This window comes from Micromonospora sp. CNZ303 (genome assembly GCF_004345505.1).
Genome location: NZ_SLVT01000001.1, coordinates 280,184 through 506,490 on the forward strand (window position 1 = coordinate 280,184; position 226,307 = coordinate 506,490).

The 226,307-nt window shown below is 73.6% G+C and carries 212 protein-coding genes, 2 tRNA genes and 5 pseudogenes (2 of these 219 running past the window's edge); 124 read left to right on the plus strand and 95 right to left on the minus strand.

The features are described from left to right. The 13 genes from EV374_RS01415 to EV374_RS01475 form a co-directional block, all read left to right on the plus strand. On the plus strand, positions 1–488 hold the 3' portion of the coding sequence (locus tag EV374_RS01415; RefSeq protein ID WP_132230943.1) for an NAD(P)H-hydrate dehydratase. 982 nt of this gene lie to the left of the window's left edge; the window shows 488 of its 1,470 coding nt (coding positions 983–1,470); its start codon lies off the left edge, out of view; it ends in the stop codon at positions 486–488. Positions 489–613: 125 nt separating this feature from the next. Next, positions 614–1,732, plus strand: coding sequence for an alanine racemase (gene alr, locus EV374_RS01420; protein ID WP_132230944.1), 1,119 nt, complete (start codon positions 614–616; stop codon positions 1,730–1,732). After that, positions 1,729–2,820 (plus strand): alpha/beta fold hydrolase, encoded by a 1,092-nt coding sequence (locus tag EV374_RS01425; protein ID WP_207913794.1) that lies wholly within the window; start codon positions 1,729–1,731, stop codon positions 2,818–2,820. Before alr ends, EV374_RS01425 begins: the two co-directional genes overlap by 4 nt. Continuing rightward, complete coding sequence (tsaE, locus tag EV374_RS01430) at positions 2,817–3,299, plus strand: tRNA (adenosine(37)-N6)-threonylcarbamoyltransferase complex ATPase subunit type 1 TsaE (RefSeq protein ID WP_132230945.1); 483 nt, start codon at positions 2,817–2,819, stop codon at positions 3,297–3,299. Before EV374_RS01425 ends, tsaE begins: the two co-directional genes overlap by 4 nt. A 60-nt stretch (positions 3,300–3,359) precedes the next feature. Beyond that, positions 3,360–4,061 carry a uracil-DNA glycosylase gene (gene ung, locus EV374_RS01435; RefSeq protein WP_132230946.1) on the plus strand — a complete coding sequence of 234 codons (702 nt, stop codon included), beginning with the start codon at positions 3,360–3,362 and terminating at the stop codon, positions 4,059–4,061. Between the two features lie 29 nt (positions 4,062–4,090). Next, the gene (locus tag EV374_RS01440; protein WP_486485523.1) at positions 4,091–5,041 is read left to right on the plus strand and encodes a maleylpyruvate isomerase family mycothiol-dependent enzyme; all 951 of its coding nucleotides are present in this window, start codon (positions 4,091–4,093) and stop codon (positions 5,039–5,041) included. Between the two features lie 93 nt (positions 5,042–5,134). Beyond that, a complete protein-coding gene (tsaB, locus tag EV374_RS01445) occupies positions 5,135–5,812 on the plus strand; it encodes a tRNA (adenosine(37)-N6)-threonylcarbamoyltransferase complex dimerization subunit type 1 TsaB (RefSeq protein ID WP_132230947.1) in 678 nt (225 codons plus the stop codon). Between the two features lie 120 nt (positions 5,813–5,932). Continuing rightward, positions 5,933–6,388, plus strand: a complete 456-nt coding sequence (gene rimI, locus EV374_RS01450; RefSeq protein WP_132231335.1) for a ribosomal protein S18-alanine N-acetyltransferase — start codon at positions 5,933–5,935, stop codon at positions 6,386–6,388. Continuing rightward, on the plus strand, positions 6,381–7,427 hold the full coding sequence (gene tsaD, locus EV374_RS01455) for a tRNA (adenosine(37)-N6)-threonylcarbamoyltransferase complex transferase subunit TsaD (protein WP_132230948.1): 1,047 nt from the start codon (positions 6,381–6,383) through the stop codon (positions 7,425–7,427). The genes rimI and tsaD overlap by 8 nt, the downstream gene beginning before the upstream one ends. Positions 7,428–7,445: 18 nt before the next feature. Continuing rightward, positions 7,446–7,700 carry a hypothetical protein gene (locus tag EV374_RS01460; protein ID WP_091627865.1) on the plus strand — a complete coding sequence of 85 codons (255 nt, stop codon included), beginning with the start codon at positions 7,446–7,448 and terminating at the stop codon, positions 7,698–7,700. 103 nt (positions 7,701–7,803) lie between these two features. Beyond that, a complete protein-coding gene (locus EV374_RS01465; RefSeq protein WP_132230949.1) occupies positions 7,804–9,504 on the plus strand; it encodes an ABC transporter ATP-binding protein in 1,701 nt (566 codons plus the stop codon). Then, the gene (locus EV374_RS01470) at positions 9,504–11,285 is read left to right on the plus strand and encodes an ABC transporter ATP-binding protein (protein ID WP_132230950.1); all 1,782 of its coding nucleotides are present in this window, start codon (positions 9,504–9,506) and stop codon (positions 11,283–11,285) included. The genes EV374_RS01465 and EV374_RS01470 overlap by 1 nt, the downstream gene beginning before the upstream one ends. Positions 11,286–11,459: 174 nt before the next feature. After that, complete coding sequence (locus EV374_RS01475) at positions 11,460–13,040, plus strand: Na+/H+ antiporter (RefSeq protein WP_132230951.1); 1,581 nt, start codon at positions 11,460–11,462, stop codon at positions 13,038–13,040. Positions 13,041–13,707: 667 nt separating this feature from the next. Here the strand turns inward: EV374_RS01475 and EV374_RS01480 are convergent. The 7 genes from EV374_RS01480 to EV374_RS01510 form a co-directional block, all read right to left on the minus strand. Then, complete coding sequence (locus tag EV374_RS01480; protein WP_132230952.1) at positions 13,708–14,445, minus strand: DUF4142 domain-containing protein; 738 nt, start codon at positions 14,443–14,445, stop codon at positions 13,708–13,710. Between the two features lie 268 nt (positions 14,446–14,713). After that, positions 14,714–15,895, minus strand: coding sequence for an ROK family protein (locus EV374_RS01485; RefSeq protein ID WP_132230953.1), 1,182 nt, complete (start codon positions 15,893–15,895; stop codon positions 14,714–14,716). A 28-nt stretch (positions 15,896–15,923) separates the two neighbouring features. Then, a complete protein-coding gene (locus EV374_RS01490) occupies positions 15,924–17,183 on the minus strand; it encodes an ABC transporter permease subunit (RefSeq protein WP_132230954.1) in 1,260 nt (419 codons plus the stop codon). Then, a complete protein-coding gene (locus EV374_RS01495; RefSeq protein WP_132230955.1) occupies positions 17,180–18,004 on the minus strand; it encodes an ATP-binding cassette domain-containing protein in 825 nt (274 codons plus the stop codon). Before EV374_RS01495 ends, EV374_RS01490 begins: the two co-directional genes overlap by 4 nt. 107 nt (positions 18,005–18,111) lie before the next feature. After that, a complete protein-coding gene (locus EV374_RS01500; RefSeq protein WP_132230956.1) occupies positions 18,112–19,209 on the minus strand; it encodes an ABC transporter substrate-binding protein in 1,098 nt (365 codons plus the stop codon). Between the two features lie 193 nt (positions 19,210–19,402). Continuing rightward, the gene (ybaK, locus tag EV374_RS01505; protein WP_132230957.1) at positions 19,403–19,882 is read right to left on the minus strand and encodes a Cys-tRNA(Pro) deacylase; all 480 of its coding nucleotides are present in this window, start codon (positions 19,880–19,882) and stop codon (positions 19,403–19,405) included. A gap of 63 nt (positions 19,883–19,945) precedes the next feature. Beyond that, positions 19,946–21,169: a THUMP-like domain-containing protein gene (locus EV374_RS01510; protein ID WP_132230958.1), complete on the minus strand. Its 1,224-nt coding sequence runs from the start codon at positions 21,167–21,169 to the stop codon at positions 19,946–19,948. Positions 21,170–21,418: 249 nt separating this feature from the next. On the opposite strand from EV374_RS01510, the gene groES reads away from it, so the two are divergent. Both groES and groL read left to right on the plus strand, forming a co-directional pair. After that, positions 21,419–21,733, plus strand: a complete 315-nt coding sequence (gene groES / locus EV374_RS01515; protein ID WP_121399825.1) for a co-chaperone GroES — start codon at positions 21,419–21,421, stop codon at positions 21,731–21,733. Positions 21,734–21,803: 70 nt separating this feature from the next. Next, complete coding sequence (gene groL / locus EV374_RS01520; RefSeq protein ID WP_132230959.1) at positions 21,804–23,450, plus strand: chaperonin GroEL; 1,647 nt, start codon at positions 21,804–21,806, stop codon at positions 23,448–23,450. 183 nt (positions 23,451–23,633) lie between these two features. Here the strand turns inward: groL and EV374_RS01525 are convergent, their stop codons facing one another. Further along, complete coding sequence (locus EV374_RS01525) at positions 23,634–24,017, minus strand: WhiB family transcriptional regulator (RefSeq protein ID WP_089003203.1); 384 nt, start codon at positions 24,015–24,017, stop codon at positions 23,634–23,636. A gap of 252 nt (positions 24,018–24,269) precedes the next feature. Here EV374_RS01525 and EV374_RS01530 point away from each other — a divergent pair, with 252 nt between their 5' ends. Continuing rightward, complete coding sequence (locus EV374_RS01530; RefSeq protein ID WP_132230960.1) at positions 24,270–25,094, plus strand: LuxR C-terminal-related transcriptional regulator; 825 nt, start codon at positions 24,270–24,272, stop codon at positions 25,092–25,094. A 148-nt stretch (positions 25,095–25,242) separates the two neighbouring features. On the opposite strand, the gene EV374_RS01535 is transcribed toward EV374_RS01530, so the two are convergent. Beyond that, complete coding sequence (locus tag EV374_RS01535; protein ID WP_132230961.1) at positions 25,243–25,653, minus strand: DUF5319 domain-containing protein; 411 nt, start codon at positions 25,651–25,653, stop codon at positions 25,243–25,245. Positions 25,654–25,838: 185 nt separating this feature from the next. On the opposite strand from EV374_RS01535, the gene guaB reads away from it, so the two are divergent. The 4 genes from guaB to EV374_RS01555 all read left to right on the plus strand — a co-directional run bounded on the left by guaB (position 25,839) and on the right by EV374_RS01555 (position 31,624). Then, entirely contained in the window at positions 25,839–27,401 is a 1,563-nt protein-coding gene (guaB, locus tag EV374_RS01540) for an IMP dehydrogenase (protein ID WP_132230962.1), read from the plus strand. A gap of 29 nt (positions 27,402–27,430) precedes the next feature. After that, positions 27,431–28,549 carry a GuaB3 family IMP dehydrogenase-related protein gene (locus tag EV374_RS01545; protein ID WP_132230963.1) on the plus strand — a complete coding sequence of 373 codons (1,119 nt, stop codon included), beginning with the start codon at positions 27,431–27,433 and terminating at the stop codon, positions 28,547–28,549. 49 nt (positions 28,550–28,598) lie between these two features. Next, the gene (locus tag EV374_RS01550) at positions 28,599–30,011 is read left to right on the plus strand and encodes a M1 family metallopeptidase (protein ID WP_132230964.1); all 1,413 of its coding nucleotides are present in this window, start codon (positions 28,599–28,601) and stop codon (positions 30,009–30,011) included. Between the two features lie 155 nt (positions 30,012–30,166). Then, positions 30,167–31,624, plus strand: a complete 1,458-nt coding sequence (locus EV374_RS01555) for a M1 family metallopeptidase (protein WP_132230965.1) — start codon at positions 30,167–30,169, stop codon at positions 31,622–31,624. Positions 31,625–31,630: 6 nt separating this feature from the next. Here the strand turns inward: EV374_RS01555 and EV374_RS01560 are convergent, their stop codons facing one another. Then, positions 31,631–32,761, minus strand: a complete 1,131-nt coding sequence (locus tag EV374_RS01560; protein ID WP_132230966.1) for an LCP family glycopolymer transferase — start codon at positions 32,759–32,761, stop codon at positions 31,631–31,633. Positions 32,762–32,898: 137 nt separating this feature from the next. Between EV374_RS01560 and EV374_RS01565 the strand changes: the two genes are divergently transcribed. After that, positions 32,899–34,596, plus strand: a complete 1,698-nt coding sequence (locus EV374_RS01565; RefSeq protein WP_132230967.1) for a GMC family oxidoreductase — start codon at positions 32,899–32,901, stop codon at positions 34,594–34,596. Between the two features lie 14 nt (positions 34,597–34,610). On the opposite strand, the gene EV374_RS01570 is transcribed toward EV374_RS01565, so the two are convergent. After that, complete coding sequence (locus EV374_RS01570) at positions 34,611–35,495, minus strand: Brp/Blh family beta-carotene 15,15'-dioxygenase (protein WP_132230968.1); 885 nt, start codon at positions 35,493–35,495, stop codon at positions 34,611–34,613. A 172-nt stretch (positions 35,496–35,667) separates the two neighbouring features. Further along, complete coding sequence (locus EV374_RS01575; protein ID WP_132230969.1) at positions 35,668–36,366, minus strand: bacteriorhodopsin; 699 nt, start codon at positions 36,364–36,366, stop codon at positions 35,668–35,670. Between the two features lie 281 nt (positions 36,367–36,647). Here EV374_RS01575 and guaA point away from each other — a divergent pair, with 281 nt between their 5' ends. Continuing rightward, the gene (gene guaA / locus EV374_RS01580; RefSeq protein ID WP_132230970.1) at positions 36,648–38,204 is read left to right on the plus strand and encodes a glutamine-hydrolyzing GMP synthase; all 1,557 of its coding nucleotides are present in this window, start codon (positions 36,648–36,650) and stop codon (positions 38,202–38,204) included. A gap of 7 nt (positions 38,205–38,211) precedes the next feature. Here guaA and EV374_RS01585 read toward each other — a convergent pair whose 3' ends face one another. Continuing rightward, complete coding sequence (locus EV374_RS01585) at positions 38,212–38,529, minus strand: PspC domain-containing protein (protein ID WP_132230971.1); 318 nt, start codon at positions 38,527–38,529, stop codon at positions 38,212–38,214. A 144-nt stretch (positions 38,530–38,673) separates the two neighbouring features. On the opposite strand from EV374_RS01585, the gene EV374_RS01590 reads away from it, so the two are divergent. The 3 genes from EV374_RS01590 (at position 38,674) to EV374_RS01600 (ending at position 41,946) form a co-directional block, all read left to right on the plus strand. Then, entirely contained in the window at positions 38,674–39,621 is a 948-nt protein-coding gene (locus EV374_RS01590; RefSeq protein WP_132230972.1) for an NUDIX hydrolase, read from the plus strand. A gap of 115 nt (positions 39,622–39,736) precedes the next feature. Then, a complete protein-coding gene (locus EV374_RS01595) occupies positions 39,737–40,663 on the plus strand; it encodes an NUDIX domain-containing protein (protein WP_132230973.1) in 927 nt (308 codons plus the stop codon). A gap of 362 nt (positions 40,664–41,025) precedes the next feature. Further along, positions 41,026–41,946 (plus strand): CDP-alcohol phosphatidyltransferase family protein, encoded by a 921-nt coding sequence (locus EV374_RS01600; protein WP_132230974.1) that lies wholly within the window; start codon positions 41,026–41,028, stop codon positions 41,944–41,946. 66 nt (positions 41,947–42,012) lie between these two features. On the opposite strand, the gene EV374_RS01605 is transcribed toward EV374_RS01600, so the two are convergent. From EV374_RS01605 to EV374_RS01615, 3 genes and pseudogenes are all read right to left on the minus strand, one after another. After that, on the minus strand, positions 42,013–43,266 hold the full coding sequence (locus EV374_RS01605; protein ID WP_132230975.1) for a phosphatidylserine decarboxylase: 1,254 nt from the start codon (positions 43,264–43,266) through the stop codon (positions 42,013–42,015). Positions 43,267–44,069: 803 nt separating this feature from the next. Next, positions 44,070–44,255 (minus strand): annotated as a pseudogene (locus tag EV374_RS01610) (hypothetical protein); the annotation flags it as partial. Beyond that, positions 44,252–45,916: a PspC domain-containing protein gene (locus EV374_RS01615; protein WP_132230976.1), complete on the minus strand. Its 1,665-nt coding sequence runs from the start codon at positions 45,914–45,916 to the stop codon at positions 44,252–44,254. The pseudogene EV374_RS01610 and the gene EV374_RS01615, both read right to left, overlap by 4 nt. A 170-nt stretch (positions 45,917–46,086) precedes the next feature. On the opposite strand from EV374_RS01615, the gene EV374_RS01620 reads away from it, so the two are divergent. The 3 genes from EV374_RS01620 (at position 46,087) to EV374_RS01630 (ending at position 49,389) form a co-directional block, all read left to right on the plus strand. After that, a complete protein-coding gene (locus EV374_RS01620; protein ID WP_132231337.1) occupies positions 46,087–47,352 on the plus strand; it encodes an ATP-binding protein in 1,266 nt (421 codons plus the stop codon). Next, complete coding sequence (locus EV374_RS01625) at positions 47,352–48,038, plus strand: response regulator (protein WP_132230977.1); 687 nt, start codon at positions 47,352–47,354, stop codon at positions 48,036–48,038. The genes EV374_RS01620 and EV374_RS01625 overlap by 1 nt, the downstream gene beginning before the upstream one ends. Before the next feature lie 190 nt (positions 48,039–48,228). Beyond that, on the plus strand, positions 48,229–49,389 hold the full coding sequence (locus EV374_RS01630) for a Cys-Gln thioester bond-forming surface protein (RefSeq protein WP_165947698.1): 1,161 nt from the start codon (positions 48,229–48,231) through the stop codon (positions 49,387–49,389). Here the strand turns inward: EV374_RS01630 and EV374_RS01635 are convergent. Continuing rightward, on the minus strand, positions 49,379–49,714 hold the full coding sequence (locus EV374_RS01635) for a PIG-L family deacetylase (protein ID WP_132230978.1): 336 nt from the start codon (positions 49,712–49,714) through the stop codon (positions 49,379–49,381). The genes EV374_RS01630 and EV374_RS01635 overlap by 11 nt on opposite strands. 431 nt (positions 49,715–50,145) lie before the next feature. On the opposite strand from EV374_RS01635, the gene EV374_RS01640 reads away from it, so the two are divergent. From EV374_RS01640 to EV374_RS01660, 5 genes are all read left to right on the plus strand, one after another. Further along, positions 50,146–51,789, plus strand: a complete 1,644-nt coding sequence (locus EV374_RS01640; RefSeq protein WP_132230979.1) for a peptide ABC transporter substrate-binding protein — start codon at positions 50,146–50,148, stop codon at positions 51,787–51,789. A gap of 148 nt (positions 51,790–51,937) precedes the next feature. Next, a complete protein-coding gene (locus EV374_RS01645) occupies positions 51,938–52,864 on the plus strand; it encodes an ABC transporter permease (protein WP_132230980.1) in 927 nt (308 codons plus the stop codon). 72 nt (positions 52,865–52,936) lie between these two features. After that, a complete protein-coding gene (locus EV374_RS01650) occupies positions 52,937–53,914 on the plus strand; it encodes an ABC transporter permease (protein WP_132230981.1) in 978 nt (325 codons plus the stop codon). 26 nt (positions 53,915–53,940) lie between these two features. Beyond that, entirely contained in the window at positions 53,941–54,963 is a 1,023-nt protein-coding gene (locus tag EV374_RS01655; protein ID WP_132231341.1) for an ABC transporter ATP-binding protein, read from the plus strand. Continuing rightward, a complete protein-coding gene (locus EV374_RS01660; RefSeq protein ID WP_132230982.1) occupies positions 54,956–55,969 on the plus strand; it encodes an ABC transporter ATP-binding protein in 1,014 nt (337 codons plus the stop codon). Before EV374_RS01655 ends, EV374_RS01660 begins: the two co-directional genes overlap by 8 nt. A gap of 128 nt (positions 55,970–56,097) precedes the next feature. Here EV374_RS01660 and EV374_RS01665 read toward each other — a convergent pair whose 3' ends face one another. Both EV374_RS01665 and EV374_RS01670 read right to left on the minus strand, forming a co-directional pair. After that, positions 56,098–56,490, minus strand: coding sequence for a chorismate mutase (locus EV374_RS01665; RefSeq protein WP_132230983.1), 393 nt, complete (start codon positions 56,488–56,490; stop codon positions 56,098–56,100). Positions 56,491–56,760: 270 nt separating this feature from the next. After that, positions 56,761–58,608, minus strand: a complete 1,848-nt coding sequence (locus tag EV374_RS01670; protein WP_132230984.1) for a bifunctional metallophosphatase/5'-nucleotidase — start codon at positions 58,606–58,608, stop codon at positions 56,761–56,763. A 223-nt stretch (positions 58,609–58,831) separates the two neighbouring features. Here EV374_RS01670 and pcrA point away from each other — a divergent pair, with 223 nt between their 5' ends. Continuing rightward, positions 58,832–61,237: a DNA helicase PcrA gene (gene pcrA, locus EV374_RS01675; RefSeq protein WP_132230985.1), complete on the plus strand. Its 2,406-nt coding sequence runs from the start codon at positions 58,832–58,834 to the stop codon at positions 61,235–61,237. Between the two features lie 58 nt (positions 61,238–61,295). Here the strand turns inward: pcrA and EV374_RS01680 are convergent, their stop codons facing one another. Both EV374_RS01680 and EV374_RS01685 read right to left on the minus strand, forming a co-directional pair. Beyond that, entirely contained in the window at positions 61,296–62,054 is a 759-nt protein-coding gene (locus tag EV374_RS01680; protein WP_132230986.1) for a peptidoglycan DD-metalloendopeptidase family protein, read from the minus strand. Between the two features lie 274 nt (positions 62,055–62,328). Beyond that, a complete protein-coding gene (locus tag EV374_RS01685) occupies positions 62,329–63,045 on the minus strand; it encodes a M23 family metallopeptidase (protein WP_132230987.1) in 717 nt (238 codons plus the stop codon). Between the two features lie 431 nt (positions 63,046–63,476). Here EV374_RS01685 and icmB point away from each other — a divergent pair, with 431 nt between their 5' ends. The 3 genes from icmB (at position 63,477) to sucD (ending at position 66,386) form a co-directional block, all read left to right on the plus strand. Beyond that, on the plus strand, positions 63,477–63,881 hold the full coding sequence (gene icmB / locus EV374_RS01690; protein ID WP_132230988.1) for a coenzyme B12-dependent isobutyryl CoA mutase small subunit: 405 nt from the start codon (positions 63,477–63,479) through the stop codon (positions 63,879–63,881). A gap of 436 nt (positions 63,882–64,317) precedes the next feature. Next, on the plus strand, positions 64,318–65,496 hold the full coding sequence (sucC, locus tag EV374_RS01695; RefSeq protein ID WP_132230989.1) for an ADP-forming succinate--CoA ligase subunit beta: 1,179 nt from the start codon (positions 64,318–64,320) through the stop codon (positions 65,494–65,496). A 2-nt stretch (positions 65,497–65,498) separates the two neighbouring features. Beyond that, a complete protein-coding gene (gene sucD / locus EV374_RS01700; protein WP_132230990.1) occupies positions 65,499–66,386 on the plus strand; it encodes a succinate--CoA ligase subunit alpha in 888 nt (295 codons plus the stop codon). Positions 66,387–66,479: 93 nt separating this feature from the next. Here sucD and EV374_RS01705 read toward each other — a convergent pair whose 3' ends face one another. After that, positions 66,480–66,746: a DUF4190 domain-containing protein gene (locus tag EV374_RS01705; RefSeq protein WP_132230991.1), complete on the minus strand. Its 267-nt coding sequence runs from the start codon at positions 66,744–66,746 to the stop codon at positions 66,480–66,482. A gap of 159 nt (positions 66,747–66,905) precedes the next feature. Between EV374_RS01705 and EV374_RS01710 the strand changes: the two genes are divergently transcribed. After that, on the plus strand, positions 66,906–68,180 hold the full coding sequence (locus EV374_RS01710; protein WP_132230992.1) for a cell division protein PerM: 1,275 nt from the start codon (positions 66,906–66,908) through the stop codon (positions 68,178–68,180). A gap of 61 nt (positions 68,181–68,241) precedes the next feature. On the opposite strand, the gene EV374_RS01715 is transcribed toward EV374_RS01710, so the two are convergent. Together EV374_RS01715 and EV374_RS01720 are read right to left on the minus strand one after the other, a co-directional pair. Further along, the gene (locus tag EV374_RS01715) at positions 68,242–68,862 is read right to left on the minus strand and encodes a DUF4190 domain-containing protein (protein ID WP_132230993.1); all 621 of its coding nucleotides are present in this window, start codon (positions 68,860–68,862) and stop codon (positions 68,242–68,244) included. A gap of 20 nt (positions 68,863–68,882) precedes the next feature. Continuing rightward, positions 68,883–69,182 (minus strand): CD225/dispanin family protein, encoded by a 300-nt coding sequence (locus EV374_RS01720; protein ID WP_132230994.1) that lies wholly within the window; start codon positions 69,180–69,182, stop codon positions 68,883–68,885. 181 nt (positions 69,183–69,363) lie between these two features. Here EV374_RS01720 and purN point away from each other — a divergent pair, with 181 nt between their 5' ends. Continuing rightward, positions 69,364–69,984 carry a phosphoribosylglycinamide formyltransferase gene (gene purN, locus EV374_RS01725; protein ID WP_132230995.1) on the plus strand — a complete coding sequence of 207 codons (621 nt, stop codon included), beginning with the start codon at positions 69,364–69,366 and terminating at the stop codon, positions 69,982–69,984. After that, positions 69,981–71,552, plus strand: coding sequence for a bifunctional phosphoribosylaminoimidazolecarboxamide formyltransferase/IMP cyclohydrolase (gene purH / locus EV374_RS01730; RefSeq protein WP_132230996.1), 1,572 nt, complete (start codon positions 69,981–69,983; stop codon positions 71,550–71,552). The genes purN and purH overlap by 4 nt, the downstream gene beginning before the upstream one ends. 151 nt (positions 71,553–71,703) lie before the next feature. Here the strand turns inward: purH and EV374_RS01735 are convergent, their stop codons facing one another. The 5 genes from EV374_RS01735 to EV374_RS01755 all read right to left on the minus strand — a co-directional run bounded on the left by EV374_RS01735 (position 71,704) and on the right by EV374_RS01755 (position 77,468). Beyond that, on the minus strand, positions 71,704–72,732 hold the full coding sequence (locus EV374_RS01735) for a dipeptide ABC transporter ATP-binding protein (RefSeq protein WP_132230997.1): 1,029 nt from the start codon (positions 72,730–72,732) through the stop codon (positions 71,704–71,706). Beyond that, on the minus strand, positions 72,716–73,753 hold the full coding sequence (locus EV374_RS01740; protein ID WP_132230998.1) for an ABC transporter ATP-binding protein: 1,038 nt from the start codon (positions 73,751–73,753) through the stop codon (positions 72,716–72,718). The genes EV374_RS01735 and EV374_RS01740 overlap by 17 nt, the downstream gene beginning before the upstream one ends. A 43-nt stretch (positions 73,754–73,796) precedes the next feature. Then, a complete protein-coding gene (locus EV374_RS01745; protein WP_132230999.1) occupies positions 73,797–74,753 on the minus strand; it encodes an ABC transporter permease in 957 nt (318 codons plus the stop codon). Positions 74,754–74,842: 89 nt separating this feature from the next. Next, positions 74,843–75,781, minus strand: a complete 939-nt coding sequence (locus EV374_RS01750; protein ID WP_132231000.1) for an ABC transporter permease — start codon at positions 75,779–75,781, stop codon at positions 74,843–74,845. An 82-nt stretch (positions 75,782–75,863) separates the two neighbouring features. Further along, positions 75,864–77,468 carry an ABC transporter substrate-binding protein gene (locus EV374_RS01755; RefSeq protein WP_132231001.1) on the minus strand — a complete coding sequence of 535 codons (1,605 nt, stop codon included), beginning with the start codon at positions 77,466–77,468 and terminating at the stop codon, positions 75,864–75,866. Between the two features lie 430 nt (positions 77,469–77,898). Between EV374_RS01755 and EV374_RS01760 the strand changes: the two genes are divergently transcribed. Next, positions 77,899–78,759, plus strand: a complete 861-nt coding sequence (locus EV374_RS01760) for a bifunctional methylenetetrahydrofolate dehydrogenase/methenyltetrahydrofolate cyclohydrolase (RefSeq protein ID WP_132231002.1) — start codon at positions 77,899–77,901, stop codon at positions 78,757–78,759. Between the two features lie 178 nt (positions 78,760–78,937). Further along, entirely contained in the window at positions 78,938–79,888 is a 951-nt protein-coding gene (mdh, locus tag EV374_RS01765; protein WP_088998471.1) for a malate dehydrogenase, read from the plus strand. A 90-nt stretch (positions 79,889–79,978) separates the two neighbouring features. Here mdh and EV374_RS01770 read toward each other — a convergent pair whose 3' ends face one another. Then, on the minus strand, positions 79,979–80,785 hold the full coding sequence (locus tag EV374_RS01770) for an MBL fold metallo-hydrolase (RefSeq protein WP_132231003.1): 807 nt from the start codon (positions 80,783–80,785) through the stop codon (positions 79,979–79,981). A 138-nt stretch (positions 80,786–80,923) separates the two neighbouring features. On the opposite strand from EV374_RS01770, the gene EV374_RS01775 reads away from it, so the two are divergent. Next, positions 80,924–82,141, plus strand: a complete 1,218-nt coding sequence (locus EV374_RS01775) for an NADP-dependent isocitrate dehydrogenase (protein ID WP_132231004.1) — start codon at positions 80,924–80,926, stop codon at positions 82,139–82,141. Between the two features lie 607 nt (positions 82,142–82,748). Here EV374_RS01775 and galT read toward each other — a convergent pair. The 4 genes from galT to EV374_RS01795 form a co-directional block, all read right to left on the minus strand. Then, on the minus strand, positions 82,749–83,825 hold the full coding sequence (gene galT / locus EV374_RS01780; protein WP_132231005.1) for a galactose-1-phosphate uridylyltransferase: 1,077 nt from the start codon (positions 83,823–83,825) through the stop codon (positions 82,749–82,751). Continuing rightward, positions 83,822–84,646, minus strand: a complete 825-nt coding sequence (locus EV374_RS01785) for a DeoR/GlpR family DNA-binding transcription regulator (RefSeq protein WP_132231006.1) — start codon at positions 84,644–84,646, stop codon at positions 83,822–83,824. Before EV374_RS01785 ends, galT begins: the two co-directional genes overlap by 4 nt. 106 nt (positions 84,647–84,752) lie before the next feature. Further along, positions 84,753–86,282, minus strand: coding sequence for an adenylyl-sulfate kinase (gene cysC / locus EV374_RS01790; protein ID WP_132231007.1), 1,530 nt, complete (start codon positions 86,280–86,282; stop codon positions 84,753–84,755). Between the two features lie 109 nt (positions 86,283–86,391). Further along, the gene (locus EV374_RS01795; protein WP_132231008.1) at positions 86,392–86,943 is read right to left on the minus strand and encodes a DM13 domain-containing protein; all 552 of its coding nucleotides are present in this window, start codon (positions 86,941–86,943) and stop codon (positions 86,392–86,394) included. A 198-nt stretch (positions 86,944–87,141) separates the two neighbouring features. Here EV374_RS01795 and EV374_RS01800 point away from each other — a divergent pair, with 198 nt between their 5' ends. The 5 genes from EV374_RS01800 to EV374_RS01820 all read left to right on the plus strand — a co-directional run bounded on the left by EV374_RS01800 (position 87,142) and on the right by EV374_RS01820 (position 91,375). Then, positions 87,142–88,056 carry an ABC transporter ATP-binding protein gene (locus tag EV374_RS01800; protein WP_132231009.1) on the plus strand — a complete coding sequence of 305 codons (915 nt, stop codon included), beginning with the start codon at positions 87,142–87,144 and terminating at the stop codon, positions 88,054–88,056. After that, a complete protein-coding gene (locus EV374_RS01805; protein ID WP_132231010.1) occupies positions 88,049–88,930 on the plus strand; it encodes an ABC transporter permease in 882 nt (293 codons plus the stop codon). Before EV374_RS01800 ends, EV374_RS01805 begins: the two co-directional genes overlap by 8 nt. Beyond that, positions 88,927–89,883, plus strand: a complete 957-nt coding sequence (locus EV374_RS01810; protein ID WP_132231011.1) for an ABC transporter ATP-binding protein — start codon at positions 88,927–88,929, stop codon at positions 89,881–89,883. The genes EV374_RS01805 and EV374_RS01810 overlap by 4 nt, the downstream gene beginning before the upstream one ends. A 4-nt stretch (positions 89,884–89,887) precedes the next feature. Beyond that, positions 89,888–90,598, plus strand: coding sequence for an ABC transporter permease (locus EV374_RS01815; protein ID WP_132231012.1), 711 nt, complete (start codon positions 89,888–89,890; stop codon positions 90,596–90,598). A gap of 126 nt (positions 90,599–90,724) precedes the next feature. After that, complete coding sequence (locus EV374_RS01820) at positions 90,725–91,375, plus strand: hypothetical protein (RefSeq protein WP_486485524.1); 651 nt, start codon at positions 90,725–90,727, stop codon at positions 91,373–91,375. A gap of 40 nt (positions 91,376–91,415) precedes the next feature. On the opposite strand, the gene valS is transcribed toward EV374_RS01820, so the two are convergent. The 6 genes and pseudogenes from valS to EV374_RS01845 all read right to left on the minus strand — a co-directional run. Beyond that, positions 91,416–94,031, minus strand: coding sequence for a valine--tRNA ligase (gene valS, locus EV374_RS01825; protein ID WP_132231013.1), 2,616 nt, complete (start codon positions 94,029–94,031; stop codon positions 91,416–91,418). 71 nt (positions 94,032–94,102) lie between these two features. Then, positions 94,103–95,974: an ABC transporter ATP-binding protein gene (locus EV374_RS01830; RefSeq protein ID WP_132231014.1), complete on the minus strand. Its 1,872-nt coding sequence runs from the start codon at positions 95,972–95,974 to the stop codon at positions 94,103–94,105. Continuing rightward, complete coding sequence (locus tag EV374_RS01835) at positions 95,971–97,785, minus strand: ABC transporter ATP-binding protein (RefSeq protein ID WP_132231015.1); 1,815 nt, start codon at positions 97,783–97,785, stop codon at positions 95,971–95,973. The genes EV374_RS01830 and EV374_RS01835 overlap by 4 nt, the downstream gene beginning before the upstream one ends. Before the next feature lie 47 nt (positions 97,786–97,832). Beyond that, the gene (locus tag EV374_RS01840) at positions 97,833–98,333 is read right to left on the minus strand and encodes a methylated-DNA--[protein]-cysteine S-methyltransferase (protein WP_132231016.1); all 501 of its coding nucleotides are present in this window, start codon (positions 98,331–98,333) and stop codon (positions 97,833–97,835) included. Beyond that, a pseudogene (locus EV374_RS33175) lies at positions 98,330–98,707 on the minus strand (DNA-3-methyladenine glycosylase family protein); the annotation flags it as partial. The gene EV374_RS01840 and the pseudogene EV374_RS33175, both read right to left, overlap by 4 nt. 144 nt (positions 98,708–98,851) lie before the next feature. Then, a pseudogene (locus tag EV374_RS01845) lies at positions 98,852–99,886 on the minus strand (bifunctional transcriptional activator/DNA repair enzyme AdaA); the annotation flags it as partial. 141 nt (positions 99,887–100,027) lie between these two features. Here EV374_RS01845 and EV374_RS33180 point away from each other — a divergent pair. Then, complete coding sequence (locus EV374_RS33180) at positions 100,028–100,510, plus strand: hypothetical protein (RefSeq protein ID WP_486485525.1); 483 nt, start codon at positions 100,028–100,030, stop codon at positions 100,508–100,510. Positions 100,511–100,671: 161 nt separating this feature from the next. Here the strand turns inward: EV374_RS33180 and EV374_RS01850 are convergent. Then, positions 100,672–101,442 (minus strand): annotated as a pseudogene (locus EV374_RS01850) (EamA family transporter); the annotation flags it as partial. A 93-nt stretch (positions 101,443–101,535) separates the two neighbouring features. On the opposite strand from EV374_RS01850, the gene EV374_RS01855 reads away from it, so the two are divergent. From EV374_RS01855 to ychF, 3 genes are all read left to right on the plus strand, one after another. Beyond that, positions 101,536–102,039 carry a MarR family winged helix-turn-helix transcriptional regulator gene (locus tag EV374_RS01855; RefSeq protein WP_311410725.1) on the plus strand — a complete coding sequence of 168 codons (504 nt, stop codon included), beginning with the start codon at positions 101,536–101,538 and terminating at the stop codon, positions 102,037–102,039. 101 nt (positions 102,040–102,140) lie between these two features. Further along, on the plus strand, positions 102,141–102,875 hold the full coding sequence (locus tag EV374_RS01860; protein ID WP_132231019.1) for a peptidase E: 735 nt from the start codon (positions 102,141–102,143) through the stop codon (positions 102,873–102,875). 145 nt (positions 102,876–103,020) lie between these two features. Next, positions 103,021–104,106, plus strand: a complete 1,086-nt coding sequence (gene ychF, locus EV374_RS01865; RefSeq protein ID WP_132231020.1) for a redox-regulated ATPase YchF — start codon at positions 103,021–103,023, stop codon at positions 104,104–104,106. 67 nt (positions 104,107–104,173) lie between these two features. On the opposite strand, the gene EV374_RS01870 is transcribed toward ychF, so the two are convergent. The 7 genes from EV374_RS01870 to EV374_RS01900 form a co-directional block, all read right to left on the minus strand. After that, positions 104,174–104,584, minus strand: coding sequence for a tyrosine-type recombinase/integrase (locus tag EV374_RS01870; protein ID WP_207913802.1), 411 nt, complete (start codon positions 104,582–104,584; stop codon positions 104,174–104,176). 59 nt (positions 104,585–104,643) lie between these two features. Continuing rightward, complete coding sequence (locus tag EV374_RS01875) at positions 104,644–105,081, minus strand: hypothetical protein (protein WP_132231021.1); 438 nt, start codon at positions 105,079–105,081, stop codon at positions 104,644–104,646. Positions 105,082–106,067: 986 nt separating this feature from the next. Next, the gene (locus EV374_RS01880; protein ID WP_132231022.1) at positions 106,068–106,562 is read right to left on the minus strand and encodes a GNAT family N-acetyltransferase; all 495 of its coding nucleotides are present in this window, start codon (positions 106,560–106,562) and stop codon (positions 106,068–106,070) included. A gap of 203 nt (positions 106,563–106,765) precedes the next feature. Beyond that, complete coding sequence (locus EV374_RS01885; RefSeq protein WP_121399763.1) at positions 106,766–107,101, minus strand: YnfA family protein; 336 nt, start codon at positions 107,099–107,101, stop codon at positions 106,766–106,768. 30 nt (positions 107,102–107,131) lie between these two features. After that, the gene (locus EV374_RS01890; protein WP_132231023.1) at positions 107,132–107,395 is read right to left on the minus strand and encodes a superoxide dismutase; all 264 of its coding nucleotides are present in this window, start codon (positions 107,393–107,395) and stop codon (positions 107,132–107,134) included. Next, positions 107,395–108,021, minus strand: a complete 627-nt coding sequence (locus tag EV374_RS01895; RefSeq protein WP_132231024.1) for a superoxide dismutase — start codon at positions 108,019–108,021, stop codon at positions 107,395–107,397. The genes EV374_RS01890 and EV374_RS01895 overlap by 1 nt, the downstream gene beginning before the upstream one ends. 248 nt (positions 108,022–108,269) lie before the next feature. After that, entirely contained in the window at positions 108,270–108,626 is a 357-nt protein-coding gene (locus EV374_RS01900; RefSeq protein ID WP_132231025.1) for a hypothetical protein, read from the minus strand. Between the two features lie 156 nt (positions 108,627–108,782). On the opposite strand from EV374_RS01900, the gene EV374_RS01905 reads away from it, so the two are divergent. From EV374_RS01905 to EV374_RS01920, 4 genes are all read left to right on the plus strand, one after another. After that, positions 108,783–109,244 carry a hypothetical protein gene (locus EV374_RS01905; protein WP_132231026.1) on the plus strand — a complete coding sequence of 154 codons (462 nt, stop codon included), beginning with the start codon at positions 108,783–108,785 and terminating at the stop codon, positions 109,242–109,244. A 10-nt stretch (positions 109,245–109,254) separates the two neighbouring features. After that, a complete protein-coding gene (locus EV374_RS01910; RefSeq protein ID WP_207913804.1) occupies positions 109,255–109,737 on the plus strand; it encodes a DUF3995 domain-containing protein in 483 nt (160 codons plus the stop codon). Positions 109,738–109,799: 62 nt separating this feature from the next. Beyond that, positions 109,800–110,213, plus strand: coding sequence for a polysaccharide biosynthesis C-terminal domain-containing protein (locus tag EV374_RS01915; protein WP_165947699.1), 414 nt, complete (start codon positions 109,800–109,802; stop codon positions 110,211–110,213). A gap of 32 nt (positions 110,214–110,245) precedes the next feature. After that, positions 110,246–111,268, plus strand: coding sequence for a hypothetical protein (locus EV374_RS01920; protein WP_132231028.1), 1,023 nt, complete (start codon positions 110,246–110,248; stop codon positions 111,266–111,268). A gap of 273 nt (positions 111,269–111,541) precedes the next feature. Here the strand turns inward: EV374_RS01920 and EV374_RS01925 are convergent, their stop codons facing one another. Then, positions 111,542–111,955, minus strand: a complete 414-nt coding sequence (locus EV374_RS01925; protein WP_132231029.1) for a GntR family transcriptional regulator — start codon at positions 111,953–111,955, stop codon at positions 111,542–111,544. Between the two features lie 155 nt (positions 111,956–112,110). Here EV374_RS01925 and EV374_RS01930 point away from each other — a divergent pair, with 155 nt between their 5' ends. The 3 genes from EV374_RS01930 to EV374_RS01940 all read left to right on the plus strand — a co-directional run bounded on the left by EV374_RS01930 (position 112,111) and on the right by EV374_RS01940 (position 114,014). Further along, positions 112,111–112,374, plus strand: coding sequence for a hypothetical protein (locus EV374_RS01930; RefSeq protein ID WP_132231030.1), 264 nt, complete (start codon positions 112,111–112,113; stop codon positions 112,372–112,374). A gap of 76 nt (positions 112,375–112,450) precedes the next feature. After that, positions 112,451–112,786 (plus strand): YciI family protein, encoded by a 336-nt coding sequence (locus tag EV374_RS01935; protein WP_132231031.1) that lies wholly within the window; start codon positions 112,451–112,453, stop codon positions 112,784–112,786. Continuing rightward, complete coding sequence (locus tag EV374_RS01940; protein WP_132231032.1) at positions 112,779–114,014, plus strand: DUF6596 domain-containing protein; 1,236 nt, start codon at positions 112,779–112,781, stop codon at positions 114,012–114,014. Before EV374_RS01935 ends, EV374_RS01940 begins: the two co-directional genes overlap by 8 nt. On the opposite strand, the gene EV374_RS01945 is transcribed toward EV374_RS01940, so the two are convergent. Genes EV374_RS01945 through EV374_RS01955 form a run of 3 tightly spaced genes read right to left on the minus strand, consistent with a single transcriptional unit; the run spans position 114,007 to position 116,058 of the window. Beyond that, positions 114,007–114,369 carry a PH domain-containing protein gene (locus EV374_RS01945; RefSeq protein ID WP_088998502.1) on the minus strand — a complete coding sequence of 121 codons (363 nt, stop codon included), beginning with the start codon at positions 114,367–114,369 and terminating at the stop codon, positions 114,007–114,009. The two genes, EV374_RS01940 and EV374_RS01945, sit on opposite strands and share 8 nt — an antisense overlap. Before the next feature lie 33 nt (positions 114,370–114,402). Next, the gene (locus EV374_RS01950) at positions 114,403–115,140 is read right to left on the minus strand and encodes a class I SAM-dependent methyltransferase (RefSeq protein WP_132231033.1); all 738 of its coding nucleotides are present in this window, start codon (positions 115,138–115,140) and stop codon (positions 114,403–114,405) included. Between the two features lie 33 nt (positions 115,141–115,173). Continuing rightward, positions 115,174–116,058, minus strand: a complete 885-nt coding sequence (locus EV374_RS01955; protein WP_132231034.1) for a LysR family transcriptional regulator — start codon at positions 116,056–116,058, stop codon at positions 115,174–115,176. Between the two features lie 298 nt (positions 116,059–116,356). Here EV374_RS01955 and EV374_RS33185 point away from each other — a divergent pair, with 298 nt between their 5' ends. Then, entirely contained in the window at positions 116,357–116,506 is a 150-nt protein-coding gene (locus EV374_RS33185; protein WP_486485526.1) for a hypothetical protein, read from the plus strand. Then, the gene (locus EV374_RS01965; protein ID WP_207913806.1) at positions 116,503–116,895 is read left to right on the plus strand and encodes a VOC family protein; all 393 of its coding nucleotides are present in this window, start codon (positions 116,503–116,505) and stop codon (positions 116,893–116,895) included. Before EV374_RS33185 ends, EV374_RS01965 begins: the two co-directional genes overlap by 4 nt. Positions 116,896–116,935: 40 nt before the next feature. On the opposite strand, the gene EV374_RS01970 is transcribed toward EV374_RS01965, so the two are convergent. Next, complete coding sequence (locus EV374_RS01970) at positions 116,936–117,241, minus strand: 4a-hydroxytetrahydrobiopterin dehydratase (protein ID WP_132231035.1); 306 nt, start codon at positions 117,239–117,241, stop codon at positions 116,936–116,938. 183 nt (positions 117,242–117,424) lie between these two features. On the opposite strand from EV374_RS01970, the gene EV374_RS01975 reads away from it, so the two are divergent. Further along, positions 117,425–117,862 carry a (deoxy)nucleoside triphosphate pyrophosphohydrolase gene (locus EV374_RS01975; protein ID WP_132231036.1) on the plus strand — a complete coding sequence of 146 codons (438 nt, stop codon included), beginning with the start codon at positions 117,425–117,427 and terminating at the stop codon, positions 117,860–117,862. Positions 117,863–117,939: 77 nt separating this feature from the next. Here the strand turns inward: EV374_RS01975 and EV374_RS01980 are convergent, their stop codons facing one another. From EV374_RS01980 to EV374_RS01995, 4 genes are all read right to left on the minus strand, one after another. After that, positions 117,940–119,037, minus strand: coding sequence for a succinate dehydrogenase/fumarate reductase iron-sulfur subunit (locus EV374_RS01980; protein ID WP_132231037.1), 1,098 nt, complete (start codon positions 119,035–119,037; stop codon positions 117,940–117,942). A 3-nt stretch (positions 119,038–119,040) separates the two neighbouring features. Further along, a complete protein-coding gene (locus EV374_RS01985; RefSeq protein ID WP_132231038.1) occupies positions 119,041–120,969 on the minus strand; it encodes a fumarate reductase/succinate dehydrogenase flavoprotein subunit in 1,929 nt (642 codons plus the stop codon). 12 nt (positions 120,970–120,981) lie between these two features. Continuing rightward, positions 120,982–121,788, minus strand: coding sequence for a hypothetical protein (locus EV374_RS01990; RefSeq protein WP_132231039.1), 807 nt, complete (start codon positions 121,786–121,788; stop codon positions 120,982–120,984). Positions 121,789–122,094: 306 nt separating this feature from the next. Continuing rightward, entirely contained in the window at positions 122,095–122,643 is a 549-nt protein-coding gene (locus EV374_RS01995) for a Uma2 family endonuclease (protein ID WP_132231040.1), read from the minus strand. A gap of 276 nt (positions 122,644–122,919) precedes the next feature. Between EV374_RS01995 and EV374_RS02000 the strand changes: the two genes are divergently transcribed. From EV374_RS02000 to EV374_RS02020, 5 genes are all read left to right on the plus strand, one after another. Further along, positions 122,920–123,975, plus strand: coding sequence for an ABC transporter ATP-binding protein (locus tag EV374_RS02000; protein ID WP_486485544.1), 1,056 nt, complete (start codon positions 122,920–122,922; stop codon positions 123,973–123,975). Continuing rightward, on the plus strand, positions 123,972–125,081 hold the full coding sequence (locus EV374_RS02005; RefSeq protein WP_486485527.1) for an ABC transporter ATP-binding protein: 1,110 nt from the start codon (positions 123,972–123,974) through the stop codon (positions 125,079–125,081). Before EV374_RS02000 ends, EV374_RS02005 begins: the two co-directional genes overlap by 4 nt. Continuing rightward, positions 125,078–126,079: an ABC transporter permease gene (locus tag EV374_RS02010; RefSeq protein WP_132231042.1), complete on the plus strand. Its 1,002-nt coding sequence runs from the start codon at positions 125,078–125,080 to the stop codon at positions 126,077–126,079. The genes EV374_RS02005 and EV374_RS02010 overlap by 4 nt, the downstream gene beginning before the upstream one ends. 12 nt (positions 126,080–126,091) lie before the next feature. Beyond that, on the plus strand, positions 126,092–127,078 hold the full coding sequence (locus tag EV374_RS02015; protein WP_132231043.1) for an ABC transporter permease: 987 nt from the start codon (positions 126,092–126,094) through the stop codon (positions 127,076–127,078). A 109-nt stretch (positions 127,079–127,187) separates the two neighbouring features. Then, on the plus strand, positions 127,188–128,933 hold the full coding sequence (locus EV374_RS02020) for an ABC transporter substrate-binding protein (RefSeq protein WP_132231044.1): 1,746 nt from the start codon (positions 127,188–127,190) through the stop codon (positions 128,931–128,933). 238 nt (positions 128,934–129,171) lie between these two features. On the opposite strand, the gene EV374_RS02025 is transcribed toward EV374_RS02020, so the two are convergent. Next, positions 129,172–131,313, minus strand: a complete 2,142-nt coding sequence (locus EV374_RS02025; RefSeq protein WP_132231045.1) for a prolyl oligopeptidase family serine peptidase — start codon at positions 131,311–131,313, stop codon at positions 129,172–129,174. Between the two features lie 87 nt (positions 131,314–131,400). On the opposite strand from EV374_RS02025, the gene mshB reads away from it, so the two are divergent. The 3 genes from mshB (at position 131,401) to EV374_RS02040 (ending at position 133,328) form a co-directional block, all read left to right on the plus strand. Beyond that, entirely contained in the window at positions 131,401–132,327 is a 927-nt protein-coding gene (gene mshB / locus EV374_RS02030; protein WP_132231046.1) for an N-acetyl-1-D-myo-inositol-2-amino-2-deoxy-alpha-D-glucopyranoside deacetylase, read from the plus strand. A 17-nt stretch (positions 132,328–132,344) separates the two neighbouring features. After that, positions 132,345–132,782, plus strand: a complete 438-nt coding sequence (locus tag EV374_RS02035) for a hypothetical protein (protein ID WP_132231352.1) — start codon at positions 132,345–132,347, stop codon at positions 132,780–132,782. A gap of 78 nt (positions 132,783–132,860) precedes the next feature. Then, positions 132,861–133,328, plus strand: a complete 468-nt coding sequence (locus tag EV374_RS02040; protein ID WP_132231047.1) for a hypothetical protein — start codon at positions 132,861–132,863, stop codon at positions 133,326–133,328. Positions 133,329–133,483: 155 nt separating this feature from the next. Here the strand turns inward: EV374_RS02040 and EV374_RS02045 are convergent, their stop codons facing one another. Next, positions 133,484–134,443, minus strand: a complete 960-nt coding sequence (locus EV374_RS02045; protein WP_132231048.1) for a GNAT family N-acetyltransferase — start codon at positions 134,441–134,443, stop codon at positions 133,484–133,486. 79 nt (positions 134,444–134,522) lie between these two features. Between EV374_RS02045 and fdxA the strand changes: the two genes are divergently transcribed. From fdxA to EV374_RS02070, 5 genes are all read left to right on the plus strand, one after another. Next, positions 134,523–134,849 (plus strand): ferredoxin, encoded by a 327-nt coding sequence (gene fdxA, locus EV374_RS33190; RefSeq protein ID WP_091422126.1) that lies wholly within the window; start codon positions 134,523–134,525, stop codon positions 134,847–134,849. Continuing rightward, positions 134,846–135,952, plus strand: a complete 1,107-nt coding sequence (dapC, locus tag EV374_RS02055; RefSeq protein WP_132231354.1) for a succinyldiaminopimelate transaminase — start codon at positions 134,846–134,848, stop codon at positions 135,950–135,952. Before fdxA ends, dapC begins: the two co-directional genes overlap by 4 nt. A 19-nt stretch (positions 135,953–135,971) precedes the next feature. After that, a complete protein-coding gene (locus EV374_RS02060) occupies positions 135,972–136,997 on the plus strand; it encodes a prephenate dehydrogenase/arogenate dehydrogenase family protein (RefSeq protein WP_132231049.1) in 1,026 nt (341 codons plus the stop codon). Positions 136,998–137,099: 102 nt separating this feature from the next. After that, positions 137,100–137,744: an SIMPL domain-containing protein gene (locus EV374_RS02065; RefSeq protein ID WP_132231050.1), complete on the plus strand. Its 645-nt coding sequence runs from the start codon at positions 137,100–137,102 to the stop codon at positions 137,742–137,744. Next, the gene (locus tag EV374_RS02070) at positions 137,744–138,397 is read left to right on the plus strand and encodes a nucleoside/nucleotide kinase family protein (RefSeq protein ID WP_132231051.1); all 654 of its coding nucleotides are present in this window, start codon (positions 137,744–137,746) and stop codon (positions 138,395–138,397) included. The genes EV374_RS02065 and EV374_RS02070 overlap by 1 nt, the downstream gene beginning before the upstream one ends. A 36-nt stretch (positions 138,398–138,433) precedes the next feature. On the opposite strand, the gene EV374_RS02075 is transcribed toward EV374_RS02070, so the two are convergent. Together EV374_RS02075 and EV374_RS02080 are read right to left on the minus strand one after the other, a co-directional pair. Beyond that, positions 138,434–141,076 carry a hypothetical protein gene (locus tag EV374_RS02075; RefSeq protein WP_132231052.1) on the minus strand — a complete coding sequence of 881 codons (2,643 nt, stop codon included), beginning with the start codon at positions 141,074–141,076 and terminating at the stop codon, positions 138,434–138,436. Between the two features lie 101 nt (positions 141,077–141,177). Then, entirely contained in the window at positions 141,178–141,735 is a 558-nt protein-coding gene (locus EV374_RS02080) for a sugar O-acetyltransferase (RefSeq protein WP_132231053.1), read from the minus strand. 98 nt (positions 141,736–141,833) lie between these two features. Here EV374_RS02080 and EV374_RS02085 point away from each other — a divergent pair, with 98 nt between their 5' ends. Further along, positions 141,834–145,199, plus strand: coding sequence for a S8 family serine peptidase (locus EV374_RS02085; protein ID WP_486485528.1), 3,366 nt, complete (start codon positions 141,834–141,836; stop codon positions 145,197–145,199). 51 nt (positions 145,200–145,250) lie between these two features. On the opposite strand, the gene dapD is transcribed toward EV374_RS02085, so the two are convergent. Beyond that, positions 145,251–146,207, minus strand: a complete 957-nt coding sequence (gene dapD / locus EV374_RS02090; protein WP_132231054.1) for a 2,3,4,5-tetrahydropyridine-2,6-dicarboxylate N-succinyltransferase — start codon at positions 146,205–146,207, stop codon at positions 145,251–145,253. Positions 146,208–146,325: 118 nt separating this feature from the next. Here dapD and dapE point away from each other — a divergent pair, with 118 nt between their 5' ends. Next, positions 146,326–147,399 (plus strand): succinyl-diaminopimelate desuccinylase, encoded by a 1,074-nt coding sequence (gene dapE, locus EV374_RS02095; protein WP_132231055.1) that lies wholly within the window; start codon positions 146,326–146,328, stop codon positions 147,397–147,399. A gap of 85 nt (positions 147,400–147,484) precedes the next feature. Here dapE and EV374_RS32375 read toward each other — a convergent pair whose 3' ends face one another. Then, positions 147,485–147,646 carry a hypothetical protein gene (locus EV374_RS32375; protein ID WP_165947700.1) on the minus strand — a complete coding sequence of 54 codons (162 nt, stop codon included), beginning with the start codon at positions 147,644–147,646 and terminating at the stop codon, positions 147,485–147,487. A 288-nt stretch (positions 147,647–147,934) separates the two neighbouring features. On the opposite strand from EV374_RS32375, the gene EV374_RS02100 reads away from it, so the two are divergent. From EV374_RS02100 to EV374_RS02130, 7 genes are all read left to right on the plus strand, one after another. Next, complete coding sequence (locus EV374_RS02100) at positions 147,935–148,795, plus strand: LOG family protein (protein WP_132231056.1); 861 nt, start codon at positions 147,935–147,937, stop codon at positions 148,793–148,795. A 1-nt stretch (position 148,796) separates the two neighbouring features. After that, on the plus strand, positions 148,797–149,342 hold the full coding sequence (locus EV374_RS02105; protein ID WP_132231057.1) for an LOG family protein: 546 nt from the start codon (positions 148,797–148,799) through the stop codon (positions 149,340–149,342). 72 nt (positions 149,343–149,414) lie between these two features. After that, on the plus strand, positions 149,415–152,921 hold the full coding sequence (locus EV374_RS02110) for an ATP-dependent DNA helicase (protein WP_132231058.1): 3,507 nt from the start codon (positions 149,415–149,417) through the stop codon (positions 152,919–152,921). A 50-nt stretch (positions 152,922–152,971) separates the two neighbouring features. After that, positions 152,972–156,478, plus strand: coding sequence for a UvrD-helicase domain-containing protein (locus tag EV374_RS02115; RefSeq protein WP_132231059.1), 3,507 nt, complete (start codon positions 152,972–152,974; stop codon positions 156,476–156,478). Between the two features lie 205 nt (positions 156,479–156,683). Continuing rightward, the gene (cspE, locus tag EV374_RS02120; RefSeq protein ID WP_007464836.1) at positions 156,684–156,887 is read left to right on the plus strand and encodes a transcription antiterminator/RNA stability regulator CspE; all 204 of its coding nucleotides are present in this window, start codon (positions 156,684–156,686) and stop codon (positions 156,885–156,887) included. Between the two features lie 223 nt (positions 156,888–157,110). Next, positions 157,111–158,442: a DEAD/DEAH box helicase gene (locus EV374_RS02125; RefSeq protein WP_132231060.1), complete on the plus strand. Its 1,332-nt coding sequence runs from the start codon at positions 157,111–157,113 to the stop codon at positions 158,440–158,442. Positions 158,443–158,620: 178 nt separating this feature from the next. Beyond that, entirely contained in the window at positions 158,621–158,809 is a 189-nt protein-coding gene (locus EV374_RS02130; protein ID WP_132231061.1) for a hypothetical protein, read from the plus strand. Between the two features lie 47 nt (positions 158,810–158,856). On the opposite strand, the gene EV374_RS02135 is transcribed toward EV374_RS02130, so the two are convergent. The 4 genes from EV374_RS02135 to EV374_RS02150 are packed head-to-tail and all read right to left on the minus strand — an operon-like array spanning position 158,857 to position 162,022. Further along, entirely contained in the window at positions 158,857–159,306 is a 450-nt protein-coding gene (locus tag EV374_RS02135) for an Rrf2 family transcriptional regulator (RefSeq protein ID WP_132231062.1), read from the minus strand. Position 159,307: 1 nt separating this feature from the next. Continuing rightward, the gene (locus EV374_RS02140) at positions 159,308–160,192 is read right to left on the minus strand and encodes an ABC transporter permease (protein WP_132231063.1); all 885 of its coding nucleotides are present in this window, start codon (positions 160,190–160,192) and stop codon (positions 159,308–159,310) included. After that, positions 160,182–160,961 (minus strand): ABC transporter ATP-binding protein, encoded by a 780-nt coding sequence (locus tag EV374_RS02145; RefSeq protein ID WP_132231064.1) that lies wholly within the window; start codon positions 160,959–160,961, stop codon positions 160,182–160,184. The genes EV374_RS02140 and EV374_RS02145 overlap by 11 nt, the downstream gene beginning before the upstream one ends. Next, positions 160,958–162,022, minus strand: coding sequence for an ABC transporter substrate-binding protein (locus EV374_RS02150; RefSeq protein ID WP_132231065.1), 1,065 nt, complete (start codon positions 162,020–162,022; stop codon positions 160,958–160,960). Before EV374_RS02150 ends, EV374_RS02145 begins: the two co-directional genes overlap by 4 nt. 263 nt (positions 162,023–162,285) lie before the next feature. Here EV374_RS02150 and EV374_RS02155 point away from each other — a divergent pair, with 263 nt between their 5' ends. From EV374_RS02155 to nudC, 3 genes are read left to right on the plus strand one after another with little or no spacing between them, the layout of a single operon-like run. Next, complete coding sequence (locus EV374_RS02155; protein ID WP_132231066.1) at positions 162,286–163,596, plus strand: M16 family metallopeptidase; 1,311 nt, start codon at positions 162,286–162,288, stop codon at positions 163,594–163,596. Further along, positions 163,593–164,936 (plus strand): M16 family metallopeptidase, encoded by a 1,344-nt coding sequence (locus EV374_RS02160; protein WP_132231067.1) that lies wholly within the window; start codon positions 163,593–163,595, stop codon positions 164,934–164,936. Before EV374_RS02155 ends, EV374_RS02160 begins: the two co-directional genes overlap by 4 nt. Continuing rightward, positions 164,933–165,871, plus strand: coding sequence for an NAD(+) diphosphatase (gene nudC / locus EV374_RS02165; RefSeq protein ID WP_132231068.1), 939 nt, complete (start codon positions 164,933–164,935; stop codon positions 165,869–165,871). The genes EV374_RS02160 and nudC overlap by 4 nt, the downstream gene beginning before the upstream one ends. A gap of 171 nt (positions 165,872–166,042) precedes the next feature. Here the strand turns inward: nudC and EV374_RS02170 are convergent, their stop codons facing one another. The 3 genes from EV374_RS02170 to EV374_RS02180 form a co-directional block, all read right to left on the minus strand. Then, positions 166,043–166,318 (minus strand): hypothetical protein, encoded by a 276-nt coding sequence (locus tag EV374_RS02170; protein WP_132231358.1) that lies wholly within the window; start codon positions 166,316–166,318, stop codon positions 166,043–166,045. 214 nt (positions 166,319–166,532) lie between these two features. After that, positions 166,533–166,769, minus strand: a complete 237-nt coding sequence (locus EV374_RS02175; protein WP_132231069.1) for a DUF397 domain-containing protein — start codon at positions 166,767–166,769, stop codon at positions 166,533–166,535. A gap of 72 nt (positions 166,770–166,841) precedes the next feature. After that, positions 166,842–167,822: a Scr1 family TA system antitoxin-like transcriptional regulator gene (locus tag EV374_RS02180; RefSeq protein ID WP_132231070.1), complete on the minus strand. Its 981-nt coding sequence runs from the start codon at positions 167,820–167,822 to the stop codon at positions 166,842–166,844. A gap of 225 nt (positions 167,823–168,047) precedes the next feature. Between EV374_RS02180 and EV374_RS02185 the strand changes: the two genes are divergently transcribed. Continuing rightward, entirely contained in the window at positions 168,048–169,337 is a 1,290-nt protein-coding gene (locus EV374_RS02185) for an MFS transporter (RefSeq protein ID WP_486485529.1), read from the plus strand. 133 nt (positions 169,338–169,470) lie between these two features. Here the strand turns inward: EV374_RS02185 and EV374_RS02190 are convergent, their stop codons facing one another. Continuing rightward, the gene (locus tag EV374_RS02190) at positions 169,471–169,713 is read right to left on the minus strand and encodes a mycoredoxin (protein WP_089003216.1); all 243 of its coding nucleotides are present in this window, start codon (positions 169,711–169,713) and stop codon (positions 169,471–169,473) included. 92 nt (positions 169,714–169,805) lie between these two features. Here EV374_RS02190 and EV374_RS02195 point away from each other — a divergent pair, with 92 nt between their 5' ends. The 3 genes from EV374_RS02195 to EV374_RS02205 all read left to right on the plus strand — a co-directional run bounded on the left by EV374_RS02195 (position 169,806) and on the right by EV374_RS02205 (position 172,847). Beyond that, a complete protein-coding gene (locus EV374_RS02195; protein ID WP_132231072.1) occupies positions 169,806–171,968 on the plus strand; it encodes an ATP-dependent DNA helicase UvrD2 in 2,163 nt (720 codons plus the stop codon). Positions 171,969–172,095: 127 nt separating this feature from the next. Next, positions 172,096–172,353 (plus strand): hypothetical protein, encoded by a 258-nt coding sequence (locus tag EV374_RS02200; RefSeq protein ID WP_132231073.1) that lies wholly within the window; start codon positions 172,096–172,098, stop codon positions 172,351–172,353. A 128-nt stretch (positions 172,354–172,481) separates the two neighbouring features. Further along, entirely contained in the window at positions 172,482–172,847 is a 366-nt protein-coding gene (locus tag EV374_RS02205) for a WhiB family transcriptional regulator (RefSeq protein WP_088998544.1), read from the plus strand. A 382-nt stretch (positions 172,848–173,229) separates the two neighbouring features. Here EV374_RS02205 and EV374_RS02215 read toward each other — a convergent pair whose 3' ends face one another. The 3 genes from EV374_RS02215 to EV374_RS32380 form a co-directional block, all read right to left on the minus strand. After that, positions 173,230–174,597, minus strand: coding sequence for an ABC1 kinase family protein (locus tag EV374_RS02215; protein WP_132231074.1), 1,368 nt, complete (start codon positions 174,595–174,597; stop codon positions 173,230–173,232). Between the two features lie 78 nt (positions 174,598–174,675). Next, positions 174,676–175,728 carry a TOMM precursor leader peptide-binding protein gene (locus EV374_RS02220; RefSeq protein WP_132231075.1) on the minus strand — a complete coding sequence of 351 codons (1,053 nt, stop codon included), beginning with the start codon at positions 175,726–175,728 and terminating at the stop codon, positions 174,676–174,678. Positions 175,729–175,947: 219 nt separating this feature from the next. After that, positions 175,948–176,115 carry a DUF5679 domain-containing protein gene (locus tag EV374_RS32380; protein ID WP_012014940.1) on the minus strand — a complete coding sequence of 56 codons (168 nt, stop codon included), beginning with the start codon at positions 176,113–176,115 and terminating at the stop codon, positions 175,948–175,950. Positions 176,116–176,664: 549 nt separating this feature from the next. Between EV374_RS32380 and EV374_RS02225 the strand changes: the two genes are divergently transcribed. Together EV374_RS02225 and EV374_RS02230 are read left to right on the plus strand one after the other, a co-directional pair. After that, positions 176,665–177,195: a M48 metallopeptidase family protein gene (locus EV374_RS02225; protein ID WP_132231076.1), complete on the plus strand. Its 531-nt coding sequence runs from the start codon at positions 176,665–176,667 to the stop codon at positions 177,193–177,195. 257 nt (positions 177,196–177,452) lie between these two features. Beyond that, positions 177,453–178,067, plus strand: coding sequence for a hypothetical protein (locus EV374_RS02230; RefSeq protein ID WP_132231077.1), 615 nt, complete (start codon positions 177,453–177,455; stop codon positions 178,065–178,067). Between the two features lie 67 nt (positions 178,068–178,134). Here EV374_RS02230 and EV374_RS02235 read toward each other — a convergent pair whose 3' ends face one another. After that, entirely contained in the window at positions 178,135–179,442 is a 1,308-nt protein-coding gene (locus EV374_RS02235) for a zinc-dependent metalloprotease (RefSeq protein WP_165947701.1), read from the minus strand. A 113-nt stretch (positions 179,443–179,555) separates the two neighbouring features. Here EV374_RS02235 and EV374_RS02240 point away from each other — a divergent pair, with 113 nt between their 5' ends. The 5 genes from EV374_RS02240 (at position 179,556) to EV374_RS02260 (ending at position 185,153) form a co-directional block, all read left to right on the plus strand. Beyond that, on the plus strand, positions 179,556–180,569 hold the full coding sequence (locus EV374_RS02240) for a YlbL family protein (RefSeq protein ID WP_132231078.1): 1,014 nt from the start codon (positions 179,556–179,558) through the stop codon (positions 180,567–180,569). Positions 180,570–180,748: 179 nt separating this feature from the next. Next, the gene (locus EV374_RS02245) at positions 180,749–183,796 is read left to right on the plus strand and encodes a UPF0182 family protein (RefSeq protein ID WP_132231079.1); all 3,048 of its coding nucleotides are present in this window, start codon (positions 180,749–180,751) and stop codon (positions 183,794–183,796) included. 323 nt (positions 183,797–184,119) lie between these two features. After that, positions 184,120–184,196: transfer RNA gene (locus EV374_RS02250), tRNA-Met, on the plus strand. A 301-nt stretch (positions 184,197–184,497) separates the two neighbouring features. Next, positions 184,498–184,574: transfer RNA gene (locus tag EV374_RS02255), tRNA-Met, on the plus strand. Between the two features lie 330 nt (positions 184,575–184,904). Continuing rightward, positions 184,905–185,153 (plus strand): hypothetical protein, encoded by a 249-nt coding sequence (locus tag EV374_RS02260; protein WP_132231080.1) that lies wholly within the window; start codon positions 184,905–184,907, stop codon positions 185,151–185,153. Positions 185,154–185,285: 132 nt separating this feature from the next. On the opposite strand, the gene EV374_RS02265 is transcribed toward EV374_RS02260, so the two are convergent. Continuing rightward, positions 185,286–186,617 (minus strand): ABC transporter substrate-binding protein, encoded by a 1,332-nt coding sequence (locus EV374_RS02265; RefSeq protein ID WP_486485530.1) that lies wholly within the window; start codon positions 186,615–186,617, stop codon positions 185,286–185,288. 166 nt (positions 186,618–186,783) lie between these two features. On the opposite strand from EV374_RS02265, the gene EV374_RS02270 reads away from it, so the two are divergent. The 3 genes from EV374_RS02270 (at position 186,784) to EV374_RS02280 (ending at position 189,366) form a co-directional block, all read left to right on the plus strand. Beyond that, entirely contained in the window at positions 186,784–187,617 is an 834-nt protein-coding gene (locus tag EV374_RS02270; RefSeq protein WP_132231082.1) for a phosphoribosylaminoimidazolesuccinocarboxamide synthase, read from the plus strand. A 70-nt stretch (positions 187,618–187,687) separates the two neighbouring features. Then, on the plus strand, positions 187,688–188,185 hold the full coding sequence (locus tag EV374_RS02275; RefSeq protein WP_132231083.1) for a SigE family RNA polymerase sigma factor: 498 nt from the start codon (positions 187,688–187,690) through the stop codon (positions 188,183–188,185). After that, positions 188,182–189,366: a hypothetical protein gene (locus EV374_RS02280; RefSeq protein ID WP_132231084.1), complete on the plus strand. Its 1,185-nt coding sequence runs from the start codon at positions 188,182–188,184 to the stop codon at positions 189,364–189,366. The genes EV374_RS02275 and EV374_RS02280 overlap by 4 nt, the downstream gene beginning before the upstream one ends. Before the next feature lie 22 nt (positions 189,367–189,388). Here EV374_RS02280 and glpK read toward each other — a convergent pair whose 3' ends face one another. Beyond that, positions 189,389–190,873 (minus strand): glycerol kinase GlpK, encoded by a 1,485-nt coding sequence (glpK, locus tag EV374_RS02285; protein WP_132231085.1) that lies wholly within the window; start codon positions 190,871–190,873, stop codon positions 189,389–189,391. Between the two features lie 93 nt (positions 190,874–190,966). Between glpK and EV374_RS02290 the strand changes: the two genes are divergently transcribed. After that, positions 190,967–191,905: a ribose-phosphate diphosphokinase gene (locus tag EV374_RS02290; RefSeq protein ID WP_132231086.1), complete on the plus strand. Its 939-nt coding sequence runs from the start codon at positions 190,967–190,969 to the stop codon at positions 191,903–191,905. Positions 191,906–191,932: 27 nt separating this feature from the next. Here EV374_RS02290 and EV374_RS02295 read toward each other — a convergent pair whose 3' ends face one another. Then, positions 191,933–192,400, minus strand: a complete 468-nt coding sequence (locus tag EV374_RS02295; protein ID WP_132231087.1) for an ATP-binding protein — start codon at positions 192,398–192,400, stop codon at positions 191,933–191,935. Positions 192,401–192,520: 120 nt separating this feature from the next. On the opposite strand from EV374_RS02295, the gene macS reads away from it, so the two are divergent. Then, positions 192,521–193,651 (plus strand): MacS family sensor histidine kinase, encoded by a 1,131-nt coding sequence (gene macS / locus EV374_RS02300; protein ID WP_486485531.1) that lies wholly within the window; start codon positions 192,521–192,523, stop codon positions 193,649–193,651. Between the two features lie 14 nt (positions 193,652–193,665). Beyond that, complete coding sequence (locus EV374_RS02305) at positions 193,666–194,328, plus strand: response regulator transcription factor (protein WP_132231362.1); 663 nt, start codon at positions 193,666–193,668, stop codon at positions 194,326–194,328. Between the two features lie 51 nt (positions 194,329–194,379). On the opposite strand, the gene EV374_RS02310 is transcribed toward EV374_RS02305, so the two are convergent. From EV374_RS02310 to EV374_RS02320, 3 genes are all read right to left on the minus strand, one after another. Further along, complete coding sequence (locus EV374_RS02310; RefSeq protein WP_132231088.1) at positions 194,380–194,952, minus strand: DUF5709 domain-containing protein; 573 nt, start codon at positions 194,950–194,952, stop codon at positions 194,380–194,382. Between the two features lie 105 nt (positions 194,953–195,057). Then, on the minus strand, positions 195,058–195,786 hold the full coding sequence (locus tag EV374_RS02315; protein ID WP_486485532.1) for an ATP-binding protein: 729 nt from the start codon (positions 195,784–195,786) through the stop codon (positions 195,058–195,060). Positions 195,787–195,872: 86 nt separating this feature from the next. Further along, positions 195,873–196,871, minus strand: coding sequence for an SDR family oxidoreductase (locus tag EV374_RS02320; protein WP_132231090.1), 999 nt, complete (start codon positions 196,869–196,871; stop codon positions 195,873–195,875). A 216-nt stretch (positions 196,872–197,087) separates the two neighbouring features. On the opposite strand from EV374_RS02320, the gene EV374_RS02325 reads away from it, so the two are divergent. Beyond that, complete coding sequence (locus tag EV374_RS02325; protein WP_132231091.1) at positions 197,088–198,290, plus strand: glycosyltransferase; 1,203 nt, start codon at positions 197,088–197,090, stop codon at positions 198,288–198,290. On the opposite strand, the pseudogene EV374_RS02330 reads toward EV374_RS02325, so the two are convergent. The 4 genes and pseudogenes from EV374_RS02330 to aroA all read right to left on the minus strand — a co-directional run bounded on the left by EV374_RS02330 (position 198,245) and on the right by aroA (position 202,532). After that, positions 198,245–199,209 (minus strand): annotated as a pseudogene (locus tag EV374_RS02330) (hypothetical protein). The gene EV374_RS02325 and the pseudogene EV374_RS02330 sit on opposite strands and share 46 nt — an antisense overlap. A gap of 59 nt (positions 199,210–199,268) precedes the next feature. After that, positions 199,269–200,087, minus strand: coding sequence for a histidinol-phosphatase (gene hisN, locus EV374_RS02335; protein ID WP_132231093.1), 819 nt, complete (start codon positions 200,085–200,087; stop codon positions 199,269–199,271). Positions 200,088–200,111: 24 nt separating this feature from the next. Then, the gene (gene rsgA, locus EV374_RS02340; protein ID WP_132231366.1) at positions 200,112–201,065 is read right to left on the minus strand and encodes a ribosome small subunit-dependent GTPase A; all 954 of its coding nucleotides are present in this window, start codon (positions 201,063–201,065) and stop codon (positions 200,112–200,114) included. 165 nt (positions 201,066–201,230) lie between these two features. Next, positions 201,231–202,532 (minus strand): 3-phosphoshikimate 1-carboxyvinyltransferase, encoded by a 1,302-nt coding sequence (gene aroA / locus EV374_RS02345; RefSeq protein ID WP_132231094.1) that lies wholly within the window; start codon positions 202,530–202,532, stop codon positions 201,231–201,233. A 102-nt stretch (positions 202,533–202,634) separates the two neighbouring features. Here aroA and EV374_RS02350 point away from each other — a divergent pair, with 102 nt between their 5' ends. The 5 genes from EV374_RS02350 to rsrA all read left to right on the plus strand — a co-directional run bounded on the left by EV374_RS02350 (position 202,635) and on the right by rsrA (position 205,943). Continuing rightward, positions 202,635–203,342, plus strand: a complete 708-nt coding sequence (locus tag EV374_RS02350; protein ID WP_132231095.1) for an SOS response-associated peptidase — start codon at positions 202,635–202,637, stop codon at positions 203,340–203,342. A 194-nt stretch (positions 203,343–203,536) separates the two neighbouring features. Then, positions 203,537–203,929 (plus strand): WhiB family transcriptional regulator, encoded by a 393-nt coding sequence (locus tag EV374_RS02355; RefSeq protein WP_132231096.1) that lies wholly within the window; start codon positions 203,537–203,539, stop codon positions 203,927–203,929. Between the two features lie 83 nt (positions 203,930–204,012). Then, entirely contained in the window at positions 204,013–204,627 is a 615-nt protein-coding gene (locus EV374_RS02360; protein ID WP_132231097.1) for an alpha/beta hydrolase family protein, read from the plus strand. A 214-nt stretch (positions 204,628–204,841) separates the two neighbouring features. Then, positions 204,842–205,654 carry a sigma-70 family RNA polymerase sigma factor gene (locus EV374_RS02365; RefSeq protein WP_132231098.1) on the plus strand — a complete coding sequence of 271 codons (813 nt, stop codon included), beginning with the start codon at positions 204,842–204,844 and terminating at the stop codon, positions 205,652–205,654. A 1-nt stretch (position 205,655) separates the two neighbouring features. Beyond that, complete coding sequence (gene rsrA / locus EV374_RS02370; protein ID WP_132231099.1) at positions 205,656–205,943, plus strand: mycothiol system anti-sigma-R factor; 288 nt, start codon at positions 205,656–205,658, stop codon at positions 205,941–205,943. Between the two features lie 137 nt (positions 205,944–206,080). Here the strand turns inward: rsrA and EV374_RS33195 are convergent, their stop codons facing one another. Then, on the minus strand, positions 206,081–206,155 hold the full coding sequence (locus tag EV374_RS33195) for a 50S ribosomal protein bL37 (RefSeq protein WP_369700219.1): 75 nt from the start codon (positions 206,153–206,155) through the stop codon (positions 206,081–206,083). 276 nt (positions 206,156–206,431) lie between these two features. Between EV374_RS33195 and EV374_RS02375 the strand changes: the two genes are divergently transcribed. Together EV374_RS02375 and EV374_RS02380 are read left to right on the plus strand one after the other, a co-directional pair. Further along, the gene (locus tag EV374_RS02375; RefSeq protein WP_088973021.1) at positions 206,432–206,647 is read left to right on the plus strand and encodes a biotin/lipoyl-binding carrier protein; all 216 of its coding nucleotides are present in this window, start codon (positions 206,432–206,434) and stop codon (positions 206,645–206,647) included. After that, positions 206,644–207,153, plus strand: coding sequence for a GNAT family N-acetyltransferase (locus tag EV374_RS02380; protein ID WP_132231100.1), 510 nt, complete (start codon positions 206,644–206,646; stop codon positions 207,151–207,153). Before EV374_RS02375 ends, EV374_RS02380 begins: the two co-directional genes overlap by 4 nt. Positions 207,154–207,171: 18 nt before the next feature. On the opposite strand, the gene EV374_RS02385 is transcribed toward EV374_RS02380, so the two are convergent. After that, complete coding sequence (locus EV374_RS02385; RefSeq protein WP_132231101.1) at positions 207,172–208,983, minus strand: tetratricopeptide repeat protein; 1,812 nt, start codon at positions 208,981–208,983, stop codon at positions 207,172–207,174. Between the two features lie 185 nt (positions 208,984–209,168). Between EV374_RS02385 and EV374_RS02390 the strand changes: the two genes are divergently transcribed. Together EV374_RS02390 and EV374_RS02395 are read left to right on the plus strand one after the other, a co-directional pair. Then, positions 209,169–210,200 carry an SIS domain-containing protein gene (locus EV374_RS02390; protein WP_132231368.1) on the plus strand — a complete coding sequence of 344 codons (1,032 nt, stop codon included), beginning with the start codon at positions 209,169–209,171 and terminating at the stop codon, positions 210,198–210,200. Between the two features lie 25 nt (positions 210,201–210,225). After that, positions 210,226–211,836, plus strand: coding sequence for a PAS domain-containing sensor histidine kinase (locus EV374_RS02395; protein ID WP_132231102.1), 1,611 nt, complete (start codon positions 210,226–210,228; stop codon positions 211,834–211,836). Between the two features lie 36 nt (positions 211,837–211,872). Here EV374_RS02395 and EV374_RS02400 read toward each other — a convergent pair whose 3' ends face one another. Beyond that, on the minus strand, positions 211,873–213,270 hold the full coding sequence (locus tag EV374_RS02400) for a glycosyltransferase family protein (RefSeq protein ID WP_486485545.1): 1,398 nt from the start codon (positions 213,268–213,270) through the stop codon (positions 211,873–211,875). A 165-nt stretch (positions 213,271–213,435) separates the two neighbouring features. Then, complete coding sequence (locus tag EV374_RS33200; protein ID WP_486485533.1) at positions 213,436–213,564, minus strand: hypothetical protein; 129 nt, start codon at positions 213,562–213,564, stop codon at positions 213,436–213,438. Between the two features lie 322 nt (positions 213,565–213,886). On the opposite strand from EV374_RS33200, the gene EV374_RS02405 reads away from it, so the two are divergent. The 4 genes from EV374_RS02405 (at position 213,887) to EV374_RS02420 (ending at position 217,470) form a co-directional block, all read left to right on the plus strand. Next, a complete protein-coding gene (locus EV374_RS02405; protein WP_132231103.1) occupies positions 213,887–215,602 on the plus strand; it encodes a nitrite/sulfite reductase in 1,716 nt (571 codons plus the stop codon). A gap of 70 nt (positions 215,603–215,672) precedes the next feature. Continuing rightward, positions 215,673–215,831: an IS1 family transposase gene (locus tag EV374_RS02410; protein WP_121399684.1), complete on the plus strand. Its 159-nt coding sequence runs from the start codon at positions 215,673–215,675 to the stop codon at positions 215,829–215,831. Then, positions 215,828–216,613 (plus strand): phosphoadenylyl-sulfate reductase, encoded by a 786-nt coding sequence (locus EV374_RS02415; RefSeq protein WP_132231104.1) that lies wholly within the window; start codon positions 215,828–215,830, stop codon positions 216,611–216,613. The genes EV374_RS02410 and EV374_RS02415 overlap by 4 nt, the downstream gene beginning before the upstream one ends. A 116-nt stretch (positions 216,614–216,729) precedes the next feature. Beyond that, the gene (locus EV374_RS02420; protein WP_207913811.1) at positions 216,730–217,470 is read left to right on the plus strand and encodes a CbiX/SirB N-terminal domain-containing protein; all 741 of its coding nucleotides are present in this window, start codon (positions 216,730–216,732) and stop codon (positions 217,468–217,470) included. Between the two features lie 89 nt (positions 217,471–217,559). Here EV374_RS02420 and EV374_RS02425 read toward each other — a convergent pair whose 3' ends face one another. Together EV374_RS02425 and EV374_RS02430 are read right to left on the minus strand one after the other, a co-directional pair. Continuing rightward, the gene (locus EV374_RS02425; RefSeq protein WP_007072794.1) at positions 217,560–217,817 is read right to left on the minus strand and encodes a WhiB family transcriptional regulator; all 258 of its coding nucleotides are present in this window, start codon (positions 217,815–217,817) and stop codon (positions 217,560–217,562) included. 450 nt (positions 217,818–218,267) lie between these two features. Then, a complete protein-coding gene (locus EV374_RS02430; RefSeq protein ID WP_132231106.1) occupies positions 218,268–219,218 on the minus strand; it encodes a diacylglycerol/lipid kinase family protein in 951 nt (316 codons plus the stop codon). Between the two features lie 43 nt (positions 219,219–219,261). Between EV374_RS02430 and EV374_RS02435 the strand changes: the two genes are divergently transcribed. Further along, positions 219,262–219,651 (plus strand): hypothetical protein, encoded by a 390-nt coding sequence (locus tag EV374_RS02435; protein WP_132231107.1) that lies wholly within the window; start codon positions 219,262–219,264, stop codon positions 219,649–219,651. A 43-nt stretch (positions 219,652–219,694) separates the two neighbouring features. Here the strand turns inward: EV374_RS02435 and EV374_RS02440 are convergent, their stop codons facing one another. Together EV374_RS02440 and sodN are read right to left on the minus strand one after the other, a co-directional pair. Beyond that, positions 219,695–220,102 carry an ATP-binding protein gene (locus EV374_RS02440; RefSeq protein WP_132231108.1) on the minus strand — a complete coding sequence of 136 codons (408 nt, stop codon included), beginning with the start codon at positions 220,100–220,102 and terminating at the stop codon, positions 219,695–219,697. Positions 220,103–220,305: 203 nt separating this feature from the next. Beyond that, the gene (gene sodN, locus EV374_RS02445) at positions 220,306–220,710 is read right to left on the minus strand and encodes a superoxide dismutase, Ni (protein WP_088998581.1); all 405 of its coding nucleotides are present in this window, start codon (positions 220,708–220,710) and stop codon (positions 220,306–220,308) included. A gap of 86 nt (positions 220,711–220,796) precedes the next feature. On the opposite strand from sodN, the gene EV374_RS02450 reads away from it, so the two are divergent. From EV374_RS02450 to EV374_RS02460, 3 genes are all read left to right on the plus strand, one after another. Next, on the plus strand, positions 220,797–221,147 hold the full coding sequence (locus EV374_RS02450; RefSeq protein WP_132231109.1) for a S24 family peptidase: 351 nt from the start codon (positions 220,797–220,799) through the stop codon (positions 221,145–221,147). A gap of 140 nt (positions 221,148–221,287) precedes the next feature. Then, complete coding sequence (locus tag EV374_RS02455; protein WP_132231110.1) at positions 221,288–222,463, plus strand: NAD(P)-dependent malic enzyme; 1,176 nt, start codon at positions 221,288–221,290, stop codon at positions 222,461–222,463. A gap of 95 nt (positions 222,464–222,558) precedes the next feature. Then, positions 222,559–223,521, plus strand: coding sequence for a zinc-binding dehydrogenase (locus EV374_RS02460; RefSeq protein WP_207913812.1), 963 nt, complete (start codon positions 222,559–222,561; stop codon positions 223,519–223,521). 110 nt (positions 223,522–223,631) lie between these two features. Here EV374_RS02460 and EV374_RS02465 read toward each other — a convergent pair whose 3' ends face one another. Together EV374_RS02465 and EV374_RS02470 are read right to left on the minus strand one after the other, a co-directional pair. Then, positions 223,632–224,627: an alpha/beta hydrolase gene (locus EV374_RS02465; protein ID WP_132231112.1), complete on the minus strand. Its 996-nt coding sequence runs from the start codon at positions 224,625–224,627 to the stop codon at positions 223,632–223,634. A gap of 191 nt (positions 224,628–224,818) precedes the next feature. Further along, complete coding sequence (locus EV374_RS02470; RefSeq protein ID WP_486485546.1) at positions 224,819–225,679, minus strand: alpha/beta hydrolase family protein; 861 nt, start codon at positions 225,677–225,679, stop codon at positions 224,819–224,821. A 188-nt stretch (positions 225,680–225,867) separates the two neighbouring features. Here EV374_RS02470 and EV374_RS32385 point away from each other — a divergent pair, with 188 nt between their 5' ends. Both EV374_RS32385 and EV374_RS02475 read left to right on the plus strand, forming a co-directional pair. Further along, on the plus strand, positions 225,868–226,038 hold the full coding sequence (locus tag EV374_RS32385; RefSeq protein ID WP_165947702.1) for a hypothetical protein: 171 nt from the start codon (positions 225,868–225,870) through the stop codon (positions 226,036–226,038). Between the two features lie 74 nt (positions 226,039–226,112). After that, positions 226,113–226,307, plus strand: the 5' end (the start) of a protein-coding gene (locus EV374_RS02475) for a DUF3592 domain-containing protein (RefSeq protein WP_132231114.1). Its footprint extends 441 nt past the window's final position; only the first 195 of its 636 coding nucleotides appear in the window; its start codon is at positions 226,113–226,115; its stop codon lies beyond the right edge, outside the window.

Below are 226,307 nucleotides of genomic sequence, written 5' to 3' on the forward strand. Positions count from 1 at the left end.
GGGCGGTGCTCGCCGCCCCGGTGCCGGTGGTGCTCGACGCCGACGCGCTGACGCTGCTGGTCGACGGCTCGCTCGCCGGCCGGCTGCGCACGCGGGACGCCCCGATCGTGGTCACCCCGCACGACCGCGAGTTCACCCGGCTCTGCGGGGAGGAGCCGGGCGCCGACCGGGTGGCCGCCACCCTGCGGCTGGCCGCCTGGATGAACGCGGTGGTGCTGCTCAAGGGCGACCGCACGGTGATCGGCACGCCGGACGGCCGGGCGTACGTCAACCCGACCGGCACCCCGGCGCTGGCCACCGGCGGCACCGGCGACGTGCTGGCCGGGCTGCTCGGCTCGCTGCTCGCCGCCGGGCTGCCCCCGGAGCGGGCGGCGGCCGCCGCCGCGTACCTGCACGGGCTGGCCGGCCGGGAGGCGGCCCGGGGCGGGCCGGTGACGGCGCCCGACGTGGCCGACGCCCTCCGCCCGGTCCTCGCCCGCCTCACCTGACCCGACGGCACCGACCGCACCGACGGCACCGGCGGCACCGGCGGCACCGGCCGCGCCGGCGGTGGCTCCGTGCCGGCTGCGCCGGCCTCGGCCGGGGGGATCGGCGCGGAAAGTAGGCTGGGGGCATGTGGCAGGCCGAGGTACGCGTGGACCTGGACGCGATCCGCGAGAACGTGAGCCGGCTGAGGTCCGGCACCGCCGCCGAGCTGATGGCGGTGGTGAAGGCCGACGGCTACGGCCACGGCATGGTCCCGGCCGCCCGCGCCGCCCTCGACGCCGGAGCCGACTGGCTGGGGGTCTGCACGCTCGACGAGGCGCTCACGCTGCGCCGGGCCGGGATCACCGTGCCGGTGCTGGCCTGGCTCCTCGCGCCCGGGCTGCCGCTGCACGAGGGCGTCGCCGCCGGGGTCGACCTCGGCGTCGCCAGCCTGCCCCAGCTCGACGAGATGGTCGCGGCGGGCCGCGCCGCCGGTCGGCCGGCCCGGCTGCACCTCAAGATCGACACCGGGCTGGCCCGGGGCGGCGCGACCGTCGCAGACTGGCCGGCCCTGCTCGACGCCGCCGCCAAGGCGCAGGCCGACGGCCTGGTCGAGGTGGTCGGGGTGTGGAGCCACTTCGTGTACGCGGACTCGCCCGGCCACCCGACCATCGACCGCCAGATCGCCGTCTTCCACGAGGGGCTGGGCATGGCCGAACAGGCCGGCCTGCGCCCGCGCTACCGGCACCTGGCCAACTCGGCGGCCACCCTGACCCGGCCCGACACCCACTTCGACCTGGTCCGCCCCGGGCTGGCCGTCTACGGTCTCTCCCCGGTGGCCGGCGAGCGCTACGGGCTGCGCCCGGCCATGACCGCCCGCGCCCGGGTGATGCTCGCCAAGCGCGTCCCCGCCGGCTCCGGCGTCTCGTACGGGCACACCTACACCACCGAGCGGGCGGCGAACCTCGCGGTGGTGCCGCTCGGCTACGCCGACGGGGTGCCCCGGCAGGCCTCGAACAGCGGCCCGGTGCAGCTCGGCGGCAAGCGCCGGACGATCTCGGGCCGCGTCTGCATGGACCAGTTCGTGCTCGACTGCGGCGACGACCCGGTGGCCGCCGGCGACGAGGTCACCCTCTTCGGCAGCGGCGCCGACGGCGGGCCCACCGCCGACGACTGGGCCGAGGCGGTCGGCACCATCAACTACGAGATCGTCACACGGTTCGGCAGCACCCGGGTGCCCCGCGTCTACGACGGCGAGCGCCCGTGACGACCCGTTCCCGCATCCCGCTGCCGCGTACCGGACACGCCAAGGCGGCCATCGGCGCGTTGGCCGCCGTCGGGGTCGCCGCCGCCGGGCTCGCGGCCGGCGTCGCCACCGAACGCGCCCTGGTCCGCAAGCTCAAGGCCGACCCCACCGACCGGTACGCCGGGGAGGTCTTCGGCGAGCAGCGGTACGACGACTCCTTCCGGCTGGAGATGCCCGACGGCACCGACATCCACGTCGAGGTGGTGGAGCCGACCCGGCCCGTGCCCGGCAACCCGACCGTGGTGCTGGTGCACGGCTTCTGCCTGGACATGGGCACCTTCCACTTCCAGCGCAAGCTGCTCGCCGAGCGGGGTGAGCACCGGATCGTCGCCTACGACCAGCCCGGGCACGGCCGGTCGGGGCGGCTGGAGACCGGCGAGTACGACCTCACCGCGCTCGGCCGGACGCTGCGCGAGGTGATCGACCGGACCGCCCCGGAGGGGCCGCTGGTGCTGGTCGGCCACTCGATGGGCGGAATGACCATCATGGCGTTCGCCGAGCTGTTTCCGGAGCTGTTCGGCGACCGGGTCGTGGGCACCGTGCTGATGGCCACCTCGGGCGGCCTGATCGCCGAGACCAAACTGGTCGCGCCCGCCCTGCTCGGCCGGGTCGGCGCGCCGGTGCTGCACATGGTCGGCAACGTCACCCGCTACGGCGGCCCGGTGATCGACCGGGCGCGCAGATCCACCACCAACGTGGCCTGGCTGCTCACCCGCAGGTACGGCTTCGGCACCCGCCAGCCCAGTCCGGCCCTGGTGTCGTACGTCGAGACGATGAACTCCCGCACCTCCGCCGACACGGTGACGCGCTACCTGCGGACGCTGGCCACGCACTCCCGGTTCCCGGCGCTCGCCGCGCTGGCGGACACCCCCGTGCTGGTGGTCGTCGGCGACAAGGACATGATCACCCCCGTGACGCACTCCGAGGAGATCGTCCGGCGACTGCCGCACGCCGAGTTCGTCAAGATCTCCGACAGCGGGCACGTGGTGATGCTGGAGCACGCCGACGAGGTCAACGCGGCGCTGGTCCGGTTCCTGGAGGCGCTGTGAGCCACGTCGTGAAGCTGCCGACCGTCGACGACACCCACGAGTTCGGGCGGCGGCTGGCCGGGCTGCTGCGCGCCGGCGACCTGCTGCTGCTGACCGGGCCGCTCGGCGCCGGCAAGACCGCGCTGACCCGGGGCGTCGGGGCCGGGCTCGGGGTGCTCGGGGACGTCACCTCGCCCACCTTCGTGATCGCCCGGGTGCACCGGCCCGACCCGGCCCGGGGCGGCAGGGTGGCGCTGGTGCACGCCGACGCGTACCGGCTGGGGGACGCCGCCGACCCGCGCGCCGAGATCGACGACCTCGACCTGGACGCCTCGGTGGACGAGTCGGTGACCGTTGTCGAGTGGGGCGAGGGTCTGGTCGAGCAGCTCGTCGACGCCCACCTGCGGGTACGCGTCGACCGGCGCGACGACGACACCCGGGTGGTCGAGCTGGAGCCGGTCGGCGGCGACTGGGCGCAGCGCCTGACCGCCCTCGGGTGAGCGCTGTCGTACCGGCTGCCTAGAGTGCGCGGGACGGACCCGACAGGCGAAAGGTTGCCGATGCCCGACGACGCCCCCACCCTGGACCTGCTGGCGCTGCTGCCGGAGGACTGGCGTGCCGTGCTCACCCCGCACCTCGACCCGGCCCGCACCGCCGCGCTGGCCGAGTTCGTCGCGGGCGAGTACGCGACCCGCACCGTCTTCCCGCCGGTCGAGGACCTCTTCTCGGCCTACCGGCTCTGCGCCCCGGCCGACTGCCGGGTGCTGATCCTCGGGCAGGATCCCTACCACAAGGCGGGGCAGGCCCACGGGCTCAGCTTCAGCGTGCGGGAGGGCGTGAGCGTGCCGCCGTCGCTGCGCAACGTCTTCAAGGAGTTGGGCGAGGACCTCGGCGTGCCGAAGCCGCGCGGCGGCAACCTCAGCGGCTGGGCGGCGCAGGGCGTACTGCTGCTCAACGCCGTGCTCACCGTCCGCGAGGCGACGCCCGGCTCGCACGCCAACCGTGGCTGGGAGGAGTTCACCGACGCCACCATCCGGGCGCTCGACGCCATGGACTCGCGGGTGGTCTTCCTGCTCTGGGGCGGCTACGCGCGCAAGAAGGCGGCCCTGGTGACCAACCCGCGGCACGTGGTGCTGGAGGCCGGGCACCCCAGCCCGATGAACCCGCGCGGCTTCCTGGGCAGCCGCCCGTTCAGCGCGGCCAACAAGGCGCTCGCCGACGCCGGCCTGCCCACGGTCGACTGGGAGCGTTCCGCCGGCTGACAGCTGCGCACTTTCGCGGTCACCGCGCGGTGACCGTCCGTTGTAGCCTGTGCTGCGAGCGGTCGGTCGGCGCGTACGCCGTGGCGGTGCCGACCTCGCCGAGCAGCGACGCGAGCCGGGAGGCGGCGATGGCGGCGACGGTCAGCGAACAGCGGTGGCGGGTGGCGCGGACGGCGCTGGCGGAGCAGACCGACCGCTTCCTCGACCTGGTCCGCGCCACCCCACCCGAGGCCATGGCCACCGCCCACTGGTCGGTGGCCGACACGCTGGCCCACGTGGGCTCCCTGGCGTGGTACTACGCGTGCCTCGTGGACCCGGACCACCCGCCCCTGCCGGTGCCGGGTCTGCACCGTCAGCTCCCGGACGTCACCGTCGACACGGTGGCGGACTTCAACGACGTGCTGCTGCGGCACCTCACCGAGCGCGAGCCGCAGGCCCTGGCCGACCGGTTGCGGGCCGACGTCGGGCGGCTCCTGGCCGTCTGCGAGGGGCAGCGCCCCGACGAGACGGTGCCCTGGCTCGGCGGGGCCCGGGTGCCCCTCGCCGGCCTCTGCGCGCACCTGGTCAACGAGCTGCTCATCCACGGTCACGACGTCGCCCGCGTCGCCGGGCGGCCGTGGTCGCTCCCCGGCCGGGACGCCGCGCTGTTCATGGAGCTGTTCGTGGCCGGGGTGGTCCGGCACGGCTACGGGCGGCTCATCGACGGCGGCGCGCCGCCGAGCGAACGGCCCGTCGTGGTCGAGTTCCGCTCGGCGTACGCGGCCCCGGTCCGGCTCCTGCTGCACCGGGGGCGGATGACGTTCGCCGACCCGGCAGCCCGGGCCGACGCCCGGATCGACCACGATCCCGGCACGCTCAACCTGATGATGTTCGGCCGGGTCAGCCGCGCCCGGGCGGTGCTCACCGGCAAGGTGCGCGTCAGCGGGCGGCGCCCCTGGCTGCTGCCGGCCTTCCTGCGTAAGTTCCGCACCCCGAGCTGACGCCCGGCCGCCCGCGCCACCGGCCCCGCCGCTCGTCCCACCCGGCCGGGGCGTGACCCGGGGTGACCACGGGGGCGACTAGGCTGGCTCACCGTGCTCGTACTGGTGGTGGACAGCTCGACCCCCGCGGTGACCGCGGCGCTGGTGGAGGTCGCGGCGGACGGTGTCGCGGCCCGCGCGCACCGCTGCACGGTCGACGCCCGCGCCCACGGTGAACTGCTCGCGCCGCAGGTCGACGCCGTGCTCACCGAGGCCGGCGCCCGCCCGGCCGACCTGGGGGCGATCGTCGCCGGCCTCGGCCCCGGCCCGTTCACCGGGCTGCGGGTGGGGCTGGTCACCGCCGCCACCATCGGCCAGGTGCTGGGCGTCCCGACGTACGGTGTCTGCTCGCTGGACGCCATCGGACACCCGGCGGCCGCCGGCGAGCCGGTGCTGGCGGCGAGCGACGCGCGCCGCCGGGAGATCTACTGGGCGGTCTACGACGGCGCGGGCCAGCGGATCGTCGGCCCGGAGGTGTCCGTGCCGGCGGTCGCCGCCGAGCGCGCCCGCGGCCTGGCCGTCACGGCCGCGGTCGGCGACGGCGCACACCGGTACGCGGACGCGCTCGGCCTGCCCGTGCGGGACGAGCCCCGCTACCCGGACGCGGCCGTGCTGGCGACCCTGGCCGCCGAGCGCATCCGGGCCGGCGCCCCCTCGGAGGCGCTCACCCCGCTCTACCTGCGCCGCCCGGACGCCGTCGCGGCGACGGCCCGAAAGCCGGTGCTGCCGTGAGCGCGAGGAGTGAGCCGGGCCTGCGAGCCCCGCAGTCGCGAGCCGAGGTGCTGCCGTGAGCGCGAGGAGTGAGCCGGGTTTGCGAGCCCCGCAGTCGCGAGCCGAGGCGGCACCGTGAGCGTGCGGCTGGAGCGGTTCCGGTGGTGGCACGTCGACGAGGTGCTGCCGATCGAGGCGGACCTGTTCGGCGCCGAGCAGTGGTCGGCGGCGATGTTCTGGAACGAGCTGGCCAACGGGCACTTCTACCTGGTCGCCACCGGCGACGACGGCGACCTGCTCGGCTACGCCGGGCTCGCCGTGGCCCCGCCCGACGAGGCGTGGGTGCAGAACGTCGCGGTGCGCCGGGACGCCCAGCGGCGCGGCGTCGGGCGGCTCCTGCTGGAGGCGCTGCTCGCCGAGGCCGCCCGGCTCGGCCTCCGCAGCGTCCTGCTGGAGGTCGCGGCCGACAACGCCCCCGCACAGAAGCTCTACGCGACGTACGGCTTCGAGCCGATCGGCGTACGGCGCGGCTACTACCAACCGAGCAACACCGACGCGCTGGTCATGCAGCGCACGCAGGATGTGAGCGATGACTGACGAACCCCTGGTCCTCGGCATCGAGACCTCCTGCGACGAGACCGGGGTCGGCATCGTACGCGGGCACACCCTGCTGGCCGACGCGCTCGCCTCCAGCGTCGAGCAGCACGCCCGCTTCGGCGGCGTCGTGCCCGAGGTGGCCAGCCGGGCCCACCTGGAGGCCATCGTGCCGACCATGGACCGGGCGTTGAAGGAGGCGGGGGTGACCCTCGCCGACATCGACGCGATCGCGGTCACCTCCGGCCCGGGGCTGGCCGGCGCGCTGCTGGTGGGGGTGGCCGCCGCGAAGGGCTACGCGCTCGCCGCCGAGAAGCCGGTCTACGGCGTCAACCACCTGGCCGCGCACGTCGCCGTGGACACCCTGGAACACGGTCCGCTGCCCGAGCCGGCGATCGCCCTGCTGGTCTCCGGCGGGCACTCCTCGCTGCTGCTCGTCGACGACCTGGCCCGGGGCGTCACCCCGCTCGGCGCCACCATCGACGACGCGGCCGGCGAGGCGTTCGACAAGGTGGCCCGGCTGCTCGGGCTGCCGTTCCCCGGCGGCCCGTACATCGACCGGGAGGCCCGGGCCGGCGACCCGGCCGCCATCGGCTTCCCGCGCGGCCTGACCGCCCCCAAGGACCTCGCCGCCCACCGCTACGACTTCTCCTTCTCCGGGCTGAAGACGGCGGTGGCCCGGTGGGTCGAGGCGCGGCAGCGCGCGGGTGAGGCGGTGCCCGTCGCCGACGTGGCCGCGTCCTTCCAGGAGGCGGTCTGCGACGTGCTGGTACGCAAGGCGCTGGACGCCTGCCGGTCCACCGGCGTCGAGACGCTGGTGATCGGCGGGGGCGTGGCGGCCAACTCCCGGCTGCGGGCAATGGCCGAGGACCGCGCCGCCGCGTACGGCATCCGGGTCCGGGTGCCCCGACCCGGGCTCTGCACGGACAACGGCGCGATGGTCGCCGCCCTCGGCTCGCACCTGGTCGCCTCGGGTGTCGCGCCGAGCCGGCTGGACCTGCCCGCCGACTCCGCCATGCCGCTGACGACAGTCAGCGTCTGAACCCCGAGGATGGCTGACGTGATCGTGCGGATGTGGGAGGCGCGGGCGGAGCCGTACGGCGCCGCGGACCTGATCACCTGGGTGTGCGACACCGCGCTGCCGGAGTTCGAGCACGACCCGATGCACCTGTCCAGCGAGGTGTTCTCCTCCACCGACCACCGGGTGGTGGTCATCTCCAAGTGGCGCAGCAACCCGCGTCCGCTGCCGGAGCCCCCGGCGACGCTGCTGGCCCGCCCGCCGCACTCCTGGGACTTCACGCAGGTCGACCGCTGAGGCCGGGCCGGCCGGCCGACGGCGGGAGACACGTGAGTTGCGGCACGCCGGGGCGGTAATTGGTTGGCGGGGTGACCGGCCCGCCACCTAGCGTCGGTGGGCCATGCGCTTCTCACCGGCCGGTGACCCCGGCGTACCCGACATCCGCTCGGCGACCCGCTATCTCGTGTGGCTGGCCGGGCGGCACAAGGCGCTGCTCACCGTCGGCATCCTGCTGGGCGTCGTCTGGATGGTCGCCCAGGCGCTGGTGCCGGCGGCCGTCGGCCGGGCGGTCGACGGGCTCACCCGCCGCGACGAGGAGGCGCTGCTCACCTGGGGGCTGGTGCTGCTCGGGCTGGGCGTGTTCCAGGCCGTCGCGGGGATCCTGCGGCACTACTGCGCGGTGCACAACTTCCTCGCCGGGGCGTACCGGACGGTGCAGTTGACCGTGGGCGCCGCGAACCGGCTCGGCGCCGCGCTGCCCCGCCGGGTCTCCGCCGGCGAGGTGGTGAGCATCGGTACGGCCGACATCAGCCAGATCGGTGCGGCCATCGACATCACCGCCCGGGGCGCCGGCGCGATCGTGGCGATCGTGACCGTCGGGGTGCTCCTGCTCAGCGCCTCCGTGCCGCTCGGGCTGGTCGTGGTGCTCGGCGTGCCGTTGCTGATGGCGGTCGTCGGGCTGCTCATCCGGCCGCTGCACCGGCAGCAGCAGGCGTACCGGGACTCGGAGGGGGCGCTGACCGCCCGGGCCGGCGACATCGTCTCCGGGCTGCGGGTGCTGCGCGGCGTCGGCGGCGAGCCGGTGCTCTCCGCCCGCTACCGATCGCGGTCGCAGGCGCTGCGCGCCGACGGCCTGCGGGTGGCCCGCGTCGAGTCGCTGCTGGAGGCGGCCCAGGTGCTGCTCCCGGGGGCGTTCCTGGTGCTGGTCACCTGGCTGGGCGCCCGGTTCGCGCTGCGCGGCGAGATCAGCGCCGGTGAGCTGGTGGCGTTCTACGGCTACACGGCGTTCCTGGTCAGCCCGCTGCGGCAGCTCACCGAGGCGGTGGACAAGCTGACCCGGGGGCACGTCGCCGCCCGGCGGGTGGTGCGGCTGCTGCGGCTCACCCCGGAACTGCTCGACCCGGCCCGCCCGGCCGCCCTGCCGGACGGCCCCGGCGAGCTGGTCGACGTGGCCTCCGGCGTGACGGTACGGCCGGGCCGGTTCACCGCGCTCGCCGCCACCGCCCCCGAGGACGCGGCGGCGGTCGTGGACCGCCTCGGCCGGTACGTCGACTCGGACGCGACGCTGCACGGCGTACCGCTGCGGGAGGTGGCGCTGGCGACGGTGCGGGAGCGGATCCTGGTGGCCGACAACGACGCGCACCTGTTCACCGGCCCGCTCCGCGCGGAGCTGGACCCGCACGACCGGGCCGACGACGCGACGCTCGAAGCGGCGCTGGCGGCGGCGAGCGCCACCGACATCGTCGAGGCCCTGCCGGCGGGGCTGGACAGCGCGGTCGCCGAGCGCGGCCGGGAGTTCTCCGGCGGCCAGCAGCAGCGGCTGCGGCTGGCCCGGGCGCTGGTCGCCGACCCGGAGATCCTGCTGCTGGTCGAGCCGACCAGCGCCGTCGACGCGCACACCGAGGCCCGCATCGCGGACCGGCTCGGCGCCGCCCGGGCGGGCCGGACCACCCTGGTCTGCACCACCAGCCCGCTCGTGCTGCACCGCGCCGACCACGTGATCTTCGTGGAGGACGGCAAGGCGGTGGCCGAGGGGTCGCACATCGCACTGCTCGACGGCGAGCCGCGCTACCGGGCGACGGTCAGCCGGGGGGAGGACTGATGGCCACCGCACTGCCGGTCGCCGACGGGCGCCAGGTGCGCCGCTACGCCCGCACGCTGGCCCGCCGGCATCCGAGGGCGCTCGGGGTCGCGCTCGGCCTGCACGCGCTGGCCGCCGCCGCCGGCCTGGTCGCGCCGTGGCTGCTCGGCGACCTGGTCGAGGGGATCTCCCGGGGTACGTCCGGCGTCACCGTGGACCGGATCGCCCTGCTGATCGCCGGGTTCGTGCTGGTGCAGTCGGTGCTCGTCCGCTTCGCCCATCTGGCGTCGGCCCGGCTCGGCGAGCGGGTGCTGGCCGAGCTGCGCGAGGAGTTCGTCGACCGGATCCTGGCGCTGCCGCTGGCCACCGTGGAACGGGCCGGCACGGGCGACCTGCTCACCCGGACGTCCCGGGACGTCTCCGCGCTGTCGCGGACGGTCCGGTTCGCGGTGCCGGAGACGCTGATCGCGATCGTCACCGGCTGCTTCATCGTCGGCGCGCTGCTCCTGGTCGACCCGCTGTTCGCGCTGCCCTGCCTGCTCGCGGTGCCGCTGCTGTGGGCCGGCACCCGCTGGTACCTGCGCCGCGCGCCTGCCGGCTACCTGCGGGAGAACGCCGCCTACTCCGACATCACCGACGGCATCAGCGAGACCGTCGAGGGTTCGCGGACCACGGAGGCGCTGCGGCAGCAGGCGCGCCGCCGGGCCCGCACCGACGCCGACATCCACCGGTCGTACGCGGCCGAGCGCTACACCCTGCGGCTGCGTACGGTGTTCTTCCCGATCGCCGAGATCGGCTACGTGCTGCCGGTGGTGGCCACGTTGATCATCGGCGGCTGGTTCTACCTGAAGGGCTGGGTGAGCCTCGGCGAGGTCACCGCCGCCACGCTGTACGTGCAGGCGTTGATCGACCCGGTCGACCGGCTGCTCTCCTGGCTGGACGAGTTGCAGGTCGGCGGCGCCTCCATGGCACGCCTGCTCGGGGTGGCCGACGCCGACCCGCCGGCCGGCTCTCCGACCAGGCCCGCCGCGGGCTCTGCGGGCCCGCCCGATCCTCCGCCACCGGGGGAGCGGCGGCTCGCCGCCCGGGACGTCCGGTACGCGTACCGGGAGGGCCGGGACGTGCTGCACGGCGTGACCCTGCTGCCGGAGCCGGGGGAGAAGCTGGCCATGGTGGGTCCCTCGGGCGCCGGCAAGTCCACGCTCGGTCGGCTGCTCGCCGGGGTGCACGCGCCCCGTACCGGCTCGGTCACGGTGGCCGGCCGACGGCTCGACGAGCTGCCCCTGTCCGAGCTGCGTACGCACGTCGCCCTGGTCACCCAGGAGCACCACGTCTTCATCGGCACGCTGCGGGAGAACGTGGCGATGGTGCGACCGGGCGCCGACGAGGCGGCCGTGCGGTCGGCGCTGGCCGCCGTCGACGCGTCGGAGTGGGCCGACGGGCTGCCGGACGGGCTGGACACCGTGGTCGGTGCCGGCGGGCACCCGCTGTCGCCCGCGCAGGCGCAGCAGCTCGCGCTGGCGAGGCTGGTGCTGGCCGACCCGCACACCCTGGTGCTGGACGAGGCCACCTCGCTGATCGACCCCCGCGCCGCCCGGCACCTGGAGCGGTCCCTCGCGGCCGTCCTCCATGGCCGTACGGTCGTGGCCATCGCGCACCGCCTCTTCTCGGCGCACGACGCCGACCGGGTGGCGGTGGTGGAGGACGGCCGGATCGCCGAGATCGGCTCGCACGACGAACTGGTGGCGGCCGACGGCTCCTACGCGGCCCTCTGGCGCTCCTGGCACGGCACCGGCTCCTGACGCGCCGCGCCGCGCGGCGTGCCGTGTCCGAGGCCGTCGCCGTCGACACCGGCGGACGGGGCGCCTGTTTCCGGGTTCGAGGGTGCCACGCCGGAGCGCCGTACCACGATGGTGGAGCGGCAGGCGACCGGCGCGTACCCGTCACCGTGCCGTCGGTGGTGACGGGGGTGCGACGTGGGCGGTCTCGAACTGATCGTGGTGCTGGGCGTCACGGTGCTGGTCGGCACGACCCTCGGCGGACGGTACAGCGTGGCGCCCCCGGTCCTGCTCATCACGATGGGCGCGCTGCTCGCGCTCCTGCCGCCGCTGTCCCACGTGGTGCTGGAGCCCGACGTGGTGCTGCTGCTGTTCCTGCCGGCGATCCTCTACAAGGAGAGCATCACCACCAGCCTGCGCGAGATCCGCACGAACCTGCTCGCGATCGCGCTGCTCGCGGTGGGGCTGGTGGTGGCGACGATGGTCGCGGTGTCGCTCGTCGTGCAGCGGTTCGGCGTGGAACCGGCCGCCGCCTGGGTGCTCGGCGCGGTGCTCGCGCCGACCGACGCGGCGGCGGTCGCCGGCCTGGCCAAGCGGATGCCGCGCCGGATTCTGACCACCCTGCACGCGGAGAGCCTGATCAACGACGGCACCGCGCTGGTGCTCTTCTCCGTCGGGCTGGGCCTGATCGTGGGCGGCACCGAGCCGGGGCTGCTCGGGCTGACCGAGCGGTTCGTCCTCGCGTCGACCGGTGGCGTCGCCGCCGGCCTGCTGGTCGGCTGGGCGGTGATCCTGCTCCGGCGGCGGCTCGACGATCCGCTGCGCGAGGGCGCGCTGAGCGTCCTCACGCCGTTCGTCGCGTTCCTCCTCGCCGAGCTCGTGCACGCCAGTGGCGTCCTGGCGGTGGTGGTCGCGGGCCTCGTGCTGGCCTACGCGGCCCCCCGGGTCATCCGGGCCCGCTCCCGGGTGCTGGCGTACGGCTTCTGGGACCTCGCCACGTTCCTGATCAACGGCGGGCTGTTCGTGCTCCTGGGGATGCAGATCCCGCGCGCCCTGCGCGACGTGACCAGTCTGTCGGTGATGCGGGCGCTGGTCATCGCGGTGGTGGTGACCGTCGTGGTCGTGCTGACCCGGATGGCGTGGGTCCACCTGGCGGCGTTCGCCTTCCTGGTCGTCGACCGCCGGGCGGCGGAGCAGGACGAGCGGGTCGACTGGCGGGTGCGGACGGCGGCCGGGTGGGCGGGGTTCCGGGGCGCGGTTTCCCTCGCGGCCGCCCTCGCGGTGCCGGTGACCACGCCCACCGGCACACGTGTGCACGAACGTGACCTGATCATCTTCGCCACCGCCGTGGTCATCCTGCTGACGATGCTGATCCAGGGCACCACGCTGCCCGCCGTCGTCGGGTGGGCGGGCCTGGTCGGCGACACCCGGCGGGTCGGCGAGCTGCGGCTGGCACGGACGCGGGCCACCGAGGCCGCGCTGGCGGTGCTGCCCGAGGTCGCGGACCGGCTCGGCGCGACACCGGACGCGGTCGACCGGATCCGGGCGGACTACGAGCAGCACCTCGACGACGTCCGCTCCACCGACGAGGAGAGCCGGTCGGCGGAGCAGGCCCGGGACCTCGACCGGCGGCTGCGGCTGGCCGTGCTCGAACACAAGCGGCGCGAGATCACCAGGCTGCGGGACACGAACGAGATCGACGACATCGTCCTGCGGGAGCTGCAGGCCGTCCTCGACATCGAGGAGATCCGCCTGCTGGGCCCGGAGGTCAACGAGTAGCCGTGGCCGCCCATCGCGCCGGGCGTGCGTGCGTGCCGGCGTGCGGGCGTGCCGGGGCGCACGGGCCTGCCGGTGTGCGGGTCGCGCCGGAGTGCCGGGCGTGTGGGCCCCGCAGGCCGCGCCGACGTGCCGGCACGCAGCCGATCGCTGAGCGGATCCCGTCGCCGGTAACTCATAGTGACGATGCTCGCGAGAGTCCGCTAATGTCACGCACGGTAGTCGAATTTGCCTGGCTTTGGAGCGCGAGCGGCCTCTTTTCAGCGCTTAGCCCTCTGACCAGCGGTTCCTTCTCGCGATCGCCGAGCCGGCCGAATGCCCTCACGCCCCCTTTGCTCTGCAGCCGCCGACGCACCAGCCACCGTCCGTAGCTGGTGCGTGGATGGCTGCAGAGCAAAGGGGGCGAGGTGGGTGCCCGGTGGCGACGGCGTGACACCCCTGGCGATTACCGAAAGTGACATCGGCGGCCGGGCTGCGAACAGGGGGACGTAAAGCAGGGCCGCGAGCAGCCAGGCAGCCACACCGCCAGGCCGCCGCACCGCCGCACCGCTAGGCCGCCGCACCGCTAGGCCGCCAGGCCGCCAGGGCGCCAGGGCGCCAGGCGTCAGCGGCAGAATGCCCTGCGGTTCGACGGCCTCCCGGTCCGTGGCCGGCGGGAGGACCGCCGTGGTCAGGTGCGGCGCAGGATGCGGTACGTGGCGACGCCCCCCGTGCCGAGCGCGGCGAGGAAGACCAGCCAGACGACCGTGCTGCTGACCCCGATCGGTGGGCCGGAGTTGGCGGAGGCGGCGGCGAGCAGGCCGTCGTCGCCGGGGGCGGGTAGGGCGGCCGGCGGCAGTTCCGGCCAGCGCACCAGCCCGGTGCTCTCCAGCATCTGCATGTGGTGCAGGACGAACCGGTTGGCGTCGTCGGCGAGCTTGCGGATCACCGGGTCACGGGTGCTGGCGCGGACCGCCCCGATGACCGGGAAGATCTTGCCGTGGGCGACCCGGAGCCGGGTGACGAAGATCTGGTCGAAGCGGGCGCCGGAGGCGTTCTGCATCTCCGTCAGCCAGCCCTTCTGCTCGGCCGTCGGGTCGCTCGGGATGCTCGCCCCGAGCTTGTTGGCCGCCTCGACCGTGAGCCGGTCCAGTTCCTCGTGCTCGGTGGCGATGCCGGCGCCGATCTCGCGTACCTTCGCGCTCTGCCCCTTGTCGGCAGCCAGTTGCCCGGCTGGCATCTCCCAGAGCCCCGCCAGGCGTACCCCGTTGAGCAGGGCGGCGTCGGCCGCGTTGAGCTGTTGACCGCCCGGCGCGGCGACGGCCACGCCGGGCAGCACCCCGAGCCCGGCGGCGATCGTGACGAGCAGCGCCGCCAGGCGACTGCTGCGGTGTCCCTGTCGGCGACGGGCGGATCTGAGCGGTGTCATGTCCGTGGTGTCTCCTCGGTCCGGTCCGAAACGAGTCCGGGCCGGGCGACGCCTCCGCCTTCGCCCGTCCGCGCACTGGTACGGACGGACCGACCGATCGGTTCACCGGCCCGGCCCGCCGGCGCGGCACCTGTCCACCATTCGTCGGCACGGCACGGCACGGCACGGCACGGCACGCACGGCACGGCACGGGAGGGGACAGGTGGGACGGCCGCCGCACGGGACAGGGCAGGTGGCGGGGCGGGCGGGACAGGTGGGGCGGGGCCGGTCAGCCGACGTCGAGGGGGTCCGCCAGCAGGCGTTCGAAGGCCAGTTCGGCGGCGCCGATCAACGCCGCGTCGTCCCCGAGCTTCGGGGTGCGCAGCCGGACGTGCTCCAGGCAGGCGGGCAGGGCCATCGAGTTGAGCCGGCTGCGGACCTGGGCCGCCGCCGCGAGGTAGAGGTCGCGCATACCGCCGCCGAAGATGACCATCTCCGGGTTGAAGATGTTCACCAGGTTGGCCACCCCGAAGCCGAGCCAGTCGCCGGCCTGGCGTACCGCCGTCTGCGCCCGCAGGTCGCCCCGGTCGGCGGCGTCGAAGACGGCCAGCAACGCGTCGCGGCCCCGCGCGTCGGAGTGGCCGGCCGCGCGCAGCAGCGCGTGCTCGCCGATCTCGGTCTCCCAGCAGCCCCGGGAGCCGCACTCGCAGGGCGCGCCGTCGCGGACGACCACCATGTGGCCGACCTCGCCGCCGTAGCCGCCGTGCCCGGTCAGCCGGCGCCCACCGGCGATGATGCCGGCGCCGACGCCCACGTCCCCGTACAGGTAGATGACGTTGTCGCAGCCGGCCGCCGCGCCCCGGGCGTGCTCGGCGAAGGCCGCCACGTCGGCCACGTTGCCGACCGTGACCGGCACGTCGCAGCCCAGCTCGGCGCCGAGCGCCGCGCCGATCGGCTCGTCCACCCATCCGGTGGTCGGGCCCAGCCGGACCAGCCCGTCGTCGCGGCGGACCATGCCGCAGACCGCAACGCCCGCGCCGACGCAGACGGCGTCCGCCGGCGCGCTCTGCTGCATGTCCTTGACCGCCCCGGCCAGCAGCGGGGCGGCCTCCGCGGCGGTCAGACCCCGGGGGCGGTCCAGCTCCCGGCGGTCGAGCACCGCGCCGCCGAGACCGATCCGCGCGGCGCGCAGCCGGTCCACCTCGATGCTGTACGCGTACGCGTGCACCCGGTCCGACTCGGGCCGGACGACCAGCGACGGTCGCCCGGCCCGGCCGGTCTCCTTCGGCGTCCCCTCGCTGACCAGCCCGGCGCCGGCCAGGTCGGCGGTCAGCGCGCCGATGGTGCTGCGGTTGAGCCCCAGCGTGGTGGTGAGCTCGGCACGGGTGGTGGCCCCGTGCACGTGCACGTACCGCAGCAACGCGCCCAGGTTCTGCCGACGGATCTCGTCCTGGCTCGGTCCTGCGCGCATCGCCGTCGTCACTTCCGGTGCCGGCTGTTCAGCGGTTGCCCGTGGCGGTGGAACGCCGACGGGAGAACGCGTCCACGCTCGCGGCGAGCAACAGCACCACGCCGGTGACCACGTACTTCACCCCCGAGCTGTATTCCATCAGACCCATCCCGTTGTCGATGACCGCGACGACCGCGCCACCGAGGACGGCGTCGAACACCCGACCCTTGCCGCCGAAGAGGCTGGTCCCACCGATGACCGCCGCGCCGACCGCGTAGAGCAGTACGTCACTGCCCCCCGTGTTGGGGTCCACCGAGTTGGCCCGGCTGGCGGCGACGATACCGCCGACGGCCGCCATCGAGGAGCAGATGACGAAGACCGAGATGCGGATGCGGTCCACGTTGATGCCGGCCCGGCGTGCCGCCTCCCTGTTGCCGCCCACAGCGTAGACGTGCCGGCCGTAGCTGGTGCGCTGGAGCACGAAGGTCCAGAAGACCAGCAGCGCCGCGATGATCGGCACCACGATCGGCACGCCCTTGAGCGAGCTGATCACGACGTTGCGGCTGCGCTCCAGGTTGAGGATGAAGACCGCGAGGCCGAGGATGAGAGCCAGCCCGCCGATCCGGGCGAGGACCACCGCGATCGGATCGGTCACCAGGCCCCGGGCGGCCCGCGTACGGTGGCGGAGCAGTTGCACGGCCGCGTAGCCGGCGACCGCCACGGCGGCCAGCAGCCAGCCCAGGACGGGCGGGAGGTTGCGGTTGGCGATGGCCACCAGCACGTCGTCGCGGACGGAGATGTTGGCGCCCTCCTCCATCAGCATCAGCACGATGCCCTGGAAGGCGAGGAACCCGGCGAGGGTCACCACGAAGGACGGGATGCCGATCTTCGCGACCAGGAAGCCGAGGGTGGTGCCGATCACCGCGCCGGTGACGATCGCGGCGAGCACGGCCACGTACCACGGGTAGCCGAGCACGGTGACCACGTTGGCGAGGATGGCGGCGCAGACACCGCTGGCGAAGCCGGCGGAGAGGTCGATCTCGCCGAGCAGCAGGACGAAGACCAGCCCCATCGCGATCAGCGTGACCGCGGCGCCCTGCGTGAACAGGTTGGCGAAGTTGCCGGCGCTGAGGAACGTCGGCTGCATGATCGAGAAGACTGTGCAGAGCACGACCAGGCCGAGTACGGCGGGCAGCGCACCGATGTCGCCGCCGCGGACCCGGCCCACGTAGTTGCGGAGGTGGCTGCCGAACGTGGGCGGCGGTGTGACGGCTGCCGGGCCGTCCTTGTGCACGACGGTGGTGGTCATCGGACGCCTCCTGGGTTGCTGTCGGCCGGCTCCGCGCCGCGCCCGTTGCCGCCGTTGGCCGGCTCGGTGGCGAGCCCGAGCCCGCCGGAGCGGCCGGCGGTGATCAGCTCGACCACCTGCGAGTGGGTGATGTCGGTGGTCTTCACCTGCGCGACCATCTGGCCGAGGTAGAGCGCGGCGACCCGGTCGGAGACGGCGAAGACGTCGTTCATGTTGTGCGAGATGAGCACCACGGCCAGGCCGTTGTCGGCGAGCCGGCGGACCAGTTCGAGCACCTGGGCGGTCTGCGCGACGCCGAGCGCGGCGGTGGGCTCGTCGAGGATGACGAGCCGGCTGTTCCAGAGCACGGCCTTGGCGATCGCCACGGTCTGCCGCTGGCCGCCGGAGAGGCTGGAGACGTGCTGCCGCAGCGACTTCACGGTCCGCACGCTGAGCCCGGCGAGGGTGTCGGCGGCCATCTGCTCCATGGTCGGCTCGTCGAGCACGATGCCGCTGCGCTTCTCCCGGCCGAGGAACATGTTCTGCACGATGTCGAGGTTGTCGCAGAGCGCAAGGTCCTGGTAGACGACCTCGATGCCGAGGGCGGCGGCGTCGCGGGGGCTGTTGATGGTCACCGGCCGGCCGTCGAAGCGGAACTCGCCGGCGTCGGTGGGGTAGATGCCGCTGATGCACTTGACGAGGGTCGACTTGCCGGCGCCGTTGTCGCCTACCAGCGCTGTCACCTCGCCCGCGTGGGCGGAGAAGGCGACGTCGCGCAGGACCTGGACGGGACCGAAGCTCTTGTCGATCCCGTGTAGTTCCAGCAGGGGGGTTGCGGACACGGGGGGTCTCCTTCAGGTGGAGGGGAGGTCTCGGATCCCGTCCGGCGCGAACCGCCGCCCGGCACAGGGTCCGTGCCGGGCGGCGTGCGCGGGGAATCGGGTACGGGTCAGCTGATGCCGGCGTCGGCGCAGAGCTTGGCGTACGCCCCGGCGCAGACCTCGTCCTTGGTGACGAAGCCGTCGGCGATGACGTCCTTGACGTTCTCCTTGAAGATCAACTTCGGGGTCAGCAGGACCGACGGGACGTCCCGGCCGCCCTCCGGGTCCTTGACCGTCTGGCCGGTCTCCTTCTTCTCACCCTTGGCGACCGCGATGGCCAGGTCCGAGGCGGCCTTCGCCTCCTCCCTGATCGCCTTGTAGACGGTCATGCACTGGTCGCCGGAGAGGATGTTCTGCAGGCCCTGCGGGGTGGCGTCCTGGCCGGTCACTGGGACCTTGCCGTTGAGCTTGTTCTTCTTCAGCACCGAGATGGCCGCGTTGCCGAGGCCGTCGTTGGCGGCGAGTACGCCGTCGATCTTGCCGCGCTGCTGGGTGAGCATCTGCTCGAAGATGGTGGCCGCCTGGGCGTTGTCCCATTCCGGCACGTTCTGGTCCGGGCCCTTGGTGTACTCCTTCGAGTCGAACTTCGGCTTGAGCACCGAGTCGTACCCGTTCTTGAACAGGGTGGCGTTGTTGTCGGTGGGGGAGCCGTTGAGATAGGCCACGACCGGGTTCTTGGCGCCCTTGTCGGTCAGGCACTTGCTCAGGCCCTCGCCCTGGAGCTTGCCGACGACCTCGTTGTCGAAGCTGACGTAGTAGGTGGCCGAGCCGCCCAGCGTGAGCCGGTCGTAGTCGATGGTCGCCACGCCCTGGGACTTGGCCTTGTCGAGCACGGCCTTGCCGGTGCCGGAGTCCAGGTTGACGATCATCAGGGCGGTGACGCCCTTGGTGATCATCTGGTCGGCGATGGTCTGGAACGCCGTCTTGTCGCCCTGGGCGTTCTGGATGTCGTAGTCGACGCCGGCGGCCTTGAACGCCTCCTCCAGGAACTTGCGGTCCGCGCCCTCCCAGCGGGCGGAGGATTTGCTGTCCGGCAGGATCACGCCGATCTTCGGCTTCTTCTCGGTGGAGCCGCCGGCATCGGAACCGGAGTCGTCGCCGCAAGCGGTCAGGCCGCCGGCGGCCAGCAGGCCCACGGCGGCGAAGGTGAGGAAGCCCTTGCGCATCAGCAGGGTCCTTTCGGGGGTGGGGGATGATGTTGGTTTGTTGTGTCCGGCAACGTATTCCGGTTCGCGCCGTGGGCACAAGAGCACCGAGGTGGCGAGTTTGTTGTCGGCAGTAACAATTCAGCAACGTCCCTGACACCCGGCTGTCGTGCGCCGGGGAGCGCTCTCTCCCGACCGAGGGGAGCGGCGCAGCTCAGCGGGCCGACAGCGGGGCCATGACCGCCCCGGTGAGGGCGACGAGGTCCTGCGGGGCGAGCTGGAGCTGGAGCCCGCGCCGGCCCGCCGAGACGTAGACGGTGGGATGGTCGAGCGCCGACGAGTCGAGCACCGTGGGCAGCCGCCGGCGCTGGCCGAGCGGGCTGATCCCGCCGCGCACGTAGCCGGTGGCCCGTTCGGCGACCGCCCGGTCGGCCATGGCGGCCCGCTTCCCGCCGACCGCCGCGGCGAGCGCCTTGAGGTCCAGCTCGCCGGTGACCGGCACGACCGCCACCGTCAGCGCACCGTCGACCTCGGCGACCAGCGACTTGAAGACCCGCTCCGGCGGCACCCCCAGGGCCGCCGCGACCAGCGCGCCGTAGTGGGGCGCGTCCGGGGAGACGTCGTACGGATGGGTGCTGTGGGCGATCTTCCGCTTCGTCAGCAGCGCGGTCGCCGGAGTGCCCTGTCCCGCCATGACGGTCAAGCTAACCCGACCCCGTACGACCCGCGAGCCGAAAAGGCCGGCCGCCCCCGCGCGCTACCCGACCGGCCGGCAGACCAGCGCCGTCGGCGCCCCGGCGACCCGGGTCAGCACCAGGCTGGCCGCCTCGTCCCCGGTCAGCCGCAGGTCCCGGCGGAGCTTCTCCGGCTCCAGGGCGGACCCGCGCTTGAGGATCTCCACCCGCCCGACCCGGCGCTCCCGCAGCAGCGCGCGCAGCCGCTTGAGCGAGAACGGCAGCACGTCGGTGACCTCCAGGCAGCGGGCGAACGGCGTCGGCGTCGGCGTGTCCGCGTAGAGGTAGGCGATGCTCGGGTCCGCCAGCGTCGCGCCCAGCGTCTCGGCCAGCTCCGCGACCAGGTGCGCGCGGACCACCGCCGGGTCGGGGTCGTACAGGAAGCGGCGCGCCGGGCCGACCGGTGCCTCGGCGTCCCCGGAGCCCGTCAGCTGATTGCAGGGGACCCTTCCTCTACCGGAAGCGTTAACAGGGGACCCTTCCTTACCGCGCAGCAGGGTGGCGCGGCGGGGGACCTGCGCCAGCTCGCCGCACCACAGGGCCGCCTCGACCAGGTCGCCGTCGACGCTCACCCACTCCGCCTCGGCGCCCGCCGGGACCAGCGCGTGGTCGATGCCGGGCGCCACCTTCACGACGGTGTGCGGCACCCGCTCCGCCAGCCCGACGACGAAGTCCCAGGGCGGCGAGTAGGCGTTCGGGTCGAAGATCCGCCGCCCGGTGCCCGCCTTCCGGCGCGCCGGGTCGCAGAACACCCCGTCGACCCGGTCCACGTCGAACGCCGTGGCGTCGCCGCACTCCACCGTGAACAGCTCGGCCAGCCCGGCCGCCTCGGCGTTCGCGGCGGCCATCGCGGCGGTCAGCGGGTCGGCCTCCACGCCGTACACCCGGATGCCGGCGCGGGCGGCGGCGAGCGCGTCCGCGCCGAGGCCGCAGCCGAGGTCGGCGAGGACGCGCACCCCGGCGGCCCGCAGCCGCTCGGCCCGCCGTGCCGCGACGACGCCCCGCGTGGCCTGCTCCAACCCGGCCCGGGTGAGGAACATCCCGGCCGCCGCCGGCCCGAACTTGCCGACCGCCCGGCGGCGCAGCTCGGCCTGGGTGAGGGCGGCCGACGCCAGGCCGGCCGGCAGCCCCGTCGAGCGGAGCGCGGCCGCCGCGGCCAGCGGATCGCCGCCGGCCACCCGCGCGGCGGCGGCGAGTGCGGCCGACCCCTCGGGCGTACGCAGGGCGGCGAGTTGGTCGAGATCCACCCGGTCATTGTGGTCGGCGGACCCGACGCGCCGGCCGGCGGGTTGGCACTCTCCTTGACGGAGTGCTAGCCGAGGAATAACCTGCGATTAGCACTCTCACCCCGAGGGTGCCAGCTTCCGGGCCTCGTGGCCCGGGCGCTGAACGCCAGGCGGACCGGCACCCGCGACGACGGCCCCGCCCGGTGGCATGTGGCAGATTGACGCCGGTCGGCTCGCCGACCGGTAACGAAACCAGTACCCCAGGAGGGTATGCCCGTGACTACCGCGACCAAGGTTGCGATCAAGCCGCTCGAGGACCGGATCCTGGTCCAGGCGAACGAGGCTGAGACCACCACGGCGTCGGGCATCGTGATCCCCGACACCGCCAAGGAGAAGCCGCAGGAGGGCACCGTCCTCGCTGTCGGCCCGGGCCGGATCGACGACAAGGGCAACCGGATCCCGGTTGACGTCTCCGTCGGCGACACCGTCATCTACTCGAAGTACGGCGGCACCGAGGTCAAGTACGCCGGCGAGGAGTACCTGGTGCTCTCCGCCCGCGACGTCCTCGCGGTCATCGAGAAGTAAGCAACCGATCAGTGTCGTCGCCCCGGTCCGGCTCGCCGGGCCGGGGCGACGACGCTTCGAAGGGACATTCATGGCGAAGATCCTGAGCTTCTCGGACGACGCCCGGCACCTGCTCGAGCACGGTGTCAACGCCCTCGCGGACGCGGTCAAGGTCACCCTCGGCCCGCGCGGGCGCAACGTCGTCCTGGACAAGAAGTTCGGTGTGCCCACGATCACCAACGACGGCGTGACCATCGCCAAGGAGATCGAGCTCACCAACCCCTACGAGAACCTCGGTGCGCAGCTGGTCAAGGAGGTGGCGACCAAGACCAACGACGTCGCCGGCGACGGGACCACCACCGCCACCGTGCTGGCCCAGGCCATGGTCCGCGAGGGCCTGCGCAACGTCACGGCCGGCGCCAACCCGGCCGGCCTCAAGCGGGGCATCGACGCGGCGGCCACCAAGGTCTCCGAGGCGCTGCTCGGCCGCGCCGTCGAGGTCGCCGACAAGAAGTCGATCGCGCACGTCGCGACGATCTCCGCGCAGGACGCCACGATCGGCGAGCTGATCGCCGAGGCGATGGAGAGGGTCGGCCGCGACGGTGTCATCACCGTCGAGGAGGGCTCCGCCCTGCACACCGAGCTGGACGTGACCGAGGGTCTCCAGTTCGACAAGGGCTTCATCTCGCCGAACTTCGTCACCGACATGGAGTCGCAGGAGTCGGTCCTGGAGGACCCGTACATCCTGATCACGACCCAGAAGATCTCGGCGATCGAGGAGCTGCTGCCGCTGCTGGAGAAGGTCCTCCAGAACAGCAAGCCGCTGCTGATCATCGCCGAGGACGTCGACGGCCAGGCGCTGTCGACGCTGGTGGTCAACTCGATCCGCAAGACCCTTAAGGTCTGCGCGGTCAAGGCCCCCGGCTTCGGTGACCGGCGCAAGGCGATGCTCCAGGACATGGCGATCCTCACCGGCGCCGAGCTGGTCGCGCCCGAGCTGGGCTACAAGCTCGACCAGGTGGGCCTGGAGGTGCTCGGCACCGCCCGGCGCGTCGTGGTCGACAAGGAGAACACCACGGTCGTCGACGGCGGCGGCAAGTCGAGCGAGGTCGCCGACCGGGTCGCGCAGATCCGCAAGGAGATCGAGGCCTCGGACTCCGACTGGGACCGGGAGAAGCTCGCCGAGCGGCTGGCCAAGCTGTCCGGCGGCATCGCGGTCATCAAGGTCGGCGCCGCGACCGAGGTCGAGATGAAGGAGCGCAAGCACCGCATCGAGGACGCGATCGCCGCGACCAAGGCCGCGGTCGAGGAGGGCACCGTCCCCGGCGGCGGCGCCGCCCTGGTGCAGATCCTGCCGGCGCTCGACGACGATCTCGGCTTCACCGGTGACGAGAAGGTCGGCGTCTCGATCGTGCGCAAGGCGCTGGTCGAGCCGCTGCGCTGGATCGCCCAGAACGCCGGCCACGACGGCTACGTCGTCGTGAACAAGGTGGCCGGCAAGGAGTGGGGCCACGGCCTCGACGCCGCCACCGGCGAGTACGTCGACCTGGCGAAGTCCGGCATCGTCGACCCGGTGAAGGTGACCCGTAACGCGGTCACCAACGCGGCGTCGATCGCCGGCCTGCTGCTCACCACGGAGAGCCTCGTGGTGGAGAAGCCGGAGAAGGCCGAGCCGGCCGCCGCCGGTGGGCACGGCCACAGCCACGGCCACGGCCACCAGCACGGCCCGGGCTTCTGACCCTCGCCGTACGCCCAGTCGGGGCGCACCGTCCGTGTGACGGTGCGCCCCGACGCCTTTCGGCGGGCCGGGGGCGTGACCGTCGGCTGGCCGGTGCGTCGCGAACCCGGGCGGGAACGCCGCGACGCCGCGTCCCCGGGCGGGGACGCGGCGTCGGTGTGGTCTCTCGAGGAGGTCGCCGGCTCAGGCGATCTTGCGCTGGGCGGGGACGGTCGACCGGTGCGGCTGGCCCAGGCGGGCCTCCAGTCGGGCCACGTCGACCCGGCTCTGGCGGCGGTCGGCCAGGTCCTCCCAGCCGACGGCGAGCAGCCGCAGCCGCTCCGACTCGCTGAAGCCGCCCCAGACGCCGTACGGCTCGCGCACGGCGAGGGCGTGGGCGGCGCACTCGGCCCGCACCGGGCAGGCGCGGCAGACGGCCTTCGCGCCGGACTCCCGGCGCAGGCGGGACGAGCCACGCTCGCCGTCCGGGTGGAAGAACTGCGCGCTGTCCCGGCCCCGGCAGGCACCGAGCCGCTGCCAGTCCCAGAGGTCGACGATGGGTCCGGGCAGTCTGCGTACGTTCGACATCAGCACCCCTCCTCCCGCGCGGCACCGCGCAGATCCTGGTGAATCGGCGTCCGGGCGACGGTCCGCGCAGGCGCGCCGTTTCCGGCCTGGGACCTCCGTACCCGGGCCGTTGCCGGCTCACACACCTGTGATCGAAAACTTCCGGCAACTAGCGGCATATGCCCCACTTGTCGGAAAAGTTCGGAGGATTACCCGAACCCCCTCGCGACCCGACCCGGTCATGGTCTGCTCTTGGACGGAGAGGAGACCACTGTGCGTACGGTTCTCGTGTGCGTTCGGACACCGCTCGCGGCGCAGCATCTGGCGTCCGCGGCGGCACGGCTCGGGCTGTCCGCCGTGGTGCGGACGGCTGTCTCCGATCCCGAGGTGATGTTGCGGCTGGCCGAGCGCCCGGCCGACGTGGTGCTCGCGGACACGGCCCTCACCCGGCCGGACAGCGCGGGCTTCGTCCGACGGGTGCTCGCCCGCGCGCCGCAGGCCTCCGTGCTGCTGCTCGGCACGGAGGAGTCGGAGGCCGCCGCGGCCACCATCAGCGCGGGTGCCCGGGGCCTCATCCAGGGCGTCGACCAGGACCTGACCAGCGCGGTGGCCAAGGCCCTGCTGCTGCTCTCCTCGCCCGGCCGGGCGGCCCGACGCCCAGCCACCGACCCGGCCCGGGACACCGCTGCGGTCGGCGGTCCCGCCCGTACCGGCCCGGCCGGCCGGCCGCCGGCCGAACCGGGGTCCGGCTGGCCGGCGACGGGCCCCGACGGCCCGGGCGGCACCCCGACGGTGGTGCCGGCGCAGCGCGGCGACGACCCGGCTGAGCCCGCCGACGAGCCGGCCGAGGCCACGCCCCCCGGGCGGCGTTCCGGGCCCGGCCCGCGCGGCGGCCGGTCCCAGGCCGGGCTCACCGAACGCGAACTCCAGGTGCTGCTGGGCATGGCGGAGGGCAAGAGCAACGCCGAGATCGGCCGGGAGCTGTTCGTCTCGGAGGACACCGTGAAGACCCACGCCCGGCGGCTGTTCCGCAAGCTCGGCGCGCGGGACCGCGCGCACGCGGTGGCGGCCGGCTTCCGCGCCGGCCTGGTGGCCTGAACCGCACCCCGGCCGTACGGCCGCCCGGGACGCCTCGGGGCGCGGAGCGGGCCGGGACGCCTCGGCGCGCGGTACGGCCGGCCGGAAGGCCTCGGCGCGCGGAGCCGGGGCGGGTGGCCCGGGCCTGCCGGTGCGGCCCCGGCCCGCCTCAGCGTTCGGCGTCGGGTTCCTCGTCGGCGCCCTCGGTCAGGGTGTCGTGCACCCCGTCGGCGTAGCCACGGGCGTAGTCCCAGGTGACGTAGTGGTCCGGGTCCGGGTCGTAGGCCGGCTCGTGCACCCGGGGGCGCCCCGAGCTGAGCAGGTGGCGCAGGTTGCCCCGCAGCAGGTCCCAGTCGAAGTAGTGCGGCTCCCGGCAGTCCTCGCACTCGATGACCAGCCCGCGCACCCCGATCGGCGCCAGCAGCGCCTGGTAGATCTCCAGGTCGGCGAGATCCTCCAGCACGTCCTGACGCTCGACGTCGGTCAGCGGGTCGAGCGGGGCGTCGTCGCCCGGATCGTGCAGGCCGGCGGCCGGATCGGCCGGGTCGCCGTTGAAGGGGTCGATGGGCTCGTCGTGCACCCCCTCACCGTAGACCCAACGCCAGGGCCGCGTCCGCCCCCGCCACCGGTGAGCTGGGCTGCCACCGCCCGGGGACGGCCCGTGCCGGTGGGTACGATGGGACGACGCGCCCGTCACCCGGCGTGTGCCGGTGCCCGCCCGCGCCACCTCGCTGAAGCCCGTCCGAGCAGCTCAGGGGAGCAATCGTGGAATTTTCGCCCAGCACCGATCTACCGGCCGGCGCCGACAGCGGCGAGCTGGGCGGCCACCTGCCGGAGCTGCCTGCCGGCTCCGCCCGGGTGGTTCCACTCGGGTTGACCTTCGACGACGTGCTGCTCCAGCCGGGCGAGTCGGACGTCGTGCCCAGCCGGGTCAACACGGTGACGAAGCTGACCCGCAACATCAGCCTGAGCATCCCGCTGCTCTCCAGCGCGATGGACACGGTGACCGAGGCCCGGATGGCGATCGCCATGGCCCGCCAGGGCGGCATCGGCGTGCTGCACCGCAACCTCTCCCTGGAGGACCAGGCGCTCCAGGTCGACCTGGTGAAGCGCTCCGAGTCCGGCATGATCACCAACCCGGTGACCGCCAGCCCCGACGACACCCTGCGCGACGTCGACGCCCTCTGCGGGCGTTACCGCATCTCCGGGGTGCCCGTCGTGGACGGCGAGGGCCAGCTCGTCGGCATCGTCACCAACCGCGACATGCGCTTCGTCTCCGACCCGGCCACCCCGGTCCACCAGATCATGACCCGCACCCCGCTGGTCACCGCCCCGGTCGGGGTGCGCAAGGAGGACGCGCTCGACCTGCTGCGCCAGCACAAGGTCGAGAAGCTGCCGATCGTCGACGACTCGGGCCGGCTGCGCGGCCTGATCACGGTCAAGGACTTCACCAAGAGCGAGCAGTACCCGAACGCCACCAAGGACGACGCCGGCCGGCTGCGGGTCGCCGCCGCCATCGGGGTGGGCGACGACGCCTACAAGCGGGCGCGGGCACTGGTGGACGCGGGCGTCGACGTGCTGATCGTGGACACCGCGCACGGCCACCAGCGGGCGGTGCTGGAGATGGTCGCCCAGCTCAAGAAGGACGTCACCATCGACATCGTCGGCGGCAACGTCGCCACCTACGCCGGCGCCCGGGCGCTGGTCGAGGCGGGCGCCGACGGCGTGAAGGTCGGCGTCGGGCCGGGCGCGATCTGCACCACCCGGATCGTCGCCGGGGTGGGCGTACCGCAGATCACCGCGATCATGGAGGCCGCGCGGGCCGCGCGGCCGGCCGGCGTCCCGGTCATCGGCGACGGCGGCATCCAATACTCGGGCGACATCGCCAAGGCGCTCGTCGCGGGCGCCGACACGGTGATGCTCGGCAGCCTGCTGGCCGGCTGCGAGGAGAGCCCCGGCGAGCTGATCTTCATCAACGGCAAGCAGTACAAGGCCTACCGGGGCATGGGCTCGCTCGGCGCGATGCAGTCCCGGGGCCAGGCCAAGTCCTACTCCAAGGACCGCTACTTCCAGCAGGACGTGCTCGCCGAGGACAAGCTGGTCCCCGAGGGCGTGGAGGGCCAGGTGCCCTACCGGGGCCCGCTGTCCGCGGTCGCCCACCAGCTCACCGGTGGGCTGCGCGCGGCGATGGGGTACGTCGGCGCGGAGAGCATCCCCGAGCTGCACCGCCGCGGTCAGCTCATCCGGATCACGGCGGCGGGGCTCAAGGAGAGCCACCCGCACGACATCCAGATGACGGTCGAGGCTCCCAACTACCACTCCCGCTGACCATCCCCCTGCGACAACTGGAGTCCCCCATGCGTGACGTGGTCGAGATCGGGCTGGGCAAGACCGCGCAGCGCGGTTACCACCTGGACGACATCGCCATCGTGCCGAGCCGCCGGACCCGGGACGTCGACGACGTCTCCACCGCCTGGCAGCTCGACGCGTACCAGTTCGGCATCCCCTGCGTCGGGCACCCGTCGGACGCGACGATGAGCCCGGCCTCCGCCGTCCGGCTCGGCCAGCTCGGCGGCCTCGGCGTGCTCAACGTCGAGGGCCTGTGGACCCGCTACGAGAACCCGACCAAGGTCCTGGAGGAGCTGGCCGGGCTCGACGAGGACGCCCGCGCCACCAAGCGGCTCCAGGAGGTCTACGCGGAGCCGATCCGCCCCGACCTGATCGCCGAGCGGGTCCGCGAGCTGCGCGCCGGCGGCGGCACGGTGGCGGTGCGGGTCTCCCCGCAGCACACCCTGGCCCTGGCCCCGGTGATCCTCGACGCCGGCGTCGACATCCTCGTCATCCAGGGCACCATCGTCTCCGCCGAGCACGTCTCGACCACCGACGAGCCGCTCAACCTCAAGGAGTTCATCGCCGACCTGGACCTCCCGGTCGTCGTCGGCGGCTGCACCGACTACAAGACCGCGCTGCACCTGATGCGTACGGGGGCGGCCGGCGTCATCGTCGGCATCGGCGGCGACGAGTGGTCCACCACCGAGTCGGTGCTGGGCATCCGGGTGCCGATGGCGACCGCGATCGCCGACGCGGCGGCGGCCCGCCGGGACTACCTCGACGAGACCGGCGGCCGGTACGTGCACCTGATCGCCGACGGCGACATCCAGACCTCGGGCGACATCGCCAAGGCGCTCGGCTGCGGCGCCGACGCGGTGATGCTCGGCGAGCCGCTGTCGCTCTGCGCCGAGGCGCCGGCCGGTGGCGCCTGGTGGCACTCCGCCGCCAGCCACCCGTCGCTGCCCCGGGGCGCGTTCGAGACCGCCGGCGAGCCGCTCGGCTCGATGGAGCAGCTGCTCTTCGGCCCGGCCGACGAGCCGGACGGCCAGCTCAACCTCTTCGGTGGCCTGCGCCGTGCGATGGCCAAGTGCGGCTACCGCGACCTGAAGGAGTTCCAGAAGGTCGGCCTGGTCCTCGACCGCTGACCTGCGCAAGCAGCACCACCCGCACCGGCCGCGCCGATAGGCTCGGCCGGTGCGTCGTACCCGCCGTCGGATCCGCCCCGCGCTCGCCGTCGCCGTCGTCGCGGCCCTGGTGTTCGCGGCCTGCACCGACGGCGGCGACGAGCGGGGCGGCTTCCGGCCCGCGGCGGCCGACCTTGGCGACCCGTACGTCCCGGGGGCCGGCAACGGCGGCTACGACGTCGCGGGCTACCGGCTCGCGGTCCGCTACGACCCGGCGACCGACCGGCTCGCCGGGCGGGCCGCGCTGACGGCCACCGCGACCAGCGGGCTGTCCCGGTTCAACCTGGACCTTGCCGGGCTGGACGTGTCGCGGGTGGCCGTCGACGGCCGACCGGCCGGATCCGCCCGCGACGGCGACGAACTGGTGGTCACCCCGCGCGACGGCCTTCCCCGGGGCGCCCGGTTCGTCGTCGAGGTGGACTACTCCGGCGTGCCGGCGGCCAGGGCCGACGGGCAGCTCGGTAGCGGCGGCTTCCTGCACACCGACGACGGCGCGATCGCCCTCGGCCAGCCCTGGTCGGCGGCCACCTGGTTCCCGGTCAACGACCACCCGTCCGACAAGGCCACGTACGACATCGAGGTGACCGTCCCGGACGGGCTGGCCGCGCTGAGCAACGGGGTGCCGGGGGAGCGGACCAGCGCCGGCGGCTGGACCACCTGGCGCTGGGCCGAGCGGTCACCGATGGCCAGCTACCTGACGACCCTGGTGATCGGCGACTACCGGGTGCGTAGCGGCACGCACGCCGGTAGACCGATGGTCACGGCGGTGCCGGCGAGCCTGCCGGAGAACGGGCCGGAGGCCGCCTCGCTGGCCCGCACCGGCGAGATCGCCGACTTCCTGGCCAGCCGCTTCGGGCCGTACCCGTTCGACTCCTACGGGGGCGTCGTGGTCACCGACGCCCGGATCGGCTACGCGCTGGAGACCCAGTCCCGGCCGGTCTACGGGCCGGGCTTCTTCCGTGGCGGGCGACCCAACCCGGGGGTGGTCGCGCACGAGCTGGCCCACCAGTGGTTCGGCAACAGCGTGGCGCTGAGCCGGTGGAGCGACATCTGGCTCAACGAGGGCTTCGCCAGCTACGCGGAGTGGCTGTGGGAGGAGCACGACGGCGGTCGCACCGCGCAGCGCAACTTCGAGCTGGAGTACGCCGCGACCGACTGGTCCCGGCCGTCCGTCGACCCCGGACGGTCCCGGTTGTTCGGCGCGGCCGTCTACAAGCGCGGCGCGCTCGCCGTGCACGCGCTGCGCCGCACGGTCGGCGACGAGACGTTCTTCCGCGTCCTGCGGACCTGGACGGCCGAGCGGCGCGACGGCAACGCCACCACCGACGACCTGATCGCCCTGGCCGAGCGGGTCGCCGGCAGGCCCCTGCGCCCGTTCTTCGACGCCTGGCTCGTCGGCGGGAGCGCCCCCGCCCTGCCCTGACGCGGCTCCCCGTCGGCGCTCGGTAGGCTGCGGCCGGACCCGGCGCGGCACCGCCTGCCCGGCCGCCCCGTGCGGCGGGGCCGGCGGCACCGGCCGGCGCGGGTCCACCACGCTCGCCGGTGGGGCAGCCGGCGACGCAGGGAGGAGAAAGAGCGATGACGCTGTCGCGGCGGACGCTGTGCGCGGGCACCGGCCTGCTGCTGGCCGGGATGCTGGGGCTGGCCGGCTGCGGGTCGGCCGAGGAACCGGTTCCGGCCCCGAGCTCCGCCGCGCCGGCCGCGCCGCGCCAGTTCCTCCTCGGCGCGGCCGGCGTCGGCGACGCCTACTTCCCGACCTACGGCAACGGCGGGTACGACGTCAGCCGCTACACGGTCAAGGTGCGCTACGACCCGGTGGAGGACCGGTTGACCGGAACCACCACCGTGCAGGCGGCGGCGACCGGCGACCTGTCCGCGTTCAACCTGGACCTGGCCGGGCTGACCGTGCGGTCCGTGACGGTGGACGGGGCCCCGGCGAAGCACGGCCGCAAGGGCGACGAGCTGGTGGTCACTCCGGCCCGTGGCCTGATCGCGGGCAACGGCTTCGTCGTCGAGATCGCGTACGACGGTAAGCCGGAGCCGCTGCGCAACGAGGTCCTCGGCAGCGGCGGCTTCCTGCACACCGACGAGGGGGCGATCGCGCTCGGTCAGCCCGAGTCGGCGAGCACGTGGTTCCCCGTCAACGACCATCCCTCGGACAAGGCCACCTACGACTTCGAGATCACCGTGCCGAAGGGGCTGACGGCGGTCAGCAACGGTGTGCCGGCGGGAAAGAGCACGACCGGCGACTGGACCACCTGGAAGTGGGCCGAGCGCAGCCCGATGGCGAGCTACCTGAGCACCGTGGTCATCGGGAAGTTCCGGATCACCGAGGGCGAGCACAAGGGACGGCCGGTGTTCCACGCGGTCACCACCGACCTGCCCCCGGGCGCGGCGGACCGGTCGATCGCCGACACGGTCAAGGTGACCGACTACCTGGAGAGCGTCTTCGGGCCGTACCCGTTCGAGGCGTACGGCGGCGTGGTGATCTCCGACGCCCGGATCCGGTACGCCCTGGAGACGCAGAGCCGCCCGGTCTACTCCGCGAGCTTCTTCTCCCGCGGCGAGAACACCGCCGTGGTCGCCCACGAGATGGCACACCAGTGGTTCGGCAACAGCGTGTCGCTGGCGAGGTGGCAGGACATCTGGCTCAACGAGGGCCTGGCCACGTACGCCGAGTGGCTGTGGGCCGAGCACGACGGCGGGCGCACCGCCCAGCAGGAGTTCGACGCCCGGTACGCGGGCTCCTCGGGCCAGGTGTGGCGGACGCCGCCGGGCGAGCCGGGGGTGCCGAACCTGTTCAGCGAGTCGGTCTACCAGCGCGGCGGGATGACCGTGCACGCGCTGCGGGTGGCCGTCGGCGACAAGGCGTTCTTCGAGATCCTGAAGACCTGGGCGGCGCAGAAGCGCGACGCGAACGCGACCACGGCCGAGTTCGTCGCGCTGGCCGAGCGGGTCTCGGGCAAGCAGCTCGACGACCTCTTCGAGGCGTGGCTGTACGGCAAGCAGCGGCCGGAGCGTCCCGAGCGGGTGTGACGGCGCTCAGCGCGTGACGCGCAGTTTCGGGTTGGCGGCGAGGTAGGCGTCGGCCCGGCCGGCGCGCAGCTCGGTGAGGAACCTCCGTCCGGTCTGCGTGAGCTCCTCGCCCCGGTAGGCGCTGCCCCTGCCGACGCCCGCGCCGGGCAGGTCGACCAGCACGAACCTCTCCGGCGTGAGCCCGCCGAGGGCGTACGCGACGTCCACGACGCGCGGCCCGCCGGCGTAGACCAGGGTGTCGCCGAGCGCGTCGACCACCTGCTGGACGCGCTCCGGCTGCCGGGCCAGGTCCTCGCCGAGGATCTTCGTGGCCAGCGCCTTGATCAGCTGCTGCTGGTGGCGCTGCCGGGCGTAGCCGCCGCCGGTGACGTAGCGCTGCCGGGCGTAGTCCAGCGCCTGCCAGCCGGTGAGGTGCCGCTCGCCCTTCTCGTAGACCATCTGTGGCCCGGTGTAGCCGCCACCGCCGGGCGCGGGCTCCCGGTGCCGGCCGTCGGGGCGGCGGTGCAGCGAGACCACCCGCTGGTCGACGTAGAGGTCCACCCCGCCGAGGCTGTCCACGAGCCGGTCGAAGCCGTTGAAGGTGAGCACCGCGCCGGCGTCGAAGCGCAGCCCCGTGTAGCCGCTGACCGTGCTGCGCAGCAGCTCGTACCCCTGGGCGGTGCTCGGCTGCTTCGGTTTGCCGGGCACCCGGCTGCCGTAGCTCATCGCGTGGGTGAGCTTGGTCCTGCCGCCGCGGTAGCCGGCCTTCGGGAAGGCCGGGATGTCGACCAGCAGGTCGCGGGGGAGGGCGAAGAGGTACGCCCGGTCGAGTCCCTTCGGCACGTGCAGCACCAGCACGGCGTCGCCGTGCGGCTCCCAGCCCGGCACGCTGACCCGGGTGTCCACCCCGACGAGCAGGAGGTTGAGCGGGCCGGTGATGCCGGCGCCCGGCGTCGCGGTCGGGCTCGGGCTCGGGCTCGGGGTGGGGCTGGCCTGCGGCGTCCCGGTGGCGCCCGTCGGCCCGATCGCGCGCCGTGGCCCGTCGTCGCGGACGAGCCGGGTGACGACGAGGGCGCCCACGGCAACCAGGATCACGGTCGCCAGGGCGGCCAGCCCCAGCACCCATCGTGGGCGTGGCGCCCCTGTCCGCTGAGTCATGCGACACCCCCCGGTGATGACAACGCCCCGACGGGGGCGCCGAGTTGCGGGCGGGCGCCTCCGGGATCGTGGACCGGAGCATGATCCCGCGAAATCGGACGCTGGCGCGATGGCTACCGAGCGGTAATGATGCGGTCATGCGGTACGACGTGCTCGTCATCGGGTCCGGCTTCGGCGGCAGCGTCACCGCGCTCCGGCTGGCCGAGAAGGGCTACTCGGTCGGGGTGCTGGAGGCTGGGCGTCGCTTCGCCGACGACGAGTTCCCGCAGACCTCCTGGCGGCTGCGGCGCTTCCTGTGGGCGCCCCGCCTCGGCTGCTACGGCCTCCAGCGGCTCACCCTGCTGCGCCCGGCCGACCGGAAGGCCGGCGGCGGCGTGCTGGTGCTCTCCGGCGCCGGGGTCGGCGGCGGCTCACTGGTCTACGCCAACACCCTCTACGAGCCGCTGGACGCCTTCTACACCGACCCGCAGTGGCGGGACGTCACCGACTGGCGCGACGAGCTGGCCGGCCACTACGACCAGGCGAAGCGGATGCTCGGCGCCACCACGTACCCGCTCGTCACCCGCGCGGACCGGGCGATGCGGGCGGTGGCCGACCGGATGGGGGTGGGGCACACCCACCACGCCACCCCGGTCGGCGTGTTCATCGGCCGCCCCGGCCAGCGGGCCACCGACCCCTACTTCGGTGGCGCCGGGCCGGAGCGCACCGGCTGCACGCACTGCGGCGCGTGCATGACCGGTTGCCGGCAGGGCGCGAAGAACACGCTGGTCAAGAACTACCTCTGGCTGGCCGAGCGACTCGGCGCGCGGGTGCACCCGCTGACGACGGTCACGGCCGTCCGCCCGGCCGGCGACGGCGGATACGCGGTGCACACGGTGCGCACGGGGGCCTGGCTGCGCGCGCGGCGGCAGGTGATCCACGCCGACCAGGTGGTCTTCGCGGCCGGCGCGCTCGGCACCCAGCGGCTGCTGCACGCGATGAAGGCGGAGGGTGCCCTGCCCGCGCTCTCGCCCCGCCTCGGCGAGCTGACCCGGACCAACTCGGAGGCGATCCTCGGCGCCTCGGTGCCCCGCCGGCAGGCCCGTGCCCAGGGGCTCGACTTCACCGAGGGGGTGGCGATCACCAGCTCGTTCCACCCCGACCCGCAGACCCACGTCGAGCCGGTCCGCTACGGCCGGGGCTCGAACGCGATGGGCCTGCTCCAGTCGCTGCTGGTCGACGGCGGGCCGCGCCGGGTCCGCCGTTGGCTGGGAGTCCTGCTGCGCCAGCCCGGCACGGCGGCCCGGCTGCTGTCGGTGCGCGGCTGGTCGGAGCGGACGGTGATCGCCCTGGTCATGCAGTCGGTGGACAACTCGCTGACCACCCGGCTGCGGCGCGGCCCGTTCGGCCGGCGGCTGGTCTCCGGGCCGGGTCACGGCGCGCCCAACCCGACCTGGATCCCGGCCGGCAACCAGGCGGCCCGCCTGCTGGCCGAGGAGATCGGCGGTACGCCCGGCGGCGCCCTGACCGAGCCGTTCGACATCCCGATGACCGCCCACATCCTCGGCGGAGCGGTGATCGGCGCCACCCCGGCCGACGGCGTGATCGACCCGTGGCACCGGGTGTTCGGCCACCCGGGGCTGCACGTGGTCGACGGCGCGGCGGTCTCGGCGAACCTCGGGGTGAACCCGTCGCTGACCATCACCGCCCAGGCGGAACGCGCGATGTCCTTCTGGCCCAACAGGGGCGACGCGGACCCGAGGCCGCCGCTCGGTGAGCCGTACCGCCGGCTGGAGCCGGTGCCACCGCGTCGCCCGGCGGTGCCGGCCGACGCCCCCGGCGCCCTGCGCAGGTGACCAGGACCGGGCGGTCAACCTGTCCGGCCTGAGGGCTCCGGCCCGCGTCGGTCCGTCCAGGCGACCAGCACCGCGTGCGGGAGGGTCAGCGCGGCCAGCACGGCGAACGTGGCGGGCAGCGGGTCCGACCGGTGGCCGGGCCAGGCGACCAGGGCGATCAGCGCGGCGAGGGCCACCGCCGTGGGAGCTGCCGCCTGCCGGGCGAAGCGCCGCAGCGGCGGTCCGACCCGTCCGGCCGCCAGGTCGGCCGTGTTGCGCGGGTCGTGCCGCAGCAGCCGGGCCACGTGACGGCAGGAGTGCCAGGCCGCGAAGTACGCCCCCACGGCCAGGGCCGGCGGCACGGTGCCGAACAGCCCGGCGAGGAGGACGGGTTCGACGGCGTCGCGGGCGCGTCCGGCGCGGGCGTACCGGATCGCGGTGACCGCGACCGCGCCCAGCACGGCGGCCAGCGCCAGCGCCCGCACCTCGGCGGTGAGCAGCGCCGGTGCCCGGGGTGCCACCGCCGCCAGCAGCGGGTCGACCTGGTCGCGCCACAGCGCCAACGGGACGACCACCGGCGGCCCCCCGTACGCGAGCACGGCCGTCACCCCCGTCCGGACCGGCCGGCGGTCCCGCTCGGCGTGGAACGCCACGTCGGCGGTGCCGAAGTGGACGACCGACACGAGGAGGAACCCGACCAGCGCCAGGTCCGGCGCGGCCCGGACAGCCGCCAGCCCGGCACCGGCCACGGCGGTGTAGACCACCAGCAGCGCCACGCGCGCCGCCAGCGGCCGGGCACGCGCCGACAGCCGGGCGGGCACGAGATGGTCGACCGCGCCGTGCGGCAGCCCGAGGAGCAGCCCCGCGACCAGGAAGGCGGGCGAGCCGCCCGGCCCGGCGGCGTCGATCAGCGGCGACATCGCCAGCAGCCCGCCGAGCGCGAGTCGCGAGGCGGTCCCGGCACGCCGCAGCAGCCGGTCCGGCCGCCCCGGGCCTTCCGTCGCGCCGGTCGTACGCTCCGACGGCCGTCGGGTCCGGGCGGGTGCGCGGCCGTCCGCCGCCGGGACTCCGGGGCCGGCGCCGGTGGCCGGGTCAGACGACGGTGAGGTGACCACGGTTGGACAGGGCGCGTAGCCGGCCGAGATCGAGGATGCTCCAGCCCACCTTCGTCAGGATGGACAGCAGGACGAAGAGCAGGCTGGTGGTGGCGGAACTGACCAGGCCGACACCGGCTGGGCCGATCATCCAGAACACGGGGTAGCCCACCCAGAGCACGCTGAGCAGCAGGGCCGCCTCTGTGTACACCGCCGCGATCCCTTCCGGCTGCCGGTGCGCGTGGGCGCGTAGCGGTCCCCAGATCAGGCCGTAGAGCCCGAGGAGGGCCAGGACCCCGATCGTGAAGAGGGTGTAGCGGATCGTGTCGTTCGCCGCGAGTTCGGCGGCCAGCCCGCAGAGGAAGACCGTCAGGTTCGCCCCGACGAGGGCGCCCGTCAATCCCCAACAGCGCCCGGGCAGCGAGTGCGTCGCGGTCAGCATCAGCGCCACCAGCAACAGGGGCGAGGAGACCGCCCAGTCGACGTACCGCGCCCAGTAGAGCGTGTGGCCGGCCACCTCCGCAGTGCCGGCGCCCAGCGCCAGGACCAGGTACCAGAAGCCGGACCAGAGTGGGATGGCGATCGCCACCCGGTACTCGCTGGGCGGGACGCCCCGCGGGTCCGCGCGCCACCGGCTGAACAGCACGACCCCGCCCGCCATGGCGGCGACGTACATCCACAGCCACCACTCGGTCATGCCCACCCCCGGCCGGCTCCCGGCGCCGCGCGCCCGCTGCTGCGATCCGGGCGTACGGCCGGACAGCCGCCCGAACCCGTCGAGTCCCGTGCGTGCCCCGTCGGCAGGCGGTACGAACACCGTATACGGAGCAAAAGCCGCACACAGGTCTAACGGCTCCCGCCGGAAGGGCGGTGGTGCGCCCGACCGCCCGTACGGTGGTCGACGTCACCTCCGCCGCGACGGCGGCGTGGGGCGGACCGGCGGGGGACGCGGCGGCGTCGTCGGTAGGATTTGCTGCCATGAGCACGCCTCGCCCCGTCCTCGTGGTGGACTTCGGAGCCCAGTACGCCCAGCTCATCGCGCGTCGGGTGCGTGAGGCCAACGTCTATTCCGAGATCGTGCCGCACTCGATGCCGGTCGCCGAGATGCTGGCGAAGGACCCGGCGGCGATCATCCTCTCCGGCGGCCCGTCCAGCGTCTACGCGCCGGGCGCCCCGCAGATCGACGCCGGCATGTTCGAGGCCGGCGTGCCGGTCTTCGGTATCTGCTACGGCTTCCAGGCGATGGCCCAGGCGCTCGGCGGCACGGTGGCCCGCACCGGCAACCGCGAGTACGGCGGCACCCCGCTGCGCCCCCGCCTGCTCGACCCGGGCATGCTGCTCCGCGACCTGCCGGCCGACCTGCCGGTCTGGATGAGCCACGGCGACTGCGTGACCGAGGCCCCCGAGGGCTTCACGGTGACGGCCGAGTCGGCGGGCGCGCCGGTCGCCGCCTTCGAGGACGTGGCCGGCCGCCGGGCCGGCGTGCAGTTCCACCCGGAGGTCGGGCACACCGCGCACGGCCAGGAGATGCTGCGCCGCTTCCTGCACGACATCGCCGGCATCGCGCCGACCTGGACGCCCGAGAACATCATCGACGAGCAGGTCGCCCGGATCCGCGAGCAGGTCGGCGACAAGGAGGTCATCTGTGGCCTGAGCGGCGGGGTCGACTCGGCCGTCGCCGCCGCGCTGGTGCACAAGGCCGTCGGCGACCAGCTCACCTGCGTCTTCGTCGACCACGGCCTGCTGCGCGCCGGCGAGGCCGAGCAGGTGGAGAAGGACTACGTCGCCGCCACCGGCATCAAGCTCAAGGTGGTCGACGCGGCCGACCGGTTCCTCGGCGCCCTGGCCGGGGTGACCGACCCCGAGCAGAAGCGCAAGATCATCGGTCGCGAGTTCATCCGGGTCTTCGAGGCCGCCGCGCGGGAGGTCGCCGCTCACGGCGACGTCGAGTTTCTCGTCCAGGGCACCCTCTATCCGGACGTGGTGGAGTCCGGCGGCGGCACCGGCACCGCCAACATCAAGAGCCACCACAACGTCGGCGGCCTGCCGGAGGACCTGAAGTTCGCTCTGGTCGAGCCGCTGCGCACACTGTTCAAGGACGAGGTCCGGGCGCTCGGCCTCCAGCTCGGCCTGCCCGAGGCGATGGTCTGGCGGCACCCGTTCCCGGGCCCGGGCCTGGCCATCCGGATCATCGGCGCGGTCGACCGGGAGCGGCTCGACCTGCTCCGGCGGGCCGACCTGATCGCCCGCGAGGAGCTGACCGCCGCCGGCCTGGACCGGGGCGTCTGGCAGTTCCCCGTCGTGCTCCTGGCCGACGTGCGCAGCGTCGGCGTGCAGGGCGACGGCCGCAGCTACGGGCACCCCGTGGTGCTGCGGCCCGTCTCCAGCGAGGACGCCATGACCGCCGACTGGTCCCGGCTGCCCTACGAGGTCGTCGCCCGGATCTCCACCCGGATCACCAACGAGGTCGCCGAGGTCAACCGCGTGGTGCTGGACGTCACGAGCAAGCCGCCGGGCACGATCGAGTGGGAGTGATCCCGCCTCACGCCGCCGGCGGGTAGGTCGGCGGCGCGGGCTGCGCCACGGTCGGCTGCGCCGCCGTGGGCGGCGCGGCCTGCGCCGGGTGCGGCCAGGCGGGCGCGTCGGCCGGCTCCTCGGGCATCAGGAACCACATGATCGGGTACGCGAGCAGCGCGAGCCCGCCGGTGAGCAGGCCGGCGACCGCGAAGACCACCCGGACCAGGGTGGGGTCGACGGCGAAGTACCGGCCGAGGCCGCTGGCCACTCCGGCGATCATCCGGTCCGTGGCGGGGCGACGGAGCTGCTTGTACGGGGGCTGGGGAGGGGCGGTGTAGGTCATGTCTCCACGGTCCGCGCCGGTCGTCGGGCCGTCCTCGGTGACCGCCCGGATCCCTACCCTGACCCGCCCCTGAGGCGCGAGCATTCAGTCAGGAATCTGACTCTTTTCGATGGACGCAACCCGGGCCGGGGAGAATTTGGCCCCGTGACCACCATGCTGGAGCCGCTCCGCAGGATCGCGGCATACGCAGTTTGTGCTGATTCAGTCGGCCGGGTGTTGCTGGTCCGCGCATCGGAGCGCTCCGGCACCCCCGGCACGTGGTCGCTGCCCGGCGGGGCGGTCGACCACGGTGAGGACCCGCACCACACCGTCGTCCGGGAGACCGCCGCCGAGACCGGCCTCTCCGTCACCGTCGCCGGCCTGCACGACGTGCTCGCCGACATGCGGGCGCTGCCGGAGCGGGGCATCACCATCCACACCGACCGCCTGATCTACCAGGTCTCCGTGCGCGGTGGGACGCTCGCCGACCGGGTCGACCGGCCGACCGACCTGGCCCGCTGGTTCACCCCGGCGGAGGCCCGCGAGCTGCCGCTGCGCTCGTTCACCGCCCGGGCGCTGGGCCTGCCCGCCTCGTCCGCCGACATCGTTCCGGACGAGGCGCCGGAGTTCCCCTCGTTCTACGCCGTGCCCGGCCCCGACGGGCTGCACCGGGCCCAGCGCTTCGCCGCGTACGCCGTGGTGACCGACCCGGACGACCGGGTGCTGCTCACCCGGGTCTCCGACGGCTACCCGGGCGCGGGCTGCTGGCACCTGCCCGGCGGCGGCACCGACTACGGCGAGCAGCCCGGCGCCGCCCTGATCCGGGAGCTGGTCGAGGAGACCGGGCAGACCGGGCGTCTCGTCGAGCTGCTCGGGGTGGCCAGCCACCGGGACGCGGCCTCCCTCGGCCCCGAGGGCTACCCGATCGACTGGCACGGCGTCCGCGCCTTCTACCGGGTCGTGGTCGACAAGCCGGCCCCGCCCACCGTCGCCGACGTCGGCGGCTCCACCTGCGAGGCCCGCTGGTTCGGCCGCGACGAACTGGGCGCCCTCCCCACCGACCGCCTGACCGAGGTGACGGCGGAAGCCGTCCAGGCCGCCCGCCTGGCCTGACCGCCCCCGCCCCCTGTTCCTTGATCACGAGGTCGACCGGCCGGCACGCCGGATCCGCTGCGGCTAGCCTCATGATCGACGGAACGGGTCGGCGCGGGCGGGGGAGTGCGGGCGGGTGGAACAGCGGCGGCGGGTCGGCGCGTACGGGATGTGTCGGGGCTCGGACGGGCGGGTGCTGCTGGCCCGGGGCTCCGGCTCGTGCCCGTTCCCGGGCGTCTGGCAGCTCCCCGGGGGCGGGATCGAGCACGCCGAGCATCCGGCGCACGCGGTGGTCCGCGAGTTCGCCGAGGAGACCGGCCTCACGGTCGAGGTGACGGGGCTGCGGACGGTGTCCGCCGACGTGACGACCTTCCGTGACGTCGGCGTCGCGGTGCACACCGACCGCGTGGTCTTCGACGTCGTCGCGCGCGGCGGCGAACTGCGGCCGGAGCAGGCCGGCGGCACCGACGAGCTGGGCTGGTTCACGACCGACGAGGCGGCGGCGGTGCCGCTCATGCCGTTCACCGGCGAGCTGCTCGGCGTGCCCGTGTCGCCCCTGCCGTCCGATCTGCCCCGTTCGTCGGCGACCGAGCCCGCCGCCGCGCTCCCGTCCGACCGGAGACAGCGCTTCGGGGCGTACGGCCTGGTCACCGACCCGGCCGGCCGGGTGCTGCTCACCATGATCGCCGACGGTTACCCGGGCGCCGGCCGGTGGCACCTGCCCGGCGGCGGGACCGACCACGGCGAGCAGCCCGTCGCCGCGCTGCTGCGCGAGCTGGTCGAGGAGTCCGGCCAGCTCGGCCGGGTGGTCGAGCTGATCGGCGTCGACAACCTGCACAACCCGGCCGCGCTGGGCCCGGAGGGGCGTCCGCTCGACTGGCACGGCATCCGGGTGCTCTACCGGGTGGCGGTGGACGCGCCCACGGAGCCGCGGGTGACCGAGCTCGCCGGCGGCTCCACCGCCCGCGCGGGCTGGTTCACCCCGGAGAAACTCGCCGGGCTGCCGCTGAGCGGGATCGCCGCACTGGCGCTGGCCAATGCGCCTGCCGACGAGCGTCCGTAACCGGACATCGGTGCCCCCGGCACCCGCTCACCGAGCCGGCGGAGACGGGGTCCGGTACATTCGATGTGGGGTTGGTGGAGGAAACGGGCGATGGAGCCCGAGATGGGAATAAGAGAGCGGTACGCGCGGTTAGAGCAGTTATAAGTACCGCCGGCAGCTATCGCCAACCCCCGTTCCCCTATGCGATGGTGTACTCCGCAAAACGGCTGCCGGGCCAGAAAGGTCCGGCACGAGACAGCCGGACGGCCGCCCTCGCGACGGTAAACCGATCCGGTGATGGAGGAAACGTGCCGAGAGCCCCATGGCGCCGGCGTCGTACCACTGACAGTCCGCGTCCCGCAGGGCGTCGTTGGGCGGGCCCGTTGCGCCGCAGCAGCACGCTCGCCCGGCAGGTGTTGCTGGTCCGGGTGGGGCGCCGCGACGGCGACCTGCACGCGACCAGCGACCTCTCGATGCCCGAGCACCGCTACGCCGACCGGCCGCGACGCCGCTACGGACTCACCCGCGTCGAGCGCGCCGACGTCGCCTCGATCGTTCCGGTCAGCCCTGCGCTCGGCCCCACGACCCCGGTCGACGACGAGTCGGCGATGTCGATCCCGCTGCTTCCGGGCGAGCGGACGGTCGCCCGCCGGATGAAGTTCGCGGTGGTCAACGCCTGCACACTCAGCAGCCTGATGCTCGGCATGCTGGCCATCTTCCTGGCCATGCAGGGCGAGGTGCGCGTCGCCGCGCTCTGCCTGATCGCCTGCGTGGTCTTCGACGGCCTCGACGGCGCGCTCGCCCGCAAGTTCGGCGTGGCCAGCCCGTTCGGGGCGCAGATGGACTCGCTGGCCGACATGTGCTCGTTCGGCCTCGCCGCCCCCGTGGTGGTCTACGCCTCGCTGGCCGGTTCGGTCTCCACGCCGGCCGCCGCGGTGGCCTGCGCCCTCGTCGCGGCGTGCGCGGCGATCCGGCTCGCCCGCTTCAACGTCTCGCCGAAGGACGGCAGGTTCTTCTGCGGCGTGCCCACCACCATGGCCGCCGCCGTGCTCGCCCTGACCGTCGCCATCGGGCTGCCCGTGCCGGGCATCGTCCTGGTCGCCGGCGTGGCGCTGCTCGCCTTCGCCATGGTCTCCAGCTTCCCCTACGCGAAGCTCGCCCGGCTGCTGAAGCTGCCGCCGTGGCTGTGGCTGGCCCCGGTGATCGGCGCGCTGATCGACATCCGGCTCACCTTCGCCCTGATCGTGGTCGGTTACCTGGTCAGCGGCCCCGTGCTTTGGCTGCGTCAGCGCCGCACCGCCTGACACACGTACGCGAGAAGGGGCGCCGCGATTGCGCGGCGCCCCTTCTTCGTGTCGTCCGGCCGGGCCTCAGCGCCAGCGGGCGATGACGGTCGAGCCCCCGACGACCTTGTCCCCGGGGCCGACCAGCGGCTCCGCCGCGTCCGCCGGCAGGTAGACGTCGGTGCGCGAGCCGAACCGGATCAGGCCGAAGCGCTCGCCCCGGGCCAGCAGCGCGCCGATCGGCGCCCGCTGCACGATCCGCCGGGCGATCAGGCCCGTGCGCTGCGCCACGACCACCGTGCCGCGCGCGGTGTCCAGCACCGTGTACGCGGCCACGTTGTGCTCCGCCGCCGGCTTCATGGCGTTGGCGAAGCCGCCGTCGGCGACGAAGTAGTCGACCACCTTGCCGGCCACCGGGGCACGGTTGACGTGCACGTCCAGCACCGACAGGAAGACCGCGATGCGCAGCCACTCGCCCTCGCCGAAGCGCTCGTCGTGCAGCCGCTGCACGGACAGCACCCGACCGTCGGCCGAGGCGACCACCGCCGAGGAGTCCTCCGGCACGTCGCGCTCCGGGTCCCGGAAGAAGGCGGCCACCGGGGCGGCGGCCAGGGCCGGGAGCAGCCAGAGCTTCGACTTCGGCCGGGTCGCCCGGGCCACCGCGGCCAGGCCCAGCGCGATGCCGGCCGCGGCCACCCCGTTGGAGTCGATGTGCATGCCACGGGTGAGCGGGACGCTGGACGGCCGGTACGCCGGTGCCAGCCGGGCCGCCGACGCGGCGTCGGCCGGGGTGTAGCGGAGCCGGTACACCCGCAGCGGCGGCGTGTTGCGCAGCACCAGGTCGACCCCGACGCCGTACAGCGCGCCCTGCCGGTCCAGTTCGGCGGCGGCGCCCGCGGTACGCCCCGGCGTCGCGGTCGTGGCCACGCTCAGCACCGCGCCGTCGGCGAGGTACTTCGTCAGGCCCTCGACGGCGGCGCGGGTCTCGTCTGCCGTGCCGGTCAGCGCCTCCCCGGCGACGACCACCGCGGCCGGCTCGGCCTCGGCGAGGGTGTCGACCACGCGGACCCGGTCGGCCACCCAGCGACCCTGGGCGGTGACGTGCTCCCGGAGGGCCGCCGGGGAGGTCGACCCGGCGGGCACCAGGGTGAGGGTGTCGCCGGGCAGCAGCGCGTCGATCGCCGCGGTCAGCACCGCGGACTCGGGCGTCGCGCCGACCAGCAGCGCGGCCTTCGGATCGTTGATCCGGGCGAGCTCGGAGACGAGCGTACGGGCGGCTCGCTCGCCGATGCGGACCGGACCGGACCGGCCGGAGGTGCGCACGGCGGGGGACTGCGTCATGTCGGACGGACTCCTGACGGGTAGAGACGGGAATCGCGGCGGGACCGCCACGGCGGCGCGTCCGGCCGGCGCGGCGGCAGGTCGGTGCGGCGGCCAGGTCGGCGCGGGCCGGCCGGCGGAGGCGAGTTCTCCACGGCCAGCATAGGCCGCCGCCGACGACGGCCGCACCGCTGTGGTCAGCCGCGCGGGCGCTCCCCACCGGCCGGCGGCCCGTCGGTCCGCCGGGACAGGGCGTCCTCGTCGGCGGCGCGGTCCTCGACCGCCTCGGGCCGGACGTCGGTGACGGCCTCCGTAGGCCACTCGTCGGCCTCGTCCCCGGCCCGCAGGCCGCCCGTGGCCGGGCCGCCCGTCGTCTGACTGTCTGTCGTCAACCCATCCGTCGTCGCCCCGGCGGTCGTCGGCTCCTCCGCCGTCTGTCCGCTCGTCGGTCGTCCGGCCGTCGTCGGTGCACCGGTCGTCGGCTCCTCCGCCGTCTGTCCGCTCGGCGGCAGCCCGGCCGTCGTCGGTGCGCCGGTCGTCGGCGCGGCGACGTCCCACTCGGACCGCGCGCCCCAGTCGGTCGGCTCGCCCCAGTCGGAGCGCCGGCCGCCCCACGCCGTCGGCTCGTCGGCCGGCGCGGGCCGGTCGGGGTCCCAGCGGGTCGGGTCGATCCCGGTGGCGTGCCGGTCCGTCGCCCGGCCCGCCGGATCCGCACCCGGCGGGGTGGAGACGGGCGCGACGGTGTCCGGAACGACCGCGTCGGAGGCGGTGGCGTCGGCGCGGGCGGTGTCGGACGGGGCGTCGCCGGGCGTGGGCGCGCCGCCGGACCGCCCGGAGCGCAGCGCGCCCAGCAGGCCCAGCAGGCCGATCAGGATCAGCGCGCCGGCCAGGAACCAGCCGACGGGCGGGAGGGCGAGCCCGAGCAACTGGGCGAGCAGCCACCACGCGGCGAGGCCGAGGAAGATCAGCCCGAAGGCGAAGGACACGATGTCGGTGCGGTGGGCCTTCACCGGGTCACCTCCAGGTTGCCGGCGTTGACGTGGATGTAGAGGCGCAGCGTGCCGCCGCCGGGGCCGTCCGGACCCAGGTCGGTCGTCTCCCGCAGCTCGCCCGCCAGCCCGCCGGAGTGCTTGCCGAAGACGACCGCGTCGCCGGCGTTGACGTCGGCCACCGTGGTGACGTCGACGTTCGGCGGCACCACCACCGTGCACTCGCCGAAGTTGACGGAGACGGTGATCTCGGTGTTCTTCTTGTCGAAGTCGACCGCGCGCAGGTCCAGGACCGTGTCGCCGAAGCTGTTCTCGTACCGCAGGGCGAGGTCGCGGTGGTCGGTGGGCGCCCAGGTGACGTTGCCGTCGACGCCCCGGATCCGGTCGTAGGACTCGGCCACGGTGGCCACCCCGAGCGCGGCGGCGGCCACCACGCCGAGCGCGATGAGCCAGCGGGCCCGTCCGAACCAGGTGCCGACCAGCAGGCCGAGCCCGATGGTGGCCAGCGTGGCCGCGAAGTAGGCCGACGCGCCGATGTCGTAGACGTCCAGCAGGTCGACGACGGCGACCACGCCCAGGGCGAGGAAGATCAGCGAGAACGTCACCGCGCCGAGCGGGGAGCGCTCCTTCGGTCGCTTCGGCGGCTTCGGCGGCTTGCGCGGTGCGGGCGGCACGACGGTCTGCCCGGCGTACGGGCCGTGCGGGGCGAACGGGGGCCGGTAGCCCGGAGGGCGGGGCGGGGGCACCGGGTGACCCGGTCCCGGTGCGCCCGAGGTCGCGGCGGGCCAGCCGGACGTGGGCGGTGCCGGGGGCCAGCCGACGGTCGGCGTACCCGCGGGTGGACGGGCGGGCGGGGCCGGCGGCCAGGCGGGCAGCTCGGCGGTCGGTGGGGAGACCGGGGCGCTCCAGGCGGGCTGGGCGACGGTCGCCGGCGGGGCCGGGACCGGGCCCGCCCCGGGGGCCATGGCCACGGTCGGCGGGGCCGCGTACGCGACCGGGGCGGGATGGGTCACCGGTGGCACCGGCCCGGGTGGGGCGGTGGGCGGTACGGGTGGGGCGGTGGGCGGTACGGGCGGGACGGGGCCGGCCGGGGCGCCCTGGGCGGCCCTGTTGTCTCGGTTCAGCAGCAGCGCGCCGCCGATCAGGATCGTGGCGCCGAGCAGCACCGCCCGGAACGCGTCCGTGACGATGTAACCGAAACTGATCGCGACCAGGATGCTCAGCACGATCACCGTGACCGGGGACATGCTGGACCGGCCCCGGCCCAGCATGGACTCGACGGGAGAGGCGCTGTCCCCCTCGCCCGGGATGATCAGCCAGGCGGTGACGTAGACCAGGATGCCGATGCCGCCGAAGAAGCCGAGCACCGCCAGCAGGACCCGCCAGAGGACCGGGTCGGTGTTGGTGGCCCGGCCGATGGCGGCGCAGACGCCGGCCAGGTAGCGGCCGTCGCGGGGGCGCACCAGCCCGTACCGCGAGGTGAAGCCGGCGCCGCCGAACGACGGCTGCGGCCCGGGGCCCGGCCCGGCGCCGGGCGGCGGCATCCCGCCCGCGTCCCCGGCGGGGGGCGGCGCGGCCATGGGGGGCGGCGCCGCGGAGCCGGTGGGCGGTGTCGCGGTCGGCGGTGGCCCGCCCGGCTGAGCGGCCCCGGGGTCGGCGGGCTGGGCAGCTTCCTCGGTCATGCCTCGATCCTGCTGCCCCGACCCGCCGGGCGGCCTCAGGACCCGACCCTGACCCCACCCTGAGATCCCGGCGGCCCGAATGTCGGGGGCGTCCCCGTGGTCGGGCCCCGGTGCGTCGTGTGACGATCGATCCGACGCCGGAAACGGCCGTCGCCCGCTCCGCGCCCGCCGTGACCAGGGAGTCTCCGATCAGCGCCGTGACCCAGCCACCCCGTCTCTACCGCGCCCCCGAGCACCGGATGGCCGCGGGGGTGGCCGCCGGCATCGCCGACCACCTCGGCATCTCGGTGCTGCGGGTACGGGTCGCCTTCATGGTGCTGCTGGGGCTGAGCGGGCTCGGCCTGCTGCTCTACGCGGCCTTCTGGGCGGTCGTGCCGCTGCGCCCTGGCGACACCGCCGTGCCGGCCCGCAGGGACGTCGCCCAGCTGCTGCCGTTCGTGGCGATCGGCCTCGGCGTGCTGCTGGTGCAGGTGATGGTCTTCGACTCGGTCGGGGCGGCGGGCACCGCCGGCTGGCTGGTCGCGATCATCGCGGTCGGCGCCGGGGTGATCTGGCACCAGTCGGCCCCGGAACGGCGGCGGCAGTGGGGCGACTCCATGCCGGTGCCCTGGCTGGGCGCGGTGGTGGAGGAGAGCGACCGGCGGGCCTTCGTGCTCCGGTTCATCGGCGGCGGGGTGCTGGTCGCGGTGGGCATCATCGGCGTCGCCGCGGTGTACTCCCCGGCGCAGAACTTCGACGCCGTGCTCAACGGCGTGATCTTCGCCCTGGTCGGGCTCGCCGGGGTCGGCGTGGTGGCCGCGCCGGTGCTGTGGCGGACGTACAACCAGCTCCGGTCGGAGCGCGAGGGGCGCATCCGGGAGCAGGAACGGGCCGAGCTGGCCGCCATGGTGCACGACCAGGTGCTGCACACCCTGGCCCTGATCCAGCGCAACGCGAGCGACGTGAAGACCGTCCAGCGGCTCGCCCGGGGGCAGGAACGCTCGCTGCGCAACTGGCTCTACAAGCCCACCGGCTCGCCCACCGAGCGGCTCGCCGCCGCCCTGGAGCAGGCCGCCGCCGAGGTCGAGGACACGTTCGCGATCACGGTGGAGGCGGTGGTGGTCGGCGACCGGGAGACCGACGAGCGGATCGGCGCGCTGGTGGCGGCCGCCCGCGAGGCGCTGGTGAACGCCGCCCGGCACGCCGGGGTGCAGACCGTCTCGCTCTACGCCGAGGTCGAGCCGGATCAGGTCAGCGTCTTCGTCCGGGACCGGGGGAAGGGCTTCGACCCGGATACGGTGGAGGATCACCGGCACGGGGTCCGGGGCTCGATCATCGGGCGGATGAAGCGGCACGGCGGCCGGGCGGAGATCCGCTCCGAGCCGGGGGAAGGGACCGAGGTCCGGTTGATCCTGCCGATCACCCGCGACCCGGCAACGGCGGAGAGGGACAAGTGATGACCGAGCAGTCGATGGAACCGGTCGAGGGGGCGGCTGCCCGCGCCGAGCGGCTGCGGGTCTTCCTCGTCGACGACCACGCCATGTTCCGCGCGGGGGTCCGCGCCGAGCTGGGCGCGCACGTCGAGGTGGTGGGCGAGGCGAGCACCGTCGCCGAGGCGGTCACCCGGATCGCCGCCACGCTGCCCGACGTGGTGCTGCTCGACGTGCACATGCCCGACGGCGGCGGCCGGGCGGTGCTGGAGGCGATGCGGCGTACCCACCCGCAGGTCAGGTTCCTGGCGTTGAGCGTCTCGGACGCGGCGGAGGACGTGATCGGGCTGATCCGGGCCGGCGCGCGGGGCTACGTCACGAAGACGATCTCCCCGGAGGAGCTGGCCGCCGCGGTCCGCCGGGTGGCCGACGGCGACGCCGTGTTCAGCCCCCGGTTGGCGGGGTTCGTGCTGGACGCGTTCGCGGCCCGTCCCGACGCCCCGGTGGCCGACCCGGAGCTGGACCAGCTCACCAACCGCGAGCGCGAGGTGCTGCGGCTGCTCGCCCGGGGGTACGCCTACAAGGAGATCGCCAAGGAGCTCTACATCTCCATCAAGACGGTCGAGACGCACGTGTCCAACGTGCTTCGCAAGCTCCAGATGTCCAACAGGTACGAGTTGTCCCGCTGGGCGGCCGACCGCCGGCTCGTGTGATCCAATTCTTTTCCCCGTCATATGGGACGGAACCGACGAATGCGGCCCACAGGGGCTGACAAGCGATCAACTCCCGTCACATAATGCCCCGTCGCGTTCTCGCGCGCGGGTGGTGCACATCCCGCGGGAACGGCGGCTTCACGCAACCCGCCGTGCGCGGGTCACCCCTGGGGAGAGGTGCACGAATCTGATGTTCGGACAACGAGGACGGCGCTGGGCGCGGATCGCCCTGGCGACCGTCGCCGGCGGCGCGCTGGCACTCGGCGCGGTGGCGCCGGCCGCCGCCGCCGACAAGATCGGCGTCGCCAAGTCGGTCAAGGGCAGCAACGTCACGCTCATGCTCAACGGGAAGCCGAAGAGCACCGGTGCCCTGGCACTCAAGATCGACGGAAAGCTCGTCCCCGCCTTCTGCATCGACTACCACACCAACGTGGCGATCGACGGCAAGTACAAGGAGGGCACCTGGGACGAGTCCCAGGTGAAGAACCTCGGCAAGGTGCAGTGGGTGCTCACCCACGGCTACCCGAACGCCGACGCCGCCAAGCTGCTGGCCGCCGCCGGCGCCACCGCCCCGGCGCAGGCCGACGCCGACAAGCTGCTCTACTTCGGCACCCAGACCGCCATCTGGAACTTCAGCGACGGCGTCAAGCTGGGTGACTGGGTCGACAACTCGAAGCTGCTCGGCAAGAAGCAGTACGACGTGGTCAAGAAGGTCCACGACTACCTGGTCGCCAACGCCACCGACCAGCCCGAGCCGAAGGCCGAGCTGAGCGTCGACCCGGCCAGCGCCAAGGCCACCGTCGGCGAGAAGGCCGGCCCCTTCACCGTCAAGGGCCCGGCGGGCGAGATCACCGTCGCGGTCGACGGCGGCTCGGCGGTCGACGCCGAGGGCAAGCCGGTCACCAAGACCACCAACGGCGGCCAGTTCTGGCTGGTCGCCGACGGCGCCGGCGAGGTGAAGGTGACCGTTTCCGCCCAGGACTCGGTCTCCTTCGGCCGGGTGTTCCTCTTCACCGGCGAGCGTGCCGCGCAGAAGCTGATCCTCGGTGGCAGCACCGGCGCCACCGTGAGCGCCAAGGCCGAGGCCGCGTTCGCCGCCGCCCCGGCCGAGTCGCCGTCGCCGAGCGCGCCGGCGGAGTCGCCGTCGCCCAGCGCCCCGGCGGAGTCCCCGTCGCCGAGCGCCCCGGTCGACAGCCCGGCCCCGTCGACCTCGCCCGCGAGCAGCGGCGGTGACCTGCCGCTGACCGGCTCCCCGATCGCCGCCGCGATCGCCGCCGGTGTGGCGCTGCTGGCCGCCGGCGCGGTCGCCGTGCTGCTGTTCCGCCGTCGCAAGCTGCGCTTCACGGCCTGATCGACGCCCGCTTCAACGGCCCCGGCCCCGGTACCGCCCCGCGCGGTGCCGGGGCCGGAGTCGTTGACCCCCGGGCTCCAGCCGGCGCACGCCTCGGGCGTGGGACGGGAGCACCCGTCGCGGAAACCGACAGGCCTCGGCGCGCGGGTGTCGCCGCACTCTCCGGAGTCGCCTGGGTGACGAGCAGGTACGAGACGTCGGCACCCTCCGCCGCCCAGGTGGGGATGGTGCCCGCACAGCCGAAGCCGGCATCGTCCGGATGGGCAAAAACGGCCAGCGCTCGGCCGACCTCGGACAACGCCGGAGGGGACGCGGGGAAGCTCATAGCCGATGACCCCACGCCGGGGGGCAGACCCCCTCCGAACCGTGTCTTTCCTGCTCAGAGCGGTACGACCCGCGTACATCATGATCTTTTTTCGGGTATCGGCAACGTGGCGACCAACTAACGGCTTGATAACGGCACCTTCACGGAACGGGCCGGTGGGTGTCACAGTGGCAGCACCTCACCCCTCATGTGAGGCACTCCGTACGGCCTGACGACCATGGGACCCGCCTGTTGACGGTGCTCCGTGGTGGTCTCGTGTGCGCGGTGCCGAGCGCGACGGGCGAGGTGGCCCGGCGGATCGGTACATCATTCTTGTCCCGAATTCACTGCGGTGAAACCGGCTCCCGCACTGCGGGCGCCGGACGTGTCACCCCCCATACGTGCGTGAAACCCACGACGGATCCAGGTTCAGAAAGAGGAGGCCCCTCGGAATGAGAGTCTCGAAGCGGGCAAGTAGCGCGGTCGCGCTGGGCGCGGCGTTCGCGCTCGTCGCGTCCGGCTGCTCGAGCAGCGACAGCGACGGTGGCGACGCCGGCGCCAGCAGCGACGGCGCGATCACCATCGACGGCACTCAGCCGGAGGTCGGCCTGGTCCCGTCGAACACCACCGAGACCGGTGGTGGGGCGATCATCGACTGGATCTGGACCGGTCTGGTCGAGTACCCGAACGACGGCAGCGCGCCGCGCAACGCGGTCGCGGAGTCGATCGAGACGTCCGACTCCAAGGTCTACACGATCAAGATCAAGAAGGACACGAAGTTCCACGACGGCACCGTCGTCAAGGCCAAGAACTTCGTGGACGCCTGGAACTGGGGCGCCTACTCGCCCAACGGCGCGCAGAACGGCAGCTTCTTCGCCGACATCCAGGGCTTCGACCAGGTCCACACCGAGGACCCGGACGGCGCCGAGGGCCCGAAGAAGGCTCCCGAGCCCGCCGCCAAGGAGATGTCCGGCCTGAAGGTCGTCGACGACTGGACCTTCGAGGTCACCCTGGCCGCGCCGACCGCGGTGTTCCCGACCAAGCTCGGCTACAGCACCTTCATGCCGCTGCCGGACGCGTTCTTCACCCAGGGCGCCGAGGCGTTCGGCAAGAAGCCGATCGGCAACGGCCCGATCAAGTTCGTGTCGTGGGAAGACGACGTCCAGATCAAGCTGACGCGCTTCGATGACTACTCCTTGAACGACAAGATGAAGATCAAGGACGTCAACATCAAGCTGTACCAGGACGACACGGCGGCCTACAACGACCTGCTCGCCGGCAACCTGGACTTCCAGCAGCAGGTTCCGGTCTCCGCCATCGCGGGCGACAAGTGGAAGAACGACCTGGGCGAGCGGGCGATCTCCTCCACCACCCCGTCGACCGGCATCATCGCCTTCCCGATCTACGACAAGCGCTTCCAGAACCCGAAGCTGCGTCGCGCGATCTCGATGTCGATCAACCGCCAGGAGATCAGCGACAAGATCTTCTTCGGTTCGCGTAAGCCGGCCGACAGCTGGGCCAACCCGCTGACCCCGGGCGCCAAGGCCGGCAACTGCACCGCCTGCCAGTTCAACGTCGACGAGGCCAAGAAGCTCCTCGCCGAGGCCGGTGGCTTCACCGGTGAGCTGGTCATGTTCTACAACGCCGACGCCAGCCACAAGGAGTGGATGGAGGCCGTCGCGCAGCAGGTCAAGACGAACCTCGGCATCAACGCTCGCGCCGAGGGCGTGCCGACCTTCGCGGTGTTCCGCCAGAACATCAACGCCGGCAAGATGACCGGCATGTACCGCGCCGGCTGGCAGCAGGACTACCCGGACGTGGAGAACTGGGTCGGCCCGCTCTACGTGACCGGCGGTTCCTCGAACGACGGCAAGTACAGCAACCCGCAGGTCGACGCGCTGGCCAAGGAAGCCGCCTCCGCGCCGAGCCTGGAGGCGTCGCACGCCAAGTACGCCGAGGCCGTTGCCCTCATCGACCAGGACGTTCCCTCGATCCCGGTCTACTTCGGTGGTCAGCAGTCCGGCCACTCGGAGAAGATCAAGAAGATCGAGCTCTCCAACGTCGGTGAACTCGACCTCACCTCGGTCGAGCTCTGATCCGAACGGTCTGACCCCGGGTCGGGCTCACCTACCGGTGAGCCCGACCCGGGCCGTTCCGTGAGGTGGTGTCACCACGCCGCCTCGCCACGTCTGTCATCCCCGTGTCGGCCGTCCGACGCGCGCCCCCTGTCTGGAGGACCACCCCATGGGCCGTTATCTGTTGAGACGGCTGCTCCAACTCATCCCGGTCTTCATCGGGACGACGTTCCTGATCTACTGGCTCGTGTGGTCGGTGCCCGGTGACCCCTTCGCCGGCAAGTGCGGCGAGCGTCCCTGCCCGGACAGCTTCGTCAACATGATGACCGAGAAGTTCAAGCTCGACGAGCCGCTCATCGTGCAGTACGGCAACTACATGAAGAACCTCTTCCAGGGTGACTTCGGGCAGACGTTCGGCGGCCGGGAGATCGGCGACATCATCGCCACGGCGTACCCGAACACTCTGAAGCTGGCCCTGGTGGCGCTGGCCATCGAGGCGGTCATCGGACTCACCGCGGGCGTGCTGACGGGCCTGCGCCGTAACGGCTTCCTGGACAACCTGGTCCTGGTCTCCAGCCTCTTCCTGATCGCGCTGCCGATCTTCGTCATCGGCTTCGTGGCCCAGTGGCTGCTCGGCGTGCAGTGGGGCATCGTCAAGCCGACGGTCTCCAGCGAGATGCGGCTCTCCGAGCTGATCGTGCCCGGCTTCGTGCTCGGCAGCGCCTCGATGGCGTACATCGCCCGGTTGGCCCGCACGAGCATCGCGGAGAACCGGCGGGCCGACTACGTGCGTACGGCGATCGCCAAGGGTCTGCCGATGCGCCGGGTGGTCGGGATCCACCTGCTGCGCAACTCGCTCATCCCCGTGGTCACCCTGCTCGGCACCGACCTCGGCGCCCTGATGGGCGGCGCGATCGTCACCGAGGGCATCTTCCAGATCAACGGAATCGGCCGGCAGGTCTACCGCGCGATCATCACCAAGGAGAGCGCTACCGTTGTCTCCATCGTGGTGGTCCTGGTGCTCGTCTACCTGCTGATGAACCTGCTGGTCGACCTGCTCTACGCCGCCCTGGACCCGAGGATCCGCTATGAGTGAGCGCAGCGAACGAATCATCATTGCAGCGTGCGCGGGCACCGGTGTCCGCGCCGAGCGGAGTGGGGTACCGGCATGAGTGACCCGAGTGCCGCCTCGATCGTCAGCACGCCGCCCGCGCAGGCCCCCGACGAGATCGGCGCGCCGGCCAACGCGGGCCTGCCGGAGAACGCCCGCAAGGAGAAGCCGCGCGGGCTGCTCGGCGACGCCTGGCGTGACCTGCGCCGCAAGCCGCTGTTCTGGATCTCCGCAGGGTTCATCGTCCTCTTCATGCTGATGACCGCCTTCCCGTCGCTGTTCACCTCCGGCGACCCGGAGAACGGCAACCTGCAGAACAGCCTCGTCGGCCCGTCGTCGGACGCCTGGTTCGGCTACGACTTCCAGGGCCGGGACGTCTTCGCCCGGGTGATCTACGGCGCCCGCGCGTCGATCGTGGTCTCCCTGCTCTCCGTGCTCGGCGTGCTGCTCTTCGGTGGCGCGATGGGCATCGTGGCGGGCTACCGGGGCGGCTGGGTGGACGCACTGCTCTCCCGCATCGCCGACGTCTTCTTCGGGCTGCCGTTCGTGCTGGGTGCCATCGTCATCCTGACGACCTTCAACGGGTCGGGCACGAGCAACAGCAAGGCCGAGATCATGGCGCTGGTGAGCATCTCGCTGATCGTGCTGGGCTGGCCGGTCGTGATGCGGCTGATGCGCTCCTCGGTGCTGGCCACCAAGGAGGCGGACTACATCGTCGCCGCCCGCGCGCTGGGCGCCGGCACCGGCCGGATCATCCTCAAGCACCTGCTGCCGAACTGCCTCGCGCCGCTGCTGGTCTACGGGACGATCCTGGTCGGCTCGTACATCGGCGCCGAGGCGACGCTGTCCTTCCTGGGCGTCGGCCTGAAGAGCCCGGTGGTCTCCTGGGGCATCATGATCAACGAGGCGCAGAACCTCCTCCGCGTCGCGCCCTACCTGCTCTTCTTCCCCGCCGCGTTCCTCGTCGCCGCCGTACTGAGCTTCGTGATGCTCGGTGAGGCGGTCCGCGAGGCCCTCGATCCGAAACTCCGCTAGGGGAGATTCAGTTGTCCGACATTCTGGTGTCCGAGCAGTCCGCGGCCGGCGCGTCCGGCCGCCCCTCGGGCAGGTTGCTCGAGGTGGAAGACCTCCGGGTGGAGTTCCGCACCCGGGACGGCGTCGCCAAGGTCATCAACGGGGTCACGTACCACGTCGACGCGGGGGAGACCCTCGCCGTGCTCGGCGAGTCCGGCTCCGGTAAGAGCGTCACCGCGCAGACCATCATGGGCATCCTCGACACGCCGCCCGGCTTCGTCACCGGCGGTCAGGTCCGCTTCCAGGGCAAGGACATGCTCGGCATGTCCTTCGAGGAGCGGCGCCGCATCCGCGGCGAGGGCATCGCGATGATCTTCCAGGACGCGCTCTCCGCGCTGAACCCGGTCTTCACCGTCGGGTTCCAGATCGCCGAGCAGTTCCGGGTGCGGCGCGGGATGAGCCGCTCCGACGCCAAGAAGCGCGCGATCGAGATGCTCGACCAGGTCAAGATCCCGAACGCCAAGGGCCGGTTCAGCAGCTACCCGCACCAGTTCTCGGGCGGCATGCGGCAGCGCGCGATGATCGCGATGTCGCTCGCCCTGGACCCGGAGGTGCTGATCGCGGACGAGCCGACCACCGCGCTCGACGTGACGGTGCAGGCGCAGATCATGGACCTGCTCGCCGAACTCCAGCGCGAGCGGCAGATGGGCATGATCCTGATCACCCACGACCTCGGCGTGGTCGCCGACGTCGCGGACCGGATCGCGGTGATGTACGCGGGCCGGATCGTCGAGGAAGCCAACGTCTACGACCTGTACGCCAAGCCGGCGCACCCGTACACGATCGGCCTGATCAACTCGATCCCGCGGCTCGACGAGAAGGGGCAGGAGCTCCGGACGATCAAGGGTCTCCCGCCGAACCTCATGAACATCCCGCCGGGCTGCCCCTTCAACCCGCGCTGCCCCATGGCGCAGCCGGTCTGCCGGGAGAAGGTCCCGCCGCTGCTGCAGGTCGGCGCCGGCCGGGCCAGCGCCTGCCACTTCGCCGAGGAGCTGGTGAACCGTGACTGAGAACATCCTCGAGGTCCGTGACCTGGTCAAGCACTATCCCGTGACCCGGGGCGTGGTGTTCAAGAAGACCATCGGTCACGTCAAGGCGGTCGACGGGGTCTCCTTCGAACTCAAGGCCGGCGAGACCCTGGGTGTGGTCGGGGAGTCGGGCTGCGGCAAGTCGACGCTGGCCCGGGTCCTGATGAACCTGGAGAAGCCGACGGGTGGCAGCGTCCACTACAAGGGCCAGGACATCTCGAAGTTCTCCGGCCCGGCGCTGCGCCGACTTCGTCGGCAGATCCAGCTGGTGATGCAGGACCCGTACACCTCGCTGAACCCGCGGATGACGGTCGGCGACCTGATCGGCGAGCCGTTCGAGATCCACCCGGAGGTGGCGCCGAAGGGCAGCCGCCGGGAGAAGGTCAGGGAGCTGCTCGACCTGGTGGGCCTCAACCCGGAGCACATCCACCGGTACCCGCACCAGTTCTCCGGCGGTCAGCGGCAGCGCATCGGCATCGCCCGGGCGCTCGCCCTGCGGCCCGAGATCATCGTCTGCGACGAGCCGGTCAGCGCCCTGGACGTGTCGATCCAGGCCCAGGTGATGAACCTGCTGGAGAAGCTCCAGGGCGAGCTCGGCCTGTCGTACATCTTCATCGCGCACGACCTGTCGGTGGTCCGGCACCTGTCGGACCGGGTCGCGGTGATGTACCTCGGCAAGATCGCCGAGATCGGCACCGAGGACGAGATCTACGAGCGGCCGACCCACCCGTACACCCAGGCGCTGCTCTCGGCCGTGCCGGTGCCGGACCCGACCGTGCGGGACAACAAGGCGATCATCCGCCTGACCGGTGACGTGCCGTCGCCGGTCAGCCCGCCGTCGGGCTGCCGGTTCCGGACCCGGTGCTGGAAGGCGCAGGACGTCTGCGCCGAGCAGGTCCCGCTGCTGGAGATCCGCTCGGGCTCGGACCACCCGAGCGCCTGCCACTTCGCGGAGAAGCGCGAGATCGTGCAGACGCACGAAGCGTGACCCCACGGAACCGCCTGCCGACGTCATCGCGACGACGGCAGGCGGTTCCGTCGTTTCCGTGCCACCGCGAACCCCGCCGGGCCGACGACCCGGCCGGGGAAGGCCCGGCCGGGCCGCCGGCGTACGCCTCACAGGGGGCCGCGGCCGGCACGCAGCAGCAGCAGCGCGAGTTGCGTGCCGTCGGCGCCCAGGGCGGCCCGGAAGCGCTCCAGGATCGCCCGTTCCCGGGACAGCACCAGCCGGGTGCCGCCGGAGGCCATCCTCGTCACGCCGACCTCCTGGGAGAGCCGGGCCCGTTCCTGCCACAGCTCGATCAGCGCCCGGTCGATCTCGTCGATCCGCTCCCGGATCTCGACGATCCGGGCGGCGGCGGCCGGCTCCGGGGTGCCGGTTCCCGCCGCCGGCTTCGCGCCGTCGTCACCGCCCGGCACGTCGGCCGGGGAACCGGGGGCACCGGGGTCGGGCCGGCCCGCCTCGGGTCGCGTCACGCTGCCGCTGGACTCCACCACGTCTGTCATCATCGGGTACCCCTCGCCGTCAGGTGCCCGGTGCCCGGATCCCGGGACGGAAGAAAGCCCCGGGCTCCAGGAGCCCGGGGCTTTCTCGTAGGTCTGATCGATCAGGCGCGACCTACGGCTGCCGGACTCCCGGTGCCGTAGTAAAAGTAGAAGCGCTGCCCGAACATGTCGTCGAGTATGCCGACCTCGGACCGGCCGGCGCAAGGATTCGGCGCGACCCGTGCCCGGACGGGCGGTCCCGGTGCCGTCGTGACGCCGGGACCGCCCCCCGCCTCAGCCGAGGCGGGTGATCCGGTTCGCGGGTCCGGGAGCGACGGGCTCGCCGGCGCCCAGGTAGGCGATCAGCGCGTCGACGTCGAAGCCGGGGGCGGTGGCCCGGTCCGTGCCGGCTCGCAGCTCGGTGAAGCCGTCCCCGCCGTTGGCCAGGAAGTCGTTCGTGGTGACCCGGTAGCTCGCGGCCGGGTCGACCGGCGCGCCGTCGAACGCCAGGGCGCTCACCCGGGCGCCCACCGGGGCGGTGCTGTCGTAGGAGTACGTCAGCCCGGCGGAGACCTGGAGGATGCGCTGGGTGGTCTGCCCGTTGAAGCCGACGAACTGCTGCTCGAGCACGTTGCGCAGTTGCGCGCCGGTGAGCGTCTGGGTGACCACCAGGTTGTTGAACGGCTGGACGGTGAACGCCTCGCCGTAGGTGATCTCGCCAGGTTCCTCGTCGCCGGGGGAGGCCGCGTACGACAGGGACGCCCGGACGCCGCCCGGGTTCATCAGCGCGATCTGTGCCCCGCTGGAGCGGGTGTACGCGAGCTGCGCGTCGGCGATCACGTCACCGAGCGGGCTCTCCCCGTTCGGCCGGACGTCGCGGACGATGTCGGCCGAGATCCGGCCCACCACCCGGTTGGCGATGGGTGCGACGGCCGCCCGGTACTTGTCGGCCAGTGCCTTCGCGCCCGGGTCCACCAGGTCGGGATTGCGCACGTACGTGCCCGGCGCGCTCTCCCGCCAGCTGCCGTCCGGGTTGCGTACGCCGTTCTCGACCACGACGTTACGGGCGGAGATCCCGGCGAACCGGCCGGTGCGCCGGTCCAGCGAGTAGTCCACGTCCGTGATCAGCTGGCCGTTGTTGCCGGCGCTGGTGACCACGCTGTGGGCACCCGAGGAGTTCGGCAGGGAGCAGGAGTAGAAGCGGTGGGTGTGGCCGGAGACGACCAGCCCGAACTCCGGCCGCAGGCCCTTCACGATGTCCACGATCGGGCCGGAGAAGTTGGCGCAGTCCGAGACGCCCGGGGTGGCCGGCGGCGACTGGGCCCCGCCCTCGTGCACCAGCAGCACCATCGCCTTGACGCCGAAGAGCTTGAGCACGCCGGCCCACTTGTTGGCGGTCTGCACCTCGTCGGTGAACCGCACGGAGGTGATGCCGGCCGGGTTGACGATGCCCGGGGTGCCCTCCAGGGTCACACCGACGAAGCCGACGGGCACTCCGCCGACGAACTTCACGTCGATCGGGGGCAGGATCGGCAGGCCGGTCTTGCGGCTGACCGTGTTGGCGGCCAGGTAGGTGAACTTCGCGCCGGCGAAGCCGTCCCCGTCCTGGCAGCCGTCGACGGGGTGGCAGCCGCCCTTGTTGATCCGGATCAGCTCGTCGACGCCCTCGTCGAACTCGTGGTTGCCGACGGAGCTGACGTCCAGGCCGATCTCGTCCATCAGCTCGATGGTCGGCTCGTCGTGGAAGGCGGCGCTGACGAGCGGGGTGGCGCCGATCAGGTCACCGGCCCCGACGGTGGTCGTGGCGCGCCCCTCGGCCCGGGCCTCGGCGCGCAGCTTCTTCAGCCAGGTGGCGAGGTACTCCACGCCGCCGGCGGGCGTGCCGTTGACCGCCGCGCCGCTGCCGCCGGGCGGGTCGATGGCGCCGTGGAAGTCGTTGTAGCTCAGGAAGTTGCCCTTGACCTCCCCGCCGCTGGGGACGGCGTAGGAGACCGAGACGGGGGTGAGGCCGGCCTGCTGGTCGTCGGCGGGGGCCGGCGCGGGCCGGGAAGCGGTGGACAGCGTGGCGACGACGGCCAACGCGAGGGTGGGCGCGGCGAGGTGGCGCAGCGCCGCCCGACCGCGCGAACGCGGCTGAGTCATGGTCGTTTCTCCCAGTCGTGTACGGGGGAGGAGCCGGACTTTCACCGTCATCGTTCTGCACGGGGGACGGCGGCACCAGACACGACAGGGTGACATCTTCGTCTCGACCTGGTTGTAAGGAAGGGCCCCTTCCTAACGCATAGCGTTAGGAAGGGGCCCTTCCTTACAACTCGACGGTGCGCGGCGGGGAAGTGTCCGCCCGGCGGCATAGACTCGCCGTGCGATGCATCCTCTCTTCGACATCCCCGCGTCCCCGCCCGCGCCGGCGTCCGCCCCGACCTCGCCGCACCGGCCCAGGCCGGCGGCCGTCCATCTCGATCCGCACGCCCTGGTCGAGGGCCTGAACGGGCCGCAGCGCGACGCCGTCACCCACGCCGGCTCGCCGCTGCTGATCGTGGCCGGGGCCGGCTCGGGCAAGACCCGGGTGCTCACCCACCGGATCGCCTACCTGCTGGCCGCCCGGGACGTGCACCCCGGCGAGATCATCGCGATCACCTTCACCAACAAGGCCGCCGGCGAGATGAAGGAGCGGGTGGCCCACCTGGTGGGTCCCCGGGCCCGCCTGATGTGGGTGTCGACGTTCCACTCCGCGTGCGTGCGCATCCTGCGCGCCGAGCACGAGCACGCCGGGCTCAAGTCGACCTTCTCGATCTACGACGCGGACGACTCCCGCCGGCTGATGCAGATGGTCGCCAGGGAGCTGGACCTCGACCCGAAGCGCTACCCGGCGCGCGGGCTGGCCGCCCAGGTCTCCAACCTGAAGAACGAGCTGGTCGACCCCGAGGCGTTCGCGGGCCGCGCCAAGGGCCCCAACGAGCGGGCGCTGGCGGAGGCCTACACGCTCTACCAGCGGCGGCTGCGCGAGGCGCACGCGCTGGACTTCGACGACCTGATCATGACGACGGTGCACCTGCTCCAGTCCCACCCGCACGTCGCGGAGAGCTACCGTCGGCGGTTCCGGCACGTGCTGGTCGACGAATACCAGGACACCAACCACGCCCAGTACACGCTGATCAAGGAGCTGGTCTCCGGCACGGAGGGGATCGAGCCGGCGGAGCTCTGCGTGGTCGGTGACGCCGATCAGTCGATCTACGCGTTCCGGGGCGCCACGATCCGCAACATCCTGGAGTTCGAGCGCGACTTCAGCGACGCCCGGACGATCCTGCTGGAGCAGAACTACCGTTCCACCCAGACCATCCTCAACGCCGCCAACGCGGTGATCGACAGGAACACCTCGCGCAAGCCGAAGCGGCTGTGGAGCGAGGCGGGGGCCGGTGAGCCGATCGTCGGCTACGTGGCCGACACCGAGCACGCCGAGGCCGACTGGGTGGCCCGCGAGATCGACCGGCTGGTCGACGCCGACGAGACCCGCCCCGGCGACGTGGCCGTCTTCTACCGCACCAACGCCCAGTCCCGGGTCTTCGAGGAGGTGTTCATCCGGGTCGGCCTGCCCTACAAGGTGGTCGGTGGGGTGCGCTTCTACGAGCGCAAGGAGGTCCGCGACGCGCTGGCCTACCTGCGCGCGGTGGTCAACGACGACGACACGGTCAGCCTGCGCCGGATCCTCAACACCCCGCGCCGGGGCATCGGCGACCGGGCCGAGGCGTGCGTGGAGGCGCTGTCCAGCCGGGACCGGATCTCCTTCGGGGCGGCGCTGCGGCGGGCGAAGGACGCCCCGGGCATCTCCAGCCGGGCGGCCAACGGCATCGCCGACTTCGTCGCCCTGCTCGACGGCGCCCGCGAGCTGGCCGAGACGGGCACCCCGGAGGAGGTGCTGGAGGCGCTGCTGACCCGCTCGGGCTACCTCACCGAGCTGGAGGAGAGCCTCGACCCGCAGGACGCGGGGCGCGTCGACAACCTCCAGGAGCTGGTCAGCGTCGCCCGGGAGTACACCGAGCGGATCGAGGCGGTCGGCGAGGAGGGCGAGCGGGCCACCCTGGCCGGCTTCCTGGAGCAGGTCGCGCTGGTCGCCGACGCCGACCAGGTGCCCACGGACGACCCCGACCACCAGGGCGTGGTCACCCTGATGACGCTGCACACCGCGAAGGGCCTGGAGTTCCCGGTGGTCTTCCTGACCGGCCTGGAGGACGGCGTCTTCCCGCACCTGCGCTCGCTGGGCGACACCCGGGAGCTGGAGGAGGAGCGCCGGCTGGCGTATGTCGGCATCACCCGGGCCCGTCAGCGCCTCCACCTCTCCCGGGCGGTCACCCGCTCGGCGTGGGGGCAGCCGGCCTACAACCCGCCGTCGCGGTTCCTGGAGGAGCTGCCGCCGGAGCTGGTCCGCTGGGAGCGCACCGAGGGGTCGTACACCTCGTGGGCCGGCGGGGGCGGCGGCGTGGGTGGCCGCGCGGACCGGGTGTCCGGCGGGCGTGGGACCTTCAACGGCGGCACGCCCAAGGCGGCGCAGCTGGCGAAGCGGCTGGGGGTCGACGCCAGCCGCCTGACCACGGCGAGCGAGCTGCCGCAGGGGCCGAAGGTGTCCGCTGGCGACCGGGTCAACCACCAGCGCTACGGCCTGGGCCGGGTGCTCGCCGTCGAGGGGCACGGCCCGGGAGCGCGGGCGCAGATCGACTTCGGCGACCAGACGATGTGGCTGGTGCTCCGGCACGCCCCGATCGACAAGCTCTGAGCGGCGGCGCGGCCCGGCCCGGCAGCACGCCGGACCGGGCCGCGCCGGTCGGTGCGGGTCAGCAGGCCACGTCGATGCCCCGGGCGCGCAGGAACGGCGCGGGGTCGATCTGGTTCCACATCTGACCCTGGTGCACCTCGAAGTGCAGGTGAGGGCCGGTGGAGTCGCCGGTGGACCCCTCCAGGCCGATGGTCTGCCCGGCGGCGACCTTGTCGCCCACGCCCACCTTCGTGGTGCTCAGGTGGGCGTAGTGGGTCAGGTAGCCGTTGCCGTGGTCGACGAAGACGGAGATGCCGTACCCGTCGCCGACGTCGCCGGCCTTGGTGACGGTGCCGCCGAAGGCCGCGCGGACGGGGGTGCCGGCGGGCAGCGCGAAGTCGATGCCGGCGTGCTGGGTGCCCCAGCGCGGGCCGTAGCAGGAGGTGATCGCCGCGCCCTTCATCGGGATGACCCAACTGGGCTTCGGCTTGCTGGTCTTCTTCGGCTTCGGCTTGGCGGTGGTCGCCTTCGGGCTGGGCTTCGCCGACGGGCTGGCCTTCGTCGGGCTGGGCGTCGGACTCGCCGAGGGGGTGACCGGGGCGGTCGTCCCGCGGTCGGCGCGGTCGGCGCGGTCGGCGGCCTCCGCGCGGGCCTGCGTGTCCACGGCGGCGGCCGGGGCGGGGGGCTCGTCGTTCCCGGTGGCCGCGAAGGCGCCGCCGCCGAGGCCGAGGCCGGTCAGGGCCGCCGCGGCGATGATCACGCGGGTGCGGCCGCCGATCCGCCTCCGGGGCCGGACGGGGGCGTCGGGGGTGTTCTCGTTCCGAATGTCTTCCTGCACGGCGGACCTTCACTGATCGAGGGGGCACTTGACCTCGAAATACTGGTGTCGACACGCGGCGTGACGGGTAGTGGGACGGGGTCCCGGCGGACCGGCGACGGCCGCATCCGCCCCTTGCGTCCCTGTTCGGGGTTGTTCGACCGTAAAAGTGATCATGTGTGGGGATGGCGTCGGTCACAGTCGGTCCTGTGACCCGGCTCACTTTTGATTCCGGTGGCGCACGAAAAACCGCCCGGATCGGCAGATCCGGGCGGTCGACGGGCGATGCGCAGCGTCAGGGCGCGGCTACCTCGCTGTAGTACGCCTCGACTTGTAGCTTGATGTCCACTCCGCGCTCCTTGAGCCACGGCACCGGGTCGAGCGGCTCGCCCTTGACATGCACCTCCAGGTGCAGGTGGGAGCCGTAGGAGTGGCCGGTGTTGCCCACGAGGCCGAGCTGGTCGCCCGCCTTCACCTGCTGGCCCTCCTTGACGCTCAGCGCGGAGGAGTGGCCGTAGATCGCCTCGCTGCCGTCGGCGTGCTTGACGATCACGGTGTGGCCGTAGCCGCCGAACCAGCCGGCCTTGGTGACGGTGCCGCCGTGGATGGCGACGTAGGGGGTGCCCTCGGGGGCGACCAGGTCCACGCCGGTGTGCAGCTTGCCCCAGCGCATGCCGTAGGGCGAGTTGAACTCGTAGCCCTGGAGGGGGAGCAGCCAGACCTCGGGCTCGACGGACTCGGCGCCTCCGGCGCGGTCGCTGTCGCGGCTGGCACGGTCGGCGTTGTCGCCACGGGCCGCGGCGTCCTGGTTGACGGTCGAGGCGGCCTTGAGCTCGTCGAGGACCGACGGGCTGACGCTCTTGGCGTCCGGCAGGGCGCCAGCGCCGATCGCGACGATGCCGGCGCCGACGAACGCGGTGGTGACCACCGCTGCGTAGCGGCTACGCGGGGGGGTGGGTACGCGGCGGCGACCGCGATATCGATCGGGCTCAGACGACAGGCGCTGGCGCACGCACACCCTCCGTTGTCGGGGATCCGAAGCGGCTTCCCCGACGCCCGTGAAGCTCAGGTGAACGTCGGCTGGCCGCGTCGTCACCCGTCCGTGGACCTGATGACAACCGTGGACACGTTAGCCAACCACCAGTCCCGTCACAAGCCGAAGCGCCGAATTGCTACCGCGTTCTGTCCCTTTCCGTCCGTGATTGTCATGGGTCGTACCCCTCGAACGGTGCCCCCTTACCTGCCCGTTCGTCGCGCAGGGTGACCGAACGGCGGAGTCGTCCGGCTTGACGCCGGGGGCCGGCACCGTCCGCAGTGCCGGCACCGACGGGAGTCCGGCCGGGTGCGCGTGCCGTGAGGTTCGCCGCCCGGATTTCCCGGGCAGGGTCGGGCGGGTTACCGTTCGTTCAGTGAAGCCGCGGAGCCGGTGAAAGGGATGCGCTGATGAGCTCTCGTGTACGGGTCGTCGTCGCCAAGCCGGGCCTGGACGGCCACGACCGTGGCGCAAAGGTCGTCGCGCGTGCCCTGCGGGATGCCGGCATGGAGGTCATCTACACCGGCCTGCACCAGACCCCGGAACAGATCGTGGAGACCGCGATCCAGGAGGACGCCGACGCGGTCGGGCTCTCCGTGCTGTCCGGGGCGCACATGACGCTGTTCCGGCGGGTGGTGGAGCTGCTCGGTGAGCGCGACGCCCGCGACATCGTCGTGTTCGGCGGCGGCATCATTCCCGACGCCGACATCCCGGAGCTCCAGCGGCTCGGGGTCGCCAAGATCTTCACGCCGGGCGCCACGACCCAGTCGATCGTCGAGTGGGTCCGGCAGAACGTCGCCCAGCCGGTCGCCTGACGGCGGTCGCGGGCTCGGGGCCGCTCGGCGGCCGAATCCGGACAGGGGGAGGGGCCGGACGCACCCCTCACACGTCCGGCCCCTCTATGCACGATGCCCCGCCGCCACCCCTCGACCGACAGGGCATCGGCCGCTCCCGTCGCCGCGCTGTATCAGCGCTCCGACACCTGACTCAACGACGCCCCCACGGACGGGTTACGCGCCCCCGGCAACATCGCCCGGACGGCTGACATCGGGCCGAAGTCGCGGAAAGGCCGCGCGACGCCGCCGATTGTGCATTACCACACAACGTGCACCCGCTCGGTTGCCGGCGGTGTCCACCTCGCTAGGCTGCGCCCAATGGCCTGTTTCGAGTGATGACAGGCGTCAAACTGTTTTCCATAACGCTGGTGGCGGCGCGACGGCGCGCCGCGGAGACGGGACGGGACGCGCAAACGTGGACCTGTACGAGTACCAGGGGCGGGACCTGTTCGAGCGGCACGGCTTGCCCGTGCTCGCCGGCGGCGTCGCCACGACCCCGGAGGAGGCCCGCGCGATCGCCGAACGCCTCGGCGGTCGGGTGGTCGTCAAGGCGCAGGTGAAGGTCGGTGGCCGTGGCAAGGCCGGCGGCGTGAAGCTGGCCGAGGGCGCCGAGGAGACGGTGGCCCGCGCCACCGACATCCTGGGCATGGACATCAAGGGCCACACCGTCCACAAGGTCATGATCACGGTGACCGCGGACGTGGCCGAGGAGTACTACTTCTCCTACCTGCTCGACCGGGCGAACCGCACCTTCCTCTGCATCGCCAGCGTCGCCGGCGGCATGGACATCGAGCAGGTCGCCGCCGAGACCCCGGAGAAGGTCGTCAAGGCCCCGATCGACGCCAACACCGGTGTCGACGAGGCGAAGGCGCGCGAGATCGTCACCGCCGCCAACTTCCCGGCCGAGGTCGCCGACCAGGTCGTCGAGGCCGCCGTGGGGCTGTGGAAGGCCTTCGTCGCCGAGGACGCCACGCTGGTCGAGGTGAACCCGCTGGCCAAGACCGGCGAGGGCAAGCTGCTGCTGCTCGACGCCAAGGTCACCCTCGACGAGAACGCCGCGTTCCGGCACCCGGACCACGAGGCGCTGGTCGACCAGGCCGCGGTGGACCCGCTGGAGCAGGCCGCCAAGGAGAAGGACCTCAACTACGTCAAGCTCGACGGCGAGGTCGGGATCATCGGCAACGGCGCCGGCCTGGTCATGTCGACCCTCGACGTGGTCGCGTACGCCGGTGAGCGGCACGGCGGCGTCAAGCCGGCCAACTTCCTCGACATCGGCGGTGGCGCGAGCGCCGCGGTGATGGCGAACGGGCTGGAGATCGTCCTGTCCGACCCGTCGGTGAAGAGCGTCTTCGTCAACGTCTTCGGCGGCATCACCGCCTGCGACGAGGTCGCCAACGGCATCGTGCAGGCGTTGGCCCTGCTCGAGCAGCGCGGCGAGCAGGTCACCAAGCCGCTGGTCGTCCGCCTCGACGGCAACAACGCCGAGGCCGGCCGGGCGATCCTGGACGGCGCGAACAACCCGCTGGTCCAGCGGGTCGACACGATGGATGGCGCGGCCGAGCGGGCCGCCGAGCTGGCGGCTGCGGGGGTCTGACAATGGCTATCTGGCTGACCAAGGACTCGAAGGTCATCGTCCAGGGGATGACCGGTTCCGAGGGTTCCAAGCACACCCGGCGGATGCTCGCCGCGGGCACCAACGTCGTCGGCGGCGTCAACCCGCGCAAGGCGGGCCAGACGGTCGACTTCGACGGCACCGAGCTGCCGGTCTTCGCCAGCGTCGCGGACGCGATGGCGCAGACCGGTGCGGACGTGACCGTGATCTTCGTCCCGCCGCAGTTCACCAAGGGCGCGGTCGTCGAGGCGATCGACGCCGGCATCGACCTGGCCGTGGTGATCACCGAGGGCGTGCCGGTGCACGACACGGCCGCGTTCTGGGCGTACAACGTCGCCAAGGGGGAGCGGACCCGGATCATCGGTCCGAACTGCCCGGGCATCGCCTCGCCGGGCGCCTCCAACGCCGGCATCATCCCGGCCGACATCACCGGCACCGGCCGCATCGGCCTGGTCAGCAAGAGCGGCACGCTGACCTACCAGATGATGTACGAGCTGCGCGACATCGGCTTCTCGACCTGCGTCGGCATCGGCGGTGACCCGATCATCGGCACCACCCACATCGACGCGCTCGCCGCGTTCGAGGCCGACCCGGAGACCGACGCGATCGTCATGATCGGTGAGATCGGTGGCGACGCCGAGGAGCGGGCCGCCGAGTTCATCAAGGCGAACGTGACCAAGCCGGTGGTCGGCTACATCGCCGGCTTCACCGCGCCGCCCGGCAAGACCATGGGCCACGCCGGTGCGATCATCTCCGGCTCGGCGGGCACCGCCGAGGCCAAGAAGGACGCGCTGGAGGCGGTCGGCGTCAAGGTCGGCAAGACCCCGACCGAGACCGCCAAGCTCATGCGGGAGATCATGTCCGCGGGCTGAGCCCGAGCGACGTACGACCGGAGGGCCGACCGTTCGCGGTCGGCCCTCCGCCGTCGTGGCGCGGCGGCCCCGGTCGCCGTGGGGCGGGTGGCCTCAGTCGTTGTAGAGCGGGTAGTTGCCGCCGGCCCAGAGGACGCCGCTGCCGATGATGTTGAGCACGCCGAACGCGATCGCCAGGTAGCCGAGCACGGGCGACTGGCCGAAGCGCTTGGCGTCCCGGATCGACAGGTAACCGAAGACGATCCCCAGGATGCCGCAGCAGAGCAGGCCGAGGATGATGCCGAGCACGCCCCACAGCGTCGTGCGGTCGCGACCGGCCGCGGACGGCGCCGGCGGGGGCGGCGGATACGGAGTGTTCACGGCTCTCCTCAGGACGTCGGTGCCGCGACCCTGCGGTCGCGTCCCTGCGCCCGAGGCTAGACCGGATCGGGGGCCCGAGATGGTGGATCACGGAACTCGTCGCCGCTGCGGGGCGGTATCGGACTGCCACCGCGGGCCCGGCATGCCAGAGTAGACGCGATGTCCTCCGTCACCCCTGATCAGCCCAGCCGTCCCGGCGCCGACGTCGGCCCCGGCGCCCGGCCGGCCGCGCCCGTCGGGCGGAGCCGGCGGGTGCCCGCGCCGCGCGCCGGCGAGCCGCGCCGCAGCCGCGCCCCGCTCGCCGTCGCCGCCGGGGTCGCCGCCGGGTGGGCGGCGCTCACCTCCTGGCTGCCGGTCGTGGTCGTGCTCTGGCTGTTCCAGCTCAGCGAGGGTGCCGCCTCCGTGCCGGGCGCGCTGCGCGCCGGGCTGGCCGGCTGGCTGCTCGGGCACGGCGTGCCGCTGGACACCGCCGCCGGCCCGCTGGGGCTGGCCCCGCTGGCGCTGACCGCCCTGGTCGTCTGGCGGCTGACCCGGGCGGGCGTGCACGCCAGCCGGGCCATCGGCGCGCGGGGCGGCCGGTCACCCCGGCAGGCGCTCCTCGCCGCCGGCGCGGTCGGCGTCGCGTACGCGCTGCTCGGGGTGCTCGGCGCGGTGCTGGCCGGCGCGTCACCGGTGCGCGCCGGGCTGACCCTCCTGGTGCTCGGCACGCTCGGGGCCCTGGTGGGCTCGGTCCGGACCACGCGCGTGGCCGGCCTGCTCGTCGCGCGGTCCCCGGAGGCGCTGCGCGACGGGATCCGCACCGGGCTCGTCGCCGGGCTGCTGCTGTTCGGCGCGGGGGCCGGCGCGGCGGGGCTCGCCGTGGCCACCGGCGGCGGGGACGCCGCCGACCTGATCGGGGCCTACCGCACCGGGGTCGCCGGTCAGGCCGGAATCACGCTGGTCAGCCTCGCCTACGCGCCCAACGCCACGATCTGGTCGGTCAGCTACCTGCTCGGCCCGGGTTTCGCCGTCGGCACCGACACGGCGGTACGCACCAGCGAGGTCTCCGTGGGGGCGCTGCCGGCCGTACCGCTGCTGGCCGGGCTGCCGCGCGGGCCGGTCGACGGGCTCGGCGCCGGGCTGCTCGCGGTGCCGGTCCTCGCCGGGATGGCCGCGGGCTGGCTGCTGGCCCGCCGGCTGCTCCGGCTCGCCGCCGACGACCGGGCACCGCTGCGCTGGGGGCCGCTGCTCGGGGCGGCGGCGCTCGCCGGCCCGGTGGCCGGCCTGCTGCTGGGCGCCGCCGCAGCCGCCTCCGCCGGATCGCTCGGCGGCGGCCGGCTGGTCCAGGTGGGGCCCGTCGCCTGGCAGGTGGCGGCGGTGGCGACCGCGGTCGTCACGGTCGGGGCACTGATCGGCGCCGCCGCGACCCGGGTGCTGTCCCGGGTGCCCCGCTGAGGGCCTCCAAGACGCCGAAGGGGCGCCCCGAACGGGCCGGGACGCCCCTGTCGCATGACGGTCAGGGCTGGTTGGGCAGCGTCAGGCTGAAGCCCAGGAAGATGATCTGGAGCAGGCCGAGCACGACGCCGATGGCGCCGCAGATCAGACCGGCGAGGGCCTGACCGTTGTTGTCGGCCAGCCCCTGGGCGGCCTTCTGCTTGCCCAACCACCCGGTCACCAGCGCACCGATGCCCAGCGGGATGCCGAGGTAGCAGCAGACCATCGGGATCGAGGCGATGCCGAGGATCATGGACACCAGACCGAGGGTGTTCTGCTGCTGCCCAGGCCCCTTCGCGGCGAATCCCGCGTTGGGGTACATGGGCGGCTGCGAGTACGCCTGCTGGCCGTACGGATCCTGGTACGGCTGCTGCCCGTACGGCTGACCCGGCGCCGGCTGCCCGTAGGGCTGGCCCGAGGTGGGCGGCTGCCCGTAGGGCTGGCCCGAGGTGGGCGGCTGGCCGTAGGGGTCCTGCTGGCCGTACGGGTTCTGCTGGCCATACGGATCCTGCGGCGCGGCGTACGGGTCGTTCGGCTGCCCGGAGACGGGCGGCTGGCCGTACGGCGTCGCCGGCGGTGGGGCGTACGGATCGTGGTGCGGCTGCTGGCCGTACGGATCCTGTCCGGGGTAACCGGGCTGCATGCGACTCCTCGTCCGATCTGTCAGTAGCTGCTGGTGGAGGTGTCGCCGCCCACCACACCGGCGAGCCCACCGAGCAGGCAGCACACCAGCACGATCACGTACCAGCTGATGCCGACGATGAGCGCCCACTTGGACCACTTCTTCGACTCGGCGGCGGCGGCCTGGGCCCCGGCGTAGTCGCCCTGCTGGAGCAGCGGGTTCACCTTCGAGGCGTTGATGATCGCCGGGATGGCCAGCGGCCAGAAGAGGAAGATGGCGACGATCGACATCGTCATGTTGTTGTTGATCTGCGGCTGCTGCGGCTGGTATCCGGGCTGCATTTCGGCGTACTCCTCATTCCACTCGACACCCCCGCGGGGCGTCGGATCACTGACGGGTGCGGGCCGACGCGCGCCGGGCCCGAGCGACCGGCAGCGTACCTGGTCCGGACCGTTCGCGTCGTCGGTGAATGTCGCAATGCCCAGCGGATGGAAGCGGCGGCAGGCCCGATAGGGTGGCCCGGTGACCGAGCCCGCGCCCGTCGCCCGCATCGTCGTCCTCGTCTCCGGCTCCGGAAGCAACCTCCAGGCCCTGCTCGATGCGAGCGCCGATCCGGCGTACGGGGCCCGGGTGGTGGCCGTCGGCGCCGACCGCGACGGCATCGCGGGCCTGGACCGGGCCGCCGCGGCCGGTGTGCCGACCTTCGTCGAGCGGGTCGCCGACCATCCCGCCCGCGAGGACTGGGACGCCGCGCTGACCGCCCGCGTCGCCGAGCACCGGCCCGACCTGGTCGTCTCCGCCGGCTTCCTCAAGCTGGTCGGCCCGCGCTTCCTGGCCGCATTCGGCGACCGCTACCTGAACACGCACAACACGCTGCTGCCGGCGTTCCCCGGCATCCACGGCCCGCGCGACGCCCTCGCCTACGGCGTGAAGGTCACCGGGGCCACGCTCTTCTTCGTCGACGCCGGCATGGACACCGGCCCGATCGTCGCGCAGGTCGCCGTGCCGGTGCGCGACGACGACGACGTCGAGACGCTCACCGAGCGCATCAAGGAAGCCGAGCGGCACCAGCTCGTCGAGCAGGTGGGCCGCCTGGTCCGCGAAGGTTGGACGATCACCGGAAGAAAGGTCACGGTCCCGTGAGTTCCACTCAGGACGAACGCCGCCCGATCAGGCGGGCGCTGGTCAGCGTCTACGACAAGACCGGCCTGGTCGAGCTGGCCCGGGCGCTGCACGCGGCCGGGGTGGAGCTCGTCTCGACCGGCAGCACGGCCTCGGCCATCGCCGGCGCGGGGGTGCCGGTGACGCCGGTCGAGACGGTGACGGGCTTCCCGGAGATCCTCGACGGGCGGGTCAAGACGCTGCACCCGAAGGTGCACGGCGGGCTCCTCGCCGACCTGCGTAAGGACTCCCACGTCGCCCAGCTCGACGAGCACGGCATCGCCGGTATCGACCTGCTGGTGTCCAACCTCTACCCGTTCCAGGCCACCGTCGCCTCCGGCGCGGGCGTCGAGGAGTGCGTCGAGCAGATCGACATCGGCGGGCCGGCGATGGTCCGGGCGGCGGCCAAGAACCACGCCTCGGTCGCCGTGGTGACCGACCCGGCCGCGTACCCGGCCCTGCTCGCCGCGCTCGGCGAGGGCGGCTTCACGCTGGCCCAGCGGCGCGTGCTGGCCGCCCGCGCCTTCGCCGTCATCGCCGAGTACGACGTGGCGGTGGCCGAGTGGTGCGCCGCCACGCTGGCGCCCGAGGAGGACGGCTGGCCGGACTTCGCCGGGCTGTCGCTGCGCCGGCAGGCGGTGCTGCGCTACGGCGAGAACCCGCACCAGCCGGCGGCGCTCTACGTCGACCCGTCCAGCCCGGCCGGGCTCGCCCAGGCCGAGCAGCTGCACGGCAAGGAGATGTCCTACAACAACTACGTCGACGCGGACGCGGCGTGGCGGGCGGCCAACGACTTCGCCGACCAGCCGGCGGTGGCGATCATCAAGCACGCCAACCCGTGCGGGATCGCGGTGGGCGCCGACGTGGCCGAGGCGCACCGCAAGGCGCACGCCTGCGACCCGGTGTCCGCGTACGGCGGGGTGATCGCGGTCAACCGGCCGGTCTCGGTCGAGCTGGCCCGGCAGGTGTCGGAGATCTTCACCGAGGTGCTGGTGGCGCCCGGCTTCGACGAGGGCGCGGCGGAGATCCTCCAGGCCAAGAAGAACATCCGGCTGCTGCACGCGCCGGCCTACGCCCCGCTGCCGGCCGAGTGGCGGCAGGTCACCGGCGGCGTACTGGTGCAGATGGCCGACCGGATCGACGCCGAGGGCGACGACCCGGCCAACTGGCGACTGGCCACCGGCGAGCCGGCGGACGAGGCGACCCTGCGCGACCTGGCCTTCGCCTGGCGGGCGGTACGCGCGGTGAAGAGCAACGCGATCCTGCTGGCCTCCGACGGCGCGACGGTCGGCGTCGGGATGGGCCAGGTCAACCGGGTCGACTCCGCCCAGCTCGCGGTAAGCCGGGCCGGCGCGGACCGGGCCCGTGGCGCGGTGTGCGCCTCGGACGCGTTCTTCCCCTTCGCCGACGGCCCGCAGATCCTCATCGATGCCGGCGTCCGCGCGATCGTGCAGCCGGGCGGCTCGATCCGCGACGAGGAGGTGATCGCCGCCGCCAAGCAGGCCGGCATCACCATGTACTTCACCTCCACCCGCCACTTCTTCCACTAACCCCCGCTCCTCCTCCCCCTCCCCGTCCCTCCCCGTCCCCTCCCTCCGGGGCCGATCATGCAGTTGTGGTGCCCCGCGAAAGGGGCGAAGGCGGGCGATCCGCCCACCACAACTGCATGATCGACGCGAGAGGGCGGGCGGGGTGGGTGGGTCAGGGGGTGGGGCGGAGGGCGGCGAAGTGGCAGGCCGAGGGGTGGGGGTCCGCGGCGCGGAGGACCGTGTGGGGTTCCTGGGTGGCGCAGACCTCCTGGGCCTTCCAGCAGCGGGTGCGGAAGTGGCAGCCGCTCGGCGGGTCGGCCGGGCTCGGCACGTCGCCGGTGAGGCGGATCATGGTGCGCCGGTCGCGGGCCTCCGGGTCGGGCACCGGCACGGCCGAGAGCAGCGCCTGGGTGTACGGGTGGGTGGCGCGCTCGTAGATCTCGTCCTCGGTGCCGATCTCCACGATCTTGCCGAGGTACATGACCGCGACGCGGTCCGAGATGTGGCGGACCACCGACAGGTCATGCGCGATGAAGATGTACGACAGGCCGAACTCGTCCTGGAGCTTCTCCAGCAGGTTGATCACCTGGGCCTGGATCGACACGTCCAGGGCGCTGACCGGCTCGTCGCAGACGATGATCTCGGGCCGCAGGGCGAGCGCGCGGGCGATGCCGATGCGCTGCCGCTGGCCGCCGGAGAACTGGTGCGGGTAGCGGTTGATGTGCTCGGGGTTCAGGCCGACCACGTCGAGCAGCTCCCGCACCCGGCCCCGCCGGCTGCCCTTCGGCGCGGCGTCCGGGTGGATCTCGAACGGCTCGCCGATGATGTCGCCGACCGTCATGCGCGGGTTCAGCGAGGTGTACGGGTCCTGCATCACCATCTGCATGTTGCGCCGCAGCCGGCGCAGCTCCGCACCGGAGGCGGAGAACAGGTCCCCCCCCTCCAGGGTGGCCCGGCCGGCGGTCGGCGTCTCCAGCCGCATCAGCAGCCGGGCCAGCGTCGACTTGCCGCAGCCCGACTCGCCGACCACCCCGAGGGTCTCGCCCCGGCGCAGCTCGAAGCTGACCCCGTCGACGGCCTTGACGGCGCCGACCTGCCGCTGGAAGAGCACGCCCCGGCGGATCGGGAAGTGCTTGACCACGTTGTCGACGGCGAGGATCGTCTCGCCGCGCACCTTGGTCGGGCTAGCGGGCGCTGTCATCACGGACCTCCTGGGCGAAGTGGCACGCGCTGGTCCGGCCGTCGCCCAGGACCAGGTCGTGCGGCACCACGTCGACGCAGACCTGCTGCACGTACGGGCACCGGGGGTGGAACGGGCAGCCGGACGGGATCCGCATCAGGTTGGGCGGCAGCCCCCTGATCGTGGAGAGCTCCTGACCCCGGACGTCCATCCGCGGGATCGACTCCAGCAACCCCTTCGTGTACGGGTGGGCCGGCGCCCGGTACAGCGAGCGGACGTCGGCGTGCTCGACGATCCGGCCGGCGTACATGACGGCGATCCGGTCCGCGACGCCGGCGACCACACCGAGGTCGTGCGTGATCAGGATCATCGCCGTGCCGAGGTCGCGGCGCAGGTCGGCCAGCAGGTCCATGATCTGGGCCTGCACGGTGACGTCCAGGGCCGTGGTCGGCTCGTCGGCGATCAGCACCTTCGGGTTCATGGCCAGCGCCATCGCGATCATGACGCGCTGCCGCATGCCGCCGGAGAACTGGTGCGGGTAGTCGCCGAGCCGGCTGGCGGCGGCGGGGATCCGTACCAGGTCCATCAGCTCGACGACGCGGGCACGGGCGTCCGCCTTCGACATGCCCTCGCGCTGGCGCAGCGTCTCGCCGATCTGCCAGCCCACTCCGAAGACGGGGTTCAGCGCGGAGAGGGCGTCCTGGAAGATGATCGCGATCTCCTTGCCGCGTACCTGCCGGCGCTGCTCCTCCGGCAGCTTCAGCAGGTCGCGCCCCTGGTAGAGGATCTCGCCGGAGCGGATCACGGCCGGGGGAGTGTCGAGGATGCCCATGATCGCCTGGGCGGTGACCGACTTGCCGGAGCCCGACTCGCCGAGCACGGCGAGCGTCTCGCCGGGATCGAGGTGGTACGAGACCCCGTTGATCACCCTGGCCACGCCCTCGCCGGTGCGGAACTCGACGTGCAGGTCCCGTACCTCCAGCAGGTGCCCGCCCTCGGGCGTGGGTGAGGCCGGCGTGGGTCGGACGGCGGACTGGCTCACGGTTCACGCCTTTCGCTCGTGACTGAAGGCTCGCTCGCATGCGTCAGCGCAGTTTCGGGTCGAAGGCGTCGCGGATCGCGTCGCCGAGCATGATGAACGCCAGCACGGTCAGTGCCAGGAACGTCGAGGGGACCAGCAGCGGGGTGACCGACTCCCGCATGTGCACCCGGCCGGCGTCGATGTCGATGCCCCAGGAGATGGTCGGCGCCCTGAGCCCGATGCCGAGGAAGCTCAGCGTCGCCTCGGCGGCGATGAACGAGCCGAGGGCGATCGTCAGCACCACGATCGCCGGGGCGAGCGCGTTCGGCAGGATGTGCCGCAGCATGATCCGGCCGTCGCCGGCGCCGAGCATCCGGGCCGCCGCGACGTAGTCCTGCTCCTTGGCGGTGATCACGGAGGAGCGGACGACGCGGGCGGCGGTGGTCCAGCCGAGGATCGACAGCACGAAGATGACCGCGCCGATCCGGACCGCCGAGCTGTCGCTGTTGACCCGCTTGAGCAGCACGATCGCGGCGAGCAGGAGCGGGATGCCGAGGACGACGTCGACCACCCGGGAGAGCACCGCGTCGACCCAGCGGCCGAAGTAGCCGGCCAGCATCCCCACGGCGAGCGCGATCAGGCCGGTGAGCAGCGCGGAGAGCGCGCCGACCAGCAGCGACGCGCGGGCGCCGTAGACCGCCCTGGCGTACGTGTCGCAGCCCTGGAAGTCGTACCCGAGGATCGCCCCGCCGGACGGCCCGGCGTGCTGACGGGCCAGCACGCAGTCGCGCGGGTCGTTCGCGGTGAACAGCCCGGGCACGGCGGCCATGGCGGCGACCAGCACCACCAGGGCGAGGCTGATCCAGAAGATCGGCTTGCGGCGCAGGTCGCGCCAGGCGTCGCCGGCCAGGCTGCGGGGCTTCTGCGGTACGCCGACCTGGTTCGGCGCGCCGGGCTCACCCGACGGCCCCCGCCGCGCGGCCTGGTTCTCGCTCGCCGCGACGGTCTCGAAGTCACTCATGCCCGCACCTCGCTGCGCTCACTCGTGCCCGCACCTCGCTGCGCTCGGCGCCGGCACGAAACACTGCGCTGCCGATTCGTTCGCTGCGCTCACTCATAGCGGATCCTCGGGTCGAGTACGGCGTACAGGACGTCCACCACCAGGTTGGAGACGAGGTAGACCACGACGAGCACGCTGACGATGCCCACCACCAGCGGGCCGTCCTCGGTGCGGATGCCGCGGAAGAGGTTGAAGCCGACGCCGGGGATGTTGAACACACCCTCGGTGATGATCGCGCCGCTCATCAGGTTGCCCAGCTCGACGCCGAGGAAGGTGACCACCGGGATGAGCGAGTTGCGCAGCACGTGGACGCTGACGATCCGCCGTCTGACGAGGCCCTTCGACCGGGCGGTGCGGACGTAGTCGGCGCGCAGGTTCTCGGCCACGGACGTCCGGGTCAGCCGTAGCGCGGTGGCCAGCGAGAGCGAGCCGAGCACGATGCCCGGCAGCAGGAGCGCGTACAGGTCCGGGTCGGCGCCGGCGGTGGCCGGGAAGAGCTGCCACTTGACGCCGAGGAGGTACTGCGCCAGCGGCGCGAGCACGATCGTCGGGATGCCGAGCACCAGCAGGGTCAGCAGCAGGGTCGAGTTGTCGAAGATGCTGGCCCGCCGGATGCCGGCGAGTACGCCCGCGGTGACCCCGAAGAGGATGGTGACCGCCATGGCGATCAGCGCCAGCTTGACCGTGACGGGCCAGGCGGCGGCCAGGATGTCGCCGATCGAGCGTCCGGTGAGGGACTGCCCGAGGTCACCCTGGAGCAGGTTCTTCAGGTAGTCGAAGTAGCGGTAGAAGAAGCCGCCGACCCCGGTCCGGTCGAGGTGGAACTTCTCCGTCAGGTATGCCCGCTGGGCCGCCGTGACCGGGCGCTCACCGGCGAGCGCCTGGATGGGATCGCCCTGGCCGGCGAACATCAGCGCGTAGACGATCAGCGTGGTCCCGAAGAACGCGAGGACCATCTGGAGCAGACGCCGCAGGATGAAGCGGAACATACTTGGCAGTCTGGCGGAAAAAGTGCGAAGAGGAAGGCGGGTCGGGCCACCGTCCGCCGATGGCCCGACCCGTCCTGCCGTGTTACTTGACGGCCTCGATCTGCACGAGGTCGATCCGGTCGAAGAGATCCATCTCCACGTTCGTCACCTTGGTGGAGTGGCCGAAGTTGTTCTGGCCGTACCGCAGCGGGATCACCGGCAGGTCCTCCGCGAGCAGGTCCTCGGCCGCCTGGTACTTCTTGATCGCCTCTTCCTCGTTCGCGGCGCTGGTGCCCTCGGCGACCAGCTTGTCGAACTCGGGGTTGCTGTAGCCGTAGTAGTTCGACGAGCCGTTGCTGCTGTAGAGCGGGCCCAGGTAGTTCTCCATGGACGGGTAGTCCATGACCCAACCCATCCGGAACAGGCCGACCGGCTGCTTGGCCTTCACCTTGGTCAGCAGGTCCGCGAACTTCGGCTCGGCGGTGCCCACGCAGTCCACGCCCAGGTTGGTCTTGAGCTGGTTGCAGGTCGCGTCGATCCAGTCCTTGTGGCCGCCGTCGCCGTTGTAGGACAGCTCGATCCTCGCCGGGCCGCCCGCGGCCTGGTACAGACTCTTGGCCTTGGCCGGGTCGAACTCGCCGGCCTCGCCGATGGTGTTGTCGCGGTAGCCCGCGACGACCGGCGAGACGAACGAGCGGGCCGGCTGCTGCGAGTCCTTGAAGATCGACTTGGTGATCTCGTCCCGGTCGATCGCCATCGAGATGGCCTTGCGCACGTCCGGGTTGCTGAACTCCTTCTGGAACGTCGGGAAGGCCAGCACCTGGAGCGACGAGGCGGAGCTCTGCTTGAACCGGTCACCGAGGTCGGTGCCGGCCGTCGAGAGGTTCTCGGTCGGGATGGTCTTGATGACGTCCAGGTTGTCCGAGAGCACGTCCGCGTACGCGGCGGTCGGCTGCTGGTAGATCCGGAACTCGACGCCGGCCACCTTCGGCTTCTCGCCCGGGAAGGCGTCGTACTTCTCGACCTCGACCTTGGCGTCGTGCTGCCAGGTGCCCTTCATCTTGAACGGGCCCTGACCGACCGGCGCCTGCTCGTAGCCCTCGGCCAGCACGCCGGGCGCGGAGAACGCGGCCTTCGGCATCGGGTAGAAGGCGGTGTAGCCGAGCACGGACTTGAACTCGCTGTACGGCTCCGACAGCGTGACGGTGAAGGTCAGGTCGTCGACCTTCTTCAGCCCGCTGAGCGTCTTGGCCTTCGGGGTCTCGCCCTGCATGTCCTCGTAGCCGGCGATCTTCTCGAAGAAGTAGCTGGAGTTCTGGCCGTTCGGGGCATAGGCGCCGTAGTTCCAGGCGTCGACGTAGTTGTCGGCGGTGACCTTCTCGCCGTTGTGGAAGGTGTAGCCGTCCTTCAGCTTGACCGTCCAGGTCGTGTTGTCCTCGGACGTCACCGACTCGGCCGCCACCTCGTGGGGCTTGTTGGCCTCGTCGTAGTCGACCAGCGGGCTGAACAGGGCGGCGAGCACCTGCGAGCCGCTCGTCTCGTTGGTGTTGGTCGGCACCAGGTGCTGCGGCTCGGCGATCTCGATCCGCACGGCCGCGTCGGGGTTGCTCTCGCCGGATCCACCGTCGCCGCCCGAGCCGCAGGCCACCAGGCCCAGGGTCACCGCGAGCGGGAGGGCGGTCCAGGCAGCGAGCCTACGAACACGCATGTAGCCTCCTCATCTCCTCACGCTGCGCAGTCAGGCCCGGCGCTGGGTTTACGCTGCGCAACGTTGGGCAACGGTAGGTCGCCGTCCGACGATCGACAACGGGAGGGTTGCGAACCGATAACGGAGTCACCGTCGTGGCCTTGTCGTGGCGGGCCGGATCTGCTAACGCCGTGCCGCTGCGGATGTGATGCTGGGCAGCGGGGACTCTCGACGCGGTCGGCGTCCGGCGCGCCCGGTCCGCCCGTTCGCGCCGGCCCGGCCCGGCCGTGCCCCTCCGTCGCCCCGGTCGCCCGGGAGTCCGGTTCCAGCCGGGCTTCGCCGGTCGCCGCGTCACTCAGAGTGATTAACCGCACGTCACTCTTAGTGGTCACATTGCGGGCTTGGCGCAGGTCGTCGGATCGCCGGCCGCCGACCGTGAGACGATCTGGGCGTGACGGCGACGCTTCTGGACGGCAAGGCGACCGCGGCCGAGATCAAGGACGAGCTGCGGACACGGGTCAAGGCACTGGCGGAACGCGGCATCACCCCCGGGCTCGGCACCGTCCTGGTGGGTGCGGACCCCGGCTCCCAGGCGTACGTCAACGGCAAGCACCGCGACTGCGCCGAGGTGGGGGTCGCCTCGATCCGCCGCGAGCTGCCGGCCGACGCGACCCAGGCGCAGGTCGACGCCGTACTCGCCGAGCTGAACGCCGACCCGGCCTGCCACGGCTACATCGTCCAGCTGCCGCTGCCGGGCCACCTCGACACCCAGCGGGTGCTGGAGCTGATCGACCCCGACAAGGACGCCGACGGCCTGCACCCGGTCAACCTCGGCCGGCTCGTCCTGGGCTACGACGCCCCGCTGCCCTGCACCCCGCGCGGCATCGTCGAGCTGCTCCGCCGGCACGACGTGCCGCTGCGCGGGGCCAAGGTCGCCGTGGTCGGCCGCGGCAACACCGTAGGCCGCCCGCTCGGCCTGCTGCTCACCCGCCGCAGCGAGAACGCCACCGTGACCCTCTGCCACACCGGCACCCTCGACCTGGCCTCGCACACCCGGGCCGCCGACATCGTCATCGTGGCCGCCGGCGTGCCGGGCCTGCTCACCGCCGACATGCTCACGCCGGGCGCGGTCGTGGTCGACGTCGGCATCACCCGGGTCATCGGCCCGGACGGCAAGGGCCGCTACACCGGCGACGTCGCCGGTGACGCGGCGGAGGTGGCCGGCAAGCTGGTGCCCATGCCGGGCGGCGTCGGCCCGATGACCCGCGCGATGCTGCTGACCAACGTCGTGGAGCGGGCCGAGCGCGACTGAGGCGTCAGGAAGGGCACCTTCCTGACGCCTGAGGTAGAGGAAGGGCCCCTTCCTTACACCTGGGGGACGGCCGTGACGTTCGCCCCATCCCGGCGATGGTCGCCTCCCCTGACCTGTTCGGTGCCAGGATGACTGATACGGTCCGGAAAACCGACTGGTAGCAGGGAGTGGGACGACCATGGGTAAGAAGGTCACTGTCGTCGGGGCCGGCTTCTACGGCTCCACCACCGCACAGCGCCTGGCCGAGTACGACGTCTTCGACACCGTCGTGATCACCGACATCGTGGAGGGCAAGCCCGCAGGTCTCGCCCTGGACCTCAACCAGTCGCGCGCCATCGAGGGCTTCGAGACCAAGGTGGTCGGCGCGACCACCGGCCCGAACGGCGAGGGCTACGAGGCGATCGAGGGCTCGGACGTCGTGGTGATCACCGCCGGCCTGCCGCGCAAGCCGGGCATGAGCCGCATGGACCTGCTCGAGACGAACGCGAAGATCGTCCGTCAGGTCTCCGAGAACGTCGCCAAGTACGCCCCGAACGCCGTCGTCATCGTCGTGTCCAACCCGCTCGACGAGATGACCGCGCTGGCCCAGCTCGCCACCCAGTTCCCGAAGAACCGGGTGCTCGGCCAGGCTGGCATGCTGGACACCGCCCGGTTCACCAACTTCGTGGCCGAGGCGCTGGGCGTACCGGTGAAGTCGGTGAAGACGCTGACCCTCGGCTCGCACGGCGACACGATGGTGCCGGTGCCGTCGCAGAGCACGGTCGACGGCAAGCCGCTGCGTGAGGCCATGCCGGCCGAGCAGATCGAGGAGCTGGTCGTCAAGACCCGCAACGGCGGCGCCGAGGTGGTCGCGCTGCTCAAGACCGGTTCGGCGTACTACGCGCCGTCGGCCGCCGCCGCCCGGATGGCGAAGGCCGTCGCGGAGGACTCCGGCGAGGTCATGCCGGTCTGCGCCTGGGTCGACGGCGAGTACGGCATCTCCGGCGTCTACCTGGGTGTCGAGGCCGCGATCGGCGCCGAGGGCGTCAAGCGGGTCGTCGAGACGGACCTGGACGCCGACGAGCTGGCCAGCCTGAAGGAGGCCGCCGAGGCCGTCCGTGCCAAGCAGGGCGACGTCGCCTCCATGTGACCCACCACCCGTCGAGGGGGCACGCCGGTCCGCCGGCGTGCCCCCTCGTCGTATCGGGAAGCGGCGTCGCCGCTGTAGGGCGCTCCCGCCCTACAGCGTCACGAACGCCTCGCCCAGGTGCGGGGTGGCGAGCACTGCGGGCCCGCGCGCGGCCAGGTCGCGCAGCAGCCCCACCCGCGAGGCACGCGCCGCGGCGGCGTCCTCCTCGTGGGCGTACGCCAGCTCGGGGTCGACCAGTTGCACGGCGTGCACCAGCAGGTCGCCGGTGAGCAGCACCCGCTCGTCGGCCACCTCCAGCAGCACCGACTGGTGCCCGGGCGTGTGCCCCGGGGTCGGCAGCAGCCGTACCGTCGGATCCAGCCTCTCCTCGCCGTCGACGACCCGGAGCTGGCCGGCGGCGCGCAACGGCGCGACCAGGCCGGCCGACAGCCCCGGGTTGAGCTGTCCCACGGCGGCCAGCTCGGCCCGCTGGAGCAGGTAGTCGGCGTTCGGGAAGTACGGCGTCCCCGGTGAGCCGGTGACCGCCCAGCCGACGTGGTCGCTGTGCAGGTGGGTGAGCACCACCGTGCGTACGTCGGCCGGGTCGATGCCGGCGGCGGCGAGTTCGGCCGGCAGCCGGCCGGGCACCGGCGCCCAGCTCGCGGCGGGGGAGCCGGCCGGGCCGATCCCGGCGTCGACCAGGGTCACCGGCCCGTCCCCGGCGCGGATGGCGAAGCTGCGGAACGGCAGCCACCACCGCCCGTCGGCGGTCACCGCGCCCGGGTCACGCCGGTCGGCCGCGCGCCAGTGCTCCGGCGTGGCGTCCGGGAACGCCTCCGCGCGGGGCTGGAAGAACGGCCCCTCGCCGTCGGTGAGCGCGGTGACCGTGATAGACCCGAGGATGCGGCTCGGCGGCATCCGGCGATCATGCCAGCGGTCCCGTGCGCCGTGCACGTCGTTTGTTCCGGCCCGACCGAGGCCGGCTGGGGACTGCCGATCAGTTTCCAGTACGCTCGTACTGCTTGAGCACGAGTCCCCCGAGAGGAGCGCCGGCCGATGGCGAAGATCAAGGTAAACAACCCGGTCGTTGAGCTCGACGGCGACGAGATGACCCGGATCATCTGGAAGCAGATCCGGGAGCAGCTGATCCTGCCCTACCTCGACGTCGACCTGCACTACTACGACCTGTCGATCCAGCACCGCGACGAGACCGACGACCAGGTCACCGTCGATGCCGCCAACGCCATCAAGGAGCACGGCGTCGGCGTCAAGTGCGCGACCATCACCCCGGACGAGGCCCGGGTGGAGGAGTTCGGCCTGAAGAAGATGTGGCGGTCGCCGAACGGCACGATCCGCAACATCCTCGGCGGCGTCGTCTTCCGCGAGCCGATCATCATGTCCAACGTGCCGCGGCTGGTCCCCGGCTGGACCAAGCCGATCATCATCGGCCGGCACGCCCACGGTGACCAGTACAAGGCCACCGACTTCGTCGTCCCCGGCCCGGGCACGGTGACCATCACCTACACCCCGGCCGACGGCGGCGAGCCGATGGAGATGGAGGTCGCCAACTTCCCCGGCGGCGGCATCGCCATGGGCATGTACAACTACGACGAGTCGATCCGGGACTTCGCCCGCGCCTCGTTCCGCTACGGCCTGGACCGCAACTACCCGGTCTACATGTCGACCAAGAACACCATCCTCAAGGCGTACGACGGCCGGTTCAAGGACATCTTCGCCGAGGTGTTCGAGGCCGAGTTCAAGGCCGAGTTCGACGCCGCCGGTCTCACCTACGAGCACCGGCTCATCGACGACATGGTCGCCGCCGCGCTCAAGTGGGAGGGCGGCTACGTCTGGGCCTGCAAGAACTACGACGGTGACGTGCAGTCCGACACCGTCGCGCAGGGCTTCGGCTCGCTGGGCCTGATGACCTCGGTGCTGCTCTCCCCGGACGGCCGTACGGTCGAGGCCGAGGCCGCGCACGGCACGGTCACCCGGCACTACCGGCAGTGGCAGAAGGGCGAGAAGACCTCGACCAACCCGATCGCGTCGATCTACGCCTGGACCCGGGGCCTGGCCCACCGGGGCAAGCTGGACGGCACCCCGGCGGTCACCGAGTTCGCCAACACCCTGGAGCAGGTCATCGTCGACACCGTCGAGGGCGGCCAGATGACCAAGGACCTCTCGCTGCTCATCTCGCGGGACGCGCCGTGGCTGACCACCGACGAGTTCATGAACGCGCTCGACGAGAACCTGGCGCGCAAGCTCTCCGCCTGATCCTCTCCGCGCCTTCCGACGGCACCTGACGGTGCTGCCGCCGCATCACCAGGAGCCCGCCGGCACCCGCCGGCGGGCTCCCGCCGTCCCGCCGCCTACCGTTCGCGTCGGGCGCCCGAGATCTTGGTAGGAAACAGCCCCTCCAGGGGCGGTCTCCTACCAAGATCTGTCCGGATCACCCGGGGTCGGCGACGTCCGTCGCCATCGGTAGGTGTGGGCAGGGAGGGGAGGGCCGGGCGGGTGCACGAGTGTGCGACAGGGTGGCAGTTTCTTGGCGGCGTGTCGGCGGGTGACGCGCCGTTGGCGTCACCTACTTCGGCGCGCCTCGTTGACCTGGGTGGACGAGATGCCAGTCGCGTCCAGGAAGGTTGACCGCGGTCGCCTCGCGGCAAGCGTGCCGATCAGCCAGCCTTCCCGGCTGTCGCGCACAGCCAGCCGTCCCTTCCCTGCGGGGGGCCCTGTCCCGGGCCCCCCGCGCCCTGTCCCCGCCACCCATTCCCGGTCGCCCCGTGCGCCGGCTCCGGCCCACCGGGTGCTGCCAGCGCGTCGCCAGGCGTTAGGAAGGGCACCTTCCTCTACCGAGGGCGTTAGGAAGGTGCCCTTTCTTTCAGGCGGCGCGGAGGAGTTCGGCGGCGCGCTCCGGGGCGATGTCGTTGATGAAGACGCCCATCGCGGACTCCGAGCCCGCCAGGTACTTCAGCTTGTCCTTCGCGCGCCGGATGCTGAACAGCTGCAGGTGCAGGTGGCCCAGCTCGCGGTCGACGCGTACCGGCGCCTGGTGCCAGGCGGAGATGTAGGGCATCGGCACGTCGAACAGCCCGTCGAAGCGGCGCAGCAGGTCCAGGTAGAGCCGCCCGAAGGCGTCCCGCTCGGCGTCGTCGAGGGCGGGGATGTCCGGCACCGGCCGGTGCGGGGCCACGTGCACCTCGAACGGCCAGCGGGCCGCCGCCGGGACGTACGCCGTCCAGTGCTCGTTCTCGGCGACCACCCGCGTGCCCGCGGCCCGCTCGGCGGCGAGCACGTCGGCGTAGAGGTTGCGCCCGCCGGTGCGTTCCGCGTGCCGGCGGGCGGCGGCCAGCAGCGCCCGGGTCCGTGGGGTCACGAAGGGGTACGCGTAGATCTGGCCGTGCGGGTGGTGCAGGGTCACGCCGATCTCCACGCCCCGGTTCTCGAAGCAGAACACCTGCTCCACCCCGGGCAGCTCCGCGAGCGCCGACGTGCGGTCGGCGAGCGCGTCGAGGACGGTACGCACCCGGCGTGGCGGGAGGGACGCGAAGGACGCGTTGTGGTCGTCGGTGAAGCAGACCACCTCGCAGCGGCCCCGACCCGGGCGGACCGGGGTGAACGGGGTGATCTCGGCGGGCTCCTCGGCCACCCGGCCGCTCAGGGAGGGGAACCGGTTCTCGAAGACGGCGACGTCGTAGTCGGGCGCCGGGATCTCGCTCTGCCGGCCGTCGGTGCTGGGGCAGAGCGGGCACTGGTCGGCGGGCGGGAGGAAGGTGCGCGTCTGCCGGTGTACGGCGACGGCCACCCACTCGTCGGTGAGCGGGTCCAGGCGTAGCTGCGACGCGGGCGGCGGCGGGGGCAGGTCGCGCCGGTCCGGCTGGTCGCGGGCGGCGTCGTCCCGTTCGTCGAAGTAGATCAGCTCCCGGCCGTCGGCCAGCGCGATCGCGGTGCGCTTCACCTCGCCATCCCCTCATCTGTCGTCGTGGCCGTCCGCCCCGCGCCCGTGCCGGGGGGCACGACCACCAGTTCGCCCACCCGGTCGTCGAGCGCCCGCTGCGCATCGGGGGGCAGCCGGTCGTCGGTGACCAGCACGTGGGCGGCGGAAAGCTCAACGATCGAGGAGATGCCGACGGTGCCCCACTTGGTGTGGTCGGCGAGCACGACCAGCCGGTCGGCGGCGGCCACCAGGGCGCGGTCGGTCTCCGCCTCCATCAGGTTCGGTGTGGTGAACCCGGCCCGCTCCGTGATGCCGTGCACGCCGAGGAAGAGCAGGTCCAGGTGCAGCGACCGGATGGCGGCGACGGCCAGCGGCCCGACCAGCGCGTCCGACGGCGTACGCACCCCGCCGGTGAGCACCACGGTCTGGTCGGACCGGCCGCCGGCGTGCAGGATCTCGGCCACCGGCAGCGAGTTGGTGACGACGGTCAGGCCCGGCACGTCGACCAGTCGACGGGCCAGCTCGGCGGTGGTGGTGCCGGCGGAGAGGGCGACCGCCGCCCCGGGGCGGACCAGCTCGGCGGCGCGGCCGGCGATGGCCGCCTTCTCCGCCAGTTGCCGCACCGACTTGGCCCGGAAGCCCGGTTCGTCGGTCGAGCCGGGGCCGGCCACCGTGGCGCCGCCGTGCACCTTGGCCAGCAGGCCGCGCTCGTGCAGCGCCTCCAGGTCGCGGCGGATGGTCATGTCCGAGACGCCGTACTCGGCGGCCAGCTCGGTGACCCGCACGCCGCCGGTGGCGCGGACCCGGTCCAGGATGGCCGCCTGCCGTTGCTGAGCGAGCATCCGCCGCACCTCCGTGCCAGCCGCGCGCCCTCACGCGGTCGAACGTGTTCGAACAAGAATGAACACTAGCGCGAAGGAGGGGAACACCGGTAGGCGGAGGGCGCAATCAGATGGCCTGGAGCCGGGGTTCGACCCAGCCCGTCTCGTTCAGGTGGTGCAGGACGGCCTCGACCGCCTCGTCGATCGTCATGTCGCTGGTGTCGACCACCAGGTCCGCGTCGGTCGGCACCTCGTAGGGGTCGTCGACGCCGGTCATCCCGGTGAGCAGGCCGGCCCGGGCCCGGGCGTAGAGGCCCTTGCGGTCGCGCTGCTCGCAGACCTCCAGCGGGGTCGCCACGTGCACCAGCACGAAACCCGCACCGGCGGCCAGCGCCATCTCCCGGGCGGTCGCGCGGGCCTGGGCGTACGGGGCGATCGGGCAGCAGATGCCGACGCCGTGGTGCCGGGCGATCTCCGCCGCCACCCAGCCGATCCGGCGCACGTTGAGGTCCCGGTCGGCCTTGCTGAAGCCCAGCCCGGCGGAGAGCTCGCGGCGCACCACGTCGCCGTCGAGCAGCGTGACGCTCCGGTCGCCCTGCTCGCGCAGCACGTCGGCCAGGCCCCGGGCGATCGTCGACTTGCCGGAGCCCGAGAGCCCGGTCAGGAAGACCACCAGGCCCCGGTAGCGCCGCGGCGGCCGGGCCCGGGCCAGCTCCTTCGCGACCGCGGGCGGGGTGTGCCACTCGGGGAGCGGGAAACCCCGGTCCAGCAGGTCGTCGATCTCCGGCTGGGTCAGCGCCAGGCGCCGGTTGCGGGGCGGGATGTCCTCCCGCCAGCGCCACTGCCCGTCGCGGTTGTCGTAGGCCAACTCGCGCGGCACCAGCACCCGCAGGCCGGCGCCGGAGAGCATCTCGCCGGTGGAGAGCAGGTGCGTGACGCCGTACGCCGCCGACACCCGGGCCCGCAGCAGCGCGTCGCTGATCTCGTCGCGCCGGCGGGACAACGGGACGGCGACGAGCGTGGCCGGCGGCATCCGGTCGCGGGCGGCGAAGACGCCGCGTACGAGCGACTCCGGCGGCAACCCGCCGAGGCCGTCCTCGCCGACCGGGATCATCACCAGCAGGTGGGCGCCGAGCGTGCGGACCGCGTGGGCGATCTGGGCGAGCTGCGGCCGGTGCAGCGGGCGGTCGGCGATCACCCCGAGCACCCGCCCGGACGGCAGCAGCGGGCGTACCTCCTCGGGGGTGCGGCGCAGCCGCTGGAAGGGGCCGTGACCGCCGTCGCCGAGCCGGCGGACCGTGCCCCCGACGCCGGCCACCCCGTCGCGGACCTGCCACGCGTCGGCGACCTCCAGCGCCGCGACCGGCGCGCCCTCCCCGTCGGTGAGCACCAGGGTGCGGCGTGCCCCGTCGCGCGGGTCGAGACCCTGGGCGAGCGCCGTCGGCACCTGGAGGGTCACCGGCACCGGCCACGGTGAGCCGTCGGCGAGCCGGCCCCGCCGACTCACCGAGACCAGGTCGGCGCGGGTCATGAAGCCGGCCAGCGGGGCGTACGCCCCGATCAGCAGCAGCTCCAGGTCAGCCAGCTCGCCAGGGCGCGGCGTGTACGCCGGCGCGTCCCGGAGCACCTCGTCGGGCAGCACCCAGCTGTTGCTCATCCATCCCCCAAACGACACTGACCGGCACACAGTTTCTCAGCCGCCCGGCGATCGGTCGAGAGCACCACTCCACTGGCGGCTCAGCCGGCGGGCGACGGCGGCCGGCGGGTCAGCGGGGCGGGGCCAGGGACGCGGCCCCGAAGGAGACGGCGAACCGCTTGCACCAGATGGAGACGCTGGTCAGGCCCGTCAGGTCGACGTCGGCCGGGATGTCGTAACCCTGGTCGCCCCGATTGCCCTTGAGCCGGCCCAGCTCGACCCACCGGCCGTCGTCGAAGACCCGCCACCCGGCGGTGCCGCTGCGCACCGGCTGGTCGGTGAGCCAGACCCGCAGGTCCGGGCCGTTGGAGGTGGCCAGGCCGACGAGTTCCAGCCGGTGCCGCCCGTCGGGGGCGCGGACGATGCGCGCGCTGCCCGACGTGTCGTGCTCGTGGGTCACGAAGTCGCCCTGCCTGACCAGGACCGGCCCGGCGGGGGAGGGCGCCGCGCCCGTGGCGGAACCCGTCGGCGCCGGCGTGGCCGCCACGCTCGAGAGTGCCTCGTCGACCTCGGCGTCGGTGACCAGCTTCCAGGGCTGGAACCAGTAGAGGCCGAAAGCCGAGCCGGCGGCGAGGACGGCGACCACCACCCACGTCAGCGGCGCGCGGAACAGTCGGGTCATGCCCACAGTGTGTCGGCCCGGGCCGCGTCCTGTCTGCCCCGTGCCGCGTGACGGGGGCCGATGCGTGCCGACGGTGCCGGCACGCCCGCCACCGCCGGGGACCGCGCCGCACCCTAGGGGACGCGGGCCGCCAGGATCAGGGGAGCGCCCGGGGCGAGCCGCTGCCCACGGCGGTCTCCGCCTCCTACGCTGTACGACGTGACACTCATCGCGACCGACTCGCTGACCAAGACGTACGGGGGTGGGGTCACCGCGCTGGCCGACCTGACCGTCGCGGTCGAGCCGGGGATCATCGGGTTGGTCGGTGCGAACGGCGCCGGCAAGTCCACCCTGATCAAGATCCTGCTCGGCCTCCTCGCCCCGACCAGCGGCCGGGTCCGGGTCCTCGGCCTCGACCCGACCACCGACTCCGCCCAGGTCCGCGCCCGGGTCGGCTACATGCCCGAGCACGACGCCCTGCCGCCGGACCTCTCCGCCGCCGAGCTGGTAACCCACCTCGGCCGGGTCAGCGGCCTGCCGCGTACGGTCGCCCGGGAACGGGCCTCCGAGGCGCTGCGGCACGTCGGGCTCTACGAGGAGCGCTACCGCCCGGTCGGCGGCTACTCCACCGGCATGAAGCAGCGGGTCAAGCTCGCCCAGGCCCTGGTGCACGACCCCGACCTGCTGCTGCTCGACGAGCCGACCAACGGGCTCGACCCGGCCGGCCGCGACGCCATGCTGGCGCTGGTGCACCGCATCGGCACCGAGTTCGGCATCTCCGTGCTGGTCTGCTCGCACCTGCTGGGCGAGGTCGAGCGGATCTGTGACACCCTGGTCGCCATCGACGGCGGCCGGCTGCTGCGCGCCGACCACATCTCCGCCATGACCTCGGCCACCGACGTGCTTGCCGTCGAGGTGAGCGAGGGCACCGACGAACTGGCCGCCCGGCTGGCCGCGCTCGACCTGCCGGTACGCCGGGACGGCCGGCTGCTGCTCGTCGAGCTCGCCGACGACGCCACCTACGACCTGATCCTCGGCGCGGTCGCCGAGCTGGACCTGCCGCTGCACCGGCTCGACCAGCGCCGGCACCGGGTGGCCGAACTCTTCGCCACGAGGGAGCCCAGCCATGCCTGAGCCGACCGGCGTCATCCACGACATCGGCTACCAGCGCTACACCGGTCCCCGGCTGGGCCGCCGGGCCGTCTTCGGCGCGCTCTACCTGCACGGCCTGCGTACGGCGTTCGGGCTGGGCCGCAGCGCGAAGGCCAAGATCTTCCCCTGGCTGGTGGTCGCCATCGTCACCGTCGTGGCCGCCGGGCTCGCCGCCGTACGCAGCCAGGTCGGCGAGTCGGTGATGTCGTACGCCCAGTTCGCCGACAACATGAGCTGGCTGGTCATCTTCTTCGTCGCGGCGGTCGCCCCCGAGCTGGTCTCGCGGGACCTGCGCAGCGGGGTGCTGCCGCTCTACTTCTCCCGGCCGCTGCCGAGGTCGGACTACCCGCTGGCCAAGCTGCTGGCGCTGGCCACCGCGCTCTGGCTGCTGCTCGGCGGGCCGCAGCTGGTGATGTTCCTGGGCGCCGCGTTCACCACCGGCGACGGCATGCGCGGGGTCTGGAACGAGCTGCTCGACCTGCTGCCCAGCCTGCTCTACGCCGGGCTCTGGGCGGCGGTCTTCGCCTCGGTCGGGCTGCTGGTCGCCTCGTCCACCGGCAAGCGGGCGTTCGCGGCTGGCGGCATCGTGGCCGTGTTCCTGATGACCACCCCGATCGTCGGCACCCTGTCGATCATGCCCTCCCAGGCGGTCAACGAGCTGGCCTTCCTCGCCTCGCCCTCGACGTTGGTGGGCGGAGTGGGCACCTGGGCGCTCGGCGACCTGCTGCTGTTCAAGGGGGAGGGCGGAGTGCCGATCGGCGACTTCGGCCCGGTCTACGCGGTCGCCGTCGTGCTGCTCGTGGCCGGCTGCGTCGCCCTGCTGATGCTGCGATACCGGAAGGTGGCCGCCCGATGACCACGATCAGCGTCGACCAGGTGGCGGGGACGCCGACCGCCGCCAGCACCCTCGACCTCGCGGGCGTCTCCCGCTGGTACGGCAACGTGGTGGCCGTCAACGACGTCAGCATGAGCCTCGGCCCCGGCGTCACCGGGCTGCTCGGCCCGAACGGCGCGGGCAAGACCACCCTGCTGCACATGATGGCGGGCTTCCTGGCCCCGTCGCGGGGGGCGGTGAGCCTGGACGGCCGGCCCACCTGGCGCAACCCCGAGGTCTACCGCCGGCTCGGCCTGGTCAGCGAGCGCGAGGCGGTGCACACCTTCCTCACCGCGTACGAGTTCGTGCTGGCCAGCGCGAAGCTGCACCGGCTGCCGGACCCGGCGGAGGCGGCCCGCCGGGCGATCGCCCTGGTGGAGATGGAGGGCGCGCAGGACCGCCGGATCGGCACGTACTCCAAGGGCATGCGGCAGCGTGCCCGGGTGGCCGCGGCGCTGGTGCACGAGCCGCAGGTGCTGCTGCTCGACGAGCCGTTCAACGGGATGGACCCGCGCCAGCGGCTGCACATGATGGAGCTGCTGCACCGCCTCGGCGACGCCGGCCGCACCATCCTGTTCAGCTCGCACATCCTGGAGGAGGTCGAGCAGGTCTCCGGCACCGTCCAGGTGATGGTCGCCGGCCGGCTGGCCGCCTCCGGCGACTTCCGCACCATCCGCCGGCTGATGACCAACCGGCCGCACGTCTTCGCCGTGCACTCCACCGACGACCGGGCGCTCGCCGTCGCGCTGATGGCCGAGGCGTCGGTGACGGGGGTCGAGCTGGGCCGCGCCGGGCTGACCGTGCGGGCCGGCGACTACGGCGCGTTCACCCGCGTCCTGCCGAAGATCGCCCTGGCGGAGGGCATCCGGGTGCGGCAGTTGGTGCCCGAGGACGAATCCCTGGAGAGCGTCTTCTCCTACCTCGTGGAGGCCTGAACCCATGTCTACCGTTTCCTGGATCACCGTGCGGGGGCTGTTCGGGCGTCGCCGGTTCCTCCTGCTGTTGCCGCTGCCGGTCGTGCTGGTGCTGCTCGCCGTGCTCTCCCGTGCGCTCGGGGTGGACCCGGGCGAGTGGGGCCCGCCGGTGCTGGTCGGCCTCGGCCTGGCCGTGGTGCTCCCGGTGGTCGCCCTGATCGTCGGCACCGGCGTGCTGGGGGCCGAGATCGACGACGGCACCGTCGTGCACATCCTGACCAAGCCGTTGCCGCGCTGGCAGATCGTGCTGCCCAAGCTGGCGGTGGCCGCCGGCGTCACCGCGGTCACCGTCGCCGTGCCGATCTACGTGGCGGGCGTGCTGGCCCACTCCGTACGGCTCGGCCTGGCGCTCGCCGCCGCCTCGGCGGTCGGCGCGCTGGCGTACTCGGCGCTGTTCGTGGCGCTCAGCCTGCTCACCCGGCGTCCGGTGCTGCTCGGCCTGGTCTACGTGCTGATCTGGGAGGGGCTGCTCGGCAACGTCGTCAGCGGCACCAAGGTGCTCTCCATCCAGCAGTACGTGATCACCCTCGCCGACCGGATGGCCCCCACCGGGCTGCTGGAGGCCGGCGTCTCGGTGCCGGTGGCGGCGGTGATGGCGGCGTTGATCAGCGCGGGCTTCACGCTGCTGGCCATCGACCGGCTCCGCTCCTTCAGCGTGGCCGGCGAGACGAGCTGACCCCCGACGGGCCGGGCCGCCCCGCCGGGATCCGGGACGCGACCTGACGGCCTCCGGGCAGCCCGACCCGGCGATGGTAGGGCTGCCCGGATGGACCGGGCCGGGCGGCTGGGCGAGGCTGACGGCGTGAGCGCGGAGACGGGGCTGGTGATGTCGCGGGAGTCCTATCCGGGTGCCGGCCGGCACTGGATGGTGAGCCTGGCAGTGGCCGGGCTGGCGGCGGCGGCGACCACCACGGCCGCGCAGGCCACCGGGCACTTCCACTGGTGGGCCAACTTCGTGCTGATCCCCGGCGCGCTGATCGCCGCCACCGGCGGGCCGCTGCTGGCCCGGGGCGGCGGGCGGGCCTTCGCCGGGTACGTGGTCGCCTGCCTCGGCGCGCTGGTGTTCGCGGTCGGGGCGCTGCTGATGTTCGGCGTGTTCGGGCGGGGCTGGCCCCTCATGGTCATCCTGCCCTGCCTGGCGGTCGCCGGCACCTACCGCTGGCGGCTGGTCCATCCGTTGGCCCGGGGGCTGCACCGGGCGGTCGCCCTGCTGGCGCTGGCCGGCGCCGTGCTGCTCGGCGGGACGCTGCAACTGACCCGCGTCGACCTGGTCGACGTCGCTGCCGCGCCGATGTGGGGCGCGTTCCTGATGCTGGCGGGGGTGATCGTGTTGGGCAACGCGGTGGAGCTGACCCGGCACCGGATGCCGTACCGCCTCCAGGCGATCACCCTGCTGGTCGGCCCCGCCGTCGTCGCCTTCCTCCTGGGTCTGCGGCTGCTGCGCGGCTGGTGACGCCCCGCCGCACGGTAGGGGGCGCGGCGGGGCGCCACGGTCAGAACGCGCAGGCGACGACGAGTTCCGGGGTGCGGTCGGGGAGCAGGTCCAGCTTGGCGATGCGGCCGGCGGCCCGGACGTCGTCGGCGATCACGGTGAGCTGTTCCAGCAGGGCCGCCGGGCCGAGCGCCTCCGCCAGCGGCACCTCCGCCTTCATCGACAGTTTCCGCTCCGACTTGGCCCGGCGCACCTGGCCGAGCGCGTCGGCGGCCAGCCGCAGCAGCTCAGGTTGGCCGGTGCCCTCGATCGCCCGGTCCACCTCGTACGTGGTGGGCCAGGTCGCGCGGTGCACCGAGCCGTAGCGCCACCACGACCACACCTCCTCGGTCACGTACGGCAGCACCGGGGCGAAGAGCCGCAGCTGCACCGAGAGCGCGGTGGCCAGCGCCGCCCGGGCGGAGTCCGCCCCCGGCCCGGAGCCGTAGGCGCGCTCCTTCACCAGCTCGATGTAGTCGTCGCAGAACCGCCAGAAGAAGCCCTCGGCGACCTGCAACGCCGCCGTGTGGTCGTACGCCTCCAGCGCCGACGTCGCGGCGGCGACCACGCCGGAGAGTTCGGCGAGCACGGCGCGGTCCAGCGGCTCGGTGGCCGCGGCCCGCAGCGCGTCGGCGGCGCCCAGCCCGAGGGCGAACTTCGACGCGTTCAGCAGCTTGGTCGCCAGCCGCCGGCCGACCTTGATCTGGGCCGGGTCGAAGGCGAGGTCCATGCCCGGCTTGCCGTTCGCCGCCCAGTACCGCACCGCGTCGGAGCCGTGCTGCTCCAGCAGCGCCATCGGGGTGACCACGTTCCCCTTGGACTTGGACATCTTCTTCCGGTCGGGGTCGAGGATCCAGCCGGAGAGCACCGTGTCCCGCCAGGGCAGCACCCCGTGCTCCAGGTGGGCGCGGACCACGGTGGAGAACAGCCAGGTGCGGATGATCTCCTGCCCCTGCGGGCGCAGGTCCATCGGGAAGACCCGGGCGAACAGGTCCGGGTCGGTCTCCCACCCGCCGGCGATCTGCGGGGTCAGCGACGAGGTGGCCCACGTGTCGAGCACGTCCGGGTCGCCGACGAAGCCGCCCGGGCGGCCCCGCTGCGACTCCTCGAACCCGGGCGGGGCGTCGATGGACGGGTCGATCGGCAGCGCGGATTCCGCCGGCGTGAGAGGCTGGGACCAGTCCGGCTCGCCAGCGTCGTCGAGCCGGTACCACACCGGCACCGGCACGCCGAAGAAGCGTTGCCGGCTGACCAGCCAGTCGCCGGTCAGGCCGCCCACCCAGTGCGCGTAGCGGTGCCGCATGTGCTCCGGCACCCAGCGCAGCTCCCCGCCCCGGGCCAGCAACTCGTCGCGCAGGCCCGCGTCGCGTCCGCCGTTGCGCAGGTACCACTGCCGGGTGGAGACGATCTCCAGCGGCCGGTCGCCGCGCTCGTAGAACTTCACCGGGTGGGTGACGGGTCGCGGCTCGCCGACCAGGTCGCCCGCGTCGGCCAGCAGCTCCACCAGCGTCCGCCGGGCGCCGTTGACGGTCTGCCCGGCCAGCGCCGCGTACGGCTGCCCCGGCACGCCGGCCGGCGGCTCGGGCAGCAGCCGGCCGTCCCGGCCGATCACCACGCGGGTGTCCAGCCGCAGTTCCCGCCACCAGGTCACGTCGGTCAGGTCGCCGAAGGTGCAGACCATCGCGATGCCCGTGCCCTTGGCCGGGTCCGCCAGCGGGTGCGCCCGCACCGGCACGTCCACCCCGAAGACCGGCGTACGCGCGGTGCCGCCGACCAGGTCGGCGTACCGCTCGTCGTCGGGGTGGCAGACCAGCGCCACGCAGGCCGGCAGCAGCTCCGGTCGGGTGGTGTCGATGAGCACCTCCCGCCCGCCCCGCCCGGCGAAGCGCAGCCGGTGGTACGCCCCGGGCCGCTCCCGGTCCTCCAGCTCCGCCTGGGCGACGGCGGTGGCGAAGCCGACGTCCCAGAGTGTCGGCGCCTCCGCCTGGTACGCCTCGCCCCGGGCCAGGTTGCGCAGGAACGCCCGCTGCGAGGCCGCCCGGGCCGCCGAGCCGATCGTCGTGTACGTCAACGACCAGTCGACGGAGAGCCCGAGCCGCCGCCAGAGCGCCTCGAAGACCTGCTCGTCGGCGACGGTCAGCCGCTCGCACAGCTCGATGAAGTTCCGCCGGGAGACCGGGGTCGGGTCCTTGCGGGCGGCCTCGCTCACCGGGGCCTCGGGCACCTGCCGGCCCGGCTCGTACGGCAGCGCCGGGTCGCAGCGCACGCCGTAGACGTTCTGCACCCGGCGCTCGGTGGGCAGGCCGTTGTCGTCCCAGCCCATCGGGTAGAAGACCGTGCGCCCGCGCATCCGCTGGAACCGGGCCACCACGTCGGTGTGCGTGTACGAGAAGACATGCCCCATGTGCAGCTCGCCCGATACGGTCGGCGGCGGGGTGTCGATCGCGTACACGTCGGCGCTGCGACCGTTCGGGCTCGGCGCGTCTGACGCCGCGCTGCGCCCCCGAACGGTCGCCTTCGCGCGGTCGAACGCGTACGTGCCGTCCTCCTGCCAGCGGCGCGCCCAGGTCTCCTCGATGCCGTCCAGGCTCGGACGTTCGGGGACGCCGGCGCGGGCCGTCCTCTCCGTGTCGGTCATCCGTCGATGGTAGGTAGTGGCCCGGGGCCGGACCACGTGGTTTCGCCCCGTGTCCGCACGCGTCCCGCCGCTCAGAGCAGGGAGTCGCGCCACTGCCGGTGCAGGGCGGCGTACCGGCCACCGGCGACGGCGAGCCGGCCGGGCGGGCCGTCCTCGACGATCCGCCCGTCGTCGAGCACCAGCACCCGGTCGGCCGTCTCCACGGTGGAGAGCCGGTGCGCGATCACCAGCGCGGTGCGGTCGGCCAGGATGGTGCCGAGGGCGTGCTGCACCAGCCGCTCGGTGGGCACGTCCAGCGACGAGGTGGCCTCGTCCAGGATCAGCACCGTCGGGTCGGCCAGGAACGCCCGGGCGAACGCGACCAGTTGCCGCTGCCCGGCGGAGAGCCGGCCGCCGCGCCGCTGCACGTCGGTGGCGTACCCGTCGGGGAGGGCGGCGATGAAGTCGTGCGCGCCGATCTCCCGCGCGGCGGCCTCCACGGCGGCGTCGTCCGCGCCGGGACGGCCGAACCGGATGTTCTCCGCGACCGTGCCGCCGAACAGGTGGGTCTCCTGGGTCACCAGCACCACGGCCCGCCGCAGCTCCGCGTCGGCGACCTCGCGCAGGTCGACCCCGTCGAGGGTGACCGCGCCCGAGAACGGGTCGTGGAACCGGGCGAGCAGCTTGGCGATCGTCGACTTGCCGGCGCCGGTCGCCCCGACCAGCGCCACGGTCTGGCCGGCCGGGACGGCGAGGTCCAGCCCGGCGACGATCGGCGCGTCCGGCCGGTAGCCGAAGGTGACCGCCCGGAAGGCGACCGCCCCGCGCCCCGGCCCGGCGGGCAGCGGCACGGGCCGCGCCGGTTCGGCCACCGCCGGCCGTTCGTCGAGCACCCCGGCGAGCTTCTCCAGCGCCGCCGTGGCCGACTGGAGCGAGTTGTAGAACTGGCTCAGTTCCTGCATCGGCTCGAAGAACCGCCGCAGGTAGAGCAGGAACGCCGCCAGCACGCCGATCCCGGTCGCCCCGCCCAGCACCCGCCAGCCGCCGTAGCAGAGCACCACCGCCACGGTGACGTTGCCGATCACCTTGATCCCCGGCGAGTACGTCGCGATCAGCCGGAACGCGTCCCGGCTGGCCCGCCGGTAGTCGTCGCTGACCGCCCCGAAGATCTGCTGGTTGCGCGGCTCCCGCCGGAACGCCTGCACCGCCCGGATGCCGCGCATCGACTCGACGAAGTGGACGATGACCAGCGCCACCGTCTCCCGGGTGCGCCGCCACGCGTCCGCCGACGCCCGCGCGAACCAGCGGCTCAGCAGGATCAGGAACGGGAACGCGAGCAGCGTCACCGCGGCCAGCGGTACGTCCAGCCAGAGCAGGATGCCGGCGACCGACAGGATCGACAGCACGGCCAGCACCAGGCCGTCGATGCCGCCGCCGACCAGTTCGCCGATCGAGTCCAGGTCGCTGGTGAGCCGGGACACCATCCGGCCGGAGGTGTACCGCTCGTGGAACGCCACCGACAGGCGCAGGAAGTGTGCGTACACCCGCTGGCGGAGGTCGAGCAGGACGGCCTGGCCGATCCGCGCGGAGAGGGTGAGGAAACCCCGGCGGGCGGTGTACTCGACGGCGGTGGCGACGGCGAACCCGGCGGCGACGACCAGCAGCGGGCCGGGATCGCCGGCCCGCAGCGGCGCGATCGCCCGGTCGATGCCGAGCATCACCAGGTACGGCCCGGCCATCGCGGCGGCGTTCTGGCCGAGCAGCAGCGCGACGGCCAGCGCGAGGCGGCGCCGGTGGGGGCGCAGCAGGTCGCGCAGCAGCACCCGGCTGCGGGCCCGGAGCCGGGCCACCGCCTCGGGGTCGGTGTCCTCGGCGCGGCTGCGGTCCGCGTCCGGGTCGGTGGCGACGCCGCGCCACCGGGCGAGGTCCGCCCCGCTCGTGGGGCCGGCGGTGTCGCCGGTCACGAACGCACCAGGCCGCGGTCGCCGGGCGGCGCGGGGGTGGGCTCGGCGGAGAGCACCGCGCGGTACGCCGGCACGGCGGCGAGCAGCTCCGAGTGCCGCCCGACGGCCGTGATCCGGCCCTCCTCCAGCAGCGCCACCCGGTCGGCGAGGGCGATCGTCGAGGGCCGGTGCACGACCAGCAGGGCGGTGGTGGTGCGGAGCACCCGCTTCAGCGCGGTCTCGACCAGCGCCTCGGTGTGCACGTCCAGGGCCGACAGCGGGTCGTCCAGCACGAGCAGAGCCGGCCGGCCGAGCACCGCCCGCGCCAGCGCCAGCCGCTGCCGCTGCCCGCCGGAGAGCGACAGCCCCTGCTCGCCGACCCGGGTGGCCAACCCCCACGGCAGCTCGTACGCGAAGTCGGCCTGGGCGAGGGCGAGCGCGGCGCGGACCTCGTCCTCGCCGGCCTCCGGCCGGCCGAGCGTGAGGTTCTCCCACACCGACATGGAGAACAGCGTCGGCTCCTCGAAGGCGACCCCGACCAGTCGGCGCAGGGCGGACAGCCGCAGCTCGCGCAGGTCGTGCCCGTCCAGGGTGATCCGCCCGCCGGTGGCCTCGTGCAGCCGGGGCACCAGGGAGAGCAGGGTGCTCTTGCCGCAGCCGGTCGCCCCGACCAGGGCCACGGTCTCGCCCGGCTCGACGGTCAGGTCGATCTCCCGCAGCACCGGCGCGGCGGTGCCCGGGTAACGGAACGAGACCCGCTCGAAGCGGAGCCACCCGCGTACGTCGGCGCGGCGCAGGGCGAGCGCGTGCGGGGCGTCCACGACGGCCGGCGGGGTGTCCAGCACCTCGCGTACCCGGTCGGCGGCGGTGGCGGCCTCCTGCCCGTTGGCGATGATCCAGCCCAGCGACTGCACCGGCCAGATCAGCATCAGCTGGAGGCTGACGAAGGCGACCAGTTCGCCGATGGTCAGCACCCCGCCCGCGGCGGCCGCCGCACCGGCGACCAGCACCACGCCGAGGGTCAGGTTGGGCACCAGGTCGAGCAGGGCGGAGGTGCGGGCCAGCAGCCGGCCCTTGCCGACCCCCGTGTCGTGCAGCGCCCGCGCGCCGGTCGCGAAGCGGGCGGCGAGTTCCGGCCCCCGCCCGTACGCCTTCATCGTGCGCAGCCCCTGCGCGGTCTCCTCGACCAGCGTGGCCAGGTCGCCCTGCTGGTCCTGCATCCGCCGCGAGGCCGCGTGGTAGTGCCGCGCGAAGCGGCGACTGATCAGGAACAGGGGCACGGCGCTGCCCGCCACCAGCAGCCCCAGCGCGGGGTGCAGCCGGATCAACAGCGTCACCACGGCCAGGTAGGTCACCAGGTTGAGGATCAGGAAGAAGAGGCCGAAGCTGAGGAACCGGCGCAGCACCGACAGGTCGCTGGTGACCCGGGAGAGCAGTTGGCCGGACTGCCAGCGGTCGTGGAAGCTGGTCGGCAGCCGTTGCAGGTGGGCGTAGACGTCCTCGCGGATGGCCGCCTCGATCCGCATCGAGGACGACGACTGCACCCAGCGCCGGATGAAGATCAGCAGCGCCTCGACCAGGCCGAGCAGCAGCGCCAGCCCGGCCAGCCGGAACAGCCCGGCCGGGTCCTGCCGGGCCACCGGGCCGTCCACCACCCGCTGCGCGACCAGCGGTACGGCGATGCCGGCCCCGGTGGCGGCGAGGCCGGCGAGCAGCAGCCAACCGAACTCGGCCGCGTGCGGGCGCAGGTAGTGGCGCAGCCGCCAGAGGCTGTGCAGCGGGTGCCGGCCGGCCTCGACCCGGGAGGCCGGGTTGCCGTCACCGTCAGGCACTACCCGACGGTAGCCTCAACGGGGGCCGCGCAGGTGTCGGCTTCCCGTCATCGCCGCTCGTGCCCGAGAAGCCACTTCTTCACGTCCAGCCCCCAGCGGTAGCCCCCGAGCGTCCCGTCGGTACGCAGCACCCGGTGGCAGGGGACGAACAGGGCGGCGGGGTTGCGGGCGCAGGCCGCCGCGGCGGCCCGTACGGCGGCGGGGCGGCCGGCCAGCCCGGCGAAACCGGTGTAGGTCACCGGATCGCCCGGCTTCACCTCGCGCAGCACCTGCCAGGCGTGCGCCATGAACGCGCCCCCCGTGTGCTGCTCCACCGGCACGGCGTCGATCGCGGCCAGCTCGCCGTCCAGGTAGGACGCCACGGCGACGCTGACCGGGCCGAGGTCGGCCCGGTGCCGCAGCGGCGCCCGCAGGGCCGGATGCACCAGGGGGAGCAGGCTCTCCGGGTCGCCGGTGAAGCCCGCCGCCCGGACCGCGCCGTCCGGGCCGGCCACGATGCTGAGCGGCCCGGCGGGGGTGTCGATGACGGTGCTGTCGTTCATGCTCATGCTGCTCTCCAGAGTCGGATCACCGCGTACGAGCGCCAGGGGCGCCAGCGGTCGGCGTACGGGTCGAGGGTCGTGGGGGCGTCGGGTAGGCCGAGGGCTGCGGCGCCCCGGCGTACGGCGAGGTCGGTGGGGAGCAGGACGTCCGGGTCGCCGAGGGCGCGCATCGCCACGTAGCCCGCCGTCCAGGGCCCGATCCCGGGCAGCGCCAGCAGCCGCCGGACGGTCTCCTCACGGTCCCCGCCGGGCGCCAGGTCCAGCGACCCGTCGGCGACGGCGCGGGCCAGCCCGCGGATCGTCTCCCGCCTCCCGGCCGGCATCCCGAACACCTCGTCGGGCATCCCGAGCACCTCCTCGGCGCTCGGAAACCCCCGCAGCCAGTCCGCCCGCCCGGACGCCCGGTCACTTCCCGCGCCCTCGGCCGGTCGATCAAGAGGTTTGGGCTTTCGGGAGCGCTCACCGGGTGCCCAGACCTCCTGATCGACGCCGGCGGAGCCGGGGGTGGGGCCGGGGGTGGGTGGGGGCAGGTGGGCCAGGAGTCGGGTGAGGGTGGTGCGGGCCGAGCGGACGGAGACCTGTTGGCCGACGATCGCGCGTACGGCCATCTCGAAGCCGTCGACCGAGCGGGGGAGCCGGATGCCCGGCTCGGCGGCGACCACCCCGGCCAGCGCCGGGTCGGCGGCCAGCGTGCCGTCGACGGCGGTCGGGTCGGCGTCGAGGTCGAGCAGGCGACGGCAGCGGGCCACGGCGGGGGCGAGGTCGCGCATGTCGGTCAGCCGCAGCGTCGCCGTCACGTGCCCGTCCGCCGGGGTCAGGGCCGCCTCGCCCGCGCCGTGCGGCAGCCGCAGGCCCCGCCGGTACGTCCCGTCGCGCACCTCCTCGACGCCGGGCAGCGCGCGCAGCGCGAGGAAGTCCAGCAGCGCCTCCGCGTGCAGCGGCGGGCGGTACGCGAGCCGCAGCGTGATCGTGCCCGCCCCGCCCGGCGCGGGACACCGGCGGCCGGCGGCGCGCAGCTCGGACGGGGCCGCCCCGAACACCTCCCGGACCGTGTCGTTGAACTGCCGCACGCTGCCGAACCCGGCGGCGAACGCGACCTCCGCCATGCCCAGCCCGGTGGTCTCGATCAGGGTGCGGGCGGTCTGCGCGCGTTGCGCCCGGGCCAGGGCCAGGGGACCGGCGCCCATCTCGGCCCGCAGCATCCGGTGCAGGTGCCGTTCGGTGTAGCCGAGCCGGGCGGCCAGCCCCGGGATGCCGTCGCGGTCCACCACCCCGTCGGCGATCAGCCGCATGGCCCGACCGACGACGTCGGCCCGTACGTCCCACTGCGGGGAGCCCGGGGCGGCGTCCGGCCGGCAGCGCCGGCAGGCGCGCAGCCCGGCCGTCTGGGCGGCGGCGGCCGAGGGGAAGAACCGGACGTTCTGCCGCTTCGGCGTCGTCGCCGGGCAGGACGGCCGGCAGTAGATCCCGGTCGACGTGACGCCGGTGTAGAACCAGCCGTCGAACCGCTGGTCGCGGCTGTCGACCGCCCGGTAGCACCGCTCGAAGTCCAACTCCACGTCACCGATGATGCCCCTGCCCGGCGCCCCTGGCTCGCGGAAATCGGACGTGGCCGTGCGGGCCTGAACGGGACGCCCGGCGCCGAAAGTGTCGGTTGTGGTCGGTACCGTCCGGCCACCAACTCAAGAAGGGGTGCGGCGATGGCGAGCGTGGCGGGTCGGCGGGCGGCGTCGACACGGGACGGGCACCCTCCGCTCGACGGCGCGGTGGTGCAGCGCTTCTACGAGCGGATGCGCGCGGTCGCCCCGGCCGCCGTCGGCGCGATCGAACGGGACCGGGCCGGCGACCCGGGGCGGGCGTTCGGTGACACCGCCTGCGGCCGGCTGGTGCGCTCGCTCGACGCCGACGGCCTCCGCGCGCTGGGCATGTGGGTGCACCACTGGTGCATGCGGTTCTACGACGACGACACCCGGGTGGCGCTGCGCCTGGTCCGGGAGATCGCCGGCCGCGCCGAGCTGGGCTGGACGGCCGACGAGGTGCGCTGGATGCTCCGCGAGTCGTACGGGGCCGGTCCCGCCGCCGAGGCCCGCTTCACCCTGCCGCTGGCCGCCGCGGGGGAGCTGGCTCCCGGTGCCCTGCCGATCGAGGCCGTGGTCCCCCGCCAGGCCGGTCCCCGCGACTGACCCGCCGGTCCCCGCGACTGATCCACCGGGCCGGGCGACTGGTCCACCGGTCCCCGCGACCGCCCCGCCGGGCCGGGTCGGCGGGGCGGCAGCTGCCCGGCCACGGTGGCGACGACCGCCACGGCGAAGCCGGCGAGCTGCCAGCCGATCATCGCCTGCCCGAGCACGGCCCAGCCGAGCGCGGCGGCCGTCAGCGGGCTGAGCGCCCCGAGCAGCGAGACCTGGGTGACCGGCAGCCGGGCCGCGCCCCGGAACCACAGCGCGTACGCCAGCGCCGTCCCGACCAGCGTCAGCCACGCGTAGCCGGCCAGTGCCGGCGGGTCGGGCACGGGCGGCATCCCCTCGACCAGCAGCGCGGCCGGCACCACCATCAGCCCGCCGGCGGTGAGCTGCCAGCCGGTGGCGGTGAGCGTGCCGACGCCCGTCGGGCGGCCCCAGCGCCGGGTCAGCACCAGGCCCGTGCCCATCGCGGCGGTGGCGGTCAGCCCGGCGGCGACGCCCGTCGGGTCGAGACCCGCGTCGGGGCGCAGCACGACCAGGGTGACCCCGGCGAGCGCCGCGAGCGCGGCGGCCAGCGCCCGGGGGCGGGGCCGTTCGTGCAGCACGAGCACCGTCAGCCCCGCCACCAGCAGCGGCTGGGTGGCGCCGAGCACCGCGGCGGCGCCGCCGGGCAGGTGGTACGCGGCGAAGAAGAGCAGCGGGAAGAACGCCCCGATGTTCAGCGCGCCGAGCACGGCCGCGCGCCACCACCAGGCGCCGTGCGGGCGGTGCCGGGTCAGCGCGAGCAGCAGCAGGCCGGCGGGGAGGGCCCGGATCGCGCCGGACCAGAGCGGCCGGTCGGGCGGCAGCAGTTCGCTGGTGACCAGGTACGTCGTGCCCCACGCGGTCGGCGCGGCGGCGGTGAGCAGGATGTCGAGCCGGCGTCGGTCCACGGTTCCTCGCTAACTCTTGCTACTAAGTATCTTGCTACTAAGCTACTTCGTGACGAGTGAAAGCGGGAGTGCGAGGTGCGGCACAATCCGGGGGTGACCGAGCGGGACGACGTCGACGGCATCGTCGAGCAGTGGCAGCGCGAGCGGCCCGGAATGCGCCCCGAGCCGATGGCGGTCTTCGGCCGGATCTACCGGCTGGCCCGGCTCGTAGGCGACGAGCAGGAGCGCACCTACGCCCGCTGGTCGATCAGCCGGGGCGAGTTCGACGTGCTCGCCGCCCTGCGCCGCGCCGGCACCCCCTACACGCTGGCGCCGAAGGCGCTCACCGCCTCGCTGATGCTCACCTCCGGCGGGATGACCGGCCGACTCGACCGGCTGGAACGCGCCGGACTGCTCCGCCGCGCGCCCGACCCGGCGGACCGGCGCGGGCTCCAGGTCACGCTCACCCCGGCCGGCCTCGAACTGGTGGAGGAGGCCGCCGAGGCGGGGCTGGCCGTCCAGCGCCGGCTGCTCGACGCGCTGCCCGCCGAGGACCAGCGGCGCCTCGCCGACCTGCTGCGTACGCTGCTGGGCGCGGTCACCGACGGCGGACGCTGACCGGCGGCACGGACCCTGGCGGGCCCGCGTGGCGGGCGCTGAGCGGTAGGGGAGCGGCCTCGGGCAGGATGGGCACCGTCGACCCCGACGGAAGGACGACCGTGCCCGCCAGTGAACCGACCATCCTCGCCACCAGCATGGGCATCTACGCGCCGCGCCACGAGGGCGGGCCCCGGCGGGTCAACCCCGTCTTCGACCTCGCCGCCGAGCTGGCCGAGGCCGGGCCGGAGCCGAGGATCTGCTTCCTCAACCAGGCCGAGGGGGACCAGCCGACCACGCTCGCCCGGGTCTACGAGGCGTTCGCCGGCAGCCGGTTCCGGATGACGCACCTGGCGCTCTTTCCGATGCCGAACGTCGACGACGTCCGCGCCCACCTGCTCGCCCAGGACGTGATCTGGGTCGGCGGCGGCAGCGTCGCCAACCTCTGCGCGGTCTGGCGGGTGCACGGCCTCGGCGAGATCCTGCGCGAGTGCTGGGAGGCCGGCGTGGTGCTCGGCGGCGTCTCCGCCGGCTCGATCTGCTGGCACGCCGGCGGGGCCACCGACAGCTTCGGCACCACCCTGCGCGGCTTCACCGACGGGCTGGGCTGGCTGCCCTACGGCAACGGCGTGCACTACGACAGCGAGGAGCAGCGCCGGCCGCTGATGCACAAGCTGGTCGCCGACGGCGTGCTGCCGACCGCGCACTGCACCGACGACGGCACCGGCCTGCTCTACCGGGGCACCCGCCTGGTCGAGGCGGTCGCGGACCGCGAGGGCCCCTCGGCGTACGAGGTCAGCCGCGCCGACGACGGCACCGCCCGGGAAACCCCGATCACCCCCCGCCTGCTCGCCTGACCGGCCCGAGCCGCTCGAACCCTGGCCGATCTTGGTACGGGAGCGCCCCTGGAGGGGCCGTCTCGTACCAAGATCGGTCGGGCGCGGCCCGGTGCACCGGCCTGCCTGAACCGGGGTGTGGGGCATCGGCGTAAGCTGGCTCGTCGTGAGTCTCACCATCGGGATCGTCGGCCTGCCCAACGTCGGCAAGAGCACCCTGTTCAACGCGCTGACCAAGAACGACGTGCTCGCGGCGAACTACCCGTTCGCCACCATCGAGCCCAACGTCGGCGTCGTCGGGCTGCCGGACGAGCGGCTGCACACGCTCGCAGAGATCTTCAGCTCGCAGAAGGTGCTGCCCGCCCCGGTGTCGTTCGTCGACATCGCCGGCCTGGTGCGCGGCGCCTCCAAGGGGCAGGGCCGGGGCAACGCGTTCCTGGCGAACATCCGCGACGCCTCGGCGATCTGCCAGGTCGTCCGGGCCTTCTCCGACCCGAACGTGGTGCACGTCGACGGCAAGGTCTCCCCGGCCGACGACATCGAGACGATCAACACCGAGCTGATCCTCGCCGACCTCCAGACCCTGGAGAAGGCCCTGCCCCGGCTGGAGAAGGAGGCCAAGCTCCGCAAGGACCGGGCCGCCGCCGTCACCGCGGCCAAGCAGGCCGTCGAGCTGCTCGACACCGGCGTCACCCTCTACTCGGGCGCCAAGGACGCGGGCATCGAGCTGGAGCACCTGCGCGAGCTGCACCTGCTCACCACCAAGCCCTTCCTCTACGTCTTCAACGTCGACGAGGCCGAGCTGGGCAACGCCGAGTTCCTCGACGAGCTGCGCGCCCTGGTCGCCCCGGCCGAGGCCGTCTTCATGGACGCCAAGATCGAGTCCGAGCTGGTGGACCTGCCCGACGAGGAGGCCCGCGAGCTGCTGGAGTCGATCGGGCAGAACGAGCCGGGCCTGGACCAGCTCGTCCGGGTCGGGTTCCGCACGCTCGGGCTCCAGACGTACCTCACCGCCGGCCCCAAGGAGGCGCGCGCCTGGACCATCCCGGTCGGCGCGACCGCGCCGGAGGCCGCGGGCGTCATCCACTCCGACTTCCAGCGCGGCTTCATCAAGGCCGAGGTGGTCTCCTTCGGCGACCTGGTCGCGGCCGGTTCGATGGCGGCGGCCAAGGCCGCCGGCAAGGTCCGGATCGAGGGCAAGGAGTACGTCATGCAGGACGGCGACGTCGTGGAGTTCCGCTTCAACGTCTGAAACCGGCCCGTTTCAGCAGCTCAGGAGGGCGTGCCCTCGCTCTGGGGCACGCCGGGGGGGCACAACCTCATGCCTCATCGACCGCCCGACGGGTGCGCTCCTCCGAGTCCGGCATCAGGTGCCCGTACGTCGACAGGACCAGGGTCGCGTTCTCGTGCCCCAGCCGCTCGGCCACGGTGATGACCGATTCACCTTGCATCAGCAGAACCGAGGCGTAGTGATGGCGCAGGTCGTGACTCGTGGTGCTCTTCGGTAGGCCGGCCGTGGGGACCGCCGCGCCGAAGATGATCAAGCCGTAGTAGTCGTGCCGGTACGGGCCGGTGAAGCGCGTCGTGAAGATGGTCCCGTCACCGGCCGGTGGGTAGTCAGCCATGTGGACGCGGACAGCGTCGGCGACGATCTGGGGCAGGGGCACAGTACGTCGAGACCGGGGCGTCTTGGGGGTTGTCCGGGGCCTGCTCTCCTCGTTCCGCCTCAACCTGGACCCTCACCGCCCACGCCGCAGGAACAGCTAGGGATCCGGCCAATGGCTTCGGGTCAGGTCTGCTTGCGGCTCGCGATCTCGTCAGAGAGCTGCTGTACATGGGCGGGGTCCGCGTCTCGGGCAAGGGCGACGTAGTGGTCCATGACGGCCGGCCGGTAGCGCACGGGCAACGTCTGTCCTGGGGCGAGTCGGGAGAGCTCGGTGATCGTGAGGTCTTCGTCTGCGATACCGCGGAACGAGATGCCGTCGGCGGTCTCCACGTCGAACATCAGGACCACGCGTGGATTGCCGTTGACCTCCCGCCAGTCGACGAGAACGCCGAGCGCAAGCGCCCCCGTACGCAGTTCCGCATTGCGCTTCCGCGCATCACTGCTCAGGAGCGGGTTCGGGGCGACGCCCGGGAAGTCGGGCCCGACGCCGAGCGATTCCCGACTCAGGTCGGGCCTGAGCTGCGCCATCAGATCGTTGAGCTTCTTCTTCGAACCGAACATCCTGACCCCTCCCTCACGCCGGTGCCGGAATCTCGGCCTGGCGCTTCGCCCTCACCGCGATTTTACGTCACGGCCATTCCCGGCCACCATCGCATCGCATCGCCCCGTCCCGATGAGGTCGCCGTCTGCGGTCGCGGACGGGCTCGGTCGAGAGCAACTGAAAACGCGACGCGGGACCAGAGTTCAGCCAGAACGCTCAACCTTTGCCAGACACGCCCTAGCGCGCCCGTACATGCCACGACAACGAGAGACAGGAGAACTTAGGGCCAGCGGTTCGAGGAGACTTCCCGCTTCACGTCGGGCACTCTAGAGATCTTGATCCGTCTTGATCAAGTTCGATTTTAAGCATGATCATCGGGCGCAGATCCGGCACAACTGAGCTCGAAAAGGCCTGTAAAACGTCGAGAGGCAATGAGGGTCGCCGCCCCGGTCAGGGGCCGGATCTGCCCGATTCAAGATGATCTATCGGCGACGTCCGGCATTCAGGGTTTGAATCCCCTCAGCTTCACCTAGTTGATGAGCTGACCGCCCATGCTCTACTGGTCCGATGCGTAGGCGACGCCGTTTGTACCTGCTCTTGGCGGTAGTCGGAGCACTGATGGCCGCCACTGCACTCGCCATGACCTTGGCGTATGTGCCCGAAGGGGGCTGGCCCTTGTCTGCTCCAACCTTGTGTGCAGTCGGTGGTGCGTTGACGGGAGCCGGCATCCGGGGTGCCAGGAGGCATCGACGTCCCAAGAACCAACTGCCAGGTTCTGGGGCACACACGGGGCACAAGACAGCGTGAAACGTCGGCAAGTAGCGACCAATGACGTGAGCGCGAGATGGGGCGTGGCCAGTGCCGCTCAGGCTAGCGCAGGTCACGGAAGGCCTTTATCTGAGTTCCGCTTCAACGTCTGAACCCGGCCCGTTCACCTCGGCCGGAAGGGTCAGGAGCACGGGTCACCTGGCGGCCGCGTCGACCGCCCGTGACCGGCGGCCGACCGCTAGCTGGCGAGGCTCTTGGTCAGGATGTGCTCCCGGCGCACGCCGTCGGGCAAGAGGTCACCCGGCTCACCCGTGTCCCGGAAGCCGTGCCGCTGGTAGAGCGCCCAGGCGTTGCTGTTGCCCTTCACCACGGCCAGCCGCAGCGTCCCCGAGCCGATCCGCCGAGCCCACTGCTCGATCGCCCGCACGAGGTGGTCGCCCACGCCCCGGCCACGTCCCGCCGGGGCGACGTACATCGATATCAGCTCGACGACGCCGTCCTGCCCGGTCGGCATCCCACTGGCCATCCCGACGGGTTGCCCGTTCAGCATCGCCAGGATGTTGTAGGAGCCGGGGATGGACAGCCGACCGCGCCAGCGTTCCTCGCGGTCGCCGTCGCCCTGCCAGTCCGCCAACTGGGAGCCGAACGCGTACGCCGCCTCCGCCAGCGCGGCGAGCCGCAACTCCCGCCACATCTTCCAGTCGCCCTCGCTGAGCACCCGCGTCTCGATCATGCGGTGCAGGCTGCCGCAGGCGTGGGAGGCGGGCAACCCGGTATCGAATGACGCACCGCGACGACCAGGGCCTGTCGGCCGGCGATCTGTCGCCGTCGGCCGCGATCGCCGCCCTCTGCTCCCGCACACTGCGGCCCCACTTCGCGGTGGGTCTGGTGATCATGGTGCGCGGCCCGCTGGCGGAGTCCGACACCGTCGCTGGTTCAGCCGCTGCGCGGGGCGTACATGATGACGGCGACCCCGACCAGGCAGAGGGCCGCGCCGACGAGGTCGTAGCGGTCGGGGCGGAACTTGTCGACGACCATGCCCCACGCGAGGGAGCCGGCGACGAAGACGCCGCCGTAGGCGGCCAGGATGCGGCCGAAGTTCGGGTCGGGCTGGAAGGTGGCGACGAAGCCGTAGAAGCCGAGGGCGATGACCCCGGCCGCCACCCACAGCAGCCCCCGGTTCTCGCGCCAGCCCTGCCACACGAGCCAGGCCCCGCCGATCTCGGCGAGCGCGGCGAGCAGGAACAGCAGGATGGAACGGGCCACCGTCATGAGGTCGAAGGTAGCGGGAGCGTCACCTGGTCATCGGGCGGGAGGCCCCTCGCTGAGGGCCGCGATGTGCAGGGCCAGTTCCTGCGCGAGGTCCTCCATGCTCTGGCCGGTCTGGCTCCGTACGAGGCTGAGTGCCAGTTCGGCCAGGAACATGAAGCCGCGGCTGCGGGTGGCCTCGTCGGGAAACATTTCGAGCAGCCGTTCCGCGCCGTCGAGGTCACCGCGGTGTCTGGCGGCGATGACCCCGGCGGCGCGTTGTGCAGCGATGAGGGCCGACCCCGGGTCGGCCGCCATCAGGGTGCCACGGTGAGCGGGCTGCCGGCGGCCCGAGCGGCGTCGAAGCGTCGGGTGACGTCGGCCCAGTCGACCAGGTCCCAGAGGCGGTCGACGTAGTCCGGGCGCACGTTCCTGTACTGGAGGTAGTAGGCGTGTTCCCAGGCGTCGAAGACCAGGATCGGCGTGGAGCCGTGGCCGACGTTGCCGTGGTGGTCGTAGACCTGCTCGACGATGAGGCGCTGCGCCAGCGGCTCCCACGCCAGGACGCCCCACCCGGAGCCCTGCACGCTCTTCGTGGCGGCGGAGAGCTGGCCGGCGAAGCCGTCGAACGAGCCGAAGTGTTCGCCGATGGCGGCGGCCAGCTCGCCGTCCGGGCGGCCGCCGCCATCGGGGGAGAGGTTGTTCCAGAAGATCGAGTGCAGGACGTGCCCGGAGAGGTTGAAGGCCAGGGTCTTCTCCAGGCCGACCAGCGCCGAGTAGTCGCCCTTGTCGCGGGCCTCGGCGAGCTGGTCGAGGGCGTCGTTGCTGCCCTTGACGTACGCGGCGTGGTGCTTGCTGTGGTGCAGCTCCAGGATCTGGCCGCTCATGGCGGGTTCCAGAGCCCCGTAGTCGTAGGGCATGTCGGGGAGCTTGTAGACGGCCATGGGGACCCTTTCGCGAGTGGACGATCTTCCGGTCAGTATGCCTTATTGCAAAGTCTTGGCAACTGCGGAATATTGGCAACTGGAGCGGGTCGCACGGGATCCGCTCCACGGCCGACACCGTCGGTAGGGCGCGCCTCCACGCCGCGATGATCACCGGTGGGGGCGCGCCCGCACGTGACTACCGGCCAGCCCCTGCCGTCGCCGCCGCACTTGCCGTCACCGCCGCCGCGGCAGGACGGCCTACCCGGTCACCGTCCGCCCGCCGCTGCCGCCGCCTGGTCGGTGAGGCCGTCGAGCACGGCGACGTGTGCCGCCGGTACCCGGATGTCCAGCGTCAGCGCGTCCGGACCGGATCGGGAAAGGTCGAACGTGAAGAACGAGCAGCACGTCGACTCGCGCGCCGTCAGGTCCCGTACCGTCTGCTCCGTTCGCGCCGTGCCGGCGAGCCGCAACCGCAGGTGCCGCGCGGAGAGCCGCGTGACGTCGCGTACCGCGTGGCGGAAGAGCCGGTCGAACTCGGCGAGCCGCAGCGGCCGCGCGGCCGTCGGCAGCGTGCACGCGTCCGGCACCCAGGCGGCCTCCGCCGTAGAACCATGATTGTCCATGCATCGACGGTAGCCCTGCGGACCGGCGCGAGACGCGGGCCGTGGATGGGCGTCGGCCGAGCACGGCCTGCCGCGCCGCGCTCCCTCCCGCGGGGGAGGGCGGTCCCCTCGCGCTCGGGAGTCGGCGCGCGGTCCGCCGGGCCTAGCGTCGGGAGCATGGATGCTTCTCCCGGTGCGCGGCGATGGCCGGCCTACGCGGTGGCGGTGCTCTTCCTCGCGTACGCCGTGGGCAAGGCCGCCTTCGCCCTCGAATCCCGGCTCGGTTTCCCGGGCGGCCCGGTGGTCCCGGCCGCCGAGCACGAACGCTACGCCCGCGACGTGATGGGCGTGGCGACCGCGCAGTGGTCGGCGACCGCGTCGGGGGTGGCGGGCGCCTGCCTCGCCCTCGCCACGGTCACGGCGCCGGGGCGCCGGGTGCCGAGGCCCCTGATGCTGCTGGCGCTGGCGGGCATGCTGCTGGCCGTCGGGGCCGGCGCGACGATCATGGTGGTGGACGGGTTCGTGGGCCTCGGCGTGGGCTGGCAGTGGTACCACGGGGTCCTCGGACTTGTCGTGATCGGGCTGCTCGTGGCGACGATCCGGTCCTACGCGGTGGCGACGAGACGTGTCGCGCACTGACCGGGCACGGGTGGGCGCATACGGTGCGGCGGAGTGCGCCTCGGCCTACGGGGCGATGAAGCTCGCGCAGGCGCTGGGTGCCAACGCGCTGGCGGACAAGGATCCGCTCCCGCCGGAGCTGCGCGAACGGCTGCTCGCCCGCGACCCGCTGTTCGTGGCGAGCCACTGGGCGCTGGCCGCCGCCGCGGTCGTCGGTGTCGTGGTCGCGCTGGCCACCCTGCGCCCCTGGCGGGCGGCCCTCCCGCGCCGGCTGCTGCTGGCGGTCACCTGGACGCTCGGCATTCTCATGATCGCCCGGTCGGTCGGCGTGCTGGGGCACGGCCTCGTCGGTGACGCGCTGCTGCTGACGGACGTCCGGCCGCCGCCGGTCGGGCACGCCGCCCTGGCCCGCGACCTGGCGTGGTGGGACCTGCTGCTGTGGTCGCCGTTCTTCCTGCTCTGGGGGGCGTGCTGGTCGGCGGCGGGCTGGCGGCTGGGCAGGCGGCGCCGCTGACGCGGCCGGTGGTTGCGCGCGTCGCGGGCCGGGCGGTGCCGGGTCGGACCTACGATCGGGCGGTGCAGAAGGTACGCCTCCGTCGGCTCCCGGTGACGTCACCGCCGATCCCGGCCGGTGGCGGTCGGATCCAGTCGCCGGCCGGCGAACTGGCCCAGATCGTCAACGGCGGCACCTACCGCTTCCTGGCGTACCTGGAGTTCCGGCCGGACGCCGCCCGGCCGCGCGGCAACCACTACCACGCCCACAAGACGGAGACGCTGTACGTGATCAGCGGGCGGCTCCGGGCGGTGTTCCGCGACCTGGACTCCGGCGAGCGGACCGAGCTGACGATCGAGGCGGGTGACGCGGTCACGGTGGAGCCGCGCTGCGCCCACGTCTACTTCGCCCTGGAGCACTCCCAGGCCGTCGAGTTGGCGGACACGCCGTACGACCCGGGCGACACCCATCCCTGCGACGTGGTCGGCGGCGGCTGACCGGTCGACCGTCGACCGCCTACGATCTCGCCATGATCACCCCGCCCCTCCCGCCCGACGTGCTCGCCCGCTACCCCGGCCTGGAGAAGCTCGGCCGCACGGCGACTCGCCTGCACCCGCGCCCCGGGGCGGTCGCGGCCGCCGGGAGCCACGTCGGCGGGCCGCTGCGTTGGCCGGCCGACGAGCCCTGGCCCACCTGCGAGGCGCCGCACATGGTGCACGAGGAGGTGCCGGTCCCGGCCGAGCTGGTGGAGCGGATGCGGGCGGCGGAGCGCCGGCGCACGCAGTCGCACGTCCTGGCCGAGGGCGAAATCGAGCTGCACCGGGAGATCGCCACCCTGGTCGGCTCGGGCTTCACGGGCTGGGGCTCGCGCGACGGCGGCCCGGTCGTCGGCCACCGGTACGTGCCACGACCGCACCCCGCGCCGAACCCGATGGTCCCACTGGCGCAGCTGCGCGCGCAGGACGTCCCCGACCTGCCGCGCCCCGGCGGGGCGGACCTGTTGCAGGTGTTGTGGTGCCCGTTTGAGCACGCCGAGGGCCCGTGGGGGCCGACGGTGGAGCTGCGCTGGCGGCGGGAGGCGGACCTGACCGATCTCCTCGGCCAGCCGCCGCGCGGCGAGATCGGGAACGACGAGTACGTGCCCCGGCCGTGCCGGCTGCACCCGGAGCAGGTCGTCGAGTACCCGTACCCGCAGGAACTGCCGGAGGCCCTGCGGACGCTGGTCGACGAGCAGGACGAGGATGGCGAGTACGACGACAACTACGTCGTCACCGTCATGGCGCCCGGCTGGAAGGTCGGCGGCTACGCCGACTGGAGCCTCACCGACCTGCGCCCGACGCCGTGCCCCCGCTGCGGCGGACCCACCACGCTGGCCCTCGTCGTCGCCTCCTCCGAGCGGGGCGCCGGCCGGTGGCAGCCGACGCGGCCGGACGGCGAGCCCGACCACGACCCGTACGAGCCGACCGGAGTCGTCGTCGGCCGGCACGGCGCGCTGCGCATCTTCGTGTGCCTGAGCTGCCCGGACACACCGTTCCTGCTGGACCAGCAGTGACCGGGCCGTCGCCGAACCCGTGGCTGTCCGAGCCGTCGCCCACGACGGCAGCGGCGCGAATGCTGCCTTGAGAGGCTGCCCACGACGGCGGCGGCGGCGCGCCTGCTGCCCCTAGCCGTCGCTGACGGGACGAGTGGAACACCACGGGTGTCAAACAGGTGCGGTGACAACCATGGCGTTCCACTCGTGGAGTAGCGGGACGCGCGGCGCGCGTCGAGAGGGGGCAGGCGTCGGCCCCGGCAGCCGGCGGGGCGGGTCAGGCGGCGGGGCGGGTCAGGCGGTGGGGCGGGTCAGTTTGACCTGGTCGCCGGCCAGCACCTCCGTGGTGCCCTCCGGGTGGCGGACCTCCAGCACCGGCACGCCCTCGTCGAGCTGCATGCTCCGCCGCTCCTCGCCCGTGGGCATCCGCGCGACCACCGTTGCGCCGGGAGGCACTTCGACCGACCGGCGCACCGGCGTCTCCCGCACGTGGGTGCCGTGGCCCCGCACCGTGCTGACCAGTCCCTCGGACCGGAGCAACGAGGTCGCCATGCGCACGGCTTCGCGGCCGATCCCATACTCCTGCGTCAGCCGCGTCTCACTCGGCAAGGTCGTCCCGGGACCGAACTCGCCCGACTCGATGCGCTGCCGGAGCAGGTCGGCGAGCTGCACATAGACCGGGGTGTGCGAGCGCGGATCGATCGTCATGGCGCATCAGCCTTGTTCCCCCGTCGGCAGGTGTGGTTGTGCCCCTGAGCCCCTGTCCGTATAGTTCCAGTGACGCTGAGTGCTCGGGCGGAAAACCTCCGCCACCTGCGGTCGTCCCGCCGACATCCCGTCCTACTCGCCGGAGGTCAACACTGATGAGAGCCGCCCGGGAGCGTTTCGTCATCCACCTGCCGGTCGTCACGAGGGACCTGCTCTCCGCCGTACGCCTGGCTCGGGTCGTGGCGCGGTGGGCGAGCGTGCTCGCGCAGACCGACCCCGGCGAGACCACGGTCTCCGCCGAGGACGCGCAGCACCTGCGGCACCGGGTCTTCTGTGACACGCTGCTGCCGGAGGGCCGGCGCTGCCTGCTGCGGGCCGGCCACGACGGTCCGTGCACCCGCCGCCCCGCGAGATTCTGAGATCGCCGGTCGCCCGTCGTCCGGAACCGGGTCGCCCGTTCGTCACCCTGGTGAGTACCCGACATCGAGGAGCGACATGAAATACCTGATGTTCGTCTGCACCGACAGCGAGCCGGACACCGACCGGGCCGACTGGCCGGACATCGAGGCGTGGGTGGCGGAGAACGACGCCCGGGGCCGGCGGCTGACAGGGGACGCGCTCGCGGAGACGACGGCGGCCACCACGGTCCGCGTCCGCAACGGGGAGTTGCTGGTCTCCGACGGTCCGTTCGCCGAGACCAAGGAGGTCATCGTGGGCTTCGACCTGCTGGAGTGCGCCGACCTGGACGAGGCGATCGAGGTGGCGCGCGCCCACCCGATGGCCCGCGAGGGCCGGCTCGAACTGCGCCCGATCGTCAGCCTGGGTGGCTGACGGCCCCACCGACCGGCTCGCGGTGGCCGACGCCGTCGCCACCGCGAGCACCGGGTCGTACGCCCGGATCGTCGCGACGCTGATCCGGGTCACCGGCGACTGGACCCTGGCCGAGGACTGCGCCCAGGAGGCGTCGGCGCTCGCGCTGGCCCGGTGGCCGGCGGAGGGCGTGCCCGCCAACCCGGGCGGCTGGCTGATGACGGTGGCCCGCAACCGCGCGATCGACGTGCTCCGGCGCTCCTCGGTCGAGCGGCGCAAGCTGCGTGAGCTGGCCGTCCTCACGCTGACCGCAGCGGAGCCCGAGCCGGGAACGGCGGGGGAGGGGGAGATCGTGGACGACCGGCTGCGGCTCGTCTTCACCTGCTGCCACCCGGCCCTGGCGCTGGAGGCGCGGGTCGCCCTGACGCTGCGTACGGTCTGCGGGGTGTCGACCGCCGACATCGCGCGGGCCTTCCTGGTGACCGAGTCGACCATGACCCGGCGGCTCACCCGGGCCAAGGCGAAGATCGCCGCCGCCGGCATCCCGTACCGGGTGCCGACCGGCCCGATGCTCGCGGAGCGGCTCCCCGGCGTCCTCGCCGTGCTGTACCTGCTCTTCACCCGGGGCTACGACGCCGACGGCGAGCCCGCCTTCGCCGACGAGGCGATCCGCCTGGCCCGGCTGCTCGACCGGCTGATGCCGGGCCAGCCCGAGGTGGCCGCCCTGCTGGCCCTCTTCCTCCTCCAGCACTCCCGGCGCGACGCCCGACGCGACCGCGACGGCAACCTGCTCACCCTCGACCGGCAGGACCGCGCCCGCTGGGACCACGCGGCGATCGCCGAGGGCGTCGGCATCCTCGCGCGGGTCCCGGCGGACGGCCCGTACGCCCTCCAGGCCCGGATCGCCGCCTGCCACGCCACCGCCGCGTCCGCCGAGGCCACCGACTGGGTCGCGATCGCCGAGGCGTACGACCGGCTCGCCGGGTGGCAGCCGTCGCCGGTGGTCGAGCTGAACCGCGCCGTCGCCCACGGTTACGCGTACGGGCCGGCGGCGGGGCTGGCGCTGCTGGCCGCCGCCCGGGCCGGCGGGGCACTGGACGGCTACCCGCTCGCCGTCGCCGCCGAGGCGGAGCTGACCGCCCGGCAGGGCGACCGCGAGCGGGCCGCCGCGCTGTTCCGGCGGGCCGCCGACGCCCACCTCGGGGCGGAGCGCCGCGCCCTGCTGGAGCGCGCCGACCAGCTCAGCTGATGTGGTGCAGGATCACGTTGTGCACGTGGTGGCTCTTGTCGGCGCCCCGGAACTCCACCTCGTAGGTGTGCGTGCCGACGTGGATCGCGATGGCCCCGGTGGAGAAGAACGAGCCGCCCCACGACTTGTTGCTGACCACGCTGACGCTGGTGATCTTCGAGTACGGGATGCTGGTGATGGCGTACCGCTTGCCGACGAAGGAGCGGTCCTGGATGATGACGCGCCGGTCGGTCAGGCCGATGAAGCCGGTGCCGGTGCCGACGGCGTCGTAGACGGCGATGATCTGTTCTCCGTGGAGCAGGCCGCTCTGGATCTGCTGGAACTGCTCCTTGCGGTCGTACGTCGCGTTCGCCATGCCCCCACGGTAGGTCGCGCGCGCCACCGAAGATCACTGCCGGTGGGCGAGGACGAGGAACTCGCCGTCACCCCGGCCCACCGGCTCCCCGCCCCAGCCGCCGAGGATCCGGTCCACGGCGAACCCGGCCGACCGCAGCGAGCCGCGCAGCTCCTCCTCGGTGCGGAAACGCAGGGTGGCCGAGCTGAGCAACTCCTCACCGTTGCAGAAGAGGTAGTGGTGGGTGAAGTCGACCCGCCCGCCGACCACCGAGTGGACCTCCGTCCACGCCCGGACCACCTCACCGCCGGGCAGCGTGATCCGTCGCCGCGAGTCGACCGGGTTCCAGCGTTCCCACCGCCGGTCCGCCGGGTCGCGCGAGTCGAACGCCAGCCGGCCGCCGGGCACCAGCGCCCGGGCGAGGTCGGCGAGCGTACGCGTCCACTCGTCGTCGGTGACGAGGAACTGCGCGACGTGGCTGGTCAGCACCGCCACGTCGGACGACCGGTCCGGCAGTACGGCCGAGGTGCCCTCGACCCAGGCCACCCGCTCGGCGCCCGGCTTGGCGCGGGCGGCGTCCAGCGACGCGCCGGCCGGGTCGACGCCGGTGACGGTGTGGCCGGCCGCGGCCAGGGCGAGGGTGAGCCGCCCGGTGCCGCAGCCCAGGTCGAGGACCCGTACGCCGGGCGTCTCGCCGACGACGGCGAGGAACCAGTCGTCGTCACGCGACCAGGGGCACTCGGCGTCGTAGATCTCGACCAGCCGTGGATGGCGGAACTCCCCGTGCCTCATCAACGTCGATCATGCCAGTCCGGGCGGGAGTCTTCAGGTCGTGTTCGCGTCGGTCGCGGCCCGCACGAACTCGTGGACCCGGGCCGTGCCGTTGCTCTCCCGCCAGACCAGGCCCCGCCGGATCGGTGGCGCGTCACGGATCGGCACGTACGCCACGTCGGGGCGCGGGTAGTAGCGGCGCGTGTGCTCGCCCACCGGCAGCACCCCCCGCCCCATCGCGACCAGCGTCAGCATCTCCGAGAACGTGTTGCCCGCCGGCCCCTTCGGCACCGGCCGCCCCGACGGGGTCTGCTCGGGGGTGCGGTCGCGCTTGAACTCCGCCGAGGTCACGGCCGGGTACTGCACCACCGGGTGGTCGCCGAGCGTCTCCAGGGAGACCGACGCCTCCCGGGTCAACGGATGCCCGGCGGTCACCGCGAGCAACCGCCGCTCCTGAAGCAGCGCCGGCCCGCAGGCCATCCCGTCGAAGGGATACGCGGCCATCAGGACGTCGACGGAACCGTCGAGCAGGCTCTGCCGGGAGTTGAAGAGCTGCGCCTCCCGCACCTCGACCTGGCAGTCGGGGTGGCGCTGCGAGAACAGGGCGACGGCCTTGAGCAGCGTCGGGGCGGTCCACTCGCCGAGGAAGGCGACCCGCAGCCGTCCGGTCACGCCCCGCCCCGCGTCGACGGCCCGGCGTACGGCGTCGTCGATGCCGGCGACCAGCGGCGCCAGGTCCTCGGCGAGCTGCTGCCCGATCGGGGTGAGCTGGACGACCCGGCTGGTGCGGGTGAAGAGCGGGGCGCCGACGCGGCGTTCCAACTTCTTGACCACCTGGCTGATCCGCCCGGTGGTCACCCGCAGGCGCTCCGCCGTCCGGCCGAAGTGCAACTCCTCGGCGAGGATCAGGAAGGTCTCCAGCTCGTGTCGTTCCAGCACGTCCCGCCCCATCGTTGAATCCAGCTCAACGATGGTAGTGCGATCGCGTCTTGGTCGACGTCGTCGGCCGGCGGATCGTGAGGGGCATGGAAACGACGACAGTCACCGACTACCTGACCGATCTCGACGCCCCGCTGCGGGAGATCGGCGTGAAGCTGCGCCCCGTCATCGAGTCGGCCCTGCCGGGCGCGACCGGGGCGATGTGGCACGGACACCCGGTCTGGGGCCTCGGCGACCGGCCGGGCCGGCGCCCCGTCTGCCTCGTGAAGGCGTACGGCACGTACGTCACCTTCGGGCTGTGGCGCGGCGGCGAGGTCACCGACCCCTCGGGCGGCTGGTCGCCGGCGCCCGGCAGATGGCCTCCGTCAAGCTGCGCACCCTCGCCGAGGTCGATCCCGCCCTGTTCACCGACTGGCTGCGCCAGGCCCACGCTCTGGAGGTCAGGTGAGCGCGGTGCGGGTCACGGGCTTCGACCACCTGGTGCTCAACGTGACCGACGTGGAGCGCGCGCTGGACTTCTACTGCGGGCTGCTCGGCCTGGCCCCGGTGCGGGTCGACCAGTGGCGGGCCGGCGCGGTCCCGTTCCCCTCGGTACGGGTCGACGCGGGGACCATCATCGACCTCGTGCGCCGGGAGCGGGGCGAATCCAACGTCGACCACTTCTGTCTGGTGGTGGAGCCGCTGGACTGGGCGGAGGTCGTCGCGTCGGGTGCCTTCGCGGTGATCGAGGGACCGGTGGGCCGGTTCGGCGCGCGGGGCAGCGCCACCTCGCTCTACGTGCGGGATCCGGACGGCAACTCCGTCGAGCTGCGCTGGTACCCCCAGGACGCCGCCTGAGCGGCCGACGGCCCGGGCCGGGGATCCGGGCGGAACGGGGTCAGGGCTGGGTGACGGCGCGGTAGGCGTCCTCGATACGGGCGGCCAGCAGGACCTCCCCCTCGGTCAGCGGCGCGTTGCCGTGCCCCACCCGGATCCGGGTCTGGTCGGCCCGGCGGCTGATCTCCGGACGCAGGTGCAGCGCGTCGGCGACCACCTTCACCCGCTCGGTGAGGGCGGCGTGCTGCGAGTCGTCGATGACGAGGGTGCGCCGGATCTGCTCACCCTCGCGGATCCAGCCGGGGAGCAGGGTGAGAGCGTCGTCGAGGTAGTCGTGCTTGGATCGACTGCTGAACAGCGCGCGCATCACCGCACCTCCCAGGCGCCGTTGCCGGCTTGTGGCCAAATCGTCGCCGTCCCGTGTCTTGTCGGTGCCTTCTAGTCTGTCCTCGCATGCTGGGTGTGTCCACGCCCACACTTCCGGGTTCTCCTGCCCTGACGGTCGGCCACGCTACCCAAACCGCCGATTGATCTGGCACGCTGGACGCCCGTGCGGACCGAACGGGCGAATGGCGGCGGGCAGGCCGAGCGACGGGACCTCAGGGTGATCGTCGGAGCGGCGATCATCAGGGACGGCCGGGTGCTCGCCTGCGCCCGCTCCGCCCCGCCCGAGGTGGCGGGCATGTGGGAGTTCCCCGGCGGCAAGGTGGAGCCGGGCGAGAGCGAGACCGCCGCGCTCGCCCGCGAGTGCGCCGAGGAGCTGGCCGTACGCGTGGAGATCGGCGACCGGGTGGGCCGCAACGTCCGGATGGCCCACGGCCGCTCGGTGCTCAAGGTGTACGCGGCCCGCCTGCTGCACGACGACCAGCCGCAGGCCCTCGAACACTCGGCGCTGCGCTGGCTCTCCGCCGACGAGTTGGACAGCGTCACCTGGCTCCCGGCCGACGCACCCATCGTCGCGGCCCTCCGGCCCATCCTGGCCGCCTGAGCGGAAGCGGACATCCGAGCCGAAAGAGGACGGGGGCCGGCGGCATCAGCCGCGGCCCCCGTCGTCGTCAGCGCACGTCAGTGCTTGTCCTGCTCCGGGTGGGCGAAGTTCAGGTGCTCCGGCGGCAACGGGAAGGTCACGTCGTCGCCGAACGGCGACGGCGCCGCCGCCCGGTCGAACGTGAGCTCCGTCAGCGGCAGCCTGCCGTGGTCGTCGACGGCGGGCGCGGTCGGCCTCGGCACCTCGCGGTCCCAGTTGACGCCGCGCTGCGCCTGCACCTCGGCCCGCGGGTCGTGGGAGCCGCCCGCGTGCGAGTGCACGCCCCCGTGGGCCGCGCTGCCGCGCACCGCGCCGCTGGCGTGTTCGCTGGTCACGATGGTCTGAGGCACCTGACCCCTCCGGAAGATCTTGCTACCAAGCCACACGAGGGGATCGTACCTGCGGTCGACGACCCGTTCCTTCATGGGGATGATCCCGTTGTCGGTGATCTTGATGTGCTCGGGGCAGACCTCGGTGCAGCACTTGGTGATGTTGCAGAATCCGAGGCCCTGCTCGGCCTGCGTGTACTCCTTGCGGTCGCTCTTCGCGTCCAGCGGGTGCATGTCCAGCTCGGCCGCCCGGATGAAGTAGCGCGGCCCCGAGAACGCCTGCTTGTTCTCCTCGTGGTCCCGGATCACGTGGCAGACGTTCTGGCACAGGAAGCACTCGATGCACTTGCGGAACTCCTGCGAGCGCTCCACGTCGACCTGCTGCATCCGGTACTCGCCGGGCGCCAGGTCGGCCGGCGGCGCGAACGCCGGCGTCTCCCGCGCCTTCTCGTAGTTGAACGAGACGTCGGTGACCAGGTCCCGGATCACCGGGAAGGTGCGCAGCGGGGTGACCGTGACCGTCTCGTCCTCCGTGAAGGTGGACATCCGGGTCATGCAGCTCAGCCGCGGCTTGCCGTTGATCTCCATCGAGCAGGAGCCGCACTTGCCGGCCTTGCAGTTCCAGCGGCAGGCCAGATCGGGGGCGTCGGTCGCCTGGAGCCGGTGGATGACGTCGAGGACGACCTCGCCCTCGTTGACCTCCACCATGTAGTCCTGGAGGTCGCCGCCGTTCTCATCGCCGCGCCAGATGCGGAACTGGCGCTTCGCGCCCGGCTTCCCGGGCCCCTGGGGGTTCTGGTTACCCATGCGTCAGCGCTCCTTCTCGGTCTCGACGTCGGCGACCTGGGCGTCGAACTCGGCGAGTTCCTCGTCCGTGAGGTACTTGGCCAGCTCCGCGCGGTCGAAGAGGCCGATCAGCTCCGGGCGCATCCTCGGCAGCGGCTTGCGCTCCAGGCGCACCGTGTCGCCGTCGAGGGAGCAGACCAGGTTGACCCGACGCCACGTCGGATCCATGGCCGGGTGGTCCTCCCGGGTGTGCCCGCCGCGCGACTCCCGCCGCTCCAGCGCCGCCTTCGCGGTGCACTCCGAGACCACCAGCATGTTGCGCAGGTCGAGCGCCAGGTGCCAGCCCGGGTTGTAGCGCCGGCCGCCGCTCGCGCTGACCTTCGCCACCCGCTCCCGCAGCTCCGCCAGCCTGCCCAGCGCGTCGACCAGCTCGCCTTCGCGCCGGATGATGCCGACCAGGTCGCCCATCACCGCCTGAAGGTCCTGCTGGAGGACGTACGGGCTCTCGCCGGTGTCCCGCTGCAACGGTGCCAGGGCCGTCTCCACTGCGGCCTCCACGGCGGCGACGCCCACCTTCGGGCGCGCGGGGAGGCTGTCGGCGTACGTGGCGGCGTGGCCGCCCGCGCGCTTGCCGAACACCAGCAGGTCGGACAGGGAGTTTCCGCCGAGCCGGTTGGAGCCGTGCATGCCGCCGGACACCTCGCCCGCGGCGAAGAGCCCCCGCACGTGGCCGAACGCGGCCCCGCTGTCCGGGTCGACCTCGACGCCGCCCATCACGTAGTGACAGGTCGGCCCGACCTCCATCGGCTCCTTCGTGATGTCGACGTCGGCCAGCTCCTTGAACTGGTGGTACATCGACGGCAGGCGGCGGCGGATCTCCTCCGCCGGCTTGCGGGAGGCGATGTCCAGGTAGACGCCGCCGGCCGGCGTGCCCCGCCCGGCCTTGACCTCGCTGTTGATCGCCCGGGCCACCTCGTCACGCGGCAGCAGCTCCGGCGGGCGCCGGTTGTTGTCCGGGTCGGTGTACCAGCGGTCCGCCTCCTCCTCGGTCTCCGCGTACTGCTTGCGGAAGACGTCGGGGACGTAGTCGAACATGAACCGCTTGCCGTCGGAGTTCTTCAGCACGCCGCCGTCGCCGCGCACCGACTCGGTGACCAGGATGCCCTTCACCGAGGGCGGCCAGACCATGCCGGTCGGGTGGAACTGGAGGAACTCCATGTTGATCAGCGTCGCGCCGGCCCGCAGCGCGAGCGCGTGCCCGTCACCCGTGTACTCCCAGGAGTTCGAGGTGACCTTGTAGGAGCGGCCGACGCCGCCGGTCGCCAGCACCACCGCGGGCGCCTCGAAGAGGACGAACTCGCCGGACTCCCGGTAGTAGCCGAACGCGCCGGCGACCCGGTCGCCGTCGAGCAGCAGCTCGGTGATCGTGGTCTCGGAGAAGACCTTGATCCGGGCGTCGTACGAGCCGTGGTCGCGCTTGTCCTCCTGCTGGAGCGACACGATCTTCTGCTGGAGGGTGCGGATCAGCTCCAGGCCGGTCCGGTCGCCGACGTGCGCCAGGCGGGGGTACTCGTGGCCACCGAAGTTGCGCTGCGAGATCTTCCCGTCCTTGGTGCGGTCGAAGAGCGCACCGTACGTCTCCAGCTCCCAGATCCGCTGCGGCGACTCCTTCGCGTGCAGCTCGGCCATCCGGAAGTTGTTGAGGAACTTGCCGCCGCGCATCGTGTCGCGGAAGTGCACCTGCCAGTTGTCCCGGCTGTTCACATTCCCCATCGCGGCGGCGGCGCCGCCCTCGGCCATCACCGTGTGTGCCTTGCCGAAGAGCGACTTGGAGATGATCGCGGTCTTCTTGCCGGCGAGGCGGGCCTCGATCGCCGCGCGCAGACCGGCGCCACCGGCCCCGATCACGACGACGTCGTAGTGGTGTCGTTCGATTCGCGTTGTGTTGGTCATCTCAGGGGCCCTCTAGTTGATGAACCGCAGGTCGTTGATCCAGTCGGCCGCGACCGCCATGACGTAGAAGTCCGTCAGGGCCAGCGTGCCGAGCGTGATCCAGGCGAGCTGCATGTGCCGGACGTTCAGGGCCGAGACGAAGGTCCAGGCCCGGTAGCGCACCGGGTGCTTGGAGAAGTGCTTGAGCCGCCCGCCGATGATGTGCCGGCACGAGTGGCAGGAGATCGTGTACGCCCACAGCATGACCACGTTCAGGAGCAGGATGATGTTGCCCAGCCCGAACCCGAAGCCCTTGGGGGAGTGGAAGGCCAGGATCGCGTCCCAGGTGTTGATCAGCGAGATGATCGCGGCGGCGTAGAAGAAGTAGCGGTGCAGGTTCTGGCCCAGCAGCGGGAACCGGGTCTCGCCGCTGTAGGACTTGTGCCCGTCGGGGACCGCGCAGGCGGGCGGCGACAGCCAGAACGACCGGTAGTAGGCCTTGCGGTAGTAGTAGCAGGTGAGCCGGAACAGCAGCAGGAACGGCAGCGTCAGCGCCGCGTCCGGGATGATCCACCAGCCGGGCAGGAACCGTCCGAAGTGGGAGGCGCCCTCCACGCACCGCTCGGTCACGCAGGGCGAGTAGAACGGGGTCAGGTAGTGGTAGTCCTCGACCCAGTAGAAGTCGTGCATGAAGACCCGGACCGTCGCGTACGCCACCCACGCGCTGAGCCCGATCACGGTGATCAGCGGGGCGAGCCACCAGCGGTCGGTTCGCAACGTCTTCGCCGCGATGGCGGCGCGCGCCCGCGCTCCCCGCGGCCTCGTTGCCGTTGATGTCATTAGAGTCGTCTCCCTGACAGGACCCTCACGGGCGGATCAAGTTCCGGTCGGCAACGCGGACCGGCAGACCCGCTCCCGCTTGCCACGTCATGCGCACACCAACGACCGCGCCGGCGATACGGCGCAGCTAAGTGACACACGTTACGCCGATCTTCGCGAGCCGTCCGCGCAAGGCAGTGTCCCGTGTGTCCAGGCCGGTGGAAAGCCCCGCACGGTGATCGATGTCCGGATGTTAAGAACCTCACCCGGCGCCTGTCCGGCGTACCGGAGCGGCTCACCCGAAAAGCGTCCCGCGGCGGTGGCCCGTCAGGCGAGCAGCTCCGCCGGCCGGATCGTGGCCCGGACCGGCTCGGTCAGCTCCAGCGTCTCGCCGGCCTTGGTCACGGACCGCTCGACGTAGTGGGCGCCCTGCCGCTGGTAGACGTGCACGCTCAGCGTCTCCTGCTCCACCAGGAGATACCACTCGATGCCGGCCGCCGCGTGGTAGTGCATCTTGAGCACCTTGTCGGTGGCCGCGTTGCCCGGCGAGATGATCTCGCAGACCAGCCTCACGTCGGCCGCCTCGATCCAGGGGTCGTCGAGGTCGATCGGGGCCGTGACGACGAGGTCCGGGATGGGGATGCGCCCCGGCCGGAGCCGGACGTTTACCGCTTCCAGGACGCGGAGGCCGGCTTCCCGCGTCGGTCCTCGCAAGGCGGCCCGCAGCTCACCGGAGATGTTCTGGTGGCGGGGCGTGGGGGCTGGGGTCACGTGAAGGCTCCCGTCGAAGAGTTCGACGCGCTGCTGCGTCTCGCCGAGGGCGAGGTACTCCTCTTCACTCCACGGGCCGTCGTGGTCGAACACCGCCGCGGTCATCGTCACCTCCACCTCGTGCCGGGGGACATCCTTGCGGGACTGCCGCGCCCATCGTCGCACCCGCTGTCCGGGGGGCGGGAGGTCAACGCCGGTGAATGCCGAGGTGAGGACTGTTCACGCCCGTTGCAGAGTCGTTACGCTGTGGCCCGCTGACAGCTCCGGTTATGTAGCTTATTTTCACCCTCAGTGCTTTCCTGTAAGTTCTCTTCGTCGCTGAGGGAGGCGGTCGTGGACAGGCCGGAGTCGGCGCCGTCCGGGAAACCGGACCGCCCCAACGTGCCGGAGCAGCGCTCCGGCCAGGACCCCTACCTGCGGGTGAGCGACCTGCGGGTCCGGTTCGACACCGAGGACGGCGTGGTGCGCGCCGTCGACGGGGTGTCGTTCGAGGTGGCCCGGGGACGCACCCTCGGCATCGTCGGTGAGTCCGGCTCGGGCAAGAGCGTCACCTCGCTGGCCGTCCTCGGGCTGCACAGCGCCAAGCGGACCAGCATCACCGGGGAGATCTCCGTCGGCGGCCGCCAGCTCGTCGGCCTGCCGGACGAGGAGGTACGCCGGCTGCGCGGCCGGGACATGGCGATGATCTTCCAGGATCCGCTGTCCGCGCTGCACCCGTACTTCACGGTGGGCCGGCAGATCGCCGAGGCGTACCGGGTGCACCACCCGAAGGCCGGCAAGCGCGAGGCCCGCCAGCGCGCGGTGGACATGCTGGGCCGGGTCGGCATCCCGCAGCCGGCCCGCCGCTTCGACCAGTACCCGCACGAGTTCTCCGGCGGCATGCGGCAGCGGGCGATGATCGCCATGGCGCTGGTCAACGATCCGGACCTGCTGATCGCCGACGAGCCGACCACCGCCCTGGACGTGACGGTGCAGGCGCAGATCCTCGACCTGCTGGCCGACCTCCAGGCCGAGTTCAACTCCGCGATCATCCTGATCACCCACGACCTGGGCGTGGTCAGCCAGGTCGCGGACGAGGTGCTGGTCATGTACGGCGGGCGGGCCGTCGAGCACGGCAGCGTCGAGCAGGTGCTCCGCCGGCCGCAGCACCCGTACACCTGGGGTCTGCTCTCCAGCGTGCCGTCGCTGCACGGCGACGCGGACGCGGACCTGGTGCCGATCAAGGGCAACCCGCCGAGCCTGATCAACCTGCCGTCCGGCTGCGCCTTCCACCCGCGCTGCCGCTACGCCGACCGCAACGGCGACCGGTCCCGCACCGAGGTCCCGGAGCTGCGCCCGGCGGGCGCGCCCAGCCACCTGGTGGCCTGCCACCTCTCCGCCGACGACCGGACCCGGCTGTACGCGGAGGACATCGCACACGTGGGGGTGGCCCGATGAGTGCCCAGGCCGACACGGCGCCGGTGCGACCGGCCGAGACCGCTGAGCCGCTGCTGCGGGTGCGCGGGCTGGCCAAGCACTTCCCGGTGCGCAACGGGCTGCGGCGCTCCGGGCTGGTCCGGGCCGTGGACGGGCTGGACTTCGACGTGCGCCCGGGCGAGACGCTCGGCCTGGTGGGCGAGTCGGGCTGCGGCAAGACGACCACCGGGCGGATGCTGGTGCGTCTGCTGGAGCCCTCGGCGGGCAGCATCGAGTTCGCCGGGCGGGACATCACCCACGCGGGCCGCCGCGAGCTGCGGGCGCTGCGGCAGGACCTCCAGATCATCTTCCAGGACCCGTACGCGTCGCTGAACCCCCGGCACACGGTGGGCCGGATCGTGGCGATGCCGTTGCAGGTCAACGGGATCACCCCACCGGGCGGGGTGAAGAAGCGGGTCCAGGAGCTGCTGGAGCTGGTCGGGCTGAACCCCGAGCACTACAACCGCTACCCGCACGAGTTCTCCGGCGGCCAGCGGCAGCGCATCGGCATCGCCCGCGCGCTCGCCCTGCAACCCAAGCTGATCGTCGCCGACGAGCCGGTCTCCGCCCTGGACGTGTCGATCCAGGCGCAGGTGGTCAACCTGCTGCGCGACCTGCAACGCGATCTCGGTCTGGCGTTCGTCTTCATCGCCCACGACCTGGCCGTGGTGCGGCACTTCTGCCAGCGGGTCGCCGTCATGTACCTCGGCAAGGTCGTCGAGATCGGCGACCGGGACGACATCTACGAACGGCCGCAGCATCCGTACACCCGGGCCCTGCTCTCGGCCATCCCCGACGTCACCCAGCTCGGCGCGGCGGGCCGGATCCGGCTCTCCGGGGACGTCCCGACGCCGCTGGACCCGCCGTCGGGTTGCCGCTTCCGCACCCGGTGCTGGAAGGCGCAGGAGCGGTGCGCCACCGAGGAACCGGCGCTGGTGCCGCGCGACGGCGGCGACCAGTCCACCGCCTGCCACTTCCCCGAGACGAGGCCGGTCGGCGTCACCACGGGACCGGCCGGTGACGACGCGCGGCCGGTGGACCCCGGGACGGCCGGGGCCGGCACGACCGCCGAGGAGGTGGCGAAGTGAGCTTGTCCCCGGTCAAGGGCACGGCGCTGGCCGAGATCGAATCCGGCGGCGACGCCGGCGAGCAGAAGACGCTGGTCGGCCGCTCGCCGGGTCAGCTCGTCCGCAGCCGGCTGCGCAACGACCGTACGGCCCTGGTGAGCGGCGTGGTGCTGGTCTTCTTCGTGCTGCTGGCGGTGGGCGCGCCCCTGGTCCAGCGGCTCTACGGGGTGACGCCCAACGAGCAGTTCGGCGAGCTGCTGGACAGCACCGGGATGCCGCTGGGATACGTCGGCGGGATCAGCGGCGACCACTGGTTCGGTCTGGAGCCCGGCCTGGGCCGGGACATCTTCATGCGGATGATCTACGGCATCCGCACCTCCCTGCTGATCGCGCTCGGCGCGGCCCTGATCACCACCACGATCGGCGTGGTCCTCGGGATCCTCGCCGGCTACCTCGGCGGGGTGGTGGACGCGGTGATCAGCTGGGTCACCGACGTGGCGCTGGCGATGCCGTTCCTGATCTTCGCGCTGGCCGTGGTGCCGACGTTCTCGCTGCGCTTCTACGGTCCGCGCGACGAGGTGCCGACCTGGTTCGCGGTCACCACGCTGATCGTGGTCTTCACCGCGTTCGGCTGGACCAGCACGGCGCGGCTGGTACGCGGTCAGGTGGTGTCGCTGCGCGAACGCGAGTTCGTGGAGGCGGCCAAGGCCAGCGGCGCGGGGCTGGGGCACATGCTCTTCCGGCAGCTGCTGCCGAACATCTGGGCCCCGATCCTGGTGTCGTTCTCGCTGCTGGTGCCGTCGTACGTGACCAGCGAGGCGGCGCTGTCCTTCCTCGGCGTCGGGCTGCCCGAGTCGGTGCCCAGCTTCGGCCGGATGATCTACCGGAGCATCGACTACCTGCAGACCGACCCGGCCTACGTCTTCTTCCCCGGCATCACGATCTTCGCGCTCGTGCTGGCGTTCAACCTCTTCGGCGACGCGTTGCGTGACGCGCTCGACCCGAAGTCGTCACGGTAAGGGGTACTGCGCATGGTGCGCTTCCTGGTGAAGCGGGTGCTGCTGGCGATCTCGGTGCTGTTCGCGGTGAGTGTGGTCAGCTTCCTGCTGTTCTTCGCGCTGCCCGCCGACCCGGTGACCGGCATGTGCCCGAAGAACTGCAACGCCGAGCGTCTGGAGCGGGTGCGGACGGAGCTGGGGCTCAACGAGCCGAAGGTGCAGCAGTACGCCGACTACATGAAGGGCATCTTCGTCGGCCGCGACCTGGGCAGCGCGCAGGGCGGCGAGTGCGCGGCGCCCTGCCTCGGCTACTCGTACGTCAACAGCGAGGCGGTCACCGACACCTTCGCCCGGGTGCTGCCGGTGACGTTGAGCATCGTCCTGCCCGCGGCGGTGCTGTGGCTCGCCATCGGGGTCGGGCTCGGCATGGTCTCGGCCCTGCGGCGCGGCTCGCTGCTGGACCGGATCTCGATCGGCCTCACCCTGACCTTCGCCTCGCTCCAGCTCTACTTCGTCGGCGCGGTCCTGTTGCTGATCTTCGTCTACACCCTGCGGATCCTGCCCACCCCGCGCTACACGTCGCTGTTCGAGAATCCCGTGGAGTGGGCGCGGGGGCTGGTGCTGGCCTGGGTCACCCTGGCGCTGCTCTTCTCCGCGATCTACGCCCGGTTGTCCCGGGCCCAGATGTTGGAGACGCTCTCCGAGGACTACGTGCGTACGGCCCGGGCCAAGGGCATGCCGAAGCGGCAGGTGTACGGCAAGCACGCGCTGCGGGCGGCGATCACGCCGATCGTCACCATCGCCGGTCTCGACGTGGGCACGGCGCTCGGCGGCACGGTGATCACCGAGACCACCTTCGGCATCCAGGGGCTGGGGCGTACGGCGGTGGAGGCGGTCAGCCAGGGGGACCTGCCGACCATCATGGGGACGGTGCTGATCGCCGCGCTGTTCGTGGTCGTCGCCAACATGGTCGTCGACCTGCTCTACGCGTTCATCGACCCCCGGGTGCGCCTCGGCTGACCCGGGGCGTGCCGGGTGCCGATCGTTGTAGCCCCGTTATCTGCTCGAAATTTACCGTCATTGAAGGCTAGGCGAAGCTTTCCTTCATCGGCGATCCGGAGGAGTGAGTATGCGAGCAAGACGCGTCACCGCCCTGGGCGGTGCGATCGCACTGATGGTTTCCCTCGGTGCGTGCAGCGAGAACACCGGTGACGACACCGGCGGGGTGGACACCACCAAGCCGCGCACCGGTGCCATCGCGACCGACCCCAAGGACTCTCTCGGCCCGGCGCCGGAGGTGCCCGGCGCGGCCAAGGGCGGCACGTTCTACATCCTGCGGGAGAACAAGATCTCCCACATGGACCCCCAGCGGATCTACTCGTTCGCCGGCCTGATGGGAAGCCAGCTCTACGCCCGCTTCCTCACCACGTTCAAGGACGACGGCAAGGGCAACGTCACCCTGGTCGGCGACCTGGCCGAGACCCCCGGCACCAACGTCAACAACGACTGCAAGGTCTGGGAGTTCAAGATCAAGCAGGGGGTGAAGTTCGAGGACGGCCGGCCGATCACCAGCAAGGAGATCGCGTACGGCATCGCCCGGTCCTTCGACCCGGACCTCACCGGTGGCCCGACCTACCTCCAGGAGTGGCTGGTCGACAGCCCGCAGTACGACACCAAGTGGGACTTCAAGGCCAACAAGACCTCGCTGCCGCCCGGGCTGACCACGCCCGACGAGAAGACGCTGCGCTTCGAGTTCAACAAGCCCCGCTGTGACCTGCCGTTCGCCGTCTCGCTGCCGGCCACCGCGCCGCTGCCGGCCGACAAGGACACCGGCGTCAACCTGGACAACCAGCCGTTCTCCTCGGGCCCGTACAAGTTCACCAAGCACACCCCGGGCGTCGAGATCGTGCTCGAGCGCAACGAGCACTGGGACCCGGCGACCGACGCCGTGCGCCACCAGTACCCGGACAAGTTCGTCTGGTCGCTGGGCGCGGACCAGGCCGCCCAGACCAACCGGGTGCTCGCCGGCACCGGCAACGACGCCGCGGCGGTCGCCACCGGCGGTGTCCCGTCGGAGCTGCTCGCCAAGGTCACCGGCGACCCCAAGCTCAAGGAGCGGATGATCGTCGCGGCCACGCCGAACGCGTACCGCCTGAGCATCAACACCGCCCGGGTCACCGACCTGTCGGTGCGGCAGGCGATCAACCACGCCATCGACCGCACCAGCATCACCAAGAACCTCGGCGGCCCCTACGGCGCCGTGCCGATGACCACGCTGCTGCCGCCGACCACGCTCGGCTTCAAGCAGTTCGACGCGTACCCGGCCGGCGAGAGCGGCAACCCGGAGAAGGCCAAGGAGCTGCTCGCCGGTAAGACGCAGAACCTGGTGCTGCTCACCTCCGACGTGACCAGCTCCCAGGAGCGGGCCACCCAGATCAAGAACGCGTTGGAGAAGGCCGGCTTCACCGTCACGATCAAGACGATCCCCGAGGACGGCTACCTCGACACGGTGAAGAAGAAGGACAACCCGTACGACCTCTGGGTCGACTCGTGGGCGGCGGACTGGCCCAGCGGCGCGTCGATCCTGCCGGTGCTCTTCGACGGCCGTGGCATCAAGGCCGAGGGCAACAGCAACACCTCGCAGCTCAACAACGAGGCGCTCAACGCGGAGTTCGACCGGATCCTCGCGCTCGACCCGGCCAAGCAGGCCGACGAGTGGAGCAAGATCGACGAGCGGCTGATGAAGGAGACGGCGCCGGCGGTGCCGCTCTACGTCGAGGTGGTCTCCATCGCGCACGGCGAGAAGGCCGGCGGCATCTTCATCGGCAGCATCTTCGGCTGGCCGAGCTTCGTGGACGCGTACGTCAAGCAGTGACACATCCGTGAGGCGGTGACACCCGCGCGGTGACACCGCACGGACCGACCCCCGGTCGACAACGACGTCGGCCGGGGGTCGCCGTGTCGGTGGGCTGCCCGCGACTGCTCGGCGGCGCCACCGCCCAGCGGGAGCCCATGCCGGTGCGCTCCCGGCCCGAGCTGGCCGTCCACGCCTGCGCCAACTCCAGGAACTTCTCCCACCGGCCCGCGGTGGGGACGGTCCCCCCGGGGCGCGGCTAGAGGTGCCGGCGGACGAAGTCGAGTTCCAGCCTGAGCAGGCGTTCGGCGATGCCACCGGCGGCCATGTGGGTGGCCCCGGTCAGCGGGAGCACGGAGTGCGGCCGGCCGGTCGCCAGCAGCGCCGCCGACAGCCGCAGCGTGTGCGCGGCCACCACGTTGTCGTCGACCAGGCCGTGCACCAGCAGCAGCGGCCGGGCCGCCTCCCCGGCCGGCACGGGCTCGCCGGCCAGCTCCACCAGCGAGTGGTGCGCGTAGATGTCCGTGCCGTCGTCCGGCAGGCCCAGGTAGCGCTCCGTGTAGGCCGTGTCGTACAGCGTCCAGTCGGTGACCGGCGCCCCCACGATGCCGCACCGGAACAGCTCCGGGTGCCGCAGCACCGCCAGCCCGGCGAGCCAGCCGCCGAACGACCAGCCGCGCACCGCCACCCGCTCCAGGTCGAGGTCGGGGTGCTTGCCGGCCAAGGCGGTGAGCGCGTCCACCTGGTCGAGCAGGACGACGTCGGCCATCCGCCGGTGGATCGCCTTCTCGAAGGAGGGGGCCACCCCCGGCGTACCCCGGTTGTCGATGGTGACGACCGCGAAGCCGGCGTCGGCCCACCACTGCCGCTCCAGCCACGCCGCGCGGGCCGCGAGCACCTCCTGGTGCCCCGGCCCGCCGTAGACGTCCAGCAGCACCGGCAGCCGCCGGCCGGTGACGTAGTTGTCCGGGTAGAGCACGGCCGTCGGCAGCCGCCGGTCGGTGACCCGCTCCAGCAGCGGCAGCGGCGCGTACGGCGGGGTGGCGGCGAGCGAGCGGAGCACGGCCACCTCCTGCTCGCCCCGCCGCACCGTCCACCGGACGCCCGCGTGGTCGAGCGAGGCGCACCCCACCACCAGCACGTCCCCGCCCACGGCCGCGGTGTGCCAGCCCGGGTCGGTGGTGATCCGGCGGGCGTCCACGCCGCCGCCGATGGTGGTGCGCACCCGGAACAGGTGCCGTTCGCTCGGCTCGCCGTCGCTCGCCTCCACCAGCAGGTCGGCCGGGCCGCTGCCGCCGGGCAACCGTCCCACCACCCGCCGCACGTAGAGCGAGGGCGGGGTGAGCAGGGTGCCGTCGGCGAAGAGGCAGCGGGCGTCGTACCCGTCGTGGGCGAGCTCGCCGCCGACGAGCACCCGGCCGTCCGGCAGGTGCGCCGGCGTGCCCGGGATCGGCTCCACCCAGCGCGGGTCGGCCAGCTCGGCGTGCACCTGGGTCTCGCCGGTGCGCGGGTCGACGGCGAGCACCAGGCCGTGCTGCTGGGACCGGCGCAGCACGGTGATCAGCGGGCCCCCGTCGGCCCAGTGCACGGCCGTCAGGTACGGGTAGGTCTCCCGGTCCCAGTGCACGTCGACCCAGCCGTCGTCGAGATCCAGCAGGTGCAGGCTGACCTCGGCGTTCGCGGTGCCCGCCCGGGGGTACGCGACGGTGGTCGGCGGGCTCGCCGGGTCGGCCGGGTCGTGCAGGTGCCAGCGCTCCACGCGGGACTCGTCCACCCGGGCGGCCAGCACCGCCCGACCGTCCGGCGCCCACCAGTAGCCGCGGTAGCGGTGGAACTCCTCGGCCGCGATGTGCTCGGCCAGCCCCCAGGTCACCCCGGAGTCCTCGCCGGCCAGCAGGGTGTCCGTGCCGTCGTGCTCGACCACCCGCAGCTGCCCCCGCCGGACCCCCTCGGCGGCGTCGGTGACGTACGCCAGGCGCTGCCCCGTGGGATCGGGCCGGGGGTCGAGCACCGGGCCGACGGTGGTCACCTCGACCACGTCGCCGTGCACCAGGTCGGCCCGGAACAGCCGCCCGGCCAGCGCGAAGACCGCCACCCGGCCGGCGCCGTCCAGCGTGTAGGAGCCGATGCCGGAGGCGCTCAGCCGCAGCCGCTCGCGCAGGGCGCGCTCGCCCGGGCTCAGCGCGTCGGCGTCCGCGTCGGCCCCGAGCAGCGCCGCCGGGTCGGCGACGAGCCGCTCCTCGCCGGTCGCCACGTCGAGCTGCCAGAGCGCGTCGGCCGGGTCCTCCGGGCCGGCCGAGCGCAGGAAGACCACCCGGGAGCCGTCGTCGGCCACGGTGACCGCCCGCGGCGCTCCGCGGCTGAACCGGCGGGTGCGGGCGGCCAGCTCCGGAAAGTCCACAGTCCAGATCGTAGAGCGGGGACCGGGGGTGATGTGGCCGACCTGCGCGGACGCGTCGGGGCCGGCGGAGGAGAACCGCCGGATAGAGTGACCGGCGTGACGACGCTGCCTGACCGCCGCCTCCTGCTGGTCCACGCGCACCCCGACGACGAGTCCATCGGCACCGGCTCGACGATGGCGCACTACGCCGCCGCCGGCGCTCACGTCACCCTGGTGACCTGCACCCTCGGCGAGGAGGGCGAGATCCACGTGCCGGCGCTCGCCCAGCTCGCCGCGGCCGAGGCCGACCAGCTCGGCGGCTGGCGGATCGCCGAGCTGAACGCCGCCTGCGCCGCGCTCGGCGTCACCGACCACCGCTTCCTCGGCGGCGCCGGCCGTTACCGCGACTCCGGCATGATGGGCCTCGCCACCAACGAGCACCCCCGCGCCTTCTGGCAGGCCGACCTCGACGAGGCCGCCGGGCACCTGGTGGAGATCATGCGGGAGGTACGCCCGCAGGTCATGGTCACGTACGACGACAACGGCTTCTACGGGCACCCGGACCACATCCAGGCGCACCGGGTGGCGATGCGCGCGTACGAGCTGGCCGACGCGGAGGGCTTCGCACCGGCGAAGGTCTACTGGACGGCGATGCCGCTCAGCGTGCTGGAGGCCGGCCTGACCCACTTCGCCGAGTCGGCGGACAACCCCTTCGCCGGCATCCAGGACATCTCGGAGCTGCCCTTCGGCACCCCCGACGCGCAGATCGCCGCCCGGATCGACGCCACCGACCAGCACGCCGCCAAGGAGGCGGCGATGCGCGCGCACGCCACCCAGATCCCCGACGCCTCCTGGCTCTACTCGATCGCCGGCAACTTCGGCAGCGAGTTCATGGGCGTGGAGTACTACACCCTCGCGGTGGGTGGGCGGGGACCGGGCAGCGGCCCGTACGGCTGGGAGGACGACCTCTTCGCCGGGCTGGACGTCGCCGACGGTCCGGACCGGTCCCCGGTCTCGGCGGCCGGTAGCCGGTGACCCTGCCCGTCGCGTCGATGTCGACCGCCCCGCAGGAGACCGCTCCGCCGCCGTCCGGGCCGTCCCGGCGGCTGATCGACCTCGCCCTGCGGGTGGCCGGCGGTCTGGTCGCCGTCCTCGCTGGGACGCTCACGGCGGTGCTGGAGCTGCTGCTGGCCACGGTCCGGGTCGGCGGGCACCTGATCGGCGTCTCGGTGCTCGTCGCGATCGCCGCGAACATCGCGCTGAGCTGGTTCGCGCACGAGGCCGTCGGTCGCCGGTGGGCCGTGGTGCTGCCCGCGACGCCCTGGTTCGTCCTGATGTCGGTGGCGGCGGTCCGCACCGCGGAGGGGGACCTGCTCGTCACCGGCGACAACTGGGTCGGCCTGGCGATGATCGTGGCCGGCGCGATGACCTTCGCGGTGATGGGTTTCCGGCAGATCCTGGCACCGCCACCGGTCCGGTCGGGGGACTGACGGCGCACAGGTTCCGGTGGTAGACATTCCTGCCAGGAGGCCCGCCGCTGGGGCGGGCGGTACGGCGGGAGGCGTGCGATGAGTGAGCGGTGGCGCGCGATCGGGGTTCTCGCGGTCGCGCTGTTCGCGGTCAACGTGGTCGCCCGGCTGGTCACCCGGTTCGGCTTCGACGGCGACGACACGGCCGCCGCCGACCGGGTGTCGCTGGGGATGTTCGTGGTGATCGGGCTGGTCCTGGCGGCGGTCGCCTTCGTCTGGGGCAGGCGTCGCCCCGTCTCGGCCTGGGGCGCGGACCTGGCCGCCGCGGTCGGGATCGCGCTGCTGCTGACGGTGCTGGTCGGGCCGCTGCTGGTCGGCGACGACCCGTTCGGCGGGGGCGCGGGCACCTTCTTCGCCCAGATCTGGCTCTACCTCGCGGCGGCCGGCGTGGGCGTGCTGCTCGGCTACCTGCTCCTCACGGCGCTGGGCCTGGACCACCGCTCGCAGTCCCTGAAGCGCTACGCCGAACTCAGGGCCACCAAGCCCCGCCGAGTAGTCCGCCGCTGACCCACCCGACCCCCACCCTCACCGGCCCACCACCCACCTCGGCCCACCCCTGGCCTCGTCGATCATGAAGTTGTTGCCGCTGTAAGCGCTTTCCGATGGCAACAACTTCATGATCAACCTGGCGGCGAACGGCGCGGGGGAGGGGCGGACGGCGGTCAGGGGGGTGGGGTGCGGGTCAGGTAGGTGTGGTGGGTGGTGAAGCCCAGGGCGCGGTAGAGGGTCACCGCCGGGGTGTTGCGCTGCTCGACCTGGAGGAAGGCGCGCGAGGCGCCGGTCGCGGCGCCCCAGTCGGCGAGCGCGCGGATGATCCGGCCGGCCAGGCCCTGACGCCTCGCCTCGGGCAGCACCTCGATCAGGCTGAGCCCGAGCCAGCGGCCCTGCCCGGTGACCGTGCCCCGGCCGATGGCGAGCAGCGTGCCGTCGGCGTACACGTGGGCGAAGCGGACCTGGTCCACGGCGGTGAGCACGTGCCGGGCGGCGTCCGGCAGGCCGCCCTTGCGGCCGGCGGCGACGGTGAGCCAGTCGTCCGACGGCTCGGCGGCCAGCTCGACCGGCGGCGCTCCGGCGCGCTCCGGCGCGGCCGGCGGCAGCCCCGCCAGCGGCACGGTCTGCACCAGCACGGGCGGCCTGCCGATCCAGCCCCGGGCGTCCAGCTCCGCGCCGACCGGGGCGGCGAGCGGCAGCGGGGTGTTGACCATCGGCGGTTGGCCGAGGTCGGCGTACCAGCGCTCCACCGCGTCGAGCGCGGCGGGCAGGGGCCGGTCCGGGTCGCCCACGGGCAGCGCCGAGTTGGCCCGGCCGGTCCAGCCGTCGGCGGCGCGCAGCCGCCAGTCGCCGAGCCGTCCCCGTACGGCGGCGGGCCACGCCTCGTCGGCGGCCAGTTCCAGCTCGAGCACGGCCGATGCGGTGGGGCGGCGGGCCGGCGGCACCCGCTTGGCCCGGTGCACCTCGGCCACGGGGACCTGGAGGCGGCCCTGCGCGGTGGCGAGTGTGAGATGGGTTTCGCTCAGCTCGACCAGCTCGCCGAGGGCGTCCGAGAAGAGCGGCCGACCTTCGCGAATCCCCACGATTCGGCGAACCACGATCCGGTGTCCCACATCCTGCTGTCGGAGCACGATCGACCCCCTCCCCGGCGAGATACTAGGCTCTAACCGTCGCGGGTGATCGCGGCGTGTCTTGCGGAGGAGAAGACCGGTGACCTACATCATCGCCGAACCGTGCGTGGATGTGCTCGACAAGGCTTGCATCGAGGAATGCCCGGTCGACTGCATTTACGAGGGCAACCGGATGCTCTACATCCACCCCGACGAGTGCGTCGACTGTGGGGCCTGTGAGCCGGTCTGCCCGGTCGAGGCGATCTTCTACGAGGACGACGTCCCGGAGCAGTGGAAGGACTACACCGGCGCCAACTACGAGTTCTTCGAGGAGCTGGGTTCGCCCGGCGGCGCCTCGAAGATCGGCAAGGTGGAGAAGGACGCGACCTTCGTCGCCGCGCAGCCGCCGCGCGGCGAGGGCCACTGAACCGGCCCGCGCCGGTCTCGTCACGGCTGCCGGAGTTCACCTGGGACACCCTCGACGCCGCGGCCGCACTGGCCGCGGCGCACCCTGAGGGCATGATCAACCTCTCCATGGGTACGCCGGTCGACCCGGTGCCCGAGGTGATCCGGCAGGCGCTGGCCGACGCGTCCAACGCGCCGGGCTATCCGCTGACCGCTGGCACGCCCGTGCTGCGCGAGGCGATCGCGGCCTGGGTGGCACGGGCCTGCGGCGCCGGCGTCGACGGCCTCGGCGTGCTGCCGACGATCGGCTCCAAGGAACTCGTCGCCTGGCTGCCGACCCTGCTCGGGATCGGTCCCGGCGACGTCGTCGTGGTGCCCTCGATCGCCTACCCGACGTACGAGGACGGGGTCCGGCTCGCCGGCGCCACCGTCGTACGCGCCGACTCGCTGACCGCCGTCGGGCCCACCTCCCGGGTGCGCCTGGTCTGGGTCAACTCGCCGGGCAACCCGACCGGCCGGGTGCTGCCGGCGGCCCACCTGCGCAAGGTGGTCGACTGGGCCCGGGAGCGCGGCGCGGTGGTCGCCAGCGACGAGTGCTACCTGCCGCTGGGCTGGGCCGCCGAGCCCGTCTCGGTGCTCTCGCCCGAGGTCTGCGGCGGGTCGTACGACGGGGTGCTGGCCGTGCACTCGCTCTCCAAGCGGTCCAACCTGGCCGGCTACCGGGCGGGCTTCGTGGCGGGCGACGCGGCGCTGGTGGCGGAGCTGCTCAAGGTCCGCAAGCACGCCGGGATGATCGTGCCGGCGCCGGTGCAGGCGGCGATGGTGGCCGCGCTGCGCGACGAGCGGCACGCCGACGAGCAGCGGGAGCGCTACCGGGCCCGGCGGGACATCCTGCACGCCGCGTTCACCGACGCCGGCTTCACCGTCGAGCACTCCGAGGCCGGGCTCTACCTCTGGCTGACCCGGGGCGAGGACTGCTGGGAGACGGTCGACTGGCTGGCCCGGCGGGGCATCCTCGCGGCTGCGGGCGTCTTCTACGGCCCGGGCGGCCGGCAGCACGTCCGGGTGGCGCTGACCGAGTCCGACGAGCACGTGGCGGCGGTCGCCGGCCGGCTGCGCGCCTGAGCGACCGCCGAGGCGCGTGATGGTGGACAGTTCGCGAGGGCGACCCCGGGTCGCCGTGGTGGGCACCGGCCTCATCGGCGGTTCGGTCCTGCTGCGGCTGCACGGGGCGGGGCTGGACGTCGTCGGCTGGGACCCGGACCGGGCGACCCGGGCGGACGGGCGCGAACGCGGGATGGCCTTCCCCGACGACCTGGGTGAGGCGGCGCGCGACCGTGACGTCGTGTTCCTCTGCGGCCCCCTGCCGAGCCTCCCGGAGACCCTGCGCACCGTCGCGAGGCACGCCGGGGACGGCTGCGTCCTCACCGACGTGGGCAGCACCAAGGGCGCGGTGGCCGCCTTCGCCGCGGCCAACGGGTTGACCGACCGGTTCGTACCGGGCCATCCGATGGCGGGCGCCGAACGCTCCGGGCTCGCCGCCGCAGAGCCGGCGCTGTTCGAGGGGGCCGCGTGGGTGCTCTGCCCGGCGGCCGAGGGGATCCGGCCGTTCCGGATGCTGTCCAACCTCATCGTGGACGTCTTCGCCGCCCGGGTGGTGCCGATGTCGCCGGCGGTGCACGACTCGGTGGTGGCGCTCTCCTCGCACATCCCCCACCTGCTCGCCGGCAGCCTCGCCGGCGCGGTGGCGAAGTCGGACCTCCGGGACGCCGTGCTGGGCCTCGCCGCGGGCAGCTTCCGGGACGGCACCCGGGTCGCCGGCACCCCGGCCCGGCGTACGGCCGACATGCTCTTCGACAACCGCGATCAGGTGGTGCGGCAGCTCGGCCAGGTCGCCGCGTTCCTCGACGGGCTGGCCGCCGCGCTACGCGCCGAGGACATCGACGCGCTGGTCGCCCACTTCGAGCAGGCGCAGGGCCTGCGTACCGCCCTCTTCGACCGGGACCTGCCCGCCCACCGGCGGGAGTTCCCGGCCGGCGGCGACCACCGCGCCGAGGTGGAGTTCCTGCTGGAGCTGGGGGCGGCCGGCGGCTGTCTCACCGGGTGCCGGCTCGACGGCGACCGGGTGGGTTACACGGGCCACCTCCCGTCGACGGCCCATTCGGCCTGAGCACAGCGGCCGGGGGGCGTGCGCGCCGGGCCGCCGCCCGCGCCCGGTCGGCGTGCGCTGAGACGGCGGGCGGGCCGGTGGAGGCGCGGCTAGGGTGAGGGCATGGTGGACGGGCCGGTGGTGGCGGTGCGCGGCGAGGCGTACCGGGAGGTCGCTCCGGAGATCGCCCGGTTCGCGGTGACGGCCAGGGCGCGCGACCGGGACCGCGAGGCCACCCTGACGCGGCTGGCCGAGCGGGCCGCCGCCGTCCGGGTGCTGCTCGACGGCGAGTCCGGCATCGACCGGCGGGAGACCGGCGAGCTTCAGGTCAGGCCGGAGACCCGGCGCTCCGGCGAGCGGGTGGTGGCGTACAGCGGCAGCGTGACCACCACCGTGACGGTCAGCGACTTCACCGCCCTCGGCGAGCTGATGCTGCGCCTCGCGGACCAGGACCAGATCGAGGTGGCCGGGCCGTGGTGGTCGCTGCGGCCGGACAGCCCGGCCCACCGCGAGGCCCGGCACGCCGCGCTCGCCGACGCCCTGCTGCGCGCCCGCGAGTACGCGGAGGCCCTCGGCGCCCGCGTGACCGCCCTGATCGAGCTGGCCGACGCGGGCGCGGCGGAGCAGCCGATGATGAGCCGGATGGCGTACGCGGTGGGCGACGGCGCGGAGAGCGGCCCGCCGGAGCTGGAACTCGACCCGCAGCCGCAGACCGTGCACGCCGCGGTGCAGGCGCGGTTCGCGATCAGCGAGCCGGTACTCGGCTGATGGCCGGCGCCCGGGTCGTCGGCACCGACGAGCTGGTGGCGCGGGCGCGGGCCCTCGCCGGGGCCGGCCCGCGGCAGCTGCTCGGCATCGCCGGGGCGCCCGGCGCGGGCAAGTCGACGCTGGCGGAGCGGATCGTCGAGGCGGTCGGCCCCACCGCCCGGCTGGTGCCGATGGACGGCTTCCACCTCGCGCAGGCCGAGCTGCGCCGGTTGGGCCGCGCGGAGCGCAAGGGGGCCGTCGACACCTTCGACGCCAACGGCTACGTCTCGCTGCTGCGCCGCCTGCACCGGCTGGAACCGACGGCGGTCTACGCGCCGGCGTTCCGCCGGGACCTGGAGGAGCCGGTGGCCGGGTCGATCGAGGTGCCGCCGTCGGTGCGGCTGGTGGTCACCGAGGGCAACTACCTGCTGGTGGCCGCCACGCCCTGGGACGAGATACGGCCGCTGCTGCACGAGGCGTGGTTCCTCGACCTGGACGCCGAGCTGCGGCTGCGCCGGCTGACCGCCCGGCACGAGTCGTACGGGCGGTCGCCGGAGCAGGCCCGGGCGTGGGCGACGGGCAGCGACGAGGCCAACGCCGCCCTGGTGGCCGGCACCGCGCACCGCGCCGACCTGGTCGTCCGGCTCGCCGAGCCGCCACCCGTCGACGACTGAGGCGCACCCGCCGGGCCGTCGACGGCGCGAGGCGGGTCAGCCGGGGCCGCGTCGGGGTGCCGGGACGCCCCGGCGCAGCAGCCACGCCACCCGAGAGCGTTCCCGCTGGAACTCGGGCGCCTCCGGGTAGCCGCTGTGGTTGCGGATCGGCGGGTCGGCCACCTCCCCGTCGCTGGGATGCAGCCCCTCCGGGTCGCGTACGGGCACGTCCCGGTCCCCCGCCGTGACCCGCCAGCCGAGCGGGTCGGTGTCCCGCCAGAAGTTGGTCCAGCGGACCGGGCCACCGGGCGGAGTCAACGCCTCGGCCAGCGCCGGCAGCCGGTCCGGGCCGAAGTACCCGGGGAAGACCCGCCCGTACAGCCGGGTCAGTTGGCAGCCGTACGAGAGGAACCAGATCCGCCGGCGCGAGCGGGCGGGCAGTTGGAGGATCACCGCCGCGCAGATCACCGTGCCCTGGCTGTGCCCGGAGAGGATGATCCCGTCCACGCTCCGGGGATCGTGTCCGGGAAGCGCCAGCAGCCCGGCGGTTCGGGTCTGCAACTCGGGTACGGCCCGCTCGGCGTAGCTGGGTGGGGCCAGCGGGTGCGCGGTCCGGGGCCAGAAGGTGCCCACGTCCCAGACCACGCCGACCGAGCGGCGGACGAGGTCGTTGCGGTAGACCAGCAGGCCCACCGTGGCGATCAGCACCGGCAGCCAACCGAGCAGCCGCCCGCCCACCTCGGAGATCCACTCGACGACCGCGGCGCCGCCGGTCGCCGGCGTGGGGTGCGGCGGGCTGCGGGAGAGCAGGGCGGCGCAGCCGAGGGCCGCCAGCACGGCCGACGCGGCGGCGTAGCAGCCGACCAACCGCACGGCGTGCTCGCCGACGAGCCGGTGCAAGGCCTGCCACGCGCTGACGTCGCGGCAGCGCCGCAGGTCGTGCGCGGAGAGCGGCCCGTCGGTCCGTGCCGTCGCCTCCGCGTACTCGCGCCGACGCAGGCGCAGGTAGAGCAGACCGGCCCGGGCGGCCGTGGCGGCGAGCACGAGCAGGGCGACGGCGAAGACGAGCCCCGCCCACAGCACGGGAACCGGGGGCACCACGGGGGAGGGCCCGCCCGGTGTCGGACCGCCGCCGAGCCGGCCGGTGACCCAGTAGAGCAGCCCGGCGCTGTAGGAGACGCAGAGCATCCAGCCGAAGCCGGCGACGACCGCCGGAGCCCGCCCGCCCCAGGCCAGGCCGGTGTGGGGCTCCGGCGGCCGTCGTCCGACGGGCGACGGCGGGCGCGGCAGCAGCAGGCCGGTGGCGGCCAGGGCGACGACCGGGACGGCGACCGTCCAGAATCCCGGCGTCGCGGGCGCGGGCGGCAGCCCGGGCAGCCAGCCGGTGAACCAGGCGAACCCGAGGGGGAGCAGCAGGGCGGCCGCCGCCGGCGCGGCCAGCGCCCGCCGTCCGGACCGGGCCACGGACCCGATCGCGATCAGCAGCAGCAACTGCCCCGTGCCCAGCCAGGCGACGATCCAGTCGAGGCCGGGCAGTGACCGGTCGGCCGCACAGGTCGCCGCGGCGGGACGCCGGGCGCAGTCGGGTGCCGGGCGCAGGTCGGCCAGGGGGATGCCGGCGGGGCCGTCGGGCAGCAGCAGGACCAGCACCGTCCCGACCAGCCCCACACCGGTGAGCACGGCGACCGCGACGCTCCATCCGCCGAGCGGGGTCGCCCCCGCGCGCCGGGTCAGTCCGGGCCGTGCGAGCGCCACGGCCGCGACCAGCACGACGGCGGTGAGCGCCGCCACGGTGGGCCACGCGACGGCCGCGCGGGCGTCCCGGGGCGGGTCCGCCGCGAGGACGGCACCCAGCGGTACGGCGGCGGCGACGACCACGCCGGTGCACAGGTGCAGCACGGCGCCCCTGCGCAACTGGCCCTCGCCGGTCCAGAAGGCGCGGTCCTGCAACGGGTTTCCGGGCGGCGCTCCGGGCGTGGCGGGACCCGCCCCGGGTTGGTCCCGCCCGCCCGCCGGGGCCCCGGTCGGCTGCGGGGCTCCGTCCGGCTGCGGGGCGCTCGGCGGGGGATCCGGTTCGGCGGGCAGTTGTGCCTCGTACTGGTAGGTCCGCCAGCTCACGAGCCCGAGCAGGGCCAGCACGCCGAGCGGCACGAGCAGGCCGACGGCCAACGACCGGGCACCCTCGCTCCACCAGCCCCGCCCCAGGAACTCCCAGGGCCCGGGGATGCGGCGCAGGCAGTCGTCGTCGACGCACTGCCAGCCCACGAGGTCGACCCCGACGGCGGTGAGGGTGAGGGCGAAGGTGCCGGTGAGGCTCAGGCAGAAGAGCCGGATCAGCCAGGCCGTGACGCCCGAGGTGCTGTTCCAGCGTTCGGTCCGGCCATCGACCGGGATGGACGGCCGGGCGTGCAGTGCGACGTTGGCCAGCGCGAACGGAAGCAGCAGCGTCCACAGCGCACGCTCCACGTCCCGTGCGGTCCGCGCGCCGGAGGTCAGCTGCCCCCAGCTGTACGCCTCCACGACGACCGGGTCGGCCGGCCCGGCGACGGGGGAGCGGTAGAAGCCGGTGACCGGTCCGCCCGCGACGAGCCACGGCGGGGGCGGCGCGTCGGTCCCCGGTGCCGGGCGCAGGCCGAGGATCTGACCGGGGGGCGTGTTGGAGACCCCGTGCACGCGCAGTTCGAGCACCCGATCGACCATGCCCGCCTCCCGGTGACGACGTCACCACCCACAGTGCCGTGCGCCGGGGTCGACGCGCCAGTGTCGGGAGGGTGTTTGTGCAGGTGGTGGGCTTGGTGGGGTCAGTCGAGCCGGCGTACGACGCGGGCCGGGTTACCCACGGCGACGACGTTCGCCGGCAGGTCCTTCGTCACCACGGCGCCGGCGCCGACGACGGTGTTCTCCCCGACGGTGACGCCCGCGAGCACGATGGCCCCGCCGCCGAGCCAGACGTTGTCGCCGATCGTGATCGGCTTGGCCGCCTCCCACTTGTCGCGGCGGGGCCCGGGCTCGACGGGATGGGTGGGGGTGAGCAGCTGCACGTTCGGTCCGATCTGGACGTCGGCGCCGATGGTGATCGGGGCGACGTCGAGGAGGACGGCGTTGAAGTTGACGAAGCTGCGCGGCCCGATGCGGACCTGCCAGCCGTAGTCGACGTGGAGCGGCGGTCGGACGTAGGCGCCCTCGCCCAGCTCGCCGAGCAGGTCGCGCAGGGCCGCGAGCCGGGCCTCGGGGTCGGCCGCCGGGCTGGTGTTGAAGGCTTCCATCAGCCGCGTGGCCCGGTCCAGGTCGGCGGCGATCTCCGGGTCGTCGGCGATGTAGGGGTCGCCGGCCAGCATGCGTTCCTTCATGGATGTCATCGACCGATCATCTCCGAGGGGCGGGTCTGGTCGTTGGCTGGTCCGTCATCTCCACGACTTCACTTTGCATACCCGGTATGCAACCCTGATGACTGTCAATGCGTCTCTCCCTACAGGTAGTAACGCCCGACGAGGAGGATCCGTTGCAGCGAAGAAGAAAACTGGTCGGTCTCGGTCTGGTGCTCGGCATGGTGCTCGGCACCCCCGGCATGGCCGTCGCCCAGAAGCCCGCCGAACCGACCGTCCGTCCCGACGCGACCCCGCCGTCCCGGGTGGGTGACGCCAGCCGCCCGGTCACCGTCACCCTGCTCACCGGCGACCGGGTCACCGTCAGCGGGACCAGGGCCAGTGTGCGACCTGCACCCGGGCGCGGGGACGTCCGCTTCCTGACCCGACGGGAGCGGGGGCACGTCTCCGTCGTACCCGAGGACGCCCTGGCGCCCATCCGGGACGGGCGGATCGACCGGCGGCTGTTCGACGTCACCGAACTGGTCGCCGCCGGCTACGACGACGCCCGGCGCGACGACCTGCCCCTGCTGATCACCGGCAGTGCCGGCGCGGCCCGGCGCTCCGCCGTGCCCGCCGGGGTGACGGTCACCCGTGAGCTGCCCGCCGCCGGCGGGCTCGCCGCCACGGCGAGCAAGCGGCGGGCCGCCGAGGTCTGGGCGGCGGTCACCGCCGCCGGTGCGAAGGTCGGCGCGGCAGGGGGTGCCGACCGGATCTGGCTCGACGGCCGGCGGCAGCTCACGCTCGACCGCAGCGTGCCGCAGATCGGCGCGCCGGAGGCGTACCGGGCCGGCTACACCGGCCGGGGCGTGCGGGTCGCCGTGCTGGACACCGGGATCGACGCCACGCACCCGGACCTGGCCGGCCGGGTGGCCCAGACGCGCAACTTCACCGAGGAGTCCGCGCCCGGCGACATCGTCGGGCACGGCACCCACGTCGCCTCGACCATCGCCGGCAGCGGCGCCGCCTCCGGCGGCCGGATGCAGGGCGTGGCCCCGGACGCGACACTTCTCGACGGCAAGGTCTGCGAGACGTACGGCTGCCCCGAGTCGGCGATCCTCGCCGGCATGCAGTGGGCCGCGGTCGAGCAGCGGGCCCACGTGATCAACCTCAGTCTCGGCGGCTTCGACACCCCGGAGGTCGACCCGCTGGAGGCGGCCGTCAACACGCTCACCGCGCAGACCGGCGCCCTGTTCGTGATCAGCGCCGGCAACTCCGGCCGGTTCGCGCCGGTCAGTTCGCCCAGCACGGCCGACGCCGCCCTCTCGGTGGGCGCCGTCGACCGCGACGACAGCCTCGCCGACTTCTCCAGCCGTGGTCCCCGCACCGGTGACGACGCGCTGAAGCCGGACATCACCGCCCCGGGGGTGGGGATCGTGGCGGCGCGCAGCAAGGACGCGGTGATCGGCGACCCGGCCGGCAACGGGTACGTCTCGCTCTCCGGCACCTCGATGGCGGCCCCGCACGTCAGCGGCGCGGCGGCGCTGCTCGCCCAGAAGCACGGCGGGAAGGCCGACCGGCTCAAGGCCCTGCTGATGTCCTCGGCGAAGCCGCGCTCCGAGCTGACCTCCTACGAGCAGGGGGCCGGGCGGGTGGACCTGGCCGACGCCATCTGGCAGACCGTGACCAGCGACCCGCCGAGCGTCTCGCTCGGGCGGGCACTCTGGCCGCACGGCGACGACACCCCGATCACCCGCACGGTGACCTGGCGCAACGACGGCGCGACCACGACCGACCTGGACCTGGCCGTGGAGGTGACCGGCCCGGACGGCAGACCGGCCCCGGCCGGCATGTTCACCCTCGGCGCGAGCCGGATCGCGGTGCCCGGCGGCGGCACGGCGAGTGCCACCGTCACCGCCGACACCCGGGTCGACGGTCCGGACGGTCACTACACCGGCCGGATCGTCGCCCGCTCCAACGGGGCGGTGGTGGCCAGCACCCCGCTGGCGGTGCACCGGGAGGTGGAGAGCTACACGGTGACCGCCCGGCACCTGGACCGCGCCGGCGCGCTCACCGGCGAGCACAGCACCACGCTGGTCTCCCTGGACGAGCTGAACCCGTACGACCTGTACGACCCGGACGGCACCGCCGAGCTGCGGGTCCCGAAGGGCCGGTACGGGCTGGTCAGCTACGTGTTCGAGGTGGACGGCGACGAGTTCACCGCGGCCACCCAGCTCGTCCAGCCGGAGCTGGTGGTCGGCGGGGACACGCGGATCACCCTCGACGCCCGACGGGGCAAGCCGGTCAGGATGAGCGTCCCGCAGCGCTCGGCCACCCCGGCGCTCGCCGTCATCGACGCCGGCTTCATCGCCGAGACCGGCAGCTACACCTTCGGCCTGCTGGACTCCGACTTCGACGGTCTCTTCACCGCAGGGCTCGGCAAGCCGGTGCCCGCAGAGCGGTTCGTCGCCACGATCAGCGGCCAGTGGGCCGACCTGAAGGCAGCGAGCAGCCCCTACCTCTACGCCCTCAACGAGGCCGTGCCGGGCCGGATGCCGACCGGCTTCGTCCGGCACTACCGGGCGCGCGACCTGGCCACCGTCACCCACCGGTTCAACGGCGGCAGCCCGGGGCTGGCCACCGACCGCCTGGTCTTCGCGCACCGGGAACCCGACCTCGGCGGCTGGGCGGTCGGCCTGCGCACCGCCACCCCCGGGCAACGGGTCGAGCACTACAACACCCGGGGCGTGCGCTGGTCGTCCGAGCTGGAGTTCGGGGTGCCGACGGACGACGGCTGGCTCGACACCAAGGCGATCCTGTCCTCCGAGGAACAGAGCCTGCGCGCCGGGCGGCACTACCGGGAGAGCTGGAACAGCGCGCCGTACGGGCCGTCGTTCCCGGCGGCGGGGATCGTCCGCCAGGGCGACCGCATCGAGGTGGGCCTGCCGCTGCACAGCGACGCCGAGGGGCACCCCGGCGGTTCGGTCGCCGACACCGCCCGCACCGCCCTCTACCGCAACGGGACGCTGGTAGGGGAGACCGAGGAGCCGGCGTACGGCGGGTTCGACGTGCCGCCGGGCGCGGCCGACTACCGGCTGGAGACCTCGTCGAAGCGGAGCTTCACCGACCTCTCGACCGAGGTGTCGGCCACCTGGACGTTCCGGTCCCGGCACGTCGCCGGGGACGACCCGGCCGCGCTGCCGGTGTCGGCGATCCGGTTCGCGCCCCGACTGGACCGGGACAACGCCGCCCCGGCGGGCCGGAGCTTCGTGATCCCGGTGACGGTGCAGCGGCAGCCGGGCGCGCCCTCGGCCCGGGTCGCCGCGTTGACCGTCGACGTCTCCTACGACGGCGGGAAGACCTGGCAGCGGGCCCGGATCCGTGGCGGCGGGAACGGCTGGACGGCCACCGTGCAGCACCCGGCCGGCACCGGACACGTCTCGCTGCGGGCCACCGCCCGGGACACCGCCGGCAACACGGTCACCCAGCGTGTCATCCAGGCGTACCGCCTGCGCTGAGGCGTACCCCCGCCGGGTCCGCGGCCGACCGCGGGCCCGGCGGGGCGACCGTCAGTCGTTGGCGTGCAACGCGGCGTTCAGCTCGATGCCCCTGCCGCTGCGCTGCTTCGCCTCCAGCGCGCCGGTCACCGAGTTGCGCCAGAACAGCAGGTTGTCCACCCCGGACAGCTCGCGGGCCTTGACCATCCGGCCGTCCGGCAGGGTGATCTTCGAGCCGGCGGTGACGTAGCAGCCCGCCTCCACCACGCAGTCGTCGCCGAGCGAGATGCCGATGCCCGCGTTCGCGCCGACCAGGCTCCGCTCGCCGATGCGGACCTTGTCGGTGCCGCCGCCGGAGAGGGTGCCCATGATCGAGGCGCCGGCGCCGACGTCGGAGCCGTCGCCGACCACCACGCCCTGCACGATCCGCCCCTCGACCATCGAGGTGCCGAGCGTGCCGGCGTTGAAGTTGCAGAAGCCCTCGTGCATCACGGTGGTGCCGGCGGCCAGGTGCGCGCCGAGCCGCACCCGGTCGGCGTCGGCGATCCGCACGCCGGAGGGCACCACGTAGTCGGTCATCCGGGGGAACTTGTCCACCCCGTAGACGGCCAGGTGGCGGCCGGCGGCGCGCTCGATGACCCGCAGCTCGTCGACCCGCTCCGGGGGGCACGGTCCGGCGGAGGTCCAGGCCACGTTCGCCAGCTTGCCGAAGATGCCGTCGAGGTTGAGCTCGTTGGGTCGCACCAGGCGGTGGGAGAGCAGGTGCAGCCGCAGGTACGCGTCGGCGGCGTCCTTGATCGGCTCGTCCAGCGAGCCGATCACGGTGACCACCTGGACGGTACGCAGCCCGGGCAGCGCCCGGTCGCCGACCGCCCCCGGGGGCAGGTCCAGCACGTCCGCCTCGTCCTCGCCGGCGACCAGCGGCAGCTCGCCGAGGCCCAGCTTGCCCGTCGGATACCAGGTGTCGAGCACCTGGTCGTCAGCGGTAACGGTGGCCAGGCCGATGCCCCAGGCGGATTCGGACGTCACTGATTCACCTCTCGTTCGTGCTGCGGGCCGGCGAGCCCTCCGCGCCCCGCGTCCCGCGCGGGCCGCCCCGGAACGCTCGCTCCACGCGCTCGCCGGATCTGACGGTACCGTGCGAACCATGGAGAACCCGCTGACCCCCGAGGTCCTGGCCGATCCGGTGGCGCTGACCCGCGCGCTTGTCGACATGGAGTCCGTGTCCCTCAACGAGAAGGCGATCGCCGACTGCGTGGAGGAGGTGCTGAGGGGTGTGCCGCACCTGACCACGTACCGGCACGGCAACACGGTGATGGCGCGGACGGACCTGGGCCGTGACCAGCGGGTGGTGCTCGCCGGTCACCTGGACACGGTGCCGCTGAACAACAACTTCCCGTCGACCATGCGCGGCGACCTGATGTACGGCTGCGGCACCTCGGACATGAAGTCCGGGGTGGCGTTCGCGCTGAACCTGGCGGTGAGCCTGCCGGACCCGCGCTACGACGTGACGTACTTCTTCTACGAGGCGGAGGAGATCGAGTCGAAGCACAACGGCCTCTTCCTGGTCGCCGACGCGTACCCGCAGTGGCTGGAGGCCGACTTCGCGCTGTTGCTGGAGCCGACGCACGGCATCGTCGAGGCGGGGTGCCAGGGCACCATGCGCGGGGTCGTCACCACCACCGGCGTACGCGCCCACTCGGCCCGTTCCTGGCACGGGGTGAACGCGATCCACGCGGCCGGCGAGGTGCTCGACCGGCTGACCAACTACGAGGCGCGGCGGGTGACCATCGACGGCTGCGACTACCGGGAGGGGATGAACGCGGTCCGCATCCACGGTGGCGTGGCCGGCAACGTGGTGCCCGACCGGTGCGAGGTCGAGGTCAACTACCGGTTCGCGCCGGACCGGACCCCGGCCGAGGCCGAGGCGCACCTGCGCGAGGTCTTCGCCGGCTTCGACGTGCGGGTCACGGATTCGGCCGCCGGCGCCCCGCCCGGGCTGGACGCGGCACCCGCCAAGGAGTTCCTCGCCGCGGTCGGTGCCGCGCCGATCGGCAAGCTGGGCTGGACGGACGTGGCCCGGTTCGCCGCGATGGGCATCCCGGCGCTGAACTTCGGCCCCGGCGACCCCAACCTGGCCCACCACCCCGACGAGCACGTGGAGATCAGCAAGATCCGGGAGGGTGCCGTCACCCTGCGCCGCTGGCTCGCCTCTTCCTGACGCTCCCCGCGGGGGCGTGCCCCGGATGGACGGAAGGTCCGCGTCGGACGACGCGGACCTTCCGTGCTCGGTGTCGTCGATGCGGTCAGACCGTGGTGGACGCGTCGGCGGCGGGCCGGGCGTCGGTCTGGCCGCCCTGGTCGGTGGACGGTTCCATCAGGCGGGCGCGGCGGCGCTCGGCCACCACGTCGCGGATGCGGCGCTGCATCTGCCGCCGGATCCGGATCATCTCGCTGTTGCTGATCACGCTGACTCCTCCCCCGAAGGCGCGCGCCGGGGCATACCCGGTATGTGAATAGTAAGACGCGCGTGCGACCGAATTAGTTGCCCAAGATCCGGAAAAATTTTTCCGATCGTCGCCCGGCCCGTCTCCGCCCGTGGCCCGAGGTCGCCGCCGGGGCCGTGCCGCCCGCCGCCCGGTGCCGCGTCGTCCGGCGCCCGGGGGTGGTGTCGTTCGTCGCCTTGGCCGTCACCTGCGGCGGCCCGGCTCACGGTGCGCGCACCTGGCGGGTGCGGCTCCACTACGGTTGCTCCCATGGGTCAGAGCAACGGGCGGGAGGCCGGCCGCGCGCCGGGACAGGAACGGCACCGGGGGGCCGTGACGCTGCGGCGGCAGGCGATGACGGGCAGTACCGCCGATCAGCGCCTGCTCGATTCGCGGGGGCGTGAGGACTGGAAGACCAAGGACGCCTGGCGGGCGCTGCGCATCCTCTCCGAGTTCGTCGAGGGCTTCGACACCCTCGCAGACCTGCCCTCGGCGGTCAGCGTGTTCGGTTCCGCCCGCAGCCACCCGGAGAGCCCCGAGTGCCAGCTGGCCGAGGCGCTGGGCGCTGCCCTGGCCCGGGCCGGCTACGCGGTGATCACCGGCGGCGGGCCGGGCGTGATGGAGGCGGCCAACCGGGGCGCCAGCGAGGCTGGTGGGCTGTCGGTCGGCCTCGGCATCGAGCTCCCCTTCGAGCAGGGGCTCAACGACTGGGTCGACCTGGCCATCGACTTCCGCTACTTCTTCGCCCGCAAGACCATGTTCGTCAAGTACGCCCAGGCGTTCGTCGTGCTGCCCGGCGGGTTCGGCACCATGGACGAGCTCTTCGAGGCGCTGACCCTGGTGCAGACCGGCAAGGTGACCCGGTTCCCCGTGGTGCTGATGGGCGCCGACTACTGGAGCGGCCTGCTCGACTGGCTGCGCGACACGATGGCGGCCGACGGCAAGATCGGCCCCGTCGACCTGGAGTTGATCTGCGTGACCGACGACGTCGACGCGGCGGTCCGGCACATCGTGGAGGCCGAGGCCGCCCTCAACGTCGAGCAGGAGGCCGTCCGCGAGGAGGCCGTCGCCGTCACCGCCGCCGACCAGCAGGCCGCCGCCGAGGCGGGCGACGAGAACCGGAAGCGCTGACATGGCGGCGATCTGCGTGTTCTGCGCCTCCTCCCGTACGCTCGACCAACGCTGGCTGGACCTCGCGGCCGAGACGGGCGCGGAGATCGCCCGGCGCGGGCACACCCTCGTCAGCGGCGGCGGGTGCGTCGGCATGATGGGCGCGCTGGCCGACGGGGCGCGGGCCGCCGGCGGTCGGACGGTCGGGGTGATCCCGCAGTCGCTGGTCGACCTGGAGGTCGCCGACCTGGCGTCGGACGAGTTGCTCGTCACCGACTCGATGGCCAGCCGCAAGACCCTCATGATCGACAAGTCGGACGCGTTCCTCACTCTGCCGGGCGGGCTCGGCACCCTCGACGAGCTGTTCGAGGTCTGGACGACCGCCACCCTGGCCCTGCACGCCAAGCCGATGGTGCTGGTCGACACCGACGGCTTCTACCGCCCGGTGCTCGACTGGCTGGGCGCGCTGGCCGACCAGACCTTCCTCAAGCCCGCCGGCCTGGGCCTGCTCACCGTGACCGACACGGTCCCCGCGGCACTGGACACCCTGGAACTCCAGCTCCTCTGACGGGAGCGGGTGGCTTCGTCCCCGGCGGGGTGGCGGGGTGGGGGTGTCGTACCGGCGTGGTGGGATGGACGGATGCAGGCGTACCGGCTGGTGCGCCGGCCTGCCGAGGCGGTCCGGGGGGACCAGCGGCCCGGCGGGCCGGCCCGGGGGGACGGTCGGTCCGGGGGGCCGACCGACGGTGAGCGGCGGTCCGGGGGGCCGGCCGACGGGGGCGCGCACCGTGGGGCGGCGCGGCTGGCCGATCCGCGCCAGGTCGAGATCGTGGGGCACACCGACGGGCCGATGCTGGTGCTCGGCGGTCCCGGCACGGGCAAGACCGCCACGCTGGTCGAGGCCGTCGCCGCGCGGGTGGCCGAGGGAGTCGACCCGGAGCGGATCCTGGTGCTCACCTTCGGCCGCCGGGGCGCCACCGCGCTGCGCCAGCGGATCGAGGCCCGCGTCGCCGAGGGCGGGCACCGCGTGCTGCGCGAGCCGCTGGTGCGCACCCTTCCGGCGTACGCCTTCGGGTTGCTGCGCCGGGCGGCGGCCGAGCGCGGCGAGCCGTCCCCCCGGCTGCTCACCGGGCCGGAGCAGGATCTGATCATCCGCGAGCTGCTCGACGTGGTCGGCGAGGCGCCCGACGACGACCCGGTCGGCTGGCCGGAGGACCTGCGCCCCGCGTTGCGCACCCGGGCCTTCGCGGCGCAGCTGCGCGACCTGCTGATGCGCGCCGCAGAGCGGGGCGTCGGTCCCGTCGAGCTGGCCCGGCTGGGCGAGAAGCTCGGCCGCGCCGACTGGCCCGCCGCCGCGCGTTTCCTGCGGGAGTACGTGGCCGTGCTCGCCCTGCGCGACGTCAGCAACCGTGGCTCCGTCGCGTACGACCCGGCCGAGCTGGTCCGCGCCGCCACCGGGATGCTGCTCGACGACCCCGAGCTGCTCGCGGCCGAGCGCCGACGGCTGGCGTACGTCTACGTCGACGAGCTGGCCGACACCGACCCGGCCCAGCAGGACCTGCTCGCGACGGTGGCCGGCGGCGGCAAGCCGCTGGTCGCGTTCGCCGACCCGGATTCGTCCACGTACGCGTTCCGGGGCGCCGACCCGGCGGGGGTGGCCACGTTCCCGCACCGCTTCCGCACCGCCTCGGGGGCGCCCGCGGCGCAGGTGGTGCTCACCACCTCCTACCGGGCCGGTGCCCGGCTGCTCGCCGCGTCCGGCCGGCTGGCGCGGCGGCTGCGCGGCCCGGCGGCGCACCGCCGGCTGCACCCGCTGCCCGACGCGCCGCCCGGCGCGGTCGAGGTACGCACCTTCCGCTCGGCCACCAGCGAGGCGGCCTGGCTGGCGCACGCGCTGCGCGAGGCACACCTGCTCGGCGGCGTGCCCTGGTCGGAGATGGCCGTGCTGGTGCGCTCCACCGGGCGGCAGCTGCCCTCGCTGCAACGTGCCCTGCACGCCGCCGGGGTGCCCACCGTCGTGCACGGCGAGGACCTGCCGCTGCACCTGCAACCGGCGGTCGCGCCGCTGCTGCTCCTGCTGCGCTGCGCCCTGGAGCCCGAGCGGCTCGACGAGGAGGCCGCCGTGGCGCTGCTGCACTCGCCGCTCGGCGGCGCCGATCCGCTGGCCGAGCGGCGGCTGCGGCAGGGGCTGCGCGCCCTGGCGCTGGCCGGCGGCGACCGCCGGCCCTCGGGCGAGCTGATCGTGGAGGCGCTGCGCGACCCGGCCGGGTTGGCCGGGATCGAGCGGCACTGGGCGGAGCCGGCGCAGACGGTGGCCGGTCTGCTGGCCGTGGCCCGGGAGTCCGCCGCGCGGCCCGGCGCCACGGCGGAGGACGTGCTCTGGGCGGTGTGGCGGGCCAGCGGGCTCGCCGAGCTGTGGTCCGCGGCGACCGGCCGCGGCCAGACGGTGACCGGCGAGGGCGACGTCGCGCGGCGCCGCCGCGCCGAGGCGGCCGACCGCGACCTCGACGCCGTGATGGTCCTCTTCGACGCGGCGGCCCGGTTCACCGACCGGCTGCCCGGCGCGCGTACGGAGGTCTTCCTCGACCACGTCCTCGGCCAGGACCTGCCGGCCGACACCCTCGCCCCGACCGCCGACCGGGGGGAGGCGGTGCGGCTGCTCACCGCCCACGCCGCGAAGGGGCTGGAGTGGGATCTCGTGGCGGTCGCCGGGGTGCAGGAGGGCGTCTGGCCCGACCTGCGCCTGCGCGGCAGCCTGCTCGGCTCGGAGCGCCTGGTCGACGTGCTCGCCGGTCGGACGGCCGGCGCGGGCGCGGTGGCGGCCCTGGTCGGGCAGACCTCGGCGCTGCTCGACGAGGAGCGCCGGCTGTTCCACGTCGCGGTCACCCGGGCCCGGCGACGGCTGCTGGTCAGCGCGGTCGCCTCCGCCGCGGTGGGCGGCGACGACCACGAGGAGCAGCCGAGCCGCTTCCTCTACGAGCTGGGCCCCACCGACCCGCCGGACCCGATCGACCCGCCGGATCCCACCGACCCGCCGGATCCCACCGACCCGCCGGATCCCACCGACCCGCCGGATCCGGCCGACCCGACGGATCCCAGTGACCCGGAGGAGCCGGATCGGCCGGGGGCGTTGCCGGTGAGCCGGCCGCCCCGGGCGCTGACCCTGCCGGCGCTGGTGGCGGAGCTGCGTACCGCCGTCAGCGACCCGGCCGTGACCTACGCCCGGCGGCAGGCGGCGGCTGCCGAGCTGGCCCGGCTCGCCGCCGCCGGGGTGGCCGGCGCGCACCCGGACGACTGGTGGGGGCTGCGGCAGCTCTCCGACGACCGCCCGCTGGTCGACGAGGGGGAACCGGTCCGGGTCACCCCGTCGGCGATGGAGAGCGCGCTGCGGTGCAGCCTGCGCTGGCTGCTGGAGCGGCACGGCGGCAGCCCGCCGGCCAGCGCCGCCCAGGGCGTCGGCAACCTGGTGCACGCCGCCGCGATGCTCGCCGAGGACGCCAGCGCCGACCGGGGGGCCCTGCTGGACTACGTCGCCGCCCGGTTCGACGTCATCGAGCTGGCCGCCCGCTGGATGGTCGGTCCGGAGCACAGCCGCGCCGAGGCGATGGTCGACAAGCTGCTCCGCTGGCTGGCCGCGAATCCGCGCCGGCTGCTCGCCATCGAGCACGAGTTCGCGGTGCGCCTCGACGACCCGCACCGGCCGGTCGAGCTGGTCGGCCGGGTGGACCGGCTGGAGGCCGACGAGGACGGCCGGCTGGTCGTCATCGACCTGAAGACCGGCAAGTCCACCGCCGTCACGGCCAACGACCTCGCCGAGCACCCGCAGCTGGGCGCCTACCAGGCGGCGGTGGAGGCGGGGGCCTTCGCCGACTTCGGCGAGGAGTCCGGCGGCGCGGCCCTGGTGCAGCTCGGCACCGGTGCGAAGGACGCGAAGGAGCAGAGCCAGGCGCCGGCGGGGGAGGGCCCGGAGGCCGGCTGGGCAACCGCGCTGGTGCGGCGCACCGCGGCTACGATGGCCGCCGCCACCTTCGCCGCGGTCGCCAACTCCAAGTGCCGGGTCTGCCCGGTGCGTACGAGCTGCCCGGTGTCCGGGCAGGGCCGCCAGGTGGTCGAGCCGCCGACCACCCGTCGTCCGGAGCGCCCGTGAGCGTGAGGAGTGAGCTTGCGAGCCCCGCAGTCGCGAACTGAGATGCCCCAGTGACGCAGCCCGCCCTGTTCAGCAGCGCGACCCCGACGCCCCGGGTCGCCGACGCCGGCCCCCGCTACACGCCGGTGGAGCTGGCGAAGCTGCTGCGGCTGCCCGCGCCGACCCGGGAACAGGCCGCGATCATCGCTGCGCCCGTCGAGCCGCTGCTGGTGGTCGCGGGCGCCGGGTCGGGCAAGACGGAGACGATGGCCGCCCGGGTGGTCTGGCTGGTCGCCAACTCGTACGTGCGGCCGGAGCAGGTGCTCGGGCTCACCTTCACCCGCAAGGCCGCCGGGGAGCTGGCGCACCGGGTGCGTACGCGGCTGGACCAGTTGGTGCGCCGGCTCGGGCGGCGGGGGCGCGACCCGCTCGACGACCCGCTGGCCGGGGAGCCGACCGTCTCGACCTACCATTCGTACGCGGGCCGGATCGTCACCGAGCACGGGCTGCGGGCGGGCTACGAGCCGTCCACCCGGCTGCTCACCGAGGCGTCCCGCTGGCAGCTGGTCGACCTGCTGGTGCGCAACTACGACGGCGACATGTCCGGGGTGGACCGGATGCCGAGCACGATCACCGACGCGGTGCTGGCGCTGGCCGGGGAGCTGGACGAGCACCTGGTCGACCCGGACGCGCTGGCCGCGTGGACGGGCCGGTTCTTCGCCGAGGTGCAGGTGCGCCCCGGCCGGGTCTACGCCGACGTGCGCAAGGCGCTGCAACTCCAGCAGATCCGGCTGAAGCTGCTGCCGCTGGTGCGCGCGTACGCCCGGCGCAAGGAGGACTTCGAGGCGATGGACTTCGCCGACCAGCTCGCGCGGGCGGCCCGTGTCGCCCGCGACCACCCGGGCGTCGGCGAGATCGAGCGGGACCGGTTCCGGGTGGTGCTGCTGGACGAGTACCAGGACACCAGCCACGCCCAGGTGGTGCTGCTCAACGCGCTCTTCGGCGGCGGGCATCCGGTGACGGCGGTCGGCGACCCCTGCCAGTCGATCTACGGCTGGCGCGGGGCGAGCGCCGGCACCCTGGACCGCTTCCCCACGGAGTTCGCCCGCGCGGGCGGTGCGCCGGCCGAGGTGCTCAGTCTCACCACGAGCTGGCGCAACCGGCCCGAGATCCTCGGTGTCGCCAACGCGCTGGCCACCCCGCTGCGGGCCGCCGGAGCCCGGGTCCCGGAGCTGCGCGCGGCGATGAGCGTCAAGGAGCCGGTCCCGCACCGCAGCGCCCGCGGCGCCGCCGGCGGCACCGTCCACTGCGCCCTGCTGCGGACGTACGCCGACGAGGCCGACTGGATCGCCGACAGCGTGCTGCACGCCTGGCGCGGCGCGGCGGGGACGCCCGGCGTGCTGCCCGAGCACATCCCGGTGCCGCTGCGGCCCACGACCGCCGTGCTCGTGCGGCTGCGCAGCCAGATTCCGGCGATCGAGTCGGCGCTGCGCGAGCGCGGCCTGCCGGTCGAGGTGGTGGGCCTGGGCGGCCTGCTGGACACCCCCGAGGTGCGGGACGTGGTGTGCACGCTGCGGGTGCTGGCCGACCCGACGGACGGGGCCGCGCTGCTGCGGCTGCTGACCGGCGCGCGCTGGCGGATCGGGCCCCGTGACCTGGTGGCCCTGCACCGCCGGGCGAAGTCCATCGCGGCGGCCCGGCGCAGGCTCGCCGACGACGGCACCCCGGAGATCAGCCCGGACCTGCTCGACGAGGCGACCCTGGTCGAGGCGCTGGCCGACCTGGGCCCGGCGCAGGCGTACTCGGCGGAGGGCTACGCGCGGCTGCGGGCGTACGCCCGGGAGCTGGGCCTGCTGCGCTACCGGCTGGACCAGTCCCTGCCGGAGCTGATCGCGGACATCGAGCGGACGATCGGCCTGGACGTGGAGGTGGCGGTGCGGGCCGGCCGGGACGGGGCCGGGGACGCCGGCCTGGCGCGGGGCCACCTGGACGCGCTCGGCGACGTCGCCGCCCGGTTCAGCGGGGAGACGCCGGGCGCCACCCTGTCGGGGTTCCTGGCCTACCTGGCCGCCGCCGAGGACGAGGAGCGCGGCCTCACGCCGGGCGAGGTGGAGGTGGTCGAGGGCGCGGTGCAGATCCTCACCGCGCACGCCGCGAAGGGCCTGGAGTGGGACGTGGTCGCGGTGGCCGGGCTGAGCCGGGGCGTCTGGCCGGGGCCGGTGCGCAACTCCGACCACTGGCTCGGCGGGCTGGGCGTGCTGCCGTTCCCGTTGCGCGGCGACGCCGACGGGCTGCCGGAACTGGGCCTGGCCGAGGCCGAGGACCAGCGGGGGGTGGCCCGGGCGCTGGAGGACTTCACCGACGCCTGGCGGGCGCACGACGAGCGGGAGGAGCGCCGGCTGGCGTACGTGGCGGTGACCCGCCCCCGGCGGCTGCTGCTCTGCTCCGGCTACTGGTGGGGGGAGGGCACCAAACGGCCGCGCGGCCCGTCGGTGCTGCTGCGGGAGGTGCACGACGCCTGCCTGGACGCCCGCGCCGGGCACCTGGTGGACGAGTGGGCGCCGGAGCCGCCGGGCGACGCGGTCAACCCGACGACCGAGGTGGTGCTGCGCGCCGAGTGGCCGGCCGACCCGCTGGGCGCCCGCCGGCCGACACTGGCCGAGGCGGCAGCCCTGGTCCGTCGCTTCCTCACCGGCGGCGACCCGGCGGCCCGCCCACTGCCCGGCGGCGAGACGGCCGAGCGGACGCGGGCCGGCGGCGACCCGGCGGCCCGCCCACTGCCCGGCGGCGGGACCGCCGAACGGGCGCCGTCCGGCGGCGACGACACCGCCGGGGTGGGCGCGGACCCGTCGGCCGACGACGCGGACGTGGCGCGGTGGCGGCGGGAGGCCGACCTGCTGCTCGCCGAGCGGGCCGAGCTGACCCGGCAGTCCGGCGCCGTCGAGGTGGCCCTGCCCGGCCAGCTGTCGGTGACCCAGTTGGTGGCGCTGCGCCGGGATCCGGCGGCGCTGGCCCGCGCGCTGCGCCGCCCGGTGCCCACCGAACCCAATCCGTACGCCCGCCGGGGCACCGCCTTCCACACCTGGCTGGAGCAGCGGTTCGGCGCCGACCGGCTGCTCGACCTGGACGAGCTGCCGGGTGCGGCGGACGCGGACGCGGCGCCCGACGAGGCGTTGGCCGAGCTCCAGGAGCGCTTCCTGGCCAGCGAGTGGGCCGAGCGGGTGCCGGTCGAGGTGGAGGTGCCCTTCGCCACAGTGATCGCCGCAGTGGTGGTCCGGGGGCGGATGGACGCCGTCTTCGCCCGACCGGGCGGGCGGTTCGACGTGGTCGACTGGAAGACCGGCCGGCAGCCCGCCGGCGCCGCCGCCGAGGTGGCCGCCGTGCAGCTCGCGGTCTACCGGCTGGCCTGGGCGGAGCTGGCCGGCGTGCCGGTGGAGCGGGTCGGCGCGGCGTTCCACTACGTACGGGACGGGGTCACGGTCCGCCCGGCGGACCTGCTCGACGCGGACGGGCTGACCGCGCTGATCGCCTCCGTACCGGAAATTCCGGCAGACGGTGGTGCCGGGACGAATCCGTGATAGGTTGGTCGCGTTGCAGTTATGGTTCCCAGAGACTCTGTGTGCGCCTGGAGGATTGTGGCCCAGGCGCTCTTTGTTGTGTCCGGAGTTCTCCGGGCGGGGCGACCAGAAGCGACAAGCGAGCCAGGCAGTTCCGCGTGGCGCGCTCCTCTTCGAGCCCGCAACAAGTGCGGGTTCGACGTTCCGTCAAGGAGACGAAACAAAAATGGCTATTGGCACCGTCAAGTGGTTCAACGCTGACAAGGGCTTCGGCTTCATCACCCCGGACGGCGGCGGCGCCGACGTCTTCGCCCACTTCTCGGCGATCCAGTCCTCCGGCTACCGGAGCCTGGACGAGAACCAGCGGGTCGAGTTCGAGGTGACCCAGGGCCAGAAGGGCCCGCAGGCGGAGAACATCCGCCCGCTCTGATCTTCGGATCGTCCAGTAACACCCATCGCGCCCTCCGGGCGCGGTGACGGGACCGGCCCGCCGCACCGTCGACCTGCCGCGAGCAGGCGGCGAACGGCGGCGGGCCGGGGCCCCGTACCCCTTTCGGTTCGTGCTTGTGAGTCACCCGCGGCCTGGCCCGCCGGTGACAGCGCCGCATCCGGCGCCCTCCCTCGACACGTGCCGCGTCGAGGAAGGCTTCCGTATGACCACTGTCGTACCCTCGTTCGCCCTCACCGGGCTGGCCCCGGCGCTGCTCGCCGAGCTGACCGCCCAGGGCATCACCGAGCCGTTCCCGATCCAGTCGGCGACCCTGCCGGACTCGCTCGCCGGCCGGGACGTGCTCGGCCGGGGCCGCACCGGCTCCGGCAAGACGCTCGCCTTCGGGCTTCCCCTGCTGTCCCGCACCGCCGGCCGCCGGGCCCGCCCGGGCCGACCGCTGGCCCTGGTGCTGGTGCCCACCCGCGAGCTGGCCCAGCAGGTCACCACCGCGCTCGACCCGTACGCCCGCGCCGTCGGGCTGCGCTGCGCCACCGTCGTCGGCGGGCTCTCCCTGCAACGCCAGGCGGACGCGCTGCGCGCCGGCGCCGAACTGGTCGTGGCCACCCCCGGCCGGCTGCACGACCTGATCAACCGCGGCGACGCCCGGCTGGACCAGGTCGGCATCACCGTGCTCGACGAGGCCGACCAGATGGCCGACATGGGCTTCCTGCCGCAGGTCACCAAGCTGCTGGAGCAGGTCGCCCCGAACGGGCAGCGGATGCTCTTCTCGGCCACCCTCGACGGCGGCGTGGACAAGCTGGTGCGCCGCTTCCTCAGCAACCCGGTCTCGCACTCGGTCGACCCGGGCACCGCCACGGTGACCGCGATGACCCACCACGTGCTGCACGTCGACGCGGTGGACAAGCCCACCGCGCTGACCTGGATCGCCGCCCGCGAGGGCCGCACCATCCTGTTCATGGGCACCAAGCACCGCGCCGACCGGCTCGCCCGCCAGTTGCTGGCCAAGGGGGTACGCGCGGCCGCGCTGCACGGCGGCAAGTCGCAGCCGCAGCGCACCCGGATCCTGGAGCAGTTCCGCACCGGGCAGGTGACGGCGCTGGTCGCCACCGACGTGGCGGCCCGGGGCATCCACGTCGACGGGCTCGACATGGTGGTCAACGTGGACCCGCCCACCGAGGCGAAGGACTACCTGCACCGCGGTGGGCGTACCGCCCGGGCGGGGGAGTCCGGTACGGTCGTCACCCTGGTCCTGCCGGAGCAGCGCCGGGACGTGTCCCGGCTGATGTCGACCGCCGGCATCCGTCCGGAGTCCGTCCAGGTGCGCCCCGGCGACGAGGCCCTGGCCCGGGTGACCGGCGCCCGGGAGCCGTCCGGCGTGCCGGTGACGATCGCGCCGCCCGCACCGCAGGCCGCCTCCGCCGGATCTGCCGGCGGCCGGTCGGCCGGCCGCGCCGGTGAGGGCGGCCGGGCTCCGCACCGCGCCTCGGGGCGGCCCCGCCGCTCGCGTCGCCCCCGCGCCCCGCACGCCTCCTGACCAACCCTCCGCCTTCCGCTCAGCCGTCGGCTCCGGGCACCCGTGCCCGGAGCCGACGGCTGAGTCTGGAATCAGCGAACGTTACGTCCGATCGGCGACTGTTTCCGCCGCCGGGGGTGGTGAAAGCTGAGAGCGGGGGAAGATCCGGGCGGGACCGCCCGGCATGGGAGGGGTGACCATGGCGGGCGACGCCGGCTCGGGCGCGGCGCGGGAACTGTTGCTGGTGCTCGCGGTGGCGCTGGCCGGGCTGCTGCTCGCCGTGGTCGCGGTGTTCACGCCGTGGCACGCCACCCCGGACGGGGCCGCGCCAGCCGCTCCGGTCGAGCTTCGCAGCCCGACGGAGCGGCCGGTGCCCACCGTCGGCTGACCGTCGCCGGGCCCCGCCTGCCCGTCGCCGGAGGAGCCGGTGCGCGGTCAGCGCGCGCGGGTCTCCCCGGCGCCGGCCGGGAAGTGTTCCGCCCCCAGCAGGTCGGCGAGGGTGGTCCGGTCGACCACCAGGGCGATCGCGCCGTGCACGGCCAGCCAGACGTCCCGCAGGCCGGTCGCCACACCCGCGTAGCCGGCCCGCTCGGCCGGCAGCCCGCGGACGGTCGTCAGGGACCCGCCGATCGCGCGGAGCACGTCGCCGACGCTGATCTCCACCGCCGGGCGGGCCAGGGCGTACCCGCCCTCGGTGCCCCGGTGGCTCACCAGCAGGCCGGCCCGGCGCAGGTCGACCAGGATGCCCTGGAGAAAGCTCAGCGGGATGCCCTGGCTGTCCGCCAGCGTCCCCGCCTTGACCAGCTCGCCGCCGCCGACCGGAGCCGCGGCGGCGACGGCGAGCATGGCCCGGAGCGCGTAGTCACTGCGCGCGGAGACGTACACGTCACTGACCCGCCTGGTCCAACACGCCCCAGCGACGCCGGATCGCCTTGTCCGCCGCCCCGAACGCGGCGTCCACCGCCAGGCCCAGCACCAGGATCACGATCATCGTGGAGATCAGCCAGGGCGAGTCGGAGAGTTCCCGCGAGTAGGTCAGCTGCGCGCCCAGCGAGGTCTGCGAGATGCCGACCACGATCAGCTCGCCGGCCATCAGGCTGCGCCAGGAGAACGCCCAGCCCTGCTTGAGACCGGCCACGATGGCCGGCAGCGCGGCGGGCGCGATGACGTACCGGTACAGGTTGAGCCCTCGGGCGCCGAGGTTGCGGCCGGCGCGCAGCAGCAGCGGCGGCACGTAGTCCACACCGGCGATCACGCCGTTGGCGATGGACGGCGCGGCGCCGAGCACCACCACGAAGAAGATGGCCTTCTCGCTCAGCTCGAACAGCAGGATCGCCAGCGGGAACCAGGCGATCGACGGCATCGTCTGCAACGCGGTGATCATCGAGCCGATCGCGGCCCGCAGGATCCGCGACCGGGCCACCGCGAGGCCGAGCAGCAGGCCGACGGCGACCGAGAAGACGTAGCCGAGGGCCGCCCGGCGCAGGGTGGTGACCAGCCCCTCCCAGAGTTGGACGCCGCTGACCTGCCGGAGCAGCTCCTGACCCACGGCGACCGGGCCCGGCAACGAGTACTCGGGCTTCCAGCCGGTCCAGACCACGACCTGCCAGGCGCCGACGGCGAGGACGAGCGCGGCCAGCTTCGGCCAGGTCGCCGCCCAGAGCCGGCTGGCCCTCGTGCGGCTCTTCTCCCGACCGGCCAGCTCCAGGGCGTCCAGCCCGGAGATCTCCGCGTCGGTACGCGCGACGGCGGCGAGGGTGTCACCGGCCATGGCGGCCCACCTCCGTACGCAGGCGGCCGGTGACCTCGGCGGCGATCGCGGCGACCTCGGGGGAGTCGATGCGGCGCGGCCGGGGCACGTCGACCGGGGTGGACCAGATGATCCGGCCCGGCCGGCTGGAGAGCAGGATGATCCGGTCGGCGAGCCGGGCCGCCTCGCGGACGTTGTGCGTCACGAAGAGCACGGTGAGCCGCCGCTCGGTCCAGATCCGTTCCAGCTCGTCGTGCAGGATGTCCCGGGTCATCGCGTCCAGCGCGCCGAACGGCTCGTCCATCAGCAGCACCGGCGTGTCCAGGGCGAGGGTGCGGGCCAACGCCACCCGCTGGCGCATGCCGCCGGACAGTTCGTGCGGGCGCTTGCGACCGAAGTCGGCCAGGTGGACCGTGCCGAGCAGTTCGGCGACCCGCTCCCGCCGCGCCGCCCGGGGCAGCCCGCGCAGTTTCAGCGGCACCTCGACGTTGCCCTCGACGGTGAGCCAGGGGAAGAGGGCGGGCTCCTGGAACATCAGTCCCGGGTCGACGCCCTCGTCGAGGGTGATCCGCCCGCCGCTGGGCCGGTCGAGGCCGGCGACCAGGTTGAGCAGGGTGCTCTTGCCGCAGCCGGAGGCCCCGACCAGGCAGACGAACTCGCCGGGCGCGACGTCGAGGGAGACCCCGTCCAGGGCGACGACGGCGTTCGCCCCGCGCCCGTACACCTTGGTGACGCCGTGCAGCGCGACCGAGCCGGTCGCGCTGCGTGGCGTCGTCGTGGTCGACGTCATGGTTGGACGACCTCGGGCCTGCCCTGGCCCTTCAGCACCTCGTTGAGGTAGGCCAGGTCGTAGAGACCGTCGAGGCTGACCGGCTGGGTCAGGCCGACCGCGACGGCGTGGTCGAGCCCGGTCTTCAGCGACGTGGCGATCGGGTCGTTGGTGAACTCCAGCGTCGGCCAGGCCTGCTTGATCAGCTTGAGGTCGAGGGGCTTGCCGCTGATCTTTCCGATGTGGTCGGAGATGGCCCGGTGCGTCTCGTCGGGCTTGGTGTTGACGAACTCGTTGGCCGCCACCTGGCCCTGGACCAGCTTCTTGACCACGTCCGGGTGGGCCTTGAGGAACTTGGTGCTGACGATCAGGTTGGTGATCACGAACTTCCGGTCCGGCCAGAGGTCGCGCTCGTCGACGAGCACCTTGCCGCCCGCGTTGACCAGCCGGGACACGAACGGCTCGGGCACCCAGGCGCCGTCGACGGCCCCGCTGTTGAACGTCTCCACCGTCTGGGCGTTCTCCTGCGGGATGATCTTGACATCGCCGCCGCCCTCCTTGGTCGTCGTGAGGCCCTTCTCCTTGAGCCAGTAGCGGATGGCCACGTCCTGGGTGTTGCCCAGCTGCGGGGTCGCGATCTTCTTGCCCCGGAGCTGCTCCACGGAGGTGATCTCGGGCTTGACCACGAGCGCGACGCCGCCGGAGGCCGCGCCGGAGATGACGCGGACCGCCTCGCCCTTCGACTTCGAGAAGGCGTTCACGGTGGGGTTCGGGCCGATGTACGTGGCGTCGAGCGCGCCGGAGAAGATCGCCTCGATGGCGGCGGGGCCGGCGTTGAAGGTCTTCGTCTCCAGCTTGACGTCGCCGCCGAGCTTTTCGGCGAAGATGCCCTTCTCCACGCCGACCACGGCCGGCGCGTGGGTGATGTTGGGGAAGTAGCCGAGCCGCAGCGTCGTCGGGCCGGAGCCGCCGCCCGCGCCCTCGCTGTCGTCGCCGCAGGCGGCGGCGGTGCCCAGGGTCGCCACGCCGACGACGGCGAGGGTGGCCAGGGAGACCCACCGACGCATGGGGAGCCGTCTCATCGTCCATCCAATCCGCAGTATTCCTACTTAGTTGGTAGGAAGACTGGGGCAGGCGGTGAAGTGGCGTCAAGGGCCAACCACATGCCGGGATCCGCGTCCCATAAAAAGCGGCTATCTCTACTGGTTGGATGTGCTTTGCGGCCGGTCTTCCCGGCGCCGTAGCCGGCCGCCGGGGCGGCGGCGCAAGACGCCCCGGGTGCCGGTCGGGGCGGCAGGCGAGAGGTCGCCGGTGGCGGGGGTGCCGACGCGCTAGGGTCGATCCCGTGGCGGCGCGGAGATCGAGAATTCCAGCGACGAAGTACCCGGTCGAGCGGTTCACGCTCGACAACGGCCTGCGGGTGGTCCTGACCCCCGACCGCAGCGCCCCGGTGATCGGGGTGGCGGTCGTCTACGACGTCGGCATCCGCTCCGAACCCGAGGGGCGCACCGGCTTCGCCCACCTCTTCGAGCACCTCATGTTCCAGGGCTCCGAGAACCTGGAGAAGCTGGCGCACTTCCGGCACGTGCAGGGGGCGGGCGGCACCTTCAACGGCTCCACCCACCTGGACTACACCGACTACTTCGAGACCCTGCCGAGCAACGCCCTGGAGCGGGCGCTGTTCCTTGAGGCCGACCGGATGCGCGGCCCCCGGCTGACCGAGGAGAACCTGCGCAACCAGGTCGACGTGGTCAAGGAGGAGATCCGGGTAAACGTCCTCAACCGCCCGTACGGCGGCTTCCCCTGGTTGACCCTGCCACCGGTCATGTTCGACACCTTCCCGAACGCGCACGACGGCTACGGCTCCTTCGTCGACCTGGAGTCGGCCACCGTCCCCGACGCCGCCGACTTCTTCCGCCGCTACTACGCGAGCGGCAACGCGGTGCTGGCGGTCAGCGGTGACATCGACGTCGCCGAGGCGACGACGCTGATCGAGCGGCACTTCGGCGACGTGCCGGCGCGTCCCGCCCCGAAACGGCCAGACTTCGCCGAGCCCGACCTGACCGGGGAGCGGCGCACCTCGTACACCGACGAGTTGGCCCCGCTGCCGGCGGTGGCCGGCGCCTGGCGGGTGCCCGACCCGATCACCGACTTCGCCGCCTACCTGCCGTACGTCGTGCTGGCCGAGGTGCTCACCGACGGCGACGCGTCCCGGCTGGTCGAGCGGCTGGTCCAGCGGGACCGGGCGGTGACCAGCCTCGGCGGCTACGTCGGCTTCATGGGCGACCCGTTCGACGTGCGGGACCCGACGGCGCTGCTGCTCCAGGCGCACCTGCCGCCCGGCGGGGACGTGGACAAGGTGCTGCGCACCATCGACGAGGAGCTGGACCGGCTGGCCACCGACGGCGTGGCCGAGGGGGAACTGGCCCGCACCCAGGCCCGGATGGCGACCCACCTGCTGCGCGACACCGACGCGGTGCTCGGCCGGGCGTTGCAGATGGCCGTGCTGGAGCAGCAGCGCGGCGAGCCGGGGCTGCTCAACGACCTGCCCCGGCTCGTCGGCGAGGTCACCGACGAGCAGGTCCGCGCCGCCGCGGCCACCCTGCGGCCCGAGCGCCGGGCGTCCATCGAGGTCATCCCAGGAGGGGCCAAATGAGCGTGACCGCACCGGCCGCGCCCCGGGCGCTGCCGCCGCTCGGCCCGAACCGCAGGCTCAAGCTGCCGAAGCAGGCCGAGCGCACGCTGGGCAACGGGCTGACCGTGATCGCCGTACGCCGGCCGGCGGTGCCGCTGGTGGAGGTGCGGCTGTGGATGCCGTTCGGCCGCACCCACCTCGCCCGGGGCGCCATGCTCGCGCAGACGCTGCTCTCCGGCACTCAGACCATGTCCAGCGTGCAGATCGCGGCCGAGTTGCAGAAGGTCGGCGGCGGGCTCTCCGCCGGGATCGACCCGGACCGGTTGATGCTCTCCGGCGCCGGGCTGGTCACCGGGCTGGACCGGATGCTGGAGATCCTCGCCGAGGTGCTGACCGACGCGGCCTACCCGAACGACGACGTCGCCACGGAGCGGGACCGGCTGGTGGACCGTATCCACGTGGCGCGGAGCCAGCCGGCGCACCTGGCCCGCACCGCCCTGCTCCGACGGGTCTACGGCAGCCACCCGTACGCGGTGCAGACCCCCGAACCGGAGGCGGTCCGGGCGGTCCGGCCGGGAGTGCTGCGGACCCTGCACGCCCAGCGGGTGCACCCCGCCGACGCCGTGCTCGTGCTGGTCGGTGACGTGCAGCCGGACCGGGCGCTGGACGCCGCCGAGAAGGCGCTGTCCGGGTGGACCGGCGCCGGGCACACCGCCGACCTGCCGCCCGCCCCGCCGCTGGAGCCCGGGCCGCTGCTGCTGGTCGACCGCCCGGGGGCGGTGCAGTCCTCGCTGCGGATCGCGCTGCCGGCGGTGCCCCGCACCCACCCGGACCACGCCGCGCTGCAACTGGCCAACCTGATCTTCGGTGGCTACTTCTCCTCCCGCTGGGTGGAGAACATCCGCGAGGACAAGGGCTACACGTACGGGGGGCACTCCCTCGTCGAGCACTCGGTGGCCGGGTCGGTGCTGGTCGCCGCCGTCGACGTGGCCACCGAGGTGACCGGGCCGGCGCTGCTGGAGACGACGTACGAACTCGGCCGGCTGGCCTCCCTCCCGCCCCGCGAGGACGAGCTGGAGCAGGCCCGCCAGTACGCCCTCGGCACCCTCCAGCTGGGGATGTCCACCCAGGCCGGGCTCGCCTCGCTGACCAGCGCGTACGCCGGCAGCGGGCTGCGCCTGGAGTTCCTGGCCGAGCACGCCGCCCGGCTGGCGAAGGCGACCGTGGCCGACGTGGCCGAGGCGGCGGCCCGCTACCTCGCCCCGGCGCGGGCGGTCACCGTGGTGCTGGGCGACGCCGAACGGATCGGGCCGCAGGTGGCGGCGCTGGCCCCGGTCACCACCGAGCCGGCGCGACCGTGAGCGGGGAGCCCGCGCCGCCGCTGGCTCGGTCCACCCTGGACCGGGCGGCCCACCGGCGCACCGACCCCGGGTGGCTGGCGCAGGCGTGGAGCCGGGCCCGGGTGCTGGTGCTCGACTCCGCTGACGGCGGCCGGGCGCTGGTGCGTACCGACACGTCGCCGCCGAGGCTGGTGCTTGTCGATCCGGCCGGGCTGCCCGAGCCGACGTCGCCGATGTTCCTCGGCGTCGAGCCGGACGGGGTGCCGGTCTTCGCCGTGGACGCCCCGCTGCCGGCGGTGTCCGGGGCCCGGGCGGCGCATCTGCGGGAGGTCGGGCACCTGCTCGGCGACCGCGACGCCGGGCTGTTCACCACCGCGCTGGCGCTGGTCAACTGGCACCTGCGGCACCGCTACTCGTCGGCCACCGGGCACCCGACCGAGGTGGACGAGGCCGGCTGGTCCCGGGTCGACCCGGCCGGGGAGCGGATCTGGCCGCGTACCGATCCCGCCATGATCGTGCTGGTGCACGACGGCGTTCCTGGCCTGGACGGGCGGTGCCTGCTCGGCAACAACGCCACCTGGCCGCACACCGCCGGCGAACGCCGGTTCTCCTGCCTCGCCGGCTACGTCGAGCCGGGGGAGTCGGCCGAGGCCGCGGTGCTGCGCGAGGTCCGCGAGGAGGTCGGCGTCCCGGTCGACGACATCGCGTACGCGGGCAGCCAGGCGTGGCCGTTTCCCGGCTCCCTGATGCTCGGCTTCCTCGCCACCGCGGATCCGGAGCATCCGGTGCAGGTGGATCCGACGGAGATCGCGTTCGCCCGGTGGTTCTCCCGCAGGGAGATCGGCGCGGCCCTGGCGGGACGGCCGGTGGAGGTCGGCGGGGCACGCCTGGTGCTGCCGCCGCCGTCGTCGATCGCGCTTTTCCTGATCCACCGCTGGCTCGACGGGCACTGCTGAGCCGGTCTCCGCCGCCCGCGAGCGCGCCGGTGGCCGGGGGTCGTGCGGTCCCGGCCCGTGACCGCCGTTGCCGCGACGGTCACGGACCGGGAACACGGGCCGCCGTGGTCGGCTGGGCAAAGGAGCACGGCGGGGGAGCCGGTCCGACCACGACGGACGTCTGGGTGCGGGTCAGCTGCCTCGGTCGTCGGGTGCGGCCCGCCGTCCGCGGCCCGGCTCGTCGAGCGGGAGCACCTTGACCCGCTGCTTGCCGGAGCGGACCGCGCCGACCGTGGCGAGGGCCCGGGCCAGCAGCAGCGCGGCGTCGCGCTCCTCGGCGTGCACGATCTGGCGGCGCGGCTCGGGCGTGGTGGTCTCGTCGCGGAGTCGGTCACCGCACGCCCAGGCGGCGGCGATGTCCACGTCGGCGGCGGCGCGGATGTCGGTGCGAACGATCAGGAACCGCATGCGGGTCTCCGGATGAATCGCGAGGGTGGGGAACGGGTGGAAGTTCCACGTCACTCTGCCGTCATGTTACGCCGCGCGGTCGTCTCATCAAGTGAAACGCGGCGATTGGTCCGGAGGCTCATCCGATCAGCGGATGCCTGGTCGGCGGGGTGGTGCGGCGCAGACGCGACGGGGCCGCCGGCACGCTGCCGGCGGCCCCGCGACGGTCGACGGATCAGTTCAGGTCGAACTGTCCGTTCTTCGCGCCGGCGATGAAGCCCAGCCAGCCCGCCCGGTTGAACAGCAGCACCGGACCGCCCTGGTCCTTGCTGTCCCGCAGGGCCACCGCGACCGGCCCGGTCCTCAGTGGTGCGACCTCGACGCAGTTCGAGGTCTGGCTGCGCGTGCTCTTACGCCACGGGGCGTCCGCGAGCTGGGCGAGTACGGACGGCGTGTTGCGGATCTCGTTCATCGTGCCACTCCTGAGGTGAACTGCTCCGATGGAACGAGTGGCGCCGCACGACCCGACGGTGGGCCCCCGTGCTCACCGGTCCGTCAGGCGCCCGGAATGCCGGCGGCGTTGGGTCGGCGCCGTTGCCGGCCCGTACGCCACCGTGGACGCGGTCGCCGTGCCGGGCAGCCGCCCCGTCGCCTCGATCAGCCAGGAGAGGGTGTCCGATTCGGAGAGCGCCGCCGTGCATAGCCACTCGAACACCACTTTATAGCGATTTAGGGCGTTTACCTCGGTCGACATGACGTCGGTGAACCCCCCTTCGATGGCCAGCGTCTCCGGATCGAGCGGATCCGCGAACCGGTAGAGCGAGAACGCGGTCGGCGGGAGGTACCAGTCGCCGATCTGGGTGTCGCGCGGCAGCACGTGCAGCGTGACGTTCGGCAGCATCGCCAGTTCGCAGAGCTGCACCAGCTGCGCGCGCAGCACCTCCGGCGGCCCGGTCCGGCCGCCGAGCGCCGCCTCCTCCAGCACCGCCGTGTAACGGGGCGCGTCGGTCGCGCGGGTGAGCAGCGACTGCCGGGCCAGCCGGGCCCGCACCTCGGTGTCGATGTCCTCACCGGCCTCCGGGTCGCCGGCCTCCTCGTCGACCTGCCGGGCCGAGGCGATCCGCACCGACGCGTAGTCCGGCGTCTGGAGCAGGCCCGGCACCAGGACCGGGTTGTATTCCGAGATCTCCGCGCAGCCCGCCTCCAGCTCGGCGAAGCTGCGCTGCTGCTGGGTCATCACCGGGTAGTTGCGCAGCCAGCCGCGGATGTCGCCGGCCTCCTCGGTGATGCCGAGGAGTTCCCGGCGCAGCGCCTCGTCGGCGCCGTAGAGATCCAGCAGCACGCGGACGTCGTCCGGGTCCGGGCGGCTGCGGCCGTTCTCCAGCCGGGACAACTTGGACGCGGACGCCCAGCCGATCCGCTCGATGACCTGGTCTCCCGTGAGACCCGCGGCCTCGCGCAGCCGGCGCAGCTCGGTGCCCAACCTGCGGCGGCGCAGGATCGGGCTGGGTGAGGCAGGAGGCACGACGTCCTCTTTTCCGTGGACCGCCGCAGACGCGACGGTAACTGTATGAAATTCGCCCCCCACGGTCAGTATGGACGGCGCGCCTCCCGCCGGAGGTCCCGGTGGGGGCGTGTCTCGCAGAAAAGAGGACCGTGGAAGGGCACGGCGTCCGGTAGGACGCCGTCGGCCCGACCGCGCCACCCCAGACCGCGCCACGCCGCGCACCACCCCCGCCGGAGGGACCCCATGCGCACCGTCCTGCGCCGCCCGGATTTCCGCCTGCTCTTCGGCGGCCTGCTCGCCAGCATGGCCGCCGAGTCGATCCTGTTGCTGGCCCTCGCCATCTGGGTGAAGGACCTGACCGGGTCGGACGGGCTGGCCGGCGCCACCATCTTCGCGGTCATCGCCCCGATGACCCTGGCCCCGCTGGTGGGGTGGATCGTCGACCGCTACCCCCGGCGCCCGTTCTTCGTGGCGGCGAACCTGGTGACGGCCGTGCTGCTCACCCCGCTCCTCGTGGTGCGGGACCGGACCGACGTGTGGATCATCTACGTGGTGGCGGCCCTCTACGGCCTGTCGTACATCACCCTCAGCGCGGTGCTCAGCGGCCTGATCCGGCAGCTCGTGCCGGTGGAGCTGCTGGCCGACGCCAACGGCGTGCTCCAGACCGTGCGCCAGGGGCTGCGGCTGATCGGCCCGCTGGCCGGCGCCGGGCTCTACGCCGCCGTCGGCGGCTGGATGCTGGCCGTGATCGGGATGGTCGGCTTCCTGTCGGCGGCCGTCGTGGTGGGCCTGATCCGCACGACGGAGACGCCGTCCACCGGGCCCGGGCTGCGCTGGCCGGCCGAGGTGAGCGCCGGGCTGCGCCACCTGGCCGGGGAGCCGGCGCTGCGCCGGGCGCTGCTCGGCTACGGGCTGGGATCGCTGGCGATGGGCTTCAGCGAGTCGTTGATCTTCGCGTACGTCGACCAGGGGCTGCGCCGGGACGCCGCGTTCGTCGGTGTGCTGGTCACCGTGCAGGGCATCGGCGGACTGGTCGGCGGGCTGCTCTCCCCGGCCGTGGTGCGCCGCGCCGGCGAGGTGGGCACGCTCGCCGCCGGGGTGGCGTTCTTCGGTCCGGCCTCGCTGGCGCTGGTGTACCCGAACCTCTGGCTCGGCTTCGTCGCCGTACTGCTGGCCGGGGTGTCGCTGCCGCTGACGATGGTCGGGCTGCACACGCTGATCCAGCGGCGTACCCCACAGGCGCTGCTCGGCCGGGTCGCCGCGGCCTCGGAGGCCGTGGTCAGCGGCCCGCAGGCGCTCTCGATCGGCGCGGGGGCGCTGCTCGTCGGGGTGCTGGACTACCGCGTCCTGTTCGCCCTGATCGGGGTGGCCACCCTGCTCGCCGGCGGCTACCTCTGGCACGGCCGCACGCTCAGCCCGCCGCCACCCGTCCGGATCCCCGCCCCCCGCCGGCCCGCCGAGGGGTCCGCCGCCGTCGGCCCGGCCGCCGCCCAGGAGGTGGTCGGCACGACCCCACCGGGCCCGGCGCGCTGACGCCGGCCCGCCGGGGGCGCAGGGCGCTGCCCGGCCGGGCACCTCCCCAGGGCGCGGCGAACGGGGAGGCGGCCAGGACGCGACGAGCGGCCGGCCCGGGTGGGCGGCCGCTCGTCGGTGGTGCTGCGTCCGGTCAGGCGTCGATCGTGGCCAGGTGCTGCTTGACCTGGGTGATCGAGGGGTTGGTCAGGGCGCTGCCGTCGGCGAAACGCAGCGTCGGGACGGTCTGGTTGCCGCCGTTGACGCTCATCACGAACTCCGCGGCCTTCGGGTCCTGCTCGATGTCGACCACCTCGTAGCCGATGCCCTCCCGGTCGAGCTGCGACTTCAGCCGGTGGCAGTAGCCGCACCAGGGGGTCGAGTACATCGTCAGCATGGTCAGATCCTCCAACGGTCCGCGTGGCGGCTTGCCGATCAAGCCCAGGCTAATCGCTGCAACGTCTGGCGGAGCTGAGACAATTCCTCGCTGTGGTGGTTCACTCAGCATCCGAACGCGTGCTCGCCGGGCTCGACCCCGAGCAGCGCTCGGCGGTGACCGCCCCCGCCGGCCCGGTCTGTATCCTGGCCGGCGCCGGCACCGGCAAGACCCGCGCGGTCACCTCCCGGATCGCCCACCGGGCGCTCTCCGGGGAGATCTCCGCCCGGCACGTGCTCGCGGTGACCTTCACGGCCCGCGCCGCCGCCGAGATGCGCGCCCGGCTCACCGCGCTCGGGGTGGGTGGCGTCCAGGCGCGCACCTTCCACGCCGCCGCGCTGCGCCAGGTGCGCTACTTCGCGCCCCGGCTGCTCCAGGGGCGGGCCATGCCAGAGCTGCTGGACAGCAAGGTCCGGCTGGTCACCCTCGCCGCGGCCAAGGCCGGCCTGCGTACCGACCGGGCGGCCGCCCGGGACCTCGCCGGCGAGATCGAGTGGGCGAAGTCGTCGCTGGTGGAGCCGGGGGAGTACGTCGTCGCGGCGGCGAAGGCGATGCGGGACACCCCGCACGAGCCGGCCCGCGTCGCCGAGGTCTTCGCGGCGTACGAGCGGCTCAAGCGCTCCAACGGGGTGATCGACTTCGAGGACATGCTGCGCGCCGCGGTCTGGGGCATCGAGGAGCACCGGGACGTCGCCGAGCAGGTACGCGCCCAGTACCGGCACTTCGTCGTCGACGAGTACCAGGACGTCAACCCCCTCCAGCAGCGGCTGCTCCAGGCGTGGCTGGGCGGGCGGGACGACCTGACCGTGGTCGGCGACGCCAGCCAGACGATCTACTCGTTCACCGGGGCCACCTCGTCGTACCTGGTCGACTTCCCGCGCCGGTACCGGGGCGCGACAGTGGTCCGGCTGGTCCGCGACTACCGCTCCACCCCGCAGGTCGTCGGGCTGGCCAACGCGGTGATCTCCCAGGCGCGGGGCGCCGAGGCCCGGCTGCGCCTGGAGCTGGTCGGCCAGCGCCCGCCCGGCCCCGAACCGGAGCTGCGGATCTTCACCGACGAGCCGGCCGAGGCCAACGCGGTGGCCGCCCGCTGCCGCGCCCTGGTCGACGGCGGCACCCCGGCGAAGGAGATCGCCGTGCTGTTCCGGACCAACGCGCAGTCCGAGGCGTACGAGAAGGCGCTGACCGAGGCGCAGGTGCCGTACGTGGTGCAGGGGGCCGAGCGGTTCTTCGAGCGCGCCGAGGTGCGGCAGGCGATGGTCGCCCTGCGGGCCGCCACCCGGTCGATCCCCGGGGAGACCCCGCTGCCCGCCGCCGTGGTGGAGGCGCTCACCGCGGTCGGCTGGGCCCCTGACGCCGCCCCGGCCGGTGGCGCCGCCCGCGAGCGGTGGGAGGCGCTCGCCGCGCTGGTGCAACTCGCCGAGGAGTACGCGGCCACCCCGCAGGTGGTGCCGATCGGGCCCGCCGCCTCGGTCGAGCGCCCCGTCACCCTGGCCGACTTCAACGACGAGCTGGCCCGCCGGGCCGCCGCACAGCACGTGCCGACGGTCGACGGGGTGACCCTGGCCTCGCTGCACTCCGCCAAGGGCCTGGAGTGGGACGCGGTCTTCCTGGTCGGCCTCTCCGAGGGCACCCTGCCCACCACGTACGCCAAGACCGTCGAACAGGTCGAGGAGGAGCGCCGGCTGCTCTACGTCGGCGTTACCCGGGCGAGGGAGTGGCTCTGGCTGTCGTACGCCTCGGCCCGCTCCCCGGGCGGGCGGGCCCGGCGGCCCTCGCGGTTCCTGCCGCAGCTCGACCGCTCCAGCGGGGTGGAGCGGGCCGGGGCCGCTCCGGCAGCGCGCCGGCCGGAGCGCCGTCGGACCCAGATCGTCTCCTGCCGGATCTGCGGCGCCACCCTGCTCGCCGGGCCGGACCGCAAGCTCGGCCGCTGCCCCACCTGCCCCTCGGACATCGACGAGGAGCTGCACGAACGGCTGCACGAGTGGCGCCAGCGGGTGGCCGGTGGGCAGCGGGTACCGGCCTATGTGGTCTTCACCGACGCCACTCTGGTCGCGCTCGCGGAACGGCGCCCCGGCCGGGCGGAGGAGCTGATCGCCATCGCCGGCATCGGGCCCCGGAAACTCGGCCTCTACGGGGAGGCGGTGCTGGCGCTGGTGGCGGGCGCGGCGGTCGACGACGTCTGCCCGGAGAAAACTTTCGAAATCTCGCCGTAAATTCGTTTGCCCTCGCCCCGTGGCGAGGAATAGCCTCATGACACACCTCGCGAGCGGCGCCATTCGGGCTGCTCACGAGGGGTAGAGACCGTATCGGCACGAGTGAACGTCAGAGGAGGTGGCCCCGATGGAGATCGTCTACATCAACGAGCGTCCGGCGGCGCTGCCCGCTGTCGTCGCTCCGTTGTCGGCTGTCCGGGTGGCCCTCGCCGCTGCGCGACCGTCGGTTTCCCAGGTGCACCGTGTCGAGGCTCAGGCCGAGCTGATTCTCGCCACCGCGCCAAACGGAAACCAGGGGACCAGTGGCTTCACGGGCAAGGGCGTCGATGCTGTCAAGCGTCACATGGACGTCCGCGGAGTTCCACCTCGAGGTAGACCGGTCTGATCTTCAGACACCGGCTCACCTCGAGGCCGCGGAACCCGCTACCGGGATCCGCGGCCTCAGTTTTTTGCCCGCCAAGTACGTCGGAAATGCGATCCACGAGATCGAAGTGAGAGAGAGGTGACCGGGCGATGAGTCTGGCGTTGGCCCCACTCGACGTGAGCGTCGAGGTGGAGGCGAACCTGCCCTGCCGGAAGTTCGACCCCGACCTGTGGTTCTCCGACTCGCCCGCCGAGCTCGAGCTGGCCAAGTCGCTCTGCGGGGACTGCCCGCTGCGCGTCGAGTGCCTGGCCGGGGCGGTGGAGCGGGCCGAGCCCTGGGGCGTCTGGGGCGGCGAGATCTTCGAGCGTGGCGCGGTCGTCCCGCGCAAGCGGCCCCGTGGCCGTCCGCGCAAGGAGGACCTCGCCCGCGACGCGGCGCTCCGGGTCGAGGCCGAGGCACGACTGGCGGCCAGTGGGCTGTCCGAGTCGCGCACCACGGTCCGGCTGGCGGCCTGACATGCACCCGATCCAACCCACCCACGCCGGTGTCACGCCGGCGACGAGAGAGCTGACCACCATGCTGAACGTTCTTGACGGAGTCGCCGAGATGCAACTACTTCACGAAGCGCTGTCCCGGGCTCGAATGCGCCGGCCTCAGGCCGGTCGTACCACCACGAGCACTGAGGCAACCCTTTCCGCCCGTACCGTCGCCATGAACAGCCGCAACCGAGCGGCGCGCGACCTGGGCGTTCTCTAGTACCACACCGATAAGTCGAGGGGCGGTGGCCGAATTCCGGCCACCGCCCCTCGACGCGTTCCCGCCTCATGCCCTCTGTCGCGCCGCGCGCCGTGGCGCCTGTTCTGCGCCGCGCGGCGCGTCCGGTCGCGCGGCCGTCGCTCAGCCGCCCGCCGAGGGTTGGCCGGCCGACGGGGCGAAGCCGGGCAGCCAGCGCTCCAGGATGCCCCGGTAGGGCGCCTTCGCCTCCAGTTGGCAGAGCACGCCGATCGAGCCGAGCGTCACCCGGTGGATGAGCAGGTACGACGGCGGCAGGTTGAGCTGCCGGCTCAACTGGTACGCGGGGGAGCGGGGGCTGGCCAGCCGGGTCGCCTCCGTGCGCAGCCAGGCCCGGGTGAACCGGAACTCGTCGGCGGCGATGGGCTCCAGCATCGGACGGAGGAAGTCGAGCACGGCCTCGGCGTCGATCTCCTCGGTGGAACCGATGAAGCCCTCCGAGCGCAGGCCCGCCACCACCTCGTCGGCGTCGCCCCGCAGCGCCAGCGCGGCGATGCGGCCGATCGGCTCGGGCGTGCCCTCCGGCATCCGGGCCACCGCGCCGAAGTCGATCACGCCGAGCCGGCCGTCCGCCAGCAGCCGGAAGTTGCCCGGGTGCGGATCGGCGTGCAACAGCCCGGCCCGCTGCGGCGCGGACAGGTGCAGGATGGCCATCAGCCGGCCGGCCTCGTCGCGCTGCTCCTCCGTGCCCTCGCGGATGATCTCCGCCAGCGGGGTGCCCTCGACCCACTCGGTGACCAGGACCCGGGGCGACGCCGAGACCACCGCCGGGATGTGGATCTCCGGATCGTCCGCGTACGCGGCGGCGAAGGCGCGCTGCGACTCGGCCTCCAGCTCGTAGTCGAGTTCCTCGGTGATCCGTTCCCGCAGCTCCGCCAGGAGCGGCTTGACGTCCAGCCCGGGCTGGATCGCCCGGAACATCCCACCGAGGCGGGAGAGCTGCTTGAGGTCGGCGAGCAGGGCGTCGCCGGCGCCCGGATACTGGATCTTGACAGCCACGTCGCGGCTCTGCGGCGCGCCGGACGGCCCGTAGCCCGGCTCCCGCCACACCGCCCGGTGCACCTGGCCGATGCTGGCCGCGGCGGCGGGGGTGTCGTCGAACTCCACGAACCGGTCCCGCCAGTCGGGGCCGAGCTGCTCGGCGAGCACCTTGTGCACGCTGGCCGCCGGCAGCGGCGGTGCCGCCTCCTGGAGCTTTGTCAGCGCCTGCCGGTAGGGGGCGGCGATCTCCTCGGGCAGGGCGGCCTCGAAGACCGACAGCGCCTGCCCGAACTTCATCGCACCGCCCTTGAGCTGCCCCAACACGCTGAAGAGCTGCTCGGCGGTGCGTTGCTGGATCTCCGCGGAGATCACGTCGGAGGCGAGCCCCGTGACGCGCTTACCCATGCCGAGGACGGTCCGACCGGCGAAGCCGAGCGGCAGAGCGGCGAGCTTGGCGGTCCGGGACACGGCCCGGCGCGGGATGTCGGTCACCCGGCCATTGTTACCGACTCCGGGGGCCCGCGGCTGCTCTGCCGCCGGGCTGGGTGCCCCTCCCCACCTCCGCAGGCGTCACCGGCGCCGTCCCGAACAACCACAGGAGGGGTGCGGCGGCCACATCCGGCGGCGGAACCGCCCCGCCCCGGTGATCTCCACCGCGCAGCCCAGGGTCTCCGGGGTGCCCCCGTCGAGCTGCGCCAGCGCCTCGGCCGCCGCGTACGCCCCGGCCGCCAGGAGGGTCGCGGTGGCACACGCCTGCTCGCCCGCGCCCGTGGCGAGCTGGGCGGCCAGCGCCGGCCAGTCCGGGTCCCGGTCCGCCCGGTGCAGGTCGAGGCAGTTCAGGCAGGGACCGGCGGGCGGGCGGACGAGCGGGCCGACCACGGGCACGCCCTCCCGGAGGCCGAGCAACAGGTGCGGCTGGCGGCGCTGGGCGTGACCGGCGGCGAGCAGGGCGGCCGGCCGGTCCGTACCGAGCTGGACGACCAGGTCGACGCGGCCCCGCCGGAGCGGACCCGTGCCCGTGCCGGGGGCGGCCCGCTCGACGGCCTCGCGTACCGCCCGGGCGAGCGGACGGCCGAGCGCGGCGGCCGGGATGCCCGTGCCGACCAGGTCCGCCGGCCGCACCGGGCCGGCCAGGTCCGGGTGCACGTGCCCCACCCCCGCCTGGGCCAGCGCCAGGGCGACCGGGGCGCCGAGGCGGCCGGTGCCGCTGACCACCACCCGGGCGGCCAGCCGCCGGCGTAGCACCTGGGCGGGCGTGCCGGGCAGCCGCGCCGAGGCCAGGGCAAGCGCGTCCGCCTCGGCGGTGAGCCGGGTCCGCGGCGGGCCGGCCAGGTCCTTCGGCAGCAGGGTGTGCGCGGGTACGACCAGACCAGCGGCCCGCAGCGCGTCGAGCAGGGCACGGGCCTCGTCGGGGGCCACCTCGGCGGCGACGGCGTGCGCCAGGACCAGCCGTTCGCTACGGGTGCCGTCGAGCAGGTCGAGCAGGCGGGCGGCCCGGGGGTCGGCGATCTCCAGCAGCACGGCGCGGCCCGGCTCGACGCCGAGTTGGAGGGTGTGGCGGTCCCGCCAGAGTCGGGTGAGGCCCGGCAGCAGGACGGGACGGGGCAGTGTGGCTCGGCGCATGACACCGATCGTGACCGTGTCCGTGCTCACCGTCGATCGTTGTCCACAGGTGCGCGGTGCCCTGTCCAGGGCTGTCCACAGGAAATCCCGGGATATCCACAACCCGCCGGTAACCATGTCGGCGAGCCGACAGTGCGCGACGGGGTGCGCCGGCGGACGAGGTGCGGTCATGCCGGAGGGGGCGGCCGACGGCCGCCCCCTCCGGTGCATCCGTACGGGTCAGACCTTCGCCTTGCCCAGGATGCGGTTCACTGTTGTGCCGCAGACCGGACACTTGCCCTTGGCCATGTTCATCCCGGTCTTCGAGACCTCGACGCGGCCCTCGAAGTCCCGCTTCTCCTTGCACTTGACGCAGTAACCGTTGTAGGTCTGGGCCTGGTCGGCCACGGTGCCCTCCTCGTCTCGTCCGCCGGCCGATGCCGTCCCGGCGGGGGTTCCCGGCGGCGGGCCATTCGGGCACCGGCGCTGGGTCGTTCTCCCACGGCCACGCTCGTGACCGCTGGTCCGCGGACCCTACCCAGGTGTGGGCGGTTCCATGTCAGCTGTGCTTCGTCACTGTGAGCAAGTCGACGTCGAGAGTGTGCATGGCGAATTACGTCGGATAAGTCAGTTTGGCGGGGACACGCCGACCGAATCCGGCCAGATGCCCCGTGCGGGGCACCCCGAGCTGCGCCCGCCACGGAGATCACCTAACGTGGGGGTGCGCCCCGCCCGCACCCGGCGGAGGCCAGCGGCGCGACGCCTCCGTACCTGCGGACGGCCGCCACGAAGGGTGACGGCGACGAATCACCGTGGCCCGGCAGAAGATTTTTTGGGACTCCTGCCGACCAATCACCATTTTCCGGGCGGGTGTCGGGGTGTTGACCCTTGCGGACCCCTGGTCAGTACGCATTAGCTTTCCTTCGTGACAGGAATCCGAGGCTGCGCGGCCCGCTGATGGCAGGGGCGCGGAAGCCGGTCGTCGAAGTGCGGCGCAGCCAGCGTCGGCGACGCACGGTGTCCGCGTACCGCGACGGTGAACGGGTCGTCGTCCTCATCCCGGACCAGTTCTCCCGGGCCGAGGAGAGCGAGTGGGTCGACCGGATGCTCGCCCGGCTCGCCGCCCGGGAGGGGCGCCTCGCCCGGTCCGACGCCGAGCTGCTCGCCCGGGCCACCCGCCTGATCAAGCTCTACCTCGCCGAACACGGCGCGCAGGCCGTACCGACGAGCGTCCGCTGGGTCACCAACCAGAACGGCCGGTGGGGGTCCTGCACCCCGGACGACGGCACGATCCGCATCTCGCACCGCGTCCAGGGGCTGCCCGACTGGGTGATCGACTACGTGCTCCTGCACGAGCTCGCGCACCTCATCGTGCCCAGTCACAACGCGCGGTTCTGGGCGCTCGTCGCGCGCTACCCGAAGTCCGAGCGGGCGCGCGGCTACCTGGAGGGCGTCGCGGCGGCCTCGGGCACGCCGCTGACCGACTGACCCCCTCGGCACCACCGCCGGCCACCCGCCGTCCCGACCTCCGCCAACGCCTGCTGCCCGCGCCGGCTTCGTCCGCGCTGCCGGACGGAGCGGGCGAGATCTTGGTACGCGACGGCCCCTCCAGGGGTACGTTCCTGCCAAGATCTCGACGCGGCTCCGGCAGCCGGCTGCTCATGTCGGACGTCGCCGAGCGGGGGGACGCCGCCTCCGCTCGCCCGTGGGTCGTGGCTCCTGGCGTATCCGGCTAGGGTCGTGGGGTGGCCCGACGTGTGGTGGTGGCGTTGCTCGGACCGGTGACCTGGGCGCCGCCCGGCACCGACCCGGTGGACTGGCGGGCCGCGCTCGCCGAGGACGTGGTCGACCTGCTCGCCACGCTCAACGAGGTGGAGACGGCCGTTGCCGTCACCCGGGCGGACCGGGAGCTGGCCGACGCGGTGGTCTGGCCGGACACGGCCGTGTACGAGGTCCCCGAGGCGACCCCGAACGCGGTCTTCGCCGCCCTCGCCGGCACCGGCTACGACCAGGTGGCCGTGATCGCCGGCGACGCGCCCGACGTGCCGGGCCTGACCATCGGCAAGCTGCTGCGCCCACTCACCACCCGGCCGGTCGCGGTCGCCCCGGTCGAGGGCGGTGGACCGGGGCTGCTCGGCGTGGCCGCCCGGCTGCCCGTACCGGCGTGGCTGCCGGCGCTGGACCTGGACACCGCGCGGCCCGCGGCCGTGCGCGCGGCGGCGCCGCGACCCGGCGACCTGGCGGTGACCCCGGCCTGGCGGCGCCTGCGTGGGCCGGGCGACCTGGCGTTCCTCGACCCGGCCGTGGAGGGCTGGGAGACCACCCGCGCCCTGCTCTCCGGCACCGCGCAGCCCCGCTGAGCCGACTTGACCGCGGCGAGGGCCGCCCGAACCCCGGTGGGTCGGGCGGCCCTCGGCGTCGACGCGATCAGGGGCGGCTGGCGTCGCCGCCCTCGGGGTCGTCGTCCGGGCGCCGCTGCTCCGGCTCGCCCGGGGCCTTCTCCTCCGGGCCGCCCGGCGCGCTGAAGTCGAAGCTCTCCAACTCGCCGAGGTCCCACTCGGACATCGCGAAGGCCACCGGGTCGGCGAAGTCGTCGTCGGAGGGGAGCAGGTCGGGGTGGCCCCACAGGGCGTCCCGGCCGGCGATGCCCCGGTGCTCGGTCAGCGCCGCCCAGAGCGCCGCCGCCTCACGCAGCCGGCGCGGACGCAGCTCCAGGCCGACCAGCGCCGCGAAGGTCTGCTCGGCCGGGCCACCGGCGGCCCGGCGGCGGCGGAACGCCTCGCCGAGGCTCACCACGTTGGGCAGCCGGCCGCTCGCCGCGCTGTCGACCACGTGGCACACCCAGCCCTCGACCAGGGCCAGGGCGGTCTCGAGCCGGGCCAGCGAGGCCTTCTGCGCCGGGCTGTCCTCCGGGGTGAAGATGCCCTCAAGCGCGATCGCCTGCATCGACTCCGGGTCGGTCGGGTCGACCCGGCCCATCGCCTCCTCGATCGCCTCCCGGTTGACCCGGATGCCGGCCGCGTACATCTCGACGGCGTTGAGCACGTGCCCGCGCAGCCACGGCACGTGCTGGAAGAGCCGCTGATGGGCGGCCTCGCGCAGGGCGACGTAGAGGCGCACCTCGTCCTCGGGCAGCTCCAGGCCCTCGCCGTACGCCCGGATGTTGGCCGGGATCAGCGCGGCCGTGCCGGCCGGGCCGAGCGGCAGCCCGATGTCGCCGGCGGAGAGCACCTCCGCGGCGAGCGAGCCGAGCGCCTGGCCGAGCTGGCCGCCGAAGAGCGCGCCACCGAGGGTGGCGACCATCGACTGCATCGGGCCGAGCTGGGCGCGCGCCTCCGGCGGCACCAGGTCGCCCATCGCGCCGACCATCCGGCTGGCGACCGGGTCGCAGAGCTTGCGCCAGACGTCGAGCGTCTTGTAGATCCACTCGTTGCGGTTCCAGGCCAGCGAGGTCTGAATGCCCGAGGGCAGGGCGGAGGCCGGCTCCAGCCACAGGTCCGCGAGCCGCAACGCCTCCTCCACCGCGTTGCGCTCGAAGGGCGACACCGCCGGGTCGCCTGCGGCGGCGAGTTGGCTGGCGGCCACCTGCCGGGCCAGGTCCCAGTTGACCGGCCCGCTGCCCGACGCGGAGAGCAGGTGCTGCAACTGCGACATGAACTGCTGCATCTGCGCGGGATCGTTGGGGTCTGGTGGTTGCCCACCCGGGAGCGCGAAACCGAACGGAATATCAGGCACGACGTCTACGGTACGCGCGCCGCGCCCCAGGTAGCTGCCGCTGGCGTTGCGCTGAGGGCGAAGTCGCGATTCACCCACCGGAGGCCCCGATCCCGGTCGGTACGCTCTGCCGCATGAGACGTCGCGGCGTGACCGTCCTGCTCGGTGCTCTGCTCACCGCTCTGCTCAGCATCGGCGTGCTCGGCGCGCCCATCCCCTACGTGGTGCTCGGCCCGGGGCCGACCGTCAACACGCTCGGCAAGGAGAACGGCAAGGAGGTCATCCAGGTCACCGGCCGGGAGACGTCCACCTCCGCCGGCCAGCTCCGGCTGACCACGGTCGGGGTGCAGCCCTCGGTCAAGCTGCGCTCGGCGATCCAGGGCTGGTTCTCCGACGACGAGGCGGTGGTGCCCCGCGAGCTGGTGTACCCGCCGGGGGAGAGCCGCAAGCAGGTCGAGGAGCGCAACGCGGAGGACTTCCGGGCCTCGCAGACCAGCGCGGAGACCGCGGCGCTGCGGGAGCTGGGCTACCCGGTGCAGGTGGTGGTCAAGACCGTCGCCGCCGACGGGCCGGCGGCCGGCGTGCTCAAGCCCGGCGACGTGCTGACCTCGGTGGACGGGGAACCGGTCCCGCTGGCCACGCGCCTCACGGACCTGATCAGGGCGAAGCCGGCCGGGACCGCGCTGAGGATCGGCTACACCCGCGACGGCGCCGCCGCGACGGCGGCGGTCACCAGCCGGGAGCAGGACGGGCGACCCCGCATCGGGGTGGAGATCGAGCAGCAGCAGCCGCACCCGTTCACCCTGAACATCGACCTGGAGGACATCGGCGGGCCGAGCGCCGGCCTGATGTTCGCCCTCGGCATCGTGGACAAGCTGACCCCGGAGGACCTGACCGGCGGGAAGGTCATCGCCGGCACCGGCACGATCGACGACGCCGGCCGGGTCGGGCCGATCGGCGGCATCGCCCAGAAGCTGGTGGGCGCGAAGGAGGCCGGCGCGGTGGCGTTCCTGGTGCCGGCGGCGAACTGCGCCGAGGCCGTACGCAACCCGCAGCCCGGGCTGCCACTGCTGAAGGTCGGCTCGCTGGACGAGGCACTGACCGCGCTGGAGACCATGCGCGCCGGGGGCCAGCCGACCCGCTGCTGACCGCGGGCGCGGGCACTCCCGGCGTACGTGGCGGGCCCGCGCCGGCCGCCCCCTCCACCGACGCTTCCGCCGCGCGGCGCGACGCCGTGTGACCTTGGACCGACACGTTCAGGAACACCCCGTACTCTTGGTGCCTGGTCGGAGCCGATCACATCGAGCGTGCGGAGCCAACAGTGGTCATGAAGAGCAGTAGCCCCCTGCCGAGGATGAGCCGACGCGGACGCGTCACGATCGGTGTCCTGGTCGGGGTGTTCGTGCTCTTCACCCTGCTCGGCTGGGGTGTCCAGGCGTGGACGGACTGGCTGTGGTTCGACGAGGTCCGCTACACCGGGGTCTTCACGGGGGTGCTGACGACCCGGCTGCTGCTCTTCTTCGCCGTCGGCCTCGGCATGGCGCTGATAGTCGGCGGCAACCTCTGGCTGGCCCAGCGGCTGCGCCCCCGGATGCGCCCGCACTCGCCGGAGCAGGCCACCCTGGAGCGTTACCGGATGCTGCTGAGCCCCCGGCTCGGCCTGTGGATCACGCTGGTCGCCACCGTGGTCGGCCTCTTCGCCGGGCTGTCGGCGCAGAGCCGCTGGAACCAGTGGCTGCTCTTCCGCAACGGCGGGGACTTCGGCGTGAAGGACCCGGAGTTCGGCATCGACGTCGGCTTCTACGTCTTCCAGTTGCCGTTCCTGCGCTACCTGCTCGGCGTGGGCTTCACCGCGGTGGTGCTCTCCGTGATCGGCGCGCTCGCCGTGCACTACGTCTTCGGTGGCGTCCGCCTCCAGGGCGTCGGCGACCGGATGACCAACGCCGCCCGGGCCCACCTGAGCACGCTCGTCGCGGTCTTCGTCCTGCTCAAGGCGCTCGCGTACGTGCTGGACCGGCGCGCGATGCTGCTCGAGTACGGCAACGGCCCCGTCTACGGCGCCGGCTACGCCGACGTCAACGCGCTGCTGCCCGCCAAGGAGATCCTCGCCTACATCTCCATCGTCGTGGCGATCGCGATCATCGTCTTCTCCAACGCCTGGATGCGGAACCTGGTCTGGCCGGGCATCTCGCTCGCCCTGCTGGGCGTCTCCGCCGTCGCCATCGGCGGCGTCTACCCCTGGGCGGTGCAGACCTTCGAGGTCAAGCCCAGCGCGAAGGAGAAGGAGGCGCCGTACATCGAGCGGAGCATCAAGGCCACCCGCTCGGCGTTCGGCCTGGAGGCGGCCACCACCACGCCGTACGCGGCGAGCAACCTGAGGCCACCGGCGACCCTCGCCACGGACACCTCCGTGGTGCCGAACATCCGGCTGCTCGACCCGCAACTGGTCTCCGAGACGTACACCCAGCGCCAGCAGGTCCGGCAGTTCTACGACTTCGGCGAGAAGCTGGACGTCGACCGCTACGGGGTCAACGGCAAGGTGCAGGACTACGTGGTCGGCCTGCGCGAGGTCAACTACCGGCAGTTGACCCCCCAGCAGAACACCTGGATCAACCGGCACACCGTCTACACCCACGGCTACGGGCTGGTGGCGGCGCCCGGCAACCGGGTGGTCTGCGGCGGCCAACCCTTCTTCGTCTCCGGCTTCCTCGGCGACCCGCAGGAGCAGCAGAAGGAGCAGGGCCAGCAGACGGGCGAGCAGTGTGCCTCGCAGACCGAGCAGATCGCGGCCAAGCAGCCCCGCGTCTACTACGGCGAGCGGATGGACGCCAGCGACTACGCGATCGTCGGCCAGAGCGACCCGGCGCGGAAGGCGGAGTTCGACCGACCGGTCGGCGAGGGCGGCGAGTCCTACACCTACACCGGTGAGGGCGGCGTCGAGATCGGCTCGTTCACCCGGCGGCTGCTCTACGCGATCAAGGAGCAGGAGTCGAACTTCCTGCTCTCCGACGCGGTCAACGACAACTCGAAGCTGCTCTACGTGCGTAACCCCCGCGACCGGGTGGAGAAGGTCGCCCCGTTCCTCACCCTCGACGGCGACCCGTACCCGGCGGTGGTGGACGGCCGGATCCAGTGGATCATCGACGGCTACACCACGGCGGCGACCTACCCGTACGCCGAGCGCGTCAACCTCCAGGAGCAGACGGCCGACGAGCTGACCGGGCGGGGCACCTTCCAGCTGGCCCGGGAGAACGTCAACTACATCCGCAACTCCGTGAAAGCCACCGTCGACGCGTACGACGGCACGGTCCGGCTCTACGAGTTCGACGAGACCGACCCGGTGCTCAAGGCGTGGAACAAGGCGTTCGGCGGCGACCTGGTGCTGCCGAAGTCGGAGATCCCGGCCGAGCTCGCCGAGCACTTCCGCTACCCGGCCGACCTGTTCAAGGTGCAGCGCAACCTGCTGACCCGGTTCCACGTGACCGATCCCGGCGCCTTCTACTCGGAGACGGACTTCTGGCAGGTGCCGAACGTGCCGGACGCCCCCGACACCGGCCAGAAGCAGCCGCCCTACTACCTCTACACGCAGTTCCCCGGCCAGGAGTCGGCGCGCTTCCAGCTCACCTCGGCGGTCACCCCGAACGGCCGGGAGAACCTCGCCGCGCTGATCTCCGGGTCGTACGTCGACGGGCAGCCGCGGCTGGAGGTGCTCGACCTGCCCGACCAGACCCGGGTCTCCGGCCCGGTGCAGGTGCACCAGTCGATGACCAACAACGCGAACATCCGGCAGCAGCTCAACCTGCTCCAGTCCCAGCAGGCCCAGGTCCAGTACGGCAACCTGCTCTCCCTGCCGTTCGGCGACGGCATGCTCTACATCGAGCCGGTCTACGTGAAGACGGCCGCGCAGAACGCGCCGCCGCTGTTGCAGCGGGTGCTGATGTCCTACGGCGACGGCGGCTCCTACGTGGTGCTGGCCAACAACGTGACCGACGGCATCAAGCAGCTCATCGAGCAGGGCAAGCAGGCCGCCGCCCCGGGCACCCCGCCGCCCGCCGGCGACACCCCGCCCCCGGCCGGGGGCACGCCGCCGGGTGGGACCGCACCCCCGCTGACCGGCGAGCTGGCCGAGGCGGCGAACCGCGTCCAGACCGCCATCGCGGAGGTACGGGCCGCGCAGACCTCGGGCGACTTCGAGCGGTACGGGCGCGCGTTGAAGGCGCTGGACGAGGCGCTCACCGCCTTCCAGCAGGCCCAGCAGGCCGCCAGCACCCCGGCGTCCCCGGCCCCGGGCGCCAGCGCTCCGGCGTCCCCGACGCCCAGCGCCCCGGCGTCCCCGGCACCGGGCGGCAGCGCCTCACCCACCCCGGGCGGCTGACCCGCACCACCCTCGCAGCGCCCCCGGCCGACGGACCGATCCGGTCCCGACGCCGGGGGCGTTGTCGCGTTCGCGACCACCGGCCCGGCGCCGCAACCCGCCGTCCCACGTCGCCGTGGAGGAGGCGTACGCCCGGCCTGCTGCTGGCGGGCGCGCTGCGCCGGTTGCCGGACGCCCCGCACTAACCTCCTCGACATGCCGGTGCGGGACATCGCCCGGGAGGCGTAGGTGCCCACAGGCACCGTCAAGTCGTGGTTGTCGTGGGGTGTCCCCGGGGTCGTTTTGCGGCGACGGGGGTCGGTGGGATACGGTATACGAACCGACGCGGGGTGGAGCAGCTCGGTAGCTCGCTGGGCTCATAACCCAGAGGTCGCAGGTTCAAATCCTGTCCCCGCTACCACGTCGGAACGGCCCCGGACTTCAATCCGGGGCCGTTCCGCATTTCCGAGCCACCGCTGCCCGACGATCACGCGGCTCCGGCTCCGGCTCCAGCCGCCGCCCGCTGCCGCCGCCCATTGGTTGGACCGGCGATCGTGCATTGCGTCAGGGCGAAGGCGGAGCGACTGACGCCACGATCCGTCGCGGCGGGCGCCTCGCGCGGTCGTTCGACGTCGGTTTGCGCTGGTCAAGGCGGGGTCTACCGCGGGATCGGGGGGTCCGCTGATCATCGCCCGCCGGGTGCGCTAGAGTTAACGAGCCGACGCGGGGTGGAGCAGCTCGGTAGCTCGCTGGGCTCATAACCCAGAGGTCGCAGGTTCAAATCCTGTCCCCGCTACCACGTCGAAGAGGCCCCGGAGATTGTCTCCGGGGCCTCTTCGCATCTCGCCTCCGGCGTCGACGTGTCGCATCGGTCGACGGCGGGCTGGTCTTCGTCACGCTGAAGTGCAACGCACGCCGAAGTGCAACGCACGCCGAAGTGCAACGCACGCCGAAGTGCGGGTCGGCCGGCGAATGTGGCGGGCCCGGGACACCCACATGACTCCGTGCTCCAGGTGCTCGCGGTGCTGGGGCGCGGCCGACCAGCGCAACGGCGCCAGGCGTGCCCGGGCGGGGCGCGTTCCTCGTCGACCGACGTGCCGAGGTTGCGGTTGTCGGCGAAGATGTGGGCATGTCTTCTTTCGGTAAGTGGTGGGGCCGGTTGACCGCCGTTTTCGGTGCGGTCGTGCTGTCGGTGTTCGTGCCCGTCGCGGCCTGGGCGTCCACCGGCACGGGTGAGCTCGTGGTGGAGGCCGCGCGGCGGCGGCGTGGTGGCGGCTTCGGCTTCATCGGCCTGCTCTGCTGCCTGGTCGTGGTGGCCGGCGTCGTCTTCCTCCTGCTGCGCATGATGCGCAACCGCCGAGGCGGCCCGCCGCGCTGACACGGCCCGCCGGCGCGCCGGTGTTCCGGCAGCGCGACGGCGCCCTGTCCTGCCTCGGCCGAGGCAGGACCTCGGCCGAGGCAGGACATCCACCCGGCATCCCCGCCGGGGGCGGCCTCGCGGTGACCGGTTCTATCCGGCCAGCGCCGCGTCCGCCCGGGCCATGAAGCGGGTCGTCGCCGCCCGGGGGCCGGTCCTGCCGCTGCGGATGCTCTCGGCGGCCTCCAGCAGCAGCGCCCGCACCCGGGGGTGGCCCTGCGGCGGTGGACTGGGCGCCGGTCCCAGCCGGGCGGCCAGTGCGGTGCCGAGGGCCGCCGCGCGCCGCTGCGCCGGCTCGGTGATGCTGCCCTCGACGTAGCTGCGCACGGCGAGGCTGGGGCTGAGCCCGCGCTCGTGACCGAGCACGCTCCCCGCCTCGCCGTTGCCGGTCAGAAAGTTGATCACGTCCGCGACCAGGTCGGGGTGCCGGGTGCCGCGGAAGGCCGCCCAGTACATCGACGCCCGGTGCCACTGCGCCTCCGGAGGACCCGGCATGGCGGCCAGGCCCAGCTCGGCGTCGGTGAGGCGTTGGAGTTCCGGCAGCTGGTGCGACCAGGCGAACGAGGCGGCCGTCGCGCCGGTGACCACGAGCTGCTGAACGGGTTCGCCGCCGTCGGCCTGCTCCACGAGGGCGGCGCTCGGGGTGGCCCGGCTGGAGCGGGCGCGCCGCCACAGGTCGAACCACTCGACCAGCGCGTCGGCGTCGAAGCCGAGCTGTCGACCGCGGTAGAACTCGCCGCCCTGCCCGCGCAGCCAGAGCCAGAGCGCCCGGTAGTCGCCCGAGGGGTCCATCGTGCCGGCCACCCGGCCCTCGCTCGCCCGGGTGACCCGTCGCGCCCAGGCGACGTACTCCGCCCAGGACATTCCCGTGTTCGGCTCGGGCAGCCGCAGCCGGCGCAGCAGCGTGCGGTCGTAGACCACGGCGGCGGCGGTCTGTGCCGCGGCGACGCCGACCGTACGACCGTCGACCTGCCCGTACCGGACCAGGCCCTGGGGCAGGGTGCGCAGGTCCAGGCGGTGGTCGGCGACGTACCCGCTGAGGTCCAGGACGATCTCGCGGCGGGCGTACTCGGTGAGCATGCTGTCGTCGAGCTGGATCAGGTCGGGCACGTTGCCGCCCGCGGCCTGGGTGGCCAGCCGGTCGTAGTAGCCGCCGGCACCCTGCCAGGTGATCCGGAAACCGACGCGGGGATTGCGGTCGGTGTAGAGCCGCAGCACCCGCTCGGTGAGTTCGGCCCGCTTCGCCCCGCCGTACCAGAAGACCGACAGCTCGACCGGCCCGGTCTCCACCGGGGCCGCCTGGCCCTCGGTGCACCCGGTGAGCCCGCCGGTCGCGAGCACCGGCGCACCCAGCATCGCGGCGAGCACCCGACGCCGGCCCGGATCCGCTTCGGCGCGGGGCAGCGGGGATCGGGCAACGGGCACGAAGAACTCCTGGCGGACCGGTGGGGCGGGCGGCCGGATCATTCACCCAGGCGCGCGCGAGGGTGTCAACGTACGTCCGGCCACACCACCACGACCCAGGCGTACGCATCGATGCCCGCAGCCACCGGCGGAGGCCGTGGCCGGCCCGCATGGTGTACTAGGGCGCGTGGAACTTCTGCACTCGGGCAAGGTGAGGGATGTCTACGCCGACGGCGAGGACCTGATCCTGGTCGCCTCCGACCGCATCTCGATCTACGACGTGGTGCTGCCGACGCCGATCCCCGACAAGGGCAAGCTGCTCACCGCGCTCTCGCTGTGGTGGTTCGAGCAGCTCGCCGACATGGTGCCGAACCACGTCATCTCCGCCACCGACGTGCCGGCGGAGTTCGCCGGCCGGGCGATCCGCTGCCGGCGGCTGGAGATGGTCGCGGTGGAGTGCGTCGCCCGGGGCTACCTGACCGGCGGTGGACTGAAGGAGTACCAGCGCACGGGCGCGGTCTCCGGCGTCGAGCTGCCGCGCGGGCTGGTCGAGGCGTCCATCCTGCCCGAGCCGATCTTCACCCCGTCGACCAAGGCGCCGGTGGGCGAGCACGACGAGCCGATCACCTTCGCCGAGGTGGTGGACAAGGTCGGCGTCGAGACCGCCGAGCGGCTGCGCCGGATCACGCTCGACGTCTACCGCCGGGGCGCCGAGCTGGCCGCCGATCGGGGCATCCTGGTCGCCGACACCAAGATCGAGCTGGGCTGGGCGCCGGACGGCACGCTGACCGTCGGCGACGAGCTGCTCACCTCCGACTCGTCCCGGTTCTGGCCGGCGGAGTCGTACCAGCCGGGCCGGACGCAGTTCTCCTACGACAAGCAGTACGTGCGGGACTGGGCGGTGGAGAGCGGCTGGGACCGGCAGGGCCCGGCGCCCGAGGTGCCGGCCGAGGTGGTCGAGGCGACCCGGGCCCGCTACGTCGACGTCTACGAGAAGCTGACCGGCAACCGCTGGGACTGATTCCCGAACGGGTTTCCCGACCGGTGCAGCACCTCGGCCGCCCCATGGACTTTCCTGGGGCGGAGGTGCCATGCAGCCGACGTTCGAGGAGTTCGTGACCGCCCGCGGGGGATCCCTGCTGCGGTTCGCGCTCATGCTCACCGGGGACCGGCACCAGGCCGAGGACCTGGTGCAGGCGGTGCTGGCCAAGGCGTACGTCCGGTGGGCGCGGGTGGCCGGGATGAGCCGGCCCGAGGCGTACCTCAAACAGGTTCTGGTCAACGAGAACCTGCGCTGGTGGCGGCGGCTCTCCTCGCGCGAACTGCCGGTCGAGGCCCCCGCCGACGGCGCGGCCGGCCCGGACGACGCCGGTGCCCACGCGGCGCGCGACGCGGCCTGGGCCCTGCTGCGCCGGCTGCCGCGCCGGCAGCGGGCGGTGCTCGTGCTGCGCTACTACGAGGACCTCTCCGACGCACAGATCGCCGAGGTCCTCGGCTGCGCCCCGGCCACCGTGCGGTCGCAGGCGGCGCGCGCCCTCGCCACGCTCCGGGCCACGGTGCCCACCATCGATCGGGAGGCGCTGCCATGAGCAGGGACGACGTCGAGACGCTGGTCCGGGACACGTTCCTCTGCCACGAGGCCGAGGCCGAGGAGGGCACGACGGACCTGGCCGGGGCGGTACGGGCGCGGGTGGCCCGGCGGCGTCGCCGCGCCCGGGTGGCGGGGGCCGGGGCGGCGGCCGTGGCGGTGCTCGTCGCCGCCGGGGTGATCCCGGCGCTGTTCGGCGACCGCCCGGCCCGGCCCCTGGCGGTCGACGTGGCGGCCGAGGACCGGGCGGCGACGGCGGACTGGCGCTGGGAGAGCTCCCTCGGCGCGGAGATCCAGGTGCCGGCGCACTGGACGGTCAACGACTCCGGCTGCTTGCAGACCGACGCGCCGAGCGTGGTGCGGGGTGCCGGCATACAGCCCGCCTGCTTCACACCGGAGCCGGTCCACAAGGAGCTCGCCTTCATCAGCGACCGGCCGGCCGGCGGCCCGCTGACCGAGATTCCCACCGGGCCGCCGAGCGGATGGCCGACAGCCGTCGCGCTGCCGGAGCGGGCCGTCGAGGTCAGCGGGGTGCCGGCCGTCCGCGCCGAGGGACGGCTGACCGACGGCCGGTACGCCGGCACCGTCACCGTTGCGGCGCGGCAGGTCGCGGTGACCGTGCGGACGCGGGAAGAGGCCACCACCCGGCGGATCCTGGACAGCGTCCGGCTGGTGGAGATCGACCACGCCGGCTGCCCCACCCGTCTCCGGCCGGTCGCTCCCGCGCCGCTGCCTGGGCAGAGGTCGCCGGGCCGGTCGACGGCGCAGACCACGGAGGATCAGGGGCACACGCCCTTCGTGCCGAGCCTCCCGTCCTCGATCTCCGTCTGCTCCTACGGATCGCCGAACCCGCGCGGGGAGCGCCGGGACCGGATCGAGGCTTCGGTCCGGCTCTCCGGTGCCGAGGCGGTGGCGCTCGCCGCAGGGCTGAACGCCGCCCGTCCCGGGGCAAACCCCGCGCCTGCCGGTGTGGCCTGCGCCCGGCCGGACCCGCTCGGCTACGAGGCCCTGCTGCTGGTGCGGGACCGGGACGACGAGGTGTGGGTGCGGGTCAACTGGAACGGCTGCACGCGCGGACTGGACAACGGGGTGAGCCAGGCGCGCCTGACCATGCCGCTGCTCGCGGACATCATGGGACCGGTGAGGACCGGTTACTCCCTTTCCCACGACCTGCCCAGGTGACCGGCGGCGCTGGTCGGTGTCGTCAGTCGACCCAGTCGAGGGTGCGCTGGACGGCCTTGCGCCAGTTGCGCAGCTCCCGTTCCCGGTGCGCCGGTTCCATCGTCGACTCCCACTGCGCGTCGGAGCGCCACTGGCCGCGCAGCGTCGCCAGGTCCGGCCAGAAGCCGACCGCGAGGCCGGCCGCGTACGCCGCGCCGAGGCAGGTGGTCTCGGTGATCCGGGACCGCACCACCGGCACGTCGAGCACGTCGGCGAGGAACTGCATCAGCAGCCCGTTGGCGGTCATCCCGCCGTCGACCCGCAGCCGGCGCAGCGCCACGTCGGAGTCGGCGTTCATCGCGTCGACCACCTCGCGGGTCTGCCAGGCGGACGCCTCCAGCGCGGCCCGGGCCAGGTGGCCCTTGGTGATGTAGCCGGTCAGCCCGGCGACGACCCCGCGCGCGTCGCTGCGCCAGTGCGGGGCGAACAGCCCGGAGAAGGCCGGCACGACGTAGCAGCCGCCGTTGTCGTCGACGGTGCGGGCCAGCTCCTCCACCTCCGGCGCGGTGGAGATCAGCCCGAGGTTGTCGCGCAGCCACTGCACCAGCGAGCCGGTGACCGCGATCGCCCCCTCCAGCGCGTACGCGGCGGGCTGGCCCTGGATGCGGTAGGCGACCGTGGTGAGCAGGCCGTGGGTGGAGGGGACCGGGCTCGCGCCGGTGTTGAGCAGCAGGAAGCTGCCGGTGCCGTAGGTGCACTTGGCCTCGCCCGGCTGGAAGCAGGTCTGCCCGAACAGGGCGGCCTGCTGGTCGCCGAGCGCGCTGGCGACCGGCACCCCGGCCAGGACGCCGGTGGCCTCTCCGTAGACCTCGGCGGAGCTGCGGATCTCCGGCAGCATCGCGGCCGGCACCCCCATCGCGTCGAGCAGCTCCGGGTCCCAGTCGAGGGTGCTCAGGTCCATCAGCAGGGTGCGGCTGGCGTTTGTCACGTCGGTGACGTGCCGGCCGGTGAGCTTCCAGATCAGCCAGCTGTCCATCGTGCCGAAGAGCACCTCGCCGGCCTCGGCGCGCCCGCGCAGCCCGTCGACGTGATCCAGCAGCCACCGCAACTTCGGCCCGGCGAAGTAGGTGGCCAGCGGCAGGCCGGTGCGGGAGCGGAACCGCTCCTCACCGTACGCCTGGTCGAGCTCACGCAGCAGCGGCGCGGTGCGGGTGTCCTGCCAGACGACGGCGTTGGCCACCGGCCGCCCGGTCTCCCGGTCCCAGACGAGCGTGGTCTCCCGCTGGTTGGTGATGCCCACGGCGGCGAGCCCGGCGGCGTCGGTGCCGGCGGCGTGCAGCGCCTCCCGGACCACCCGCTGGACGTTGTCCCAGATCTCCTCGGCGTCGTGCTCCACCCAGCCCGGCCGGGGGAAGATCTGCCGGTGCTCCCGCTGGGCGACGGAGACGATCTCCCCGGCCCGGTCGAAGACGATGCACCGCGAGGAGGTGGTGCCCTGGTCGATGGCGGCGACGTACTGGGGGGTCACGGCAGCACCGTACCCGGCCCGACGGATTTTCGCCGGTCGGCGGCGGGCCCCGGCGGGGAGCGGGTCCCGCTCACGTCCGTACGATGTGTGGACGTGCGTGACATCGCCGTCTTCAGTGGTACCGCCCACCCCGAACTCGCCGCCGAGATCTGTGCCCAGCTCGACGTGCCGCTGCACCCGGTGCGGGTCTCCCGGTTCGCCAACGACTGCCTGGAAGTGCAGTTGCAGGCCAACTGCCGGGAGCGGGACGTCTTCCTGATCCAGCCGTTGGTGCCGCCCGTGCAGGAGAACCTGGTCGAGCTGCTGCTCATGATCGACGCGGCCCGGGGCGCCTCGGCCGGCCGGATCACCGTGGTGCTGCCGCACTACGCGTACGCGCGCTCCGACAAGAAGGACGCGCCGCGCATCTCGATCGGCGGGCGGCTCGTCGCCGACCTGCTCACCTCGGCGGGCGCGGACCGGGTGCTGGCGATGACCCTGCACTCGCCCCAGGTGCACGGCTTCTTCAGCGTGCCGGTCGACCACCTGCACGCGCTGCGCGAGCTGGCCGACCACTTCACCCGCTACGACCTGAGCAACACGGTGGTGGTCTCGCCGGACCTCGGCAACGCCAAGGAGGCGGCGGCGTTCGCCCGGCGGCTCGGCACCCCGGTGGCCGCCGGGGCGAAGCAGCGGTTCAGCGACGACCGGGTCAAGATCAGCGCGGTGATCGGCGACGTGACCGACCGGGACGTGATCGTGCTGGACGACGAGATCGCCAAGGGCAGCACGGTGATCGAGCTGATGGAGCACCTGCGTGAGCTGAGGGTCCGCTCGATCCGGCTGGCCTGCACCCACGGCCTCTTCTCCAGCGGCGCGTTGCAGCGGCTGAGTGAGCAGGAGGGCGTGCTGGAGATCGTCTGCACCAACACGGTGCCGATCCCCGCCGACAAGCGGGTGCCGAAGCTGGAGATCCTGTCCGTGGCGCCGGCGCTGGCCGAGGCGATGCGCCGGATCCACAACGGCGAATCGGTCAGCGCCCTCTTCGCCTGACCCGCCCGGGCCGCAGAGCCAGCAGGGTCAGTCGCGGCGGTGGCGGCCGGTGTGCTGGGGGGCCGCGACGGCGGTGCTGATACGGACCGTCGTGCCGCGCGTGCCGGTCTCCACGTCCATGCTGTCGCTCAGCTCCCGGGCCAGCCAGAGGCCCCACCCGCCGGCGGTGTCGGCGGCGGGGCGGCTCCGGTCGCCCAGCCGCTGCGTGCTGATTCCCTGCCCGTGGTCGGAGACCTCGCAGAACAGCTGGCCCGACTGCCGCCACAGCCGGAGCCAGCCGTGGCCGCCGCCGTGCCGGACCGCGTTGGTGATCAACTCGTTGACCGCCAGCACGAAGTCGTCCAGGCGCTGCCCGCCGAGGCCGGCCGCGTGCGCGCAGGAGGTGACCGAGTGGCGCAGTTCGGTCACCTGGGCCTGGTCGAAGGCCTCGGCGATGAGAAGGGAAGGTTCGATGGGCACAACCGTACGCTGTGCTCCGGGTCCCGCATTCGTCATGGCCCCGTCCCGACAGCGGATCGTGGATGTTTCGCGGCATTTCCACCGTACGTCAGGGTTCCTCCGGGCGCACCCGACGGCCCACGGGACCGTCCTGACGGCTGTGGCATCGTGACGGGCGTGTCGACGCCGCCCGGTGGTTTCGAGGTCCCGCTCTGGCGGGCCATCGCCGTGTTCCGCGTGGCCTCCCTGGCGTACGTCTGCGTGGTGGCGCTCCGGGACGCCGACCGGTACGCCCACCCGCTCGCGGCCGGCGGCCTGGTCCTGCTGATGGCGGCCTGGACCGGCGTGACCGCCGTCGGCTACGCCCACCCCGCCCGCCGAGGCTGGCCGCTGCTCCTGGCGGACCTGGGGATCGTCGTCGGCATCATGCTGGCCACCCCGTGGGTGATCGGGCGGACGGCGCTCGCCGCCGGGGCGCCCAGCCTCACCGTGGCCTGGCTGGCCGGACCGGTGCTGGCCTGGGCGGTCTCCGGCGGCCGGCGCCGGGGCACGGTCGCCGCGCTGGCGCTCGGCGCGGTGGACCTCGCCACCCGCGAACGGATCGGCCAGTCGTCGCTCACCGGGACGATCCTGCTGCTGCTCGCCGGCGTGGTGGTCGGGCACGTCGCCCGGCTGGCGGTGACCGCCGAGGAACGGCTGCACCGGGCGGTGGAGCTGGAGGCCGCCACCCGGGAGCGGGAGCGGCTGGCCCGGGACATCCACGACGGCGTGCTCCAGGTGCTGGCGCTGGTGCAGCGGCGCGGCGCCCACCTGGACGGCGAGGCAGGGGAGCTGGCCCGGCTCGCCGGGGAACAGGAGGCCGCGCTGCGCGCCCTCATCGGCGGTGCCACGCCGGTCGCGCCCACCGGCCACGGCGGGCCGGTGGACCTGCGTGGGCTGCTCGGCCGGTACGCCTCGGCGACGGTCTCGCTGTCCGCGCCGGCCACCCCGGTGCTCCTGCCCGGACGGGTCGCCCACGAACTGACCGCCGCGACCGCCGCCGCCCTCGACAACGTGGCCCGGCACACCGACGGGCGGGCCTGGGTGCTCGTCGAGGACGAGGGGACGACGGTGACCGTGTCGATCCGCGACGAGGGGCCGGGGTTTCCGGACGGCCGGCTGGAGGAGGCCGCCGCCGAGGGCCGGCTCGGCGTCGCCCGGTCGATCCGGGGTCGCCTCGCCGACCTCGGCGGCACGGTGCGGATCACCTCCGCGCCGGGCGCCGGCACCGAGCTGGAACTGACCGTTCCGAGGGAGGGACAACCGTGACGGGCGTACGGGTGATGGTGGTCGACGACCACCCGATGTGGCGGGAGGGGGTGGCCCGGGACCTCACCGAGGCCGGCCACGTCGTCGTCGCCGCCAGCGGGGAGGGCCGGCAGGCGCTGCGGGTGGCCGCCGCCGCCCGGCCGGACGTGGTGATCCTCGACCTGCAACTGCCGGACGTCTCAGGGGTGGAGGTGGTCCGCGGGCTGCGCGCCGTGCTGCCGGAGGTGCGGGTGCTGATGCTCTCGGCCAGCGGCGAGCAGCAGAGCGTGCTCGACGCGGTGAAGGCGGGCGCCACCGGCTACCTGGTCAAGTCGGCCGCCCCGGCGGAGTTCCTGGAGGCGGTGCGCCGGACGGCGGCGGGGGAGCCCGTCTTCACGCCCGGCCTGGCCGGGCTGGTCCTCGGCGAGTACCGCCGGCTCGCGGCCGACCCGGACGGTGCCGGACATGCCGCCGGACGCGACGCCCGGGGTGCCGGCCCGGCGCCCCGGCTCACCGACCGGGAGACCGAGGTGCTGCGCCTGGTCGCCAAGGGGATGTCCTACAAGCAGATCGCCGAGCGGCTCGGGCTGGCCCACCGCACGGTGCAGAACCACGTGCAGAACACGCTCGGCAAGCTCCAACTGCACAACCGGGTCGAGCTGACCCGGTACGCGATCGAACGGGGCCTCGACGACTGAGGGCCGCCGGGGAACCGCCCCCGAAGGGTTCCCCGACGGCCCCCGGCCGGTTCAGACCGAGTGCGGCGGACGCGTCTCGTGGATGGCCAGCTCCTCGGCGCTCGCGCCGCCGCCGGCCGAACCGGCGTCGTACGCCACCGAGTCGGTCTCCTGGTCGGTGTGCGCCCCCTCGTCCGGTTCGACGAGCCGGCCGACCTGGCCGTCGCTGACACTGCCCAGTTTGCCGTGGTCGTAGAGGGACACCGGCGAGTCCGGGTCGGAGGTGGGGCCGGGATCGATGACGTCCGCGTCGAGCTGGGCCTGCGCCGCCGCCTCCTCGCTGTCGGCCTCGGCGGCGATGTCCGGGTCGACGGGGCCGGCGAGCGGGTCGTCGGCCGGGCGTTCGTGCTGCTCCCGGTCGAGCTTGTAGTCCAGCGACTCGCCGTCGAGCTGCTCCTCGGCGGTGTTCCCGTACCGGTCCACCGCCACCGGCGTCCGGTCGCCCGGCAGCTGGGCGGGCTCCGGACCGTCCGCCTCGCGCCCGGTCAGGACGTCGTCGTTGGCGGTCGAGTCGTCGTCGGCGGTGTCGGGCAGGCCCTCCGCCTCGGGGTCGGACACGGGGGTCGGGTACTCGTCGTCGCGCATGGCTGATCACTACCCACTGCCCTCCCGGCATAACCGGTGCCGCCCGTGGCCATCCGGGCGAAAGGGGCACGTCGGGGGACGGCGGGGCAGGAATCGGGGCGGCGGTCAGCCGAGGTCGGCGGTGGTCTCGTCGTCGGTGTGCAGCACGCACCAGACGACCTTGCCGTCCGGCACCCGGCTGCTGCCCCAGCTGCGGGTGACGGTGTCGATCAGCAGCAGGCCGCGCCCGCCCGCGGTGTCCAGCGGCGCCTGCCCGGTGAACGCCGGCTGGCGTGGCGAGTGGTCGCGTACCGCCAGGTGCAGCGCGCCGCCCCGGGGTGCCAGGCGGACCGTCATCGGGGTGTGCGCGTGGGCGACCACGTTGTTCACCATCTCGGTGACCGCGATGCCGGCCGGCTCGATCAGCTCGGGCAGGCCCCAGCGTCCGCAGCCCTCCGTCACGAGCTGCCGGGCCTGCCGGGCCGCCCCGACGGCGGGGGGAAGGTCGGTCTCGGCCACCGCGGCCAGCGGCGCGGCGGCCAGCCCGGCCAGCGCCCCGGCCAGGGTCGGCCAGGCGGGCACCCCCTCGACGGTGCCGGTCGGATCGCAGAGCAGCAGGTCGGCGGCGGGCCAGTCGCGTACCTCCCGGCACACCTCGGCGAAGACGTCCCGGGCGGCCGGGTCGGCCACCCGCAGGGCGGTGAGGTCGGCGAGGACCGGGCCGGGTCGGCAACAGAACCGGGCGAGCAGGCCGTCGCGTACCACGTCGACGCCGGACCGGTCGAGGGTCCCGGTCAGCCGGAGCACGCCCGACGCCTCGTCCGCCTCCACCCGGCAGCCCGCGTCGGTGGACATGACCGGCTCCGTCCCACCTTGCGGGCCGGGCAGCGCACCGTGCACCGTCCGCCCGGACCGCGCACCCGACCGCTCGGCCCCCGGCATCAGCGTTTCGTTCCCGCGCGCCGGGTCATCGCGGCCACCGTCCCGACGGCCGTCCCCGCCGCGGCCAGCCCGAAGGCGGCGGTCATCCGCACCAGGTGCCGCCGCCGGCCGTGCCAGCCGCCCTCGCGCCGCGCCGCCGCGTCGGCGTGGAAGACGTTGCCGGTGCTCTCCGGCCGTGGGGCGGGCCCGAACTGGGTGCGGTGCGCGTACCAGCCGAGGACCCGCTCGGCGAACGCCGGGGCGAGCCGCCACTGGAGACCGATCAGCCGGGCGGCGCCGCCGGCGTACGCCTCGCGCCTCGGGCGGCGCAGCAGCCGGACGATCGTCTCGGCCACCACCTCCGGCGGGTAGACCGGGGGCGGCGGCACCAGCTCCCGGCCGCTGTGGTTGGCGGCGTGCCGGAAGAACGGGGTGTCGATGGTGGCCGGCAGCACCGTGCAGATGGAGATGTCGCCCCGCCCGGTCACCCGCATCTCCTGGCGGACCGTGTCGGCCAGCCCGCGGATGCCGTGCTTCGTGGCGTTGTACGCCGACTGGTAGGGCATCGCCACCTCGGCCAGCACGGACGCGTTGTTGACCAGCACCCCGCCACCCGCCGCGCTCAGGTGGGGCAGGGCGGCCCGGGTGCCGTACGCGGCGCCCAGCAGGTTGACCTCCAGCACCCGGCGGAACTCCGCCACGGGGATCTCGTCGAAGAGCCCGACCGCGCCGACCGCGGCGTTGTTGATCCAGCCGTCGATCCGGCCGAACTCGGCGACCGCGCGGACGGCGAGCCGCTCGACGGCAGCCGGGTCGGTCACGTCGGTCGGCACCGCCAGCGCCCGCCCGCCCAACTCCCGGCACCGCACGGCGACCTCCTCCAGCGCCGCTTCGCTGCGGGCGGCCAGCACCACGGCGGTGCCCCGCCGGGCGAGGGCGTACGCGGTGGCCGTACCGATGCCGCTGGAGGCGCCGGTGAGCACGACGGTGGCGTCGGCGAGGCTGCGGGTGAGTGGCATTCCTCGCCCGTACCCCCGTCGGCGGGGGTCATGCGGCCGGCGCCGGTCGGATACTCGCGGCCCCGGATCGGGGTGTCGCCCGTCCCGCAACAGTTGCCGTCGCGCAAGCACCCGCCGGGCTCTTCCCGATCTGCCAGGTTTCGGCTCCCGGGGGTTCGGTTAATGGGACCCTCTGACCGAGGACCACCGCTTGAGAAGATCGCATGGAGGTGACCCATGCGCGTCGGCCTCGTCTGCGCGCACGCCGGCCCGTCCAGGGGCACCGACGGCCTGACCGTCGGCACCCACCAGCACATCGCCCGGGTCGCCGCCGAACTCGCCGCGCGGGGCCACGACGTCCGGGTGTACGAACGCCGCGACGACCCGGCCCTGCCAGAGACGGCGACGGTCGACGGCTACCGGGTGGAGCGGGTGCCGATCGGCCCGGCCGCCCCGCTGCCCACCGCCGAACTGGTGCCGCACGTGTCCGCGTTCGGCGCCTGGCTGGCCGAGCGGTGGACGGGCGACTGGGGTCCCGAGGTCGTGCACGGGCACTACTGGGTCGGCGGGCTGGCCGCCGCGCACGCGGTCCGCGAGACGGACGTCCCGGTGGTGCAGACGTTCCACTCCCTCGGCGTCGAGCAGCTGCGCCACCTCGGCCGGCAGTACGACGGGCCGGGGGAGCGGATCCCGCTGGAGCGGGCGCTGACCCGGGCGGTGGACATCGCGGTCGCCCAGTGCAACGACGAGGTCGACGAGCTGACCCGGATGGGGCTGCAACGCGCCTCCGTGGCGATGGTGCCGGCCGGCGTCGACACCGCGCAGTTCCACCCCGACGGCGAGGCCGCCCCCCGCGACCAGCGGCCCCGGATCCTCTCCGTCGGCGGGCTCTCGGCCGGGCACGGCCAGGAGGACCTGATCCGGGCCATGCGACTCGTCGGCGACGCCGAGCTGGTGATCGCCGGCGGCCCGCCCGCCGGGCAGCTCGCCAACCACGCCGAGGCCCGGCGGCTGCGCGAGCTGGCCGAGCGCAGCGGGGTGGCCGACCAGGTGAAGCTGGTGGGCGCGGTGCCGCACGAACAGATGGCCACCTGGTACCGCTCGGCGGACGTGGTCGCCTGCACCCCGCACTACTCGTCCGCCGGCCGGGTGTCGCTGGAGGCGATGGCCTGCGGGGTGCCGGTGGTCGGCTACTCCATGGGCGGGATCGCCGACGCCGTGGTCGACGAGGTCACCGGCCGGCTGGTGCCGCCGGGCGACGTCCGCGCGCTGGGCGTGACGCTGCGCCGGCTGCTCGCCGACAACGCCGGGCGGTTCGCGTACGGGCACGCCGCCGTCGACCGGGTGCGGTGCAGCTACACCTGGGAGCGGACGGCGGGCGCGCTGGAGCGCCTCTACGAGCGGGTGGTGAGCCGCCGCAAGCCGGTCGAGGCGGCCTGACCGGGGCCGGCGGTCCGAGGCGGCCTGACCCGGGCCGGCCGCCCCCGGGCCCGGCTCAGAGCGGGCGACCGGGCGCTCCGGCGCCCACCATCCTCCGGTCCCGTTCCCCGGCCACCGCGTGGTGGTGCTGGGGTTCGGCGTACCGGGTGAGGCCGATGACCGCCGCGAGGGTGACCAGGAACCCGACCGCGGCGAGCCACTCCCGGCCGGGCCAGATCTTGTCGTTGAGCAGGAGCAGGCCGACGATCGCGGCGGGCACCGCCCCGGCGGCGTCCATCGCCGCCACGGCGGCCGTGGTCGAGCCGCGTTGCATGGCCAGGCCGAGCAGCAGCTGGCCGACGACCGAGTGGATGATCAGCAGGTAGAGCAGCGGATCCTGGACGAACGCCTCCGGCGTCGGGGCGGAGGCGAGGGGCCGGGCGGCCACCGCGGCGGCGGAGAACGCCAGCCCGGCCAGCGCGCCGAGCGCCACCGAGCCGGGCGCCCCGTGCAGGCGTACGGCGAAGAAGCCGATCACGGCGATCACGCCGAGCGCCACGGCCAGGGCGATCAGGCCGGCGGTGCCGAGCGGCTTGGCCGGCGCGGGCTCGGCGGAGAGCACCAGCGCGGTGATCCCGGCGAACAGCAGCACCAGCAGGGCCACCTCGGCGGCCGGCAGCCGCCACTTCAGCACCAGCACGCCGAGCAGGGCGGTGACCCCGAGCCCGGCGGCGACGCTGGACTGGACCAGGAACAGCGGCAGGTCCCGGCGGGCGAGCAGGGCCAGCACGAACCCGGCGACCTGGCAACCGAGCCCGACCAGGTACGTGCGGTGCCCCGCGAGCCGCAGCAGCAGCCCCGGGTCGAAGGAGTGGTGCACGGTGGTGCGCGCGGCGGCCACCGACTGGAGCAGGTTGGCGACGCCGTACGCGACGATCATGGCCGCGAGGAAGCACCAACCGGAGGAAACCACTTGGCGAGGATAGAGGCTGCCGGGGGTCAGTGCTCGGTTGGCCGACCCAGCCGGGCGAGGATGTCGGCGTGCAGCGCGCCGTTGCTGGCCACGGCGCTGCTCTCGGTGCCGGCGTCGCCGGAGGGGGCGGGCCGGCCGGCCAGGTCCGTGAACGTCCCGCCCGCCTCGGTGACGATCGGCACCAGCGCGGCGACGTCCCACAGCGACAGCTCCGGCTCCACCATCACGTCCAGCGCGCCCTCGGCCAGCAGCATGTAGCCGTAGAAGTCGCCGTACGCCCGGCTGCGCCAGGTGTCCCGCATGAGCTGGAGCATCGCGTCCAGCCGCCCGGCGGACTCCCACCCCGTCAGCGACGAGTAGCAGAAGCTCGCGTCCGCGAGGTCCCGTACCGCGGAGACCCGGATCGGCGTGCCACCGGCGGCGTCCGGCCCCGCGTACGCGCCCTCGCCGAGCGCGCCCCACCAGCGGCGGCCGAGCGCCGGCGCGGAGACCAGTCCGGCGACCGGGCGGTCGGACTCCAGCAGCGCGATCAGGGTGGCCCACACGGGTACGCCCCGGATGAAGTTCTTCGTGCCGTCGATCGGGTCGACCACCCAGCGGCGACCGTCCGGGCCGCTGGCGGGCTCCTCGCCGTACTCCTCGCCCAGCAGGCCGTCGGCCGGACGGTGCACGGCCAGCAGCGCCCGGATCTCCCGCTCCACGGCGGTGTCCGCGTCGGAGACCGGGGTCAGGTCGGGTTTCGCCTCGACCCGCAGGTCGAGCGCGCGGAACCGGGCCGTGGAGACGGCGTCGGCGGCGTCGGCGAGCAGGTGGGCGAGGGCGAGGTCGTCGGCGTACCCGGGCATGCCTAGACGGTAGCGGCGACCGGCTCAGGACCCCGCGAGCGGGTCGCCGGGGTTCCGCTGGTCGGGTTCGCGCGCGTCGCCCTCCCCGGACCGGGAGGCCAGCAGCCGGCGGTACGAGGCCAGCCGCCGCGCGTCGGCCTTGCCGGCGGCGACCCAGGCGTCCAGCCCGCAGGCGGTCTCGTCCGGCGTGTGCGGGCAGTTGGCGGGGCAGTCGACCGTCCCCTCGACCAGGTCGGGGAAGCCGTGCAGCAGGCTGTCGGCGGAGACGTGCGCGAGCCCGAAGCTGCGTACCCCCGGGGTGTCGACGATCCAGCCGGCGGGGGCGTTCCCGCCGTGCGTCGGGTCCCCGGCCAGCTGGGGCAGTCGCAGCGCCACCGCGCTCGTGGAGGTGTGCCGGCCCCGGCCGATCGCGCTGACCGTGCCGACCGCCCGGGCGGCGTCCGGCACGAGGCGGTTGACCAGCGTCGACTTGCCCACCCCGGAGTGCCCGACCATGACCGAGATCCGCCCGGCGAGCAGGTCGCGCAGCGCGTCGAGGTCGGAGTCCGGGCGGATCAGCACGTACGGCAGCTCCAGCTCGGCGTAGTAGTCGAGCACCGCCTCGGGGCCGGCCAGGTCGGCCTTGGTGAGGCAGAGCAGCGGCTCGATGCCGGCGTCGTACGCGGCCACCAGGCACCGGTCGATGAAGCCGGTGCGCGGCGGCGGATCGGCCAGCGCGCTCACGATGACCAGCTGGTCGGCGTTGGCGACGACCACCCGTTCCAGCCGCCCCTCGGCGGTGGTCTCGTCGTCGTCGGCGGTGCGCCGCAGCACCGACGTCCGCTCGGCGATCCGGACGATCCGGGCCAGCGCCCCGGCCGCGCCGGAGGTGTCCCCGACCAGGCCGACGCGGTCGCCGACCACCACCGACTTGCGCCCCAGCTCCCGGGCCCGCATCGCGGTGACCAGGGGCGCGTCCGGTTCGGCGTCGGGCGGCACGCACGTGTAGCGGCCCCGGTCGACGGCGATCACGAAGCCGTCCACCGCGTCGGAGTGCCGGGGTCGGGTGCGGGTACGCGGGCGCGACGACCTGCCGGGCCGCACCCGGACGTCGTCCTCGTCGTACTCCCGCCGTCTGGTCGCCAGGACCCGCCCCCCGTCGTGTCAGCTCTTGCCGGTCACCAACGCCGACCATAGTGCCGGAAACTCGGGCATGGTCTTCGAGGTGCACGCCACGTCGCTCAGCTCGATGCCGGGAACGGCCAGGCCGGCCACGGCGGCGGCGTGCGCCATCCGGTGGTCGTGATAGGTCTCGAACACCCCGCCGTGCAGCGGTCGGGGCCGGATCTCGAGCCCGTCGGGGGACTCGGTGATGTCGGCGCCGAGCGCGGCGAACTCCCTGGCCAGCGCGGTCAGCCGGTCGGTCTCGTGGCCGCGGATGTGGCCGACGCCGGTGAACACCGACGGCGAGTCGGCGAGCATGGCCAGCGCGGTGAGCGCCGGGGTCAGCTCGCTGACGTCGGAGAGGTCGGCCTCGATGCCGTGCACCGCGCCGGTGCCCCGGACCGTCAGCCCGTCGGTGGAGAGGGTCACCTCGCCGCCCATCCGCTGGAGCAGCGAGCGGAGCTGCTCGACGGGCTGGGCACTGCTGCGCGGCCAGCCCTGGAGGGTCACCTCGCCGCCGGTCACCAGGGCGGCGGCGAAGAACGGCACGGCACCCGACAGGTCCGGTTCGATCTCCCAGCCGCGCCCCGTCAGCGGACCCGGCTCGACCACCCACACGTCGGGGGTGCCGTCGTCGACCGCCGCGCCGGCGGCCCGGAGCATCTGCACCGTCATCCGCAGGTGCGGCGCGGAGGGCACCGGCGGGCCCACGTGCCGGACCACCACGCCCCGGTCGAAGCGCGGCGCGGCCAGCAGCAGCCCGGAGACCAGCTGGCTGGAGGCGGAGGCGTCGATCACCACCTCGCCGCCGGCCACCCGCCCGGTGCCGAGCACGGTCAGCGGCAGGCTGCCGGTGGCGGGGGCGTCCACGCGGGCGCCGAGGGAGCGCAGCGCCCCGATCAGCGGGCCGAGGGGCCGGGTGCGCGCCTGCGGGTCGCCGTCGAAGGTGATCCGCCCGTCGGCCAGGCCCGCCACGGGCGGGACGAAGCGCATCACGGTGCCGGCCAGGCCGACGTCGACGTGTGCGGGGCCGACCAACGGGTGGGGGCGGACCAGCCAGCGCTCGTCGTCGCTGATCGACATGTGCGCGCCCATCGCGCGCAGCCCGGCGGCCATCAGCTCGGTGTCCCGCGCGCGCAGCGGCCCGGCCAGGGTCGACGGTCCGCCGGCCAGCGCGCTCAGCACCAGGGCGCGCGCGGTCATCGACTTGGACCCGGGCAGGCGCAGCGTCGCCGCGACCGGGTCGGAGGCGGTCGGAGCGGTCCACGGCTGCGGCGGCCGGGTCGCGATCAGGTTCCCCACGGTTACATTCTGCCGCGTCCGACGGCGGCTGGCGCCGGCCGGCACGCGTCCTCCCGGTCAGCGGGACAGCCGGGCGCCGCGCGGCGGGTTAGCGTGTGCGGCATGTGCGGTAGGTACGCGACGACCCGGAGCGCGGGCGACCTGAGCGCGCTGTTCGAGTCCCAGGACGAGACCGGCGGCGGGGTCGGCCCCGACCACAACGTCGCGCCCACCGACCCGGTGCCGCTGGTGCGGATCAGCCCGGAGGGCCACCGCGCGCTGTCGGTCGGCCGCTGGGGCCTGGTCCCCTCCTGGTCGAGGTCGCCCGCAGGCGCCGCCCGCATGATCAACGCCCGCGCCGAGACGGTCGCCACCAGCCGGGCGTACGCCGGGGCCTTCGCCCGCCGCCGCTGCCTCGTCCCCGCCGACGGCTGGTACGAGTGGGTCCGCGCGGCCGACGGGCGCAAGCAGCCCTACTACATGACCCCGTCGGACGGCTCGGTGCTCGCCTTCGCCGGCATCTGGTCGGTCTGGGACGGCTCCGGCGGCCCGCTGCTCACGTTCAGCGTGCTCACCACCGCCGCGCTGGGCGAGTTGGCCGAGGTGCACGACCGGATGCCGCTGCTGCTGCCGCGCGACCGCTGGGGGGCGTGGCTGTCGACCGACGAGCCGGCGGGCCTGCTCGCGCCGCCCGCGCCCGACTGGCTCGCGGCGCTGGAGATCCGCCCGGTGGGCACGGCGGTGGGCGACGTGCGTAACGACGGGCCGCAGTTGACCGAGAGGGTGCCGCTCGCCCGGGCCGCCGCGCCCGAGGAAATGACGCTCTTCTGACAGTCCGACACATTGTCGGGCGTGATTTGCCAGAGTTGCGGGCGAATCGTCGCCCCGACGTTCACCCATATTCGCTGTGAAGTCTTGTCCCGGTGTCCGGAAGTGCGATACAACACAGCGCCGGTAGTGGGCGCGACTCGCACGGGGCGGACGACGCACACCGATCTTGCCGGTCCCACGGGGGAGGTGGGTGGATGACACGGGCACGTATGCCCCGGCCGCACGAGGTGGCCACCGCACGACGGGATCCGCGGCTGTTGCGGGCGTTGCGGGAGCGGCGACAGGACGAGGCGTGGCGCACCAGGGGAACCTGCCAGAACGTCGACCCGGAAACGTTCTTTCCGGCGCCGAACGAGCCGGCCGACGCGGCCGTCGCGCTCTGCCGCAGCTGTGACGTGCAGGGATCCTGCCTGGCCTGGGCGCTGGACGTGGGTGACTGCCACGGCGTCTGGGGCGGCACCACCCCGCGCGAACGGCGGGCGATGCTGGTCGCCTGGCGCGAGGAGGTGCAACCGGATCCGGACGCCGCCCGCGAGGCGGGCCCGCCGGTCCGGGACCGGCTGCTCACCCTGGTGCCGCTGAGCTGACCGTCGACTGAACCGGTCGCAGCCGGCCCGCCACCTCGGCGGGCCGGCTGCCCGTCGTGCCCCGGACACCGCAGAATGGGCCGATGCCCGAGGACGACGACGTACCCACCCCGCGCGGGCCCGCCCGGGTCGACACCGACCTGCCGGCGGGTGCGCCGAGCGCCCTGCTGGTGCTCGGGCACGGCGCGGGCGGCGACGTCGACGCTCCTGACCTGCGTGCGCTCCGGGACGCGGCGGTCGACGCCGGGTTGGTGGTGGCCCGGGTGACCCAGCCGTACCGCGTCGCCGGACGGCGTGCGCCGGCACCGGCGGGGCACCTCGACGAGGCGTGGACCGCCGTGCTCGCCGTGCTGCGGCAGCGGCATCCCGGCGTACCGCTGCTGGTGGGCGGCCGGTCCAGCGGCGCGCGGGTGGCGTGCCGCACCGCGCCCGCGGTGGGCGCCGCCGGGGTCGTCGCGCTCGCGTTCCCGCTGCATCCGCCCGGCCGCCCGGAGCGGTCGCGGGCGGCGGAGCTGGCGACCGGCCTGCCGACCCTCGTGGTCAACGGCGACCGTGACCCGTTCGGGGTGCCGGAGCCGGGGCCGGGGGTGCAGGTGGTGACCCGCCCGGGGGAGCGGCACGACCTGCGGGGGGACCCGGCCGGCACGGCCGCCGTGGTGCGCGACTGGCTGCGCGGGCGGGGCTGGGCGCGAGGCTGACCGCCCGTGTCCGCCTGCCGCGGCGGGTCGTTGCATCGGATGGCGCCGGACGCCCGGTTCGGGCGGGCGGCGCCGGTCCTCCCAGGCCCTTCCTGGTCCCAGCGTCGGCCTCCGCCGGCGCCGGGACCAGGAACGGGGGAGGTGAGCGGAATGCCCCGCCCCGTCGGGGGCGTTGCACCCCCCGGGACGACATTTCTGGCGAGGGGGGAGACCGGTGCCGACCGAGACGCGGGTCCGGGAACGGGACGAGCGGGGAGCGCGGCAGTTGCGACGGCTGCTGGGCGGCCCGGACTGGCCCGCGGTGAGCACGCACACGGTGAGTACGAGCACACCCGCCGGAAGTGAATCTGCGGGCACGTCCGTACGCGTATCCTCGGCGGGAAAGCATCCGACGCGAGGGGATGTGCGGTTGACGACCGAGAAGACGGACGAGCGCAGGGCCCGCTTCGAGCGGGACGCGATGCCCTTCGTCGATCAGCTCTACGCTGCCGGGCTGCGGATGACCCGCAACCCGGCGGATGCCGAGGACCTGGTCCAGGAGACCTACCTGAAGGCGTACGCCGCCTTCCACCAGTTCGAGCAGGGCACGAACCTGAAGGCCTGGCTCTACCGGATCCTGACCAACACCTACATCAACTCCTACCGCAAGCGGCAGCGCCAGCCCATCCAGGCGCCGACCGACGAGATCACCGACTGGCAGCTCGCCGAGGCCGAGTCGCACACCTCCAGCGGGCTGCGCTCGGCCGAGACCGAGGCGCTGGACCGGCTGCCGGACAGCGACGTCAAGGAGGCCCTCCAGCAGTTGCCGGAGGAGTTCCGCCTGGCCGTCTACCTCACCGATGTCGAGGGCTTCTCCTACAAGGAGGTCGCCGACATCATGGGCACGCCGATCGGCACGGTCATGTCGCGTCTGCACCGGGGCCGGCGTAATCTGCGCAAGCTGCTCGAACAGTACGCCGCAGAGCGGGGCTTCAGCGCCGCGGCGTCGAAGAAGGGCTCGACCGCTTCCGCCGGCCGGGAGGTCTGACATGAGCTGTGGAGATCCGCACGAGACGGATTGCCGCGAGGTCATCGCGGAGGTCTACCTCTACCTGGATCTGGAGTGCGCCGAGGAGCGGCGCACGCTGATCCGGCACCATCTCGACGAGTGCGGCCCGTGCCTGCGCGAGTACGGCATCGAGCAGGAGGTGCGGGCGCTGGTGGCCCGCTGCTGCGGCAACGAGACCGCGCCCGACCAGCTGCGGGAGCGGCTGCGGCTGCGCCTCACCGAGCTGGTCGTCTTCGAGGGCACCGAGTCGAAGGAGCTTGCCGACTGAGGTCGGGCCGGGCGCGGCAGCCGACCGAGGTCGGTGCCCCCGGAGACAGCGGAAGCCGGTGGCCCGGGTCGTGACGACCCGGGCCACCGGCGTCTGCGCCGACTGGTCGACGCCGGGCCGTGGGGCCCGGCCGCCGGTCAGGAGTTGGGGCGCTTGCCGTGGTTCGCGCCGCTCTTCTTGCGGGCCTTCTTCTTGCGGGCCTTCTTCGCCATGGTGACCTCCTCGTGATGGTCGGATCCCGCCTGCGCACGATCTCGGCGCCGGTGCACGCACCGGTCCTCCCGGCGCCGGGTCCGACCCGCTGATGCTAGTGCGGCCGGCACCCGCCGTCGTCCGCCGGGGCCGCCGATGCGCGCCACGCCGTACGACCCGCCGGTGGACCGCCGCTGAGTCGATCATCGACCCGGCCCGCGCCGCTCCACGCCCGCCGGAGGTCGCCCGCATGATTGGATACGTCGGCAGGCAACCGCGAGAGGGAGGGCCCGAAGATGGCCGAGGAGATCCGCGCCGAGATGGTGGCGAACGTCTGGAAGGTCGTCGCGTCGGCCGGGGACACCGTGTCCGAGGGGGACACCCTGGTGATCCTGGAGTCGATGAAGATGGAGATCCCGGTCGTCGCCGAGTCCGACGGTGTCGTCAAGCAGCTCGCGGTGAACGAGGGCGACGTCGTGCAGGACGGTGACCTGATCGCGGTGATCGATTGACCGGCCTCTCGGTACGCCGGGCCGGGCCGGCCGACTTCGCGGCGGTGGCCCGGCTGACGGTGGCCGCGTACGAGGCGGACGGCCAGCTGAAGAACGAGCACGGCTACGCCGCCGTACTCGCCGACGTGGCGTCCCGGACCACCGACGGCGAGGTGCTCGTCGCCGTCGACGACGCCACCGGCGAGCTGCTCGGCTCGGTGACCCTCGTCCTGCCCGGCACCCGCTACGCCGAGCTGTCCCGGGCGGGTGAGGCGGAGTTCCGGATGCTGGCGGTGGACCTGGCCGCGCAGGGGCGGGGCGTCGGCGCGGCGCTGGTCGAGGCCTGCGTGTCGCGGGCGACCGAGCTGGGCTGCTGCGCCGTCGTCATCTGCGTCCGCGACGGCTTCGCCGCCTCCGCCCAGCGGCTCTACCGGCGGCGCGGCTTCGTACGGGTGCCCGAGCTGGACTGGGCGCCCGTGGACGGGGTGCACCTGCTCGGCCTGCGGCTGGAGCTGACCGGCGCGTGAGCCGCCGCAGCCGCCGGTTCACCGGCGCCTGAGGAGCCCCCAGAGGCGGTGCAGGCGGGAACGCGGCCGGGGGACCGGGGCGGTGGCCGTCAGCGCGGTGGCCAGGGCCGCCGTCTCCGGATCCAGGGCCGGGCTGGCCAGGGCCAGGTGCGCCAGCGACGGCGCGATCGGCGCCGGGCGGGCCCGGGCGACCGCTGCCACGTCGGCCAGCCGCTCGGTCACCACCCGGGCCACGTCGGCGCGCACGTCCGGGTCGACCCAGGCGGCGGTGACCAGAGCGAACAGGGCCGCCTCGGTGACCCAGTCCTCGACCCCCCAGACCAGGTCCAGCAGCACCCGGCGCCGGGTCGACTCCGCCCACGGCTCGTCGGTGCGGTGGTGCAGCAGGCCCAGGCACGCCCACACCTGGACGCAGCGCACCCAGAGCGAGGGGTCCTGCCCGAGTACCCGGCCCAACGCGGTCGGCGGCGCCTCCGGCGGGTGCGCCAGCAGGCCGAGCAGGTCGTCGAGTTCCACGGTGGCCAGGCCCACCGCCGCGTCGTACGCCGCCGGCGGGTGCGGCCACGCCGGGTGGGCGAGCTGCCGCAGCCGCGCCGCCGCCTCCGGTGAGGGCGCCGGCACGGCGGGCACGACCGTCGTCCCGTCGGGCCGCCAGAGCTGCCGGGCGGTCGCCCGCCGGGGCCCGCGCGGGTCCGGGTCGGGCACGCCGGCCACCTCGATCCGCAGCCCGGGCGCGGCCGTCGCGGCGGCACGCAGCGCGCTGGGCGGCGGGGGCTGATCGAGGCGTACGGCGCCGAGGCCGACGCGCTCGTCGGTGACGGCCTGACGCAGCGCGTCCACCACCGGCCCGGTCGCCGGGGTGACCTGCCCGAGCCAGGGCCGGCCCCGGCAGCTCTCGGCCAGGTCGCCGTGCTCGTGCGTGTCGTCGGGATGGTCCCGGACGAAGTCGGCGAGCGCGACCAGGTGTGCCACGTCGCCGTCGCGCTGGTGCCGCAGCCGGTGCGCGGTGTGCACGGCGCACTCGAAGGAGGGGTCCCGGGCCAGCGCCCGGTCGATCCAGTCGAGGGCCTCGTCGAGCCGCCCGTTGTCGGCGAGCGTGCCGGCGATGTCGGCGTAGACGGTGAGGTCGTCGGGATCGTGCGCGACGGCCCGGCCGAGTGCCGCCAGCGCCTCCCGGGTACGCCCGGCGCTGCGGTACGCGTACCCGAGCCACACCTCGCCGATCTTCGACGGCTCCGCGCGTACGCCCCGGGCGGCCCAGCGGATCGCCAGGTCGACCTCGCCGACGCGCCTGGCCAGCGCGGACGCCGCGCCGAGCAGCAGGCCGTGCTCGGGGTGGACGGTGACCGCGTTGCGGGCCAGTGCCAGGTAGGGGGCCAGGGCGGCCCGGCCGGCCCGGGGCACCGGGTCGGGCACGGCGGCGCAGACCTGCATCAGGATCCGGGCGGCCCGGTCCGGTTCGAGGCGTTCGGCGAGTTCCGGGGTGGTCACCCACGGCACCCCGGCCCAGTCCGTCCCCGGCGCGTGGCCGGTCGCCGCGACCAGCAGGTCCAGCCCCTCGGCCGGCCGGCCGGCGGCGGCGAGCAGGTGCGCGCGGGCCACGACGGTGCCGACGAACGCGTGGCCCTGGAGCGGGAAGAGGTCGACGCCGCCGGCGCCGTCGGTGGCGGCGAGCCGGGCGAGGGTCTCGTGCACCTCGGGCAGGGTCGGGGCCTGGGCCAGCGCGGCGGCGACGTGGCCGGCCGCGTGTGCCAGGTCGTTGTCGTCCATGGCGAGGCGGGCCAGGGCAAGTTCCTCCGCCGCGGACAGCGACCGGTCGTCCTCGGGCACGTCGTCCTCTCGCTCGTCTGTCGGTGGGGCCGGGCAAGCCTAGGTGATGTTGCGCCGAGATGGTGATCATCTGCGCACTACTGTTCGTTCGATTGCTCAGGCCAGCTCAAACGTGCAAGACTGAGCAGGAAACGCGCGGCAACCGCGCAGTGGGAGGAGTTTCCGTGACGCGTGCAGGGGCCGGCATGGCGGCCGACATCGACGAGCAGCCGGCGGGCTACGAGCGGCTGCTCTCCGCCGAGCACGCCGGGGCGATCGCCCGGGTGGCGGCGGTCATCGCGGAACGCCGCCCGCGGCACGTGGTCTTCACCGCCCGGGGCACCTCCGACCACGCGGCCCTCTACGGGGCGTACCTGACCGAGATCCGGCTCGGCCTGCCCGCCGGCCTCGCCTCGCCCAGCGTCGTCACCCTCTACGGCGCGAAGCCGGACCTCTCCGACGCGCTGGTCGTCGGCGTCAGCCAGAGCGGCGGCTCGCCCGACCTCGCCGAGGTGCTGCGCACCGCCCGCGCCTCCGGCGCGTTGACCCTCGCGGTCACCAACGCGCCCGACTCCCGGCTGGCCGGCGTCGCCGAGCTCAGCGTCGACATCGCCGCCGGGCACGAGCGCGCGGTGGCCGCCACCAAGACCTACACCGCCGAGCTGCTCGCCCTGCTGATGCTCGTCGAGGGCGTCCGGGCCGGCGACGGCGCGCTGCCCGCCGACGAACGCGAGGCGCTCGCCGCCCTGCCCGAGCTGGCCGCCCGCACCCTGGAGGACACCACCCCCACCCAGCTCGCGCCCCGCTACCGGTTCGCCGGCCAGCTGGTCACCACCGGTCGCGGGTACGCGTACCCGACCGCCCGCGAGGCCGCGCTGAAGCTGATGGAGACCTCCTACCTGCCGGCGCTCGCGTTCTCCGGCGCCGACCTGCTGCACGGCCCCCTCGCCATGACCGACCCGGACGTGCCGGTCCTCGCCGTGGTCGGCTCCGGGCCGGGCGGCCGGTCGATGGGCGAGGTGCTGCCCCGCCTCGGCGAGCGCCGCGCCGACGTGGTGGTGGTCGGCTCCGCCGATGTCGAGGGCGCCACCCGGATGGCCGTCCCCGAGGTCGACGAGCGCTACGCGCCGCTGCTGGACATCCTGCCGTTGCAGCGCCTGGCGCTGGCGCTGGCGCTCGCCCGGGGCGAGGACCCGGACGCGCCGCGCGGGCTGAAGAAGGTCACCGCGACGATGTGACGCCCGTCGTGGCACGCTGGTCGACGTGTCCACGCTGCGCAACCTCGCCGAGGAGCACACCCGCCTCCGCCCGGCCGACATCGACCACCTGCACCGGATCGCCGGCGACTGGCAGTTGCTCTCCGATCTGTCCTTCGCCGACCTGCTGCTCTGGGTGCCCGTGGACGGTGACGGCGCGTTCCTCTGCGTCGCCCAGGTCCGGCCGACGACCGCGCCCACCGCGTATCTGGACGACCAGGTGGGGCGGATCGTCGGCGGGCCTGAGGTGGCCCACCTGGAGGTGGCCCACCGGCAGGGCCGGATCTGGCGGGAGGGCGACCCGGTCTGGTACGGCGACGTGCCGGCCCGGCACGAGGCGATCCCGGTCCGGTTGCGCACCACCGACGGGGAGGCCGGCGAGGTGATCGCCGTGGTGGGTCGGGACACCAACCTCTCCACCGCGCGCACCCCGAGCCAGCTGGAGCTGAACTACCTCACCACCGCCGACGACCTGGCCCAGATGATCGCCGACGGGACCTTCCCGCCGCCGCGCCATCCCGGGGAGACCACGTCGGCCCCGCGCGTCGGCGACGGGCTGGTCCGGCTCGACGCCGGCGGCAAGGTCACCTACGCGAGCCCGAACGCGCAGTCGGCGTACCGGCGGCTGGGCTACGCCTCCCACCTGGTGGGCGAGGACCTGGCGGCGCTGCACCGCCGGCTGGCGAGCGACCCGCTGGAGGGCACGGACGCGGCGAACGGCATCCTCGCGGCGCTGCGCGGCGAGGCGCCGCCCCGCCGGGAGATCGACGCGCGGGGCGCGACGATGCTCACCCGGGCGCTGCCGCTGATGCCCGCCGGGGTGCCGATCGGCGCGCTGGTGCTGGTCCGCGACATCACCGAGGTACGCCGCCGCGACCGCGCCCTGATCACCAAGGACGCCACCATCCGGGAGATCCACCACCGGGTGAAGAACAACCTCCAGACCGTCGCCGCGCTGCTGCGGCTCCAGGCCCGCCGGGTGTCCATGCCGGAGGCCCGGGTCGCCCTGGAGGAGTCGGTACGCCGGGTCGCCTCCATCGCGCTGGTGCACGAGACCCTCTCCATGTCCAGCGACGAGGCGGTCGAGTTCGACGGCATCGTCGACCGGGTGGCCAGCGCCGCCACGGAGGTGGCCGCGACGGAGGCCACGGTCGGCATGCGCCGCGAGGGCAGCTTCGGTGTGCTGCCCGCCGAGGTCGCCACGTCGCTGGTGATGGTGCTCAACGAGTTGCTGCTCAACGCCGTCGAGCACGGCTTCCCGCCGGCCGCCGAGGCGCCCGCCGTCCCGCCCGGTTCCGGAACCCCCGCCCCGGTCGCGGCCGGGCCGCCCGCCCCGGGAGCGCCCGTGGCGGCCGGTCCGGTCGAGCCGGAGGTGGTGCTGTCGGCCCACCGGTTCCGCAAGATGCTGCACGTCTCGGTCACCGACAACGGGCGCGGGCTGCCGCCCGACTTCGACGCCGAGCGGAGCGGCAACCTCGGCTTGCAGATCGTCCGCGCGCTGGTCACGGGCGAGCTGCGCGGCACCATCGAGCTGCGCGACGGCGCGAAGGGCGGCACCGAGGCGACGCTCGTCGTCCCGCTGGTGCGCGACGCCCCCGAGGGCCGTCCCGCCGGCTGACCCGGACGCACCGGCGCGAGGGCCGGGGTGGGTGGGTCAGCGGGTCAGCAGGGCCACGGTGAGTCCCGGGCGCGGCCAGACCCGCTCGACGGTGTAGTCGGCGCGCAGCGCGTCGCCCTTGGCGCCGGAGACGGCGGCCAGCGGATCGTCGCGGCGGCCGGCCACGACCAGCCAGACCCGTTCCGCGCCGGCCAGGCACCCGGCCGGGCGGGCGCACTCGGCGGCCCACAGGTCGCCCCGGCGGGTCTGGTCCTGCGTCACCAGCACGTCGCGGGGCCGACGGTCGCCCAGGTGGTACGCGAGGCCCAGGTCGAGGAAGAGCCAGCTCTCCCGGGGGGAGTAGACGACCGCGTCGCCCGGCCGCTGACCGTCGGCGACGATCCGGGCCGCGCCCCGGTAGTCCACCGTCGCGCTGCGCGGCCACTCGTGGGTACGCCGCAGCGCCGCCTGGTCGGGCAGCCCGAGCAGCCCGGCCAGGGCGACGACGGCCAGCGCGGGCGGCAGCGGCACCGTCGCCAGCGCCGCGCCCGCGAGCAGGCAGGCGAAGGGCACCACGAAGACGAGGTACCGGGGCACCCAGAGCGGCACGACCAGCCCCGCGGCGAAGACCAGCAGCACGGGCAGCAGCACGGCGAGCCCGGGCAGCAGGGCGCGCCGGCCCAGCCGGGCCGCGCCGAGCGCCGCGAGGCCGAGCAGCAGACCCCCCACCACCCCGCTCTGCGCCACCCCGGTCGGCAGCGTCATCAGGTCGGTCAGCCGGGCGGTGTCCACCCAGCCGAGCTGCCGGGACCGCTGCCCTCTGGCCAGGAACACCAGCGGTGCCAGCAGCAGCGCCGCCGGCACCAGGGCGAGCACCCAGCGCAGCGGGCGGTTCGGCGGCCGGTCGCGGGGAGCGGCGAACACCGCCACCGCGTGCGCGGCGAGCAGGGTGAGCGCGACCAGGTGGACGAGGCCGAGCGCGGCCACGGCGACGGCGTACCCGGCCCAGCGGGCCCGACCTGGCCGCGTCAGCGCCGCGACCAGCAGCAGGGTCGCCAGCACGGCGAAGAGCGTGGCCAGCGCGTACGGGCGGGCCTCCTGGCCGTAGCGCGAGGTGCCCGGGAGCACCGCGAGGAGCAGCCCGGCGAGCAGCCCGGCCCGGGTACCGAGCAGGCGCTGCCCGAGGAGCGCGGTCAGCCCCGCCGTGGCGGCCATGGCCAGTGCGGCGGGCAGCCGCAGCGCGGTCACCGAGTCGCCGAAGACGGCCACCCAGGCGTGCATGAACAGGTAGTAGGGGCTGGTGGCGGCGTCGATGGTGCCGGCGAGCCGGACGAGGTCCCCGGGCGACCGGCTCGCCGCACTCCAGGTGGCCAGCTCGTCGCGCCACGGCTGCGCGTGATCGATCCCGGTCAGCACGACAGCCAGGGTGAGCAGCGTCGGCGCGATCCAGATCACCCGATCCGTGCGGCCCGGCCCGCCTGTCGCCTCGTTCGTAGGCCCGCCCGTCACCTGGCCCGGCGGCGAGACGGGCTCGCCGGGCGGATCAGCGGAACCGGTCACACACCGCAGCGTCACACAGTCCGGCCGCCCGGTACGCCGTTCCGCCGATCAGGGCCGGCGTCACGCCTTGACCGTGACCCCGTGCTTCCCGCACGCGGCCACGAAATGGGGCAGGATCTCGCGCAGCGACTGCCGGTAGAGCCCGGCCCCCGGCCCGGTCCCGCCACGTCGGCGCCGTACCCGTTCCACCTGACCGACCGTGGTGGGGCGGTGGTCGGGGTGTGGCCCGTGATGTGGGATCCCGCACGCACTCGTTGGCCGGCCCCCCTCGGGTGTGGCAGCATGACTTCCATGACCGCCGCTGTCGTCCGCCGCTTCGTGGCTCGTCGCCACGTCGACTACGGCCGCGTGCGCAGCGCGATCTGTCCGGCCCACTGACGACGCCCGATCACTCTGTCTCGGGCGCGCCTCGCGCCGGCTGTTCCGACACCGTTGTCGCCAGCCCGTTCCGACGGGTCGGCCGCGCGCCTTGCGTGTTCCCGAGGCACCGCAGACAACGGAGGACGCCGCCATGGCGGTCAGCAGCATCCCGGCCCGGGCCGGGGACCCGACGTCCCCCCGACCGGCCCGGACCCCCCGCCGGCCCCGAGGTGAAGGTCAGTGGGCGCTCGGTCACCGCGAGCCGCTCAACCCCAACGAACGGATCAAGAAGGACGACGACCCGCTGAACGTACGGGCCCGGATCGAGAACATCTACGCCCATCACGGGTTCGCCTCGATCGACCCGCAGGACCTCCGTGGCCGCTTCCGCTGGTGGGGCCTCTACACCCAGCGCAAGGCGGGCATCGACGGCGGCCGTACGGCCGTGCTGGAGCCGCACGAGCTGGAGGACGAGTTCTTCATGCTCCGGGTCCGGGTGGACGGGGGCGAGTTGAGCCTGGCGCAGCTGCGGGTGGTCGCGGACATCTCCCGCGAGTTCGCCCGGGACACCGCCGACATCACCGACCGGCAGAACATCCAGTACCACTGGATCCGGGTCGAGGACATGCCGGAGATCTGGCGCCGTCTGGAGTCGGTCGGCCTGCAGACCACCGAGGCGTGCGGCGACTGCCCCCGGGTGGTGCTGGGCAGCCCGGTCGCCGGGGTGGCCCGCGACGAACTGCTCGACCCGACGCCGGCGGTCGACGAGATCGTCCGCCGCTACGTGGGCGACAAGGCGTACTCCAACCTGCCGCGCAAGTTCAAGACCTCCATCTCCTGGCTGGTCGACACCCCGTACGAGGCGAACGACATCTCCTTCCTCGGGGTGGACCACCCGGACCACGGGCCGGGCTTCGACGTCTGGGTCGGCGGCGGCCTGTCGACGAACCCGATGCTGGCCAAGCGGCTCGGCGTCTGGGTGTCGCTGGAGGAGGTGCCGGACGTCTGGGCGGGCGTGGTCGGTATCTTCCGCGACTACGGCTACCGCCGGTTGCGCAACCGCGCCCGGCTGAAGTTCCTGGTCGCCGACTGGGGCGTGGAGAAGTTCCGCGAGGTGCTGGAGAAGGAGTACCTGGGCCGGGCGCTGCTCGACGGCCCCGCCCCGCAGCTGCCCGACCGGCCGGTGGACCACATCGGGGTGCACCCGCAGCGCGACGGCCGGCACTGGGTGGGCGCCGCCCCGGTGGTGGGCCGGGTCTCCGGCGGGCAGCTCGCCCGCCTGGCCGACGTGGTCGAGGCGCACGGCAGCGGGCGGGTGCGGCTCACCCCGTACCAGAAGCTGCTGGTGCTGGACGTGGCGCCGGAGCGGACCGGCTCGCTGGTGCGCGAGCTGCGCGGGATCGGCCTGGAGGCGCAGCCGTCGGCCTGGCGGCGCGGCACGATGGCCTGCACCGGCATCGAGTACTGCAAGCTGGCCATCGTCGAGACCAAGGCGCGCGGCGAGGAGCTGGTGGCCCGGCTGGAGGAGCGGCTGCGCGACTTCGACGCCGACATCTCCATCCACCTCAACGGCTGCCCCAACGCCTGCGCCCGCACGCAGGTCGCCGACATCGGCCTCAAGGGCCAGCTCGTCGTCGGCCCGGACGGCCGCCAGGTGGAGGGCTTCCAGGTCCACCTCGGTGGCGGGCTCGGCATGGCCGAGGGACAGACGGCCGGGTTCGGCCGCAAGCTGCGCGGTCTGAAGACCACCGCCGAGGAGCTTCCGGCGTACGTGGAGCGGCTGGCCCGGCGCTACCTGGCCGGCCGGGAGACGGGCGAGACGTTCGCCAACTGGGTGATCAGGGTCGACGAGGAGGAACTCCGATGAGCGATCGAAGCGAGCGAATCAGCGGTGCCGTGGGGCCTCATCGCGGTGCCGAGCGAAGCGAGGTGACGCGATGAGCGAGACCCGTTCCGCGCCGTTGTACTGCCCGTACTGCGGCGAGGAGGACCTGCGGCCGAGTGAGGCCGGCCACGGCGCCTGGGAGTGCCACGCGTGCGCCCGGGTGTTCACGGTGAAGTTCACCGGCCTGCTCGGCCGGGCGGTGGCCCGGTGAGCGGGGGCACGGGCGACCGGCCCGGTCTCGTCTCGGCGGCGGGCCTGGGCCTGGTCGGCCTGGGCGCTCCGGCTCCGGCCGGCGCCGCCCGGCGCGACCCCGACGAGCTGCGCGCGCTGGCCGAGGCGGCCGGCCGGGAGCTGGAGGGCGCGCCGGCGCTGGAGATCGCGCGCTGGGCGGCCGAGACCTTCGGCGCCCGGTTCTGCGTCACCAGCTCGATGGCCGACGCCGTGCTGGCCCACCTGGTCTCCCGGGTCGCCCCGGGGGTGGACGTGGTCTTCCTCGACACCGGACTGCACTTCCCGGAGACGCTCCGGGTCCGCGACGAGGTGGCCCGGACGCTGCCGGTGAACGTGCGCTCGATCCGGCCGCGCCTGACCGTGGGCCAGCAGGACGGCCAGTACGGCCCGCGCCTGTTCAACAAGGCTCCGGACGACTGCTGCCAGCTGCGCAAGGTGGAGCCGCTGGAGCGGGCGCTCGCCGGCTACGACGCCTGGGCCGCCGGGCTCCGCCGGGACGAGTCGCCGACCAGGGCGAACACGCCGGTGGTGACCTTCGACGCGCGCCGGGGCAAGGTCAAGGTCAACCCGATCGCGGCCTGGCGGCAGGCCGACGTGGACGCCTACGTCGCCCGCTGGAACGTGCCCGTCAACGAGCTGTTCAAGCAGGGCTACGGCTCGATCGGCTGCTGGCCCTGCACCCGCCGCACGAAGGCGGGGGAGGACCCCCGGGCCGGCCGCTGGGCGATGTTCGAGAAGACCGAGTGCGGCCTGCACGTCTGACCGGGCCGGTCCCGGGCTCTCCCGCGTGGGGAGCGCCCGGGCCGTCGGAGGTGGCCGGGTCGTCAGGGGCGGCCGGGCCGTGGCGGCCGGTCGGGCCGTCGGAGGTGGCCGACCCGGTGGTCCTGGTCGCCCACGGCAGCCGGGACCCGAGGGCCGCCGAGGCGACCCGGGCGCTGGCCCGGGCCGTGTCGGCCGCCCGGCCGGGTACGCCGGTGCTGGCGAGCTGGTTGGACCACACCGAGCCGGGACCGGCGACCGTGCTGCGGAACCTGGCCGCCGCCGGGCACTCCCGGGCCGTGCTGGTGCCGCTGCTGCTCACGGCGGCGCACCACCGGCGGGTGGACGTCCCGGCGGCGGTCGCGGCCGCCCGGGAGTCGGGGCCGCCGATCGCGGTACGGGTGACCGACGTGCTCGGCCCGGCCGACGGGACGGTGGACGCCGGTCTGCTGGCGGGCCTGCACCGGCGGTTGGGTGAGGCGGGGGCGGGGCGCTTCGACGGCCTGGTGCTGGCCGCGGCCGGCACCAGGGACGCCCGGGCGCGTGGGTCGGTGGGCCGGGTGGCCGCCGCGCTGCGCGCCGGTCTCGGCGTGCCCACCCGCGTGTCGTACGCCTCGGCGGCCCCGCCGGCCGTCGCGGCGGCGGTGGCGCGGCTGCGGGCGCGGGGGGCCGGGCGGGTGGCGGTGTCGGCGTACTTCCTGGCTCCGGGCCTGTTCCACGACGCCGTCGCCACGGCGGCGCGGGGCGCCGGTGCGGTGGCGGTGTCCGCCCCGCTGACCGACGCGCCGGAGCTGGCCGATCTGGTCCTGCGGCGCGTCGACGCGGCGAGCCGGTTGGCCGGGATCACCGCCGCGCCGTGAGCGGAGGCCGGATCACCAATACGGCGACCGGACAGCAGTACGCCCCGGCGGGCGTACCCGGCCGGGGCGTACTGACTGGTGCGTGGGGATCAGGCGGAGTGAGCGCGCAGCACCCGGAGGCCACCGCGGCGCTTGACAGCCCGCCGCTCCTCCTCGCTCATCCCGCCCCAGACGCCAGCGTCCTGACCGGACTCCAGCGCCCACTGCAGGCACTGGTCGGTCACGGAGCAGCGCCGGCAGACGGCCTTGGCCTGCTCGACCTGCAGGAGAGCCGGCCCGGACGTCCCGATCGGGAAGAACAGTTCCGGGTCCTCGTCGCGGCAGACAGCATGGTGACGCCAGTCCATGGCGGCAACACTCCTCATTCTGGGTGGGTGGCAGAGATTGCTTCTGTTGCTTTTCCTATATGCATCCGCAGCGCCGAATGGTGACGGTTCGCGTACGCCTATTCGGCAGTGCGTGAGCAGGCTGTGTCGGCCCCGCGGACCTGCTGGAACAGCTCAACCTGACGAGCCTATCCAAACAATGTCCCGGTAACTCAAGTTCGCTTGTGAATACTTTCACGAACGCCCGGGATGTCAAGGGTGACGCTCGGAAAAACTCCGGGCGGTGAGCAAGCCCACAACCCCTTTGTCCGGATTCCAGCACCTTCCTGGTTACCCGGCGTACCACTGTCGAGGATCAATATAGTACAGTCCGCGTGACATTGCTGACATTTCCGGCACAGCCCCTCGGTGTGGCGGCCGTCGCATCGGTCCGGTGTCGCGGCCGCGTCGACCTAGGGCAGTACCCGAGACCTAGCAGATTACTCTCAGTGCGGCGGGAATGGATGTGAATCTGACTTTCTCCCGCTCGCCAAGGTAGTCGCCGTCGAGCTGGAACGCCTGCGGACGGGCCGAGACCAGGGTGAACTCCGCGACATCGTGCAGCCGCAGCACCTGGCGGCCGTGCGGATCCGGGGTCCGGGAGAAGAACTGCGTCACCGTGCGTGTCGTACTGGCCACCCGGAGCTGCCGCAGGGCGAGCACGTCCAGGCCCAGATCGAACGACGCCTCCGGGTTCGGATTGACCTCGCGGTCGCCCAGGTACGTCCACGGCGCGGTGTTCTGGATGATGACCGTCGCCAGTTCGCCCTCCGCCAACTCGTCCGGGCGCTCCAGGCTGATCGCCGGATGGCGGCGGTCGGAGTTGAGGAAGTACTGGGCCGCGGTGGACCGGAAGTAGAGCGCGGGCGTCGAGACCCGGCCCCGCCGGCGGGCCTGCTCCACCCGGTGGATGACGGCCGCGTCGAGGCCGAAGCCCGCGCAGAAGGTGAAGTAGCGGTCGTCGGCCCGGCCGAGCCCGATCGTCCGGTAGCGGCCCAGCCGCAGGCCCTCCAGGATCATGCTGGTCCCGTCCGGCCAGTCCCGGGGCAGGCCCAGCGCCCGCGCGAAGACGTTGGTCGAGCCCCCCGGCACGGTCGCCAGGGCGGGCAGCCGCTCGGCCGGGGTGGTGCTGGCGGGGATGGTCGGCGGCTGCGCCGCCATCAGGCCGTTGACGACCTCGTTGACCGTGCCGTCGCCACCCAGCGTCACGACGACGTCGACGCCCTCCTCGGCCGCCTCGCGCGCCAGGTCGGTCGCGTGCCCCCGTCGCCGGGTGTAGCGCACGGAGAGGTCGACTTCGCTGCGCAGGGCCCGGACCAGGACGTCCCGGCTGCGCTCGCTGGTGGTGGTGGCCTTCGGATTGACCACCAGGACGGCCCGCATGGGCGGCACTGTACCGCGCGCCACCACGGGTATCGTGGCGCGCGTGACCATCGACTCCGACCCGATCCCCGCCACCCTCGGCTGGGCGGTCCGGCTGCTGCGGGCCGAGGCGGTCGCCGTGGGACTGGTCGCCGCGTGGCTGCTCTGGGCCGATCTCACCGCCACGACCACCGACCTCACGTCGGCGTTGCTCGTGACCGCGTTCGCCATCGGCGCGGCGGCGGCCCTCTGGGCGCTGGGCGGCGCGCTGGCGCGGCGGAAGGCGGGAGCCCGGGCCCCGGCGATCGTGCTCCAGCTGATGCTGCTGCCCATCGGCTGGTTCATGGTCCAGGGCGGGATGGGGTGGCTCGGCGTACCGCTGATGGCGCTCGGCCTCGGGATGACCGCCCTGCTGGTGAGCACCCCCACCACCCGGGCCCTCGGCTTCGAGTGACCCCGCCGGGCCCGCGCGGGCCCGGCGCCGGGTCAGCGGCCGGTCAGTAGCCGGAGGCGCGGCGGGTGAGCAGCGAGATGGTGGCGCGGCCGTCGGAGGCCGTCGCGGCCGCCGCCGTGGTCAGCGCCGTGAGCACCTTCCAGGCGAAGGACGACTCGGCGGGGAGCGTCGCGCCGCGGACCGTCGGCACGGTCACCTCCACGGTGAGCGCGTCGTCCGTGACCGCGAAGCGGCAGTCGAGCTCCGCGTCGCGGGTGGCGATGGCGAGCAGCATCGCGCACGCCTCGTCGACGGCGATGCGCAGGTCCTCGATCTCGTCGAGGGCGAACTGCAGCCGCGCCGCGAGCCCCGCGGTGGCGGTACGTAGCACCCCGAGGTAGCCCCCGTCCGCGGGCACGGTGAGGTGCACGACGTCGTCGTCGGTCGTCGGCTGCCCGGTCAGTTGAGTCACCACTCATCCCCCCGGTCGGGGACTCTACCCGCTCGGTCGCCCGAACGTGTGGGGACCGCCACGTTCCCGCCCGCGGGACCCGTCAGCGCGCCCCGCCCGGCTGGTGGGAGCGGGTACGGGCCCGGCCGGAACATGCGCCATGACGACGACGGCCGGCACGCCCTCGGGACGTGCCGGCCGGATCGTCGGCGGACCGGTGAGGGTCACGCCTGCTTGGTCTCCCAGAAGATCTTGGAGATCTCGTCGATCTTCTGGAGCAGCTCGTCGGCCTTGGACGGGTCGGTGCCGCCCTTCGCGCCGGCGGCGCCGGCCAGCTTGGTGGCCTCGTTGAACAGCTGGTGCAGGTGCGGGTACTTCTCGAAGTGGGCCGGCTTGAAGTAGTCGGTCCACAGCACCCACAGGTGGTGCTTCACCAGGTCGGCGCGCTGCTCCTTGATCAGGATGGCGCGGGTGCGGAACTCGGGGTCGGTGTTGGCCTGGTACTTCTCGCAGATCGCCTTCACCGACTCGGCCTCGATCCGGGCCTGGGCCGGGTCGTAGACGCCGCAGGGCAGGTCGCAGTGGGCGCTGGCGGTCACGCGGGGCGTAAGGATGCGCGGAAGTCGCATCAGGATCCTCCATGGGAAGTTTGCGATGATCCAAGACGACATTACTCCTGGACGCGCTCCGGGGAGGCCGGGTGGAGGGGAAACCAATGGGGAGCGAGCACCCGACGGTTGCCCCCCGGCTGCGGTGGCCGCTGACCGCCGTACTGGTGACCGGTCCGTCCATGTCGCCCACGCTGCGGCACGGCGACGCGGTGCTGGTCCGCCCCGGCGACCGGGCGGTCCGCTCCGGTGACGTCGTCGTCGCGGTCTTCCGCAGCCGCCCCGACCTGCTCGTGGTCAAGCGCGCGATCCGCGCGCAGGACGGCGGGTGGTGGCTGCGCGGCGACAACGACCTGGTCACCGACGACTCCCGGGCGTACGGGGTGGCCGACGTGCGGGGCCGCGTGGTGGCCCGCTACTGGCCCCGGCCCGCCCGGGTGCGCCCACAGCGGATATGACCCCGCTCACACCGGTGTGACGGTGGCGACACTATGCTCCAGACGTGCCCGGGTGACCCCCGCACCGCGTGCCGCCGTTCGGCGCCTCACCTCGCGTCCGCGCCGGCCGCCCCGTCTGCTCGACAGATCCTGGAGTCACCATGTCATCGTCCACCGTGGACCCCGCTGATCCCGTCTTCCGACTGCACCGGGGCGGCAAGATGGCCGTCGCCTCGACCGTCCCGCTGACCAGCCGCGAGGACCTCTCCCTCGCGTACACCCCGGGTGTGGCCCGGGTCTGCGAGGCGATCGCCGCCGACCCGACGCTCGCCGACGACTACACCTGGGCGTCGCACACCGTCGCGGTCGTCACCGACGGCTCGGCCGTACTCGGGCTCGGCAACATCGGCCCGCGTGCCTCGCTGCCGGTGATGGAGGGCAAGGCGGTGCTGTTCAAGCAGTTCGGCGGCGTCGACGCGGTGCCGGTCTGCCTGGACACGCAGGACGTCGACGAGATCGTGGCCGTGGTGCGGGCGCTGGCCCCGTCGTTCGGCGGGATCAACCTGGAGGACATCAGCGCCCCACGCTGCTTCGAGGTGGAGCGCCGGCTCGACGAGGCCCTGGACATCCCGGTCTTCCACGACGACCAGCACGGCACCGCGATCGTCGTGCTCGCCGCCCTGCGCAACGCCGCCAGGCTGCTCGACCGCAAGCTCGGCGACCTGCGGGTGACGGTCAGCGGCGCCGGCGCGGCGGGGGTCGCGGTGACGAAGATGCTGATCGCCGGCGGCGTGAACCCCGACCAGGTGGTGGTCTGCGACTCCAAGGGGATCATCGGCCGGCACCGGCCCGAACTGACCGGCACCAAGGCCGAGCTGGCGGCGGCCACCAACGCCGGCGGTCGCGAGGGCGACATCACCGAGGCGCTGCGCGACGCGGACGTGCTGATCGGCGTCTCGGGCGGGCAGATCCCCGAGGCGGCGGTCGCCGGCATGGCCCCCGGCGGCATCGTCTTCGCCCTGGCGAACCCGACGCCCGAGGTGCACCCGGAGGTGGCCGCCCGGCACGTGGCGGTCGTCGCCACCGGCCGCAGCGACTACCCCAACCAGATCAACAACGTGCTGGCCTTCCCGGGTGTGTTCCGGGGCGCGCTGGACGCCAGGGCCACCCGGATCACCGAGGGCATGAAGGTCGCCGCCGCCGACGCGATCGCCGGCGTGGTGGCCGAGTCGCTCACCGCCGAGGCGATCGTCCCGTCCCCGCTCGATCCCCGGGTCGCCCCCGCGGTGGCCGAGGCGGTCGCCGAGGCCGCGCGCCGCGACGGCGTCACCCGCTGAACGTGTAAGGAAGGGCCCCTTCCTATCGCCCAGGCGATAGGAAGGGGCCCTTCCTTCCGTCGGTGCCCTTCTTGCCGGGGGCTCGGCTTGTTACCGTGCCGATCATGCGTGCCGCCTTCGTCTCCCGCTTCGACGACGCCAACCCGCTCGCCGCGCTCGCCGTCGGCGAGCAGCCCGAGCCGACCCACCCGGCCGACGACTGGGTGACCGTTCAGGTGCGGGCCAGCTCCCTCAACCACCACGACCTCTGGTCCCTGCGCGGGGTGGGGCTGCGCGCCGAGCAGCTGCCCATGGTCCTCGGCTGCGACGCCGTCGGGGTGGACCCGGACGGCAACGAGGTCGTCGTCTACCCGGTGATCCCCACCCCGGGCGACCCGCGCGGCGTCTCCATCCTCTCGGAGCACTTCCCCGGCACGCTGGCCGAGCGGGTCGCCGTACCCCGGTCGAACCTGCTGGCTCTGCCGGCGGGTCTGGCGGCGTCGGACGCGGCCTGCCTGCCGACGGCCTGGCTGACCGCGTGGCGGATGCTGACCACCGTGGGCCGGGTCGGCGACGCCGACGCCGTGCTGGTCCAGGGCGCCGGCGGGGGCGTGGCCACCGCGGCCGTCGCGCTCGCCGCCGCGATGGGCAAGCGGGTGTACGCGACCAGCCGCGACGCCGCCAAGCGGGAACGGATCGCCGAGCTGGGCGCCACCGCCGTCGAGCCCGGCGCCCGGCTGCCGGAGCGGGTCGACGTGGTGATCGAGACGGTCGGGGCGGCCACCTTCGACCACTCGCTGAAGTCCGCCGCGCCGATGGCCCGGATCGTGGTCTCCGGCGCCACCGCCGGGCACGAGCCGAAGGTCAACCTGCGCCGGGTCTTCGCCATGCAACTGGAGATCCTCGGCACCTCGATGGGCACCCCCGACGAGCTGGCCGCCCTGCTCGCGTTCTGCGCCGAGCACGGCGTGCGCCCGGTGGTGGACTCCGTGCTCCCGTTCAGCGAGGTCGCCGACGCCTTCGCCCGCCTGCATTCCGGCGACGTCTTCGGCAAGGTCGTCGTCGACCACACCGCCTGAGTCCCGCCGTCGCCGTGGGCCTGCCTGGTCGGGGAGGCCCACGGCGGTGTCGCCGGGGCCCGCGACGGGCGGGTCCCGTTGGCCTCCCCGGTCAGGGAGGCCACCGTCGGTCAGAGGCGGTTGTCGAGGGTGGCGACGTCGTCGCGGGCGGCGTCGGTGGGGATGCGGCCCTTGGCGGCCTGGTCGCCGTAGAGCGACCAGCGCAGGAACTCGACCGTGGTGTCCGAGACCACCCGCAGCGAGGCGCCGTCGCTGAGCAGCGCGCGGCCGTGGTCGCCCTTCGGGAGGCTCAGCATCGCCTTCGGCCAGGGCACCCGGTCGTAGGCGGCCTTGCCGGCGGCGTACTCGACCACCTCGTCGGCCTCGCCGTGCACGAAGAGCTGCGGGGCGGCGGCGCCCGCGAAGGCGGTGCCGACGCCGAGCGCCGTGCCGGCGAAGACGACCCCGGCGTCCAGCCGTTCGTCCCGGCCGGCGGTGAACAGGCCGATGGTGGTCACCCCGCCGGCCGAGTGCCCGGCCGCCGCCACCCGGTCCGTGGCCAGCCGGCCGCGCAGCGGGTCGCCGTCCTTGCCGTCGAGGGCGAGGACCTGGGTCAGCACGTACGACACGTCGGCCGGCTGGTTGAGCACGTCGAGCACGTTGCCGTCGCCACCCCGGGCGGTGTGCGGGAAGGTCGGCGCGGCCACCACGAACCCGGCCGCCGCCCAGCGGGTGAGCAGCGTCTCGTAGTCGGCCGGCCGGGCGCTCAACCCGTGGCTGAACATCACCACCGGGAACTTCCCCGTGGCGGCGTCCGCCGACCGCGCCGGCTGCCCGCCGGGCTTTCCGGCGGCCGGGTACCAGACGGTCACCGGCAGCGGGCGCTTCCCGTCGCGGTTCAGCTTCAGCTGCCGTACGCCGACGGCGAAGGCCTTCTCGGGTGCGGTGCCGACGGGCACCTGCGGGGTGGGGCCGGCCGCCTGTGCGGGCGGCGCCGAGGCCGTCACCAGCGGAGCCGCCTGGGAGCCTGCCGCCTGCGGAGCCGGCCCGGCGTCGTCGGAGCAGCCGACCAGACCGGCGGTGAACAGTGCGGAGGCGAGCAGGGCGGGGGTGACACGACGCGGCATGGAAACGATTGTGCCTCGCGGCGCGCCCCGCTCCGCCGCAGACCGCCGCAGTACGTCCCCCTCCGCTGCGCTGCCGCGCCCCGGCTGCTGCCGGCGCCTGGGCTGCTCGAGTGGCGGCCTGGGCCGGGCTCGACCGGGAGTTGGCCACGCGCCGGGTCGGGACTCCCGGCTCGGGCGTCCGCTCGGGAGGGTCAGCGGGCGGGGCGGGTCTCGTAGCGCGTCACGCCGGGGCGGCGGGCGTCGCCAGGCAGGCGGTGGCCGGCGGCCGCGTCGCCGTAGAGCGTCCAGCGCAGGAAGTCCGTCGTCGTGGCCAGGACCTGGTCGAAGCCGGGCCGCCCCGGGTTCAGGTACTCGCCGTGGCCCTGCCCGAGCAGGCTCAGGAAGGCGGTGGGGCCGGTCGTGCGCTGGTACGCGGCGCGGCCGACCGTCACCGGCACGATCCTGTCCGCCGTACCGTGTACGAAGAGCAGCGGGGCCGCCGGCCCGGCGAAGCTGCCGGCCGTTCCGCCGCCGGCGATCACGATGCCGGCGCGCAGCCGCCCCGAACGCCCGGAGGTGAACATGCCGGCCGTGGTGAAGCCGCCCGCCGAGTGGCCGGCGGCGGCGACCCGGGTGACGTCGAGGTGCCCGGCGAGCGGGTCTCCGGCCCGGGCGTCGAGCCGCGTCAGGTGCCGGATCAGCCGCCAGCCGTCGGCCGGCTGGTGGCGTACGTCGGCACGGCTGAACCGGGCCGCGCCCCGCCGGGTGTGCGGGTAGGCCGGGGCGGCGACCACGAACCCGGCGGCGGCCCAGCGCGCGGTCAGGCCGGCGTGCAGCTCGGGCAGGCTGTGCAGCCCGTGGCTGTAGACCACCACGGGGAAGCGCCCGGCGGCCACCGCGTCGTCCTCCGCCGGGTACCAGACGGTCACCGGCAGGGGGCGCGCCGAGGTCGGGTCGACGGTGAACGTGCGTACGCCGACGGCGTAGGCGGCCACGGGCGCCGGACGGGCCGGCGGCGGTGTACCGGGCGTGGCGGCCCCCGCCGGGGCGCAACCGGCCAGCAGCGTCGTCATCAGTACGGCGACCAGCCGCTTGATCCCCACGGATTCACGGTAGGTTCCCGGCGGCCCGCAGCGGTCCCGCCGTCCGGACCGGACGCCCTCACCACCCGGGCGGATCGTCTCCACCGGCCGGCTGGACCTGAGCCCGGGACGCGCGCCAGGGACGGCGGCGCGCAACCGGTGTCGCTAGGGTCACCGCCATGCCTGAGAACCGCACAGACCCGAGCGGCAACACCGAGGCGTTCCGCGCCTACGCCCACACCGCCGAGCCCGAGGCCCCGGCCGGCGCGTCCCGGACGCCGCTGCTCGTCGGCGCGGCGGCGGTCGCGGTCGTGCTGGTCGCCCTCCTCGCCTGGCTCGCGCTGGGCTGAGCGGCGTGGCGCCGCCGGGAGGCCCGGAGCCGGGCGCGGGGGAGCCGCTGACGGGAAGCTCTGAGCCTGGCGCGGTGGAGCTGACGGGAAGCCCGGAGCCGGCGGCGGGCCCGGGGCGCGTTCCGGGGCGGTGGCGGAGGCTCCGCTCCGGTCTTCGCGGCATCCACCGGGGCAGTGCCGCCCTCGGCCTGGTGCTGCTGCTCGCGGGCCTGACGTACGCGGTGGCAATCGGGGCGTACAAGTGGCACCTGCACGCGAAGGCGGAGCGG

Bases quoted from the DNA above. Each gene is read 5' to 3' on its own strand.
- alr (WP_132230944.1), top strand. From the start codon at position 614: ATGTGGCAGGCCGAGGTACGCGTGGACCTGGACGCGATCCGCGAGAAC.
- ung (WP_132230946.1), top strand. From the start codon at position 3,360: ATGCCCGACGACGCCCCCACCCTGGACCTGCTGGCGCTGCTGCCGGAG.
- tsaD (WP_132230948.1), top strand. From the start codon at position 6,381: ATGACTGACGAACCCCTGGTCCTCGGCATCGAGACCTCCTGCGACGAG.
- EV374_RS01465 (WP_132230949.1), top strand. From the start codon at position 7,804: ATGCGCTTCTCACCGGCCGGTGACCCCGGCGTACCCGACATCCGCTCG.
- EV374_RS01470 (WP_132230950.1), top strand. From the start codon at position 9,504: ATGGCCACCGCACTGCCGGTCGCCGACGGGCGCCAGGTGCGCCGCTAC.
- EV374_RS01480 (WP_132230952.1), bottom strand. From the start codon at position 14,445: ATGACACCGCTCAGATCCGCCCGTCGCCGACAGGGACACCGCAGCAGT.
- EV374_RS01485 (WP_132230953.1), bottom strand. From the start codon at position 15,895: ATGCGCGCAGGACCGAGCCAGGACGAGATCCGTCGGCAGAACCTGGGC.
- EV374_RS01490 (WP_132230954.1), bottom strand. From the start codon at position 17,183: ATGACCACCACCGTCGTGCACAAGGACGGCCCGGCAGCCGTCACACCG.
- EV374_RS01500 (WP_132230956.1), bottom strand. From the start codon at position 19,209: ATGCGCAAGGGCTTCCTCACCTTCGCCGCCGTGGGCCTGCTGGCCGCC.
- ybaK (WP_132230957.1), bottom strand. From the start codon at position 19,882: ATGGCGGGACAGGGCACTCCGGCGACCGCGCTGCTGACGAAGCGGAAG.
- groES (WP_121399825.1), top strand. From the start codon at position 21,419: ATGCCCGTGACTACCGCGACCAAGGTTGCGATCAAGCCGCTCGAGGAC.
- groL (WP_132230959.1), top strand. From the start codon at position 21,804: ATGGCGAAGATCCTGAGCTTCTCGGACGACGCCCGGCACCTGCTCGAG.
- EV374_RS01525 (WP_089003203.1), bottom strand. From the start codon at position 24,017: ATGTCGAACGTACGCAGACTGCCCGGACCCATCGTCGACCTCTGGGAC.
- EV374_RS01545 (WP_132230963.1), top strand. From the start codon at position 27,431: ATGCGTGACGTGGTCGAGATCGGGCTGGGCAAGACCGCGCAGCGCGGT.
- EV374_RS01555 (WP_132230965.1), top strand. From the start codon at position 30,167: ATGACGCTGTCGCGGCGGACGCTGTGCGCGGGCACCGGCCTGCTGCTG.
- EV374_RS01560 (WP_132230966.1), bottom strand. From the start codon at position 32,761: ATGACTCAGCGGACAGGGGCGCCACGCCCACGATGGGTGCTGGGGCTG.
- EV374_RS01565 (WP_132230967.1), top strand. From the start codon at position 32,899: ATGCGGTACGACGTGCTCGTCATCGGGTCCGGCTTCGGCGGCAGCGTC.
- EV374_RS01570 (WP_132230968.1), bottom strand. From the start codon at position 35,495: ATGTCGCCGCTGATCGACGCCGCCGGGCCGGGCGGCTCGCCCGCCTTC.
- EV374_RS01575 (WP_132230969.1), bottom strand. From the start codon at position 36,366: ATGACCGAGTGGTGGCTGTGGATGTACGTCGCCGCCATGGCGGGCGGG.
- guaA (WP_132230970.1), top strand. From the start codon at position 36,648: ATGAGCACGCCTCGCCCCGTCCTCGTGGTGGACTTCGGAGCCCAGTAC.
- EV374_RS01585 (WP_132230971.1), bottom strand. From the start codon at position 38,529: ATGACCTACACCGCCCCTCCCCAGCCCCCGTACAAGCAGCTCCGTCGC.
- EV374_RS01605 (WP_132230975.1), bottom strand. From the start codon at position 43,266: ATGACGCAGTCCCCCGCCGTGCGCACCTCCGGCCGGTCCGGTCCGGTC.
- EV374_RS01615 (WP_132230976.1), bottom strand. From the start codon at position 45,916: ATGACCGAGGAAGCTGCCCAGCCCGCCGACCCCGGGGCCGCTCAGCCG.
- EV374_RS01625 (WP_132230977.1), top strand. From the start codon at position 47,352: ATGACCGAGCAGTCGATGGAACCGGTCGAGGGGGCGGCTGCCCGCGCC.
- EV374_RS01630 (WP_165947698.1), top strand. From the start codon at position 48,229: ATGTTCGGACAACGAGGACGGCGCTGGGCGCGGATCGCCCTGGCGACC.
- EV374_RS01635 (WP_132230978.1), bottom strand. From the start codon at position 49,714: ATGAGCTTCCCCGCGTCCCCTCCGGCGTTGTCCGAGGTCGGCCGAGCG.
- EV374_RS01640 (WP_132230979.1), top strand. From the start codon at position 50,146: ATGAGAGTCTCGAAGCGGGCAAGTAGCGCGGTCGCGCTGGGCGCGGCG.
- EV374_RS01645 (WP_132230980.1), top strand. From the start codon at position 51,938: ATGGGCCGTTATCTGTTGAGACGGCTGCTCCAACTCATCCCGGTCTTC.
- EV374_RS01650 (WP_132230981.1), top strand. From the start codon at position 52,937: ATGAGTGACCCGAGTGCCGCCTCGATCGTCAGCACGCCGCCCGCGCAG.
- EV374_RS01665 (WP_132230983.1), bottom strand. From the start codon at position 56,490: ATGATGACAGACGTGGTGGAGTCCAGCGGCAGCGTGACGCGACCCGAG.
- EV374_RS01670 (WP_132230984.1), bottom strand. From the start codon at position 58,608: ATGACTCAGCCGCGTTCGCGCGGTCGGGCGGCGCTGCGCCACCTCGCC.
- pcrA (WP_132230985.1), top strand. From the start codon at position 58,832: ATGCATCCTCTCTTCGACATCCCCGCGTCCCCGCCCGCGCCGGCGTCC.
- icmB (WP_132230988.1), top strand. From the start codon at position 63,477: ATGAGCTCTCGTGTACGGGTCGTCGTCGCCAAGCCGGGCCTGGACGGC.
- sucD (WP_132230990.1), top strand. From the start codon at position 65,499: ATGGCTATCTGGCTGACCAAGGACTCGAAGGTCATCGTCCAGGGGATG.
- EV374_RS01710 (WP_132230992.1), top strand. From the start codon at position 66,906: ATGTCCTCCGTCACCCCTGATCAGCCCAGCCGTCCCGGCGCCGACGTC.
- EV374_RS01715 (WP_132230993.1), bottom strand. From the start codon at position 68,862: ATGCAGCCCGGTTACCCCGGACAGGATCCGTACGGCCAGCAGCCGCAC.
- EV374_RS01720 (WP_132230994.1), bottom strand. From the start codon at position 69,182: ATGCAGCCCGGATACCAGCCGCAGCAGCCGCAGATCAACAACAACATG.
- EV374_RS01735 (WP_132230997.1), bottom strand. From the start codon at position 72,732: ATGACAGCGCCCGCTAGCCCGACCAAGGTGCGCGGCGAGACGATCCTC.
- EV374_RS01745 (WP_132230999.1), bottom strand. From the start codon at position 74,753: ATGAGTGACTTCGAGACCGTCGCGGCGAGCGAGAACCAGGCCGCGCGG.
- EV374_RS01750 (WP_132231000.1), bottom strand. From the start codon at position 75,781: ATGTTCCGCTTCATCCTGCGGCGTCTGCTCCAGATGGTCCTCGCGTTC.
- EV374_RS01755 (WP_132231001.1), bottom strand. From the start codon at position 77,468: ATGCGTGTTCGTAGGCTCGCTGCCTGGACCGCCCTCCCGCTCGCGGTG.
- mdh (WP_088998471.1), top strand. From the start codon at position 78,938: ATGGGTAAGAAGGTCACTGTCGTCGGGGCCGGCTTCTACGGCTCCACC.
- EV374_RS01770 (WP_132231003.1), bottom strand. From the start codon at position 80,785: ATGCCGCCGAGCCGCATCCTCGGGTCTATCACGGTCACCGCGCTCACC.
- EV374_RS01775 (WP_132231004.1), top strand. From the start codon at position 80,924: ATGGCGAAGATCAAGGTAAACAACCCGGTCGTTGAGCTCGACGGCGAC.
- EV374_RS01785 (WP_132231006.1), bottom strand. From the start codon at position 84,646: ATGCTCGCTCAGCAACGGCAGGCGGCCATCCTGGACCGGGTCCGCGCC.
- cysC (WP_132231007.1), bottom strand. From the start codon at position 86,282: ATGAGCAACAGCTGGGTGCTGCCCGACGAGGTGCTCCGGGACGCGCCG.
- EV374_RS01795 (WP_132231008.1), bottom strand. From the start codon at position 86,943: ATGACCCGACTGTTCCGCGCGCCGCTGACGTGGGTGGTGGTCGCCGTC.
- EV374_RS01805 (WP_132231010.1), top strand. From the start codon at position 88,049: ATGCCTGAGCCGACCGGCGTCATCCACGACATCGGCTACCAGCGCTAC.
- EV374_RS01810 (WP_132231011.1), top strand. From the start codon at position 88,927: ATGACCACGATCAGCGTCGACCAGGTGGCGGGGACGCCGACCGCCGCC.
- EV374_RS01815 (WP_132231012.1), top strand. From the start codon at position 89,888: ATGTCTACCGTTTCCTGGATCACCGTGCGGGGGCTGTTCGGGCGTCGC.
- valS (WP_132231013.1), bottom strand. From the start codon at position 94,031: ATGACCGACACGGAGAGGACGGCCCGCGCCGGCGTCCCCGAACGTCCG.
- EV374_RS01840 (WP_132231016.1), bottom strand. From the start codon at position 98,333: ATGAGCATGAACGACAGCACCGTCATCGACACCCCCGCCGGGCCGCTC.
- EV374_RS33180 (WP_486485525.1), top strand. From the start codon at position 100,028: ATGGCGAGCGTGGCGGGTCGGCGGGCGGCGTCGACACGGGACGGGCAC.
- EV374_RS01875 (WP_132231021.1), bottom strand. From the start codon at position 105,081: ATGTTCGGTTCGAAGAAGAAGCTCAACGATCTGATGGCGCAGCTCAGG.
- EV374_RS01880 (WP_132231022.1), bottom strand. From the start codon at position 106,562: ATGATCGAGACGCGGGTGCTCAGCGAGGGCGACTGGAAGATGTGGCGG.
- EV374_RS01885 (WP_121399763.1), bottom strand. From the start codon at position 107,101: ATGACGGTGGCCCGTTCCATCCTGCTGTTCCTGCTCGCCGCGCTCGCC.
- EV374_RS01890 (WP_132231023.1), bottom strand. From the start codon at position 107,395: ATGGCGGCCGACCCGGGGTCGGCCCTCATCGCTGCACAACGCGCCGCC.
- EV374_RS01895 (WP_132231024.1), bottom strand. From the start codon at position 108,021: ATGGCCGTCTACAAGCTCCCCGACATGCCCTACGACTACGGGGCTCTG.
- EV374_RS01900 (WP_132231025.1), bottom strand. From the start codon at position 108,626: ATGGACAATCATGGTTCTACGGCGGAGGCCGCCTGGGTGCCGGACGCG.
- EV374_RS01905 (WP_132231026.1), top strand. From the start codon at position 108,783: ATGGATGCTTCTCCCGGTGCGCGGCGATGGCCGGCCTACGCGGTGGCG.
- EV374_RS01920 (WP_132231028.1), top strand. From the start codon at position 110,246: ATGATCACCCCGCCCCTCCCGCCCGACGTGCTCGCCCGCTACCCCGGC.
- EV374_RS01925 (WP_132231029.1), bottom strand. From the start codon at position 111,955: ATGACGATCGATCCGCGCTCGCACACCCCGGTCTATGTGCAGCTCGCC.
- EV374_RS01930 (WP_132231030.1), top strand. From the start codon at position 112,111: ATGAGAGCCGCCCGGGAGCGTTTCGTCATCCACCTGCCGGTCGTCACG.
- EV374_RS01935 (WP_132231031.1), top strand. From the start codon at position 112,451: ATGAAATACCTGATGTTCGTCTGCACCGACAGCGAGCCGGACACCGAC.
- EV374_RS01945 (WP_088998502.1), bottom strand. From the start codon at position 114,369: ATGGCGAACGCGACGTACGACCGCAAGGAGCAGTTCCAGCAGATCCAG.
- EV374_RS01950 (WP_132231033.1), bottom strand. From the start codon at position 115,140: ATGAGGCACGGGGAGTTCCGCCATCCACGGCTGGTCGAGATCTACGAC.
- EV374_RS01970 (WP_132231035.1), bottom strand. From the start codon at position 117,241: ATGCGCGCGCTGTTCAGCAGTCGATCCAAGCACGACTACCTCGACGAC.
- EV374_RS01980 (WP_132231037.1), bottom strand. From the start codon at position 119,037: ATGGGTAACCAGAACCCCCAGGGGCCCGGGAAGCCGGGCGCGAAGCGC.
- EV374_RS01985 (WP_132231038.1), bottom strand. From the start codon at position 120,969: ATGACCAACACAACGCGAATCGAACGACACCACTACGACGTCGTCGTG.
- EV374_RS01990 (WP_132231039.1), bottom strand. From the start codon at position 121,788: ATGACATCAACGGCAACGAGGCCGCGGGGAGCGCGGGCGCGCGCCGCC.
- EV374_RS01995 (WP_132231040.1), bottom strand. From the start codon at position 122,643: ATGACCGCGGCGGTGTTCGACCACGACGGCCCGTGGAGTGAAGAGGAG.
- EV374_RS02005 (WP_486485527.1), top strand. From the start codon at position 123,972: ATGAGTGCCCAGGCCGACACGGCGCCGGTGCGACCGGCCGAGACCGCT.
- EV374_RS02015 (WP_132231043.1), top strand. From the start codon at position 126,092: ATGGTGCGCTTCCTGGTGAAGCGGGTGCTGCTGGCGATCTCGGTGCTG.
- EV374_RS02020 (WP_132231044.1), top strand. From the start codon at position 127,188: ATGCGAGCAAGACGCGTCACCGCCCTGGGCGGTGCGATCGCACTGATG.
- EV374_RS02035 (WP_132231352.1), top strand. From the start codon at position 132,345: ATGTCGACCGCCCCGCAGGAGACCGCTCCGCCGCCGTCCGGGCCGTCC.
- EV374_RS02040 (WP_132231047.1), top strand. From the start codon at position 132,861: ATGAGTGAGCGGTGGCGCGCGATCGGGGTTCTCGCGGTCGCGCTGTTC.
- EV374_RS02060 (WP_132231049.1), top strand. From the start codon at position 135,972: ATGGTGGACAGTTCGCGAGGGCGACCCCGGGTCGCCGTGGTGGGCACC.
- EV374_RS02065 (WP_132231050.1), top strand. From the start codon at position 137,100: ATGGTGGACGGGCCGGTGGTGGCGGTGCGCGGCGAGGCGTACCGGGAG.
- EV374_RS02070 (WP_132231051.1), top strand. From the start codon at position 137,744: ATGGCCGGCGCCCGGGTCGTCGGCACCGACGAGCTGGTGGCGCGGGCG.
- EV374_RS02075 (WP_132231052.1), bottom strand. From the start codon at position 141,076: ATGGTCGATCGGGTGCTCGAACTGCGCGTGCACGGGGTCTCCAACACG.
- EV374_RS02080 (WP_132231053.1), bottom strand. From the start codon at position 141,735: ATGACATCCATGAAGGAACGCATGCTGGCCGGCGACCCCTACATCGCC.
- EV374_RS02085 (WP_486485528.1), top strand. From the start codon at position 141,834: ATGCGTCTCTCCCTACAGGTAGTAACGCCCGACGAGGAGGATCCGTTG.
- dapE (WP_132231055.1), top strand. From the start codon at position 146,326: ATGGAGAACCCGCTGACCCCCGAGGTCCTGGCCGATCCGGTGGCGCTG.
- EV374_RS02100 (WP_132231056.1), top strand. From the start codon at position 147,935: ATGGGTCAGAGCAACGGGCGGGAGGCCGGCCGCGCGCCGGGACAGGAA.
- EV374_RS02105 (WP_132231057.1), top strand. From the start codon at position 148,797: ATGGCGGCGATCTGCGTGTTCTGCGCCTCCTCCCGTACGCTCGACCAA.
- EV374_RS02110 (WP_132231058.1), top strand. From the start codon at position 149,415: ATGCAGGCGTACCGGCTGGTGCGCCGGCCTGCCGAGGCGGTCCGGGGG.
- cspE (WP_007464836.1), top strand. From the start codon at position 156,684: ATGGCTATTGGCACCGTCAAGTGGTTCAACGCTGACAAGGGCTTCGGC.
- EV374_RS02125 (WP_132231060.1), top strand. From the start codon at position 157,111: ATGACCACTGTCGTACCCTCGTTCGCCCTCACCGGGCTGGCCCCGGCG.
- EV374_RS02130 (WP_132231061.1), top strand. From the start codon at position 158,621: ATGGCGGGCGACGCCGGCTCGGGCGCGGCGCGGGAACTGTTGCTGGTG.
- EV374_RS02140 (WP_132231063.1), bottom strand. From the start codon at position 160,192: ATGGCCGGTGACACCCTCGCCGCCGTCGCGCGTACCGACGCGGAGATC.
- EV374_RS02145 (WP_132231064.1), bottom strand. From the start codon at position 160,961: ATGACGTCGACCACGACGACGCCACGCAGCGCGACCGGCTCGGTCGCG.
- EV374_RS02150 (WP_132231065.1), bottom strand. From the start codon at position 162,022: ATGAGACGGCTCCCCATGCGTCGGTGGGTCTCCCTGGCCACCCTCGCC.
- EV374_RS02160 (WP_132231067.1), top strand. From the start codon at position 163,593: ATGAGCGTGACCGCACCGGCCGCGCCCCGGGCGCTGCCGCCGCTCGGC.
- EV374_RS02170 (WP_132231358.1), bottom strand. From the start codon at position 166,318: ATGCGGTTCCTGATCGTTCGCACCGACATCCGCGCCGCCGCCGACGTG.
- EV374_RS02175 (WP_132231069.1), bottom strand. From the start codon at position 166,769: ATGAACGAGATCCGCAACACGCCGTCCGTACTCGCCCAGCTCGCGGAC.
- EV374_RS02185 (WP_486485529.1), top strand. From the start codon at position 168,048: ATGCGCACCGTCCTGCGCCGCCCGGATTTCCGCCTGCTCTTCGGCGGC.
- EV374_RS02190 (WP_089003216.1), bottom strand. From the start codon at position 169,713: ATGCTGACGATGTACTCGACCCCCTGGTGCGGCTACTGCCACCGGCTG.
- EV374_RS02200 (WP_132231073.1), top strand. From the start codon at position 172,096: ATGGAGATCGTCTACATCAACGAGCGTCCGGCGGCGCTGCCCGCTGTC.
- EV374_RS02205 (WP_088998544.1), top strand. From the start codon at position 172,482: ATGAGTCTGGCGTTGGCCCCACTCGACGTGAGCGTCGAGGTGGAGGCG.
- EV374_RS02220 (WP_132231075.1), bottom strand. From the start codon at position 175,728: ATGCGCCGAGCCACACTGCCCCGTCCCGTCCTGCTGCCGGGCCTCACC.
- EV374_RS02225 (WP_132231076.1), top strand. From the start codon at position 176,665: ATGGCAGGGGCGCGGAAGCCGGTCGTCGAAGTGCGGCGCAGCCAGCGT.
- EV374_RS02240 (WP_132231078.1), top strand. From the start codon at position 179,556: ATGAGACGTCGCGGCGTGACCGTCCTGCTCGGTGCTCTGCTCACCGCT.
- EV374_RS02245 (WP_132231079.1), top strand. From the start codon at position 180,749: ATGAAGAGCAGTAGCCCCCTGCCGAGGATGAGCCGACGCGGACGCGTC.
- EV374_RS02260 (WP_132231080.1), top strand. From the start codon at position 184,905: ATGTCTTCTTTCGGTAAGTGGTGGGGCCGGTTGACCGCCGTTTTCGGT.
- EV374_RS02275 (WP_132231083.1), top strand. From the start codon at position 187,688: ATGCAGCCGACGTTCGAGGAGTTCGTGACCGCCCGCGGGGGATCCCTG.
- EV374_RS02280 (WP_132231084.1), top strand. From the start codon at position 188,182: ATGAGCAGGGACGACGTCGAGACGCTGGTCCGGGACACGTTCCTCTGC.
- EV374_RS02295 (WP_132231087.1), bottom strand. From the start codon at position 192,400: ATGACGAATGCGGGACCCGGAGCACAGCGTACGGTTGTGCCCATCGAA.
- EV374_RS02305 (WP_132231362.1), top strand. From the start codon at position 193,666: ATGGTGGTCGACGACCACCCGATGTGGCGGGAGGGGGTGGCCCGGGAC.
- EV374_RS02310 (WP_132231088.1), bottom strand. From the start codon at position 194,952: ATGCGCGACGACGAGTACCCGACCCCCGTGTCCGACCCCGAGGCGGAG.
- EV374_RS02315 (WP_486485532.1), bottom strand. From the start codon at position 195,786: ATGTCCACCGACGCGGGCTGCCGGGTGGAGGCGGACGAGGCGTCGGGC.
- EV374_RS02320 (WP_132231090.1), bottom strand. From the start codon at position 196,871: ATGCCACTCACCCGCAGCCTCGCCGACGCCACCGTCGTGCTCACCGGC.
- EV374_RS02325 (WP_132231091.1), top strand. From the start codon at position 197,088: ATGCGCGTCGGCCTCGTCTGCGCGCACGCCGGCCCGTCCAGGGGCACC.
- hisN (WP_132231093.1), bottom strand. From the start codon at position 200,087: ATGCCCGGGTACGCCGACGACCTCGCCCTCGCCCACCTGCTCGCCGAC.
- EV374_RS02350 (WP_132231095.1), top strand. From the start codon at position 202,635: ATGTGCGGTAGGTACGCGACGACCCGGAGCGCGGGCGACCTGAGCGCG.
- EV374_RS02355 (WP_132231096.1), top strand. From the start codon at position 203,537: ATGACACGGGCACGTATGCCCCGGCCGCACGAGGTGGCCACCGCACGA.
- EV374_RS02360 (WP_132231097.1), top strand. From the start codon at position 204,013: ATGCCCGAGGACGACGACGTACCCACCCCGCGCGGGCCCGCCCGGGTC.
- rsrA (WP_132231099.1), top strand. From the start codon at position 205,656: ATGAGCTGTGGAGATCCGCACGAGACGGATTGCCGCGAGGTCATCGCG.
- EV374_RS02375 (WP_088973021.1), top strand. From the start codon at position 206,432: ATGGCCGAGGAGATCCGCGCCGAGATGGTGGCGAACGTCTGGAAGGTC.
- EV374_RS02390 (WP_132231368.1), top strand. From the start codon at position 209,169: ATGGCGGCCGACATCGACGAGCAGCCGGCGGGCTACGAGCGGCTGCTC.
- EV374_RS02405 (WP_132231103.1), top strand. From the start codon at position 213,887: ATGGCGGTCAGCAGCATCCCGGCCCGGGCCGGGGACCCGACGTCCCCC.
- EV374_RS02410 (WP_121399684.1), top strand. From the start codon at position 215,673: ATGAGCGAGACCCGTTCCGCGCCGTTGTACTGCCCGTACTGCGGCGAG.
- EV374_RS02425 (WP_007072794.1), bottom strand. From the start codon at position 217,817: ATGGACTGGCGTCACCATGCTGTCTGCCGCGACGAGGACCCGGAACTG.
- EV374_RS02430 (WP_132231106.1), bottom strand. From the start codon at position 219,218: ATGCGGGCCGTCCTGGTGGTCAATCCGAAGGCCACCACCACCAGCGAG.
- sodN (WP_088998581.1), bottom strand. From the start codon at position 220,710: ATGCGACTTCCGCGCATCCTTACGCCCCGCGTGACCGCCAGCGCCCAC.
- EV374_RS02450 (WP_132231109.1), top strand. From the start codon at position 220,797: ATGGGGAGCGAGCACCCGACGGTTGCCCCCCGGCTGCGGTGGCCGCTG.
- EV374_RS02455 (WP_132231110.1), top strand. From the start codon at position 221,288: ATGTCATCGTCCACCGTGGACCCCGCTGATCCCGTCTTCCGACTGCAC.
- EV374_RS02465 (WP_132231112.1), bottom strand. From the start codon at position 224,627: ATGCCGCGTCGTGTCACCCCCGCCCTGCTCGCCTCCGCACTGTTCACC.
- EV374_RS02470 (WP_486485546.1), bottom strand. From the start codon at position 225,679: ATGACGACGCTGCTGGCCGGTTGCGCCCCGGCGGGGGCCGCCACGCCC.
- EV374_RS32385 (WP_165947702.1), top strand. From the start codon at position 225,868: ATGCCTGAGAACCGCACAGACCCGAGCGGCAACACCGAGGCGTTCCGC.